Annotated in this window: 221 protein-coding genes, 9 tRNA genes, 3 rRNA genes, 6 riboswitches and 1 other annotated feature (2 of these 240 running past the window's edge); of the genes, 185 read left to right on the forward strand and 48 right to left on the reverse strand. The window is 33.8% G+C overall.

All coding sequences use genetic code 11. The features are described 5' to 3' along the window. The 29 genes from rplP to HLK68_RS05720 all read left to right on the forward strand — a co-directional run. Positions 1-274, forward strand: partial view of a 50S ribosomal protein L16 gene (gene rplP, locus HLK68_RS05580; RefSeq protein ID WP_006784437.1) — the 3' portion only. 158 nt of this gene lie to the left of the window's left edge; only the last 274 of its 432 coding nucleotides appear in the window; its start codon lies beyond the left edge, outside the window; it ends in the stop codon at positions 272-274. Continuing rightward, positions 264-458 (forward strand): 50S ribosomal protein L29, encoded by a 195-nt coding sequence (rpmC, locus tag HLK68_RS05585; RefSeq protein ID WP_006784438.1) that lies wholly within the window; start codon positions 264-266, stop codon positions 456-458. Before rplP ends, rpmC begins: the two co-directional genes overlap by 11 nt. 23 nt (positions 459-481) lie before the next feature. Continuing rightward, positions 482-739 (forward strand): 30S ribosomal protein S17, encoded by a 258-nt coding sequence (gene rpsQ / locus HLK68_RS05590; RefSeq protein WP_006784439.1) that lies wholly within the window; start codon positions 482-484, stop codon positions 737-739. 46 nt (positions 740-785) lie between these two features. After that, positions 786-1,154 carry a 50S ribosomal protein L14 gene (gene rplN, locus HLK68_RS05595; RefSeq protein ID WP_006784440.1) on the forward strand — a complete coding sequence of 123 codons (369 nt, stop codon included), beginning with the start codon at positions 786-788 and terminating at the stop codon, positions 1,152-1,154. 36 nt (positions 1,155-1,190) lie between these two features. Continuing rightward, positions 1,191-1,496: a 50S ribosomal protein L24 gene (rplX, locus tag HLK68_RS05600; protein ID WP_006784441.1), complete on the forward strand. Its 306-nt coding sequence runs from the start codon at positions 1,191-1,193 to the stop codon at positions 1,494-1,496. 32 nt (positions 1,497-1,528) lie between these two features. Further along, positions 1,529-2,068: a 50S ribosomal protein L5 gene (rplE, locus tag HLK68_RS05605; RefSeq protein ID WP_006784442.1), complete on the forward strand. Its 540-nt coding sequence runs from the start codon at positions 1,529-1,531 to the stop codon at positions 2,066-2,068. 22 nt (positions 2,069-2,090) lie between these two features. Further along, a complete protein-coding gene (locus HLK68_RS05610; protein WP_006784443.1) occupies positions 2,091-2,276 on the forward strand; it encodes a type Z 30S ribosomal protein S14 in 186 nt (61 codons plus the stop codon). 39 nt (positions 2,277-2,315) lie between these two features. After that, complete coding sequence (rpsH, locus tag HLK68_RS05615; RefSeq protein ID WP_006784444.1) at positions 2,316-2,714, forward strand: 30S ribosomal protein S8; 399 nt, start codon at positions 2,316-2,318, stop codon at positions 2,712-2,714. 25 nt (positions 2,715-2,739) lie between these two features. After that, the gene (gene rplF / locus HLK68_RS05620; protein ID WP_006784445.1) at positions 2,740-3,282 is read left to right on the forward strand and encodes a 50S ribosomal protein L6; all 543 of its coding nucleotides are present in this window, start codon (positions 2,740-2,742) and stop codon (positions 3,280-3,282) included. A 19-nt stretch (positions 3,283-3,301) separates the two neighbouring features. Continuing rightward, a complete protein-coding gene (gene rplR, locus HLK68_RS05625) occupies positions 3,302-3,664 on the forward strand; it encodes a 50S ribosomal protein L18 (protein WP_006784446.1) in 363 nt (120 codons plus the stop codon). A gap of 19 nt (positions 3,665-3,683) precedes the next feature. Next, a complete protein-coding gene (gene rpsE, locus HLK68_RS05630; protein WP_006784447.1) occupies positions 3,684-4,187 on the forward strand; it encodes a 30S ribosomal protein S5 in 504 nt (167 codons plus the stop codon). Between the two features lie 13 nt (positions 4,188-4,200). After that, positions 4,201-4,383, forward strand: a complete 183-nt coding sequence (gene rpmD / locus HLK68_RS05635; RefSeq protein WP_006784448.1) for a 50S ribosomal protein L30 — start codon at positions 4,201-4,203, stop codon at positions 4,381-4,383. A gap of 19 nt (positions 4,384-4,402) precedes the next feature. After that, a complete protein-coding gene (gene rplO / locus HLK68_RS05640; RefSeq protein WP_006784449.1) occupies positions 4,403-4,843 on the forward strand; it encodes a 50S ribosomal protein L15 in 441 nt (146 codons plus the stop codon). Further along, positions 4,843-6,123, forward strand: a complete 1,281-nt coding sequence (secY, locus tag HLK68_RS05645) for a preprotein translocase subunit SecY (RefSeq protein WP_006784450.1) — start codon at positions 4,843-4,845, stop codon at positions 6,121-6,123. The genes rplO and secY overlap by 1 nt, the downstream gene beginning before the upstream one ends. Positions 6,124-6,136: 13 nt before the next feature. Then, the gene (locus tag HLK68_RS05650; protein ID WP_006784451.1) at positions 6,137-6,787 is read left to right on the forward strand and encodes an adenylate kinase; all 651 of its coding nucleotides are present in this window, start codon (positions 6,137-6,139) and stop codon (positions 6,785-6,787) included. After that, entirely contained in the window at positions 6,787-7,533 is a 747-nt protein-coding gene (map, locus tag HLK68_RS05655) for a type I methionyl aminopeptidase (RefSeq protein ID WP_006784452.1), read from the forward strand. The genes HLK68_RS05650 and map overlap by 1 nt, the downstream gene beginning before the upstream one ends. Positions 7,534-7,552: 19 nt before the next feature. Continuing rightward, a complete protein-coding gene (gene infA / locus HLK68_RS05660) occupies positions 7,553-7,771 on the forward strand; it encodes a translation initiation factor IF-1 (RefSeq protein ID WP_006784453.1) in 219 nt (72 codons plus the stop codon). A 38-nt stretch (positions 7,772-7,809) separates the two neighbouring features. Further along, positions 7,810-7,923 (forward strand): 50S ribosomal protein L36, encoded by a 114-nt coding sequence (gene rpmJ, locus HLK68_RS05665; protein WP_006784454.1) that lies wholly within the window; start codon positions 7,810-7,812, stop codon positions 7,921-7,923. Between the two features lie 19 nt (positions 7,924-7,942). Then, positions 7,943-8,308, forward strand: a complete 366-nt coding sequence (gene rpsM, locus HLK68_RS05670) for a 30S ribosomal protein S13 (protein WP_006784455.1) — start codon at positions 7,943-7,945, stop codon at positions 8,306-8,308. A gap of 16 nt (positions 8,309-8,324) precedes the next feature. Beyond that, positions 8,325-8,714 carry a 30S ribosomal protein S11 gene (gene rpsK / locus HLK68_RS05675; protein WP_006784456.1) on the forward strand — a complete coding sequence of 130 codons (390 nt, stop codon included), beginning with the start codon at positions 8,325-8,327 and terminating at the stop codon, positions 8,712-8,714. Between the two features lie 58 nt (positions 8,715-8,772). Then, on the forward strand, positions 8,773-9,717 hold the full coding sequence (locus tag HLK68_RS05680) for a DNA-directed RNA polymerase subunit alpha (protein ID WP_006784457.1): 945 nt from the start codon (positions 8,773-8,775) through the stop codon (positions 9,715-9,717). A gap of 58 nt (positions 9,718-9,775) precedes the next feature. Then, positions 9,776-10,138 (forward strand): 50S ribosomal protein L17, encoded by a 363-nt coding sequence (rplQ, locus tag HLK68_RS05685; protein ID WP_006784458.1) that lies wholly within the window; start codon positions 9,776-9,778, stop codon positions 10,136-10,138. A 237-nt stretch (positions 10,139-10,375) separates the two neighbouring features. Beyond that, positions 10,376-11,143: a diadenylate cyclase CdaA gene (cdaA, locus tag HLK68_RS05690; RefSeq protein ID WP_006784459.1), complete on the forward strand. Its 768-nt coding sequence runs from the start codon at positions 10,376-10,378 to the stop codon at positions 11,141-11,143. Between the two features lie 26 nt (positions 11,144-11,169). Continuing rightward, on the forward strand, positions 11,170-12,588 hold the full coding sequence (locus HLK68_RS05695) for a CdaR family protein (RefSeq protein ID WP_055165239.1): 1,419 nt from the start codon (positions 11,170-11,172) through the stop codon (positions 12,586-12,588). Between the two features lie 17 nt (positions 12,589-12,605). Beyond that, entirely contained in the window at positions 12,606-13,943 is a 1,338-nt protein-coding gene (glmM, locus tag HLK68_RS05700) for a phosphoglucosamine mutase (protein ID WP_009607240.1), read from the forward strand. 357 nt (positions 13,944-14,300) lie between these two features. After that, positions 14,301-16,085 (forward strand): glutamine--fructose-6-phosphate transaminase (isomerizing), encoded by a 1,785-nt coding sequence (gene glmS, locus HLK68_RS05705; RefSeq protein WP_129821230.1) that lies wholly within the window; start codon positions 14,301-14,303, stop codon positions 16,083-16,085. Between the two features lie 110 nt (positions 16,086-16,195). Next, positions 16,196-16,639, forward strand: coding sequence for a MarR family winged helix-turn-helix transcriptional regulator (locus HLK68_RS05710; protein WP_006784464.1), 444 nt, complete (start codon positions 16,196-16,198; stop codon positions 16,637-16,639). A gap of 61 nt (positions 16,640-16,700) precedes the next feature. Continuing rightward, on the forward strand, positions 16,701-18,098 hold the full coding sequence (locus tag HLK68_RS05715; protein ID WP_006784465.1) for an MATE family efflux transporter: 1,398 nt from the start codon (positions 16,701-16,703) through the stop codon (positions 18,096-18,098). Between the two features lie 59 nt (positions 18,099-18,157). Beyond that, on the forward strand, positions 18,158-18,367 hold the full coding sequence (locus tag HLK68_RS05720; protein WP_006784466.1) for a heavy-metal-associated domain-containing protein: 210 nt from the start codon (positions 18,158-18,160) through the stop codon (positions 18,365-18,367). Positions 18,368-18,520: 153 nt separating this feature from the next. On the opposite strand, the gene HLK68_RS05725 is transcribed toward HLK68_RS05720, so the two are convergent. After that, positions 18,521-19,498: a helix-turn-helix domain-containing protein gene (locus tag HLK68_RS05725; RefSeq protein WP_006784467.1), complete on the reverse strand. Its 978-nt coding sequence runs from the start codon at positions 19,496-19,498 to the stop codon at positions 18,521-18,523. 355 nt (positions 19,499-19,853) lie between these two features. On the opposite strand from HLK68_RS05725, the gene HLK68_RS05730 reads away from it, so the two are divergent. Continuing rightward, the gene (locus tag HLK68_RS05730) at positions 19,854-20,540 is read left to right on the forward strand and encodes a queuosine precursor transporter (RefSeq protein ID WP_006784468.1); all 687 of its coding nucleotides are present in this window, start codon (positions 19,854-19,856) and stop codon (positions 20,538-20,540) included. Between the two features lie 512 nt (positions 20,541-21,052). Here the strand turns inward: HLK68_RS05730 and rpoD are convergent. From rpoD to HLK68_RS05745, 3 genes are all read right to left on the reverse strand, one after another. After that, complete coding sequence (gene rpoD, locus HLK68_RS05735) at positions 21,053-22,447, reverse strand: RNA polymerase sigma factor RpoD (RefSeq protein WP_006784470.1); 1,395 nt, start codon at positions 22,445-22,447, stop codon at positions 21,053-21,055. A 280-nt stretch (positions 22,448-22,727) separates the two neighbouring features. Beyond that, on the reverse strand, positions 22,728-23,372 hold the full coding sequence (locus HLK68_RS05740) for a TetR/AcrR family transcriptional regulator (RefSeq protein ID WP_006784471.1): 645 nt from the start codon (positions 23,370-23,372) through the stop codon (positions 22,728-22,730). Between the two features lie 98 nt (positions 23,373-23,470). Then, positions 23,471-24,160: a radical SAM protein gene (locus HLK68_RS05745; RefSeq protein WP_006784472.1), complete on the reverse strand. Its 690-nt coding sequence runs from the start codon at positions 24,158-24,160 to the stop codon at positions 23,471-23,473. 139 nt (positions 24,161-24,299) lie between these two features. On the opposite strand from HLK68_RS05745, the gene HLK68_RS05750 reads away from it, so the two are divergent. From HLK68_RS05750 to HLK68_RS05780, 7 genes are all read left to right on the forward strand, one after another. Continuing rightward, entirely contained in the window at positions 24,300-26,675 is a 2,376-nt protein-coding gene (locus HLK68_RS05750; protein ID WP_238843642.1) for a YfhO family protein, read from the forward strand. Between the two features lie 56 nt (positions 26,676-26,731). Beyond that, complete coding sequence (locus HLK68_RS05755) at positions 26,732-27,367, forward strand: LURP-one-related/scramblase family protein (RefSeq protein WP_006784474.1); 636 nt, start codon at positions 26,732-26,734, stop codon at positions 27,365-27,367. A 165-nt stretch (positions 27,368-27,532) separates the two neighbouring features. Beyond that, positions 27,533-28,294 carry an alpha/beta fold hydrolase gene (locus tag HLK68_RS05760; RefSeq protein WP_006784475.1) on the forward strand — a complete coding sequence of 254 codons (762 nt, stop codon included), beginning with the start codon at positions 27,533-27,535 and terminating at the stop codon, positions 28,292-28,294. Then, a complete protein-coding gene (locus tag HLK68_RS05765) occupies positions 28,294-29,925 on the forward strand; it encodes a UDP-N-acetylmuramoyl-tripeptide--D-alanyl-D-alanine ligase (protein ID WP_006784476.1) in 1,632 nt (543 codons plus the stop codon). Before HLK68_RS05760 ends, HLK68_RS05765 begins: the two co-directional genes overlap by 1 nt. 984 nt (positions 29,926-30,909) lie before the next feature. Continuing rightward, the gene (locus tag HLK68_RS05770) at positions 30,910-31,512 is read left to right on the forward strand and encodes an NUDIX hydrolase (RefSeq protein WP_006784477.1); all 603 of its coding nucleotides are present in this window, start codon (positions 30,910-30,912) and stop codon (positions 31,510-31,512) included. Between the two features lie 121 nt (positions 31,513-31,633). Next, complete coding sequence (locus tag HLK68_RS05775) at positions 31,634-32,845, forward strand: D-alanine--D-alanine ligase family protein (RefSeq protein WP_006784478.1); 1,212 nt, start codon at positions 31,634-31,636, stop codon at positions 32,843-32,845. A 332-nt stretch (positions 32,846-33,177) separates the two neighbouring features. Continuing rightward, positions 33,178-33,969 (forward strand): Cof-type HAD-IIB family hydrolase, encoded by a 792-nt coding sequence (locus tag HLK68_RS05780; protein WP_006784479.1) that lies wholly within the window; start codon positions 33,178-33,180, stop codon positions 33,967-33,969. A gap of 137 nt (positions 33,970-34,106) precedes the next feature. Here the strand turns inward: HLK68_RS05780 and clpP are convergent, their stop codons facing one another. Beyond that, on the reverse strand, positions 34,107-34,706 hold the full coding sequence (gene clpP / locus HLK68_RS05785; protein ID WP_006784480.1) for an ATP-dependent Clp endopeptidase proteolytic subunit ClpP: 600 nt from the start codon (positions 34,704-34,706) through the stop codon (positions 34,107-34,109). Between the two features lie 311 nt (positions 34,707-35,017). On the opposite strand from clpP, the gene gap reads away from it, so the two are divergent. From gap to HLK68_RS05810, 5 genes are all read left to right on the forward strand, one after another. After that, the gene (gene gap, locus HLK68_RS05790; RefSeq protein ID WP_006784481.1) at positions 35,018-36,025 is read left to right on the forward strand and encodes a type I glyceraldehyde-3-phosphate dehydrogenase; all 1,008 of its coding nucleotides are present in this window, start codon (positions 35,018-35,020) and stop codon (positions 36,023-36,025) included. A gap of 111 nt (positions 36,026-36,136) precedes the next feature. Next, positions 36,137-37,360 (forward strand): competence/damage-inducible protein A, encoded by a 1,224-nt coding sequence (locus HLK68_RS05795; protein ID WP_006784482.1) that lies wholly within the window; start codon positions 36,137-36,139, stop codon positions 37,358-37,360. 90 nt (positions 37,361-37,450) lie between these two features. Further along, positions 37,451-38,662 carry a phosphoglycerate kinase gene (locus HLK68_RS05800; protein ID WP_006784483.1) on the forward strand — a complete coding sequence of 404 codons (1,212 nt, stop codon included), beginning with the start codon at positions 37,451-37,453 and terminating at the stop codon, positions 38,660-38,662. 83 nt (positions 38,663-38,745) lie between these two features. Next, complete coding sequence (gene tpiA, locus HLK68_RS05805; protein WP_006784484.1) at positions 38,746-39,492, forward strand: triose-phosphate isomerase; 747 nt, start codon at positions 38,746-38,748, stop codon at positions 39,490-39,492. Positions 39,493-39,753: 261 nt separating this feature from the next. Further along, on the forward strand, positions 39,754-42,552 hold the full coding sequence (locus HLK68_RS05810) for a hypothetical protein (RefSeq protein ID WP_006784485.1): 2,799 nt from the start codon (positions 39,754-39,756) through the stop codon (positions 42,550-42,552). A gap of 426 nt (positions 42,553-42,978) precedes the next feature. On the opposite strand, the gene HLK68_RS05815 is transcribed toward HLK68_RS05810, so the two are convergent. Continuing rightward, complete coding sequence (locus HLK68_RS05815; RefSeq protein WP_006784486.1) at positions 42,979-44,643, reverse strand: ribonuclease J; 1,665 nt, start codon at positions 44,641-44,643, stop codon at positions 42,979-42,981. 233 nt (positions 44,644-44,876) lie between these two features. On the opposite strand from HLK68_RS05815, the gene HLK68_RS05820 reads away from it, so the two are divergent. After that, entirely contained in the window at positions 44,877-45,056 is a 180-nt protein-coding gene (locus HLK68_RS05820) for an SdpI family protein (protein ID WP_006784487.1), read from the forward strand. 18 nt (positions 45,057-45,074) lie between these two features. After that, positions 45,075-45,218: a hypothetical protein gene (locus HLK68_RS05825; RefSeq protein ID WP_006784488.1), complete on the forward strand. Its 144-nt coding sequence runs from the start codon at positions 45,075-45,077 to the stop codon at positions 45,216-45,218. A 168-nt stretch (positions 45,219-45,386) separates the two neighbouring features. Here HLK68_RS05825 and HLK68_RS05830 read toward each other — a convergent pair whose 3' ends face one another. The 3 genes from HLK68_RS05830 to HLK68_RS05840 form a co-directional block, all read right to left on the reverse strand. Next, complete coding sequence (locus HLK68_RS05830) at positions 45,387-46,115, reverse strand: GntR family transcriptional regulator (protein WP_006784489.1); 729 nt, start codon at positions 46,113-46,115, stop codon at positions 45,387-45,389. Positions 46,116-46,429: 314 nt separating this feature from the next. Continuing rightward, on the reverse strand, positions 46,430-47,794 hold the full coding sequence (locus HLK68_RS05835; RefSeq protein ID WP_006784490.1) for a TrkH family potassium uptake protein: 1,365 nt from the start codon (positions 47,792-47,794) through the stop codon (positions 46,430-46,432). 120 nt (positions 47,795-47,914) lie between these two features. Next, positions 47,915-49,633 (reverse strand): B12-binding domain-containing radical SAM protein, encoded by a 1,719-nt coding sequence (locus tag HLK68_RS05840; RefSeq protein ID WP_132942676.1) that lies wholly within the window; start codon positions 49,631-49,633, stop codon positions 47,915-47,917. Positions 49,634-49,831: 198 nt separating this feature from the next. Here HLK68_RS05840 and HLK68_RS05845 point away from each other — a divergent pair, with 198 nt between their 5' ends. The 10 genes from HLK68_RS05845 to HLK68_RS05890 all read left to right on the forward strand — a co-directional run bounded on the left by HLK68_RS05845 (position 49,832) and on the right by HLK68_RS05890 (position 61,547). After that, positions 49,832-50,533 (forward strand): ABC transporter ATP-binding protein, encoded by a 702-nt coding sequence (locus HLK68_RS05845; RefSeq protein WP_006784492.1) that lies wholly within the window; start codon positions 49,832-49,834, stop codon positions 50,531-50,533. Continuing rightward, entirely contained in the window at positions 50,533-52,911 is a 2,379-nt protein-coding gene (locus HLK68_RS05850) for an ABC transporter permease (protein WP_132942675.1), read from the forward strand. Before HLK68_RS05845 ends, HLK68_RS05850 begins: the two co-directional genes overlap by 1 nt. Positions 52,912-53,037: 126 nt before the next feature. After that, positions 53,038-53,571, forward strand: coding sequence for a bifunctional pyr operon transcriptional regulator/uracil phosphoribosyltransferase PyrR (pyrR, locus tag HLK68_RS05855; protein WP_132942674.1), 534 nt, complete (start codon positions 53,038-53,040; stop codon positions 53,569-53,571). 752 nt (positions 53,572-54,323) lie between these two features. Further along, the gene (locus HLK68_RS05860) at positions 54,324-55,268 is read left to right on the forward strand and encodes an IS30 family transposase (protein ID WP_055164393.1); all 945 of its coding nucleotides are present in this window, start codon (positions 54,324-54,326) and stop codon (positions 55,266-55,268) included. A gap of 304 nt (positions 55,269-55,572) precedes the next feature. Then, complete coding sequence (mutY, locus tag HLK68_RS05865; RefSeq protein WP_006784495.1) at positions 55,573-56,661, forward strand: A/G-specific adenine glycosylase; 1,089 nt, start codon at positions 55,573-55,575, stop codon at positions 56,659-56,661. Positions 56,662-56,717: 56 nt separating this feature from the next. Beyond that, positions 56,718-56,818: riboswitch (TPP riboswitch) on the forward strand. An 81-nt stretch (positions 56,819-56,899) separates the two neighbouring features. Continuing rightward, positions 56,900-57,508 carry an energy-coupled thiamine transporter ThiT gene (thiT, locus tag HLK68_RS05870; RefSeq protein ID WP_132942683.1) on the forward strand — a complete coding sequence of 203 codons (609 nt, stop codon included), beginning with the start codon at positions 56,900-56,902 and terminating at the stop codon, positions 57,506-57,508. Between the two features lie 293 nt (positions 57,509-57,801). Further along, positions 57,802-58,002 (forward strand): cold-shock protein, encoded by a 201-nt coding sequence (locus tag HLK68_RS05875; RefSeq protein ID WP_006784497.1) that lies wholly within the window; start codon positions 57,802-57,804, stop codon positions 58,000-58,002. Between the two features lie 105 nt (positions 58,003-58,107). Continuing rightward, positions 58,108-59,205 carry a helix-turn-helix domain-containing protein gene (locus HLK68_RS05880; protein WP_132942684.1) on the forward strand — a complete coding sequence of 366 codons (1,098 nt, stop codon included), beginning with the start codon at positions 58,108-58,110 and terminating at the stop codon, positions 59,203-59,205. A 121-nt stretch (positions 59,206-59,326) separates the two neighbouring features. Further along, positions 59,327-61,096, forward strand: coding sequence for a glycoside hydrolase family 13 protein (locus HLK68_RS05885; RefSeq protein ID WP_132942685.1), 1,770 nt, complete (start codon positions 59,327-59,329; stop codon positions 61,094-61,096). A 100-nt stretch (positions 61,097-61,196) separates the two neighbouring features. Further along, entirely contained in the window at positions 61,197-61,547 is a 351-nt protein-coding gene (locus tag HLK68_RS05890) for an SdpI family protein (protein ID WP_006784500.1), read from the forward strand. An 82-nt stretch (positions 61,548-61,629) separates the two neighbouring features. Here the strand turns inward: HLK68_RS05890 and HLK68_RS05895 are convergent, their stop codons facing one another. Together HLK68_RS05895 and HLK68_RS05900 are read right to left on the reverse strand one after the other, a co-directional pair. Then, on the reverse strand, positions 61,630-62,799 hold the full coding sequence (locus HLK68_RS05895) for a sensor domain-containing diguanylate cyclase (protein ID WP_132942686.1): 1,170 nt from the start codon (positions 62,797-62,799) through the stop codon (positions 61,630-61,632). 204 nt (positions 62,800-63,003) lie between these two features. Further along, positions 63,004-63,168 carry a hypothetical protein gene (locus tag HLK68_RS05900; RefSeq protein ID WP_170837666.1) on the reverse strand — a complete coding sequence of 55 codons (165 nt, stop codon included), beginning with the start codon at positions 63,166-63,168 and terminating at the stop codon, positions 63,004-63,006. 176 nt (positions 63,169-63,344) lie between these two features. Here HLK68_RS05900 and HLK68_RS05905 point away from each other — a divergent pair, with 176 nt between their 5' ends. Beyond that, on the forward strand, positions 63,345-64,145 hold the full coding sequence (locus tag HLK68_RS05905; RefSeq protein ID WP_132942687.1) for a Cof-type HAD-IIB family hydrolase: 801 nt from the start codon (positions 63,345-63,347) through the stop codon (positions 64,143-64,145). Positions 64,146-64,192: 47 nt separating this feature from the next. Here the strand turns inward: HLK68_RS05905 and HLK68_RS05910 are convergent, their stop codons facing one another. Beyond that, complete coding sequence (locus tag HLK68_RS05910) at positions 64,193-65,665, reverse strand: alpha-L-fucosidase (RefSeq protein WP_055165208.1); 1,473 nt, start codon at positions 65,663-65,665, stop codon at positions 64,193-64,195. Between the two features lie 523 nt (positions 65,666-66,188). On the opposite strand from HLK68_RS05910, the gene HLK68_RS05915 reads away from it, so the two are divergent. The 3 genes from HLK68_RS05915 (at position 66,189) to HLK68_RS05925 (ending at position 70,249) form a co-directional block, all read left to right on the forward strand. Next, the gene (locus tag HLK68_RS05915) at positions 66,189-67,175 is read left to right on the forward strand and encodes a LacI family DNA-binding transcriptional regulator (RefSeq protein ID WP_132942688.1); all 987 of its coding nucleotides are present in this window, start codon (positions 66,189-66,191) and stop codon (positions 67,173-67,175) included. A gap of 159 nt (positions 67,176-67,334) precedes the next feature. Beyond that, the gene (locus HLK68_RS05920) at positions 67,335-68,768 is read left to right on the forward strand and encodes a PTS transporter subunit EIIC (RefSeq protein WP_055165257.1); all 1,434 of its coding nucleotides are present in this window, start codon (positions 67,335-67,337) and stop codon (positions 68,766-68,768) included. A 2-nt stretch (positions 68,769-68,770) separates the two neighbouring features. After that, positions 68,771-70,249 carry a glycoside hydrolase family 32 protein gene (locus HLK68_RS05925; protein ID WP_006784507.1) on the forward strand — a complete coding sequence of 493 codons (1,479 nt, stop codon included), beginning with the start codon at positions 68,771-68,773 and terminating at the stop codon, positions 70,247-70,249. 207 nt (positions 70,250-70,456) lie between these two features. Here the strand turns inward: HLK68_RS05925 and HLK68_RS05930 are convergent, their stop codons facing one another. Further along, a complete protein-coding gene (locus tag HLK68_RS05930; protein WP_006784564.1) occupies positions 70,457-71,098 on the reverse strand; it encodes an HAD family hydrolase in 642 nt (213 codons plus the stop codon). Between the two features lie 386 nt (positions 71,099-71,484). Between HLK68_RS05930 and mgtE the strand changes: the two genes are divergently transcribed. The 4 genes from mgtE to HLK68_RS05950 all read left to right on the forward strand — a co-directional run bounded on the left by mgtE (position 71,485) and on the right by HLK68_RS05950 (position 77,456). After that, the gene (mgtE, locus tag HLK68_RS05935; RefSeq protein ID WP_055165202.1) at positions 71,485-72,819 is read left to right on the forward strand and encodes a magnesium transporter; all 1,335 of its coding nucleotides are present in this window, start codon (positions 71,485-71,487) and stop codon (positions 72,817-72,819) included. 64 nt (positions 72,820-72,883) lie between these two features. Next, positions 72,884-73,552: a response regulator transcription factor gene (locus tag HLK68_RS05940; RefSeq protein ID WP_006784562.1), complete on the forward strand. Its 669-nt coding sequence runs from the start codon at positions 72,884-72,886 to the stop codon at positions 73,550-73,552. Beyond that, positions 73,536-74,942 carry a sensor histidine kinase gene (locus tag HLK68_RS05945; protein ID WP_230310396.1) on the forward strand — a complete coding sequence of 469 codons (1,407 nt, stop codon included), beginning with the start codon at positions 73,536-73,538 and terminating at the stop codon, positions 74,940-74,942. Before HLK68_RS05940 ends, HLK68_RS05945 begins: the two co-directional genes overlap by 17 nt. A 327-nt stretch (positions 74,943-75,269) precedes the next feature. Then, positions 75,270-77,456 (forward strand): Tex family protein, encoded by a 2,187-nt coding sequence (locus tag HLK68_RS05950; protein ID WP_006784560.1) that lies wholly within the window; start codon positions 75,270-75,272, stop codon positions 77,454-77,456. 210 nt (positions 77,457-77,666) lie between these two features. Here the strand turns inward: HLK68_RS05950 and HLK68_RS05955 are convergent, their stop codons facing one another. After that, positions 77,667-78,329 (reverse strand): DUF2726 domain-containing protein, encoded by a 663-nt coding sequence (locus HLK68_RS05955; protein WP_009606535.1) that lies wholly within the window; start codon positions 78,327-78,329, stop codon positions 77,667-77,669. A 168-nt stretch (positions 78,330-78,497) separates the two neighbouring features. On the opposite strand from HLK68_RS05955, the gene HLK68_RS05960 reads away from it, so the two are divergent. The 6 genes from HLK68_RS05960 (at position 78,498) to HLK68_RS05985 (ending at position 82,467) form a co-directional block, all read left to right on the forward strand. Beyond that, entirely contained in the window at positions 78,498-78,641 is a 144-nt protein-coding gene (locus HLK68_RS05960; protein WP_155061841.1) for a hypothetical protein, read from the forward strand. Between the two features lie 144 nt (positions 78,642-78,785). Continuing rightward, a complete protein-coding gene (locus HLK68_RS14680; RefSeq protein ID WP_006784558.1) occupies positions 78,786-79,505 on the forward strand; it encodes a peptidylprolyl isomerase in 720 nt (239 codons plus the stop codon). A gap of 68 nt (positions 79,506-79,573) precedes the next feature. After that, positions 79,574-79,798 carry an acyl carrier protein gene (gene acpP, locus HLK68_RS05970; protein ID WP_006784557.1) on the forward strand — a complete coding sequence of 75 codons (225 nt, stop codon included), beginning with the start codon at positions 79,574-79,576 and terminating at the stop codon, positions 79,796-79,798. A 222-nt stretch (positions 79,799-80,020) separates the two neighbouring features. Continuing rightward, on the forward strand, positions 80,021-80,467 hold the full coding sequence (locus tag HLK68_RS05975; RefSeq protein ID WP_006784556.1) for a MarR family winged helix-turn-helix transcriptional regulator: 447 nt from the start codon (positions 80,021-80,023) through the stop codon (positions 80,465-80,467). Positions 80,468-80,566: 99 nt separating this feature from the next. After that, a complete protein-coding gene (locus HLK68_RS05980; RefSeq protein WP_132942689.1) occupies positions 80,567-81,541 on the forward strand; it encodes a D-alanyl-D-alanine carboxypeptidase family protein in 975 nt (324 codons plus the stop codon). Positions 81,542-81,687: 146 nt separating this feature from the next. Next, positions 81,688-82,467 carry an alpha/beta hydrolase gene (locus HLK68_RS05985; protein ID WP_006784554.1) on the forward strand — a complete coding sequence of 260 codons (780 nt, stop codon included), beginning with the start codon at positions 81,688-81,690 and terminating at the stop codon, positions 82,465-82,467. A gap of 12 nt (positions 82,468-82,479) precedes the next feature. On the opposite strand, the gene HLK68_RS05990 is transcribed toward HLK68_RS05985, so the two are convergent. Beyond that, positions 82,480-83,085 carry a class I SAM-dependent DNA methyltransferase gene (locus HLK68_RS05990; RefSeq protein ID WP_132942690.1) on the reverse strand — a complete coding sequence of 202 codons (606 nt, stop codon included), beginning with the start codon at positions 83,083-83,085 and terminating at the stop codon, positions 82,480-82,482. Between the two features lie 271 nt (positions 83,086-83,356). Here HLK68_RS05990 and HLK68_RS05995 point away from each other — a divergent pair, with 271 nt between their 5' ends. Continuing rightward, positions 83,357-84,022: a TIGR01906 family membrane protein gene (locus tag HLK68_RS05995; protein WP_006784552.1), complete on the forward strand. Its 666-nt coding sequence runs from the start codon at positions 83,357-83,359 to the stop codon at positions 84,020-84,022. 231 nt (positions 84,023-84,253) lie between these two features. Continuing rightward, the gene (locus HLK68_RS06000) at positions 84,254-85,210 is read left to right on the forward strand and encodes a patatin-like phospholipase family protein (protein ID WP_006784551.1); all 957 of its coding nucleotides are present in this window, start codon (positions 84,254-84,256) and stop codon (positions 85,208-85,210) included. A 261-nt stretch (positions 85,211-85,471) separates the two neighbouring features. Here the strand turns inward: HLK68_RS06000 and HLK68_RS06005 are convergent, their stop codons facing one another. Both HLK68_RS06005 and HLK68_RS06010 read right to left on the reverse strand, forming a co-directional pair. After that, positions 85,472-85,999, reverse strand: a complete 528-nt coding sequence (locus HLK68_RS06005; RefSeq protein ID WP_006784550.1) for a putative immunity protein — start codon at positions 85,997-85,999, stop codon at positions 85,472-85,474. A 45-nt stretch (positions 86,000-86,044) separates the two neighbouring features. Further along, positions 86,045-86,962, reverse strand: a complete 918-nt coding sequence (locus HLK68_RS06010) for a nucleoside hydrolase (RefSeq protein ID WP_006784549.1) — start codon at positions 86,960-86,962, stop codon at positions 86,045-86,047. A 140-nt stretch (positions 86,963-87,102) separates the two neighbouring features. Between HLK68_RS06010 and HLK68_RS06015 the strand changes: the two genes are divergently transcribed. After that, positions 87,103-87,483, forward strand: coding sequence for a DUF3887 domain-containing protein (locus tag HLK68_RS06015; protein WP_132942691.1), 381 nt, complete (start codon positions 87,103-87,105; stop codon positions 87,481-87,483). A gap of 32 nt (positions 87,484-87,515) precedes the next feature. Here HLK68_RS06015 and HLK68_RS06020 read toward each other — a convergent pair whose 3' ends face one another. After that, positions 87,516-88,259, reverse strand: a complete 744-nt coding sequence (locus HLK68_RS06020) for a nitroreductase family protein (protein ID WP_009606544.1) — start codon at positions 88,257-88,259, stop codon at positions 87,516-87,518. A gap of 133 nt (positions 88,260-88,392) precedes the next feature. On the opposite strand from HLK68_RS06020, the gene HLK68_RS06025 reads away from it, so the two are divergent. Beyond that, the gene (locus HLK68_RS06025) at positions 88,393-88,956 is read left to right on the forward strand and encodes a TetR/AcrR family transcriptional regulator (protein WP_006784546.1); all 564 of its coding nucleotides are present in this window, start codon (positions 88,393-88,395) and stop codon (positions 88,954-88,956) included. A gap of 100 nt (positions 88,957-89,056) precedes the next feature. Here HLK68_RS06025 and HLK68_RS06030 read toward each other — a convergent pair whose 3' ends face one another. The 3 genes from HLK68_RS06030 to HLK68_RS06040 all read right to left on the reverse strand — a co-directional run bounded on the left by HLK68_RS06030 (position 89,057) and on the right by HLK68_RS06040 (position 91,244). After that, positions 89,057-89,713, reverse strand: coding sequence for an NAD(P)H-dependent oxidoreductase (locus tag HLK68_RS06030; protein WP_006785021.1), 657 nt, complete (start codon positions 89,711-89,713; stop codon positions 89,057-89,059). Between the two features lie 52 nt (positions 89,714-89,765). Then, positions 89,766-90,554, reverse strand: coding sequence for a histidinol-phosphatase (locus tag HLK68_RS06035; RefSeq protein WP_006785022.1), 789 nt, complete (start codon positions 90,552-90,554; stop codon positions 89,766-89,768). A 204-nt stretch (positions 90,555-90,758) separates the two neighbouring features. Next, entirely contained in the window at positions 90,759-91,244 is a 486-nt protein-coding gene (locus HLK68_RS06040) for an LURP-one-related/scramblase family protein (RefSeq protein ID WP_006785023.1), read from the reverse strand. A gap of 353 nt (positions 91,245-91,597) precedes the next feature. Here HLK68_RS06040 and brnQ (HLK68_RS06045) point away from each other — a divergent pair, with 353 nt between their 5' ends. The 8 genes from brnQ (HLK68_RS06045) to rbr all read left to right on the forward strand — a co-directional run bounded on the left by brnQ (HLK68_RS06045) (position 91,598) and on the right by rbr (position 99,785). Then, positions 91,598-92,881 (forward strand): branched-chain amino acid transport system II carrier protein, encoded by a 1,284-nt coding sequence (gene brnQ / locus HLK68_RS06045; protein WP_006785024.1) that lies wholly within the window; start codon positions 91,598-91,600, stop codon positions 92,879-92,881. Between the two features lie 149 nt (positions 92,882-93,030). After that, on the forward strand, positions 93,031-94,563 hold the full coding sequence (locus HLK68_RS06050; protein WP_229040047.1) for an HlyD family efflux transporter periplasmic adaptor subunit: 1,533 nt from the start codon (positions 93,031-93,033) through the stop codon (positions 94,561-94,563). Positions 94,564-94,567: 4 nt separating this feature from the next. Further along, positions 94,568-95,767 (forward strand): ABC transporter permease, encoded by a 1,200-nt coding sequence (locus tag HLK68_RS06055; RefSeq protein ID WP_006785026.1) that lies wholly within the window; start codon positions 94,568-94,570, stop codon positions 95,765-95,767. A 32-nt stretch (positions 95,768-95,799) separates the two neighbouring features. Continuing rightward, entirely contained in the window at positions 95,800-96,414 is a 615-nt protein-coding gene (locus HLK68_RS06060) for a hypothetical protein (RefSeq protein ID WP_132942692.1), read from the forward strand. 2 nt (positions 96,415-96,416) lie between these two features. Then, entirely contained in the window at positions 96,417-97,106 is a 690-nt protein-coding gene (locus HLK68_RS06065; RefSeq protein ID WP_006785028.1) for an ABC transporter ATP-binding protein, read from the forward strand. Positions 97,107-97,174: 68 nt separating this feature from the next. Continuing rightward, positions 97,175-97,849 (forward strand): response regulator transcription factor, encoded by a 675-nt coding sequence (locus HLK68_RS06070; RefSeq protein WP_006785029.1) that lies wholly within the window; start codon positions 97,175-97,177, stop codon positions 97,847-97,849. Between the two features lie 2 nt (positions 97,850-97,851). Further along, on the forward strand, positions 97,852-99,009 hold the full coding sequence (locus HLK68_RS06075) for a sensor histidine kinase (RefSeq protein WP_006785030.1): 1,158 nt from the start codon (positions 97,852-97,854) through the stop codon (positions 99,007-99,009). A 233-nt stretch (positions 99,010-99,242) separates the two neighbouring features. Beyond that, on the forward strand, positions 99,243-99,785 hold the full coding sequence (gene rbr / locus HLK68_RS06080) for a rubrerythrin (RefSeq protein WP_006785031.1): 543 nt from the start codon (positions 99,243-99,245) through the stop codon (positions 99,783-99,785). 51 nt (positions 99,786-99,836) lie between these two features. On the opposite strand, the gene HLK68_RS06085 is transcribed toward rbr, so the two are convergent. Then, positions 99,837-100,760 (reverse strand): aldo/keto reductase, encoded by a 924-nt coding sequence (locus tag HLK68_RS06085; protein ID WP_006783935.1) that lies wholly within the window; start codon positions 100,758-100,760, stop codon positions 99,837-99,839. A 458-nt stretch (positions 100,761-101,218) separates the two neighbouring features. Between HLK68_RS06085 and HLK68_RS06090 the strand changes: the two genes are divergently transcribed. Then, entirely contained in the window at positions 101,219-101,758 is a 540-nt protein-coding gene (locus HLK68_RS06090) for a 2'-5' RNA ligase family protein (RefSeq protein ID WP_006783936.1), read from the forward strand. Positions 101,759-101,775: 17 nt separating this feature from the next. Here the strand turns inward: HLK68_RS06090 and HLK68_RS06095 are convergent, their stop codons facing one another. After that, the gene (locus tag HLK68_RS06095; RefSeq protein WP_006783937.1) at positions 101,776-102,201 is read right to left on the reverse strand and encodes a hypothetical protein; all 426 of its coding nucleotides are present in this window, start codon (positions 102,199-102,201) and stop codon (positions 101,776-101,778) included. A 117-nt stretch (positions 102,202-102,318) separates the two neighbouring features. Here HLK68_RS06095 and HLK68_RS06100 point away from each other — a divergent pair, with 117 nt between their 5' ends. The 8 genes from HLK68_RS06100 (at position 102,319) to HLK68_RS06130 (ending at position 110,002) form a co-directional block, all read left to right on the forward strand. Continuing rightward, positions 102,319-104,547: a beta-glucosidase family protein gene (locus HLK68_RS06100; RefSeq protein WP_132942693.1), complete on the forward strand. Its 2,229-nt coding sequence runs from the start codon at positions 102,319-102,321 to the stop codon at positions 104,545-104,547. Between the two features lie 70 nt (positions 104,548-104,617). Continuing rightward, positions 104,618-104,740 carry a hypothetical protein gene (locus HLK68_RS14685; protein WP_006783939.1) on the forward strand — a complete coding sequence of 41 codons (123 nt, stop codon included), beginning with the start codon at positions 104,618-104,620 and terminating at the stop codon, positions 104,738-104,740. Positions 104,741-104,978: 238 nt separating this feature from the next. After that, positions 104,979-105,083: riboswitch (NiCo riboswitch) on the forward strand. 99 nt (positions 105,084-105,182) lie between these two features. Continuing rightward, a complete protein-coding gene (locus HLK68_RS06105) occupies positions 105,183-106,106 on the forward strand; it encodes a cation diffusion facilitator family transporter (RefSeq protein ID WP_006783940.1) in 924 nt (307 codons plus the stop codon). Positions 106,107-106,161: 55 nt separating this feature from the next. Beyond that, positions 106,162-106,695 (forward strand): GNAT family N-acetyltransferase, encoded by a 534-nt coding sequence (locus tag HLK68_RS06110; RefSeq protein ID WP_006783941.1) that lies wholly within the window; start codon positions 106,162-106,164, stop codon positions 106,693-106,695. A 94-nt stretch (positions 106,696-106,789) separates the two neighbouring features. Continuing rightward, positions 106,790-107,455, forward strand: coding sequence for a ribose 5-phosphate isomerase A (gene rpiA, locus HLK68_RS06115; RefSeq protein ID WP_050775603.1), 666 nt, complete (start codon positions 106,790-106,792; stop codon positions 107,453-107,455). A 1-nt stretch (position 107,456) separates the two neighbouring features. Then, positions 107,457-108,428, forward strand: coding sequence for a Gfo/Idh/MocA family protein (locus HLK68_RS06120; RefSeq protein WP_006783943.1), 972 nt, complete (start codon positions 107,457-107,459; stop codon positions 108,426-108,428). Between the two features lie 13 nt (positions 108,429-108,441). Then, on the forward strand, positions 108,442-109,281 hold the full coding sequence (locus HLK68_RS06125) for a MurR/RpiR family transcriptional regulator (protein ID WP_006783944.1): 840 nt from the start codon (positions 108,442-108,444) through the stop codon (positions 109,279-109,281). 157 nt (positions 109,282-109,438) lie between these two features. Continuing rightward, positions 109,439-110,002: a DUF5780 domain-containing protein gene (locus HLK68_RS06130; protein WP_050775604.1), complete on the forward strand. Its 564-nt coding sequence runs from the start codon at positions 109,439-109,441 to the stop codon at positions 110,000-110,002. A 297-nt stretch (positions 110,003-110,299) separates the two neighbouring features. Here HLK68_RS06130 and HLK68_RS06135 read toward each other — a convergent pair whose 3' ends face one another. The 4 genes from HLK68_RS06135 to HLK68_RS06150 form a co-directional block, all read right to left on the reverse strand. Continuing rightward, entirely contained in the window at positions 110,300-111,439 is a 1,140-nt protein-coding gene (locus HLK68_RS06135) for a 5-methyltetrahydropteroyltriglutamate--homocysteine S-methyltransferase (protein WP_006783945.1), read from the reverse strand. A gap of 261 nt (positions 111,440-111,700) precedes the next feature. Beyond that, positions 111,701-112,783, reverse strand: a complete 1,083-nt coding sequence (locus HLK68_RS06140) for a hypothetical protein (protein ID WP_040763802.1) — start codon at positions 112,781-112,783, stop codon at positions 111,701-111,703. A gap of 12 nt (positions 112,784-112,795) precedes the next feature. Continuing rightward, complete coding sequence (locus HLK68_RS06145; RefSeq protein ID WP_132942694.1) at positions 112,796-113,602, reverse strand: hypothetical protein; 807 nt, start codon at positions 113,600-113,602, stop codon at positions 112,796-112,798. A gap of 4 nt (positions 113,603-113,606) precedes the next feature. Next, positions 113,607-114,299 (reverse strand): ABC transporter ATP-binding protein, encoded by a 693-nt coding sequence (locus HLK68_RS06150; RefSeq protein WP_006783948.1) that lies wholly within the window; start codon positions 114,297-114,299, stop codon positions 113,607-113,609. Positions 114,300-115,299: 1,000 nt separating this feature from the next. On the opposite strand from HLK68_RS06150, the gene HLK68_RS06155 reads away from it, so the two are divergent. The 8 genes from HLK68_RS06155 to trxA all read left to right on the forward strand — a co-directional run bounded on the left by HLK68_RS06155 (position 115,300) and on the right by trxA (position 121,678). Further along, entirely contained in the window at positions 115,300-115,593 is a 294-nt protein-coding gene (locus HLK68_RS06155; protein WP_006783949.1) for a deoxynucleoside kinase, read from the forward strand. A 746-nt stretch (positions 115,594-116,339) separates the two neighbouring features. Continuing rightward, entirely contained in the window at positions 116,340-118,175 is a 1,836-nt protein-coding gene (ltrA, locus tag HLK68_RS06160) for a group II intron reverse transcriptase/maturase (protein ID WP_006783950.1), read from the forward strand. Positions 118,176-118,247: 72 nt separating this feature from the next. After that, on the forward strand, positions 118,248-118,658 hold the full coding sequence (locus HLK68_RS06165) for a deoxynucleoside kinase (protein ID WP_006783951.1): 411 nt from the start codon (positions 118,248-118,250) through the stop codon (positions 118,656-118,658). 18 nt (positions 118,659-118,676) lie between these two features. Continuing rightward, the gene (locus tag HLK68_RS06170) at positions 118,677-119,852 is read left to right on the forward strand and encodes a NupC/NupG family nucleoside CNT transporter (protein WP_009607095.1); all 1,176 of its coding nucleotides are present in this window, start codon (positions 118,677-118,679) and stop codon (positions 119,850-119,852) included. Positions 119,853-120,022: 170 nt separating this feature from the next. Then, on the forward strand, positions 120,023-120,610 hold the full coding sequence (locus tag HLK68_RS06175) for a DUF2975 domain-containing protein (protein WP_132942695.1): 588 nt from the start codon (positions 120,023-120,025) through the stop codon (positions 120,608-120,610). A 12-nt stretch (positions 120,611-120,622) separates the two neighbouring features. After that, positions 120,623-120,835, forward strand: coding sequence for a helix-turn-helix domain-containing protein (locus HLK68_RS06180; protein ID WP_006783954.1), 213 nt, complete (start codon positions 120,623-120,625; stop codon positions 120,833-120,835). A gap of 129 nt (positions 120,836-120,964) precedes the next feature. Next, positions 120,965-121,255, forward strand: coding sequence for an ArsR/SmtB family transcription factor (locus tag HLK68_RS06185; protein WP_006783955.1), 291 nt, complete (start codon positions 120,965-120,967; stop codon positions 121,253-121,255). Positions 121,256-121,369: 114 nt separating this feature from the next. Further along, positions 121,370-121,678 carry a thioredoxin gene (trxA, locus tag HLK68_RS06190; protein ID WP_129821248.1) on the forward strand — a complete coding sequence of 103 codons (309 nt, stop codon included), beginning with the start codon at positions 121,370-121,372 and terminating at the stop codon, positions 121,676-121,678. A gap of 159 nt (positions 121,679-121,837) precedes the next feature. Here trxA and HLK68_RS06195 read toward each other — a convergent pair whose 3' ends face one another. The 3 genes from HLK68_RS06195 to HLK68_RS06205 form a co-directional block, all read right to left on the reverse strand. Continuing rightward, positions 121,838-122,344, reverse strand: coding sequence for a pyridoxamine 5'-phosphate oxidase family protein (locus HLK68_RS06195; protein WP_006783957.1), 507 nt, complete (start codon positions 122,342-122,344; stop codon positions 121,838-121,840). A 155-nt stretch (positions 122,345-122,499) separates the two neighbouring features. After that, entirely contained in the window at positions 122,500-122,937 is a 438-nt protein-coding gene (locus HLK68_RS06200) for a pyridoxamine 5'-phosphate oxidase family protein (protein WP_039930904.1), read from the reverse strand. A gap of 93 nt (positions 122,938-123,030) precedes the next feature. Further along, positions 123,031-124,221: a cation:proton antiporter domain-containing protein gene (locus HLK68_RS06205; RefSeq protein ID WP_006783958.1), complete on the reverse strand. Its 1,191-nt coding sequence runs from the start codon at positions 124,219-124,221 to the stop codon at positions 123,031-123,033. A gap of 65 nt (positions 124,222-124,286) precedes the next feature. Beyond that, positions 124,287-124,345: riboswitch (Fluoride riboswitch) on the reverse strand. A gap of 122 nt (positions 124,346-124,467) precedes the next feature. Here HLK68_RS06205 and HLK68_RS06210 point away from each other — a divergent pair. Further along, on the forward strand, positions 124,468-124,857 hold the full coding sequence (locus HLK68_RS06210; protein WP_132942696.1) for a hypothetical protein: 390 nt from the start codon (positions 124,468-124,470) through the stop codon (positions 124,855-124,857). A gap of 276 nt (positions 124,858-125,133) precedes the next feature. Beyond that, positions 125,134-125,709 (forward strand): helix-turn-helix domain-containing protein, encoded by a 576-nt coding sequence (locus HLK68_RS06215; protein WP_237701258.1) that lies wholly within the window; start codon positions 125,134-125,136, stop codon positions 125,707-125,709. Between the two features lie 331 nt (positions 125,710-126,040). Here the strand turns inward: HLK68_RS06215 and HLK68_RS06220 are convergent, their stop codons facing one another. Next, on the reverse strand, positions 126,041-126,493 hold the full coding sequence (locus HLK68_RS06220) for a hypothetical protein (protein WP_009607101.1): 453 nt from the start codon (positions 126,491-126,493) through the stop codon (positions 126,041-126,043). A 293-nt stretch (positions 126,494-126,786) separates the two neighbouring features. On the opposite strand from HLK68_RS06220, the gene HLK68_RS06225 reads away from it, so the two are divergent. Then, positions 126,787-129,255 carry a CoA-disulfide reductase gene (locus HLK68_RS06225; RefSeq protein ID WP_006785298.1) on the forward strand — a complete coding sequence of 823 codons (2,469 nt, stop codon included), beginning with the start codon at positions 126,787-126,789 and terminating at the stop codon, positions 129,253-129,255. 243 nt (positions 129,256-129,498) lie between these two features. Here HLK68_RS06225 and HLK68_RS06230 read toward each other — a convergent pair whose 3' ends face one another. Beyond that, the gene (locus HLK68_RS06230) at positions 129,499-130,137 is read right to left on the reverse strand and encodes a nitroreductase family protein (RefSeq protein WP_132942697.1); all 639 of its coding nucleotides are present in this window, start codon (positions 130,135-130,137) and stop codon (positions 129,499-129,501) included. 159 nt (positions 130,138-130,296) lie between these two features. Beyond that, entirely contained in the window at positions 130,297-131,127 is an 831-nt protein-coding gene (locus HLK68_RS06235) for an AraC family transcriptional regulator (RefSeq protein ID WP_006785296.1), read from the reverse strand. A 192-nt stretch (positions 131,128-131,319) separates the two neighbouring features. Here HLK68_RS06235 and HLK68_RS06240 point away from each other — a divergent pair, with 192 nt between their 5' ends. The 8 genes from HLK68_RS06240 (at position 131,320) to HLK68_RS06275 (ending at position 139,257) form a co-directional block, all read left to right on the forward strand. Continuing rightward, positions 131,320-132,312, forward strand: a complete 993-nt coding sequence (locus tag HLK68_RS06240) for an aldo/keto reductase (RefSeq protein WP_009607106.1) — start codon at positions 131,320-131,322, stop codon at positions 132,310-132,312. 157 nt (positions 132,313-132,469) lie between these two features. Next, a complete protein-coding gene (gene aac(6'), locus HLK68_RS06245) occupies positions 132,470-132,919 on the forward strand; it encodes an aminoglycoside 6'-N-acetyltransferase (RefSeq protein ID WP_009607088.1) in 450 nt (149 codons plus the stop codon). Positions 132,920-133,303: 384 nt separating this feature from the next. After that, positions 133,304-133,990 carry a response regulator transcription factor gene (locus HLK68_RS06250; RefSeq protein ID WP_132942698.1) on the forward strand — a complete coding sequence of 229 codons (687 nt, stop codon included), beginning with the start codon at positions 133,304-133,306 and terminating at the stop codon, positions 133,988-133,990. Further along, on the forward strand, positions 133,983-135,170 hold the full coding sequence (locus HLK68_RS06255; RefSeq protein WP_006784075.1) for a sensor histidine kinase: 1,188 nt from the start codon (positions 133,983-133,985) through the stop codon (positions 135,168-135,170). The genes HLK68_RS06250 and HLK68_RS06255 overlap by 8 nt, the downstream gene beginning before the upstream one ends. Before the next feature lie 131 nt (positions 135,171-135,301). Beyond that, positions 135,302-136,738 (forward strand): efflux RND transporter periplasmic adaptor subunit, encoded by a 1,437-nt coding sequence (locus tag HLK68_RS06260; RefSeq protein ID WP_055165703.1) that lies wholly within the window; start codon positions 135,302-135,304, stop codon positions 136,736-136,738. A 4-nt stretch (positions 136,739-136,742) separates the two neighbouring features. After that, positions 136,743-137,942: an ABC transporter permease gene (locus HLK68_RS06265; RefSeq protein ID WP_006784073.1), complete on the forward strand. Its 1,200-nt coding sequence runs from the start codon at positions 136,743-136,745 to the stop codon at positions 137,940-137,942. Positions 137,943-138,002: 60 nt separating this feature from the next. Further along, positions 138,003-138,581: a hypothetical protein gene (locus tag HLK68_RS06270; protein ID WP_006784072.1), complete on the forward strand. Its 579-nt coding sequence runs from the start codon at positions 138,003-138,005 to the stop codon at positions 138,579-138,581. A 4-nt stretch (positions 138,582-138,585) separates the two neighbouring features. Then, entirely contained in the window at positions 138,586-139,257 is a 672-nt protein-coding gene (locus tag HLK68_RS06275) for an ABC transporter ATP-binding protein (RefSeq protein ID WP_132942699.1), read from the forward strand. A 372-nt stretch (positions 139,258-139,629) separates the two neighbouring features. On the opposite strand, the gene HLK68_RS06280 is transcribed toward HLK68_RS06275, so the two are convergent. The 3 genes from HLK68_RS06280 to HLK68_RS06290 all read right to left on the reverse strand — a co-directional run bounded on the left by HLK68_RS06280 (position 139,630) and on the right by HLK68_RS06290 (position 142,426). After that, entirely contained in the window at positions 139,630-140,013 is a 384-nt protein-coding gene (locus HLK68_RS06280; protein ID WP_006784070.1) for a hypothetical protein, read from the reverse strand. Positions 140,014-140,117: 104 nt separating this feature from the next. Beyond that, positions 140,118-140,945 carry a YjjW family glycine radical enzyme activase gene (locus tag HLK68_RS06285; protein WP_132942700.1) on the reverse strand — a complete coding sequence of 276 codons (828 nt, stop codon included), beginning with the start codon at positions 140,943-140,945 and terminating at the stop codon, positions 140,118-140,120. Further along, positions 140,945-142,426, reverse strand: a complete 1,482-nt coding sequence (locus HLK68_RS06290) for a YjjI family glycine radical enzyme (RefSeq protein WP_006784068.1) — start codon at positions 142,424-142,426, stop codon at positions 140,945-140,947. The genes HLK68_RS06285 and HLK68_RS06290 overlap by 1 nt, the downstream gene beginning before the upstream one ends. A gap of 201 nt (positions 142,427-142,627) precedes the next feature. Between HLK68_RS06290 and HLK68_RS06295 the strand changes: the two genes are divergently transcribed. The 4 genes from HLK68_RS06295 to HLK68_RS06310 all read left to right on the forward strand — a co-directional run bounded on the left by HLK68_RS06295 (position 142,628) and on the right by HLK68_RS06310 (position 148,188). Then, positions 142,628-143,530: a carbohydrate kinase family protein gene (locus HLK68_RS06295; RefSeq protein ID WP_132942701.1), complete on the forward strand. Its 903-nt coding sequence runs from the start codon at positions 142,628-142,630 to the stop codon at positions 143,528-143,530. A 314-nt stretch (positions 143,531-143,844) separates the two neighbouring features. Beyond that, positions 143,845-145,164: a sodium-dependent transporter gene (locus HLK68_RS06300; RefSeq protein ID WP_006784066.1), complete on the forward strand. Its 1,320-nt coding sequence runs from the start codon at positions 143,845-143,847 to the stop codon at positions 145,162-145,164. 83 nt (positions 145,165-145,247) lie between these two features. Continuing rightward, positions 145,248-145,506: a binding site (T-box leader), on the forward strand. Positions 145,507-145,853: 347 nt separating this feature from the next. Continuing rightward, positions 145,854-147,194 carry a branched-chain amino acid transport system II carrier protein gene (brnQ, locus tag HLK68_RS06305; RefSeq protein WP_040763839.1) on the forward strand — a complete coding sequence of 447 codons (1,341 nt, stop codon included), beginning with the start codon at positions 145,854-145,856 and terminating at the stop codon, positions 147,192-147,194. 112 nt (positions 147,195-147,306) lie between these two features. Then, on the forward strand, positions 147,307-148,188 hold the full coding sequence (locus tag HLK68_RS06310) for a zinc ribbon domain-containing protein (protein ID WP_055165694.1): 882 nt from the start codon (positions 147,307-147,309) through the stop codon (positions 148,186-148,188). 243 nt (positions 148,189-148,431) lie between these two features. Here the strand turns inward: HLK68_RS06310 and HLK68_RS06315 are convergent, their stop codons facing one another. Further along, positions 148,432-148,872, reverse strand: a complete 441-nt coding sequence (locus tag HLK68_RS06315; protein ID WP_006785656.1) for a staygreen family protein — start codon at positions 148,870-148,872, stop codon at positions 148,432-148,434. A gap of 492 nt (positions 148,873-149,364) precedes the next feature. Here HLK68_RS06315 and HLK68_RS06320 point away from each other — a divergent pair, with 492 nt between their 5' ends. From HLK68_RS06320 to nagE, 6 genes are all read left to right on the forward strand, one after another. Then, positions 149,365-149,664: a cupin domain-containing protein gene (locus HLK68_RS06320; RefSeq protein WP_006785657.1), complete on the forward strand. Its 300-nt coding sequence runs from the start codon at positions 149,365-149,367 to the stop codon at positions 149,662-149,664. A gap of 13 nt (positions 149,665-149,677) precedes the next feature. Beyond that, positions 149,678-150,886: a TolB-like translocation protein gene (locus HLK68_RS06325; RefSeq protein WP_055165691.1), complete on the forward strand. Its 1,209-nt coding sequence runs from the start codon at positions 149,678-149,680 to the stop codon at positions 150,884-150,886. A gap of 341 nt (positions 150,887-151,227) precedes the next feature. Then, positions 151,228-151,965: a GntR family transcriptional regulator gene (locus HLK68_RS06330; protein WP_006785659.1), complete on the forward strand. Its 738-nt coding sequence runs from the start codon at positions 151,228-151,230 to the stop codon at positions 151,963-151,965. A gap of 15 nt (positions 151,966-151,980) precedes the next feature. Further along, positions 151,981-153,117 carry an N-acetylglucosamine-6-phosphate deacetylase gene (nagA, locus tag HLK68_RS06335; protein WP_132942702.1) on the forward strand — a complete coding sequence of 379 codons (1,137 nt, stop codon included), beginning with the start codon at positions 151,981-151,983 and terminating at the stop codon, positions 153,115-153,117. Between the two features lie 13 nt (positions 153,118-153,130). After that, positions 153,131-153,880, forward strand: coding sequence for a glucosamine-6-phosphate deaminase (gene nagB, locus HLK68_RS06340; protein ID WP_039931082.1), 750 nt, complete (start codon positions 153,131-153,133; stop codon positions 153,878-153,880). A gap of 267 nt (positions 153,881-154,147) precedes the next feature. Further along, positions 154,148-155,569: an N-acetylglucosamine-specific PTS transporter subunit IIBC gene (gene nagE / locus HLK68_RS06345; RefSeq protein WP_006785662.1), complete on the forward strand. Its 1,422-nt coding sequence runs from the start codon at positions 154,148-154,150 to the stop codon at positions 155,567-155,569. Between the two features lie 35 nt (positions 155,570-155,604). Here the strand turns inward: nagE and HLK68_RS06350 are convergent, their stop codons facing one another. After that, positions 155,605-156,045, reverse strand: coding sequence for a staygreen family protein (locus HLK68_RS06350; protein ID WP_006785663.1), 441 nt, complete (start codon positions 156,043-156,045; stop codon positions 155,605-155,607). Between the two features lie 69 nt (positions 156,046-156,114). Between HLK68_RS06350 and HLK68_RS06355 the strand changes: the two genes are divergently transcribed. Beyond that, positions 156,115-156,789: a copper homeostasis protein CutC gene (locus HLK68_RS06355; protein ID WP_006785664.1), complete on the forward strand. Its 675-nt coding sequence runs from the start codon at positions 156,115-156,117 to the stop codon at positions 156,787-156,789. An 89-nt stretch (positions 156,790-156,878) separates the two neighbouring features. Then, positions 156,879-158,012 (forward strand): helix-turn-helix domain-containing protein, encoded by a 1,134-nt coding sequence (locus HLK68_RS06360; RefSeq protein WP_132942703.1) that lies wholly within the window; start codon positions 156,879-156,881, stop codon positions 158,010-158,012. A 730-nt stretch (positions 158,013-158,742) separates the two neighbouring features. Here the strand turns inward: HLK68_RS06360 and HLK68_RS06365 are convergent. Continuing rightward, positions 158,743-159,519 carry an alpha/beta hydrolase gene (locus tag HLK68_RS06365; protein WP_006785666.1) on the reverse strand — a complete coding sequence of 259 codons (777 nt, stop codon included), beginning with the start codon at positions 159,517-159,519 and terminating at the stop codon, positions 158,743-158,745. 129 nt (positions 159,520-159,648) lie between these two features. Here HLK68_RS06365 and proC point away from each other — a divergent pair, with 129 nt between their 5' ends. The 5 genes from proC to HLK68_RS06390 all read left to right on the forward strand — a co-directional run bounded on the left by proC (position 159,649) and on the right by HLK68_RS06390 (position 166,780). Beyond that, positions 159,649-160,455, forward strand: coding sequence for a pyrroline-5-carboxylate reductase (gene proC / locus HLK68_RS06370; RefSeq protein WP_006785667.1), 807 nt, complete (start codon positions 159,649-159,651; stop codon positions 160,453-160,455). Between the two features lie 295 nt (positions 160,456-160,750). After that, a riboswitch (Lysine riboswitch) is annotated at positions 160,751-160,924 on the forward strand. 275 nt (positions 160,925-161,199) lie between these two features. Next, complete coding sequence (locus HLK68_RS06375) at positions 161,200-162,633, forward strand: YfcC family protein (protein ID WP_006785668.1); 1,434 nt, start codon at positions 161,200-161,202, stop codon at positions 162,631-162,633. Positions 162,634-162,758: 125 nt separating this feature from the next. Next, positions 162,759-163,889 carry a M20 family metallopeptidase gene (locus tag HLK68_RS06380; protein WP_009607586.1) on the forward strand — a complete coding sequence of 377 codons (1,131 nt, stop codon included), beginning with the start codon at positions 162,759-162,761 and terminating at the stop codon, positions 163,887-163,889. A gap of 155 nt (positions 163,890-164,044) precedes the next feature. Then, positions 164,045-165,202 (forward strand): AI-2E family transporter, encoded by a 1,158-nt coding sequence (locus HLK68_RS06385; protein ID WP_132942704.1) that lies wholly within the window; start codon positions 164,045-164,047, stop codon positions 165,200-165,202. Positions 165,203-165,334: 132 nt separating this feature from the next. Beyond that, entirely contained in the window at positions 165,335-166,780 is a 1,446-nt protein-coding gene (locus HLK68_RS06390; protein WP_006785671.1) for an immunoglobulin-like domain-containing protein, read from the forward strand. Positions 166,781-166,811: 31 nt separating this feature from the next. Here the strand turns inward: HLK68_RS06390 and HLK68_RS06395 are convergent, their stop codons facing one another. The 3 genes from HLK68_RS06395 to HLK68_RS06405 form a co-directional block, all read right to left on the reverse strand. After that, positions 166,812-167,276: a methylated-DNA--[protein]-cysteine S-methyltransferase gene (locus HLK68_RS06395; RefSeq protein WP_129821259.1), complete on the reverse strand. Its 465-nt coding sequence runs from the start codon at positions 167,274-167,276 to the stop codon at positions 166,812-166,814. A gap of 100 nt (positions 167,277-167,376) precedes the next feature. Further along, positions 167,377-167,835, reverse strand: a complete 459-nt coding sequence (locus HLK68_RS06400) for a hypothetical protein (RefSeq protein ID WP_055165673.1) — start codon at positions 167,833-167,835, stop codon at positions 167,377-167,379. Positions 167,836-167,856: 21 nt separating this feature from the next. Beyond that, the gene (locus tag HLK68_RS06405; RefSeq protein ID WP_132942705.1) at positions 167,857-168,594 is read right to left on the reverse strand and encodes a uracil-DNA glycosylase family protein; all 738 of its coding nucleotides are present in this window, start codon (positions 168,592-168,594) and stop codon (positions 167,857-167,859) included. Between the two features lie 69 nt (positions 168,595-168,663). Here HLK68_RS06405 and HLK68_RS06410 point away from each other — a divergent pair, with 69 nt between their 5' ends. The 3 genes from HLK68_RS06410 (at position 168,664) to HLK68_RS06420 (ending at position 170,495) form a co-directional block, all read left to right on the forward strand. Next, positions 168,664-169,332: a Pr6Pr family membrane protein gene (locus tag HLK68_RS06410; RefSeq protein WP_006783655.1), complete on the forward strand. Its 669-nt coding sequence runs from the start codon at positions 168,664-168,666 to the stop codon at positions 169,330-169,332. Positions 169,333-169,395: 63 nt separating this feature from the next. Further along, positions 169,396-170,010 carry a PH domain-containing protein gene (locus tag HLK68_RS06415; RefSeq protein WP_006783656.1) on the forward strand — a complete coding sequence of 205 codons (615 nt, stop codon included), beginning with the start codon at positions 169,396-169,398 and terminating at the stop codon, positions 170,008-170,010. Between the two features lie 44 nt (positions 170,011-170,054). Next, on the forward strand, positions 170,055-170,495 hold the full coding sequence (locus tag HLK68_RS06420; protein ID WP_006783657.1) for a GNAT family N-acetyltransferase: 441 nt from the start codon (positions 170,055-170,057) through the stop codon (positions 170,493-170,495). A 47-nt stretch (positions 170,496-170,542) separates the two neighbouring features. Here the strand turns inward: HLK68_RS06420 and HLK68_RS06425 are convergent, their stop codons facing one another. Beyond that, a complete protein-coding gene (locus HLK68_RS06425; protein ID WP_132942706.1) occupies positions 170,543-170,758 on the reverse strand; it encodes a hypothetical protein in 216 nt (71 codons plus the stop codon). A 1-nt stretch (position 170,759) separates the two neighbouring features. Next, a complete protein-coding gene (locus HLK68_RS06430; RefSeq protein WP_132942707.1) occupies positions 170,760-171,617 on the reverse strand; it encodes a DUF4438 domain-containing protein in 858 nt (285 codons plus the stop codon). A 375-nt stretch (positions 171,618-171,992) separates the two neighbouring features. Between HLK68_RS06430 and HLK68_RS06435 the strand changes: the two genes are divergently transcribed. From HLK68_RS06435 to tsaD, 31 genes are all read left to right on the forward strand, one after another. Then, entirely contained in the window at positions 171,993-173,063 is a 1,071-nt protein-coding gene (locus HLK68_RS06435) for an NAD(P)H-dependent flavin oxidoreductase (protein WP_132942708.1), read from the forward strand. Between the two features lie 104 nt (positions 173,064-173,167). Continuing rightward, positions 173,168-173,686, forward strand: coding sequence for an acetyl-CoA carboxylase biotin carboxyl carrier protein (gene accB / locus HLK68_RS06440; RefSeq protein ID WP_006783661.1), 519 nt, complete (start codon positions 173,168-173,170; stop codon positions 173,684-173,686). Positions 173,687-173,721: 35 nt separating this feature from the next. After that, positions 173,722-175,074, forward strand: coding sequence for an acetyl-CoA carboxylase biotin carboxylase subunit (locus HLK68_RS06445; protein WP_009607424.1), 1,353 nt, complete (start codon positions 173,722-173,724; stop codon positions 175,072-175,074). 3 nt (positions 175,075-175,077) lie between these two features. After that, positions 175,078-175,920, forward strand: coding sequence for an acetyl-CoA carboxylase, carboxyltransferase subunit beta (gene accD / locus HLK68_RS06450; protein WP_006783663.1), 843 nt, complete (start codon positions 175,078-175,080; stop codon positions 175,918-175,920). Then, positions 175,920-176,855 carry an acetyl-CoA carboxylase carboxyltransferase subunit alpha gene (locus HLK68_RS06455; RefSeq protein ID WP_006783664.1) on the forward strand — a complete coding sequence of 312 codons (936 nt, stop codon included), beginning with the start codon at positions 175,920-175,922 and terminating at the stop codon, positions 176,853-176,855. Before accD ends, HLK68_RS06455 begins: the two co-directional genes overlap by 1 nt. 22 nt (positions 176,856-176,877) lie before the next feature. Beyond that, a complete protein-coding gene (locus tag HLK68_RS06460) occupies positions 176,878-177,846 on the forward strand; it encodes a beta-ketoacyl-ACP synthase III (RefSeq protein WP_006783665.1) in 969 nt (322 codons plus the stop codon). A 26-nt stretch (positions 177,847-177,872) separates the two neighbouring features. Further along, the gene (fabK, locus tag HLK68_RS06465; protein WP_006783666.1) at positions 177,873-178,802 is read left to right on the forward strand and encodes an enoyl-[acyl-carrier-protein] reductase FabK; all 930 of its coding nucleotides are present in this window, start codon (positions 177,873-177,875) and stop codon (positions 178,800-178,802) included. A gap of 1 nt (position 178,803) precedes the next feature. After that, positions 178,804-179,733: an ACP S-malonyltransferase gene (fabD, locus tag HLK68_RS06470; RefSeq protein ID WP_009607418.1), complete on the forward strand. Its 930-nt coding sequence runs from the start codon at positions 178,804-178,806 to the stop codon at positions 179,731-179,733. Between the two features lie 122 nt (positions 179,734-179,855). Beyond that, entirely contained in the window at positions 179,856-180,599 is a 744-nt protein-coding gene (fabG, locus tag HLK68_RS06475; RefSeq protein ID WP_006783668.1) for a 3-oxoacyl-[acyl-carrier-protein] reductase, read from the forward strand. Between the two features lie 18 nt (positions 180,600-180,617). Further along, the gene (gene fabF / locus HLK68_RS06480) at positions 180,618-181,853 is read left to right on the forward strand and encodes a beta-ketoacyl-ACP synthase II (protein WP_006783669.1); all 1,236 of its coding nucleotides are present in this window, start codon (positions 180,618-180,620) and stop codon (positions 181,851-181,853) included. Positions 181,854-181,895: 42 nt separating this feature from the next. After that, positions 181,896-182,321: a 3-hydroxyacyl-ACP dehydratase FabZ gene (gene fabZ, locus HLK68_RS06485; RefSeq protein WP_006783670.1), complete on the forward strand. Its 426-nt coding sequence runs from the start codon at positions 181,896-181,898 to the stop codon at positions 182,319-182,321. 104 nt (positions 182,322-182,425) lie between these two features. Beyond that, positions 182,426-182,746 (forward strand): hypothetical protein, encoded by a 321-nt coding sequence (locus HLK68_RS06490; protein WP_132942709.1) that lies wholly within the window; start codon positions 182,426-182,428, stop codon positions 182,744-182,746. Positions 182,747-182,822: 76 nt separating this feature from the next. Continuing rightward, on the forward strand, positions 182,823-183,602 hold the full coding sequence (locus tag HLK68_RS06495; protein WP_132942710.1) for a histidinol-phosphatase: 780 nt from the start codon (positions 182,823-182,825) through the stop codon (positions 183,600-183,602). A 77-nt stretch (positions 183,603-183,679) separates the two neighbouring features. Further along, positions 183,680-184,642, forward strand: coding sequence for a M23 family metallopeptidase (locus tag HLK68_RS06500; protein WP_132942711.1), 963 nt, complete (start codon positions 183,680-183,682; stop codon positions 184,640-184,642). Positions 184,643-184,766: 124 nt separating this feature from the next. Then, positions 184,767-184,857, forward strand: a tRNA-Ser gene (locus HLK68_RS06505). A gap of 10 nt (positions 184,858-184,867) precedes the next feature. Continuing rightward, positions 184,868-184,944: transfer RNA gene (locus HLK68_RS06510), tRNA-Glu, on the forward strand. A gap of 17 nt (positions 184,945-184,961) precedes the next feature. Then, positions 184,962-185,037: transfer RNA gene (locus tag HLK68_RS06515), tRNA-Asp, on the forward strand. Between the two features lie 8 nt (positions 185,038-185,045). Then, positions 185,046-185,122: transfer RNA gene (locus HLK68_RS06520), tRNA-Pro, on the forward strand. Between the two features lie 6 nt (positions 185,123-185,128). Further along, a tRNA-Gly gene (locus HLK68_RS06525) sits at positions 185,129-185,202 on the forward strand. 38 nt (positions 185,203-185,240) lie between these two features. After that, positions 185,241-185,326 (forward strand) — tRNA-Leu (locus HLK68_RS06530). Positions 185,327-185,393: 67 nt separating this feature from the next. Beyond that, a tRNA-Arg gene (locus HLK68_RS06535) sits at positions 185,394-185,470 on the forward strand. Between the two features lie 885 nt (positions 185,471-186,355). Then, positions 186,356-186,431: transfer RNA gene (locus HLK68_RS06540), tRNA-Asp, on the forward strand. Positions 186,432-186,441: 10 nt separating this feature from the next. After that, a tRNA-Glu gene (locus tag HLK68_RS06545) sits at positions 186,442-186,518 on the forward strand. A 164-nt stretch (positions 186,519-186,682) separates the two neighbouring features. Further along, a 16S ribosomal RNA gene (locus HLK68_RS06550) occupies positions 186,683-188,198 on the forward strand. Positions 188,199-188,310: 112 nt separating this feature from the next. Further along, positions 188,311-191,203: ribosomal RNA gene (locus HLK68_RS06555) — 23S ribosomal RNA — on the forward strand. A 55-nt stretch (positions 191,204-191,258) separates the two neighbouring features. After that, positions 191,259-191,367: ribosomal RNA gene (rrf, locus tag HLK68_RS06560) — 5S ribosomal RNA — on the forward strand. Together the 16S, 23S and 5S rRNA genes with 2 tRNA genes alongside form the textbook arrangement of a ribosomal RNA operon. Positions 191,368-191,492: 125 nt before the next feature. Continuing rightward, entirely contained in the window at positions 191,493-192,095 is a 603-nt protein-coding gene (ytaF, locus tag HLK68_RS06565; RefSeq protein WP_006783510.1) for a sporulation membrane protein YtaF, read from the forward strand. A 154-nt stretch (positions 192,096-192,249) separates the two neighbouring features. Next, positions 192,250-192,699 (forward strand): tRNA (adenosine(37)-N6)-threonylcarbamoyltransferase complex ATPase subunit type 1 TsaE, encoded by a 450-nt coding sequence (gene tsaE / locus HLK68_RS06570; RefSeq protein WP_006783509.1) that lies wholly within the window; start codon positions 192,250-192,252, stop codon positions 192,697-192,699. Continuing rightward, positions 192,699-193,388 (forward strand): tRNA (adenosine(37)-N6)-threonylcarbamoyltransferase complex dimerization subunit type 1 TsaB, encoded by a 690-nt coding sequence (tsaB, locus tag HLK68_RS06575; protein ID WP_009606162.1) that lies wholly within the window; start codon positions 192,699-192,701, stop codon positions 193,386-193,388. The genes tsaE and tsaB overlap by 1 nt, the downstream gene beginning before the upstream one ends. Positions 193,389-193,395: 7 nt before the next feature. Next, a complete protein-coding gene (gene rimI / locus HLK68_RS06580) occupies positions 193,396-193,827 on the forward strand; it encodes a ribosomal protein S18-alanine N-acetyltransferase (RefSeq protein ID WP_006783507.1) in 432 nt (143 codons plus the stop codon). Between the two features lie 14 nt (positions 193,828-193,841). Continuing rightward, entirely contained in the window at positions 193,842-194,861 is a 1,020-nt protein-coding gene (gene tsaD / locus HLK68_RS06585; protein WP_009606168.1) for a tRNA (adenosine(37)-N6)-threonylcarbamoyltransferase complex transferase subunit TsaD, read from the forward strand. Between the two features lie 176 nt (positions 194,862-195,037). Here the strand turns inward: tsaD and HLK68_RS06590 are convergent, their stop codons facing one another. Both HLK68_RS06590 and HLK68_RS06595 read right to left on the reverse strand, forming a co-directional pair. Continuing rightward, positions 195,038-195,214 carry a hypothetical protein gene (locus tag HLK68_RS06590; protein ID WP_006783505.1) on the reverse strand — a complete coding sequence of 59 codons (177 nt, stop codon included), beginning with the start codon at positions 195,212-195,214 and terminating at the stop codon, positions 195,038-195,040. 95 nt (positions 195,215-195,309) lie between these two features. Beyond that, positions 195,310-197,217, reverse strand: a complete 1,908-nt coding sequence (locus HLK68_RS06595; protein WP_055165751.1) for an ABC-F family ATP-binding cassette domain-containing protein — start codon at positions 197,215-197,217, stop codon at positions 195,310-195,312. Positions 197,218-197,457: 240 nt separating this feature from the next. On the opposite strand from HLK68_RS06595, the gene HLK68_RS06600 reads away from it, so the two are divergent. The 7 genes from HLK68_RS06600 to acpS all read left to right on the forward strand — a co-directional run bounded on the left by HLK68_RS06600 (position 197,458) and on the right by acpS (position 203,677). Next, positions 197,458-198,117, forward strand: a complete 660-nt coding sequence (locus tag HLK68_RS06600) for a redox-sensing transcriptional repressor Rex (protein ID WP_006783503.1) — start codon at positions 197,458-197,460, stop codon at positions 198,115-198,117. Positions 198,118-198,448: 331 nt separating this feature from the next. Beyond that, positions 198,449-199,072, forward strand: coding sequence for an ECF transporter S component (locus HLK68_RS06605; RefSeq protein ID WP_006783502.1), 624 nt, complete (start codon positions 198,449-198,451; stop codon positions 199,070-199,072). After that, positions 199,073-200,284 (forward strand): bifunctional phosphopantothenoylcysteine decarboxylase/phosphopantothenate--cysteine ligase CoaBC, encoded by a 1,212-nt coding sequence (gene coaBC / locus HLK68_RS06610; protein WP_006783501.1) that lies wholly within the window; start codon positions 199,073-199,075, stop codon positions 200,282-200,284. Then, positions 200,278-201,048 (forward strand): type III pantothenate kinase, encoded by a 771-nt coding sequence (locus HLK68_RS06615; protein ID WP_006783500.1) that lies wholly within the window; start codon positions 200,278-200,280, stop codon positions 201,046-201,048. The genes coaBC and HLK68_RS06615 overlap by 7 nt, the downstream gene beginning before the upstream one ends. Before the next feature lie 226 nt (positions 201,049-201,274). Beyond that, positions 201,275-201,562 carry a co-chaperone GroES gene (locus HLK68_RS06620; protein WP_009606167.1) on the forward strand — a complete coding sequence of 96 codons (288 nt, stop codon included), beginning with the start codon at positions 201,275-201,277 and terminating at the stop codon, positions 201,560-201,562. 46 nt (positions 201,563-201,608) lie between these two features. Continuing rightward, positions 201,609-203,225 carry a chaperonin GroEL gene (gene groL, locus HLK68_RS06625; RefSeq protein ID WP_006783498.1) on the forward strand — a complete coding sequence of 539 codons (1,617 nt, stop codon included), beginning with the start codon at positions 201,609-201,611 and terminating at the stop codon, positions 203,223-203,225. Between the two features lie 101 nt (positions 203,226-203,326). After that, complete coding sequence (gene acpS / locus HLK68_RS06630; protein ID WP_006783497.1) at positions 203,327-203,677, forward strand: holo-ACP synthase; 351 nt, start codon at positions 203,327-203,329, stop codon at positions 203,675-203,677. Between the two features lie 35 nt (positions 203,678-203,712). On the opposite strand, the gene HLK68_RS06635 is transcribed toward acpS, so the two are convergent. Then, positions 203,713-203,913 carry a DUF378 domain-containing protein gene (locus tag HLK68_RS06635; protein ID WP_006783496.1) on the reverse strand — a complete coding sequence of 67 codons (201 nt, stop codon included), beginning with the start codon at positions 203,911-203,913 and terminating at the stop codon, positions 203,713-203,715. A 132-nt stretch (positions 203,914-204,045) separates the two neighbouring features. Here HLK68_RS06635 and HLK68_RS06640 point away from each other — a divergent pair, with 132 nt between their 5' ends. Next, complete coding sequence (locus tag HLK68_RS06640) at positions 204,046-205,044, forward strand: LolA family protein (RefSeq protein ID WP_006783495.1); 999 nt, start codon at positions 204,046-204,048, stop codon at positions 205,042-205,044. 37 nt (positions 205,045-205,081) lie between these two features. On the opposite strand, the gene HLK68_RS06645 is transcribed toward HLK68_RS06640, so the two are convergent. Continuing rightward, entirely contained in the window at positions 205,082-205,408 is a 327-nt protein-coding gene (locus HLK68_RS06645; RefSeq protein WP_006783494.1) for a hypothetical protein, read from the reverse strand. Positions 205,409-205,542: 134 nt separating this feature from the next. On the opposite strand from HLK68_RS06645, the gene HLK68_RS06650 reads away from it, so the two are divergent. From HLK68_RS06650 to HLK68_RS06735, 18 genes are all read left to right on the forward strand, one after another. Beyond that, entirely contained in the window at positions 205,543-206,223 is a 681-nt protein-coding gene (locus HLK68_RS06650; protein ID WP_006783493.1) for a response regulator transcription factor, read from the forward strand. Between the two features lie 2 nt (positions 206,224-206,225). Next, complete coding sequence (locus HLK68_RS06655) at positions 206,226-207,626, forward strand: sensor histidine kinase (RefSeq protein ID WP_006783492.1); 1,401 nt, start codon at positions 206,226-206,228, stop codon at positions 207,624-207,626. 155 nt (positions 207,627-207,781) lie between these two features. Beyond that, on the forward strand, positions 207,782-208,939 hold the full coding sequence (locus HLK68_RS06660) for a pyridoxal phosphate-dependent aminotransferase (protein WP_006783491.1): 1,158 nt from the start codon (positions 207,782-207,784) through the stop codon (positions 208,937-208,939). Between the two features lie 127 nt (positions 208,940-209,066). After that, positions 209,067-210,971: an N-acetylmuramoyl-L-alanine amidase family protein gene (locus tag HLK68_RS06665; protein ID WP_009606166.1), complete on the forward strand. Its 1,905-nt coding sequence runs from the start codon at positions 209,067-209,069 to the stop codon at positions 210,969-210,971. Positions 210,972-211,268: 297 nt separating this feature from the next. Then, positions 211,269-212,414, forward strand: a complete 1,146-nt coding sequence (locus HLK68_RS06670) for an MGDG synthase family glycosyltransferase (RefSeq protein ID WP_132942951.1) — start codon at positions 211,269-211,271, stop codon at positions 212,412-212,414. Next, a complete protein-coding gene (locus HLK68_RS06675; RefSeq protein ID WP_132942952.1) occupies positions 212,395-213,213 on the forward strand; it encodes a RecX family transcriptional regulator in 819 nt (272 codons plus the stop codon). The genes HLK68_RS06670 and HLK68_RS06675 overlap by 20 nt, the downstream gene beginning before the upstream one ends. A gap of 45 nt (positions 213,214-213,258) precedes the next feature. Continuing rightward, positions 213,259-213,966 carry a GntR family transcriptional regulator gene (locus HLK68_RS06680; RefSeq protein WP_006783487.1) on the forward strand — a complete coding sequence of 236 codons (708 nt, stop codon included), beginning with the start codon at positions 213,259-213,261 and terminating at the stop codon, positions 213,964-213,966. Between the two features lie 68 nt (positions 213,967-214,034). After that, a riboswitch (FMN riboswitch) is annotated at positions 214,035-214,150 on the forward strand. Positions 214,151-214,356: 206 nt separating this feature from the next. Beyond that, entirely contained in the window at positions 214,357-214,983 is a 627-nt protein-coding gene (locus HLK68_RS06685) for an ECF transporter S component (protein WP_009606160.1), read from the forward strand. A gap of 82 nt (positions 214,984-215,065) precedes the next feature. Then, positions 215,066-216,244: a sugar ABC transporter substrate-binding protein gene (locus tag HLK68_RS06690; RefSeq protein ID WP_238843645.1), complete on the forward strand. Its 1,179-nt coding sequence runs from the start codon at positions 215,066-215,068 to the stop codon at positions 216,242-216,244. 170 nt (positions 216,245-216,414) lie between these two features. Next, entirely contained in the window at positions 216,415-218,055 is a 1,641-nt protein-coding gene (locus HLK68_RS06695) for a glycoside hydrolase family 13 protein (protein WP_132942953.1), read from the forward strand. Between the two features lie 338 nt (positions 218,056-218,393). Next, positions 218,394-219,812: a peptidoglycan DD-metalloendopeptidase family protein gene (locus tag HLK68_RS06700; protein ID WP_238672941.1), complete on the forward strand. Its 1,419-nt coding sequence runs from the start codon at positions 218,394-218,396 to the stop codon at positions 219,810-219,812. A 249-nt stretch (positions 219,813-220,061) separates the two neighbouring features. Beyond that, a complete protein-coding gene (locus HLK68_RS06705; RefSeq protein WP_006783482.1) occupies positions 220,062-221,330 on the forward strand; it encodes a hemolysin family protein in 1,269 nt (422 codons plus the stop codon). A gap of 82 nt (positions 221,331-221,412) precedes the next feature. Then, the gene (locus tag HLK68_RS06710) at positions 221,413-222,882 is read left to right on the forward strand and encodes a glycosyltransferase family 39 protein (RefSeq protein WP_006783481.1); all 1,470 of its coding nucleotides are present in this window, start codon (positions 221,413-221,415) and stop codon (positions 222,880-222,882) included. Between the two features lie 54 nt (positions 222,883-222,936). Then, entirely contained in the window at positions 222,937-223,887 is a 951-nt protein-coding gene (locus HLK68_RS06715; protein ID WP_006783480.1) for a glycosyltransferase family 2 protein, read from the forward strand. Between the two features lie 66 nt (positions 223,888-223,953). Beyond that, a complete protein-coding gene (locus HLK68_RS06720) occupies positions 223,954-225,135 on the forward strand; it encodes a DNA recombination protein RmuC (RefSeq protein ID WP_006783479.1) in 1,182 nt (393 codons plus the stop codon). Between the two features lie 77 nt (positions 225,136-225,212). Beyond that, positions 225,213-225,313, forward strand: a riboswitch (SAM riboswitch). 341 nt (positions 225,314-225,654) lie between these two features. Beyond that, a complete protein-coding gene (gene metK / locus HLK68_RS06725) occupies positions 225,655-226,845 on the forward strand; it encodes a methionine adenosyltransferase (RefSeq protein ID WP_006783478.1) in 1,191 nt (396 codons plus the stop codon). 122 nt (positions 226,846-226,967) lie between these two features. Next, positions 226,968-227,858 carry a diacylglycerol/lipid kinase family protein gene (locus HLK68_RS06730; protein ID WP_039930589.1) on the forward strand — a complete coding sequence of 297 codons (891 nt, stop codon included), beginning with the start codon at positions 226,968-226,970 and terminating at the stop codon, positions 227,856-227,858. Between the two features lie 159 nt (positions 227,859-228,017). Next, positions 228,018-230,686, forward strand: the 5' portion of a protein-coding gene (locus tag HLK68_RS06735; protein WP_132942954.1) for an N-acetylglucosaminidase. 544 nt of this gene lie beyond the right edge of the window; the window shows 2,669 of its 3,213 coding nt (coding positions 1-2,669); it begins with the start codon at positions 228,018-228,020; the stop codon falls past the right edge of the window.

Consider the following 230,686-nt stretch of genomic DNA (forward strand, 5'->3'; position numbering starts at 1 on the left):
CATGACTCGTTACATGAAACGTAATGGTCGTGTATGGATTAAAATCTTCCCTCATCAAGCTAAAACTGCTAAACCATTAGAAGTCCGCATGGGATCAGGTAAAGGGGCACCAGACGGATGGGTAGCAGTAGTTAAACCAGGGAAAGTTATGTTTGAAATTGGTGGAGTATCTGAAGAGATCGCTCGCGAAGCATTACGTTTAGCTTCTCATAAATTACCAGTTCAAACTAAATTCGTAAAACGTGTAGACGGTGGTGATAGTAATGAATGCTAAGGAAATCCGTAATTTAACCACTACAGAAATCGAAGCTAAAATTAACGAATTAAAAGATGAGTTATTCAACCTTCGTTTCCAATTAGCTACAGGACAATTAGAAAACACTGGTCGTATTCGTGAAGTACGTAAAGGTATTGCACGTATGAAAACGATCATTAGCGAACGCGAAAATAACAAATAATGAGCTTGAGAGGAGGTTCAATTATGGAACGTACTAAAAAAACTTTTTCTGGACGTGTAGTTTCAGATAAAACAGATAAAACAATTACAGTACTTATCGAATCTTACAAAGTACATCCTCTATACGGTAAACGAGTTAAATATTCAAAAAAATATGCAGCTCATGACGAATTAAATGAAGCACAAGTTGGAGATTTAGTTCGCATCGAAGAATGTCGTCCTATGTCAAAAACTAAAAAATTCCGTTTAGTTGAAATTGTTGAAAAAGCAGTTATTATTTAATTTTATTTATATTTAGTTTACTGGAGTCTTGAAAGGAGGTCCAATCATGATTCAACAAGAAACACGTTTAAGAGTTGCTGATAACTCTGGTGCAAAGGAATTATTAGCAATTAAAATTTTAGGTGGTTCTCACAAAAAAACTGGTAACATCGGTGATGTTATTGTTGCTACAGTTAAGTCAGCAGCGCCAGGTGGAGTTGTAAAAAAAGGTGATGTAGTTAAAGCAGTAATCGTCCGTACGAAAACTGGAGCTCGTCGTGCTGATGGATCATATATTAAATTTGATGAAAATGCAGCAGTTATTATTAAAGACGATAAATCTCCACGTGGTACTCGTATCTTCGGACCAGTAGCTCGTGAATTACGCGATAAAGAATTTATGCGTATTGTTTCATTAGCTCCAGAAGTTCTTTAATTAACACTTAATCCGTAAGATTAGGAGGTGCACATTATGCATATTAAAACTGGAGATAAAGTAGTAGTTATTTCAGGTAAAGATAAAGGTAAAGAAGGTGTTGTTCTTTCAGCTCAACCATCAACTAACAAAGTAACTGTTGAAGGTGTGAATGTTGTTAAGAAACACGTACGTCCTTCTCAAATGAACCCAGATGGTGGTATTGTTGAATTTGAAGCACCAATCCATGCATCTAACGTAATGATCGTAGATCCAAAGAGTGGAAAACCAACACGCGTAGGATTTAAATTCGTTGACGGTAAAAAAGTACGCTTCGCTAAAAAATCTGGTGAAGTTTTATAATAAAGTTTAACAACGAAGGGAGGTAAACCTACATGAATCGTTTACGTCAAAAATATGAAAATGAAATTAAAAACTCAATGGTTGAAAAATTCGGTTATAAATCAGTAATGGAAATTCCTAATATTGATAAAATCGTAATCAACATGGGTATCGGAGAAGCTGTAAGCAACTCTAAAGTATTAGATGAGGCTGTTGCTGAATTAGCGTTAATCACTGGTCAAAAACCAGTTGTTACACGTGCTAAAAAATCAATCGCTGGATTCCGTCTACGTGAAGGAATGCCAATCGGATGTAAAGTTACATTACGTGGTGAGCGTATGTATGATTTCTTAGATAAATTAGTATCAATCTCGTTACCTCGTGTACGTGACTTCCGCGGTGTTTCTAAAAAATCGTTTGATGGACGTGGAAACTATACATTAGGTGTTAAAGAACAATTAATTTTCCCTGAAATCGATTTTGATAAAGTAAGTAAAGTTCGCGGAATGGATATCGTTGTAGTTACAACTGCTAACACAGATGAAGAAGCTCGTGAGTTGTTAACTCAATTAGGGATGCCATTTCAAAAATAATTGATGAAAGGAGGCGTCAATCATGGCTAAAAAATCTATGATTATCAAACAACAGCGTAAACAAAAATTCGAAGTACGTGAATATACACGTTGCGAGCGTTGTGGTCGTCCACACTCTGTCTTACGCAAATTCAAATTATGCCGTATTTGCTTCCGTGAATTAGCATATAAAGGACAAATTCCAGGTGTTAAAAAAGCAAGCTGGTAATAAACTTAATTCTCTATAAACGGGAAGGAGGAAAAATAAATGGTAATGACAGATCCAATTGCAGATATGTTAACACGTATTCGTAACGCAAACCAAATGCGTCATGAAGTGGTTGAGATGCCAGCTTCAAAAATGAAACGTGAAGTATTAGAATTATTAAAGCGTGAAGGTTTCGTTCGCGATGTAGAATATATTGAAGATAATAAACAAGGTGTTTTACGTGTTGCTTTAAAATACGGTAAAAACAACGAACGTGTTATCACAGGATTAAAACGTATCTCTAAACCAGGTTTACGTGTATACGTTAAAAATACAGAGGTTCCTAAAGTATTAAATGGATTAGGTATCGCTATCCTTTCTACTTCTAAAGGAATCATGACTGATAAAGAAGCTCGTCAACAACAAGTTGGTGGAGAAGTATTAGCATACGTTTGGTAATAACAAAGACAGGAGGTGTACATTAATGTCTCGTATTGGTAATAAACCAGTAGCATTACCTTCTGGTGTTGAAGTAATTGTTGCTGAAAATAACTTAGTTACTGTAAAAGGACCTAAAGGGGAACTTACACGTACATTTAACTCAAACATGCAATTTAATGTTGAAGGGAACGAAGTAACTGTAGTTCGTCCTGACGATCAAAAAACTAATAAAATGTTACACGGAACAACTCGTGCTTTATTAAATAACATGGTTGTTGGTGTTTCAGAAGGATTCACTCGTGAATTAGAAATTATCGGGGTTGGATACCGTGCTCAAAAACAAGGAGAAAAACTTGTATTAAGTGCTGGATATTCTCACCCAGTAGAAATGGAAGCACCAGCAGGTGTGACTGTTGAAGTACCTAACAATACAACTGTAGTTGTTAAAGGTATCGATAAACAAGTAGTTGGAGAATTCGCAGCTAATATCCGTGCGGTACGTGCTCCAGAACCTTATAAAGGAAAAGGTATCCGTTATAAAGGTGAACAAGTACGCCGTAAAGAAGGTAAAAAAGCTAAAAAATAATTCGAAAGGGGTGGCCTGAATGATTAAGAAAGTATCACGTAATGAGTTACGTAAACAAAGACATTATCGTGTACGTGCTAAAGTTACAGGAACTGCAGAGCGCCCACGCTTAAATGTTTTCCGCTCTAGCAAACACATTTATGCGCAAATCATTGACGATGTAACTGGTACTACATTAGTTAGTGCATCAACTTTAGATAAAGATTTAAATATCGCTTCTACAGGAAATGTTGAAGCAGCTAAAGCAGTTGGAGCAGCAGTTGCAAAACGCGCTTCAGAAAAAAATATCACAGCAGTTGTTTTCGACCGTGGAGGATATATCTATCACGGACGTGTTGCAGCATTAGCTGAAGCAGCTCGTGAAAATGGATTACAATTCTAATTTAGAAGGAGGGACAAAGATGCGTCAAATCATTGACCCTAGTAACTTAACACTTGAAGAACGTGTTGTTACTATTAATCGTGTAACAAAAGTAGTTAAAGGTGGACGTCGTTTCCGTTTTGCTGCTCTAGTTGTTGTCGGTGACAAAAATGGTCACGTAGGTTTCGGTACTGGTAAAGCTCAAGAAGTACCAGAAGCAATTAAAAAAGCAGTTGAAAGTGCTAAAAAGAACTTAATCTATGTACCTATCGTTGGAACTACAATTCCTCACCAAATCACTGGTGAATTCGGTTCAGGTAGCGTATTATTAAAACCTGCTTCTGCCGGTACTGGAGTTATCGCTGGTGGACCTGTACGTAACGTATTAGAGTTAGCTGGAGTACAAGATATCCTATCAAAATCTTTAGGATCTAACACACCAATCAACATGGTGCGTGCAACAATCAACGGTTTAGAAAATTTAAAAACAGTTGAACGTGTAGCTGAATTACGCGGTAAAACTGTTGAAGAAATCTTAGGATAAGGAGGGAACTCCAATGGCTAAAGAATTACACATTACTTTAACACGTAGTGTAATCGGTCAAAATGAATCTCAACGTGCAACAGTTCAAGCTCTTGGTTTACGTAAAATGAATCAAACAGTTGTTAAAGCTGACAACGTAGCTGTTCGCGGTATGATTAATAAAGTATCTCATTTAGTGACTGTAGAAGAGAAATAATCAAAGGAGGTGACTTTCGGTGAAATTACATGAGTTAACTTATACTGAAGGGTCTCGTAAAGATAGAAAACGTATCGGTCGTGGTCACGGTTCTGGTCAAGGTAAAACTGCAGGTAAAGGACACAAAGGACAAAACGCTCGTTCAGGTGGTGGAGTTCGTATCGGATTCGAAGGTGGTCAAACTCCTTTATTCCGTCGTTTACCAAAACGTGGATTTACAAACATTAACCGTAAAGAGTACGCTATCGTTAATTTAGATCAATTAAATAAATTCGAAGACGGAACAATTGTTACTGCAGAACTTTTATTAGAAACTGGAGTAATCAAAAAATTACATTCTGGGGTTAAAGTTTTAGGACAAGGACAATTAGAGAAGAAATTAACTGTTAAAGCAGCTAAATTCTCAAAAACAGCAGAAGAACGTATTGGAGCTCTAGGTGGATCAATCGAGGTGGTATAATGGCTACTTTCAGTAAAATATGGAAGAACGCTGATTTACGAAAAAGGATTCTATTTACGTTAATGATTTTTATCGTTTATCGTTTAGGATCTTATATTCCTGTGCCAACCATCAACACTTCTGTGTTAGAAGCCTCTGCTCAAACTCCTATGCTTGGGTTTATTGATACATTAAGTGGAGGGGCATTAAAACGATTTTCATTGTTTGCAATGTCTATCTCTCCTTATATTACTGCATCAATTATTATTCAGTTGCTTCAAATGGATGTTATCCCTATTTTGTCTGAATGGGCAAAAGAAGGTGAAACTGGTAAGCGTAAGTTAAATCAATTAACACGCTATGTCACGTTAGTACTTGCCTTTGTACAAGCTATTACAATGGCAATTGGTTTCGACTTAATGTATGGAGGAGTTTTATTAGAAAGTCATTCTATTTTAACTTATCTATATATCGCTCTAACGATGACAGCAGGTACTGCTGTTATGATTTTCCTTGCTGATCAAATAACTAGCAAGGGAATTGGTAATGGTACATCAATGATTATCGTGGCAGGTATTTTATCTCGTGTTCCATATATGCTAAACGATTTATACACGAAATACTTGGTAAATATAACACTTTCAAATGTATTAGCATTTATTTCAGTGCTTGCACTATTGCTTTTAACAATTATTGCTGTTATATATTTACAAAGCGCAACTAGAAAATTACCAATTCAATATGCAAATAGACATAATTCAGCTCAGTTATCAGGACGAAAAGATTCATTTATCCCATTGAAGTTAAATTCAGCAGGTGTAATTCCAGTAATCTTCTCGGTTTCATTAGTGAGTTTACCGTTAACTGTAGTATCGTTTCTTCCTGAATCAGGAGTTACGAAATGGATTACAACAATTTTTGACTACACACAACCAATTGGATTTATTTTATATGTTGTATTAATCGTTGCTTTCACTTACTTCTACGCTTTCGTACAAGTAAGTCCTGAAAAAGTGGCTGAAAACCTTAAAAAACAAGGATCTTATATTCCAGGCGTTCGTCCGGGTGCGGATACTGAAGAATATCTATCTAAAGTATTATCACGTATCACTTTTATTGGAGCTATTTATCTAGTTGTTATTGCGGGTCTACCAATCTTATTTGGCGCAATCACTGATTTACCTAGTAGTGTAGAAATTGGTGGTACTAGCTTACTGATTGTTGTAGGAGTTGCAATTGAAACTGCTAAGCAAATCCAAACAAAAACAATGGATCAAAAATATAGAGGATTCATCAAATAATCGAGGTGATATGATGAAAATCGTATTTATGGGGCCTCCAGGTGCTGGTAAAGGTACTCAAGCAGAAAAAATTATTGAAACTTATCAAATTCCACATATCTCAACTGGTGATATGTTTAGGAAAGCGATAAAAGACCAAACTGAATTAGGTATGGAAGCTAAACGTTACATGGATCAAGGTGCACTTGTACCTGACCATGTTACAATTGGTATAGTAAAGGATCGCTTGTCTGAATCAGATTGCAAGTCGGGATTCCTGTTAGATGGTTTTCCACGAACAGTAGATCAGGCAAAAGCCTTAGATGAAATACTGACTTCGCTTGATTCAAAGATTGATTATGTAATTAATATTGATGTTGATTTAAATATTCTTAAAGAGCGCTTAACAGGACGTCGTATTTGTCGTTCTTGTGGAGCAACTTATCATAAAATCTTCAATCCATCTGCAGTTGAGGGTGTTTGCGACAAATGTGGTGGCGAATTATATCAACGTAAAGATGATAATGAAGAAACGGTTGGTAATCGCTTAGATGTTTACGTTAATCAAACTAAACCATTATTAGATTATTACTCTTTAGCAGGAAATCTTGTTAATATTAATGGTCAGCAATCAATTGATCTTGTATTTGAAGAGATTCAAAACGTACTCGGAGGCAATAATTAATGATTATTTGTAAGACTCCACGCGAAATTGAAATTATGCGAGAAGCTGGGCGTATTGTTGCTTTGGCTCATCATGAGGTCCAAAAACACATTAAACCTGGCGTAACAACAAAACATTTAGATAAAATTGTTGAGGATGTTATTCGCAGTCAAGGCGCTATACCTTCTTTTAAAGGTTATCATGGATTCCCTGCAAGTATTTGTGCATCAGTTAATGATGAGCTTGTACATGGTATACCAGGAAATCGTGTACTAAAAGAAGGAGATATTATCTCAATTGACATTGGTGCAAAATATAATGGATACCACGGAGATTCAGCTTGGACTTATCCAGTTGGTAAAATCTCAGATGAAGCTCAACATTTACTTGATGTTACAAAAGAATCATTATTTATCGGTTTAGAATTTGCAAAAGCGAATAATCGTTTATCTGATATTTCTCATGCGATTCAAACGTATGTAGAATCTCATAATTATTCAATTGTTCGTGAGTATGCGGGTCATGGTGTCGGTCAAGATCTCCATGAAGATCCTTCTATTCCACATTACGGACCTCCAGGACGAGGACCAAGATTGAAAACAGGTATGACTTTAGCTATTGAACCTATGGTTAATTTTGGTGAGAGATACGTTCGTACTCTTGCTGATAATTGGACTGTAGTAACAAGAGATAAGAGTATCTGTGCTCATTTTGAACATACTGTTGTCATCACTGACGATGGATATGAAATATTAACTAAGTTATAAAGATAAGGAGGCATAATCAATGGCTAAGCAAGACGTTATTGAAGTAGAAGCTACCGTTATCGATAATTTGCCAAATGCTATGTTTAAAGTAGAATTAGAAAATGGTCATCAATTAATAGCTCACGTTTCTGGTAAAATCCGTATGAACTTCATTCGTATTTTACCAGGTGATAAAGTAACAGTAGAATTATCTCCTTATGATTTAACACGTGGGCGCATTACATATCGTCATAAATAGAGACTCCGATATAATCAAAAATGAGGAGGTTTTAATTCATGAAAGTAAGACCATCTGTAAAACCTATCTGCGATAAATGTAAAGTTATTCGCCGTAAAGGTAAAGTAATGGTAATTTGTGAAAATCCAAAACATAAACAAAAACAAGGATAAGCTTTAGGAGGTGCAATGTATGGCACGTATTGCTGGTATCGATATTCCTCGCGATAAACGCGTTGTAATTTCATTAACATACATCTACGGAATCGGTAAACCAACAGCTCAACAAATTTTAGCTGCAGCTGGTGTATCTGAAGATACACGTGTACGCGATTTAACTGAAGATGAGTTAAACCGTATTCGTACTGAAGTAGATAAATTAAAAGTAGAAGGTGACTTACGTCGTGAAATCTCATTAAACATCAAACGTTTAATGGAAATTGCGTCATTCCGTGGTGTTCGCCACCGTCGTAGCTTACCAGTACGCGGACAAAACACTAAAAATAATGCGCGTACTCGTAAAGGTCCACGTAAAACAGTTGCTAATAAGAAAAAATAGTTAGGAGGGTCATCACATGGCACGTAAACAAGTTACTCGTAAACGTCGTGTTAAAAAGAATATTGCTACAGGTGTAGCACATATCCACTCGACTTTCAATAATACAATTGTTACGATTACTGATCCTCATGGAAATGCAATCTCATGGTCAAGTGCAGGTGCATTAGGATTCAAAGGTTCTCGTAAATCAACTCCATTTGCTGCTCAAATGGCATCAGAAGCTGCTGCTAAAGCTGCAATGGATCATGGTATGAAGAGTGTAGACGTTACTGTTAAAGGACCTGGTCCTGGTCGTGAAGCTGCTATCCGTGCTTTACAAGCAGCAGGATTAGATGTAACAGCTATCAAAGACGTTACTCCAGTACCTCACAATGGTTGTCGTCCACCAAAACACCCACGTGGTTAATCAGGAAGAAATTTGAAAGTAGTACCCTACTATTAAGCGATCCTGAGGAGGGAAATCGATGTTAGAAATCGAAAAACCAAGAATTGAAGTTGAAGAATACATCAAAGATGAATTCTATGGGAAATTTGTTATTGAGCCTCTTAAACGTGGATATGGTACTACGTTAGGGAATTCCTTACGTCGAGTATTACTATCATCACTTCCTGGAGCTGCAGTAACATCTATCTCTATAGAGGGAGTTCAACATGAATTTACCGCTATCGATGGTGTAGTAGAAGATGTAACACAAATCATTTTAAATTTAAAAAACTTAATCTTATCAATTGATACAGAAGAAGTTAAAGAACTTCGTATTGATGTAGCTCGTGAAGGTGCAGTTACTGCAGCTGATATCGAGTGTGACGAAGAAGTAACTATCATCAATCCTGAATTACACATTGCTACATTATCAGCTACTGGTCGTTTACGTATGACTATGAAAGCTCGTCGTGGTAATGGATATGTAGGTGCTGATGATAACAAAAAGTTACTTGAAAGCGCAGGAGAGATCGCTATCGACTCTATCTACACACCAGTTACACGTGTATCTTATGATGTTGAAAAGACTCGTGTTGGTCAAGATGCATCTTACGATAAATTAACATTAGAAGTTTGGACAAATGGAAGTATTAATCCACAAGAGGCTATCTCTGTAGCATCTAAAATCTTAGTTGAACACTTCAGTATTTTAGTTAACTTAAATGAAGCAGGGCAACTTGCATCATTTATCGTTGAGCGTGAAGATGAAGAGAAAAACAAAGTATTAGAAATGCCAATTGAAGAGTTAGACTTATCAGTTCGCTCTTATAACTGTTTACGTCGTGCTGGAATCAATACAGTAGAAGAATTAGCTCGTCATTCTGAAGAAGATATGATGAAAGTTCGTAACTTAGGTAAAAAATCATTAAAAGAAGTTAAGGATAAACTTGACGAATTAGGATTAAGCTTAGGTTGCACTAAATAGATAATCTATTTTTTATAAATGTTATATTCCATTTTTTCAATGGAAGGAGGAATTTTAAGTGGCTTACAGAAAATTAGGACGTCTTAGTCATCAACGTAAAGCAATGTTACGTGATTTATCAACTGATTTAATTATCAATGAACGTATCGTTACAACTGAGGCTCGCGCTAAAGAATTACGTTCAGTAGTTGAAAAATTAATTACTTTAGGTAAACGCGGAGACTTACATGCTCGTCGTCAAGCAGCTGCATATGTACGTGCAGAAATCGCTAACGATGAAACTGGAGCAACTGCAGTTCAAAAATTATTCTCTGATATCGCACCTCGTTACGCTGAGCGTAATGGTGGATACACTCGTATCTTAAAAGTTGGACCTCGTCGTGGGGATGCAGCTGATATGGTAGTTATCGAGTTAGTATAATTTTAAAAACCTTAAAACTATCTTTGATATGTTTTAAGGTTTTTTTTTGTTTAAAGAAACATACTAATTCTGTACGGTGATTATGATTGTTTTAATGATAATATTAGGATGTTTTTTTAAAAATGAACCGATTTTGTTGGAAAAATGTGTTAGTTTATTCTTTTAATTTACAAGGAAAGATTTATATTTTTTGTAAGTATGATATAATAAAAATGTTGTAAAAAGGAGGCCGACAGTTTGATTAATACAGTAGAAGATTTTACTTTTTTAAATCTGGTATTAGTGGGATTAGATGTTTATTTTGTATGGTTAATTATCTATTATGTTTTAAGATTAATTAAATCAAATGTACGTGCCGTTCAAATTTTAAAGGGTGTCATTTTGATTTATATCATTGACATCATCAGTCAAGTTTTTGATCTCTATACATTAAATTCACTTATAGGGAATGTTATTGACTGGGGCCTACTTGCAATTATAATCGTTTTCCAACCTGAGATTCGTAGTGGTCTTGAACAAATCGGCCGTAATAGCACTTTAAATAGGGAAAAAAATATTTTAGGTGATCGGGACATTGTTAGTATATTAACTAATTCAGTGGAATTTTTAGCTAAACGTCGCATTGGGGCATTAATAGTCATTGAAAGAGGGGTCAAATTAGATGAGTTTATTACCCCATCTACTATTGTTGATGGAGAGATATCTCAAGAACTTTTAACAACTATTTTCGTACCTACTACACCATTACATGATGGAGCTGTTATGATTCGCGATGGTAAATTATACTGTGCCGGAGCTTATTTACCGTCTACAAGACGTGAGGATATAAATAAGGCATTTGGTACACGTCATAGAGCAGCTATTGGAATTAGTGAAATTTCTGATAGTATTACTTTAGTTGTTTCAGAAGAAACAGGAAGATTCTCTATTGCATATAAGGGAGAACTAAAGGTTTATGATCAAGTAGATTTATTCTCAAGGGATTTAAAACAGTATCTAAGTTAGAATGAAATGGTAAGGGCGGTGTCACAATGAAAAACCCATTTTTTAAAAAATCAGCTAAAGCAAACAAAAATCAGAAACCTGACGTTGATTCAAATGAAATTGCTCGTCAGATTGCAATTGAAACAGTAAAAGATACTGAAAAGTTTTTTCAGAAAATTTCTTCGTTCTTCAAGAATATATGGAGATTTTTAACTACTCCTAGTTTGATTTTAGGTATTTTAAAGGTTAATAATCTTGATCATTTTTATGAGAGTTTTTTAAGAAATGAGAAGTTAACTAAAATTTTAGCTTTAATCGTTGCCATTATTGTTGCTGCAAGTACTAGATATGCACCAAGTGTTACTGAAAGGTATTCAGTAGATATTAATAGTTATCCACTTGTTTCATATTATGATAAAGAGCGGATGGTAATTGAAGGACTTCCTGACACTGTTGATGTTACGTTAATAGGGGATAAGAGTCAGGTTGATATTGCTAAAACAAAAGGTAGTTTTGAAATTTATGCAGATTTAACAGATTTACCTCCTGGTACGCATAAAGTTAATTTAGCTTATAGTAAATTAGGGGATAAATTAGATGTTAAAATTGATCCAAGTACAATCGTTGTTACGATTATGGCGTTAACAGAGACTGATAAAAAAGTTCAGGCAGATTTTGTTAATTTAGATCAGATTGATGAAATGTATGTTTTAAGTGAACCTCAATTGGCACTAGATACTGTAAAAATAAAAGGTCCTCAAACAGTAGTTGACCAAGTGGCAAGTGTTAAGGCAATTATTGATGTTTCAGATTTAACAAAATTAGCTGACTATGAAGCTCCTGTTTTTGCTTATGATAAACTAGGTAATAAACTAGATGTAGAAATTAAACCAGACAAGTTATCAGCAACTGTCCAAGTGACAAGTCCGAGTAAAGTAGTACCAGTAGAGGCAATTGTAACTGGGAATGCACCAGATGGGTATAGTGTTAGTGGATTGACTTTAACGCCATCCGAGGTTAAATTATATGGTGAAGCTTCTCAACTTGAAACTTTCGAGAAATTACAAATTCAGGTTGACTTGTATCAATTGGATGAGAATAATGAGTTGATTGTTAAATTAGATAAGCCGGAAAATATTCATAAAATGGATGCCGACACAATTAAAGTAAAGGTGACGTTTGAGGAAACACAAACGAAGGTATTAGAAGATGTTTCAGTAGACTTTAAAAACTTAGATGCTAACTATCGTATTAAAGCAAAAACTTTAGAGGATGCGATGTTAGATGTTACGTTAAAAGGGTCAACGACAAAGTTGAATTCTATATCAAGTGATGATATAAAAATATATATCGATCTTATGGGATATGGTGTTGGTGAATATGAAGTGCCAATTACTATTGAAGCTCCAACTGGTGTGTTAGTTGAGTCTAATAAGTCTAAGGTTCATGTCATAATTACAGAATAAAAGTGAGGTTATTATATATGGGAAAATACTTTGGAACAGATGGAATTCGAGGAGTAGCAAATACTGAGCTAACTCCAGAATTCGCATTAAAATTAGGACGTATTTTAGGACATCATTTAAAGGAAAAAAATACTCGTCCTAAGGTTTTAATCGGGCGCGATACTCGTATTTCTGGTGAATTATTAGAAAGTGCCTTAATTGCAGGTCTAGTGTCATCTGGTGCTGATGTATTAACGCTTGGTGTGATTACCACTCCAGGAGTAGCTTACTTAACAAAAAATTTAGATGTTGATGCGGGAGTTATGATTTCTGCTTCTCATAATCCAGTTCAAGATAATGGAATTAAAATTTTTAGCCATAGTGGATATAAATTAAGTGACCAAGAAGAAGAAGAAATCGAAGCTTTAATTGATTCAAGTGATGAACTACCACGTCCAATTGCTGGTGAAATCGGACGTGTTGAAGATTTCCAAATGGGATCTCAAAAATATGTGAACTTTATTAAAGGAACTGTTGGTCAAAAATTAACGGGATTAAAGATTGTATTAGATTGTGCGAATGGAGCAAGTTCAGCATTAGCACCTCAATTATTTGCTGATTTAGATGCTGATATTGTAACTGTATCATCTAATCCAGATGGAATTAATATTAATCATAATTGTGGTTCAACTCATCCGGAAAACTTAGCAAAAGAAGTCGTGAAGCATGAAGCACATTTAGGATTTGCTTTTGATGGAGACTGTGATCGTTTAATTGCGGTTGATCATAATGGAAACATTATTGATGGTGATTACATTATGTTTATCGTTGGTCGCTATTTAAATGAAAAAGGATTATTAAAACAAGGAACAGTCGTTTCAACTGTTATGAGTAACTTAGGATTCTATAATGCTGTTGAAGCTAATGGATTACATAGTGTCCAAACGAAAGTTGGAGATCGTTATGTTCTAGAGGAAATGTTGAAAAATGATTACAACTTCGGTGGAGAACAATCAGGACATTTAATCTTCTTAGATTATGGAACAACTGGAGATGGAATGTTAAGTGCAGTTCAATTAGCTAAAATTATCGTTGAAAAAGGTCAATCACTTGCTGATTTAGCTAAAGAAATGCCTAAGTATCCTCAGTTATTAAAAAATCTTCGTGTTGAAGATAAAAATGCCATGATGACCAATGAGGCTATTTTAGCTGTGATTGCTGAAGTAGAGGCAGAAATGAATGGTAAAGGCCGCGTCTTAGTTCGTCCTTCAGGAACGGAACCATTAGTTCGTGTTATGGTTGAAGCTGAAACAGAAGAGTTATGTGAAAGCTATGTAGAGCGTATCTTAGCTATTGTAGAAAAAGAATTGAAATAGTAGTTAAAAAGGAGTGATTTATCACTCCTTTTTATGTTTTTTTAGGTATAAATATAAAATAGCATTTTAAAATCATTAGCATATGATATAATGGAAATGTTGCTTTCATAGTGGGAAGGAGGGTAGCAAGGGTAGAAAGAAGATCTATTCATATTAAGCGCCAGAGCTGTGTTTTAGGGTAGGAGCAGCTGACGAGGTGAAGGTTAATCGATTTTTCGGCGGATGCCTTCCGGCTGGATATCTCAGTCGTAGTCTTCAAACAAAACTAAGAGGTAACTCTTACGACAAAATTGAAGAAAAAGATAAATAGAAAGCAGCTCTAACTAAATTATATTAAATAAGGAGTTGTGAATTTTTATGTGTGGAATCGTTGGATATATTGGTGGGCAAGACGTTAAAGATATTTTATTAAATGGGTTAGAAAAATTAGAGTATCGTGGATATGATTCAGCAGGAATTGCAGTTGTGAACGAGGCAGGAGTTCATATTTTTAAAGATAAGGGACGTATTGCACATTTACGTACAGTCGTTGACGAAACAGTTTTATCAACAGTAGGAATTGGGCATACACGTTGGGCAACTCATGGAGCACCAAATCAACGTAATTCTCATCCTCATCAATCAAGCACTGGTCGTTTCACAGTTGTGCATAACGGTGTGATTGAAAATGAATTAGAATTACGTAAAGAGTATTTACCAAACTACAACTTTATTTCAGATACTGATACTGAAGTGATTGTTGCCTTAATCGAAAAATTTGTTTTAGAAAAAGAAGATGTTGAGTTAGCGATTCGCCACGTGATGAGTATTTTACACGGATCTTACGCTTTAGGAGTCATCGATGCACAGAATCCTGAAGTATTATATGCTGCTAAAAACAAGTCGCCAATGTTAATTGGGCTTGGTGAAGGATTCAATATGATTGGATCTGATGCAATGGCAATGTTACAGTGTACAAATCAATTCGTTGAAATTGAAGATGAAGAATTTATTAAATTAACTCGTGAAGAGGTTACCATTTATAACTTATTAGGAGTTAAAATTAAACGTGATCCATTCACAGCAGAACTTGATGCATCTGACATCGAAAAAGGAACATATCCTCATTACATGTTAAAAGAAATTGATGAGCAACCATATGTTATTCGACGTATTGTTGAACAATATTTCGAGGATGGAGAAATTAAAATTGATCCAGAAATCGTCAAAGCTGTCAGTGAAGCAGATCGATTATATATTGTGGCTGCTGGGACAAGTATGCATGCTGGTTTCGTAGGAAAGCAAATGTTTGAACAATTAGCGGGGATTCCAACTGAAGTTCATATTTCATCTGAATTTGTTTATAATACGCCAGTTATCAGTCAAAATCCTTTATTCATCTTTATTTCTCAATCAGGAGAAACAGCAGATAGCCGTGCTGTATTAGTTAAAATTAAACAATTAGGATATAAATCATTAACCATTACAAATGTACCGGGATCAACTTTATCTCGTGAAGCAGACCATACTTTATTATTATATGCAGGTCCTGAAATTGCAGTTGCTTCAACAAAAGCATATACCGCTCAAGTAGCCGTTCAAGCGATCTTAGCTGCTCGTGTAGGAGAAAATCATAATTTAGATTTATCACGTGAATTAGCCATTGTTGCAAATGTCATGGAAAGTATTACAGATGATAAAGAGCAATTCGCTGATATTGCAAAAGATTACTTAACAGCTCGTAACTGCTTCTATATTGGTCGTCATGTTGATTACTATGTCGCACTTGAAGCGTCATTAAAATTAAAAGAAATTTCTTATATTCAAACGGAAGGATTCGCAGCAGGAGAATTAAAACACGGAACGATTGCTTTAATTGAAAAAGGGACTCCTGTTATTGCGATTGTCTCTCAAGAGTCTGTTAACTTAAATACACGTTCAAATGTGAAAGAAGTTAAAGCTCGTGGAGCAAATACAGTTGTCATCTCATTAAAATCATTAAGTTCTGAAACTGACCAAATTGTGATTGATGACGTACATCCATTACTAACACCATTAGTAACCGTTGTGCCAACACAATTAATTTCTTATTATGCGGCATTACAACGCGGATTTGATATCGATAAACCACGTAACTTAGCGAAATCTGTAACAGTTGAATAAAATGAATACTCCCCTAATGGGGAGTATTTTTTTGAGTTATAATAGTTGCAAATACATCCTAATGGTGATAGGATAGGTAGGGTATAAAATTTTTGACATGCGGTGAGATCATGAACGAGTCAATTGGTAAATCAATGTCTATTATTTATAGATATCGTCAGATTCTAATTAATCATAAATTGAAGCCTTATGATTTAGGATATGGACAATACATCTTTTTAATAAATATAGAACGTAATTTAGGAATTAGTCAAAAAGAGCTAACTAAATTAGTAATGATTGATAAGGCAACAACAGCAAAAGCTTTAAAAAAGTTAGAGGAAAATGATTATATTTATCGCGTTTGTAATTCAAATGATCGACGATATAATCAATTATATTTAACTGAGAAGGCACATGAATTGATGCCAGTGATAATTAAGGTTTTAGAAGAAATTACAGATGAGTTAGTTGAAGGCTTAACCGATGAGGAATGTGAACAATTTTCAGCTATCTCTGACAAAATTTTATGTAATGCTATTTCTGCTGTTGAAGATTTAAGAAATGAAAAATAGCTATAAGGTTATTTTTTATTTAAATTAGTTGCAGATACACTGTATTTAAGGAGGAGTTAAAATGAATAAACCAAATGTTTTGGGAGAAGAGAAGGTTTCTAAGTTGCTAATTCAATTCTCTGTTCCAGCGATTATTGGGATGATGGTTAATACCTTGTATAATATTGTTGACCGGATGTATATTGGAAATATTCCTGAGGTTGGAGGGCTAGCTTTAACTGGGGTCGGAATTACGATGCCAATTATGACGATTATTATGGCGTTTGGGATGCTAGTTGGCCTTGGAACAAGTGCTCGTATTTCATTAAAGTTAGGGCAGCATAAAAGAGATGAGGCGCAGCACCATTTAGGGAATGCTTTCGTTTTAATATTAATTTTAAGTTTGTTAATAACAGTTGTCGGTCTCTTATTTATGGACCCGATTTTATCAATGTTTGGGGCAAGTGCTGATACAGAGATTTATGCTTCACAATATATGCAAATTATCTTTATCGGGACAATCTTTAATATGATGAGTTTTGGATTAAATCACTCGATTCGTAGTGATGGTAATCCAAAAATTGCAATGTTATCAATGTTAATTGGGGCAGGTATTAATATTTTATTAGATCCTATTTTTATTTTCGTATTAGGACTTGGTGTACGAGGAGCAGCCATTGCGACTGTTTTATCTCAGATTGCATCATCGATTTGGATTTTATATTATTTCACTAAAGGTAAAAGTAATATTAAAATTACACGTCAAAGTATGAAGTTAGATAAGGTAATTATTCTTAGTATTTTCTCGATTGGGATGAGTCCATTTGCGATGCAAATCGCACAAAGTATTGTCCAAGTTATTTCAAATAACTCACTAAAAATGTATGGTGGAGATTTAGCAATTGGTGCTATGGCCATTGTAAGTAGTATCTCGTTAATCTTTACGATGCCATTATTCGGTCTAAATCAAGGTTCACAGCCAATTATCGGGTTTAATTATGGTGCAAAAAAATACCATCGTGTTAAACAAGCTGTAACGTACGCAGTTATTGTTGCAACAATTATCGTGACGTTTGGATGGATTGTGATTCAGACGTATCCAGAAGCGTTAATTCGTTTGTTTAGTAATGATGCAAGTTTATCAGAGATGGCAACAGGTGGATTGAAAATCTTCTTATTCATGTTACCAGTGCTCGGATTCCAAATCATTAGTTCAAACTTCTATTTATCAATTGGTAAAGCAAAAGTTTCGATGTTTTTAAGTTTATTGAGACAAGTGATTTTATTAATTCCTTGTTTACTTATCTTGCCTCATATCGGTGGTTTAGGATTAACGGGTGTTTGGTTAGCAGGGCCAGTAGCTGATGGATTAGCATCTTTAATTACAGGAATCATTTTCTTCCGCTCGGTACGTGGCTTAAAAGAAGCTAAAGAACCGCAATTGGAGGTAACTCATCCAGAGAAAATTATGCAAGCATAATATTTCGATTGATTTTGAACGCTTAAATAGTCTAAGATAGATGTAAGGGGGCGTTAGTGATGAGTAAACTGTTGATTAAAGTTGAAAATATGAGCTGTCAACATTGTGTGAAATCTATTCATGATGCTGTGGCAGGAATTACTGGTGTTAAAGAAGTAAAAATTGATTTGAAGACTAAGCTAGTTCAAATTGATTATGATGAAAAGTTTATTAGTCAGTTTATTTTGATTGAAAAAATAGAAGATCAAGGTTTTAATATCCAATTATAGTAAAAGAAGTGTGCAAATGCACACTTCTTTTTGTTTATTTTATAAGATATAATTAGACACAAGATAAGGTTATTCGGGATGACTTATCTTATAAAACAGGGATAGCAAAAAAACATCTTTCTTTTTAAAGATGTTTTTTTCATTTAGTAATAGTTATTGGATGGGATGAGTTACATCATATTTAATTTTATTCTTGTCAAAACCAATTATTTCAAGGTGTCGATCGAGCATAGTTGAAATTCGGGAGCTTCCAAGTAAGTTGTAAAATTCATACGCTCTACGGAAATGGAACGTGGCATGTTCCTCATCTCCTAAAAAATGAAGTGCTGTAGCTTTAGTGGCATTTAAATCTCCAGCATAGATATAGACGAATTTACAATTAGATAGATTAATTCCTTTAGTTGCTATCTCGATACATTTAACATAATTTTTCTCTTGTAGGTAAAATTGCGCTAAATAGAAATAAGCTCTTAAAATATGGAGTGTTTCGACATTTTCATAATTTGCTAACCGACTTTCAACTGATGTTGTTAATAATTCAATTGCTTCTTGACGTTGTCCAAGTGTGAATAAGCAAGTAGCTTTGTCAGTATTAATCCCGATTTCTTCAATTGTAAAGATATGAAGTCTTTCACTCCCTGTTTCGTCCATTAAAGAAAAAGTGCGAAGAGCCTCATTAAAATATTCAAGTGCCTTAGCAGCATTTTTATATTTTTTGAGCTGAACCACTCCTTGTTGATAAGTATAGGCTTGTTTTCCTACTCCATATTGAAAATCGGGAAGGTTGGCACATTTTTGAAGAAGTTGTTCTAAAAGGTCGTAATTGCCCATTGTTGTACATTGCTTCATTTGATGCATATAGTCACTTGTTTGCTCAAAGTTAATGTAATAACACTGTTCAATTAAGACACGAATATCAACACGCAATTTATTACAAAGTTGATAGAGAAGCTCAAGACTAGGATTGCGTTTACCATTTAAGATTTTGTTTAAATGATCCCGAGGTGTAATGCCAGCAGCGAGTTCACTTTGTGTCATCCCTTTTTCTTGAGCAATTTCTTTTAATTTCTGTGTAAGAAGTTGAAAGTTAATATAATAACCGTTCAAATTGGGATATTCTGTCTTTTCCATTTTGTCCTCACTTCTATTAAGTTTATTTATTTATATTATAAAATATAATGATAGTATAAATCTATACGAGAACGTTTCTATAAACATTAAAATATGTAATAATGCCTTTTAGTATCCTAATTTAGGGGAAGAGAGAGTTTTTTTTAATCTTTTTCTATGTTATAATATGAAACTGTAACATTATAAAATCCTCATGCTGTTGGCAGAATCCAGCGTTATCAAAAATAGGAGGTCTAGTTTAGCGAACGTTAGGCTTATTTTGCTATGCGTTTGTTTAATCATGATCTTATCTGCTCCTGTTTTTTATTAGGAGTTTTTTTTATTGTTATAAAGTTTAAAGGTAAGGGTGACTAGTATGACAAATGAATTAATTGCACTATTATTTGTGTGTACAAACTTTGGTTTAGTTGTGTTAAGCTACAAGTTATTTGGACGCAAGGGGCTATATGCTTATATTGTAATGAGCGTTATTGCGGCTAATATTCAAGTAGCAAAGACAACCACTATTTTCGGTATTGTAACAACCTTAGGAAATACAATGTTTAGTGGTATTTTCTTATCAACAGATCTATTAAGTGAAAAGTATGGAGTAAAAGCTGCAAAGTCAGCCGTATTTATGGGATTCTTTACGCAGTTATCATTTTTAATTGTGACTCAATTTTCATTATGGTTTAAACCAGAAGCATCTGACTGGGCACAACCGTATATGGAAGGTTTATTTGGTTTAGCGTTACCAGTATTCACCATTGCAGGACTATGTTCGTTCTTAGTTTCTCAAAGCATTGATGTTTATATTTTCCACTTTATTAAGGAAAAGTTTCCTCATGATAAGTGGTTATGGTTACGTAATAATGGAAGTACTTTATTAAGTCAGTTAATAGATACTTTCATTTTCACAGCGATTGTGTATATGTTTGGATTATGGGAATTAGATGCGGCTATATCAATTTTCTTTGTTACATATTTTGTTAAAGCTATCTTAAGTATTTGCGATACTCCATTTGTTTATTTATTGAAAAAGGTAAAACCGTTAGATTTATAACAATTATATATGTGATAATATAATATTTTTAGAAGGTCAGATTATTCTGACCTTTTTTCTATAATGATGTAAATAAAGGGGGAGAGATTATGGAGTTAAAGTTTGTAAAAGATAATGAAGTTAAGTTAGAGTGGTTCGGCGATAATGAAAGTTACGGGAGATTTTTAAGTAATCTTGTTTCGTGCGACAAGAAGCATGCTGTTTATCTTGATGAGTTGATGAAGTGGATGAGGATGCGAAGTCTAGACTTGTAGCGGGAATTAAGTCGAAATATAAGAATAAGGATTTTTGAGGAAGGACGTTATTGTCGTTCAGAGCATTTAGAGGATGGTTTGTTGAATGATGAGCGCTTGAATGAGAGTTATCTAGTTAAGTTAAGTGATAAGCAGAATGTGTGAGATTATATTCGAAACAATTGGTCGACATTTATATAATCATGGCTATTTAAGTCGTTTAGAAAACGGGGCAGAGTATAAGAGGGTAAAATAAAAAGCAGAGCTAAGCTCTGCTTTTTATTCTTCCATGAAGTCTTTTAAACGACGGCTTCTTGAAGGGTGGCGTAATTTACGTAAGGCTTTCGCTTCAATTTGGCGAATACGTTCACGAGTTACACCGAATTCTTTTCCTACTTCTTCAAGTGTACGTGTATGTCCATCTTCAAGACCGAAACGTAAACGAAGAACTCGTTCTTCACGGTCTGTTAATGTTTCTAAAACTTCGGCTAATTCTTTTTTAAGCATTTCATTTGATGTGAAGTCTGATGGTGATAAAGCATCAGCATCTGGAATGAAATCTCCTAAACTTGAATCAGCTTCATCACCAACTGGTGATTCTAATGAAATTGGTTCTTGAGAGATTTTTAAAATTTCACGTGCTTTTTCAGGTGTAATTTCCATTTTTTCAGCAATTTCTTCTGGTAATGGCTCACGACCTAATTCTTGGACTAATTGACGTTGAATACGTACTAGTTTGTTGATTGTTTCAATCATGTGAACTGGAATACGGATGGTACGTGCTTGGTCCGCAATGGCACGTGTAATGGCTTGGCGAATCCACCATGTGGCGTATGTTGAGAATTTGAATCCTTTACGGTAGTCAAATTTTTCTACTGCTTTGATTAATCCCATATTTCCTTCTTGAATTAAATCAAGGAATAACATTCCGCGTCCGATATGACGGCGAGCAATACTTACAACTAATCGTAAATTCGATTCAACCAGACGTTTTTTAGCGTATTCGGCTTCGTGAAGAACACGATCAGCTTCTTCTTCTGTTAATTCAGTAATTCCAACTAATAATTCATTTCCATCATGAGCTTCACCGGCATCTTGAATAAGTAAATCGATACGATCTATTAATTCTTGAGGTAATGCTTCATTTTGACGACGGTATTTTAATATTTCTTCTAAAATATCTCCGCGTTCGATTTTTTTAGCAAATTTGATTTCTTCTTGGCTTGATAATAACTCAACGCGTCCGATTTCTTTTAAATACATGTGAACTGGATCGCTAAGTTTTAATTGTGAAGTAATCTCGAATGCGTCAAATGGTTCTTCATCTTCTTCTTCAATTTTAAAGTCTGCTGGAATATTTTCCTCTTCCTCATTTTCTTCAAAATCAGCTTCTTCAGTTGTTGTTTGTTCCTCTTCAGTGTTTTGCACTTTTGGTGTTTCTTTAACTTCTTTTTTGACTTTAGGAGTCTCAACCACTTTTTTGGCTTTTACGATATCAATTTGTTCAGATTCGTATAAATCTAAAAATGAACTAATCATTTCAGGATCTAATTGTACTTCCGCAAAACTATTATTAATTTCATCGTACGTTAAATAACCACGTTTTTTACCTAATTTAATTAACTTATCGTTAATTTCAAGAATTTTTTTCTCGTCAAATACCGGCATTGACATAAAACCACTCCTTTTACTTACCTAACTGCTAGTAGATCTAGTTGTTTTTTATGATATGGAATGACAGATAGAGTTTTTCTAAGTAGTCATCCTTAGTATCGCTCAAATGGGTGCGTATCATTTGATTCATTGTGCTTTTATTTTTGTTTTTTTAAATCCGAATGATTACATAGCTTAATTATGGATGTTTTTTAGTTTGTATAAAAAGAAATAAGTATTTTTTTGTTAAATTTCTATCTTTCAAAACTAAATAAAGTCCGTTTTTAGGTCACTGAAACATTTAGAGGCGTACCTCTAAAATAGAATTGATGATTTGTGTGAATCCATTTTGTAAAAATTGTTCAACTGTTATGTTTAATTCTGAGGAGATAAATTCACCTTTGTTATGAGTAAGTGTGATTAGAGATGAAAGGTTAGCCCATAGAATATAAACAGCTTGTTGTGGATTTACATTTTTTTGAATGATTCCGTCTTCCTGTCCTTGTTTTAAGAAGTTCTCAAGAAGTTGATTCGTTTCAGTTCCGCTTGCAAAGATTTGCATTAAAGTAGGGGGAATTTCACTTAGGTTGATATCTGAGTTTTTCATTGTATTAACGGAATCGAATGAATAAGGGTATGTTTGATAATAAGTGGTCATTGCTTTACAAATCGCGTAGTACTTTGTTAAAAAATCTCCTTCAATATTCAAGACGTCAGTTAAATCCTGATTAAGTGAGGTTAATCCCTTTAAAACGATGTTGTATAAAATATCTTCTTTGTTTTCGAAATAGGTGTAAATTGTTCGACGACTATAAGATGAAGCTTTTGATAAGTCTTCAATCGTCGTTGCATAGAATCCTTTTTCATAAAAGACTTGTTCTGCAGCATCTAATATTGTTTGACGATGAAGGGCCGCTATGGCTTCTTTTTTATTTGGTCCGCCCATTTTATACAACCTTTCTATTTAGTATACTATTAGTATACTTTTTTTGTTAAAAGATATCAATACCTAAAATAAATTACAAAAGACAGCGTAACGCTGTCTTAGTCTCCGACTCCAAAGTCAGTATTATTCCAAAGAACTTCCAAGTGTTTTACATCGTCTAACCATTTATATTCATCAAGGAACCATTCTTTTAATTTTGGGTCTGGTTTGATGATAGTTGTGTTTTCACAGTAGACGTTAACCGTTGCATGATCGAATTGATTTAAGACAATATCGATATCTCTTTTTATCATGTCCTTTGTTTGTCCTTGCACACCAACCATGATGCATGCCGAATCAAAGTATTGCTTAAGTTCATCAACACTTTTAAAAGGTGCTCCTTTTTTTAAGACTTTTTCCCTGAAATCGTAGTCAAAAGATTCAACTCCTGTTTTGAACATCATATCAATTTCAAATCGTTGACGCATTTTATGAAGATGCTCTCGGTAAATCCAATGTGCTTCTGCAAAAAGTTTTTTGAATTCGTGTTCATCGATTGTTTGTTTAATCATATTTAATGTTTCTTTTGGAAGGTCGAATATGTTACCTGAATTAATGACCTCAAATGTATCATATAGACCTTTAACGTTTGAGAGAACTTCCTTGTTTAGCGTGTTCATTTCTTCGACGTTTGTAGAATTATCTCCGATATAGTCACAAAATGCACATTTTCCATAGGCACAAGGTCGACTTTTTAAAAGGACTATTTCACGAGGAAATTTTTCCGTTATTATATTGTATCTTTCCATTTATATCACCTTTTTTAAGTATATCATAGTGCTTATACGATGACTCGTAATGTGTCTTAATTTTATAGTTATTTTTTGGTAAACGTCGGATGTTTTTGTGGTAAAATGAATGTATTCAATTGAGCTTGGGTGGGATGATATGTTAACAAAATCAGAAGTGTTGAGAAAAACTTTTACTTATATTTGTATTATCTTTGTAATTATTTTCTTTGGTTTCATTTTTTCAGGTAATTTTATTTATGCTATATCAGGGCAGTTTGTTGAAAATTATTTGACGATTTATACGAATTCACATGATTTATTACTTCAGGGACAGATGCCGATGTGGTCCTGGAACTTTTTCCTTGGTGGAAATTTTTTAGGAGCTCAGAATGTTTATTCGATATATAACCCATTCTTTTTGATTACGATGTTGTTTTCAACTAGTAATTTGTCGTTTTTATATTTTCCATTGCTATTTTTAAAGACGTGCTTAGCAGCGGGGGCTTTATATTTGTATATGAAGGAAACGAAGTGGTTTTCACTTCATACGACGACCATTGCTAGTTTGCTCTTTATTTTTAATGGCTGGTATTTAACTAATTTAAATGAGTTTATTACGATTGACTTGCTTGTTTTTGTTCCACTAGTTTTATATGGCGCCGAGAAAATGCTCGCGTCGGGTAAGAAGCGGTACTTTGTTGCTACATTTACATTGTTATTAATCTCTCATTTTACATTTTTATTATTGTTCTTACCGTTCTTATTCATTTATATCTTAATTCGAATTTATGTCATGCATCATTCACAGAAAGATAATTTGTATAAAGATATCAAAAATTTTATTTTGTCTATCTTTATTATTATCGGAGTCAATATGGTCTTTATTTTACCGCTGGTGATGGCTTCAAATACGGTTCAAATTGAATTGCAAAATGGATTGACGTTATCATCTGTATTAGCTTTAGCGGTTCAAGGATTATTCCCACCTCTTCATGAAAATTATAAGGGGGTGGCTAATTTTATTAATCATTCTCATTATTTATCGTTATATCAGTCTGTTCTAGTTGTTTTACTAGCCCCACAGTTTGTGAAATTGATTAGTAAGGGAGCTCGCAGGCTCACGATTTTAAGTTACATAGGGTTACTTTTGATTGTATTTTTGACGCAGTCGATGCAACTTGTTAATGTAACGTCACTGGCAACTTTAAATATGAATGTATTATCGATACTGTTAATTTTATTTAACTCATTATTAGTGGCTTATGTATTAAATGATACGCATAAATTGGATTTAAAGTTATTAAAGAAAACGAAATATGGATATAAATTTCTATTATTACTGGTATTAGTGTTTATTTTTGTTTATGAGTATAGTTTCAATAATCAAGGATTCACGAATTTTACAACTGAGGCTGTTTTCTCTCAATTAATCGCTATTACGCCGTACTTAATGATTTTTTTATTAATGAATTTATTGATTTCTTTGTATTGTTTTATTTTAGATGAGATTGTAAAGGAAGAGCATCAGTTAAGAGGGAAGGTTATCTTTGTTATTTTGATGCTTGAGTGTCTATTTACGGCATATATGTATTTTGAAACGAATAGTCAGAAATCGAATGCCGTTGTGGAGTATGTACAGGATAATGATTATATTGTGAATGAAACTTATGCGGTAGCAGACTATATTCAGACCATTGATCCGGAGTTTTATCGCATTATTAATAGTTATGAGACGCAGTATAATGAACCGATTTATCGAGGTTATAATGGCTTCTCGATTGGAAATAAGGCGCTTTTGGGAGACGATGAGTTTTCTTGGATGTTAAATGAAAATGTAACAAATGGCTTATCTATTTCAGCTACGGATTATATGATTACGACTGCGTTATCAGCGAAGTATTATTTTACGCCAGATTACGAAGCCTCTTTGCCAGGGTATGAGTATTATGATCGTATTGAAGGGATTACGATATACAAGAATAATTATTTTGTCCCAGTAGCCTCAAGTATGAATACCTATGTATTGGATACAGATTTTGAAAAGTTAAGTCGTGAACAAAAACAATATGTTTTCTTGAATTGTATGATTTTAAATAAGGAACAGGTAGAACATTTGGCTTTAACATATCGTCTTGAGGCTTATGATTTGAGTACTCTTCCAAGCTATCTAGGTGAGATTCAATATTATCAAGCGGCTCAGACCAGACAAAATAAAGGCGTTAAGAATGTAACCTATACCCAAAATGGAATTTCTCATGATTATGTGGCATTAAGTCCAACACTGCTTTCTTATTCGATTCCTTATGACGAAGGATGGAAAGCTTATGGAGATGGGGAATTATTAGAAGTACATAATGTAAATGGCGGATTTATTGGAATTGAAATTCCGAGTGCAGGTCAATATGAAATTACACTTGAATATAAATCGCCTGGTTTTGATATCGGATTCTCAATTTCTAGTATTACAGCACTGATTATTTTAGGGTGCTTCTATAAGTATTACGAAGATAAAAAGAAAATTGCCTCGAAATAATTTGAGGCAATTTTTTGTAGCAATAAGTCATATACTAAGACAAGGTAGGTGATGAGATGAGAAGGTTAAGGGTGTTAAGTGCGTTTATGTTAGCATGCCTCGTTTTTATTGGTGGTATTTTAGAAGTTCATGCAGAAGATTTACTCACTACTTTGGAACAATCACATATGATTGAAGTGAAGCAGAGTTGGTTTTCACTGAATAAATCGTATAAGGTTTATGTGGATGGGAACAAAGTAGGAAAGGTTGAGGGACTTTATTTTAATTTATTTGGTGAACGACTTGTTTTATCTGATTTAAATGGAGACGTTTATGGCTCAGAACAACAAATTAAACGTTGGAACATTCGTTTAAATCGATTAGCACAGGTTTATAATAGTAGTAATGAGACAGTTGGATTTATTGGTGAAGAAGTAATTGAGGATTTCTTTAGATGGGGAAAAACATTTCATTTTTATGATGAAAATCGAAAAGAAATAGCTATTTCAAAACAAAAGATGTTTAGAATCTTTCCTGAATATATTATCGAAGACAAAAGTGGGAATGAATTGTATAAAATAAAGAAAAAATTCTCACTATTTAAAACAACATATGAAATTACAATTTACGACACGAATGTAGTACCTGTTGAGCAAAGTATTTTTCTGACTTCTATATTAGATGCGATAAAAGAAGCAGAAGATGAAAAATGAGATGAGATTTTTAGGATTTCATCTCATTTTTATTGATTATTTGCCAATATTGAAAAGAGTTTTTAGGCATTAATTGTAAAAGTTAGTTTTTTTATGTTAGACCCTTAAATTTTATGGACGATTGTCATATAATAGTAAAGACTATAGTTTAGGAGATGATGGACGATGTTCATTAAGATAGATGATTTAAATGTTTATTATGAAGTTGAAGGGGAAGGGCATCCTCTTCTTTTATTGCATGGATGGGGGCAGAAGGTTGAAGCATTTCGACCGATTATCGAACCATTAAAAAAAGAATTTAAAGTTTATACGTTAGACTTTCCTGGTTTCGGTCGAAGTGAAGAACCGAAAACTATTTGGTCAGTTTATGATTATGCTGACATGGTTGAGAAGTTTGTAAAGCAGTTAGATATTAAAAATCCAACTATTTTTGGCCATTCATTTGGTGGGCGTGTTGGAATTATTTATGCTGGGCGCCAAAATGAGTTAAATAAATTAGTGTTAATTGATAGTGCTGGAATTAAACCAAAACGTGGTATTGATTATTATGCTCGTGTTTATAGCTATAAATTAGGTAAAAAGGTTTTGAGTTTACCAGGTTTAAGTGCTTATAAAGAACAGATGATGGCGAATGCCGGTTCATCGGATTATAAAAACGCATCACCTGTGATGCGTCAGATTATGAGTAAGGTTGTGAATGAAGATTTACAGCATTTAATGCCTTCTATTAAAGTGCCAACTTTATTAGTATGGGGAGATAAAGATGATGCGACGCCTTTGAGCGATGCTAAAATTATGGAGAAAAAAATTCCTGGAGCGGGACTGGTTGTGTTTGAGGGCGCTGGTCATTATTCATATCTAGACTGTTTAGGTCAATTTTTACGCGTGATTGACGTGTTCTTACAAGAAGAAAGAGGTGAGAAGTAATGGCATTACCTTATATAATCATGGGGCTTTTAGCGGTACTTTCTATCATTTTATGTTTTACTTTATGGGGGCGAATGAAACACGCCTTACAAATGTTACAACAGTGTCATTATATGAATGATCGTTTTACGAATTGGATAGCAGGGCATCGATTGAATTCGTTCCCGACTGTTTTATCTGTATTTGTTATTGCCTATTGGGTAGTTATTGTTTTAAGTTTATTGATGCCTTTATCGTTTATGACGATTACAATTCCACTTTTAATAATTACGGCTATTGGGGCATTTTTATCTAATTTAACAAGTTTTAAGTCAAAAGAATCAAAGTTACCGTTAAAAATTACGGCACGTGTTTGGCGCTTAATTGGAACGGCAGTCTTAGTAATGCTAGCAATCTCTGGTGTTGCAATGGCCTTTGTCCCACTTAACCTGTTACTTCAGTTGCCTGGATGGGTATTAACATTCAATTTATTTGCGTATATGATTGTGTTGTTTGCAAATAAGTTAAATAAGCCATTAGAGACGCAGATTCGTTTAGGATTTATTAATGATGCACGTCGCATTGTGAAGTCTTCGAAAGATTTAGATGTAATCGGAGTAACCGGAAGTTATGGTAAAACGAGTACGAAGCATGCATTGAATGCGATTTTATCAGAGCAGTTTAACACATTAATGACGCCTGAAAGCTATAATACCCCGATGGGGATTACGATTACGATTCGTAACTTCTTGAAGCCAATTCATAGTAAGTTTATTGCTGAGATGGGAGCTTATAAAGTTGGTGAAATTAATGAGTTATGTGAAATTGCTTATCCTAAGTACGGTGTTTTAACATCGGTTGGACCGCAACATTTAGAAACATTTAAAACAATTGATAATGTTAAACAAACAAAGTTTGAGTTGATTGAGTATTTGCCTGAAGACGGAATTGGATTTATTAATATTGATGATGAAAATATTCGTGATTACTATGAAAATAAATTCCAAGGTAAGTGTAAAGTTTATACGTATGGGATTGAACGTGAAGCAGATTATCGTGCAAGTGATATTGAAGTCAGCGAAAAAGGAACAACATTCAATGTTCACTTTAAAGATGGACGTGTTGAAACATTCCAAACAAAACTTTTAGGATTGCATAATATTTATAATACGTTAGCAAGTATTGGGTTAGGGTATGAGTTAGGAATTCCAGTTGAGAAAATGCAAATGGCAGTTCGTAAAATGAAACCTGTCACTCACCGTTTAGAACTACGTCGTAACGGTAACTTTACAATTATCGATGATGCTTTCAACTCAAATCCAGTAGGATCTAAAATGGCACTTGAAGTATTAGGACAAATGAATGGGAAACGAATCGTTATCACACCAGGTATGGTCGATTTAGGTACAGCTCAATATGATTTAAACAAAGCATTTGGGACATACATGAAAGATAACTGTGATTATGTCATTCTAGTTGGAAAAAAACAAACAGAACCAATCTATGCTGGATTAATGGAAGTTGAATACCCAACAGAAACAATCTACGTAGCAGAAAACCTACAAGATGCCTTTGCCAAAATGCACGAAGTCGTGGAACCAGGTGCCTTCGTATTACTAGAAAATGACCTACCGGAACTATTTGCAGAGTAATATAAAAGGCTGAGAGGTGCGTTTAGAAGATCGTAAAAGTTCCACTCACTATTAACTCGCTCTTTGAGTTAATATGGGAGTGGAACTTTATAGAGCTTCTGCACCTCGAAGCTAGATTGAATAAAAGACTGAATCGAGCGGTTAATTCGACGTAGAAATGAAAAGAAAGCGTAATGGTCGGTTTATGACCATGAAGACTTTATTGAATTTCATAGACGAATTGCTCGATGAAGCTGGATTGAATAACCCTGAGAAAAATTATTCTAATTCTCATAGAGTTCGAAAAGAATAATTAAATTCACAGGATAAGATGGTCTAAATTTCGCAAGAGCTCAATTAGAACCATCTAAAAGGCTGAATCGAGCGGTTAATTCGACGTAGAAATGAAAGGAAAGCGTAATGGTCGGTTTATGACCATGAAGACTTTATTGAATTTCATAGACGAATTGCTCGATGGAAGCTGGATTGAATAACCCTGAGAAAAATTATTCTAATTCTCATAGAGTTCGAAAAGAATAATTAAATTCACAGGATAAGATGGTCTAAATTTCGCAAGAGCTCAATTAGAACCATCTAAAAGGCTGAATCGAGCGGTTAATTCGACGTAGAAATGAAAGGAAAGCGTAATGGTCGGTTTATGACCATGAAGACTTTATTGAATTTCATAGACGAATTGCTCGATGGAAGCTGGATTGAATAACCCTGAGAAAAATTATTCTAATTCTCATAGAGTTCGAAAAGAATAATTAAATTCACAGGATAAGATGGTCTAAATTTCGCAAGATCGCAATTAGAACCATCTAAAAGGCTGAATCGAGCAGGAACTGCTTGTAAAAGTCGTTTCGAATGACAGTGACTTGTCCTTTGAGTTTCTAGGCATTAGTAGACTTTATAGAGAGATTGCTGTCCGAACCTAGATTTACTAACAAAGATTCAGAAATGATGTGCTAAGTAGAAATAACGTTAAAAAGGGAGAAAACAACGATGAGCGATAAAGTATTAGAGTTTATTAAAAAAGTTCAATCTATTTCACAAATTGGCTTATCCTTTTCAACAGATCCCTACGCAATTGATAACTACAACGAATTAAAAGAGTTAAGTCTTGAAATGTTACATTCATATACGGGATTACCTAAGGCAGAATGTGACTTATATAAAGATTATCATTATCCAACACCGCAACCTGCAGTTAGAGCAATGGTTTTAAAAGATGGTAAAGTGTTGCTAGTCAAGGAAAAGGATAGTGGTGAATGGTCATTACCGGGTGGTTGGTGTGATATTGATTGTACACCCAAACAAACTGCAATTAAGGAAACATTCGAGGAATCAGGATACGTTATTGAATGCCCTAAATTATTAGCTGTATTCGATAGAAGAAATTATACACAAAAGTCTATCTATGATGTTTATTGTCTTTATTTCCAGGGCAATGTCGTTTCAGGTGAGGCAAAATGTAATCATGAAACTTCCGAAGTAGCATGGTTTGAATTAGATAATTTACCGGTCTTATCAAGAAAAAATTCAATTGAAGAAATTAAAAAGGCATATAAAGTTTATGCTGAACAATTAGAAACATATTTTGAGTAATTTACACAAAAAAAGATTTATAATGATAGTCATTTATTGATAAAATAGACGTATGTTTTTACTGTAAATTACGGTATACTTTACAATAGATACTAAACTTAAATTAAAAGGGGGCTTCCTCATGAAGTTAAAAGTTGGTGTGTTCTTTGGTGGTGAATCGGTAGAGCACGAAATCTCAATTATTTCTGCTAATCAAGCAATGCATGCTATCGATAAAGAGAAATACGATGTAGTACCAGTTTACTTATCAAAAAAGCGTGAATGGTATACAGGTGAAGCGTTATTCGACGTGAAAGAATATAAAAATATGGACGAATTGTTCAAAAAATGTCAACGTATTACCATTGTAGCTAACAAAGGTAAAATCCAAGTTGAACGTTATCCAAGTAAATTATTTGGAAATAATATTTTAAATACAATCGATGTAGCAATTCCAGTTATTCACGGAACAAATGGTGAAGACGGTGCCCTACAAGGATTCTTCGAATTAAACGGAATTCCTTACTCTGGATGTGATGTTGCTGCAGCGGCCGTTGGACAAGATAAAGTGTTCATGAAAAATATTTTACGTGATTCAGGATTACCTATCACAAATTATGTTTGGTATTATTCTTCTGATTGGTTTGCGAATCCAGAGGCATGTTTAGATGCGATTGAATCTAAATTATCTTATCCATTAATGGTTAAACCAGCTAGTCTTGGATCAAGTGTTGGGATTTCAAAAGCGAAAGACCGTGCATCATTAGAAGAAGCTATTACAGAAGCAATTAGCTACGATAATAAATTTATCGTTGAAGAAATGGTAACTCAATTAGTTGAAGTTAACTGCTCAGTAATTGGAGATTTCTCTGGTGCCAAAGCTTCTGTACTAGAAGAAGTAATGGGATCTGATGAGTTTTTAAGTTATAAAGATAAATATGAAGGTGGTGGAGGTTCTAAAGGTGCTAAAACCGGAGGAACTAAATCACAAGGTATGGCAAGTACTAACCGTATTATTCCTGCTCGTTTGACAGATGAAGGAACTAAATATGTTCAAGATCTTGCATTACAAACATTCCGTGTACTTGGTAGTGCAGGGGTTGCTCGTATTGACTTCTTAATTAATGCTGAAAACAATAATGTTTATGTAAATGAAATCAATACAATCCCAGGATCATTATCATTCTACTTATGGGAAAAAACAGACCGTGACTTTACAGGTTTAATGACAAGTCTTGTTGAATTAGCTTTAAAACGTCAACGTGAACGTGAAAACTTAACATTCTCATTCGACTCAAACGTTTTAGCATTACAAGGATCTGGAACAAAAGGGGCAAAAGGAACAAAAGCCTAATTAAATATATAAAAAGGAGCTATCATTTGATGAGCTCCTTTTTATATATCAAATAGTTGAATAGGTTTGTAAAAAATATATAAGTTCTGATGAGTTTTTCATACATGGAAAACCTAACATAGGGACGTCATGATTTAATACTACCTTTGTTGGGGAGGCTCTGAATTATAAGATGTCCTAATAGCAAAAAGGTTTAGCAACTGAACTCTAAAAATAGAAGAAATATTGATGGTTATATATGAGAAGTTATTTATTTTATTGAAAATCTAACATTGTTAACTTAAAATTAAAAGGTTAAAATGATAATAGTTACAAAAAAGGGGGACAGAGCTGTGAAAAAGGCGATATTTTTTGATATTGATGGTACTTTAATTGAAGCTAAGGACGGAATTAAAGAAATTAGACCGAATGTTCAGTCTGCGATTCGTTCTTTACAGGAAAATGGACATTATGTTTTTATTGCAACGGGAAGACCTTATGCTTTTTTAAGCCAGGCAATTTTAAATTTCGGTTTTGATGGTTTTATTTTAGCTAATGGTGCTCATGTTGTGGTTAAGGATGAGTTGTTACATAGTGAACCTCTTGATAAAGAATTTGTTAAAGAATTTACGTCGAAGCTTGAGGCAATGAATGTACAGTATATTTTAGAGGGAGAAAAACAATCCTATTTAAAAGAAACTCATAAAGAGTTTTATGAGTTTTATGATCGTGTGGGTATTTTAAATGACCTTTTTGAAAGTAATTATTCGTTAGATGAAGTTGATATTCACAAGATTGAGATGTTATGTATGACTGACGAAATTTATCAAGCTTGCCTAGAATTATTAGCAGGACATGATGAGTATGATCATGTGAGCAGTATTGATTTTGGTGTTTGCGAGCTATATTCAAAAAAGAATACGAAGGCAACTGGAATTATTAAAGCATTACAACATTTAAATATTCCAATTGAAAATAGTTATGCATTTGGTGATGGTAAGAATGATATTGAAATGTTATCAACAGTTGGATGCGGTATTGCTATGGGAAATGCATCTGATGAGGTGAAGAAGTATGCACACCAAGTAACAGAAACAGTTCATAATGATGGAGTGGCTTTCGGAATTGAAAAATTTGTGGTCTAAATATTAGATAAGATGTGACATAATCACATCTTTTTTTTATCAGAAGATGAGAAAAATCCGTTTTATTCGTATTTTTTGTCGTAATTAGCAGAAAATAATAAATAAAAAAAGTGAGGTTATTTTCCTCACTTTAAAAATTATTTTGTAACGTCAGTTGGACGAGTTACAACTTGGTCTACAAGTCCATAAGCTACTGCTTCATCAGCAGACATGAAGTTATCACGTTCTGTATCTTGTTCGATTTTTTCTAATGGTTGACCTGTTTGTTCAGCTAAGATTTTATTTAAACGATCACGAGTTTTTAAGATGTGTTTTGCAGCAATCGCAATTTCTGTAGCTTGACCTTGTGCTCCACCAAGTGGTTGGTGAATCATGACTTCACTATTTGGTAAAACATAACGTTTTCCTTTAGTACCAGCTGTTAATAAGAAGGCACCCATTGAAGCGGCCATTCCAACACAGATAGTTGAAACATCACATTTAATATAGTTCATTGTATCAAAAATAGCTAGACCTGCTGTTACTGATCCACCAGGACTGTTGATATAGATATTAATATCTTTGTCTGGATCTTCTGCTGCTAAAAATAAAAGTTGAGCAACAACAATGTTAGCTGTGTGGTCATTAATTTCCCCACTTAACATGATGATACGATCTTTTAATAAGCGAGAATAAATATCGTATGCACGCTCACCATGAGCTGTTTGTTCAATGACTGTTGGTACTAAATAACTCATAAGGCCACCCCTCTTTTTATAAAAAATTTATATAGCACATTTTACCACAGTTCAACAAAAAAATATAGCGTTGAGTCCGGTATACTCTATTTTAATATAGTTGAAGGTAATATATTCATTTTTATGGAAATTTCTTATGTTTATTTTTGTTAGTCAACTAATTATAAACGCTTACAGTAGTTTAAAACTTGATTATCATGGTACAAATTGTTAGAATAAAAATGTAGTAATTTTTCACAATATATATGTGTACTCGGTTACACGGGTTGTGACAAATAACATATTTATTATATTCTAGGAGGAATCTTCACATGGCTGTTAAAGTAGCGATTAATGGATTCGGGCGTATCGGACGCTTAGCTTTACGTTTAATGATCGAAAACAATGAATTTGAAGTTGTTGCAATCAACGACTTAACTGATGCTAAAACATTAGCTCACTTATTCAAATACGATTCAGCTCAAGGTCGTTTCAACGGAGAAATCGAAGTTAAAGACGGAGCTTTCGTAGTTAACGGTAAAGAAATCAAAGTTACTGCTGAGCGTAACCCTGCAGACTTACCTTGGGGAGAATTAGGAGTAGATGTAGTATTAGAATGTACTGGATTCTTCACTTCTCAAGAAAAAGCTGGATTACACTTACAAGCAGGAGCTAAAAAAGTAGTTATCTCTGCACCAGCTACAGGAGATATCAAAACTGTAGTTTACAACGTAAACCAAGATATTTTAGACGGAACTGAAACAGTTATCTCAGGAGCTTCTTGTACAACTAACTGTTTAGCTCCAATGGCTAAAGTATTAAACGATAAATACGGTGTACAAAAAGGATTCATGACTACAATCCATGCTTACACTAATGACCAAAATACATTAGATGCTCCTCACGGAAAAGGTGACTTACGTCGTGGACGTGCAGCTGCTGCATCAATCGTTCCTAACTCAACTGGAGCTGCTAAAGCTATCGGTTTAGTAATTCCTGAATTACAAGGAAAATTAGACGGTGGAGCTCAACGTGTTCCAGTAATCACTGGTTCATTAACTGAGTTAGTATGTACTTTAAACACTAAAGTAACTGCTGCTGAAATCAACGAAGCAATGAAAGCTGCTGCTAACGAATCATTCGGATACACTGAAGATGAAATCGTTTCTGCAGACGTAATCGGAATTTCTTACGGATCATTATTCGATGCTACTCAAACAAAAGTTATGGAAGTTAACGGAGAGCAATTAGTTAAAGTTGCTGCTTGGTATGACAACGAAATGTCTTACACTAACCAATTAATCCGTACTTTAGGATACTTCGCTTCTTTAATTAAATAATTTTAATTAACGCGAACTTTTTTGTAAAAAAAGCTATCTCTTTGGAGATAGCTTTTTTCATTAGTGCATAAAAATAGGAGAGATGGTCATTTTAAAATGAGAGGTGAAAATATGAAGGTTGCGATTTTAGCGATTGGGAATGAAGTGCTTTGTGGAAAGACAATTAATACGAATAGCGCATTTATTGCAAAAGAGGTTGAGCAATTAGGTGGGAAAATCGTTCACCAACAAGTGGTTCCTGACGTATTAGAAGAGATTGTGGAAGGACTTAACGTTGCTTATTCTTATGCGGATATTGTGCTGACAATTGGTGGTCTTGGACCAACAGTTGATGATTTATCACGTGATGGTGTGGCGATGTATTTTAACGAAACGCTTGTGTATGATGAAGAGATTTATCAAGGAATTGTTGAGTACTTTAAACGCACGAATAGAGCGATTCCTAGTAATAATGCTAGACAGGCTTATAAATTTAAAACAGGGCTTGTTTTAACGAATAATAATGGAACGGCACCGGGATTGTTTTTAGAAAAAGATAATAAGTCTGTATTTTTATTGCCAGGACCTCCAGCTGAGCTTCAGGCAATGTTTTATGAAAGTGTGACACCATATTTCTTGACAGAAATTAAAGAGCGTAAAATTAGCAACAGTTATCGCCTTTGTGGTATTGGTGAGTCGTATGCAGAGGAAATGATTTTATATTTATATGATAAATATCCTCATTTAAATATTGCTCCTTATTGTGCGGTTGATCATGTGGATTATATTGTTTCAACCACAGAAAGTTATGAAACAGAGTTGCGTGAGTTTGATGAAGAGTTTAAAAATCTTATGACGGATTACTATATTGGAGATCAGAATACCGATCTCCCGACGGAAGTGGTTCGTTTGTTAAAAGAAAAGCAGTTGACGATTGCAACCGCTGAAAGTTGTAGTGGTGGATTGCTATCTTCTGAAATTGTGAATGTAGCGGGTGTTTCTTCTGTTTTCTTAGAGGGTATCGTGACGTATAGTTATGAATCAAAGATGAATCGACTTCATATTGATCGTGATCGTTTAATGGAGCATGGAGCAGTTTCAGAGGAAATTGCATATGACATGGCGAATAATTTAAAAGAGTTAACAGGTGCTGATGTTACGATAGGTGTAACAGGAATTGCAGGACCAGATGGTGGTTCAGAGTTAAAGCCTGTTGGATTAGTTTATGTCGGACTTAATGTATGTGGCAAAAATATTATTAAATCTTACATTTTTAATGGTAATCGCGAAAAAATAAGACAGCGTACTGTCGCAGAATCTTTATATTTGTTGCACTACCATTTAAAAGCGCTTTAAAAATATGATGTCAGACGGTAATGTTTGAATTATATGTAAAAAAGCGTTAAAATAATATTGTGAAAAAATTTTTTAAGGAGGACTCATCACATGAACAAAAAAACTGTTAAAGATGTTGAGTTAAATGGAAAGAAAGTCCTTGTACGTGTTGATTTCAACGTACCAATGAAAGATGGAAAAATTACTAACGACAATCGTATCGTAGCTGCATTACCTACAATCAAATACATCTTAGAAAATGGTGGACGTGCTATTTTATTCTCTCACTTAGGGAAAATCAAATCTGAAGAAGATAAAGCGTCTAAATCATTACGTCCAGCTGCTGAGCGTTTAGCTGAGTTATTAGGACAAGACGTTAAATTCATCCCGCAAACTCGTGGAGCTGAATTAGAAGCTGCTATCGCTGAATTAAAAGACGGTGAAGTATTAATGTTCGAAAACACTCGTTTCGAAGATTTAGATGGTAAAAAAGAATCTAAAAACGATGCTGAATTAGGAAAATACTGGGCTTCTTTAGGAGATGTATTCGTAAACGATGCATTCGGTACAGCTCACCGTGCTCATGCATCAAACGTTGGAATCTCTGCTAACTTAGAAGCAGTAGCTGGATTCTTATTAGAAAAAGAAATCGAATTTATCGGTGGAGCAGTTGATGCACCACAACGTCCAATGGTTGCTATCTTAGGTGGAGCAAAAGTATCTGATAAAATCGGTGTTATCGAAAACTTATTAGACAAAGCTGACAAAGTATTAGTTGGTGGAGGTATGATGTTCACATTCCTTAAAGCACAAGGGAAAAACATCGGTAAATCTTTATGTGAAGAAGATAAATTAGAATTAGCAAAAGCTTTATTAGAAAAAGGTGGAGACAAATTAGTTTTACCTATCGATACAGTTGCAGCTAAAGAATTCTCTAACGATACTGAATTCCGCGTTGTTTCAGTTGATGAATTAGCTGACGATGAAATGGGATTAGATGTTGGACCTGCTACTGTTGAGTTATTCTCTAATGTATTAAAAGATGCTAAAACTGTAGTATGGAATGGACCAATGGGTGTATTCGAAATGTCTAACTTCGCTAAAGGAACTATCGGAGTATGTGAAGCTATCGCTAACTTAGAAGGAGCTATCACTATCATCGGTGGTGGAGATTCAGCTGCTGCTGCAATGCAATTAGGATACGCTGATAAATTCTCTCACATCTCAACAGGTGGAGGAGCTTCTTTAGAATATTTAGAAGGTAAAGAATTACCAGGTGTAGCATCATTAAGCAACAAATGCTGTGGATGCGGATGCAAATAATTTTTAAAAACTAGTCTTTAAATAGGGAATTCACCTTTTGTGAGTTCCTATTTAAACTTAAAATTTATATAGAGGTGAACGTTGTGAGAAAACCAATCATCGCAGGAAACTGGAAAATGAACAAAAACTATGATGAAGCATTAGAATTCATCAAAGCTGTAGCGGATAAAGTACCAAGCTCAGATAAAGTAGAAACTGCTATCTGTGCTCCAGCATTATACTTACGTTCATTAGTTGAACATCAAGGAGAAAACTTACGTATTGGTGCTCAAAACATGCACTTTGAAGCTAATGGAGCTTTCACTGGAGAAATCGCTCCAGGTATGTTAAAAGACTTAGGAGTAACTTATGTTATTTTAGGTCACAGTGAACGTCGTGAAATGTTCAATGAAACTGATGAAACAGTTAACAAAAAAACTCATGCAGCATTTGCTAATGGATTAGTTCCAATCGTTTGCTGTGGGGAATCTTTAGAGCAACGTGAAAATGGAACAACTAACCAAGTTGTAGATTCTCAAATCGTTCGCGCTTTAGAAGGATTATCATTAGAGCAAGTTAAAGAAACAGTTATCGCTTATGAACCAATCTGGGCTATCGGAACTGGATTAACTGCTACTGATGAGCAAGCTAATGAAACTATCGGATACATCCGTAAAGTTGTTGCTCGTGAACACGGACAAGAAGCTGCAGATGCAATCCGTATCCAATATGGTGGATCAGTTAAACCTAGCACAATTGCTGGTTTAATGGCTCAACCAGAAATCGATGGAGCTTTAGTTGGTGGAGCTTCATTAGATGTTGAATCATTCTTAGGATTATTGGAATTCTAATATTAATTTAACAAGCACACACACATGCTTAAAACAGTCATCTTTCTTTTGAAGATGGCTGTTTTTTTATGGATTAAATTGTGGATAACCTTGTTTTTGAAATTTTTATTTGGTAGAAAGTATATTTCTGGTTCTCTATAGATTTTTAGAACCTAATTCTTATTATCTTAGCTATCATTCAAATCGCCTAATTTCTACATAATAAGCAAGATATCGTGAATAATAAGTGTAAGATTTTGATTTTTTGTAGAGGTGGTTGGGATGAAGTTGAAGGAATTTTTAATGGTCATTATTGTGTTTATTAGTTTGATTCTGACTCTAGTAATTGGAGATATGAATGTTTCGGCTAGTGAGCAGAAGGTGAAAAGTGTTAATAAAAATATTCAATCTACGAGTGACATTCCGTTTATTCCTGAAAATTATGCTTATCGGGATTGGCGAGCTGTTGCAATGGATTTTAATCGGATGCTATTCAATTTTGATGAGTATCACTATGGTTATATTGATCGTAGTTATCGAAATACAGGACGTGAGTCATTAGGTTTTTTGACTTATACCTCTGATGAACAGGATATAAATCAGGCTCAGGCTATTACGGCAATAGGAGCTTTATTGTCTGCAAATTTGATTGGTAGAGATGAAATTGGTGAGGAGTTTTTAAGTAAACTTGTACCGTTAGTGGAGTCTTATTATAATGTTGAGAATGGTGAGGGGATTCTTTTAAATTATGAGAATGGTAGTAGTCTTGAACTATCATTTTGGGAACAGGTATATCCTGGAATGCTGTATTTTATGTTGATGGATCGATATGAGGCAACACTTGATTCGGAGCAGATTTTGAGAAGCATAGCAGATAACTGGTACGATGTGGTGATGGATTTAGGTGGAAGTCAGGGAATGGTTGATTTTGCTTATACGGGATATGATTTTAAGCAGAAGGTTCCTTATGATAATGGAGAATGGACAGAACCAGGTGCAGCAGCTGGGGTTGCGATGATTCAATATTTTGCGTATGAGCGTTTTGAAGATCGTAAATATATGAAAGCAGCCACCGAGTGTATGAAATATTTAGAAGAGTTTCAGCGAAATCCGGGATATGAGGTAGTTTATTTATATTTACCTTATTTATCGGCACGTTTGAATGCAATGGAAAATGGTCATTTTGATACGGCAAAATATATGGAGTTTTTCTTTACTGAAAGTGATTATCGTCATGAGTACGGGATGTTTAATGGGGAATATGGAACGGGATTAATTGGTTCAAGAACTGAATATGGTGGAACACCAGAGTCATTTGCTAGTATTGTTGCAGCAACAGCGTTAGTTCCGATGCTAAAATATGATCAACGTTATGCAATTGAGGTTGGACGCTATATTTTACATCTAACACAGAGTTTGAATTTATTTTATCCTAATAATACTGTGATTCCATTTGATAGAGTTTCACGGATGAATGAGACAGAAAATCAAAAACAATCGATTTTAAGTGGGGCTTATTTAGGATTGTTGGCGGCAATGATTGAACAAACGAATGTTGAGGGGATCTTGAAGGTAGATCTTAATACAAATGATTATTACGTGGATGAAGAGAAGAATCTGCCTATGTACTTGTTGTTTAATCCTTATGATAGTAAGCAAGAGGTACAATACAAGATTCAGTCAGAGGGAACGGTCAACTTATATAATGTAATGACGCAAGAGTTTATAACTAAAAATGTTAGTGATCAGACTAGTATTACAATAAATGCGACCGATGCAGTAATTTTGGCTGAGGTTCCTGTAACTGAAGGTGAAAATAAGTATGATGAACAACGTAAGATTGAAAATAGTGTAAATGCTAAAGTATTAGGAGCTGTTAATTTTGTAGGGTTATCTCAATATGAACCGATTTCTGATAATTATTCGCTTGATCTAGATATTAAAACAATGGAGGACGATGCAGTTTCTAATATTAATATTTATATGGATGGGAATGCAATCTTTCAAAATGTTAATTACTCGAAACCTTATGTTGTGGATGTTAGTAAGTTGGCAAATGGATATCATTTGATGAAAGCTGAGATTATTACTTCGAGTGGACTTAAGGATTATGCATATGCTCGCATTTTTATTCAAAAAGATGAGAATCCTTACTTATTGAATGAACTTCCAAATAATTTGATTAATTGGACACCAGTTAATGATGGTAGCGTGGAGTTTATTAATGGTGATAGCGAGGTTCGTGTCAGAGGTGGAATTGAGAGTCAGCCATTTAATCTTGATTTTAGTCAGGTCCCAATGATTGCGATGGAGATTGCTGATTTTACAGAGCCTTGGTCTTTATTCTTAAAGGTGAAGGAGACAGGAGAACGGTTCTATATTTTTGAGAATTCAACTGAAGCGGGAAGAATTAAAATGAGTTTGAATTATGCTTTACATCAATTAAATCCTAAGAATTATCATTTATTAGGTGAGCATGAAGTGTCTTTAGAGCTTGAGACTAATGGTGAGATAGATGTGAAAAAGGTTCGTTTATTTAATCAAGGGTTACAGCCAATGAAAGAGCGAGCTTGGAAAACGGCATTTACAACACAAGAGATTACACATTGGCAGGCAAGACTAAATGCTTTAGGAAAAGTGAATTATTATGATGGTAGTGCAGTAGTTAAAAATTTAAATAAAGAGGGGAGTGGCGGAATTCAGACGTCTTACTTTGAAGTAGATTTAGAGAAAAATCCAAAGTTTACAATTAATGTTAAAGATGTTGATGAACTTTGGTCATTACTTGTTTATGTAGAAGGTGATCAACGAGGATATTATCTTCAATATCCAACGAATAAGACAGGCGTGTTTTCATATGATATTTATGATACCTTAAAAACCGTTTATCAAACGAATGAGATTCCAGGACGACATAATCTTCAGTTTTGGATTGTAAGTAATGGGGCGTATGGAGCTCAGGTTGATTTAGAATCTTTAAAGTTGGAGTACTCTAAGTCATGGATTGAATGGACTGTGATTGGAACAGTAGCCTTTTTAAGTGTTGTTGCAATTTTTGTGAATGTGAATAAGGATTTTTAAAAATCTCTCTTTTGAGAGATTTTTATTTTGGGCGGGAAAGGGGAAATGCCTCATCAGAGGAATCGATAGTTTTTGATACAATATGACTTAATTTTCGAAAGTGACAAGTTTTGATAATTAAAGATAATTATTTCAAAAATATTATCAAAATTGATCGAGCGAAATTTCGTTCGTCACAGTATTTCATATTTACTATTTATTTAACAGTATCAATGATTTAAATACAACAAATCGTAAATGTAAACAAAGTCTTATTTTAAATCTGAAAAGAAGTGTTAATGATATAAAAAAAGAGTATATCCTGGGAAATAATTTAAAATTATAGATATAAATATAAAAATTTTGATTTATCCACAGAACTTCTAAAAATGATTTAAAATTATATAAAAAGAAAAAAGTATCTGCAAAAAATTGCAGATACTTTTTTTAAACTTCCATGATGATTGGGAAGATGCTAGGTCTTCTTTTTGTTTGTTCGTATAGATAACGTTCTAATGATTTTTTAACGCGAGTTTTCATGACCATAATTTCGTTTGTATCGTTTTCGAGTAGCATTTGAAGCTCATTTTTAGCGATTTCTTTGATATTGTTCATTAGTTCTTCTGCTTCTTTGACATAAACAAAGCCACGAGTTAGAATGTATGGCTCACTAATGAGTTCTTTTGATTGTTTATCAATAGTGGCAACGATGATAATCATTCCACCTTCAGCAAGCATTTTGCGGTCTCTTAAGACGATGTTTCCGACATCTCCAACACCAATTCCATCGACAAGAATGGCTCCTGTACGTACGCGGCCATTGATTTTTGCTGAGTTATTTGTTAATTCAAGAATTTGTCCTGTTTCTAAGACTTTGATATGGTCTTTTGGAATTCCAACACTGACGGCTAAATTTTTATGGTGTACAAGGTGACGATATTCACCATGAACCGGCATAAAGAATTTTGGATGGGTAAGACGTAGGATAAGTTTTAGTTCTTCTTGGCAAGCATGTCCTGAAACATGGACTGATTCTAAGTCTTTATAGATGACTTCCGCACCTTTTTTATAGAGTTGGTTAATGACACGGCCAACGAGTTTATCGTTACCTGGAATTGGTGAAGCCGAGATGATGAATAGGTCATTAGGTTGTAATTTAAGTTGACGATGTGTAGAGAAGGCAATACGGGCAAGTGCTCCCATTGGTTCTCCTTGACTACCAGTTACGATTAAGGTCAATTCATTTTCTGGTACTGTATTAATCTGATTAATATTAATCAACATATCGTCATCTATGTGAAGATATCCTAATTCCATTGCTACTTTAGAGATGTTTTCCATACTACGTCCGCTGAAGGCTACTTTTCGATTAAATGCACGGGATGCATCGATGATTTGTTGCATGCGGTGGATATTTGAAGCGAAAGTAGCGACAATAATGCGACCTGTTGCACGATCAAATAGTTTCATGAAGGTATCGCCAATCGCCTTTTCAGACATGGTGTATCCTTTGCGTTCGACGTTTGTGCTATCTGACATTAAAAGTAGAATTCCGGCTTGTGCAAGTTCTGAAATGCGTTCTAAATCCATTGGTTGATTGTCAATTGGAGTATGATCAACTTTGAAGTCTCCAGTGTGGAACAGAATTCCTACTGGGGTATGGATTGCAAGGGAACAGGCGTCTGCTATGCTGTGAGTTGTTCGAATAAATTCAATGGATAAATGATTAAATGCAATAACATCACGAGGATTGACGACGTGAAGTTTAGTTGTTTGTAGTAATCCATGTTCTCTTATTTTATTTTCCACCAAACCTAAGGTAAGTTTCGTCCCGTAAATTGGCATGTTAAGTTGTTTTAGAATGAATGGGATAGCTCCGATATGATCTTCATGACCATGAGTTATGAAGAGCCCTTTAACTTTGTCTTCGTTTTCGAGTAGATAATTAATTTCTGGAATGATTAAGTCTACTCCGTACATATCTTCATCGGGGAAGGCAATCCCACAGTCAATTACAATAATTTCATCATCGTATTCAATAGCAGTCATGTTTTTACCGATTTCACCTAAGCCACCGAGTGGAATAACCTTTAATTTTATATTTTCCTCCAAGTTTGGTCACCTTCTTTTTACATAGTTAAACTTAGTATGAATCTAAAAAAGAAAGCTATACGATTAGGTTTTTGTAGGAAAATTATGGTATAATCTGCGAAGGTGAATCCGACATTATTATGATTCTAATTTGTGTGTTAAGCTTGTTTTAAAAGAGTTAGGACTATGTTAAATGTAGGTTAATCTTATGTAATAGAGTGTACGTAATTAGATTCTAAAGAAGGAGCGAGGATATGGAAGTTTTCTTTTGGGTTACTGATTTGTTAATTCCAGTGATGATGATTGTTGTAGGATATTTCTTTAAAAAGCATCCACCAACTACTATTAATTCGGTTTATGGGTATCGTACTAAGCGTTCTATGGCATCTAAGGAGGTTTGGGTATTTGCTCAGCGTTATTTTGGTGGATTATGACTTAAGGTAGGATTAGGATTGTTATTTATCATTATTTTAGATAAGCTGTTAATTCCGATTGCAGCAGAGAATTTGTCATTGATTAATGCCATCATTAATTTGATAGGATTAATAGTTCCAATTTATTTTGTTGAGAGAAAATTAAAAGATGATATTAATTAAACTAAAAAAAAGAGAGTTTGTTATGAACTCTCTTTTGCTTTTCTTTATTGTCTAGCAACAGTCGCAACACACTGGTAAAATTCAAAGACACTGCTCAATCTGATGATTGATTCGTGCCTTTTTCATTTTCAGCGTGTGAAAAACGCGCCTTATTGCTTTTCTTTATTATCAAACTGTTAATTCTACTACGTATTTATATTTATCTGATCGGTAGTATGTTGTAGTATATTCTACATTACGGTTGTATTGGTCTTGACTGATACGTGTACGTTTTAAGACAGCTGCATTAAGTGGTATTTCAAGTTCTCTACTGATTTCCTCATCTGCAAGCATGGCTTCGATGTATTCTTCTGCATGAGAAATTTGGATGTTTTGAGTTGATAGTAATTGGTATAATGATCCGTAAAGTTCAGCGTCAAATGGTAGATCTAAAAATCCTGGAACGTATGAGATACTGTACATGATGATATCGTTGTTAACCATACGAATACGACTTAAACGTAATACTTTATCTGTTGGTTCAATGTTGAAGGCTGCGACAACGGCAGGGTCTGGAGTAACTAATGAAATGTTGATTTGTTTATTTTTTAAGATGTATCCTTGTTCTTGCATTTTTTGTGTAAAACTTTTAACTGTTGATAATTTGTCCGCGATTGCATTTGATAAAACGACTGTACCTTTTCCGCGTCCGCGCTCTTTTCTTAATAATCCTTCGTTTACTAATTCATTAACGGCCTGGCGAATAGTCATACGACTAACTCCAAATATTTCTTCTAGTTCATTTTCCGATGGAATAGTACTTCCGACTGCATATTCGTTGTTGATAATCTTATGTTTTAGAATATCTTTTATTTGTAAATATAAAGGTTTAGAATCTTTTGAGCGATCAAGAACCATTATATGAAACGCCTCCTCCTGTTTTTAAAAACGTTATCATGTTTAATAATATCATAATGTTTTTAAGCCGTATTTTCAATAGCTTAGATGATTAAAGTTAAAAGATATGGATGTTTTTTCCTGTTAATAGATTACTAATAGTTTAATAATAAACTATAATCGTTAAAACATCTTACAAAATGCACTGTAACTATACTCCTGTTATTATTACTTTTATTCGAAAATAAAAAGATAGAAACTTATTTAAAATAAGTATCTATCTTTAATTTAACATATGAAAACAATTTCATTGTACAAAAATGTACAAATTTGTTTTATCCAATTATAATATCAACTTTTGGGTATCTAACTTTAGCAGGATGCACATTTGCTCTGAAAATCATTAAGAACGCAATAATTCCGATACGACCGATGAACATTGTGGCAATAAGCACGAGTTTTGCAAATGATGTTAGACTACCCGTGATCCCCATTGAAAGACCAGTTGTTCCGAATGCCGAGCAAACTTCGAAGAAAATTTCCATTAATGGAAACTGGTCACTCATACAAATTAAAAGAGTAGAGAGTGAAACGATAAATGTTGCTACAATGTAAATCATAAATGATTTATAAACGGTTTGAGTTTCAATTTCGCGTCCATAAATGTTGACATACTGTTTTCCACGTGCGAATGAAAGAATAGCAAGAACCATTAAGGCAAATGTTGTGGTACGAATTCCACCACCAGATGAGTTAGGCGACGATCCCACAAACATTAAACCACAGAACATAGTTAGTGTTGCAGTCGAGAAGGCGTTCATATCAACAGTTGCAAATCCTGCATTACGTGTTGTTAATGAGTTAAATGTTGCATAGAAGAATCCTTCTATTAAACCTTTGTCTGCTAAGAAGTGATTCCATTCAAATAGGTAGAATCCAACAATACCCACAACCCATAATATAATCGTTGTAACCATCGTCAATTTTGTGTAGATTGAAAATTTAAAACGCTGTTTTGTCCTACGACACTGAAAGTATTTTTTAATATCTAAAATCACTGGGAATCCCATGGCACCAAAGAACATTAAAAACATGTGAAGTGTTTGAACGAAATAATCCTTTTGAAACGGCATTAATGATGAGCCAGTTATATCGAACCCAGAGTTTGTAATAGCTGATACAGTTGTGAAGAATCCTTGAAGCATAGCTTGCCAATAGATTGGATAATAACCTGCGAAATAATAGTAGTTTCCAAGTATGAGCATAAAAACTAATTCAATGGCCAAGAAAGAGATTAAAACGGATTTAACGAGTTTAACTACACCACTTAAGTTAATCTGATTCTGGTCAGTCATAATTAAGGCTCTTTCCCGTGTTGAAATTTTATGGCCTGCTAGTAACCAAATAGCAGTTGAAATCATCATTAACCCAAGTCCCCCAATTTGTAGGTTAAGAGCAAGAATTAAAATTCCTGGTATACTAAATGTATCAACTGGTGATACGGGGGATAGCCCTGTATTACTAAGACCACTTGTTGAAATAAATAAAGCATCTAGAAATGATAATGAGACACCTTCATTTAAACTAAATGGTAACCATAATAAGAAGGCAAATCCTATGGTAAACATGAAATAGTATCCTACAATTAACCTTGTTGGCGTTGAATGGATAAAATTCCTTAATTTCTTAACAATAAACATCCTTAGGCACTCCCTTTAAAATAAACGCATTGAACTTATATATCATTCAAAATTGATTATAACACTAATGACTGTAAAATATATGCAAAATTTTAACAAAGTAAGTCAAATTCCTCATCGCTATTTCACAATATAATATTGTGTAGTTTGATTTGGTAAATAGATGACGATTAAATAGTGTAATTCTTTTGATGGTTTTAACTGATTATCTAGATAAACAGGTTCTAGAACAGCATATTTAAAGATATCAGGTAAATTAATTTTATGTGTATTTAACAATTCTTTCATTTCATCTGATGATTCTGCTAATTGATTAATGATTGCTCGGCGCTCCTCTTTTTGTAGGCGATCTTGCCACCAAATTTTCGGTTTAATTTTACTATTCGTTAAATAGTCTACTTTCATGTATGAAAGTATGGTTGGCATTTGGTTATAATCGATGCTCTCTAAGAAATCATATAGTCTTGTAAATAAATCGCTAAGTTGATAACGAATCCAAGGGTATCTTTCATTCCAATACACTCCAAATCGATACATGAAGTCAAATGGAGAAGTCTTGAAGTCGTTGTCTACTAAGAATTTCATGGTGTAATCCATACGATGAGCATTCCAATAACGCTCTAAAATTTCTTCTGCTAAGTGGATTTTCTCAACATCACTTTCAGATAGTTTATCGTTGCGTTTCATTTCGTATGGGGCGAATTCATCATAAACGTATCCAAATTCATCGGCTTGTTTACGAAGTCCTGTTCCACGTAGCATTTTTAAGAATCCAAGTTGTAATTCTTCTGGACGAAGCGCGAAGACATCATTGAATGATTGCTCGAATCGATCGTACGGTTCTTCGGGAAGTCCAGCAATTAAGTCGAGGTGAAGAATGATTTTTCCACCTTGTTTAATACGTAGGATATTTGTTGTTAATTTGTCGAAGTTTTGACGACGTTTAACGAGTTTATTTGTTAATTCATATGTTGATTGAATTCCAATTTCAAAACGGAATAATCCTTCAGGGGCATGTTCATTTAAATAATCGATTAACTCGGTTGGCATGATGTCTGCTGTAATTTCAAATTGAAATTGAGTGCCAGGGAGATGTTCTTCAATAATAAAGTCGAAGATGTTTAGAGCATATGTTTTGTTAATATTGAACGTACGATCTAAGAATTTGAACGTTTTAGCACCATGCTTCATCAGATAACGAATTTCGTTTTTTACATTTTCGATATCAAAGTAGCGTACTTTATTATCAACTGATGCTAAACAGTATTGGCATGAATAAGGACACCCGCGTGATGTTTCAATATATTGAATTCGATTTGGCAGATGAGGAATATCTTCTTCGAAGTAGAAGGGAGATAAGATTTCCTTTGGATCCAAAATTGGAGCTTCCGCTGCTTTGATTAACTCGCCTGTTACTAAGTTTTTATAAACAATTCCACGTACTGTGGTGATATCTCTTTGCCCATGCAATGCTTCCATCAGTTCACGGAAAGATAGTTCTCCTTCACCGTAGATGATGTAGTCGATAGCACATCTTGAGAACCAAACATCAAAATCATATGAAACTTCAGGTCCACCCATCAAAATTGTAAGGGTTGGATCTTTTTCTTTTAACATATTGATTAAGGTTAAAGTTTTTTCAACATTCCAAATATAAACACTGAATCCGATGATTTTTGGATTTGTTGCAAGTAAATCGTTAGCAATGTTTTCTAATGTATCTTTTAATGTGTATTCCTTTAATTTAATATCAAAGGCTGGTGCATTCGCTTTTAAATATCGAATGGCTAAGTTTGTATGAATGTATTTTGAATTTAACGTAGTTAACGTAATTGACATATGTAAGCACCTCATTTTTTATCTTTTTCATTTTAGCACAATAATGAGTAGGATACCTATAGGTTTTCATCAGGATAGAGTGGTTGTATTGCTATTATTTGAATTTTAAGACAATTAAAACTATTAAAAGTATAAAATTCCTTTTTATGCTAATACTTTTAATATGCAAGATGCTAAAACTGAGGTAGGTGAGTCATTGTGTTAATTTCTATTCGTGATGTTTCAAAAAGTTATAAAGTTGGTGAAATTCAAACTGATGCATTAAAGAATATAAATCTCAATGTAGAACAGGGAGAATTTGTCGTGATCTTAGGTCCATCAGGATCAGGGAAGTCAACACTTCTTCATGTTAGTGGAGGACTTGATGAGGTAAATCAAGGAGAAATTTTGGTGAATGGCCAACAGATTACAAATATGACCTCATCACAACTGACTTGTTTTAGACGTCAAGAGTTGGGATTTGTATTTCAACAGTATAACTTGATGCCAAATATGACTGTTCTTGAGAATGTAGAGGTTGGGGCAAGACTTAGTCAAAATCATTTAGATGTTCATGAAGTTTTAAAAGAAGTTATGCTAGAGGAGTATGTCGGACAATTTCCATATCAATTATCAGGTGGACAACAACAACGTGTAGCAATCGCACGAGCAATTGCTAAAAATCCATCTATTTTATTTTGTGATGAACCAACAGGGGCTTTAGATGAAGAAACAGGAAAAACAGTTCTTGAAGTGTTACAACGTATTAATGAAGAATTTAAAACAACGATTTTCTTAATTACGCATAATTTAGGAATTGCAGAGATTGCTGATAAAGTTGTAAGAATGCGTTCCGGAGAAATTATTGATGTAACTCAAAATCAAGATAAAAAACGAGCTAAAGAAGTGAGTTGGGTATAATGATATTTAAAAATGTATTAAGGACGATTCAGCAAAAGCCATTACAATTTTTTTCATTGATGATTCTCATTATGATGTCTTCTTTTACATATGTTTCATTAGAAACGGCAATCTCATCTGTTTCTTATTTTTTAGATGATTATGCCTCAAAAACAAATCAGGAAGATTTTTTAGTTGTTCTTTCCTCACCAACAGAACAGGCTATTCGTTCGATGATTGCACAAAAAGGAGTTAGTGTATCTGAATTAGCGAATTTAAGTAAATCTGAAATGATGAAACAGTATGAGTATAGTTTAGTTGATTATTATGAGGATAAGGTAGCGGCACTTGGTGAGCGATTTAATGCAACGATTGAAGGCCGATTTTATCGCGATGTCGTCCAAGAAACCGATGATGGAACCTATACTTATCGAGTTGTAAAACAGACTGATTCGGTAAATTCAACTTATGTTGTAGCAGGTAAAATGCCTGAAAGTAGCTCGGAGATTGCAGTATTTAAACAATATGCAGATGCTAATGATCTCGCACTCGGAGATTCAGTTAAAATGAATGATGCTGAATATCAAATTTCAGCATTTATTGCAGTACCAGATTATATTTATCCTGTTTTTAGTTATGATAATCCGCTTTATGAAGCGGATCGTGAAACCATTGCGGTTGTCACAGATGATGTCTATGATACACTTTCACAAAAACAATGGGTTTTATACAGTGGTTATTTTAATGATGATGTGGATGTTGAAGAAGAAGTAGAAAAGATGGCTGGGATTTCTGGGGTTTCTCACGTGTTAAGCAAAAATCAAAATGTCCGTATTAGCACTGTATCTGGCGAGTTAATCGGAAATAAATTACTTTCTGCTACGTTTTCATCATTACTCTTAGTCATGTGTGTGGTTGTCATCGTTTTAATTTTGAAAAAAAGAATTAATGCAGATCGTATGCAAATTGGTGTTTTAAAAGCGATGGGATATAGTCGTTTAACAATTAGCTTAAATTATTTAACGTATCCGCTAATTGCCGCTTTATTTGGAACAGTTATTGGAAGTTTATTTGGTATTGGAGTTTCAGGTTATATTTCTTCTTCGTATATGGTGCATTATGTTGTGCCAAAGATTAGCACTTATTTTACGCCCCAAATTTTACTTGGGGGCATTGTTTATCCTATATTAATGGTCGCAGTCTCAAGTTTTATCATTTTATTGTTTTTACTTAGAGAAGCTCCACTAGATTTAATGAAAGAAAGCAGTCATTTAAAATTATCTAGAACTTCAAAAATTCTAGCGAAGCTATTATCTCCGTTATCATTTGAAACTCGTTTTAAATATTCTCTAGCTTTTAGAAACATGGGGAAAATTTTATCATTATTCATCATCGTATTTGTAGCGAGTATTTTCTTAGTTTTCGCTTCTATAGTATTTAAGTCAGTTGAAAATATTGTGGATAAAGCATTTGGTTCTGTTAATTATAATTATCAAGTTAAGTATAGTAAGTTAATAAATGAACCGCTGGGCATTACAGAAAGTCCGTTTATTGAGTATAATGCAATGCCTCTTAGCATGAAAAATAGTGAAGGAGAAGTGATGTTTGATGTCACAACTTCTTTTGTTGTCTATGGTATTGATAGTTATAACATTATTAATCCGTTATATAACGCAGCGGGTGAAAATATTACAAGAAAATCTCAACAAGGTTTAATTATTAATGAATTTATCGCAAGGGCCTATTCTTTAGAAATTGGCGATGTGCTAACGTTTGAAGCAAAAAATAAACAGATTAGTTATGAGGTTGTCGATGTTGTAGACCACTATAATGGTCCGATGATGTATGTAGATATGAACTTATTAGCTGATGATTTACACTTAGTCGAAGGATATTATAATGGAAAATGGACTGGGGATAGACCAAGTACAGAAGAAAATATTTCTTATATTTTTTCAATTAACGATTTAGAGCGTAATATTGAAATTGGAATGGAAATGATTCAAGTTTCTTTAAGTATCATGCTCATTATCTCAGTCGTGCTTGGAAGTATTATTATGATTGTAATTACTAACTTTATAATTGATGAAAATCAAAAACAAATTTCTATATTAAAGGTAATGGGATATACGAAAAAAGAAGTTTCTAAAATGGTTTTAACAATTTATCTACCATTTGTAATTGTTGCTTATTTAATTAGTATTCCAGTCACTCGTGGGACGATAGATTATATAATGAATCAAATTGCAGCTAGTCTTCCAATGGCGATTCCAACTGATTTTACGATGATACAGGCTATAAGTGGATTATTCATTATTTTATTTACCTACTTTATTGCAATGGGATGCTCAAAAGCTCAACTTGATCGTATTTCGTTACATGAAGTTCTTAAATATTAAGTTAAATAATTTGTTGAAATATTCAAAAACATACTATATTATGATATTCTAATGATAAAAGGCCGTTTATCACAAAGTTATGAAATGTGATGAGAGAGTTTCTAAGTAGAAGGAAGGGGTCTCTTGATGGAAAAAGTGTTATTTGATCATGATACGATTACGCGATCATTAAAACGTATCGCACATGAAATTTTAGAAAAAAACGACAATTTAAATGATGTTGTTATTATAGGAATCCGTACACGTGGAGCTTACTTAGCTCAACGATTAGTAAAGTTAATCGAAGTTTTTGAAGGGGTAGAAGTGCCACTTGGTGAATTAGATATTACAAAATATCGCGATGATATTACACGCGAAATGAAAGAAGTCATTATGAACCAAAGTTCAGTTCCAATGATGTTAAATGGAAAAACGGTTATTCTAGTTGATGATGTTTTATATACAGGACGTACTGTACGCGCCGCTTTAGAAGCTGTTTTAGAATATGGGCGCCCTAAAAATATTCAACTCGCAACATTAATCGATCGAGGACATCGCGAACTTCCAATTCGTGCAGATTATGTAGGTAAAAACATCCCGACTTCTCATAAAGAAGTAGTTAAACTATATCTAACAGAACTTGACGACAAAGATGCCGTAATCCTATCAAAAGGCGAGTAATATAAAAAGCTGAGACAACTGTTTTGATACTTGGAAAAATGCAAGGAAGAGATGAAAAGGATTGTTTGAAATCCGGTCAGCACTTCCGATTTTTCTCAAGTATCAGGTTGTCGAAGCTAGATTGTATAAAAAGCTGAAAAGACCGCTTAAATGCGACTAAAAGTGCTTAGCCACCGCGTGTTTTAAAAACACAAGAGTGGATAAAACTTTATAGAGCATTTGGTCTTTGAGGCTAGATTAATAAAATCCCCCTGCATCAAATGTTTCTACCTTTCCTGTTAGTTAAGGAGAAACATTAATGCGCAGGATAATATGGATTAAAACTTCGCATAGCTCAGTTAGAGCTATCTAAAAATTTTCACGAAAAAACATAAAAAAGGTCTAAATACGAAGAATTATACATATTATGTAGAGAAGTGAGATGTGGCGTCACTTTCCCTTAAAGAGATTTTCTCTACTAGGGGGAATGAGTCATTTTCTTACCTCGATATCTCTCTTTTTGTATCATACAGTCCCTTTTGTTTTTTCAAGATTTTTAATGAAAGTTGTTAGTTGTTCAATTAGTCATTCTTTTTTGTTTCTGATTGATGGCTAACAAATAAAAAACACGCAAGTCGCTGGTCACGATTTGTGTGTTTTTTTTTAATGACAGATTGTAATATTAAGTGCGACACATAAAAAAAAGCTCATAAATAGAATCTTTGTTATAGAATGAAGTTACCACACCCAATTCTTAACAAGGAGATCTATTTATGAGTTATAAACATCTTAACACATTTGAGCGCACACGTATAGAAGTTCTTTCAAAAATGGGCTATTCAACGAGACAAATCGCTCAACAACTAAATCGTCATCATTCAACGATTGCTCGTGAACTGAAACGAAATACTCAAAAGACGTATCAGGCTGAGTTAGCAGAAGAATTAGCTGGACAACGTCGATTAAGTTGTCGTTGTCCAGAGAAGAAATCTGAACAAGTCATTCAGACCATCCAACATTATTTAAAGTTAACCTGGTCGCCTGAACAAATTTCTAATACCGTTTTAAAGGGTGTTCTTTCATTTAAAACCATTTATCGTTGGATTTATGATGAAACCATTTTGTTAGGAGATTTAAGTTGTTTAAGACAAAAAGGAAAGCGACGAAAACCACGAGAAACACGCGGACGATTTAACATTGGAACGTCGATTCATCAACGTCCCAAAGAAGTAAAAAGACGTGAAACGTTTGGGCACTGGGAATTAGATACGGTTGTTTCAAGTCGTGGAAAGAGTAAAGGTTGCTTGGCGACCTTTGTTGAACGTCAAACACGTTTTTATGTGGCCATTAAAATAGAAAATCGCTCAGCAACAGAAATGTACCGAGCGATTAGTGAGTTATATAAACTCTTTCCTAAAGACACCTTTAAAACTTATACGGTTGATCGAGGAAAAGAGTTTGCTTGTTATTCCAAAGTAGAAGCTGATTTAAAGGTTCCTGTTTACTTCGCAGATGCCTATTCGTCTTGGCAAAGAGGAAGTAATGAAAATGCCAATGGTCTTCTTCGAGAGTTTTTCCCGAAGAAGACAGATTTAGCACGAGTCAGTGACGAAGAGATTAATGAGGCACTCTGCCTCATTAATCATCGACCACGAAAATGTTTAGGGTGGAAAACTTCATTCGAGCTATTTCATGAGAAACTGTCGCATTTGTATTGACAATTCGTCTAATGCTTAAATTTATAGTATTAATTATGGAATTTTGCAAGATAAAATCATTTGTTGTCAGTATTTGTGAGTAATTAAGACTAGCATTTTGTGTTGAAAATAGATATAATCTTTATTAAAGGTAATTGTAGTTGGGGTAAAAATGCTACAATTTATCATTTAATTCCTACAAAATTTAAAAAGCACCGGTTTCCTGCCAGGTGCTTTTTCTTTGTTTAAAATGCGAATTTTGTAGTATATTGTGTTTAAATTCAGAGTGTATCTGATAGACTAATATTATAAGTAGGTGATTAAGATGACTCAAAATTATATAGAGCATTTAAATATAGAACAATTTCAAAAGGATTTAATTGATTGGTATTATATTGTGAAGCGTGATTTGCCTTGGCGTATTAATCGTGATCCGTATCGTATTTTAGTTTCAGAGATTATGCTACAACAAACTCAGGTTGTTACAGTGATTCCGTATTATGAACGTTTTATGAAGCTTTTTCCAACCACAAAGGAGTTGGCAGAGGCGGATGAGCAAACATTGTTAAAGGCATGGGAAGGATTGGGGTATTATTCTCGTGCTCGTAATTTACAAGAGAGCGCAAAGATGATTGAAGCGATGGGTGGGTTTCCAACGACTCATGAAGAAATTTTAAAGTTAAAAGGCGTTGGTCCTTATACAGCGGGGGCTGTTAGTAGTATTGCTTTTGGTATCCCGGCTCCTGCGGTTGATGGGAATGTTTTTCGAGTAATGAGTCGAGTTTGTTGTATTTTTGAGGATATTGCGAAACCTAAAACTCGTAAAGTTTTTGAATCTGTGGTGACTGACGTGATAAGTCATGAGGATCCAAGTGCCTTTAATCAAGGATTAATGGAGCTTGGAGCGACAATTTGTACACCTAAATCTCCTAAGTGTTTGGAATGTCCAGTTCAAAAACATTGCCAGGCTTTTAAACAAGGGATTGATGATTTATTACCTGTTAAAACTAAGGCGAATGCTCAAGTTAAAACTAAGTTAGTAGTGGCCATTGTTGAAAACCAATACGGTGAGTATTTGGTAAATAAGCGACCGGATAAAGGACTGCTAGCAAATTTTTATGAGTTTATGAGTTTTGAATATGATGGGACGCTAGAACCTGCTGAGTTCTTGTTAGAAAAGTTATCCCCAGTTTGTAAAAATGTTGAGTCCATTCAAGCGATTGGAACATTTAATCATGTTTTTTCACATCGAATTTGGGAAATGGAAAGTTATTCAGTTAAAGTAACAACGGATATTACCTTGAGTGATGAGGTGGCAGAAAATAGTGGATTGTGGATAAGTTCTACAAGTTTACATGAGTATCCACTTGTAGCTGCACATCATAAGATTTTATCAGAGTATGATAAGTTATAGTTTTGTCGAGTTGTTTTATTTGACCGAATAGGAAATATGTGTTAAGTTAAAAGTGTTAATGATACTAGGGGTGCCTTACGGCTGAGAGTGTAGCGATACATAACCCTTTGAACCTGAACTAGTTAGGACTAGCGGAGGGAAGTAGACAGAATTTTTATTAAATGCTATTTTAATAAAATTATATTCTTATACTTTTAATTAAGCCGTAAAGCCTCCTTATAACAGGGAGGATTTTTTTATGCAAAATTCAAAAACGAAAAAATTAGTGGAAATGAGTATCTTAGTTGCCTTAGCATTCGTGCTTGACTATGTAGCTAACATTTATTCAGGATGGTTCTGGCCATTTGGAGGATCAATTTCAATTTCATTAGTACCACTTGCCGTTATTGCATTTCGCTATGGGTGGGTAGCGGGATTTTTAAGTGGATTTACAATGGGATTGTTACAATTGCTAACGGGAGCTTATATCATGCACCCAATTCAAGTGTTATTTGATTATCCGTTACCATATGCAGTACTAGGATTTGCAGGATTCTTTGCAAGTAAGGTCAATGTGGTTGAAGTGGGGCAACGTAGTCTTTATATTTGGCTTGCCACAGGAATCGGTTCAATTGCAAGATTAGTGTGCCATATTATTTCAGGTGTCGTATTCTTCGCAGACTATGCACCAGAAGGAATGAATCCAGTTGTATATTCAGTTGGTTATAATACACCATTTGTTTTAGCATCATATATTTTGAGTGCTATTATCTTAGTTGTTTTATATAAACGTTACGCGAATCAATTAGTTCGTATACAAAAAGAAAAAGTAGTGACTCCTTCAAGTGAAACAGCTGCATCAGTATAAAAAATTAGAAAAAGAGCAATTTTAATCAGATTGCTCTTTTTTATGTAGATGAATAATACTATTTAATTCGGAGAATGTAAAAAATAAATTTTAAGATAATAAATTTAGGATACTGTTGACATTATGTATGAGAGGGTATATAATAAGAGTATGTTAAGTAGTTGTCTATAGCTTTTAAAAATCATGAAATTCACATGTTATTAGAGATTATATTCTACCACTCAATGTAATCTGTAATAATACGTGAATTTTTTTACTTTCATTACAGAAATAAAATTTTAGGAGGTACCAATATGAAAGGTACAGTTAAATGGTTTAACGAAGAAAAAGGATTTGGATTTATCACTGCAGAAAACGGAAGCGACGTATTCGTTCACTTCTCAGCAATTAAAGCTGACGGATTCAAACGTCTTGAAGAAGGACAAAAAGTAACATTTGAAACTGCTGAAGGACAACGCGGACTTCAAGCTCAAAATGTTGTTGTAAACTTCTAATTAAGAGATTAATAAGAATTTATGAGAGACTTCATGTTTATGAAGTCTCTTTTTTTGTTTATCATGTATACTAGAGTTAATACTATTAAAATTGAGGGATGACTGATGCGAGATTTAAATGGATTATTAGAGAAGCAGAATTTAACGTTGCTTGGTTCATTAATTAAGGTAAATCGAATTCGTCAAAATATGAGTCAGCAACATTTAGCACAGGGGATTTGTGTGCCTTCTTATTTGAGTAAGATTGAGAATGGGGAGGTTGTCCCAAGTCTTGATATTATTGAGTCTTTGTTTGATGAGCTTGATATTAGATACTATAGCGATTCAAATTTTTTAAGAGAAAGTCGAGAGTTAATTGATGAGTTTTTTGATGAACTGAATTTAAATGGTTTTGTGAAGTCTGGTGAGATTTTTGAACGATTAGTAAAGCAAGAGGATAAGTTTATTCATTCTCCTTTGATTGTTGACTATTATTTAGTCCATTTTGCGAAGTTTTGTTCAACATCTGAGCGTGATAAGTTTGATGAGGTATTGATGATGATTCAATCTATTGAGCATTTATTAACGAATCATCAACGATTTAAGTATTATTTTTATTTAGGGTTAGATCAGTTGCTTTATTATCGCGATGCGACCTTAGCACGCGATTTGTTATTAAAGTCTACTAATTATGAAACAACAGGGCATTCTCTTTTGTATTTGGCGATGGCTTATTATAAGTTGTCGAGTTACTATGAAGCATTTGAATTTGCTGAAAAGTCGTATCAAACTTATTTGGATGAGGGAAATTTAATTGGGTTGATTGGCTTTTATCATTTTAAGGCGGTACTTTGTTATAAGGTAGGGAGTACTGAGCGCGCACTTAGACAGTATGAGCGCTCTGTGACTTATATGAAGAAGTTGAATCGTTTGGAGTTTTTGAAGGAGGCACAGGAGGGTCAGACTTTTATGTTAAATCGATTGAATCAGTCGGATGAGCCTTTGGTGATTGAGGATACAATTACCTCACAAATCTTAACGCTTTGTGAAAATGGGGATAAGTCACAGCTTGATGAACTTCAAGATTTAATTACGAAATATAAGGAACAGGGAATGTCTAACTTATTGTATGATGAATGTTTATATGAATCAGTTATAAAGTTTTATGTACGAAATCGGATGTATAAAGACGCTTATTTATTAACTGGTGAGAATCATTTGTGAGAAAGTCTTACTTTTAAAAGGTCTTTAATATAAATTTTAGCCCTTCATTTCTCATTGGCAGTACGATGAATATGAGGACTCTTTTTTGTATAATGAAGAAGTAAGAAGGGGGCAGCTAAAAATGATTAAACAAGCAATTTACCACCGTGCAAAAAGTGCGTATGCTTATGCATATGACAAAGAAACGCTTCATATCCGTTTAAGAAGTGCTAAAAATGATATAAAGTTAGTCAAGTTACTTGGAAATGATCCATATGATTGGCAACCTAATGAGAAAGGTGAATATGAATGGTGCTTAAAATCAACGCCAATGATAAAACAACATTCAACATCAGAGTTTGATTACTGGTTTATTGAAATCAAGCCAACGTATCGTCGTTTTAAATATGGATTTATTTTAAATGATGGGATAGAAGAATTATTATTTATTGAGCGTGGATTTTTTAGTGTTGAGGATGAAGTAATTAAGAAGGATGTTAATAGTTATTTTGCATTTCCGTATTTAAATGCTGAAGACGTATTTAAGGCACCAGATTGGGTACGTGATACGATGTGGTATCAAATTTTTCCTGAACGTTTTGCAAATGGAGATGATTCAATTAGTCCTGAGAATGTTCTTCCTTGGGGAGAGGGGGAAGTGACGATTGATTCTTTTTATGGTGGTGACTTGCAAGGAATTGTGGATAAGTTGGATTATCTGCAAGAGCTTGGAATTAATGGACTTTATTTAACTCCGATTTTTGAATCACCGTCTACTCATAAGTATGATACGGTGGATTATTATAAAATTGATCCTCATTTTGGAGATGATGCTATTTTTAAAACGTTAGTAAATGAAGCTCATCAGCGTGGAATGAAAGTGATGCTTGATGCAGTGCTTAATCATATGGGATATCATTCACCTCAGTGGCAAGATGTTGTGAAAAATGGTGAGCAGTCAGTATACAAAGACTGGTTCTTCATTCATGAGTTTCCAGTTGTTGATGAGGAAGGGGCTCCGATTATCGGAACGTACGAAACTTTTAGCTTCACACCGTATATGCCAAAGATTAATACAAATCATAAAGAGGCAAAACAATATTTAATTAATATCGCATTGTATTGGATTAAGGAGTTTGGGATTGATGCCTGGCGACTTGATGTTGCCAATGAGATTTCTCATGACTTTTGGCGTGATTTTAGAAAGGCTGTTAAAGAGGCGAATCCCGATTTATATATTGTAGGAGAGACTTGGCATGATTCTTATGCCTGGCTTTTAGGCGATCAATTTGATGCGGTAATGAATTATCCATTAACGAAAGCTATTTTAGAGTTTGTGGCGACCAATCATATCGATGATCAAGGTTTTGTTGATACAATTGTTGAGGCACTTTATCGATATCCTGCTAATGTGAATGACGTAATGTTTAATTTACTCGATAGTCATGATACACCACGTCTTGCTACTTTAGCTGATGGATGTGAAGGTAAAATCAAGCTCGCTTATTTATTACTTTATTCGTTAATAGGGTCTCCGTGTATTTTTTATGGATCTGAAGTGGGACTTGAGGGGGATAATGATACTCGTTCACGTCAGTGTATGATTTGGACTGACGCTGCTTGTGAGATGCCTTATTTTACGCATTTAAAGCGTTGTATTGAGTTAAGAAAAGAGTATTCTGGGAACTTAGAGTTTATTTATCATCATCAAAATACGTTAATTTATAGAAAGTTTGATGAACATCATAGTATTTATTTTATTATTAATAATAATCCTTATCACATAACGATTCCATTAATCCCTGAGCTAAAAAATAAGGAAGTTCATGAGTTGTATGGAAATCAGATTTTGTCATTTGATGAGACAGTAAGTTTGGATTCATATGGTTTTATGGTTGTGAAGGCACGCTAAGGCGTGCTTTTTTGTTTGAATTTGAAAGTATTTAAGGGTTAGGTCCATTCTCGTGGTATAATGTAATGGAAATATATTGATTTTAAAGGAGGTAGGGGTTATGCTAGAGTTTTCTGTGTTTATTGTTGGATTACTTTCGATGTTAATTGGTGTGGTTAATGTTTTAGAGTCAGACCAAGATATACGAAGGTTTGGATATCGAGTTAGATCAGTTTTACAAACAAAAGAATCATGGCAGTTTGCGAATAAAGTTTTTGGTGTGATGTTAGTTAGTATGGGGGCAATTGCTCTTGTGATTGGGATTATATTAAATTCATATATTCGATTACTGAGTCCTTTTGAGGTTGTGATGATTAATGTTTTGGAGTTAGTTGTGATTGTATTAATTTCAATGGCTGTAACAGAGATTAGAGTTAAACAATTATTTAATAAAGAAGGAAAACAAAAATAATATGATTGATGTAATAAGTTTAATAAAAAGGCCTACACTTAATTAGAGATAATTAAATGTAGGTCTTTATTTTGATTCAATTTTATTTCTTAAGATATAATTCGCCGTCAATGATACATTGATTTTGTCCTATTTTTTTAGATTCATTTAAAAAATGAGAAGCTTTATTATAATTAATTTCCTTTGAAGTTGTTCTATCTATTTGACAGGCACCGACATTAATCGTTATTTTTGGTGTGATGTTAATTTGATCTAGGTCAGAAAAAATATGACTAATAAACTTTTCAAGATTTTTTTGATTTTTATCCGTAAGAGAACAAAAGATACTTCCATCTAATCTGAAAAATAGCTCTTCTGAATAATTTAAAAGGATTTTTGATAATATTTTTAAATATTCGTCACCTTGTTGATAGCCATATAAAGTATTAATTAAATCAAGATTACTGAATTCTATTAATACTAAATAGTAATTATATTTAGAATCTTCAAAGATATTATTATAAACGGTATTAAATTTTCGGCGATTATACATTTGAGTTAAGGAATCTTCTACTGATAATTTAGTCATATTGATTATTTCTGTTATATCCTTGGCTACACATAACACGCCTTGATTTACCTTTTGTTTTAGTACCTGATAAGAGCGTCCTAAAAATACTTCAACGCCTGAGTAAGAACCGTGTAATAAAGTATCATTATCTCCACATTTACATTGATAATATAATTCTTCAGAAAGAATTCCCTTACGCACTAAATCCCAATCATTTAATCCTATTAGCTCATTCTCCTTAAGACCGACAAAGTCTAAATAACTTTGATTCGCGATAACATAGTTTAAATTCTCATCTTTAAAGAACATATAATCTTTTGAATGTTGTATCAGTTCAGTCAATAGCTCTTTTTTTCTATCATTAGAAAAATTAATGGATTTTCCCTCAACTAAGAATATGTTTTCGTGTCGGATAATTTTTATTATTAAATGTTGATCTGGTATTTGATAATAATTTGGAATGGTAATTTTCTTAATTGGAGAATGGAGTGAAAAATCTTTGATTTGCTTACTTAATAAACAAAATAAGCAAAGCTCTTTTTGACAATTTAGATGATGCAAGGACTCACCTAGGATGCTATCTTTATTTATATTAAAGATTTCTTCTGCTACTTGATTCGCATAAATAATTTTAAATTCATTATTAATAACTAATATTCCTTTAGATAAATGGTCTAGTATTTTATATTCTGAGTTAGACATGGTAATCACTTCCTAAATGATTTCTTTTATGAAATTCTAACACAAAATAAAAACGTTTTAAATAAAAATACTTTAATAGTATTTATATATACGTAGAAAATACAGAGGAAATTTAAATAGGTAATATATCTGTTATACATTCTTCATATTTGCATGACTTTTAATATCTATAAAGAGTATACAGATAAAATAAAAAAGAAGATTTCATTTAAAATCTTCTTGAGAATCGTGATGTGATGTTTTGGTGATGAGAGAATAAAGTTTTAAAAAAGTATAAGTTAAAAGTGCTAAGACGATTGTCAACATAATTAATTCGATTGCAATAAATGTAAGAGCCTCAATCGGTGTTTCGATAAATTCGGTATTCATTGCTATCACCTCTTTAACCTCATTATGTCACAGATAAATTTTTTCATTCAAAATGACTTTTAAAATTTAGATACCAATTATTGTTACGTGTCGAAGAAAGAGTTTAAGTGTAGATTAAATGTCTTTTTTGTAGTATCCTATGTTTATCAACATTAGTTTGTAGGAGGATGGCCAGGATGGAGATTAAGGTTGCTTTTTTTGATGTAGATGGAACGATTGTGGATAATCATTCAACGCATTCGCATAGTTCAGATATGGAGTTAGTACCAGCGTCAACGATTGAGGCGATTAAATTATTAAAAGAGAATGGAATCACGCCTTTTATTGCAACAGGACGTTCTCCATTTATGATTGAAGATTTACTTGAGGGATTAGAAATTGATAGTTATATTTGTACGAATGGTCAATATGCTGTGATGCATGGTAAAGTGATTCATGAGGCACCTTATTCAGAAACTTTACTTGATGAAATTGTAGATGTTTCTAAGAAGCATGATATTCCACTTTTATGGATGCCAGCAGAGCATTATATTTTATCAGGTGCCAATCAAGAACTTTTATTATCAGGACTTGAAGCCATGAAGTTGCCTTATCCTAGAATTCAAACAGATTTAGAAAAACCTGATTTTAAGGTGTATCAGATGGTAGCGGGAGTTACAAAAGAGAATGAGCATTTCTTTGAGTCAATTAAAGAAATTCGCATTGTTCGTTGGCAAGAAAATGGCGTTGATTTATTACCGTTACATGGTTCAAAAGCAACTGCTATTCAAACGATTTTAGACAAAATCGGGTTGAAACCTGAGAATGCAATTGCGTTCGGAGATGGCTTCAATGATATTGAGATGTTGCAAGCAGTTGGAATGGGTGTTGCAATGGGGAATGCTCATAAAGATGTTCAAAAGCATGCTAACTATGTCACAAAACCAGTTCATGAAGATGGAATCTACCATGCTTGTAAACATTTTGGGTTAATTTAATCATATAAAAAAGCATTAGCCGATATCAGGTTAATGCTTTTGATTTTTTAGTCGAGAATAATTTTGAAAACAACAGGGAGCTCACTATGGATAGTAGTTGTACTAATCTCAAGGGCATCCGTACTATGATTCCATTTGATTTCCCCATCAAATCCTAGCGCAACAATATCTTTGATAATACCGTGGAAGCATGGGACGAAACAAGGATCTTTTTGGGCAAAAGAGGTGAGTTTGACTTGTCCATTTTCAGGATAGTTTAGGACCGTTGCGTAGATGGCATTGTTGTTCACGGTGTATCTAATATCCTTAGGAGTGAACTTTTTGCTCGTTGCATCTGAAAATTGTCCTTCTGATACTTCGGTTGGACCTTCTGATGCGTACCGCCAAACCTTAGAGTCGTAAATGGCCTCGCCGTTGACTTTTAGCCAGTCTCCAATTTCGAGTAGGAGTTTTTTATCTTCTTCTGGAATTGAGCCATCTCCTTTTGGTCCGATATTTAATAGTAGGCATCCGTTTTTACTCACGATATCCACAAGGTCACAAATGATTTCGTTTGCTGTTTTATAGTCATTATCCTCAGTATATCCCCAAGAGTTTCTTGCAACAGACGTACAACTTTGCCATAAGTTTGGTTTTGGTTCATTAAATTGACCACGTTCCATATCGATAACAGCACTACCAAACATGAACGCATCATTTTTATAGTTAATGGCAACTTCTTCATTCCATTCATGCGCACGATTGTAGTAGTAAGCAGCGAATTTTTTGAGGTAGGGTTTAACAGCATGATGTTGAATCCACCAGTCAAAGTAAATGAGTTTAGGACGATATTTATCAACTAATTCACAACATCTGAGTAACCAATCTTCCAAAAATTCTTTTGTTGGGGTAGGTTCACTAAATAAATCATAGTGATCAGGCTCAGGCATGGCAGGCCAATAAAAATCGCCACACGCTAAAGGATCATGTATATCACTATCAAATTTTTTCCCCTCTCCCATGAAAAACCAATGCTCAATTCGATGAGATGAGGCACAGGCTTTAATACCTCGTTTTTCAAATGCCTGAGATAATTCACCTAAAATATCACGTTTAGGTCCCATTTCATATGAGTTGAATGGAGAGAGATCACTTTTATACATTTGGAATCCATCGTGATGTTCGGCGACAGGCATGACATATCGCGCCCCAGCTTTTTCAAATAAGTCTGCCCAAACTTCAGGATCAAATTTTTCAGCCTTAAACATCGGAATGAAATCTTTGTACCCAAATTCTTTTTGCGGCCCATATGTTTTAATATGATGCTCGTACTCTTTACTACCTTGAATATACATATTTCTTGAATACCACTCACTTCCAAATGCCGGAATAGAATATAGCCCCCAGTGAATAAAGATTCCGAACTTCGCTTTTTGATACCACTTTGCTACGTCGTATTGTTCAAGAGATTCCCACGTGTCTTTGAATGGTCCTTGTTCAATGACTTTATCAATTAGTTTAAGATAAGACTGTTTGTCCATATTGATCCCCCCTTTTATAGCGCTATCATCATTATATGAAAAGCGAATATAAATTTATATGGATTTTTATGACAAGATTAATATCTAGAGAGGATTTTATTTGAAAAATAATCTTAATTCACTAAAAGAGGATATTCCAGTCTATAGGGTATATAATTACTTATTAGTATAATGATGACATGGAAAGTTTTTCTTCTACATCAATTCGTCTTTTTCTACATATTTTATACAAAGTATTTTAGTATTATGAAAAAGTAATGCAATGAAAAAAAGAGTCATAAAGCTTTGATTTATAACATAAGTTGTAGAGAAGTATGTTTAAACCATCACTAAAAAAAGAACCGATAGGGAGCTATCGGTTCTTTTTTTGTAGGAATCAGGATACGATCTAATATTTTATAAATTAGATGGTATTTATTTTTGTTCTTCTATTTAATTAGCATATCAAAGTAGCAAAATATAATCTATAATTAAAGAGATAAAACTGTTTTAATTTTTAGTAAGGGTTATTAGGAGGAGAAGGATGAATAAAGCCTTAACAATTAAAGATATAGCTGAAATCGCTGGGGTAGCGAAAAGTACTGTATCTCGTTACAATGGCAAAGTGAGTGAAGAAACAAAGGAAAAAATCAGGAGAGTTATTGAAGAGCATAATTATGAACCAAACGCTTTTGCACAGAGTCTAAAAGCAAAAAAAACAAAATTTGTTGGAATCATAGCCCCTGGGTTAGATTCTATTGTTACATCAAAAGTAATTATGGCCATTGATACAACCTTAAGAGAAAATGGATACAATCCATTAATTATAAATACTAGTTTACGAAAAGATTTAGAAATTGAAAGTATCGAAAATTTAGCACGATTAAAAGTAGATGGAATTATTTTAGTAGCGACCGAAATTAAAGATGCTCATCGAGATGTAATTAGTCAGTTAAAGGTTCCATTTTTAATGATTGGACAAGTCTGTGATGGAGTTACTTCAATTGTTAATGATGATTATCATGCAGGGTTTGAAGTAGGGAGATATATTCAAGAGATGGGGCATCAGGATGTTATTTATTTGGGCGTATCAAAAGATGATACTGCGGTAGGAATAAATCGTCGTAATGGGGTTTTGGATGGATTACGTTATCAAAATAATTTGATGAATATTCGTATAATGGAGTCAGATTTCACAAGTGAACTTTCTGAGAAAATAGTCAACGATGCTTTAAAAGATAGTAAACCAAGTGCAATTATTTGTGCTACAGATCGAATAGCATTAGGGGCTAGAAAAGCTATTCAACGACATAATTTAAGTGTACCAGAAGATATATCACTTACAGGTTTTGGAGGATATGATTTGGCAACTTTAGTTACACCACCTTTGACGACAATTAAATTTGAAAATGAGAAAACAGGACACTTAGCCGCTGAAACGATTATAGACCTAATGGAAGGAAGAGATGTTGCAGAACTACAGGTTATTGGCTATCAGTTAATCAAATCAAAAAGTGTAAAGCATAAATAAAGATAAAAAAGACAATCTAGTTTTTAAAACCTGATTGTCTTTTTTTTTTTTTTTTTTTTGTAAATGCTTACTGAAAGGGGTTGCTATATGGTAATTATTGTGTTATATTATTTTCGTAATCGGTGGAACCGGTTCCTATGGTGAGGGGAGAAATGAAATATGTCTAACAAAAAAGAAATTTATCAAAAAATTTCAGAAGAATTATTAACGTTAATTGGTGGAAAAGAAAACATACAAGGAGTAGCGCATTGTGCAACACGATTAAGAATTGTCTTAGTTGATAATTCATTAGCTGATTTAGATCAAATTGGGCAATTAGAATTAGTTAAAGGGGTCTTTGTGGCAGGAGATCAATTGCAAATTATTTTTGGCGCAGGAACAGTTAATAATGTTTATGATGTCTTTACAGAAGTTAGTGGAACAGAAAGAATGTCTTTAGGTGATGTTAAAGCTCAATCAGTACAGAAACAGAATGCATTTCAAAAAGCTATTAAATCGTTATCTGACGTTTTCGTAGATATCATTCCAGGTTTATTAGCTGCAGCCCTATTGATGGGATTGACAGGTTTACTTGGGCAAGAAGGAATTTTTGGTCCTCAATCTGTGATTGAGATGTTTCCATCTTTAGCTGGAATTAATCGCTTCATATCAATTTGTTCAACAGGAATCTTTACAATATTACCAATGTTAGTTGTTTATTCAGCAACAAGACGTTATGGTGGAACACCTGTTCTTGGATTAGTTATTGGAGCAATTATGTTACATCCTGATTTAGCAAATGCTTATTCTGTTGGAAATGGAACAGTTGATCCCGAAGTTATTAATATTTTTGGACTAAATGTAGAATTAGTTGCATTTCAAGGTGGGATTATCATTGCTTTAATGATGGGATTCATTACGGCTAAACTTGATATTTTCTTTAACAAAAAAATTCCAGATATGGTTAAATTATTCTTTGCACCATTAGCAACAGTAGTGATTGCAGCATTCTTATTATTTACAGTCATTGGTCCACTAGGACGTGCTCTAGCAGATATTATTACTTATTCATTATTATGGGCAACAACAAATTTAGGAATTTTTGGTTTCATGTTGTTTGCAGGAATTCAACAAATCATTGTTATTACTGGAATTCATCATGTTATCGGAGCAGTTGAGGCACAATTAATCGCAGATACTGGACGTAACTTTATTATGCCATTAATGTCAGTTGCTTTAATTGCACAAGGTGGAGCAGTTCTTGGATTCTTACTTTTAAATTGGAAAGATGCTAAAGTTAAACAAATTTGTATTTCTTCATTTGGGTCAATTTTATTTGGAATTTCTGAACCGGCTATTTTCGGAGTAACTTTAAAAAATAAATTCCCATTAATTGCAGGATGCTTAGGAGCAACTTTAGGGGGAGCATATGTTTATCTTACACATGTAACAGCTATTGGATTTGGTGCAACAGCTATTCCTGGAATTGCAATTGTAGCAGCTGAAGGAAATGGACATCTTAATTATATTTTTGCTCATTTAATTGCTTTATCAGCTGGATTTATCTTTACATATGTATATGGAAAAGTAAAAGTTAAAAGAGAGGTAGCTTAATTATGAGATACAAAGAGCCTAAACATCGAACAATTCTAGAAGCTACAACAGAAGAATTAGTTCAACTTCTAGAAAAGTCAAAAGATGATAATTGGAAACCAATTTATCATATTCATCCAGAGTTTGGTTTATTAAATGATCCAAATGGATTAGCATATTTTAATGGTTATTATCATCTTTTTCACCAATGGTATCCTTTTGGGACAACACATGGAATGAAACATTGGGCTCATTTGAAATCAAAAAACTTAGTTGAATGGACACGTGAAGAAGTAGCATTAATACCAACTGAAGATTATGAAGCTCATGGAGCATATTCAGGAACAGCTATAGAAATAAATAATCAGTTGTATTTGTATTACACTGGAAACATTAAATTAGATAAGTTTAATCGAAGCGCAAATCAGTGTTTAGCTATTATGGATGATAAGGGGAATATTCAAAAACATCCATCAAATGCGTTGATTGAAGGCGTTCCACAAGGGTATACCGGACATGTTCGTGATCCAAAAGTATTTAAAAAGAATGGTCAATATTATATGATTTTGGGAGCTCAACGATTAGATGAAACAGGAACCTTTATTATGTATCAATCCCCAGATGGAGTAGATTGGAGTTTTTTAGGAGAGTTAACGTTAAAAAACTTTAATCAGAATTTAGGGTATATGTGGGAATGTCCAGACTTTGCTGAGATTGACGGAAAGGATTTATTGATTTTTTCACCACAGGGAGTTGAAGTACAAGGTGAGAAGTATAAAAATTTATTTAATGTAACGTATGTAATTGGAAAGTTAGATTTAGATCAATTGATATTTGAAGTAGAATCATTTGATGAATTTGAGCGAGGATTTGATTTCTATGCGACTCAAACTTTTAAAGGAAAAGAAAATCAAACACTACTATTAGCCTGGGCAGGTTTAGGAGAATTTGAATATCCAACTGATATTTTTGGATGGGCTCATTGCTTAACATTCCCAAGAGAAATTAGAATCAAAGATAATAAGGTTATTCAAATTCCAGCAAAAGAACTTGAGTTATTACGTCTCAATAAAGTATCAGAAGCAGGTCAATGTCAAGGATTTTCTTTATTAGAAAATGATACAAATACATATGAGTTAAATATGATACTCACCCCAAATGATGCAAATATTTTTGGAATAAACCTATCAGTTTCAAAAGAGGAACGTCTGGTATTAGAGTTTAATCAGAAAAATCAAACCGTTACACTTGATCGAAGTGAATTAAAACATCAGTTTGTTGAAGAGTTTGGGACATATCGTCAAGCAGAATTAAAAATTGGTGAAAAGATTGAAATTAAAGTTTTAATGGATAATAGTATTGTTGAAATCTTTATTAACAATGGGGAGTTAGCCTTTACAAGCCGATTATTCCCATTAGAAAATTCAACTAATATAGAGATTTTTAGCGATGGATTAATGTCCTATAAGTATGAGAAGTATCTTTTAAAACATGGTATTTAATTTATTTACCATACATAAAAAAAGGTCTGTCAAAAATATGACAGACCTTTTTTTATGTATCATTTTTTGAAAACGTTTAACGAGTTTATAGGTACCATTAGCAAGACAAAATCTATCTTTTTAAGTATCTAGTTTTTGGTACTATAAAAAAGCAGTTGAGGCAGAGGTTTAATCAATTGATTACGTATTGATAAAGTGAGGTCACTTTTATTTTAGATGATCAATAACCTCTAATAATGATTCGACAATTTTAACTGTTTTATTGGCAAACTCTTCATCAGGATATTTCATATCTGGTACGCAGATAACATCTATATTTCCAGCGTGTGCTGCTGTAATGCCGGCTTCACTGTCTTCTAAAACTAACGCTTCCTGAGGAGTTATTCCTAATTTTTCACAGGCTGTTAAGAAAATTTCAGGATGAGGTTTTCCACAAGTCACTTCATCGCCACAAATCATATCATCAAAATATTGATAGATATTTGCTGTTTTTAAAATGATATCCGCACGAGCACGAGCACTACTGGTTGCTACAATTGTTTTATAGTTATTTTCTTTTAGAAACGTTAGTAATTCAACGATTCCTTTTTTTAATGGTGTGTTAAGTTTTAGGCGGTTATCTAATGAGACATGAACATCATCCCAGACCTCATCTATTGGGAAATCTTCTCCGTAGTGATCTATTAATACTTGATAAACGCCTTTTTTATTTTTTCCTAGGCAACGACGATAAAGTGTTTCGTCAAATTTATATCCTAATTGATCTAACTTATGACAATATTCTTCATAAGTCACTCTTTCACTATCAATCATTAATCCATCCATATCAAATATTATAGCTTTTTTCATATCTAATCCCTCATTCTAAATTTGATAAGTGGATTATAACAATGAATATGGCATAAAGCAATGTTATAAGGGAGATTATCTCTCATATCAAAAAAGCCCTACTAAGGGAGGAAAGCTACGAATTCGCAAGCTCATTTCCTAGCGTGGGGGCCCCCCATTTTTACGACTGGCTAAACGCTTGATTCAACTTTTTAATAAAACCACATAATTTCTCCATAGTGTTGTCATATAATATCGTGGGTTGTGAATGTACCTACTTTGCCGATGATATTGAAAGGATGTGAGGGTATGGACGGTAGTCCGAGTTGTTGTAAGGATAATAAGATGGGTTCCATATCTGACCATCTTATGAAGTGGAGGATATGGTAACCAAGGAGGATTGAGCCATGGTTATTGAAATTAAAGAGTTAATTGAAAGAAATAAGTTATTAGAGTTATGTGAGTATTTACAAGAATTGAATTCTGTTGATGTAGCGAATCAATTAATGGATCTTGAGGATGAAGAGTTGGTTTTAGTTTTTAGGGTTTTACCTAAGGATATTGCTGCAGAAGTTTTTTCTTATTTAGATAAAGATTCTCAACAACATATTGTGGGGTCGATTACAGATCGAGAAGTCACACAAATTGTGGATAAGTTATTTTTAGATGACACAGTTGATTTTATTGAGGAGTTACCTGCAAATGTTGTTAAAAAGGTGATTCGAAATACATCTCCTCAAAAACGTGAATTAATTAATCAGTTTTTACAGTATGCACAGTATTCAGCAGGATCAATTATGACGATTGAGTTTGTTGATTTAAAAGCGTATATGACTGTTAAAGAGGCAATTAATCATACTCGAAAAACTGGAACAACTAAGGAAACGTTAGAAACTTGTTTTATCATTGATCAAGCACGTCATCTTTTAGGATCGGTGACACTTAAAGATTTAATTTTAAGCGAAGATGATATGATAATTGAAGATATTATGGACACTAATCTTATCTCAGTTCAAACATCGGTTGATCAAGAAGAGGTTGCACATTTATTTAAGGCGTATGATTTAGTAACGATGCCCGTCGTGGATAAAGAAAACCGTCTAGTAGGAATGATTACGATTGATGATGTTGTGGATATCATTGAGCAAGAAAATACGGAAGATTTTCAAAAGATGGCAGCGATGGCACCAAACGAGGAACCTTATTTAAAAACTCCCGTTTTATCTTTAGCTAAACATCGTATTATTTGGTTATTAGTTTTAATGATTTCAGCAACGGTGACAGGACGTATCATTCAAGGGTTTGAGGAAGTCATTCAATCGGTTGTTATTTTAGCATCATTTATTCCAATGTTAATGGACACAGGGGGAAATGCTGGTTCTCAGTCTTCTACTTTAATTATTCGAGGATTAGCGCTTGGTGAAATTACGACTCATGATTATTTAAAAGTTATGTTTAAAGAGTTACGAGTAGGAAGTGTTGTGGCAATTGTTCTATCTGTTGTCAATTTTTTAAGAATTTATTTTATTGAGCATGTCGAGTTTATGGTCGGAATTACTGTTTGTGCAAGTTTGTTCTTTACGGTTATTTTAGCTAAAGTGGTGGGAAGTATTTTACCGATTATTGCTAAGAAGTTAAAATTTGATCCAGCTATTATGGCGAGTCCGTTGATTACAACGATTGTTGATGCCTTTGCATTAATTGTTTACTTTATGTTAGCTCGCACACTTTTAGGAATTTAATATGAAAAAGCCTACATTGTAGGCTTTTTCTGCTTATAATAAAAGAGAGATTGGAGTTGATGAGATGCGTATTTTAATGGTAGATGATGAAGTAAAGATTTGTGAATTTGTACAGGCGTGTTTAGATAATGAAGGGTATCAAACAGAGGTTGCTCATGATGGTAAAACAGCACTTAGTTTATTTCATCAGTATACCTATGATTTGATTCTGCTTGATCGAATGTTGCCTGATGTGAGTGGAGAAGAAATCTGTAAACAAATTAGACAACAGTCTGATATTCCAATTATAATGCTAACAGCCAAAATAGAAGATGAAGATCGAATTGAAGGTTTTCAATTAGGTTGTGATGATTATATTTGTAAGCCATTTAATATAATGGAGTTATTACTCCGAATAAAGGCTATTTTAAAACGAACGATAAAAAAAGATAATCAAGATTTAATTAAATTTGGAACAGATTTTGAACTAAATACTTTATCCCATCAGTTAAAGGTTAAAGGACAGGAGGTTCCTTTAACGAATACAGAGTATAAAATTTTATTGGCCCTTAGTTCACATCCTCAAAAAGTGTATACTCGAGAAGAATTACTGGCTTATGCAGTTGATGGATATGTTGAAAAATTTGATCGTGTGATTGATAGTCATATTAAAAATTTAAGGCATAAGATTGAGATAGATTCAATTATCTTAACCGTGTACGGAGTGGGGTATCGTTTTGGATTACAAAAGTAAAAGAATGCCTATTAATAAAAAAATGATTTTAATTTTTTCATTTGTCATGATTGTGACGATTATTATGATTCGGTTATTTGTTGCAACGCTTTTTCAACATTCATTTGAACGATATGTAGATGATTCGAATAAAGTAGAGTTATATCATTTAATGAATTTTGACGCTCGAGGGCTCTATCGAAATGATGAATGGGATATGGATTTTATTAAAAATTTAGGAATTGATGCGATTCAAAAAGGAATTGCGATTAAAGTATATGATCATTCGGGCAAGGAGCTTTGGAGTGTGTTTTCTGATGAGAAGGTGCTATCCGATTACACGTTAAATGAAATTAGTCAAAATATGCAAAACATTGACAGTGATTGGAGTAATGCACTCGAGGATTATCAAGTAGATATTTATAATGAGAGAGATGAAGTTGTCGGAAAACTAGATTTAACTCATTATGCTTCGACGTATTATATGAGTAATGATTTAGAGCTATTGAATACGGTTAATCAGGTGATTTTAATTATTGGTATTGTGTCAGTGGGCAGTATTGTTGTGGTTTCTGCGATGATTTCAAAATCTATTTCGATTCCTATCGTGAAGGTGTCCCGAATGGCGAAGTTGATTGAGACTGGCCAATATAAGAAGGAAGTGGAGACTCGTAGCGATATTAAGGAGATTGATGAGTTAATCACATCGATTAATAATTTGTCACTGGCTTTAGATGAGCAAGAAATGTTGAGGAAGCAACTGACGACTGATATTGCGCACGAGTTAAGAACGCCTTTAACGACGATAAAGGGGCATTTGGATGTGATGATTGCGGGAATTTGGGAACCGACGTCTGAGCGTTTGATGAGTATTAATGAGGAAGTCGTTAGGATTAGCCGGATGGTAGATGAACTACGCCATCTTTCAAAGTATGATAGCGAAAGGACAAAGCTTGAGTTATCTAAAATACGATTAGATGAGCTGTTAGTGTCTGTCATTTATAATTATCAAGTTCAAGCCTTTGAAAAAAACATCGAGATTCAATCGCAAATTGAACCAGTAGTGGCTTTAGTTGACGAGAAGAAATTTTCTCAAGTGTTAATCAATCTATTATCGAATGCCACTAAGTATACAAATGTAGGCGGAGTGATTACGGTGATGTGTCATTCTGATGAGCAACATATCTATATTAAAGTTGTGGATAATGGTATTGGAATTCCAGAGGTTGATTTGAAACATATCTTTGAACGATTTTATCGTGTGGATAAGTCAAGAAGTAAGGAAACGGGGGGCATTGGTGTTGGATTAACGATTGCGAAATCTATTGTAGAAGCTCACGGGGGATTGCTGAGTGTAAAAAGTGAAGTAGGGATTGGTAGTGAATTTATGATTCAATTAAAAATAATTTGATATTTTATATGATGTTATATCATAAATGTTTTAGATGAAAAAAGGTTGAGTCTTGATTGGACTCAACCTTTTAAAATGCATTATTTTACCAAAAGTAAAAGTAACATCGCGATAATTAAACAAGTAAAACCACCAATCATGGCTGTTGATTTTTTCATGTTAAAGATCCTCTCTGATTTGTATTTATACATAAATGTTTCAAAATAATAAGATAACTACTATGATATATTATTATAATTTTGATAAATATAGTAAAAAATTATCCAGAACATAACTATGAAATTTTTTTGTGCTAAAATAATACAGGTGATTAAAGGAGGGGCCAACATGGAACAGAATTTTATGAATGATTTATATAAGCAAATTGCGAAGCAATTAAACATTACAACGAATCAAATTAATGCGGTCTTAAAACTTTTAGAAGAGGGATCAACCGTTCCATTCATTGCTCGTTATCGTAAAGAGGTAACAGGAGCGCTAGATGAAGAGCAGATTCGTGAAATTTCTAAGACATATGAGTACGGTGTTAATTTACAACAGCGTAAAGATGATGTCATTCGTTTAATTGATGAAAAAGGGATGTTAACACCAGAGTTAAAAAATCAAATTTTAAAAGCAGAGAAATTAACTGAGATTGAAGACTTATATCGTCCATTTAAGGAGAAAAAGAAAACTCGTGCAACGATGGCAAAAGCAAAAGGTTTAGAGCCATTAGCACAGTATCTTTTAACTTATCCACAATCAGGAATTGAAGTTGAAGCAGCTAAATATGTGAATGAAGAAGTAGCATCTGTTGAAGAGGCTTTACAAGGAGCTCGCGATATTATCGCGGAGATGATTGCGGATAACGCAGATTATCGTAAATGGATTCGTGAATATACAACGAAAAATGGTGAAATTCAATCTAAGGTTCGTGATAAATCATTAGATGAGCGCCATGTTTATGAACAATATTATGAATACTCTGAACCTATCTCACGTATTGTTCCTCACCGTGTTCTGGCGATGAATCGTGGAGAGTCGGAGAAGATTTTACGTATTTCTATTACAGAGAACGCTGAAGGCGTATACACTTATTTATCAAAGCAATTTATTAAGGATGCATCAGGGGAAGCTGCCAATCAGGTGATGATGGCAATTGAGGATGCGTATAAACGTTTAATCAAACCTTCAATTGAGCGTGAGATTCGTGCTAGTTTAAAAGAGGTAGCAGAAAATCAAGCGATTCATATCTTCTCTGAGAATGTGCGTCAATTATTATTACAACCTCCTATGAAAGGAAAAGTTGTACTTGGAGTTGACCCTGCTTTCCGTACTGGATGTAAGTTAGCAGTTGTTGATGAGACTGGTAAAGTATTAGATATCGATGTGATTTATCCTCACGAAAAATCAAAAGGGTCAACTGCAGACCCTAAATTAGTAGCGGCGGCGCGTGCTAAGGTCATTGATAAAATCAATACTCATAAAGTAGAAATTGTGTCGATCGGTAATGGTACAGCTTCACGCGAAACAGAAAGTTTTATTGTTGATGTGTTAAAAGAAATTAAGCATCCAATTTATTATATTATTACGAATGAAGCAGGAGCTTCAGTTTATTCGGCATCAGATCTTGCGCGTCAAGAGTTCCCAGATTTACAGGTTGAGGAGCGTTCGGCTGTTTCGATTGCAAGACGTCTTCAAGACCCATTAGCAGAGCTGGTTAAGATTGATCCTAAGTCTATTGGGGTAGGTCAATATCAACATGACGTAACGCAATCTAAGTTGAATGATTCATTAAACTTCGTGGTTGAAACAACTGTTAACCAGGTAGGGGTAAACGTAAATACAGCGTCGCCTGCATTACTTAAATATGTAGCGGGTCTTTCTTCAACGATTGCCAATAATATCGTGAAGCACCGTGATGAAGTTGGAAAGTTCACAAAACGTGAAGAGTTAAAGAAAGTTGCACGCTTAGGAGCTAAAACTTATGAGCAAGCAATCGGATTTTTACGTATTATTGATGGGGTAAATCCGCTTGATAAAACGGGTATTCACCCTGAAAGTTACAAAGTTGCAGAAGAAGTTCTTGAAAGCTTAGGGTGCACAAAAGATGATTTAGGAACCGAAGGCTTAAAAGCAGCAGTTGCTAAAGCTGATCGCTTAAAATTAATGGCAACGCTTGGTGTTGGTGAACATACATTAAACGATATTTTAGATGCATTTGTTGCACCGAATCGTGATCCACGTGATGAGGTGGCAGCACCTTTATTACGTTCTGATGTGTTAAAACTTGAAGATTTAAAACCAGGAATGGAACTTCAAGGGACAGTTCGTAACGTTGTTGACTTCGGAGTATTTGTCGACTGTGGTGTAAAAGAAGATGGATTAGTTCACTTATCAAAAATGAAAAAAGGATTCGTTAAACATCCAATGGATGTTGCCTCAGTTGGGGACATCGTTAAAGTATGGGTAGAGTCAGTTGACTTAAATCGTAAACGATTAGCGTTAACTATGATCATGCCAGAAGCTAAATAAATTAAAAAGGAGCTAGCTAGCTCCTTTTTAATATTATGAATTATTTTTAATATACAACTTTAAACATTTTATGATTAGTATCAGAATATAAATAATCAATCCGTACATAACCAGTGGGATTAAAGATGAAATTGAAAATAGTAATTGATTGAAGATATTACCACCTGTAGTTTCTATAACTTCAACTTGCATTAGTTTAGTCTCCTTTTATTAATTATAGGGTTTAATTTCTTTACATTTTGGAAAGTTTGAACAACCATAAAACTTTTGTCCAATATGATTGCCTTTTTTAGTTTCACGTAAAGTCATAGGTATCTGGCATTTTGGACAGATTGGTACATAATCTTCGGAGGTAATACTAGCAATAATAGGATTAGTTTTCATTTGGGACTGTATTAAATCTGTTAATTCAGAAATTGCGTAGCTATTTTTGACGGGTATATGGAGAAGAGGGAGATTAGCCGCTTTAAAAACTTCATCAACAAATGCATCTCGTTGTACTCTATTTGATTGCTGATGACTTTTATCATCCAGTTCAATAGCTACCAATGGTTTCAGAGATACATTATCGCAAACTAAAAAGTCTACATGTTTTCGGTTAATTTTATTCCAATAGCTTTGTTTCATTTTAAAATCTTTTATATTAACAAAAAATAAATCTCCTAATGATACTTTAGACAAAATCTTAAATGGAAGCTCTTTAGTAGCAAGTGACAAGGATTTATAAAAATTAAGTTCTGCTGCTGATAAAAAATCATCCCGTAAAACATATGGAAATATATTTTCTATTTTTTTACTTTGTTTGTTATTCTGTTTTGGTAATAGTCCCAGTGCATTAAGAATACTTCCTAAACATCCAATATTTTCGCTCATTATTCATATCCTCTCTAGTGATTATCTCTCCCTAATTTTAACATTATTTTAAGATAATTGTTTTATTATGTGGTAAAAAATGTATGTTTAATACTAACAAGTAATCAAATAAAGTTATTTAGGAGTATATTTTTGGGTTGAACTGAATTATCCAAAGTTCAGGTAACGGTGAATAAGGAAGGTTTACCATCAGAGGAGATAGAGATAGGCCTCCCAACGCTGACTATTTTTGATTTGAATCTCCCTGCAGGAACAGATTATTTTGAAATGGAAGTCAGCTATTTTGATGAGTCAGGAACTGAGATTTTTTAGGATGGTAGATATAGAAAAAGGATTATCTGTGAATTTTTCGATAATCCTTTTGATTGTTAGGATTTAAAGTGTAGCTTTTCTTTACTAAATGGTAAATAAGTACTACAATTATGCTATATATGAAACCGAAAGGGTGTACAAAAAATGTCAAAAGTATTAGCTAAAGTTAAAAATTATGAAATCACTGAAGAAATGTTAAATGAAACAATCGATGCCTTACGCGCACAACAAAATATTAATTTAACAACTGAAGAACAAAAACAAGATTTATTAGATGAATTAGTTGCTCGTCAATTAGTTGTTGAAGATGCAATTGAGTCTGGATTAACTGAAACTGAAGAGTTCCAAAAATTATATCGCGAATTCATTTTCCAACACAGCATTGGACAAATGTTCAAAACAATTAATGTAACAGATGCTGAGTGTGAGGCTTACTATAATGAAAACCAAGATCAATTCAAAGAAGAAACAGTTCGCGCTGCTCATATCTTAGTAGATGAAGAAGCAAAAGCAGAGGATTTATTAAATCAAATTAATGAAGGTGCAGATTTCCATCAATTAGCAAGCGAACATTCAAGCTGTCCTTCTGGAGCTCGTGGAGGAGATTTAGGAGATTTCGGACGTGGACAAATGGTTCCTGAATTTGAACAAGCTGCATTCGCTTTAAATATTGGAGAAATTTCTGGGGTAGTTAAATCTCAGTTTGGATATCATTTAATTAAATTATTAGACAAAAAAGAAACAGTGCCATTTACTGATGTTTTACCACAAATTAAACAATACTTAGTGACGAAAAAACAAAATGAGATGTATAGTGCGTTTACTCAAGGTTTAAAATCTAAATATACGGTAGAAAAAGCCTAAAAAACTATTTACTTTGTAATTCAAACTAATTATAATAGTACTATAGTTAGATGAAGGAGGAAATCAAAATGGTATTTGATCGCGTTAAAGAAATTATTGTAGACGAATTAGGTGTAGATGCAGAAGCAGTAACTATTGATTCAACTTTAGAAGATTTAGGTGCTGACTCTTTAGATGCTGTTGAATTAATCATGGCATTAGAAGAAGAGTACGATTTAGAAATCGCTGAAGACGATGCTAAAGCAATGAAAAGCGTTAAAAACATCGTTGATTATATCGAAAGTAAACAATAATTTTTTAAATGAACTAGGAGATACTTTCTCCTAGTTTTTTACCGATTATACACAGCTAGTCATAAATCATTTAATTTCGCCCATTCTAATAATAGGTTACTATTTTTTGAAAATTTAAGCAATTTTGCTTTTAATAGATATGTACAAGAGGATTTTTTTGATCCCTGATATATAAGTCTAGATCATATTTCTATCAGCATATAGAAATGGGAGGTGTTATAGGTGGATCGCTCAAGAAAAGTTGTTAATGAATTATTAACAGATGTTTTTAATCAAATTTTAATTTTAGAGGAACGTAATTTACAAGAGCATGATGCAGTTGATGTAACGATGACGGAGATTCATGTCATTGAGGCGATTCGTAAATGTGAACCATCAACAATGGGGACCGTGTCTAAACGTTTAATGATTACAATGGGGACTTTGACAACATCGGTTAACCGATTAGTAGAAAAAGGTTATGTAACACGTAAACGTGATGTGAATGATCGTCGAGTGGTTTTACTAGATTTAACGGAAAAAGGTCAGAGTGTATTTGAAATTCATGAAGCCTTTCATGAAGACTTAGTAAATGCTGCTTTAAAAGACTTAGAGTTTCGAGAAGATTTAGTTCAATCATTAGAGAGTATCTATCGATTCTTCAAAAAATTACAAGAAAAACATCAATAAGATGTTTTTTGGCGAATTATTTAATAATTTTTTATTAAAATAACAAGGTATCAGCTCCGATTATATGGTTTAATAGTCGTATAAGGAGCTGATTTTTTTATGTCTAAATGGTTTAATTTAAAAAATATATCGATAGCAGCGATTACTTTATTAGGATTAGCACCAGTTGTCCAAGCAAGTCCCCTTAAAGAGGACGTTACCATAGAAAAACATTATCGTACTTTTTATATGCCTGATCGCGAGGATTTAATCTTTTCCCTGCATTACGGTTACGGATTTAAAAGTGATTATGTTTTAACAGATGATGATGTGAAGGTAGGGATTTATAGTTCCAATGCAATCTTGGTGGATTTAACGGCGAATGAGGTCCTTTATGAAAGAAATCCTGATGTTATAACATATCCAGCGTCTCTGACCAAAATGATGACAGTGTTAGTTGCGATTGAAAATATGCCAAATACGTCGATGGTTGTAGATGTTGATTTTAATAAGTTATATGAAGAAGGAGCCGCGCTTGCCGGATTTTCAAATGGACAAGTTGTGAGTGGCGACGATTTGTTATATGGAACGATGTTACCATCAGGTGCTGATGCAGCCCAAACATTAGCTAATTATGTAGCAGGTTCAGAAGAGGCCTTCGTTGAATTAATGAATCAAAAAGCAAGGGAACTTGGCATGACGAGCACTCACTTTACAAATGTAACAGGACTTCATGACGATAATCATTACTCAACGGTGCGAGATATGGCCGTATTAGTCAAGGCCGCGCTATATAACGATAAGTTTAGAGAAGTTTATTCTGCTAAATCTTATGTCACGAGTACAACGCCAATGTTAGTCTTTACGAGTCGAATGTTTGACCGTTTATCATCACCAACATTTGGTCGTGTTGAAATGTTAGGTGGAAAAACAGGTTATACGCATGAGGCGCAACTTTGTTTAGCGAGCTATGCAACAGATGGAAAACACGAATATGCCCTTGTGACAACGCACGCTGATGGAAGTGCCTATACCCCACAATATCACGTGCTTGATGCTGTTTATTTATATAATTATTTCTTAAATCAATTGTAATGGAGAATAAGATGAGTCGAAATATTTTCATTATTATGCTATTAATCTTTATCAACATTTTTTAAGTCAATAAAAATACCAAAATCCTGAATGAAAAAGATAAAAAATGGTAAAATATTGTTATGACTTAAGGAATAGGTGATAATATGGAATTAACGAAAAGAGTAGCCCATAAACCTTTTATACACGAGGTTCCACATGCTAAGGGTGTGGTTTTGTTTATTCATGGAATTTTGGAGGGGCCCTATCAATTTAGAGGGTTAGCTGATATCGCCAATCAAAATGGTTACTCAAGTTATGCTATTTTATTACCTGGACATGGTGATAGTGCTGAAAGATTTTCTCGTATTGAGAAACAAGTATGGCTAAATTATGTTGAACAGACGATTAGACGATTATCAAAAGATTATCAACAGATTATTATTGTTGGTCATTCGATGGGGTGTTTACTAGGCCTTTTAACTTCTTTACGTTATCCACAGATAAAAAAAGCTTTTTTAATTTCAACACCGTTAAAATTAAAATTAAGTTTTAGGGGATTAAGATGTAGTATAAAAGTAGCGCGCGGTAAAGTTGATGAAAAAGATATTTATACGACAGCTATTTATCGAGCTTGGAGTATTAAAAGAGCGAAACATCTTATTACCTATTTGAGATGGATTCCACGCTATTTAGATTTATTTTCGCTTGTTAGAGAAACAAATAAAAAATTAGGTGAGATTAAAATTCCATTAACTATTGTACATTGTAAAGATGATGAGTTTGTTAGTGATGAAAGTATAAATGTATTTAAACGTCATTTAACTTGTAAATATAATGTATTAGAGTTACCTAAATCAGGGCATTTTTACTTTACGGAAGATGAAAAAAGACAACTTAATAGCTATTTCGAAAAATTCATAACAAATAAAAAAGTGAGATCTTAAGATCTCACTTTTTTATTTTGTTGCATAGATACTAAATAAGCTATAAGGATGATTCATATCATCGACCATTTTATAACTAGAGTAAAATTTACGGCCACTAATATTTTGTAAAGAAGCAGCTTCTAAATACTCTTTCATTTCATTAATAGAGAAGCCGTGATGACCTTTAAAGGTTTCACTGTGATTGTGGAAAGTTCCATCGTCTGGTAATAAGTCCACGATGATTAATTTTCCGTTTGGTTTTAAATGACTTGCTAGAAGATTCACAGTAGATTGAACATCCTCAATATGATGTAAAACCATTGAAGTGTAGATAACGTCAAATTTAGTATCAGTTTCTAAATCCTTTAATTCACCACAATAAGTCTTCATATTTTTAAGATCAGACTCATTAATTTTTTGTTCAACTTCCTTAATCCTTCCTTCAGAATTATCGATTAGTAAGAATTGTGCTTTTTTATTTTTAAGATGAAAAGAAATGAGCCCTGTTCCGCAACCAAACTCCATCATTTCAAGAGGGCCACTTCCTAAATAACTCTCAATCTCAGCACTAATTGCTTCCGCGCGTTTAACTCTTAAGTCAGTATCCCAGTTTGGTGATAATGCATTGAAGTCCATATTCACAACCCCTTTCAGAGTGATTCATCATATTTGTTTTTTTAGCCTTAATGAATATTCTATCATATTTCTAACATTTTGACATGTCGATGAACGTAAAGATGACAGGGAATCATTTTCCATTATTCTACATCATCCGATGATGATTAGTCTTTTTAAGTACTAAATTTAACTTTTTAAGCAGATAACATTGCCACAATGAAGTTGAGCATTTATAATAGTAAAGTCTATAAAATCATGTTTAAAGAAGCTTCACAAGGGAGAAAGAAGTATGAACAAGCGTAAAAAGTTAAAACATAAGATTGTAGAGTATATAGGGGGATTGTGGTTTTTTCTAGCATTGATTTCAACTACTGTCTTAATTGTTTTAAACTGCACTTCTATTTATGGGTTTATTATTGATAAATATCGATTAACCTCGGTTACAGGACTTTCAAAAGATGCTCTAATGCTAAACTATAAAGAAATTGTTTCTTATTTACAGTGTTTTAGTTCAGAGTATTTGACACTTTCAGATTTTAAAATGAGTGAAAATGGAATGATTCATTTTGCGGATGTTAAAATCATTTTTCAATGGTTATATGTCATTGTTATCTTATTTATCATCGCATTAGCTATCTTTTTAGTGATTAAACATCACGACAAAGATAAAGCCGTATTATCTATGTTTAATAAAGGTGTTAATTTAACATTTATTGTATTTGGTTTGTTAATTGTTTCAATTATGGTGAACTTTTCAGCTACTTTTACGATGTTCCATAAAATCTTCTTTCGTAATGATTACTGGGTTTTTGATTATCGTACCGATCCAGTTATTTTAGCTCTACCAGAAGAACTATTCTTAATTTTAAGTGTTATGATTATTACACTTTTATTTGCTATTTGTATATTAATCAAAATTATTTACCGTAAAAGATTAAAAGCTGACTTGAGATAAAGGAATGAAGATGCTACATGGGTGGCATCTTTTTTATTTGGATTAGATAAGGAACAATTAAACTTCATTTTAGGACTGGGTGATAATCAGTTTGCTAAGGAATTTATATATACTTGAAAGCGAAAAAGCAATGAAATAATAGATTAAATTTAATTTTTACTTAATATTGCTATTAAATGGAGAATTATAACATAGACTAATGGTAGATAATGCATGCTGCGAGGTGGCAAAATGAATTTTATGGATCAAAGTCTTTATGATTTGAAGGTTGGCCTAGTTTTAGCTGGTGGAGGAACAAAAGGAGCTTATCAAGCAGGTGTGATGCAAGCTTTATGGGACTTAGATTTAATTAATAATATTACAGCAGTCTCTGGTGTTTCAATTGGAACACTTAACTCCTTAATGCTTTGTATGAAGAAGCGGGATCTTATTGATATTAGTTGGAAGTCGTTAACTTATCAAAAGATTGTCACGAAAAGTGAAGGATTTAAGTTGGCTGATATAGGAGAAATCATCAAATTGATTGCTACGGGTCATAAGCCAGATGAAATAGCAGAAAACGTTGATTTAAGTGCTCTTGGACTCATTTCTCAAAAAGGAATTCGTGACTATATCGAGGAATTCGTAGATATGCCAACATTAAAAAGTACGAATATTGATATTTACAGTTGTGCCTATAATATTAATGATGGTCATCCAGAATACTTTAAGCTCAATGATTACAATGAAGAAGAAATAATTGATATTAGCATTGCTTCATGTGCTGTTCCCTTTATTTTTACTCCAGTGACGTTTAAAGGTAAACAATATGCGGATGGAGGAATTAATAACCCTCTATATTCGGGAGCTAGTGCGGATAATGTACCTATTGCTCCAATTATGAATCATGATTTAGATTTAATTATCGTCGTTCATTTAACGTATACAGATAAAGTAGATTTAAATCTTTATCCACAGGCAAATATTATAGAAATTTATCCTTCGTTTCCATTAGAAATTGTGAATGGAAGTGGAACTTTAAATTTTAATCAAACTTCGATTAAAGAAAGAATTGAAATCGGATATCGAGATGGTGTAGTTACATTAGCACCGATGCTCATTGCTTATTTAAAAGGAAAAAATATTGCTCCATATATTAAACACCACGTAAATTGGAATAATCAGTTTTTAAAGAAATATCGTAAATAAAACGCACATAAATACTTTAAAAACATAAGATACAAAGGAAATGAAACATAGTTTTATTAAGGAGGACATTCGTGATGAGTTGGCTTTTTAGCTTATTTGCGTTTATCTTTTTCTTTGTTAAATTAGCATGCTATTTTACAGTGGTCATGATTCAATATGGTATTCCAGTATTTATTATATATAAGTTATTCAAATGGATAACTAAGCCCTTTCGATATTCGGAATAAAAAATAGCACCTCACCACGGTGCTATTTTTTATTCTAGCAGTGCCAATTGATTTTGGCTGGATTGGGTTCATTTTCAATCGCAATAGAGCGTAAAGCTTCTTCTAACCTATGAAATTCTTCAGTCGCAATTTCATCATAAGTTTCTTTTGTTTCGAGTAATCCCACTCGATCATAGGCAATTGCTGCTGATCCATAAAATGCAAGTGCCAATGCATTAGTTGATTTATGAATAGTGGCACAGGCTTGAGCGACTGCTCTTGCTGCCGCTTGTGCTACTGGATTTTCCTTTGTCTCTCTTGCTGCTGTTTGAGCCTCAGAGATTAGCTTTTTAGCTGCAGGTAATTTTATTGTCCCCTCTAAATAATCTAATGCTCCATTAATCGCTTGAAGTAAGCGTTGATCTTTCGGAAAACTCTTTTGATAAATAGGGAGAATATGTTCCTTTGCATAGTTAACACACCAAGTGGCAATCGTCATTTTATTTTGTGTTTCAATTAAATGCATTAAAGAAATAATCTCTGGTGAATCTATACTTCTAAGCATTTTCCTTAGTTTAGCCATCGTAGCCCCCCTGTGATAATGATAAGTTCATTATATCACTTCATCTTATAATAAAGATTGAAATAGATATTTTTTAAATAAATCAGGGTTGATATCGATACAAATTGTGGCGTTGGGTGTTTTTGAAGATAAGTCTAAATAGACTTGGCCATAGTTATCCTCATTTTTTGTTTCAACAGTGGCATAAGCAGGAATGCATTTTGTCATCATTTCAGGCCAAATAGCTGCAATCATTGCAGTTGGATCTGCTAATTCAAATCCATCAAATCCAAGTTTTTGATTGTATTCATCAAGAGATTGTGTACAACGCATAGCAAATTTAGCAAGTGATGAATCGCTGTTTTTTAAGTAGTTAGTGTCTTGACGAGTTAAGAATCCTTTGTTCATGATGGCATCCCAACCAACAAAGAGTTTTGGAATTTCTAAATCTAAGACGATAGATAAGCTTTCTGCATCGACATAAACATTAAATTCTGCTGTTTCAGTAATATTCCCCGGTCCAAGTCCTGTTCCAGCCATTAAAGTGATTGATTTTAATTTGTTCATCGTTTCAGGCGCTTTTAAGCAAGCCATGGCAATATTGGTTAGAGGGCCTAGGGTGATGAGTTCGATTTCATATGGATTTTCTTCAATAAGTCGAAGTAGGCCATCCATTGCATGTTCAGGTTCAATTGATAAATTAGATCTTGGTAAGAACATATTTCCAAGTCCATCGCTTCCGTGAACGTCATCAGCCATTACTAAATCACGAAAAAGTGGTTTACTCATTCCGCCGAATACTGGTGGAATATAAGTGTCAGATACTTTGATTGCTGTTAAGGCATTTTGGAGTGATTGTTCAAGTCCGACATTCCCGGCTACTACAGTAATTCCCATAACTTTGATGCTAGGTTCACGTAATGCGGTAATGATTGCAATCACATCATCTGAAGCTGTATCGGTATCAATAATAAATTTTCTCATGTAGACTGTCTCTCCCTAAAAATTAAATTTAGATTAAGTTTAGCATAATTTCGACAGGATTCGATAGAAAAAAGTTTAGGTTCTGACAAGTTATGAGGCCTTGATATGCTATATTACAGTTGAAGAGGGAGGATACAATCATGAAAAAACTATTATTAGTATTTTGTGTTTTATTAGGACTAACAGGGTGTGGACAAGTATTAGATGAAAGTTTTGATAAGGAAACATTAAAACAAGAGACTATAGCGATTGTTGAAAACTTGAATGATGAGAACTATGATGCGATTGTTACTACAGTAAACGATGATTTAAAAGATATTTTAAGTGCTTCAGTTATTCAAAAAGCGTGGGAGCCAGTCTACGAAAAATTAGGGGAGTCTCGAGATAAATCATCTTGTACAATTAAAGCTAATGGTGATTATGCAACAGTTGTACTAATTTCTAATTACGCAAATAGAAAGTTACAAGTAACCGCAACATATAACACAGATATGGAGTTAATTGGATTATATATAAAATAGAGAAAAAGGAGATAACAATTTGTTATCTCCTTTTAAAATTTATAAACAGATTGTCCATTTTCAATCTCAAATTTCTTTTGTAGCCCAGTTCCAATTTCAAAATGTAATTTAGCAATTCCAAGATCAATCTTTTCATATCCTGTGCTATTAAGAGTCGATGTTGTCACAACACCATTTGTGAAATGGAATTTAACTGGTTGCTTATTCAGTGCAGAAGGTGCTTTTTGTACCGCCTTCATCCCATTAATAAATTCATTCGGTACCTCTTCATTACTATGATACATTTCCTCAACTGTTTTTGTCTTACGGTGAGAAAGTTTACTAATCATTTTCTCCTTAAATGTTTTATCCACTGGTGTGTAACCAACAGTGATAATTGCTACAAGTTCCTCATTTTCTTTTAAATCAATAAGCTTCGCACATAGTTTTCGGTCATAAGTTCCACCAATCCAGCACGTTCCAAGTCCGAGAGCTGTTGCTTCAAGAGCAAGGATTTCACCAAAATATCCAACCTTCTCAAGCAAGTCTTTATCATCTTTTGATCCGACTAATGCAAAATAAGCTCCAACACCTTTTAACATTCCATATGATGAAGAGAATCCTTTAAATAATTCAGGTCCATTTAACTGCAGTTGAAGATTTAAGCCGCTCATTTCATTTAAGTTTTTAATACATCTTTGAAGCGAGTTTACTTTTTCCATCTCAATATCTTTGGTTATATAAGTTCTTCTTGAACATCTTTCATCAATGGCTTTTAAATATCGCTCTTGATTCATGATTATCTCTCCTTTTAAAAATGGTACACTTGTGGCACCTTATACGGTGTAGTATACTATGCCTATAAAGGTCGGTCAATAGACTTAGAATAAGTGGGACATAATCCATTATTTTGTGGCAGGAGATAAAAGCATGATTGAAAAAATTAATCCAAGCGTCATTCGCTCAAAGCAATTTATAACAGAAGCATTACTAGAATTAATGACAGAAGAAGATTTTAATAGTATTAAAATTACAGAAATTACGAGGCGAGCACAAGTTGATCGCAAAACCTTTTACCGTAATTTTGAATCTAAAGAAGACATTCTAATCCAATATGGGGACTTATTAGCACAAGAATTTATTAAAAAAATTAAAGCAACAAGTGAACTGAATTGTTATAAAGTAGGACTTATTTATTTTGAATTTTGGCTCCAACATTTAGAGTTTTTAAAATTACTTTTACGTCAAAATTTATTGGTTTTTTTCACATGTAAATTTAATAAACGAGTACCGGATATTTTTAAAGAAATCACAAGTATCACAAATTATCAGGAGATAGATGAAGAGTTTTATCAATATCAGATGCATTATATTGCGGGTGGAATATGGAATTTATTATTAAAGTGGATAGAAGATGGTGCAATCAAGCCACCTCATGAGATGGCTCTTATTTTTAAAAGTTTATTCGATTTTAAAGTATGCTGTGAAAGATGATAGTATCAATGAATCAAGTTTTTATAAGGCTATACAGTAGGGTGTACATTCACCCCATTGAACCAAAAGAAAAAATCGCCTGTTTTAGGCGATTTTTTCTTTATTTAACCCACTCAACAATACTTTCTAATGGTTGACGACTTTTTGGTTTAGCTTCATTTTTACGATATCCAAATGCAATCATTAACGTTAAATAGAAGTGATCTTTATCGAGTAATCCTCGACTAACTAATAAGTTTTCAACTGCCTGTTGATCATATCCACCGATTGGACATGAATCAATGTTCTCCATTGCTGCAACTGTCATCATATTTGCGGCTGCTAAATAAGTTTGTAAACATGAATAATTCAAAATAGCACGCTCGTCATTATTAAAACGAGTATCTTCAATAGATTTCATGATACCTTTAAATCCTTCAATTGTTTCATTTGGCATCTGTTTAACATCTCGTAATAAATAGTCGATGTACGCAGAGTTGTGTTTTAAATCACTAGCATTGCGACTAAGTAAAATAATAAGGTGTGAACAACTAGGAATTTGTACTTTTCCACCCCAAGAGAGTGGCGCTAACTCATTACGAAGGGCCTCATTCTCAATAACAAGAAATTTCCATGGTTCAATTCCCATTGAGCTTGGCGAAAGTTGGCCTGCTTTTAAGATCACATCAAAATCTGACTTTGAAATCTTTTTACTTGAATCAAATTCTTTACAGGCATGGCGAAAATTAAGAATATCTAAAATTTCTTGATGATTCATTTGAATTCCTCCTTGTATAATAATAGATTTAACCAAGTTAATAGGTTTCATTCTAATGTTGAATAAATGGCATTGTTTCAACGACTTCAATATTTAAATCAGCTAATTCTTTTAAGGCACGATTACGATATTCTTCTGTTTCGTAATACATATTATGATGTGCATCAATTCCAATGATAGCTTTACATCCGACTTCGGCTGCAATTGTCCAGAAATTAATATTTGGGAATCCATTTACATTAAAATCACGATTATAGATATATCCTGAGATGTTATATTCTAATAAGATATCTAATTCTTTTGCTTTTTCACATATTTTACGGCAAACGTAATAGAAGTCTTCATTAAGATCCGTCCATGATCGCATAAATAAATCAGGATGGGCGAAGTATGAGAATAAGCCAGTTTCCATTCCTTTGATAGCTGTTTCCATATATTGATATAAGGCTTCTTTTGACGTTGTCTCTGTTCCAAAATAATAACCACGAGATTCATTTTCAGAAAAGTGATTTCCAAAAATAACGTAATCTAGCTTATATTCATGAATTAAGTTTTTAAGCCATGGCAAGTATTCCTCAAAATACTCACACTCTAAACCAATTTTGACGCTAATTTGATTTTTATATTTTTCTTTTAGTGCTTGGACACTTGTCACATAATTTTCAAACTCAGAAACATCCATGCGAATTCTAGATGAATATCCATTTTCAAATGGCCAAGGACAGTGATCAGAAAATCCAATTTCATCGAAGCCACCTTTGATAGCACTTAAAATATATTCTTCATCGCTTCCTTTTGCGTGATGACATCTCGTTGTGTGTGAATGATAATTTGCCTTCAACTTATTTCATCCTCCTCGGTACAAAACCAATTAATTCAAATTCATTATAACACAGTTGAAAAGAACTAAAAACTCCACGAGAATTCTCGTGGATTTTTTAGATTTAGGAAGTAGAAAGAAGGCTTAAAATCATAAATGATCTGCAAAACGTGTAACCACTATTAGCTTATCCATAATTTAAAAAATTATTTATATATTTTTAAATTAATTATTTTTATTATTATGTAGACAGTTATCAATCGCGATTAACATGGCAATAAAGAAGGCATCATCCTGGCCAGTAGCCACTTGTAGTTCATAGTGATCACTTAGTTTGAACCATTTTTTTTCAATGTGTCCAACTTCTTGACCATCCTTTGTAATGCTAAAGTTGTGATCAAAGACATCTCCACGTAATTGAAAATTTCCATATTCACTTTCAACATCAAGCTTGGGTTTAAATAGACTAGGTCGACGTTTAATTGTTGCGCATAAGATGTCTCCTTTATAAATATCATAGGCTCCCCATACAGTCATAAGTTTTTGCTTAACGGTGAATAATTCATTTTGGTTTAAATCGCGAATGGTTAATTGATCGGCGATAGCTATAAATTTTCCGGTTACTTCAAAAGCTGCTTGTTCATGTTTATCATAAACATAATAGTGATCTCGTAGTGAAAATATTTTTTGTTTAATATAATAGGTTCCCATTAAAAATCCCCTTTGAAAAAATTGGTATATATAGGTTGATTTTATTTTATAATGCCATTATAATAAGTGTAATAATATTTTATAACGAAGAGAGGATGGAGTAAACATGAATTCAAATTTAACAACACGATTTTACTATAGCTATTATTGTTAGGTTTGTATTTATGATTTCTTCATTTCATCATAGATACAAACCTTTAGGCGTTTGTCTCTATGATGGCTATAACTTCTTATAAAGTAGATGCCACATAGAAAATAACTATGTGGCCCTTTTTATGAAAAATGGACAAGGTAACCACATAGTCACTAGATACTATGTGGTTTTTTATTTACACGAAAAAGGAGAGGAAAGTATGAAACAAAAAGTTGATATTATCGTTGTAGGATTTGCCTTGTTTTCAATATTCTTTGGAGCAAGTAATTTGATTTTCCCACCATTTATCGGGGTGACATCAGGAAGTGAGTGGCTAACAAGTTTCCTTGGATTTATTTTAGGAGATGTTGGAATCATCTTACTTTCAATTTACGCTGTTGCAAAGGCTGGAAGTTACCAAGCCATTATGGGGCGTGCTGGCAAAGTATTTGGAGTTAGCTTAGAAGTTATCACCATGCTTTGTCTAGGACCCATTATCGCGATTCCAAGAACGGCCGCGACAACATTTGAATTAAGCATTCAACCCTTTACATCTGGAATTAATTCGGCTGTCTTCTCAGTTATTTTCTTTGCCGTAACTTTACTATTAACGATTCGTCCAAGTAAAGTAATGGACATTATTGGAAAGTTCTTAACACCAGTTTTATTACTAGCCCTAGTATTCTTAATTGGGAAAGGATTCATCTCTCCTCTAGGTAGTTTAAATCATACGATTACTTCAGACGATTTATTTGCGACGGGGTTAACACAAGGATACCAAACAATGGATGCTTTAGCGATAGGGGGAATCACAGCTTTTATGATGACTTCTTTCTTAAGTAAAGGATACACTGATAAACAAGAACAAATCAAATTGACTATTAAATCAGCAATTTTAGCTTCTTGTGGATTAGTCTTAGTGTACGGGGGATTAACTTACTTAGGAGCTACTGTTTCAACACAATTTGATGGATCAGTTTCACAAACTGCCTTATTAATTGCCATTACAAAACAATTAATGGGACAACCAGGATTAATTATTTTAGGTATTATTGTTGCCTTTGCATGTTTAACAACAGCCATTGGATTAACATCAGTGACAAGTAAATACTTTGAAGATGTAACAAACAAAAAATTAAAATACGAATATGTTGCAATTTTCATCTGTGTATTTAGTGCAATTGCATCAAATGTAGGAGTAGACACAATTATTTCACTTTCAGTACCAGTTTTAACGATTATTTACCCGGTATCAGTTGCGTTAATTATCTTAAGTTTATTCAAAAACTTCTTCACAAGTAAATTACCGTATATCCTTGCAGGATATACGACACTTGTTCTAAGTATCTTAACAGCTTTACAGTTGCCGATCATGAATCAGTTGCCTCTTGCTAAGTTGGGATTTAACTGGCTATTACCAGCATTAATAGTTGCACTTGTTGGTCAAATGATGGGAGCAAAACAAGAAATAAAAATTGAATCTTTTGTTAAAGAATTAGATTAGCCTATAAGGCCCAACACATTTAAGTGTTGGGCTTTTTCTTTTTTAATTACTATTTTTCTTAACGTTAATTTTACATTGAATTTGTTAGGATAAGTGTGTACCTAGGATACTAAATATTTTATATGGATGAAAAAAAGATAGAATCATCTATGGGAGAGTTAGAAAATAAGGAGCGTGATACAAAGATGGGGAAAAAATATAAAGCTTTATCTAAAAAAACAATAGCCATTGTTGTGGGAGTCATGATATTAGCTCCAACAGGAGTAATCACATATACAAAGTTTAAGGATAGTAACGAGACTAATAGTGAATTGGTATCTAGGGAACGAGAGTATGAAGTAAAAAGAGGAGATATTATAGCGGGCTCGAATGGATCAGGTTCATTAAAGCTTCAAGCTGTTAATCAAAATTTCGAAGAACCCGTCGAGATAGGGGAGTTATTTGTTAAAGAGGGAGAACGTGTTAGTATTGGAGATAAAATTGCAACGATTTCTGAAAAATTTATTAATGATAAATTAGAAGAGTTAAACTCTCAGCTTGAGCGGGCAACTGCAACTTTAGTATCTACAAAGAATAATAAACAGGTGACTGTTCTGAATCAAAATAAAGCGTGGGAAGATAAAGTACAAGGATCAAAGAATCAATATGAAAGCCAAAGAAATTCCTTAGTAAATAATATTAATCAATTAACGGATAAATTAAATGACGTTAATAAAAAATTAGAGGATGTAAGACGTCAAATAGAAGAGATGCAAAACTTAGCTACAGCTCGCAACGTAGACGAAAATCATGTGTTACAAGAGAATAGCACGGTAGAAGATACCAACCTATTACAAGAAAGCAATGAAACGAAAGAGAGTGATGCAGAAGAAATTGAAGCTAAACTACAAGAATTAAAGCTAACTGAAAGTACATTATTATCAGAAAAATCGTTACTCGAAACAGAGATTAAAAATACAAATCAAAGTTTAAATAGTTTAGATGTTGAACGTACTAAGGAAAAAGAAAGTGAAGTAAAGGAAGAATCAGCTAATAGGGAAATAAATGCATTGACTAATAGCGAGTTAGATCATTCAATTAATAATGCTCAAAAAGAAGTTGATAAAATTAATGAACAAATCGCTAAGGTTAATAAATTAAAAGAGAATTCTACTTTATATGCACAAATAGATGGGACGATTCTTAATTTGAATTATACAGTGGGCTCAACTACTTCATCAGAAATCCCTATTGTAACAATTGGGGAAAATGCCAAGGTTTTTGCAGAAATAACAGTTACTCAAGAAGAAATTACAAAGATTGAAGAAGGACAACGTGTTAATTTAATCGTTTCCGCTTATCAGGATCAAATGTTAGAAGGGACCGTAAGTTTCATTAATTTAAAGCCGAATGGACAAGGAAGTTCAGTTAACTATTCTGTTATGGTTGAGATAAGTGGGAATGATTTGAAATTACTTGAAGGGATGACTGTTAGTGCCCAATTTATTGTCAAGGATGTTAAAGATGTTTTAACTCTTTCTAATAAGGCGATTACATTAAAAGATGGAAAACAATTTGTGCAAGTTAAACAAGACGATGGGACTCTAAAAGAAGTAGAAATTACAACTGGTTTCTCAGATGGAAAAATTTCTGAAATAGTAAGTGGTCTTTCAGAAGGCGACACTGTTGTGGTTGGAGGATAGGAGTATGAGATTTTTTGAAATGATAAGACTGGTTTTAAAAAATCTTTTAGAGAATAAATCGAAGGTGATTTTAACTTCTTTAGGAATTATAGCAGGGACAGCCACAATTGTAGCTGTTATTGCGATCGGAAAGGGAGGGGAAGAGGCAGTCAAGGATCAATTTAGTGGATTGAGCGCAGAAACAATTTATGTTAATGTCGATTATTCTAAGGGAAACAAGGTATTTGAAGGGAGTTATCCACATTTAACAACTGAACAAATGGAGTTTATTATGAATGAAAGTACTACATTAAGTGGTATTTACCTAAGAGGGGGGGCATATAAGCAAGCTGTATTAAATGGAATAAAAGGAAATGTTTCAATTACAGGGGTCACAGAAGAGTATAGCACGGTTTCTAAGTTAAATATTATACAGGGATATAATATAGATCGAATTGATATAGAGGAGGGGAATCATGTTGTTGTAATTGGGGATGGAATAGCAACTAAATACTTTTCACAAGCTGAAGAGGCGGTCGGAAAAACAATTACGATAGAAGGGAAAAATTACAAAATAATAGGAGTGTTAGAAAGAAGTGCGGATGGAATGCAAGGGTTAAGTCCTGATGATACTATTTTTATGCCATATTCTATAGCGCAAGAAAACATTTTTGATAAGAGTACCACACCTCAAATTGTAGCCTTAGCAAATAATATTAAATCCGTTAAAAAGGCAATGGCTGAGATAGAAGATTCGTTGAACTATCTTTTAGAAGATGACAATGTTTACAAAGCTGAAGATGCTGGAAGTCGTATAGAAGCTGCTAGTGAATCTGCACGTACCATGAATGTTTTATTAATCTCTGTTGCTAGTATTGTATTTGTCGTAGGTGGAATTGGGATAATGAATGTTTTATCTTTAACTGTAAAAGAGCGTACAAAAGAAATAGGAATTCTAAAAGCACTTGGAGCACAAGAAAGAACAATTATGTCTTTATTTCTTTTTGAGGCTATTATTATTAGTAGTTTTGGTGGAATAACTGGGATACTTGTTAGTTACTGTGTGATTCCACTCGTTAGGCAGGTAGGAGTAGCAGTGTCGCCTTCAGTTGAAGGCCAAATAATGGCATTAGGATTTGCTATATTTACAGGAACTATATTCGGGTTTTCCCCAGCTTATAAAGCATCTCAACTCAAACCTGTAGAGGCGTTGAGTTATGAATAAAAATACTAATAAAGGAAAGGATGAATTTTATTATGAAGAAAACATTAGAATTAACAGTTTTAGCATTAACAATGGTATCATTAGTAGGATGTGGTGCCGAAGGTGATAAAGGTAATTGGGCTGAAAATAAGGAGGAGCAACCTCAGATTGAGGAACAAGAACAACAACTACAGGTAACTTCCTATTTGGGAAAAGTTGAAAAAATGGTTGGAAATGAAATTAGCCTAAAATTGAGTAATGATAACTATACACCATTAGAAGATGAGAGTGAGGATGAAGAAGCATTCGAATTTACTTTAGATGAAAGCCAATTTTCTCAGTTAGAAAATGGTGAAACTTTTACACTACCAAATGGTGTAGTAATAACAGGCAATTCAACTGAATTTTCATCAAGTGAATCATCTGATGAAAATCCTGGAGTTTCTGAGGAGTCAATGATTTCACAAGGAGGATTGAATTTTGACCAATTTAGCCAATTGACATTTAATGGAGAAACAAAAGATTTAGTTATTCCAGCGGGAGCTAAAATTTTCAATGGTTTAACTGGAGAAGAAGCATTATTTTCCGATATTAAAAAGGGTTCTATCTTATCTGTGACAATGAATAGTGAAAATAACACGGTCATTAGTATAGATATTCTGGGGTAGTTATGAATCATATTATTACGTTAAAAAATATTAATAAATATTACCATAGTGGTGAAAATTCATTGCATGTACTTAAAGATATTAACCTGAATGTAGAACATGGAGAGTATATAGCTATTTTGGGGTCATCAGGATCGGGAAAGACAACGTTAATGAATATTTTAGGGTGTATGGATATTCCAGATGATGGAGAGTATTATATTAATGGAATTAATACAATGGATTGTAATAAAGTAGATTTAGCAAACTTACGTAATGAACACATTGGATTTATCTTTCAAAAATATCATTTAATACCACAGTACACTGTTCTTGATAATGTGATAATGCCTTTACTAATTAAAGGATTACCAAGAAATGAAGCTGTTAAAATAGCAGAGGAAAAAATAAAAATGGTTGGATTGTGGGAAAGAATTTCTCATAAACCAAATGAATTATCTGGAGGACAGCAACAACGTGTAGCCATTGCGAGAGCTTTAGTTACGAATCCAACTATTTTATTAGCTGACGAACCGACAGGGGCATTAGATTCAGCTACCGGAAAGGATATTCTTCAATTATTTAATGAACTAAATGAACGAGGAAATACTATTATTGTGATTACACATGATCATAAGGTGGCAAAAGAAAGTAAGAAAGTTGTAACAATACAGGATGGAATGATAATATTTGAAAATCAGACAGCCTATTAAATAAAATCCATTAAACAACTTCACTAATATAAAGGTGAGGTTGTTTAATCGTTATTTAGGAGTTTTTTATGAGATTATTAATTATAGAAGATGAAAAAGATATATTATTAGCTTTACAAAAGGGGCTACAGAAGGAAGGATATGCTGTTGATGTTACGGGGGATGGAGAGGAAGCATTAGAGCTTTTAAATTTTAATACCTATAATTTAGTGGTTCTTGATATAAATCTCCCGAGTATAGACGGTTTTTCTATCCTAGAAATATTAAGAGAAAAAGATATGACAACACGAGTAATTATTGTATCTGCGAATAGGGAAATTGAAGATAAAATCAGAGGTTTAGATTTAGGCGCAAATGATTATTTAGTAAAACCTTTCGATTTTTCAGAATTAAAAGCACGAATTAGAGCTTTATTAAGACGAGAGTTTACTAGTGTGCCTACCATCATAAAAGAAGGTGAACTATGTCTTGATTTAGCCACTCATAAGGTCACCTTTAATGACCAAATATTGAATTTAACACTGAAAGAATACTCAATTTTAAAGTACCTCATACAAAATAAAGGACGAATTGTTAGTTCAGAGGAATTAATTCAACACGTTTGGGATGAAAATGCGGATCCATTTACGACAGTAATTAGGGTTCATATTTATTCCTTAAGAAAAAAACTGATCACGATTAGTGGTAAAGACAATATAATTCAAACGATAAAAGGTGTTGGATATTTATTTGGAGGAAGCTAGATTTGAAGAAATTTAAATTGACTTTAAAATGGAGATTTACCTTATTGACTTTAGTAATCATGATTTTAACAAGTGCAATTCTTGTTGTTTCAATTAATTATGATATAAAAAAAACAATGCCAGGGTTAACAGACTTGATAATAGATATCTATTCATTTGAAAATAATGAAACATACGGTATCATTATTCCGAATTATATGACGGATAATAATGTCGTTATTATAGATAATGCCATAGGTGAGACAGTATCGAATATTTATACTACTTCAATTATTACGTTTTGCTTTATTACTATATTAGGTTGCCTTACTACTTATTTTGTAGTTAATAAAGCATTAAAACCTGTTATTGATTTAAACCATAATATAAAGGAAATAAATGAAGATAATTTAACTTGCACTTTAAATGTACAAGGGCCACATGATGAAATTCAAGAATTGGCCATTTCATTTAATAAGATGCTTGCTAAATTAGAGAATGCATTTGCTTCGCAAAAAAGATTTAATTCTAGTGTAGCGCATGAACTGAAAACTCCATTAGCAGTTATTAAAACCAATATTGACGTATTAAAAAGTAATGAAGAAACTAATATTGAAGAATATAAAACTACTATAGAGGTTATAGAAAAGTCAGTTTTAAAGATGAATGGAATTATTGAAACATTACTAGATATCATTAGACAAGAAAATGAACCCTTAAATGACCGGGTTAATGTTTCAGTTATTCTTGAAGATGTGGTTGAAGACTTAAATGTCATTGCATCAAAGAGTGGAATCAGTATAGAAGTTAACATAGAAGAGATAGAAGACGAAATGGTAGGAAATGAAATTTTACTATATCGAGCACTGTACAATATCATTGAAAATGCTATAAAGTACAATAAGCCTTTAGGAACAGTCACAATTTCTTGCATGAAAGAACAAGAAAATATCTATATAAAAATCTCTGATACTGGAGAGGGGATAGCGGTAGAGGAGTATGAAAATATATTTAAACCATTTTACCGTTGTCAAGGAACTAATCTTTCTTCCAATAGTGGAATAGGCTTAGGGTTATCTTTAACCCAATCGGCTATAAAAATGCATGGAGGAGAAATTACTGTAAACAGTATTATTAACCAAGGAACTGAATTTTTAATAATATTGCCTATCGTGGTATAGAATTAAAATTAAATGAGTCTAAAAGTAAAAAATGTGATTATTTTGATTAGAAGTAATCACATTTTTTACTATATATATATTGATAATAATTATCATTAAATATCATATTATCAATTAATTTGAAGAAAAGTAGTAATTATTATTGATTTTCATTTAAAAATGATATAAACTAGTAATAGTTACTAGTTTATAAGAAAAAAGTTGAAAATAAGAGTTATAAGGAGAGATCTATAATGAGTAATTTAAAAGGAACTAAAACTGAAGAAAACTTAATGCATGCATTTGCAGGAGAATCAATGGCGCGTAATAAATATACTTACTATGCTGCTAAAGCAAAAGAAGAAGGATATGAGCAAATCTCTAACATTTTCTTAGAAACAGCCCATAATGAAATGCAACATGCAAAATTATGGTTCAAGTTATTGCACGAGGGTGAAGTAGCGGATACAATGACAAATTTAAAAGATGCTGCAGCGGGAGAAAATGGTGAGTGGACAGATATGTATGCAACATTTGCAGCACAAGCCCGCGCTGAAGGGTTCAATCGCATTGCTGTATTATTTGAAATGGTTGGAAAAATCGAAAAAGAACATGAAGCACGTTACTTACAATTATTAAAGAATTTAGAAGAAGGTCAAGTATTTGAGCGTGATGGAGAAGTAGCTTGGATTTGCCAAGAATGTGGACACATTCACTTTGGTAAAAAAGCACCTAAAAAATGCCCAGTTTGCTCATATGATCAAGCACACTTCGAAATCCGTTCTGAAAATTACTAATATAAATAAAAAAACTGATAGAATCTCTACGGATTCTATCAGTTTTTTTGTTTACACTAATTCTAATGTTTTCATGAAATCTTTAAGTTGTGATTCACGACTTGCACCTGCTAGTGCACACATCGGTTGATCTTGTGTTAATAAAAATCCCATGATAACCTGAGTCAGACTAATGTTTCGTTCTTCGGCTAATTGGTTAATAAGTTTAGCTAGCTCTAAGTTTTTCTCAGTATAATAAGGGCTGTCTTTAACGGCACCCTCGCCAAGCGTTGCTAATTTTGTAAAGAATCCGCTACATAAACTAAAATAAGGCATCGCTAATACATCTGATGTTCGATGGAACTCTAACATTTCTTCGTCCATTGTAACCATTGTTTCATCTGCATAAGGTTTCATATGAATTGAGCCAATGTTATAAAGGGCTTGGTTGGCTACAAATCCGCGATATCCTTTAGACTTTGCATAGTCCATGGCTTCTTTCATACGGGCAGTTGACCAGTTCGAGCAACCATAGTATTTGATTTTTCCATCACGGACGAAGTCTTGCATCGTTTCAATGAGTTCTGATACGGGACGATTTACATCATCACGATGATAGAAGTAAAGGTCGATACAGTCGATTTCAAGTGCGTCTAAACTTTTATTTAAATCGTAAGTCATATCTTCTTTAGATAGACGTGATGTTTGCATGTTTTCAAGAGGGGGATGTCCACCTTTTGTGACAATTACTAAATCATCATGACCACCACGATATTTAATCCATTCGCCGATTACTCGTTCTGAACGTCCGATTTCGCCATCAATCCAGTCGTTATAAATACGAGCTGTATCGATGACATTTCCACCCAATTCAACATATAAATCTAACATTTTGAATGCTTCTTCGCTATCCCAGGCAACACCTGCATTTGCTGTTCCAAAACCAATCGGGCAAAGTGATAAAGTCGTATCTTTAATTTGAATTCTTTGGTTCATAGATATGCTCCTTTTCCATTTTATAAATAAAAGTATGTCATGTTTTAGAGAATTAGTAAATAGAATAAACATTCGAATGTATACCTAAAATAACAGTGTAACAGTCTAGTTAAAACCAAGTAGTTCTTGGTGAAATGGGGATGGGTTCTCAGTACTACGTAGACGAATTTTCATAGTTATCATCGATTGGTAGCTCTACAGAATTTTAAGGTAAAATGCTTTTAAATAAAACTGAGGATGAGGTTAAACAAGATGTTGAATTTCATTTGAAGATGAATTAAAGTTTGTATTCGTTAGAGTAGCTGTTTGATATGGCAAGATGTATTTATACGTTTAGAACGGGAAACATTATAGCGAAGATGTCTGTTTTAGAGTGGGCGCTTGAGCTTTTGGGTGATGACGTGCAACCATTCATTTTCGAATCAATTAGAAGTTGAATGACTGAGGAGGTGACTGTAATGGATGATAAAATTTACTATCTCATTGGCTTATTTGATGAAGTAACTAATGAACAAATTCAAAATATTCATCGAGAGTTATCAAATCATGAAGTTCCATCTTCTTCAATGTGTCCACACTTAACGTTTGGTTCTTGGACGAATGTGGATCTAAATTTGTTATGCCATTGGCTTGAAGAAGTATGTGAAAATCAAGAAGAGATTCAGATTAATTTTAATCATCTTGGTTTATTTTCATTAAAAGTTTCTTTTTTAGCACCCTATGTTTCTAAACAGTTAATAGAGTTTCATGATAAAATTCATGAACGCTTTGAAGAGTATTGTGGACAGATGGGATATAATTATACTGCTAAATCTAATAATTGGGTTCCTCATGCAACCCTTGTTTTGGATGAAGAAGAGGCTGTATTAAGGTCATTACCGGTTATTGCAGAAGCTTTTGTGCCGTTTAGTGGGAAAATTACATCGTTATTATTATGTGAGTTTGGAACATTCGAGGAAATAAAGAAATTTAAATTAAAACAAAGCATGGAGGTTTAGGCCTCCATGCTTTGTTTTTATAGGGCATTTTCTTTGTTAGTTGATGCATCAAAATAATATTTTAATAATTGTTCAATTTCACTTTGAGTTAGCTCTTCATTGTTTGCTGGGGTTGAAGATTGATTTTGAGATGTATTTTTAGGTGAAGTTTCTATACGAATCATAGGGCTATAAGATTGCTTAGTGGAGACTGTACTTAGATAGGCGTAGTTAAATAGTTGTGAGACTGAGAAAGTTAAGAGACATGAAATGATAGCCACTGCTAAAAAACTAAATATTAGTGAACGATTATTGCTTCGACAGTTGTTTAGTATGTTTTTTATCTCTGTTTTTAAAGTGGATTGAATGGTTACTTGATTTATCATCTCATGAGTTGTTTCATCTGCTCCCTCATGTGTCATAGCTAGTGATTCATTTGAAATATCTTCCTTATAATCTTTCATAAAAATACCTCCAATAGTTTAGATGTTAACCTAAAAATAACATAAGAACCTTAAAATTAAATTAAATAATCACAGGCATACTTGAATATAATTTCATGAGATGAAGGAGGATTGAAAATGAGGGATATAAAACAACTTATTAATCAAATGACTCTCCAAGAGAAAGCAGGAATGTGTTCAGGACTTGATTTTTGGCGTTTAAAATCAGTTGAACGATTAGGAATTCCCAAGGTGATGGTTAGTGATGGCCCACATGGGTTACGTAAACAAAAAGATGGCGCAAGTGATGTAAATGACAGTATTAAGGCAGTTTGTTTTCCAGCCGGGTGTGCAACAGCCTGTTCATTTGACCGCGATTTACTCTATAATCTTGGTATTTTACTTGGTGAGGAATGCCAAGCAGAAAATGTTTCAATCTTGTTAGGTCCAGCGGTGAATATTAAACGTTCTCCCTTATGTGGACGAAATTTTGAATATTTCTCAGAAGACCCGTATTTGTCATCAGAGATGGCTTGTAATTATATTCAAGGTGTTCAAAGTCAGGGTGTTGGAACAAGTTTGAAGCACTTTGCTGCTAATAACCAAGAGTCACGCCGTATGACAGCAAGCGCTCAAATAGATGAGAGAACGTTGAGGGAAATTTACTTAGCTAGTTTTGAGAATGCTGTTAAAGTAGGAAAACCATGGGCAGTGATGTGTTCTTATAATCGAATTAATGAAGTCTTTGCTTCTGAAAATAAAAAGCTATTAACAGATATTTTAAGACATGAGTGGGAATTTGACGGATATGTGATGAGTGATTGGGGAGCTGTTAATAATCGAGTAGAAGGATTAAAAGCAGGTCTTGATTTAGAAATGCCAGGAAGTCATGTAACAAATGATAAATTGATTATTGAAGCTATTAATAAAGGGATATTAGATGAAACGACTTTAGATGAGGCTGTTGAGCGAATTGTAACGAAGATTTTTGAATTTGTGGATAACCGACAGGATGCTATTTTTAATCGAGATGTGCATCATGAAGCAGCAAGAAAGATTGCAACGCAGAGTGCGGTGTTGTTAAAGAATGATGGGGTTTTACCACTAAATAAAGAGGCCAAGATTGCTTTTATTGGGGCGTTTGCTAAGAGTCCTCGTTTTCAAGGAGGGGGAAGCTCGCATATTAATACGTATAAAGTTAGTAGTGCACTCGAAGCGGTGTCAAATGTGACGTCGGTAAGTTATGCACAGGGATATGAGTTAGACGTCGATCAAATCAATGAAGAGTTAGTTCAAGAAGCGATTCAAGTTGCTAAATCTTCAGAAGTGGCTGTGATTTTTGCTGGATTACCCGATTTTTTTGAGTCAGAGGGTTATGACCGGACACATATGCAACTTCCAAATTGTCAAAATGAATTGATTAAAGAAGTAGTGAAGGTTCAACCAAATACGGTTGTCGTGTTACATAATGGATCACCAGTCGAGATGCCATGGATTCATGATGTTAAAGGGGTTCTTGAGATGTATTTAGCTGGTCAAGCGGTTGGATTGGCGACAATTGATTTGTTGTTTGGGCGCGTAAATCCAAGTGGAAAGTTAGCCGAAACATTCCCCTTAAAGCTTTCAGATAATCCATCATATTTAAATTATCAAGTTGTGGATGATTTAATTCATTATCGCGAGGGAATTTTTGTAGGATATCGATATTACGATAAAAAAGAAATGAATGTTTTATTCCCATTTGGATATGGATTAAGTTATACAACATTTGAATATCATGATTTAGTTTTAAGTCGAAAAGAAATGTTAGATACGGATGAACTTGTTGTTAGCTTGAAAATCACGAATACAGGAGCGGTAGCAGGAAAAGAAGTGGTTCAACTTTATGTGAGTGATTTAACTCATCTGACAATTCGTCCTATAAAAGAGTTAAAAGATTTTGTGAAAGTTGAGTTACAAGCGGGAGAGACAAAAGAAGTTCAGATGACACTCGATAAACGAGCTTTTGCTTGGTATAATGAAACTATTTCAGATTGGTATGTAGGCACTGGTGAGTATGAAATTTTAATTGGAAAATCTTCAAGAGAGATTGTTTTAAAAGATGTCATTAAAGTCCAAAGCACAGTGGAGTTACCATTTAAAGTCACAGCAAATACAACGTTTGGTGACTTAATGAAGCATGAAACATTAAGACCTATTATTGAATCCTTAGCTAAACAGATTGATATTTCTAATGTAGGGCAGGAGATAGACTTCAATCTTGAGCTAATTCAGGATACACCACTTCGTGAACTTCGCACTATTCAAAATATCGATAATGCAATGATTGAGTATTTAATTCAAACATTTAATCATTATTTATCTTAATTTTTTGAATAAAAATTATATAAAATACAGAAATTAGTCATGTAACATATTCTTAAAGGAGGCGGCTTATATGAAGCTAGCACCTGGAGAGTTACATAATTTAAAACAATTAACAATGAAGCGTTGTAGTCATTTAACTAACCAGGCTTTATATAAAGATAATGCTAAAGTTAATGCTACTAAATCTAGCTGATACTAGTACGTTTCGTTTAGAAACAATGGCTTTTAGTTTTCTTTAATGTAGTACAGAGGAGATATATCGCGATGATATATCTCCTTTTTTATATTCAATTAGGTTCCGTCTAAAATATTTAAATTAATTTTCATTATCAATTAGAGTATTTAATTGATAAAATATCAGTTTTTATATTCACAAATAAACTCAATTTGATTAATATATTAATATAACTCTTTGCACTGCATATAAATCTACAGTACAAACTGAACAGGCAGCGACTAAGTCGTGTGGCCGGGTTGCTTAGCAACAGCAGATTTAATTATTCATATTGATGATAATTAACATCTGTGGGACAGTAAAATGTTTCACGGATGTTTTTTTATGTCCTTGTGAGACATTTTGCTCGTAAAACCATAGTAGTGAGGGTTATGAGAACGAAACTATGGGAGGATTAAGTATGAAGAAAAAAACTGATAAACAAATTGCTATGCGAGTATCAGCCGTCTCAATCATTGGAAATATTGCACTTTCTGTTATTAAATTACTTGCTGGTATTGTAGCTAATTCAGGAGCTATGATTTCAGATGCGGTTCATTCAGCATCAGATGTTATTTCTACATTTGTTGTTATTATTGGATACAACTTCTCAAGTAAAGGTTCAGATAAAGATCATCCTTATGGTCATGAACGTTTAGAATGTATTGCAGCATTATTTTTAGCAGCCATTTTATTTGCAACCGGTGTTGGAATTGGAATAGAAGGAATAAACAAAATTCTTCAAGGAAATTATGGAAACTTAGCGATTCCGGGAGCTATTGCACTTGTTGCGGCAGTTATTTCAATCGCCTTTAAAGAATGGATGTTTTGGTATACAAGACACGCTGCTAAAAAAATTAATTCGAGCTCTTTAATGGCAGATGCATGGCATCACCGTTCAGATGCTTTATCATCGGTTGGAAGCTTTATTGGAATCTTTGGAGCCAGACTTGGATTTCCAATCCTTGATCCAATCGCCTCAGTTATTATTTGTTTATTTATTTTAAAAGCAGCTTTTGAAATCGGACGCGATGCTGTGGATAAATTGACGGATAAAGCCTGTGATGATGAAACCATTAATGAAATGATTAAGTTAATAAAAGCTCAATCAGGTGTTATTAATATAGATGAAATTAAAACACGATTATTTGGAAATAAAATTTATGTTGATGTTGAGATTAGTGTAGATGGAAATCTAACACTTAATGAAGCTCATGATATTGCACAAAATGTACATGATGCTATTGAATCTAAATTTGAACACGTCAAACATTGTATGGTGCATGTTAATCCAGATACAACAAATATGACGTGCCATAAAAAAATTTCTCAAAGTGCCATGTAAGGCACTTTTTTTTATTTTAAACAGAGTATAATGAACTTAATCAAGGGGGGATTAGATGATTAAATTGAAGCATCTTTATATTAGAGAAGCAACGGTTACTGATGTGGAAACACTTGTGGTATGGTGGGCGACTGGTGAACTGATGCAACATGTTGGCTTTCCCAATGGGATTAGAACAAATATTGAAAAGTTAAGAACAGAACTCGAAATTCAAAAAGAGGATATTCAACCAACAAGTAAAAGATTTATGATTGTGAAAAATGATGGTTTTTCAATTGGAGAACTATCCTTTCATAATTTAGATCTTACGAATAAAAGTTGCGAAATCGGAATTAAGATATGTGAGCTTAGCGAACAAGGAAAAGGATATGGAGAAGAAGCGCTTCGAGGTTTTATTAATTATCTTTTTAGGACGTATGAGCTTCATCGTATTGAGCTTGATACGTTACTTGAAAATAAACGAGCACAACATCTTTATCAAAAAGTTGGTTTTAAGGTAGTAGGAGTTAAACGTGATGTTTGGCTTGATCCAGAAGGGAATTATCGAAGTGCTATGGTGATGGATTTATTAAGAAATGACTTCTATTAAGAAGTCATTTTTTTATCTAAGAAAATTAATTTCGTTATAATTATATTGACGAAATTATACTATCATATTATGATAAAGTTAAGTTAAGGGAGGAATGAAAGTGGATATTAAACAAAAATGTGCTAAAGAAGCATTGAAGCTAATTCCTAAGTCAGGGGTTATCGGACTTGGTGGTGGAAGTACGATTAGTTATTTAATTGATGAAATTAAGGAAAATAAATTGAACGTTCAAATTGTAACGCCTTCTGTAAAAACTAAAATGCTCTGTCTTGAAAAGGAATTAACCGTCCTTGATCCTATGGCAATTCATCAAATTGATATTGCTTTTGATGGGTGTGATGAAGTAGATGCTAATTTTAATGCTTTAAAGAGTGGCGGTGGCATTCATACACGTGAAAAATTAATCGCATCGATGTCAAAAGACTACGTACTGTTAATTGATGAAACGAAGTTTAGTGAGGTTTTAACGTTTAAGCATCCAGTAGTTCTTGAAGTACTTGAATCAGCGATTTCTTATGTTCAATACGAGGTTTTAAAACTTGGAGGCGTTCCAGTGATGCGTCATTCAAGTGCAAAAGATGGATTTACGATTACGGAGAATGGTCATTATCTAATGGATGTGACGTTTTCTCAAGTATCAGATATTAAAGAGTTAAATGTAAAGTTAAATGAAATCTGTGGTGTGATTGGGACATCATTATTTACAAAAGAAGTGACTAAGGTTTTAATTGTGGATCAATTAATGGCAAAGGAGTGTTAAAATGAAAAAATTAAATTGGGCAATTTTAGGACCAGGATTAATTGCAACTGAGTTTGCACAAGCCTTACTAAATGTACATGGAGAAATTTATGCCGTTGGATCAAGGACGTTAGAAAAAGCAGAAGCGTTTGCTAAAAAATATCAGGTACAAAAAGCTTATGGAAGTTATGACGAACTATTAGCAGATTCAAATGTGGATGTTGTCTATATTTCAACCCCTCATTGTAATCACTATGAATATATTATGAAAAGTCTTCACCAAAATAAGCATGTGCTATGTGAGAAGGCCATTACGGTGAGTAGCTCAGAGTTAAAAGAAATTACTGAGTTGGCAGCCACTAAAAATTTAGTTGTTTCAGAAGCGATGACGATTTACCATATGCCTCTTTATGAAAAACTGAAACAAGTTGTACAGACCGGAAAATTAGGAACTTTAAAAATGGTCAATGTATCTTTTGGGAGTTGTAAGGAGTATGATGTGACGAATCGTTTCTTTAGCCCAGATCTTGCAGGGGGGGCATTACTTGATATTGGAACGTATGCTTTATCATTTGCTCGTTTCTTCTTATCAGCACAACCTCATGAAGTGTTAACGACAGTTAAAAAGTTTGAGACAGGTGTAGACGAGCAATCAGGAATCATTTTGAAAAATGATGCAGATGAGATGGCGGTCGTGACATTAACGATGCGTGCTAAGATGCCAAAGCGTGGTGTGGTAGCAGGAGATTTAGGATTTATAACAGTTGATAACTTCCCACGTGCAACACGTGCCATGATTACGTATCTTGATGGAACAACAGAGGTTGTTGAAGCGGGAGTCGAGGCAAAGGCGCTTGAATATGAAATCTTAGATATGGAAAACTATATTTTAAATAACGGTGGAGATGATGTTCTTCAGTTATCAGTAGATGTGATGGATATTATGACTGATGTCAGAAATCAATGGGGAATTAAATATCCATTTGAAAAATAAGGAGTTTTACTTCATGACTAAAAATGTGTTAGATAAAATTTTTGCGGTGTATGATGATTTATATGAAGCAGAGAAAAAAATAGCAACATATATTTTAAACAACCAGGAACAAGTCATTGAGATGACCGTTTCTTCTTTAGCATCTGCGAGTGGAGCTAGTGAAGCAACCATTATCCGTTTTTGTAAAAAGTGCGGATATAAAGGATTTCATGATTTAAAGATGAATATTGCAAAACAAATGATGAATTCAGGTTCAGTTAATTCAAATGATTTGAATGTAAGTAATTTAAAACAATCACTAAAAAATATTTTAGATAATAAAGTAGATGAGCTAACTCAAACGATTTCTTTGATGGATGAAAAAACGGTTGAATCGGTCCTTGATTTATTAGAAAAAGCAAGAGTTGTACAATTTGCCGCTGTTGGAAATACGATTCCTGTTGCACTTGATGCAGCTTACAAATTTAATCAAATTGGAATTAGTGCGGTTGCCACGCCAATTCATGAAACACAACTTGCACTTACTTATACGTTAACAGAGCAAGATATTATTATTGTCATTTCAAATTCAGGAGCTTCAAAAGATTTAGTGACTCTTATTGATGCAGCTAAAAAACACAATATTAAAGTCGTTGGAATTACGAATCATGATAATTCTCCAATTGCTGTTCTTTGTGATTATCACATTACCACGTTCTCAAGAGAGCGTCTATTCTTCAATGAATACTGTTTCTCTCGCATATCTGCGATGACTGTCATTGAAGTGTTATTTCTTTTATTAACATCTAAAAAACGAGATGCCTATCAAATCATGAATCAACATGAGCAAGCAATGGCAGATGATAAAATATAAACAGAATCATCTATGTTTTCTTTTTGGTGCAAATTAGTATTATAAATAGTAACAATATGATAAAATGGTAAAATTATATATTTTTATAGGAAAAAATTATTAATCATGGTAAAATTATCAATGGGTAACAGAATTGAAGAGAATAGGTGGGTTATTTTTGAATATTTTTACTATGATAAATGGATGGGGATCCGCAATCAAATGTAGTACCAGGATTCCAAATTTTAATTTTAAAAATATAATTTTTGAAAAAAACAGACCAGATTTAGAAGAAACTACATTAGTACAATCATCATTTGATAATTTATTAATGCAATTACCTGTAACAATTATTAAAACAAAACATATTGTTAGAGATAAACAATGCAAGCATCTATATCCTGATATGTTACAGGCGATGATTAAAAATAAGACGTCTGTAAAGATTAAAGATGTTGTTGTAGCCTTTGTCGCATGGGATAAAGACAATAGTCCGGTTAAAATAAAAGAAAGTATTGACTTTGGTGACGGGGCTTATATTAAAACAGTTAACTATACAGATATTAATTTAATTCCTGGTGGAATATTTAAAGGCCAAAGAGGATTAGAAATTGATGAAAGTTGTGAAATAAACACATTCAAATCCATTGTTTTATCGTACACCAATTATAAAGAAGAAACATGGATTAATCCACAATTTGAAAAATTCTGCAGTCTTTATGAAGGAAAACAATTGAATTAATTGATTTAAGAATATTAAATAAAAATGCGTCCTTTTAATAGAGACGCATTTTTTTATGAGGTATTTATCAAAGATATAAAAAACCATGAGTGCCTCACGGCAGTCATGGTTTAGAAATAGGAGTGTAGAGCTATAAAAAGGAGGAACTTTAGTATATGGGTTGGATCACCAACCACTACTTATAGTTTCTACTAAATCCGACAAATTATTCAATTAAATTAAATAACACTTTTCTTATTAACCACAAATAATCAGAAAAGTGTTATTTTTATTTATGCACTTAAAAGAGGAACCTGGCTAAGCTAGGTTGAGATTTCCCCAAACTTTGTTCGCACTATCCACAACTAGTTTTAATTTGTTCCACTGATCCTCATGTGTAATAAGATTTCCTTCTTCAGTTGAGGCAAATCCACACTGCGGACTTAAACATAACTTATTAATATCCACATATTGAGATGCTTCTTTGATTCTTTCAATAATTAAATCTTGATTTTCAAGTTCGGCATGTTTCGTTGTAATAAGTCCAAGAACAACAAATTGGTCTTGGATGAAACGCAAAGGAGCAAAATCACCGTTACGGTCTGTATCATATTCAAGGAAGAACGCATCTACTTTCGCATTGCCAAATAAGATTTTGGCAACAGGCTCATAACCACCTGATGAAAACCAAGAAGAACGGAAATTCCCATGACAAACATGAAGCCCAATTTTTAAATCATCAGGACGATCCCCAATAATATCATTAATCAGATTTACACAATCAAAGCATAACTCATCTACATCAATTCCTTGATCAATGTAACCTTGACGATACTCTTTTGACGCAAACACACCCCAGCTCGTATCATCTAACTGCAAATAACGACACCCTAAGTCATAAAATGCTGCAACCGCCTTGCGATACGTCTTCACAATATCTGCACGTAATGCTTCATTACTTTCATAAACTGGATTTTCATTATATCTTGAGTCAATAAGTGCTCCTACCATATAAAGCATACTTGGTGATGGAATCGTCATTTTGGCAACATGATCACCTGCTATTGATTTTAAAAACTTAAAATCTTCAAGCATAGGATGATTAGTAAAATCTAATTTACCAGATACATAAACTGTTTCAGCCTTTGTATCCACATCATGAAAATGATAACCTTCTTCTACCTCATACTTTGTTACGCCATCTAATCCTTCTAGGAAATCTAAGTGCCACCAAGCACGTCTAAATTCTCCATCAGTTACAAACTGTAACCCTGCGTCCTTTTGTTTTTGAACTAATTTTTTAATCTCATCATTCTCAATATCGCGTAACTCATCATCAGATAAAAATCCAGACTGATGTAATTTACGGGCTTCCTTAATACTATCTGGTCGTAAAAAGCTTCCTACAACCTCCGCTCTAAATGGTGCTACATGACGTGATTCTCCTTTAATACCCATTATATTTTCCCCCTTTATTTTTAGCTCAAAAAAACACTAGAGAATCGTCCTCTAGTGCTTAATAGCGCTAATTAACATTCTCTTATCTACTGGGATTTAGGACAAGAAATTCACGCTAAGGGGTGAGCAACAGAACCCTTAGCTATCTTCCTATGGTGGATAAAAATATTATTTCTGAATGTAGTCCCTTCACTGCTCTTGATAAGAATATTTAATTTTCTTTAAAGGTATTTTAATACATTTACCAATATTTGTAAATATCTATCTTGCAATTAAGGTATAATTATCGATTAAACCTTGATCACTGCGAACTGCAATTTTCCCTTCAAACTTAATCTTATTTGTATTTGTATCTAAAATAGATAGATATTGAGTTGAATGACTTTGTTTATAAGCTATATAAAGAATATATAATTTATTGTCATGAGCAATGGTCTGTTCAATCCAGAAGTAATCGTACTGATTAAGTTCTTCTGTAAAACTTGGTGTTATGACCTCAGTAGAACTGATTGAAGCATCATACGTATAAATTCCTGAATCTGAAATTAAATATAGCTTATTATTTTTAACAATTAATTGATTTGGATAGATATTTAGGTTCAAGTCTATCGTTTTTGGTTCTTCGGTTTCTAAATCTAAAGACAGGAGTTGTAATTGATCTGAATGACTTGGGTATCCTGTCATGTATAACATTTTTCCATCTGTTGTAGCAGTTCCTGAATAATCACTTGATAATTCGAATTTAAAAGTTGTACGTAATGTATCAGGGTTGAATGTATAAACAAGAATTCGAGAATTAGAATTCATTCTTCCGTAAGTTGTTAAAATGTAATAATAGGTTCCGTTATAGTCTGTAATATATTCACTGTCTCGTCCTTCTTGGGATGAGAATTCCTTTAACGCTACAGTAGTCGTTGTAATTTGATTTGTCTTTTTATTTTTAACAGCTAGACGACTGGTTGCCACATCAGCTGAGTAGGGGAATGAGGTATCAAACTGACTTGTGATAACATAGTCATCATTTTCAAACGTTTTAGCCCAAGGAGCATTTCTGTAAAGTTCTCTATTATCTAACTTTTCATCATCCATTGAATAGAAATAATCATATGTTGTGGGTGACATTTGAAAAGTGTCACTCTCAAGTAAAACTTTTGAGTAATTTGATTGATCCGTTTTAATAATTCCTTTAAGTGCAACTCCATCTAGTTCACTTAGATTCCCACTAATATTTTCTATTTTAAAATCTTGATTTAATTCAACCCGTTTCACATTTGTCATGAACGCCAGAGATCCTAACGAAATAAGACTAGCTGTAGTTAATCCGATCATATGATATAGTTTCATCATTTCACCTCTTTAAATTGACACTTTTTTATTTAGTAGCCAAGTGCTGATACCGTAACTTAAGACAGTCCCAATTAGAACAAATCCAAAGTTTACAAAGAAACGCTCATCTACAAATAAAAATAGTGATTTAGTATATAGGAAGACTGCAATATTGGCACTTCCATAGAATATCCCGAAGATAATTCCAAATATTCTTTTTGATCGGTCACTTAAGACAAAGACAGAAATAAGACCAAACATTAATATAACGAATAGTAATTTATAGATAAAATCAGTCATCGTTAGTGGAAGTACAAAATTGATGAATTGTGATTGAAGTAAGGCCCCTTGCACTAAATGTTTTCCGGTAAGTCCATCAGGTAGTAATGTGTTTAGGAGTAGTGAACCAATACCTAAATTTAAAAGTACGATGGCGTAATAAACAAAGACTGATAGGATAATCACGATTAATTTTGATAATAAAATAGACGTTCTTTGTCCCTTTAAAGATAACAACATGTAGATTCGTTTTGAAGAACCAATCCATTCTTTATACCATAGATAAAGGCCTAGGCAGATGATGATGATAGCGAAAAGAATGAAGATTCCAATAATTAATATTTGATTATCGAGTATTGATGCTAGTGTAACATGACCATTATTTTGGACGTAGTCATCAATAGAGCTATCTAATAGAGTAGGAATTAATTTTTTCTTTAAATCACTAATTTCTTTGAAAAAGAGGCTTCCTGTTAGAACGGTCATCAAGGTAAATAATGAGATGAGCCACGGAATAATTTTTTTGACTTCGATTTCAATTAAAGTTAAAAGTTTCATGTTACTATACCTCACTATATAAAGTTCGCATTTTATCCACAATGCTTAAACCTTCGTTTTGAGCTTCTTCTTTTGAGAAGCTTGCAAAGACTTGACCGTCTTCAAGCAAGACGATATGATCAGCAATATCTTGAATTTCATCAATTTCATGCGTCGTAATAATGACTGTTTGACCGTCTTCTAAGAATTCTGACTTTAAAAGATTGATAAACGACTGGCGTGTGAAAACATCGATTCCACTGAAAGGTTCATCGAGTAATAAATAAGGAGCGTCTTGGCACATCCCAACAATGATATTAAAACGTGCTAAATTACCTTTTGATAATTCTTTTAGTTTTTTATCCGTTGGAACCTTGAAAAACTTTAACATACGTTCTGCTTTTTCGAGGTTAAAGTTTTTATAAAAGACTTGTGCAAAACTTAAGTTCTGTGGAATCGTCCATCCTAAATCATGAATTGGAATATCTGGAATATAAGCAATTTTATTAATGTTTTGTTGTGTAATAGGCTCTCCATCTACTAGGATTTTCCCCTTTGAAATAGGAACTAATCGCATAATTGCTTTCATCGTTGTACTTTTTCCAACACCATTCAATCCCAGTAAACAAGTAATTTCACCCTTTTTAAATTGAATGGATACATCATCTAAAACTGTTTTTTTACCATAACGCTTTGTGACATTTTGAAGTTCTAGCATCATAATCCTCCTTGATTTGTTGATGAAAGAATTATATCTGTTAAATTTTAAGAAATAGTTACCGAAAAAGTGAAGATATTCTTAATATCATCTTAAGAAATAGATAAGTTGTATGTAGTTGAAACTTGTATATGAACCGTAGGGGGATGTTAGTACGGAATGTATTGATTAGGTAATATGCTTGATACGAGAACATCACTAAAGCTCGTGTATGGTGGAGTAAATTTAACAGTATGCTTTGAAATATTTCTTAGATTATCTAAATTTAGAGTAACTAAACCCAATCTTAACCGTTCTAAATGAACTTGATATCAAAGTAGAAAAACCTATTTTTATCGCTACTAATGTATGCAATATTACTATGACGTGATAAGGATATAAAATTATTCATTAAAAGAATTAAAAAAGTACTAAATCATTGATCTAGCACTTTTTTAATTCTGCGAAGACGGCGACGTCGTTCATTCAGAAGATATCCAGTTAGTGTTGATATAAGTGTGATGAATGTAATAGTAAAGAAGGTAACCCAGCTATAATGAAGTTTAGTAGCTGTGTTTTCAATGAATAGCATGAGAACTAGGTTCACAAATAATAAAGAAACACTGGCACAAGATCCTAAAACACTAATTAAACGTAAATTTTTTAATAATACAATCATCACCAATCATCCTTTTTTAAAATTATAATAATTTTTCCTGTGGATAATGTGTGCATTTTCCTAAAAGGTACTTATAATATCTCATACAAGTAGAGTGAAATTTGCCGAATTTATACATTCAATTTACGCAATAAAGTTCACGAAAAAACAAATTGTGATTTATCCTAATCTCAATTTTAACAAGCTGTGGATAATATTTTATGGTGAAAATTGGTCGAAAAAAAAGATATATCGTTTAGAAATTTTATGTTAAGATTGTCTTTGTGTATTTTTTGAGATGTCGTAAAATGTCGGACTCTTGAAAAATTTTTTTTATGATTAAAAGAGAGGAAGAGGTGAGCGATGTTGATTACTATTGGAGCGATGATTGGTGCAGGTAAAACAAGCTTAGCCACACTTGTTGCAGATCATTTCAATTCAGATGTATTTTTTGAAAGTGTTGATGATAATCCGATTCTACCGTTATTTTATACGTCAACAGAAGAAGAGATTCAAGCGAATCGATATCCATTTTTATTGCAGTTATGGTTTTTAAATACTCGTTTTAAAAGTATTAAAGAGGCTTTAATACAAGATAATAATGTACTAGACCGTAGTATTTATGAAGATTGGTATTTTGGTGCGACTTGTTGCTAGACAAAGGGAAGCGAGGGTTTCCTACAAAACTAGCCTAATTATTATAGATTAATAATTAGAACTATTATTGCGAAGAGTAGAATGATAGGGTAACGCCTTGAAATGCTCTCTCAAAGTTACGATTAGCATAACATTGAGTGAACAATGGTGTGTTAAAAGCTCGTTAAAACGGACTAGGTATTACCGTAAGATGTGGTTAAACAAATCACAACACGAAAAGCGAACTAGAGGTAGTCGAGTAATATATGGTTCTAGAGTCCATAAACTATCTATGGTTAGGATGCTTGCTATAAATAGAGCTGACGAAGTTGGGAATGTAAGGGTCTAAAACCAGAACTTCTCGAAAGGGATGTATCATCTAAGTATGATTTTAGTGTGGGTGAGTAAGACTCGAAGTTATGAAAATCCATATAGTGTTACAGGCACTATCAAGCTAAAAGGCTCAGACCAACGACCTAAGGATAGATGTAAGGATAGCAATAATGGAACAAGGGAAGCATGGAATATGGAGTGTTCACTCACTATGAAGTATTAATAAGGAAATGTTAAACAACTATAACTTATTTTAATCCATGTGAAAGTGGTGGCATGAAGCTATGAAATATTTTGTAATGAAATATGAGCAATAGCCACTAGACAATTTGAAGTTAAAACTTTAGAAGTTAAATAATTTTAATCAAGGTTCGAGTAAGACTAAGAGATGTTGTAGAACTATCTGAAATTGAATTTCAGATAAGGAGACAGACTTGACAACTAAAATCTTAAAGAAACAGAAACTCAGGAACAACGAGTATTACGATATACAAGATGTTTTTGACAGCTTATACAGTGAGTCTCTAGAAAACAAAAACTTCACTAAACTTATGGAGTTAATTACAAATAGAGAAAATATCTTATTAGCATACAGAAACATCAAAAAGAATAAAGGTTCAATGACTAAGGGAACAGATGGCAGAGACATAACGTTCTACAGTAATATGCCACAAGATGTGTTTGTAAAACATATCCAAAATATGTTCCGAAATTATCATCCTAAAAGTGTTAGAAGAGTCGAAATCCCTAAACCAAATGGTAAAATGAGACCTCTAGGGATACCATGTATGGGGGACAGAATTGTACAACAATGTATCAAACAAGTTCTTGAACCTATATGTGAAGCCAAATTCCACAAACACAGTTACGGATTCAGACCGAATAGGTCGACACATCATGCTATATCAAGAAGTATGTCTTTAATAAATATGAACAAACTTCACTATGTGGTTGATATTGATATAAAAGGTTTCTTTGATAACGTAAATCACAGTAAATTAAAGAAGCAAATGTGGAAATTAGGAATACAGGATAAAAACCTAATCTCTATAATTGATAAAATTCTTAAATCAGAAATCGATACTGTTGGAGTTCCAACAAAAGGCACTCCACAGGGAGGTATTTTATCGCCACTTCTCTCTAACATAGTTCTTAATGAACTTGACTGGTGGATAAGTAGTCAATGGGAATCATTTCAGACAGACCATGACTACACAAGCATTAGAAAGAATGGATATGTAGACCAATCCAACAAATACAAAACAATGAAAACCACTAACTTAAAAGAGATATGGCTCGTGAGGTATGCAGATGACTTTAAAATATTCTGTAGAGACTATGAAACTGCTAACAAGATATATATAGCAACCAAACAATGGTTGAAAGAAAGACTCAGTTTAGAGATAAGTGAAGATAAATCGAAAATTACTAATCTCAAAACAAATTATACCGAATTTCTAGGTTTCAAACTAATGGCTAAACCAAAGAAAGGGAAATATGTATGTCAAAGTAGAATATCTGAAAAGGCACAAGATAGTGTAACTACAAAATTAAAACATCAGATAGTCTACATGAGAAGTAATTATGAATCTAAACAAGTAAACAAACTAAATGCTATGATTCTAGGAGTTCACAACTACTATAAGATAGCAACAAATGTCAGTTTAGACTTCAATAAAATAAATTACTTAACATCAATAACCTTACACAACAGATTAAAACAAGTAATTTCTGACAAACCTTCAACTTCCAAAGCTTTCAAAAAGTTTTATGGTAAGTATAAAGGAAAGATAAGAACAATTAGTAATGTAAGTATATATCCTATCAACGGAATATCTACATCACCACCAATGAACTTCACTCAAGAGATTTGCAACTATACAGTTACAGGTAGAGCGTTAGTGCATAAGAAGTTAAACAACGATTATCATCTTCTAGTCAGATACCTACTAAACAACGTTAGAGATTGTGAATCCACTGAATACAGTGACAACAGAATATCACTAATGATAGCACAAAAAGGTAATTGTGGTGTGACAGGAGAACCTCTTAACGTATGCGATATGCAATGTCATCATAAACTTCCTAAATCACAGGGAGGAACGGATGCGTATAAAAACCTAATATGGGTTAATGAAGATATACACAAATTGATACACGCAACTAAAGAGGAAACAATAAATAAATACTTACATAAACTAAAACTTAACGAGAAAAGTCTTGAGAAACTTAATTCTTTAAGAGAACAAGTTGGAAATTTAACTATTTAAATAATAACTGAAAATTGTTGGAACGCTGTATGAGCTGGAAACTCTCACGTACGGTGTGAAGTGGGGGAAAAGATGGAGATAACATCAAAGTCTTACCTATCACTATCTAAAGTTAATAAAGATTTAGGTCGTATTTCAGATTTAGAATTCAGTTTATATGAGAGTCTTTTAAATAATATGATGGAAGAATTAAACGAAATTCCAAAAAAATCACCAGATTTAATGATTTATTTATCGGGAAGTTTCGAAACTATTTTAAATCGTATTAAAAAACGTGGGCGTGAGTATGAATTAGATGAAGGATTAGTATCCTACTATTATGAGTTATGGAAAGGATACGATCAATGGATTTACGAGCATTATAAAGCAAGTGAAGTTCTTGTAATTAATATCGATGAATTTGACTATGTGAATAATGAAGAACATAAAATGAAAGTTTTATCCATGATTGAAGAGAAATTAAAAGAAATTAGAAGTTTATAACATCAAGTGGAGGGCAACATGAATATTTTGTTTAGTATATTAGCACTAGTATGTTTACTAGGAATTGCATTTATTTTATCAACAGATAAGAAAAGTATTAAAGTTCAAACGGTTGTAATGGGATTATTATTACAAATTATTTTGATTTTCTTCGTTATTAAAGTACCAGTTGGACAAGTGATTTTAGAAAATTTAGCAATGGGTGTAAATTCTATTGTTCAAATGGGAATGGAAGGAGTTAATTTCGTTTTCGGTGGAATTTCAGATAGTTACGTTTTTGCAATTAATGTCTTATCATTAATCGTCTTTACATCAGCTCTAATTTCAGTTCTATATTTCTTAAAAGTTATCCCATTTTTAGTTAAATATGTTGGAAAAAGTGTTGCCAAATTAATGGGAACAACAGATGTTGAGACATTTGCAGCTGTTGGAAATTGTTTCTTGAGTGGAACAGAGTCTCCGTTATTAATCAAACCATATCTTCCAAAATTAACAAAATCTGAATTGTTTGCTGTAATGGTTGGAGGATTTGGTTCAGCATCAGCTAGCATCTTAGCAGGATATGCATTAATGGGAATTGATATGAGATACTTATTAATTGCTGTATTTACAGTTCCATTTAGTACATTAATGGTTTCTAAAATTATGGTTCCTGAAACGGAACAATCATTAACAGAAAATGCAGAAGTATCCGGATCTGAATCTGATAGTTTATTCGAAGCAATTTCTGAGGGAACAGGAAATGGATTAGGATTAGCTTTAAATGTAGGGGCAAGTTTAATTGCCTTCGTTGGATTAATTGCAGTTATTAATGCCTTCTTAGGATTATTCGATACAAATCTTTCACAGTTATTCGGATATGTTTTCCTACCATTTGCGTATTTATTTCATGTACCCTCAAATGAGGCTTTCACATTTGCTACATTAGTTGGAACAAAGTTTGGTATCAATGAGTTTGTTGCTTATGGAGACATGGTTAATGTTATGGGAGCATTATCACCTCGTACAAACGCTATTTTGGCTGTTGTATTATGTAACTTTGCTAACATTTCATCAATTGGAATTCAAGTTGGAGGATTCAATTCCTTCGCCCCAACACGTAAAAAAGAAGTTGCTAAATTAGGATTTAAAGCATTAATTTGTGGAACAATCGCTACGTTAACAACAGGAGCGATTTTAGGAATGTTTATTTAAATCGACAATCTGTTTCTAAACTTTATCGAAAAAAATCGTTACAAGTCGTAACGATTTTTTTTATGTCTTAAAACAAAAAAATATTAAAAATTTAATGATAAACGATAACTTTTTAATATTTTAAACATATAATTTTAGTGTAAGAGAAAAGAAAATTTGGGGTGAGCGTAATGAAGAAGTTAGCTAAGTATTTAGATTTATTTTTAAAGGTTGGTTTTTGGGTTTTAATTATTCTTAGTCCGCTAATGATTATCACGATGGTCGGAGTTGGAACTTTGATGAATAATCCAGCTATTCCTGATACTTTAAAATTAGAAACAAATTTTGTTTATCATGGATTAAGCTTTGTGATGAATTCAAATCTGGATAACTATAATTATATGTCATGGCTATCGGTCATTGAATTATTAATTGGAAATAGTGTCTTGTTATATAATATAGTTCAAATTAGAGGGATTTTAGCTGGGGTATTAGAAGATAATCCATTTAGTAAACAAATAATTAAATGTGTTAAAAAGTTAGCATATGGAATTATAATCGGAAGTCTTATCTTTTCAACTACACAAGCCATTATAAATTATTTATCACTAAATCATTTAAATATTTTAGAATCACTTTATCAAGCAGGAATTGAAGTAAATTATACCTTTAATATTTTTGAAAACTCACTCATTGTGGAAGGGTTGTTAGTTTTACTATTAGTACATGTCTTTCAATACGGACTTCAGTTACAAGAAGAATATGATGCTACACTTTAAGGGAGGAAATGAATGATGGCCATTATAACAAGACTTGATCGGATGCTTGCAGATCGAAAAATGCATTTATCGGAACTTGCAGACCGAGTAGGTGTATCTATTGTTAATTTATCAAATTTAAAAACAGGTAAAGTTAAAGCAATCCGATTCTCCACTTTAAATGCGATTTGCAAGGAATTGAATTGCCAACCTGGAGATATATTAGAGTATACGGATGAAGATTAATTTTAATTCTTTAAAGATGTGAATAGAAATAGGTGATAAGTGAAAGGATTTTATAAAGTCTACAGTGCTAGAGAGATTGTGAGATGCATATCCATATAATAAGGAAAGGATAAAGAAGGATGTGAAGACATGTCTAAAGAAGAGATGATTGTTGATTTATTTAAATGTATCGGGAATCCGACGCGATATAAAATTTTAAAAGTATTGTGTGAGCGTCCTTTATGTGTAAATAAATTAAATGAAGCAGTGGGTTATTCGCAACCTAATATCTCTCAACATTTAAAACTAATGAGAATGTCTGGGATTGTGACATGTTCTAAAAATGGAATGAATATTTGTTATCAGATTGCGGATGACGACATCATAAAGTTGTTAGAATTGGCAGAAGATATTGTTTTGAAACAACGAAATAGAACATAATGATATAATGAAATAATTATATCAACATTTAGATAACGTCAGCATACGATACTATATATTAACTATGAATATCATTATTCCGACAGAGGATAATGTTCCAAAGGAGAGAGTCTAGTGATTGAAATTAAAAATAATGAATTTAGATCAAAAATTGAAGATGGGATTGTTTTAGTTGATTTTTATGCACAGTGGTGTGGACCATGTCGTATGATTAGTCCAGTACTTGAGCAATTACATGAAGAATACGATGGAAAAGTTAAATTTGTAAAAGTTGATATCGATGTGAATCCGGAAACAGCAAAAGAATATGGAGTCATGAGTATTCCTAACTTATTAATCTTTAAAGATGGGGAGTTAGCAGATCGTTTATTAGGATTTAAGCCGAAACAAACCTTACAACAATGGATTAACAATTATTTATAAGCTAATGAAAGATTCATAAAGTAAAATCCATCTGTTTAGCTTTAATGAGTTTTTTAATCTGTGAAACACTTATCTACATATAGAATATGATTGAATAAAGAAGTCAATTTTATAAATAGCTAAGAAAAAGCGATAACTCTTAAAGAGTCATCGCTTTTTTTAACGCAAATTGTTGAGATTATAATATTTTCTACCGGTTACATTTCTTGTTCTTAGCACAATTCTTTTTAATTTTTTACCTGTTCGAACACAGGTATCCGAATGATGAATCTCAGCTCGCCCCATAGCAATCACACTTTTTACTCCATCTGGATTACGCCAATTAAATTCTAGACAGATTTTTGGGTTGCTCTCTAAGAACTCCCATTTCATTCCTTCATTATAAGTATAAAGAGTAAATGTATATTCTCCATCCGATTCTGTATAGCAATAACACATTGGAACAACGTAAGGTTGATTATCTCGAGGATCTACATCTCGAGACCCACTCGAAGAACTAGAGCTTCGACTTGAAGAACTTGAACTTCTAGTAAACGAACTTGAAGAACGTGTACTAGAACTATTATCATCAGCATTATAAGATAAGCCCAACAAGCAATAAGAAGCATTGTCTAATAAGTTATGAATTTCATTGCAAGTTAAATAGCGATATGTTACTGGCACCATGAGTATAATCACTTCCTATATAAAGTAGAACTCCTAAGAATTCTTCTATATCATATGCATTGAAATTTTTCTCAGTTAATTAAAACACCTAGTAATAAATAAAAACCTAATGATTCAGATATGAATCACTAGGCTAAGAGGTCTATAAACTAATTTTATCTTGAAGTATAGAATTTACGACCTGTAACACCATTCTCATCAGGTCGTATAGTTATTCTAGCTAAGCCATTATTTAGTATATCTACATCAGCAGTTCCTGTTACCATGACACTCAATCGACTACGAGAAGTATGATAATTGAATTCTAAACAAACTCTATCATTATCATTGATAGCATCGATTTTTTGTCCATGATTTAAGCTGTGTAAAGTGAAAGTATAAACATACTCATTATTTACACGTAAATATCGGTAGGTGTAATTCATAGGAAAAACAAGAGGTTGTACCTTTAAATTATGGGATTGACTAGAACTAGATTGAACAGAGTGGTTATAAGCAACTCCTAGTAAACAGTAGGGAGCATTATTTAGTACTTCGATAATTTCTGTTGTGGATAGGTTGCGAAAGTTTGGTATGTTAATTTGGGAGGCCATTAGTATAATCACTTCCTGTATACAGTAGAATTCATTATGAATCCTACTTTATACTATGTTGACCATTTTCGATTACCTACTTCAAACGACTATTTAATTTTCTGTTTTTAATAATTTATCACTCGTTAGCTTAATTCCAATCGCACCAATAGGAGCTGTAATTAAGACGCTTAATATTGCGATAGCTTGCATAATTTCACCGCCCACAACTCCCATCTGCATTGGAATAGCTGCTTTGGCAGATTGTACGGTTGCTTTAGGAAGATAAGCAATGACACAGAAAATTCTTTCTTTTAGTGAGAGATTAGTACCAATTAATGAAATTAGTACACCAATTGATCGAACAAATAATGAACAACTTAAAATCCCAACTCCGATTAAGAAAAATTCTCCGACGAGTGTTGGATTAATGGCCATTCCAACGAAGGCAAATAAATAAAGCTTTCCTGTTTTCCAGATAAGGTTCATTTTATCTAGTATGATTTTTGAACTATCCACAATGTAATTTCTAATAAAGAATCCAAAGACCATAACGGTTAATAAAGAATTAAAAATCTCAACGTGACCGTATTTTTCAACAGCGCGCATTGCTAAACAAAGACCGAAGGCAATCATCACTTTTAGATAGTCATTTGAAACGTGTTCAATAATCCCTCTTGTGAGTTTGAAAACAAGATAACCTACACCAATACTTAATACAAGTGTTACTGGAATCATAAGAAGTTGGGTGCTAATCGATCCTGTGTTGAAGTAGATTCCGAGGAATGTTGTAAACAAAGTGATGGCAATCGTATCATCGGCGCTCGCTCCAACGAGTAGCATCTGCGGAATTGCTTTATCTTGGCCAACGCGTCGATTAATTAAATCAATCATAGACGGAATCAAAACAGCAGGACTCACAGCTGCGATAATAAACCCTAAAATTGCCCCTTGAACGAAGCTAAATTTAAGAAGAAGCATCGACATTAAGGCAATTGTAAACCCTTCAAGTGTAGCGGGAACCGCACTTAATAAGATGGCGGGACGGCCAATTTGCTTCATTTGTGCTAAACTGATTCCAAGTCCACCGATAAATAATACGGCTACTAGGGCGATATCTTTGATGACTGGTGCTATTTTTAAAGTAGCTTGCGGCACAACGTTTAAAAATGCGGGTCCGATTATCATCCCAAAAATCATCATTCCAATTAAAGAGGGGAGTTTAATATATTCGACTAACTTCCCACTATAGTTAGCCAAAATTCCAATAATTATTAAACTGAGTAAAACAATCAATATTATCACGTTAATCCTCCTATTTCTTCTAACCACAAAAAAACTCCTACCCTTTAATCCACGACAAAAAAGATTAAAGAGTAGGAGTCATTAGCTTACGCGGTTAATGGCGAACTCCATCGCCTATTGATAACATTATTATATGAGAAATATAACCGTTTGTAAACACTAATCATCACATGATATAATGAAAGAAGTTCTTTAAATGCGACTTTTTTTGCTAAAAATCTACAGAGGAACTATTGGAGAGAGAAGATGAAGAAAAAACTAATTAAAGACCAGCACATTATCTGGATGACGATGATTTTATCCATTTTAATTTTAGTATTTTATTTATTAAGCTATACAAAAGAGGCATGGATTTTATTTTTAATCATGTTTATTTTTGAAAGAATCATTACACCCTACACAGGAAAACGTTTTGAACATACTCTAGATCAATTAGGAGAAATACTCGATAAAGATTTTGATGAATCAGAATCGAAAAGAGTGTTAAAAGTGATTGTTAGTTTAATTGCTTTCGTCATTGTAGCCATTGGTATTTATATTTACGCTTTGATTTCTCATCCATTACTATTTACTATCTTAATGTTAGCAGAAATTATCGATAAAATAATAGAGAAATTCATCTTAAAAAGAGTTTAGCGATTTGTTAAACTCTTTTATATTAGCGAGGTCATCCTATGAATCCGAAGGCTCTTAGTTTTCCAAAATAATAGAGTAATATTGGAATTCTACGATACGTAGATTGATTATTTTTCTCTACTAAGTTAGATTATTTAGTGTACATAACCCATTTGGTTAACCAAGATAAAATACAGATGATTGAGAGATAACTATAGAGTAATTAGGAAAAGATGTAGTTAATTTCATGGCAGTTAATGATTAACGATAAAGGAAGAGGTGAAAATTTTGGATTGTGTGAAGGTAGGAAAGTTACTTTATGACTTACGTAAAGAGAAAAATATGACGCAAAAACAAGTAGCTGAATTAATGAACATTAGCGATAAGACGATTAGTAAGTGGGAAAGAGGACTAGGGTGCCCTGATGTTTCTTTGCTTCCTGAATTATCACAAATTTTTGGAGTTAGTATAGATGGAATTTTATCCGGAGAACTAAATCAAAATCCGGTAGTAGGAGGAAATATGAGAAGATTAAAATTTTTTGTTTGTTCACAGTGTGGAAATATAATGACGGCAACAGGAGATGCAACAGTATCTTGTTGTGGAAAAACGTTAGAAGCATTAGTGCCTCAAAAAGCAGAAGATGGACATTTATTAAGTATTGAGCCAGTTGAAGATGAACTATATGTAACATCAGATCATGAAATGACAAAAGGTCATTATATTACGTTTATCGCTTATGTAACAGGAGATACTGTAATACTTGGAAAGCAATATCCGGAGTGGAATTTACAATTCCATTTCCATAAGAGAAAACATGGAAAGTTATTCTATTATTGTAGTAATCATGGTTTATATTATCAGGTTATTTAACTGGAATTTCTTTAGAATTAAGAGAAATTACCCCAGTAGTTGAGGAGTGTTCACTATGTTCACACTGGGTTCCCCCCCATCAGTGGAGGAAAGCTAAGAGCCTGTCGTCTACTTAGCATGTGGATCCTATGGTTCATATTATCAGGTTGTATAATTTAATATTTCAAAAAGTAAACACTATTACATTATTTAGGTGTGAAATTGAAAAATAAAAGCTCTAGTTATTCAAATCTTCTCAGTTAGAGAGGAAGAATAAGATAGAGCTTTTTTAGTCATTACAACTTTTAAAAATAAATTCATGGATGACATTTTAGATTCTTTTCATCATAGGCTATTTCATAACTGGATAAGGTTGTCCCATAGGTTGATAAGGTTGATTCATAGGCCAATTTTGTTGTCCCATAGGTTGATAAGGCTGATTCATAGGCCAATTTTGTTGTCCCATAGGGTGATAAGGCTGATTCATAGGCCAATTTTGTTGTCCCATAGGGTGATAAGGCTGATTCATAGGCCAATTTTGTTGTCCCATGGGTTGGTAGGGTTGATTCATAGGCCAATTCGGTTGCCCCATAGGTTGATAAGGTTGTTGAACAACTGGATAGTATTGGGCTCCCATAGGATTGTTCATAATAGGTTGTCCACCGCCTACTCCTTGTGGGATTATGATTCTTTGCTCGGTTTGCTCGGGTACACTTTGAATAGTATAATTTGAATAATTATCAATAGGTGTTGAAAAATTTTCATTATTATAACTCATAGATGAATAAGGTTGATTACTGTACATACCATCATCTCCTAGCTTCATTTCTTGATATATTATGAAATGATAGCCTAATTGTGACATGATTTTAGATATAAATTGAATTATATATAGCCACGCTTAAAAAGCGTGGTTTTTTATTATTTTATACAACAGGAGAGTAGTTGCTTCTTATGTGACTTAGTTACATAACTTTTAGAATATTCAGAATATACTTTAGATATAAAGAGTGCAGGGGATATTTATCGATTGAAGAAAAATTTGTTTAATTTATAAAGCAAATTAAACGATGGGTTCCTTGTGAAAGGAGTTTTAAGATGAGTAAAAAAGTAATTATTGTTGGTGGAGTCGCTGGGGGGGCCTCAACGGCGGCACGTTTACGTCGGCTAGATGAAACAGTAGAAATCATTATGTTTGAAAAAGGGGAATATATTTCATTTGCAAATTGTGGATTACCTTATTATATTGGAGAAGTCATCGATGAACGTGAAAAATTAATTGTTCAAACAGTTGAACAAATGAGTACTAAATTTAAAATAGATATTCGTAATTTAAGTGAAGTTATTAAAATCGACAAAGAAAATAAAGTTGTTACCGTTACAAATCATAAAACAGGTGAAAGTTACGAAGAAACTTACGATGTACTCGTTTTATCACCTGGGGCTCAGCCTATCAAACCAGGGATTTCTGGAATCAACGAATGCAATAATCTATTTACCTTAAGAAATATTCCAGATACAGATCAAATCAAATCATTTGTGGATAACCAAAAACCTAAACATGCTGTTGTCATTGGTGGAGGATTTATTGGTCTGGAGATGGCCGAAAATCTGCATGAAAGAGGGCTTGAAATTACATTGGTTGAAGCAAGTAGTCAAGTCATGGCTCCATTAGATATTGAAATGGTAAGTATAATTCATGAACACTTAGTAGATAAAGGTGTTAAATTAATTTTGAATGATGGAGTTAAATCCTTTGAAAATAACGGTAAAAAAGTTGTGTTAAATAGTGGGCAAGTTATTGAAACTGATTTAATTATCTTATCCATTGGGGTACATCCTGAAACAACGATTGCACGTGAAGCGGGACTTGCTTTAAATGAACGTGGTGCGATTGTTGTTGATAAAAAAATGAAGACAAGTGATGAGTCTATTTACGCATTAGGTGATGCGGTTGAAATCATGGATTTTGTTAATAAACAACCCACGATAATTCCTCTTGCATGGCCAGCTAATCGTCAAGGTCGTATCGTTGCTGATAATATTTGTGGTAAAGAATCGGAATATAAAGGAACACTTGGTTCATCAGTTGCAAAAGTATTTGATTATACAGTTGCAGCAACAGGAAATAACGAAAAAACATTAAAACGATTAAATCTTGAATACAAAGCACTTCACATTCACCCAGGCTCTCATGCAGGTTATTATCCTGGAGCCTTCCCAATCGCGTATAAACTCTTATTCAATCCAACAACAGGACAAATTTATGGTGCTCAAGGAGTTGGAATAGATGGTGTTGAAAAAAGAATCGATGTTATTGCCACAGCTATTAAAGGAAATCTAAACGTTATTGATTTACAAGATGTTGAAGTTTGCTATGCCCCACCATATAACTCAGCTAAAGATGCAGTGAACATGCTAGGGTATTATGCAGAAAATATCATGGATGGCTTAATTGAAACCATTGATTGGAGTGAAGTAAATAGTTTAGATGAAACAACATCAGTTGTTTTAGATGTGCGTGAATCTTTTGAATTAATGACAGGTAAAATTAAAAATTCGATTCATATCCCACTAGGGCAATTAAGAAATCGTTTAAATGAACTTCCAACAGATAAAACTGTTTATGTTACCTGTCAGGTAGGACTACGTGGTTATGTGGCTTGTCGCCTACTTAACCAATATGGATTCAAAGCTAAAAATATTGATGGTGGAGTTAAAACGTATCTAGCGATTGAAAAAGCACAGCAAGCAATAAGTAAGCAGTGGATATCAATTATTAAAAATAAGGAGGTAACGCCAGTGGTATCACAAAATTTAGATGATATGCCTGTCAAAGTAAAATTGAATGCTTGTGGATTACAATGTCCGGGGCCAATTCGTCGAGTATTTGAAGAAATGAATCATATGACAGATGGTGAGATTCTAGAAGTTAAAGCAAGTGATCCTGGTTTTACTAAAGACATTTCATCTTGGTGTGAGAAAACTGGAAATACATTATTAAATTCAGAATTTAATAAAAATGAAAAAAACTTTGTTGCTTATCTTCAAAAAGGAACTCAAGTTTCTCAAACAGCGAATACAAATACCCTCGATAAAAATGGAGCAACACTCGTTGTATTTAGTGGTGATTTAGATAAAGCAATTGCCTCATTTATTATTGCAACAGGGGCTGCCTCAATGGGGAAAGAAGTTACGATGTTCTTCACGTTCTGGGGATTAAATATATTAAAATCTAAAAATAAACCAAAAGTATCGAAAGATACAATGGAAAAAATGTTCGACTTTATGTTACCAGGGAATACAGATAAATTACGATTATCACAAATGAACATGATGGGAATGGGTCCTGCTATGATTAAAAAAATCATGAAAAAACATAATGTTGATGATTTAGAAACATTAATTGAAAATGCCATTAATATGGGAGTAAAAGTTGTTGCCTGTTCTATGAGTATGGAGTTAATGGGAATTAAACAAGAAGAATTTATAAAAGGTGTTGAAATTGGAGGAGTTGCTTCATACTTAGGTGCAGCTGAAGATTCAGGGTTGAACTTGTTTATCTAATGAAGTGAAGGGGTTTATATTTTTCTAAGATTTTTGTTTAAGAAGATAAAGTTCAACACAAGCGAGCAATTTAACGAGTAAGACAATTTATGTTGAAAGAGAGGGAGAATAGATAAGAGATGGTGAAGCAACTGTTTCAAGCATAGATCAGTAGAATAAAAGGGTAAGTAAATTATTATATTTCTTTAAGCATTAAAAAAACATAAAAGCGAGTTCATTTGATAGCAAACTCGCTTTTATGTTCTAATCGATGAAAGTTACAACTTCTTCTAATGGCTTACGTTTTGGAGCAGGAGGAGTGTTATCCTCAGGTACTCCAAAAGCGATTAAGCTCATTAATTGATAACCATCTTTTTTAAATCCGATTAAATCTTCAATTTCTTTTTTTGCATGAGTTGGGCCTGTCATATAACAAGTTCCATATCCCATTGCTGTTGCGGCTAGTAAAAAATTTTCAACAGCAGCACCGATTCCTTGTATAGCTGATTGAGGTGCGATAATTTCGGCTAATCGTTCTTCACTCGCACCATTTGCCTTTAAAATATCGTACTCAATCATATCATATTCGTTTCCATAAACAATAATAACGACTGGAGCGTGTTTGAATAGGGTGTAGTATTTTAGTAGGCGCATATATTTTTCACCCTGTTCTTTTGTTGGTGCCAAGTTTGCAATTTGAGTATGACTTTCTGTTACGATGTCACTCATTTGATTAATAATATCTCGATTTTGGAGCACAACAAAATGCCAATTTTGTTGATGTTTAGGCGATGGTGCCTGTGTTGCAGCATCAAGTAATGTTAAGATATCTTCCTTAGGAATCTGGATATCTTTAAATTTACGGATACTTTTTCTATTATAAATAAACTCTAAATTTTTCAACGAAATACCCCCTTTTTAACTATTATTAAAACAGATGTTAATTCAAGATGCAATGCAATCCTCGGATTATAACCCATAATCTGATTATTTTCTACTGCATTCTAGATATAAAAAGAAGACTCAAATTCATTTTATAAAAAATGAGCTTGAGTCTTTTTGTTAAGCAATAAAATTTGAACTACGGTATTCGCGTGGGCAAGTTCCAATGACTTTTTTAAAGATTTTGGAGAAGACTAAAGCATCGGTATATCCAACAGAATGGGAAATCTCTTGAATCGTTAAGTTAGTTTTCCTTAGTAGGTTACATGCTTTATGAATTCTGAAATGAATTAGATAGTTTTTAGGTGAATCAGCCATTAATTCATTGAATAATTTAGTTAAGTATTTTCGATTAATTCCCACATAATTTGAAATTTCTTCAACTGTAATATGGCGTGCGTAATTCGTTTCAATAAATTCAATTGCTTGACGAATATAATCTGATTGTTTACTCATTGTTTGAATTTTAGTTTGATGTGAATGACTATACTCAGCTAATGTCGCAAGTAGTGCATAAAATCCACTTAATGCTTGTAGGTCCATGCTGTGTTTGAATTGCCCTGCTGTCAATATTAGTTCAAAGCAACGTTCAATTGCTTCATGTCGATCACATTTTGAGATTGGTGAACAGGGTGACAAGTTAAGGCGTCCCAAGTAAGAATCAACATGTAGTCCATTAAAAGATACAAAATAATATCCCCATGGATTACTTGGATTCGGTCGATAGGAAACAAGTGAGTGTGGTGGCACTAAAAAACAAGTACCTTCTTTAATTTCATACTCTTGCCCATCAATAATTAAATAACCTTTCCCCTCGTAAACATAATAAAGGCTATAATAATCACGAACTCCAGGCCCCCATGAAGAATTCTTTTCACACTCACCGGTTCCACAGTGATATAGCATAAAATCTAATTTAGTGTAATCTGATTTTGGTTTGAAACAAATCATGATAGCGCTAACCCCTCTATTATGTAGACATTATATCATATTTTTGAGTATTTAGATAATACTATTTGTAAGTGCTTTTATATATAATTAAAAATAACTGGAAAATGCAAGTGCTTTTTTGTATAATAAAAAATAATTAGAAAATGTAAGTGTTTTTATTAAGGGGTATAAAACTTCAAAAAGGAGGACGTTATGTATAGGGCAGATGATTCGCGTTATGGGAAAATGTCATACCACCGATGTGGTAATAGCGGATTAAAATTACCGGCTATTTCACTTGGTCTATGGCACAATTTTGGGGATACGACATCTTATGAAAACAGTCGTGAGATGATTACAACGGCATTTGATCATGGTATTAATCACTTTGATTTAGCCAATAATTATGGACCTCCTGTAGGTGCTGCGGAAATGACTTTTGGTCGTGTTTTAAAGGACGATTTAAAACATTATCGTGATGAGATATTAATTTCAACAAAAGCAGGATATAAAAATTGGGAAGGTCCGTATGGGGATTTTGGTTCTAAAAAACATTTACTGGCCAGTCTTGATCGAAGTTTAAAACGAATGGATTTAGATTATGTGGACATTTTTTATCATCATCGACCAGATAAGGAAACTCCAATTGAAGAAACAATGAGCGCACTCGCTCAGATGGTTAAACAGGGAAAAGCTTTATACATTGGATTATCTAAGTATAATGTGGAGGAAACCAAGGAAGCCTTAGCAATTTTAAAAGATTTAAAAACACCTTGCTTAATTCATCAAACAAATTATTCTATGTTAAATCGTACAAATGAAGAGGGATTATTTGATTTACTTGAAAGAGAAAAGATTGGAGCCATTACGTTTTCCGCAATGGCAGGCGGTAAGTTAACCAATCGATACTTAAATGGAATACCAGAAGATTCTCGTGCTGGAAAGGATGAAATGAAAGCATCAGATATTACGCCTGAATTAATAGCAAAAGTAAAACTATTAAATAAGATAGCACAGAGTAGAGGACAATCTTTGGCCCAAATGGCAGTCTCGTGGGTTTTGAAAAATCAAACAGTGACTTCTGTTATTGTAGGAGCAAGTCGTACGAGCCAGATTATTGATACAAAAGAAGCCGTTCATCAGACAGAGTTTAGTGCAGAAGAGTTAAAAATGATAGACGCTATTCTTTTAGGAAAAATGATCTAATTAATCATAAGAAATGTCTGATGCATCTAATAAATGAAGAGCGATATAATCATCTAAATGTAATTGAATGATTATTAAGTTGTAAAACTGAATATATTTGATGATTTAGACAAATAATGAAGTATTAAAAATAATAGAAGTTATATGGGTGGTAAAAATGAATATTAGACAAGCAACAGAGGCAGATGTATTAGAAGTTGCAAGATTGGCTTTAATGTTATGGCCTGAGCATTCTATGCATGCCATCGCATTAGAAATTTATGAAACAATTAATAGTAAGCAGGGGGCCTTTTTCTTAGCCTATGATGAAGAAGTAAAAGAGGCCGTTGGCTTTTCTCAAGTTTCTTTAAGAAATGATTATGTTGAAGGAACAAAAAATACCCCAGTTGGTTATCTTGAAGGATTATTTGTCTTAGAAGGATACCGTCTAAGAGGAATTGGCCAAGAATTATTAAGGCAATGTGAAGATTGGGCAAGAGCACATGAATGTGAAGAATTTGCAAGTGATTGTGAGTTAAGCAATGTAGAAAGTTTAAACTTCCATAGTCGCGTAGGATTTAAAGAAGCAAATCGAATTATTTGTTTTACAAAGTCATTAGTTGAATAACTATAAAAAGAGGAAGTCCTTTATTAAAATGGGCTTCCTCTTTTTACGTCATCAAAATAGTTAGTAAATAATAAAACAAACACAATAAATAAAATAATGCATATAGCGGCTGTTTTTGCATTAAACTGATTCATCATCTCACTTCCTTCTAAGCGATAAAGTGAATTTGAGTCTCATTAAATTATATGTCAAAAATGAAGAGGAAATGACATTCTATGAACTTAATGATGGAGTAGATGAAAAAAATTAGATGTAATTAATAGATTTTAAATTTTTATTGAGACATAATATACTATAAATTTATCTACTGTACCATTATTAAATTTAACTGATTCTTAACCTTCATTAACGTATAATTAAAATAAAAATTAAGAAGGTGATATGATGAAGATTTTATTAATAGAAGATGAAGAAGATTTAATTGAAGCATTGGCTCACGGATTAAAGAAGAATGGGTATGTTGTAGATATGGCAACAGATGGACGTGATGGGCTCGAACTTTCATATATAAATGATTATGATTTGATTATACTAGACTTGAATTTACCCTCAATGGATGGACTGGATATTTTAACCGAGATTCGAAAACGGGATCAAGAATGTAAAATCTTGACTTTATCAGCACGTTCTGATTATTCGCAGCGCATTGAAGGTCTTGATAAAGGAGCAAATGATTATTTAGTTAAACCGTTTGATTTTGGAGAATTATTAGCACGTACACGGGCCTTATTACGACGAACATTTATTCAACAAAATACACAACTAAAGCACGGTGATTTAATAATCGATACAGCAAAAAGATGTGTGATGTATCATCAACAACCTGTTGAGTTATCACCAAAGGAGTTTGCCATTCTTGAATATTTAATGCTTCATAAAGGTCGAGCGGTTAGTGCGGAGGAAATTATGGAGCATGTCTGGCATAGCGATAATGATATGTTTTCGAATGCAGTCAAGGTACACATTAGCACGTTGCGTAAAAAATTAAGTGTTTATAGTAAAGAAGACATCATTTTAAATATTAGGGGTGCCGGTTATATTATTCATGAAAGAGGTGATTCAGATGTTTAAAAATATATCACTTCGAATCCAAATGACGATTTTAACAACATTGATTTTAGTTATTGTATCCGTTATTTTAACAGTGACATCTGTTTATAATGTAAATCAAACTCTAGTTGCCCCTATGTATTCAGCTCTAACAACAGCCCCAAGCTTTATTGAATCTGGACAGTATTTGGATTCAACGAACCCATACATGTATGAGATAGATCAATCTATTGAATTTATGATGCCTGTAGAATCAATAGTGAGTCTGTCTTATGCGGAGGAAGTAATTGCCGCTGGAACAAGTAGTTTTAGGTTATCGGCATTTGGTTCTATGATTTTAATTATTATTGTGGCAGCAGGATTTATTTATTATGTTCTTGGAAAATTTCTAAATCCTGTAAAACAGTTAAGTGATGAAATAGAATTAATAAATGAAAAACGTCTTTCTCAACGATTAATCGGATTTAATACATCGGGGGAGTTACAAGAGTTATCGCATTCTTTTAATATGATGTTAGATCGATTAGATCGTGCTTTTGAATCACAAAAGCGATTTTCATCGGATGCTGCACATGAATTAAAGACACCGCTAACGGTCCTTAAAACAAAACTAGATGTATTAGAAATGGATGCCAATGTGGAAATAGACGATTATCAAAACTTCGTAGAGGTGGCGAAAAAGCAAACAGAACGAATGATTAATTTAGTTGATCATTTGTTTATTTTATCCGCTCAACAAGATTATGAATTAAGTGATGAGGTTTATTTAGACTATGTATTTATTGATATTTTAGAAGATTTAAAGACTGCTATTGAATCTAAAAATTTAACAGTAGAGTATGAACCATGTGATATCACGATGACCTCTAATCAGATTATGTTAACGCATGCTTTTTCTAATTTAATTCAAAATGCGATTAAGTATAATCATGATAAAGGGTCGATTGCTATTAGAACAAGTGTAGAAGAACAATCTTTGATAGTTGAGGTCATAGATACTGGAATTGGAATTCCAAAGGAACAGTCAGAACATATTTTTAATGCTTTTTATTGTGTTGATCCGTCACGTTCGCGTAAATTTGGTGGCGCAGGTCTTGGGCTTGCTATTACAAAAGATGTGATTGAGCGTCACCAAGGAACGATTGAATATTTACCGAATCCAGATGGAGGAAGTATTTTTAAAGTTATATTACCGATTTAAAAATCTCTATTTCAATATAGAGATTTTTTTGGTTTAAATAGCTCTTAACCAAATCTTAACCAAGTATTTGTTAAGATAGGTGTGTAAAAGCGAGAGAGAATTTAAGATGGAAATATAAGAGGAGAGGAATTATGAAGAAGAAAGTGTCTAAAAAGAAAATCATTAGTCTAGCTAGCCTTATCTTAGTCATTTGTATTATTAGTGGTGTCACACTTGCAAATGCAAATAAAGATGAAGAGTTCGTAGAACCAATTAGAGAGTATCCAGTAAGTCGAGGTGACATCGTAGCGGGATTCAATGGAGCAGGAAGTTTAAAGCTCGAGGCAAAAGATTATAATTTTTCCGAACCGGTTATGGTGGAAGAGTTTTTTGTAAAGGTAGGAGATGCGATTAAAGCAGGAGATCCTCTTGCTAAGATTTCAGGTGAAGCAATCCAAAAGCAGTTAGAAGATTTAAATGAACAATTAACTAAAGCAAATATGGCATTAGAGCAAGCCAAGAATGCTAAGGAACTCAATATTTTAAATAATGAAAAATCGTGGAACCAGGTTACACAATCTAGTCAGGAACAATATAACAGTGAGAAATCTGTTGTTGAATCAGAACTTAAAAAATTGGATGAGCAGTTAGCAAATATTCAAACTAAAAAGCATGAAATTACGCAAAAGATTAATGAGTTAGAAGTAACTCAGGTACAAGCTAACAATGAAGCACCTGATTTAGAGGAGGAAGGAACTAATCCTGAAATCTTATTAAATTCTGATGAAGAACTTCAACAGTTAAGACAGCAATTATCGGATTTAGAACAACAAGAAGAAAGCGTCAGAGCACAAATTAACGATGCGATTGCTCGTAAAAATGATATAGATTGGCGTCGTGATAAGGAAGTGCAAAAAGAACAACAGGAAGCATCAAGTAATAAACAAATAAATGATAAAACATTGATTGAGATGGATCAATCAATTCAGTTAGCTTCTATGGAAGTGGAGAAAATTCAAAAAGAAATTTCTAAAGTAAAAGAATTAAGTGAAAATAATACCTTAGTATCGGATGTAGACGGAATTGTAACATCGCTTGGGTATACATCAAATACGATGACTTCAACTGATAAGCCAGTCGTTACGATTGGAACATTAGATATGGTGACAGCTGTAATTGGGGTATCACAAAATGATGTCAATAAATTAGAAGAAGGACAAGTTGTTCAATTAGAGGTAAATGCATATCCTGGTGAAAAGTTAATGGCTAAAGTAAAGTCTATTAATTATGTCCCTAGTAATGAAGGTGGATCAGTTGTTTATAAGGTAACTGTTGAACTAGATTCGACTGAACGTGCACTTCTTGAAGGAATGACGGTAAATGCAAAGTTCATCATTAAAGAAGTGAAGGATGTTTTAATATTATCTAATAAGGCCATTACGTTAGTTGATGGAAAACAGATGGTAAAGGTAAAACGTGAAGATGGAACAATTGAAGACGTTGAGATTACAACGGGGTTTTCTGATGGTCGTGTCAGTGAAATTAAAAATGGTTTAAGTGAAGGTGACATTGTTGTAGTAGGAGGTTAAAAAGATGAAGTTATTAGAAATGCTACGCATCGTTATGATTAACATTCTACAAAACAAAGTAAAAGTAATGTTAACTTCAATTGGAATTATTGTGGGATCGGTCACGATTGTCATGGTTATTGCCATTGGTCGTGGGGGAGAAGAAGAAGTAAAGGCACAGTTTAGTGGGTTAAGTGCCGAAACTGTTTATGTTAATTTGGATTACATGAAGATAGGAAATAAAGATTTTAGTGAAATTCCTAAATTAACACAAGATCTTATGGAACAGATGATGGATGAAAGCCAGACACTTAAGGGTATTTATTTAAGGGGGGATGCTTATAGCGAAGTAACGTTAAATGGAAAAACTGAATATATTTCCGTGACTGGAGTGACAGAAGGATATTCATTAGTTTCAAATCTTGAAACAGCTTATGGTGAGAATATTTCTGAATTTGATGTTGAAGAAATGACGAGTGTAGCGGTTATTGGTGAGGGCATTGCAAAGAAATATTATCCTAATGTAGAAGAAGCTATTGGGAGTACGATTAGAATTGGAGATAAAGCATTTACGATTATCGGAATATTAGAACGAAAAGGAGATGGACTTCAAGGATTAAGTGCAGATGATACGATTTTCATTCCATTTACAACAGCAGAGCAATCAATTCTTAATGAGTATACAATGCCTCAAATTGTCGCTTTATCTAAAGACTTATCAACCGTTAAGTTTTCGATGAAAGAGATGAAAAGTACACTAAACTATGTTTTAGATGATGGTAGTTATTACACGTTAGAAGATGCAGGAAGTCGTATTGAAGCTGCCACTCAATCAGCAGGAACGATGAATATGCTACTGATTGCAATGGCGACGATTGTCTTTATTGTGGGTGGAATTGGAATCATGAACGTTTTATTCTTATCCATTAAAGAAAGAACGAAAGAAATAGGAATTTTAAAAGCGTTAGGAAGTTCGAAAGAAGAGATTTTACTACAATTCCTTTTTGAATCAGTGATTATTAGTACGTTTGGTGGCATTATGGGAGTGCTACTTAGCTATCTATTAATGCCATTGATGAAATATACGAATACACCCGTATCACCTTCGATTGAAGGGCAAATTATTGCGATTATATTTGCAATGATTACAGGAACCCTTTTCGGACTATATCCAGCATATAAAGCATCACAATTAAAACCAATCGAAGCATTGTCATATGAGTAGAAACATTGTAATTCGGGTAAACAATGTACCAAAAATAATAAAAATGAGAGGAAGATAAAGATGAAAAAGATAGTAATGACAACAGTTAGTACAATGGTATTAGTAGGTTTAGTAGGATGTGGGTCTAACATACCAACAGACAAGGAGACACCTAAACAAGAAGTAGCAGGTGAAGGGACAGTTATATCACCTGGCGATAATGAAACAGCAGATTTTCAAAATGTAACGCAAGTTTATGGAAAAGTTAAAAGTATTATTGGAAATGAAATTGAAGTGAGTTTAGCTAAAAACCCATTTGAACTTTCGGAGGAGGAGTTAGAGGCATTAGAGGGAGAAATTGAATTAGAAGGCGGAATGGAAATAGGACAGGCTGTTACTGTCACCGATAGTATTGCTGCTATGCCATCAGATGTTGAAGGTGGAAATTTTAGTTTACTGATAGGAGAACAGGAACCTTTAGAGTTAGAGTATACAGGTGAAACAAAAAGCTTTACAATTCCAACGGGAACGACTATTTTAAACTATTTAACCGGTGGAGAGGGAAGTATTAATGATATTAAAGAAGGATCGGTTATTGCGATTGCGATGGATGGAGAAGAGGACAATCAAAAAGTATTTGCAGTAGATATTATGGAGTAGACATATGGAAACTTTAATTCAATTAAAAGATATTAATAAATCATATGGACTATTAGATAAGTCACTTCATGTTTTGAAAAACATTGATTTTGAGGTAAAGAAGGGTGAGTTTGTTTCGATACTTGGGGCATCTGGATCAGGAAAATCAACTTTAATGAATATACTAGGTGGGATGGATACTCTAGATGAAGGGCAATATTTCATTGATGGACAAGCAGTACATGACTGTGATGATCATGATTTAGCCTTAATTCGTAATCAATATATAGGCTTTATCTTTCAACGGTATCATCTAATTCCACAATATACAGTTTTACAGAATGTGATTATGCCCTTACTGATTAGAGGAATGTCGAGACATGAGGCAACTGAGGTGGCAATGGAAAGTATTAAGATGGTCGGGTTAGGGGATAGAATCGCTCATAAACCAAATGAACTTTCTGGAGGTCAGCAACAACGTGTTGCAATTGCACGAGCACTTGTAACTAAACCTTCTTTATTATTAGCAGATGAACCAACAGGGGCATTAGATTCACAGACGGGAAAAGAAATATTAGAATTATTTAAGGATTTAAATGAAGCAGGAAATACCATTGTGATGATTACGCATGATAAAAATGTAGCTAACTCTAGCAAAAGAATCGTTTATTTAAATGATGGTGTATTAAGTGAATAAAAAAGCTGTCCTTTAATTTGGCAGCTTTTTTTTAATATTTCAAGACGTTAAATACTATAGAAATCGAAAGACTCCAAGAATGTAGGTGGTAGGAAATACTAGAATGTTAGGAATAAAAATAACAATGCCAAACTAGAATTGCGATTACGATTTCATGCCGATATATTTTTAAAATCATAAAATGTTTTGAATGCAATTTAAGATCATTTTGATGATAAATTAAGCATAATAAACCTATCTCAATCAGGACAAAAAATAATTCTTCCATCAAAGAACAAGTAAAATCCTAATATTGAAAGTATGATAGGATGTTTCATTTCTTTATTTCATTTCATGTGGAATTATTTTATCAAATGAAACAAAAAAAGACGATTAAACGTCTTTCTTTGAGTTCATTGTATAATGTTTTAAGAACCAATATAAATGATAAAAAACAGCAATTAAGTAAGCAAAGTAAGCAATCTTTGTTAAGAAAAATGAGTCAATGACACTACAAACACATACAATTGCAGCAGTTGTCCATTCATGTTTATAAAGAGATTGATAGTTTGTTTTATCTCTTATTTGTTCAATTGCTTTTTTACGTTTAATTAAGAAATAAATACCAATTGCCATAAAGAAAAAGATAATCAATAACTCTACTATCAATGCTGTCATTCCTTGATTGGCATAACTTCCTAATTTTGATAAAGAATATAAACTACTGAAAAAGAATATATAAAACCATAATGTTAATTTTTGAATTTTAATTGGCATAAAATGTCCTCCTTTGTCCTTCGTCATTATACTATAAAATAGCACAAAAAAGGTGTTTTCGTATAGAAAACACCTTTTTGTAATCCAATCGATACCCACTACATTTAGACCACAATCGTATTTAAACATCCAACTTCATGAGCGATATTTTCAAGATGAGCCATCATCTTATCACTTGGTGTTTGCATGTTCAATGAATTCTTTCTAACTCCGAGGTTACGGTACTTAATCAGCTTATATCTGATATCATGTCCGCTAATACGAATGGCTACCTCACGAATCGTTTCCTCATTATCAAAAAGTTCTGGAACGATAACGGTACGAACTTCATAAAGTTTTTTTGTTTTGATTAAGTAGTCTAAATTTTTTAATACCATATCATTGGGTGCCTTAATGTATTTTTTGTGGATGACTGAATCCCATACTTTAACATCAAGCATGACACCATCTGTTAACGACATTAAGTCATGTTGAAGAGACAAATCAGTCGAACCATTTGTATCAATGAAGCAAGTTAATCCCGCTTCTTTTGCTTTTTTGAAAAGTTCAATTAGGAAAGGAGCTTGTAGGGTACATTCTCCCCCCGATACTGTAATCCCTTGAATAAATGGGCGATAATTCATGATGTCGTTCATAATGTCATCAGCAGTCAGTAATTTATATTTTGGGGTACTATTACGATGACATTTTTTTGTACAGGCATCACATTCCACACATTTTGAAACATCGAATTTAACGAGACGATCCACGCGAGATAAAGCTTGAACAGGGCAGGCACTTACACACATACTGCAATTAATACAGTGATTAATTGTTTCAGGATTATGACAATAAACACAGTCAAAATTACATCCTTGTAAGAAGATAGCTGTTCGATTACCAGGACCATCCACGGAACTAAATGGGATAATCTTATTTAGGTATCCCTTCATTATCGTACCTTGCGATCGTAAACTTTACCGTTACGAACTTGTCCTTGACCTAAAACAACCGTATCTTGTAATGTTGCAATTCCTTGATCTAATTTTGCGATTTCGCTACGTTTAACAAGGTATCCTGTAATACGAATCACATCAGCATCTGATGAGTATAATGAGAAGTAGCGCATTCCCTCTTTGAAAGCCCCTTGAATAATATTCAAGATAAATTCAGGGTTGTTCGCGGCATTTAATTCGAATGGGAAGATATCCCCAGTTCCAGAAGGAAAGTATTTATGGAATCGAGCTGTTTGTTTTAAGTGTTTCCAAAGCTCTGGTTCTTCACCAATAGGAATACGAGCACCCGGACTTGTATTAATATCATCTCCGATACCTACTTGAGCGTGAAGTAATAAACGCTCATTAGTCACTGTACAATGCTTACTTTCAAAGTTTTTAATGAAATCTTCCATTGTATCCATGATGCGAACTCCTAAATCATCAGCAACTTTCGAATGTCCGAATTTATCTTCTAATTTTTCTGCTTTTAATAAGATGTTGACACATTCAGCAAGTCCAACAAGTCCAAACATTGAAGTAAAGCGATCTTTAGAGATAAATCCTTCTGTTACTAAGAAGTTTGTTTCAAAGAATGTACTTTCTTCTACAATGTAGCGGATACGTTCGTTAATATAGTTAGCCATGCAAGTCATTGCATGAGGTAATTTATTATTCATGAAATCTTCAATGTCAGATGCAGTTTCAGCTAGCTTTGATAAACGCATACGAACTAGTGTATGGGCCCCTCCGCCAACATGAAGTCCATTATAGCAGCTTGCAATCCCATAGTCACCTAAATCTTCTGTAAACATTGCATGATTTGCAAAGCTTGGTTTAGCCGTTTTTAAAGCAGTTTTAATCGCTTCAATCGCTAAGTCATCTGGTGTTTCTTCACTATACTTTAATGTTAAGTTTGGAATCGCGTTTTCAAGTTCACGCTCAACCTCTAAAATGATTTTAGCAGCACGAGTTGGTTTTGGCCCTAAGTTAGCATGGCAGAATGAATCTGTAATCGTGCGGTCTAATTGTGTTAAGAATAAGCGAATTGCTAATTTTGCTTCTTCTTCATCTACAATGAATGGCTCTAATAAGTAATCGATATTTCCAATGTAAACTGGCATCGTCGTAATAGATGGAACATGTTTATAGAAAATTAATAAGTAGTTTGTTGCTTCCCAAATATTTGTCGGTGGCTCTAATTGTAAGAATTTTGAACCTTCTTTCATGAACTTTTCATAGTTAGGAAGGATATATCGTGGTCGGTAAGGGACGTTTCCTTCAAATAAATCACAGATAATCCCTGCATCACGTAATTTTTGAGTTTCTTCTGAAATATTTAAAACTTCAACACTGTTTTCTGCAAAACGTGCTAAAGATACAACTTTTTGTTCGAATGTTAATGTTTTATCTTTAACGATTTGTTCAACACCGTTCATACTCTCACCTCATAGATTATTTTCTTACATGATGTCATTACTTGACGATTTGTGTAAGAGTTCATTATAACATGTTTGAAAGCAGCTAGACTACAGTAGATTTTAACTAATCTTTACATTTAATCCACAGAATGGTCACAAAAAATGTAAGCGTTAAAATATAATTGAATAGATAGTGAGACTACAGGGGAGGGGATAGTTTTGAAGAAAGTATTAGTGATTGGCGGAACAACATTCGATTCGATTGTTTATTTAGATAAATTGCCACAAGGTCAGCCACAAACATTATTTGCGAGCTCACCACTTAATGAAACATTAGGTTCAACAGGAGCGGGGAAAGCTTTAAATTTAACAAAACTCGGGATTGATACGACGCTTCATTCAGTTATCGGAGACGATGAATATGGTCATAAAATTATTCGAAAATTAAAAGACGCTGGTGTAAATTTTGAGTACGACTTTGATCCACTCGGAACAGAGAGACATGTAAATTTACTTGATCCACTTGGACAACGAATTTCTATTTTTGTGACACAAGGTTCTGCTCAACCAGCATTAGATTTAGAGCGCTTAGAGAAATTAATTATGGAATGTGATATCGTCGTTTTAAATATCATCAGTTACACAAAACAGCTCATCAAACTTATCGAAAAACATCAAAAACCAATATGGACTGATTTACATGATTATAATCTGGAAAATCAATATCACCAACCATACATTGAAGCAGCTAATTACATCTTTGTTAGCTCAGATAATTTACCAGAATATCATGAAACGATGTTGCAATGGATGAGTCAGGGGAAAGAATTAATTGTTTGTACACATGGTAGTGGTGGGGCAACAGCCCTAACGAAAACGGGCGAATGGATTGAACTTCCGATTATTTCTGATTATAAATTTAAAGATGCGAACGGTGCAGGTGATAGTTTCTTTAGTGGTTTTTTATATGCGTATTTGAATGGGAAATCAATAATAGACTGTATGAAATATGCTACTATTTTAGGGGGACTTTGCATTAGCTCATATGAACTAGCGCATGAAAAATTAAGTGCAGAGTTAGTAGAACAGCACTTTTTAAAATATTATAATTTACATTTATAGGTGATAAATCTATAATCTAGTTAACTATAAAGATAAAATTAAAAAGGAGACGATTTCTAATGAATACATTTAATGTGCAATTAAATAATTGGCGTAACTGGTCATACTAGACAGGTTTGTATTCTTAGATTGAAGTCATTCATCATAGATACAAGCCGTATACGGTAGTATCTATGATGACCAAATATATTTTTCGTGGTCACATAGAGTTTAAACAATGTGACCTTTTTATTATCCTAGGCAAAAAGGGTCACATTGTAACTTCAATGTGGCCCTTTTAATTTTATCGTTATAGTTGTGAAAGGAGAAAAATCATGTCAGTTAACAATAAACGAGAAACATTTAGTTCCAAATTTGGCTTTTTGATTTCATGTGTTGGAGCCGCACTTGGACTCGGGAATATATGGTTATTCTCATATCGCTTAGGCGCTTATGGAGGAGCTGCATTTTTAATTCCATATTTCATCTTTATTTTTATATTAGGAACAACTGGACTTATTACGGAGTTTTCATTCGGACGACTTTTTAAGGCAGGAGCACCGACTGGAATTCGTGAAATATTTAGATCGCGTAAACTAAAAGGTGCAAAAATAATTTCTTTAATACCAGTGCTTGGGGTAGCAGGAGTTTTCATGTTTTACTCTGTTGTAGTCGGGTGGATATTAAAATACTTTATATTAAGTGTAACAGGAGAGTTAATGACTTTGGATGCTACCGCATTTTTTAATCAATTTGCTGGTTCAACATCATCCGTTATTTGGTTAATTATCGCCATGTTAACAACTGTTTTAATTGTGAAAATAGGTGTTGCAAAAGGCATTGAAAAACTAAATAAAATTGCCATGCCACTTCTTTTAATCCTATTTATCATTTTAATTATTCGTTCTGTCACATTACCTGGAGCGGAAGTTGGAATCGAATACTTATTAAAACCAAGATGGGAGTATTTATTAAAAGTTGATACTTGGGTAATAGCCCTTGGGCAGGCCTTTTTCTCGGTTTCTCTGAGTGGATGTTCATTGGTTGTTTATGGAAGTTATACAAATGATGGATATGATATTGTTTCAGCATCATTTCAAATGGCTATCTTTGATACAATAGCCGCTTTACTAGCATCATTTATCATCGTTCCAGCGACCTTTGCTTTCGGATTTGATCCGGCATCAGGACCCGCGTTACTTTTCATTACATTACCTGCGATTTTTAAAGTGATGCCATATGGAAATATTATGGCTATTATCTTTTTCTTAAGTATTATCTTTGCTGCTATTTCCTCATCAATTGGGATGTTAGAGGGACCTGTTGAAGCGTTAATGACAAGTAGACATTTATCCCGTGCAAAATCAACCATTATCATCTCATTGATTTGCTTACTGCTTGCGATACCATTAGCTGTTAATATGGAATGGTTTAATTTGTTTGCAGACTTTATAACGATTATTTTATCCCCAGTTGGCACAATGATTACAGCAATTGCATTCTTTTACTTATACAAAGGGGATATTTTAGACGAAGTTAATAAAGGTGCTAAATACTCATTAGGAAAATCATTTGTTTATTTTGGAAAATTAATTTTCGTGCCAATGACAATCCTTGTTATTTTATTGGGGATTATTTACGGAGGTATCGGTTAATAAATGGAATAAACTGTAATAAATGTGTTTGAGATGTGTTGACAATGTGTACATGAGGTGATAACATACTCCTAACACATCATTTAAATTCGTTGAAGAGAAAGAGTAAGTTAGTTTAATATCTCACAGAGAGTCGATGTTAGCTGAGAATCGATGGTCATGAATTAACTGAAAATCATCTCGAAGAAGTAAGGCTGAAATAAAAGTAAGTCTTATCGGGTCTCTTTTCCCGTTATCAAATAAAGTCATTAAAGCCTGATAAAAGGTGAGATGAGTAGAGTGCTATAGTCTTTTTTAGATTATAGAATTTGGGTGGTACCACGGAGAATTTTCGTCCCTTGATTAATCAAGGGGCTTTTTTTATGTGGAATTACCCCATTAGAGGAGGGGAGCTAAGAGCCTAACGGCTACTTAGCATGGGGGCCCAGGGGCTTTTTTTATATTTAGAATTACCCCATTGGTTGAGTAAACCTCTCTATGAGAGGATAAGGACTCCAGGGGATTTTATTACCTGCTAGAGGAGGATAGTTGAGAGTCTAATAGCTACTTGGCATGATGATATGTGTTTTTATTTGAAAGGGGGAATTTTTATGGAGTCAGATATTTGTGGTGATATTAGAAATTGAAAGTGTTTATATGGAGTTATGTTATTAAAGGGGGATTTCCCTACACAAGAAGGAGACGATTTAATGAATAAGTTATCAAGAAAAGATTTATTGTTAGTTGGTTTGATGTTATTTTCTTTATTCTTTGGAGCAGGAAATTTAATTTTTCCACCGTTTTTAGGTCAGTCAGCGGGGGTTAATACATGGATATCGATGCTTGGTTTTTTTATTACAGCTGTAGGATTTCCGGTTCTTGGAGTTGTGGCAGTTGCAAAATCTAAGGGGCTATATAATTTAGCAAATCGTGTGAATCCTGTTTTTGCGTCAGTTTTTACTGTATTAATTTATTTATCAATTGGTCCTGGACTTGGGATTCCACGTGCAGGAAGTTTACCGTTTGAAATGGCAGTCTCACCTTATTTACCAGAGTATTTCTCGGTTGCATTAGCGCGTTTATTATTTACAGCAGTTTTCTTTGTTATTGCGTATTGGTTATCCTTAACGCCAACAAAGTTAGTAGATCGAATGGGGAAAGTTTTGACACCAACCTTATTAATCTTAATTTCTTTGATTGTTTTAGGGGCTATTTTAAAACCACTAGGAACTTACGGAGTTGCAACAGGTAATTATAAAAGTTCTGCGTTTGTTCAAGGGTTTTTAGATGGATACTTAACTATGGATACGATCGCAGCATTAAATTTTGGAATTGTGATTGCATTAGCAATTAAGTCAAAAGGACTAGAAGATGAAAAAGCGATTGTCAGTACAACGGTTAAAGCAGGAATTTTTGCCGGAATTTTATTAATTTTAATTTATTCAATTCTAGGCCATTTAGGTGCGATGAGTGGGGGCTTATACGGAGCGACTGAAAATGGAGCTCAAACATTAACTAATGTCATGACTTATATCTTTGGTCAACCGGGAGCGATTCTTTTAGCCATTGTCTTTACATTAGCTTGTTTAACAACATGTGTTGGATTAATTACATCTTGTGGACAATATTTTGCAACGTTAACACCTAAATTAACTTATCAACATTGGGCGGCTATTTTATCGTTAGTGAGCATGGTGTTAGCGAATATGGGATTAAATCAAATTTTAGGAATCTCAGTTCCAATCTTAAATGCTATCTATCCAGTTGCCATTATGCTAATCATCTTAGCCATGGTCAATCGCGTTATCAATGGAAGCCGTGCTGTCTATAGCTTAACTATTTTATTCACCGCCACAATTAGTATTTTAGATGCTTTAGGCCAAGTTGGGTTACAGTTTGGATTTGTTTCGACGCTATTAAAAAAATTACCTCTTTATGAACAAGGATTAGGATGGGTAATTCCAGCCCTTCTTGGATTGGTTATCGGGGGTTTATATGAGTTTATATCGAGTAAACAAACAGAATCAGTTTCAGACTATTTAGCAGAATAATAAGTGAGGAGGCCATGCCTCCTTTTAAATTTAACAAAAATTCCCCCTCCTTTTTACATGGTCTATTTTGTGGTATATTGATAGTAGGTGAAGAATTAGGAGGGAATAACTATTGAAATGTAAACACTGTGATTTCGAGAACTTAGATCAGGCTACGTATTGTAGTGGATGTGGAAAGCCATTAAATGAATCTAATGATGTCGTGACACAATCTAAAAATTTTGAAACGAAAAATAGACGAATTTTAATTAGCGTTATGAGTATATTAGGAATAGGGTTAGCAATGATCATCGCATGGATGATTCTTAGACCCAATCAACTTGAACTTGCAAAAGAAGCCTATCAATCAGATGATTTAACAGCTTACGAAAATGTTGAAAGTAAGCTTTCAAAAGAACAAAAAACTGAATTTGATGCATACCTGATTGAAGAAGCTCAATCAATTTTTGATGCTTTTAAATCAGATGGATTATTTTATAAAGAAGCTGTTCGTCGACTTGAAAAAATTAAGTTATATGTTATTCAAACAGATGAAGTCAATACCATTATGACTCAATTAGAATCGTTAAATAGTTCACGCCAAGCATATAATGAAGGAAAGTCATGGATTGAGGCAAAAGAGTGGGACAATGCTAAAGCTTCATTTGAAGCCGTATTACCATTAGATCCAAATTACGATTTTGCACTTCGTTATTTAGAATCGATTCAAAGATGGCAACTACAAGAAATAGGAGCAAAGGCATTAGATTATCTAGAACAAGAAGACTATGAGAAAGCCGTGAATGAAATTATGAAAGGCTTAGAAATTGATCCAACTAATGAAACGTTATTGAATATTAAACAAACAATTCAAGATGCGTTAAACACTCCTCCAGTTATTGAAGAGGCACCACAGGAGCAACCTAAAGGATTAGGAGAAATGATTAAAGACGGACTTCAAGCAATTGGAGATGGAATCAAATCATTCTTTGATGGTAGCTGGCTTGAAAATTAAAGATGAAAAATAGCATGATCTAAAAGCTTTAGAATTTTGTTACAATACTTATATTAAAAAATCCCTTCTCAAAAATAGAGAAGGGATTTTTTAATATAAGTCCAGATAAGTTTTTCACACTTGGAAAACTTTTAACTGGACTATAGTGATGCCTAAGGATCAAAAAGACTTCAGTACTGAGACTCATTTATAATAGTGAAATACATTTCTGTTTCTATATAGAATAACTCTTATCTTGGTTATTTAATACTCATTAAATGTCTGATAATATTCAATTCGATTATATTTTGGGTCGTCTGATTGGAAATGGATATATATTGGTGCAGAGTTGAATTGTGGATAAACGGTAAAGAGATAGGGGTCTCCATATTTAATAGCTTTGAGTGCGGTAGGTAGTTCCTTAATAAATATTTCATTTCGGCGTGCGGTAGATTTTGTCCCGTCTTCACCGTCTAATCGAACATAAACATAAAAATAATAGTTTTGAAAGTCTTTTGTTGTCCATTCTCCAAGTACTTCATCACGCATAGCAGTTAATTTATCGTAAGCATAGTCAGAGCTAATGACTAGAAATAGGTCGCCTGTTTCATCGGAATGCGTTAATGTGTATCGTCTAGGATTTAATTGATTTAAATTGCGTAATTGATAGTTAATCCACAGTTTATCTGGGGTAAAATTACGCATTATATCGCCTCCAATATAGATTTCAATCTAACTTTTACATCTACTTGCTGAGTAAATCGAAGCATAGTAGTCAGTTATCCTGAGTTTACTCATCGCAAATCACAACTCTTTGTTACAGTTCGAAAAGAATGCAGTCAATTTTTCAATTCTATCTTTTCTTCACTTGAGAGAGTTAAGCAGGATTTTCAATCTTTTAGATGGCTCTAACTGAATGTAAGTGAAGTTTAGACCATCTTATCCAGACAAAGTTATTCTTACTTGGTTTTTAAGTATAGAATAACTTTGTCTGGGGTGAATTAATCTAGCTTCGAGTCCCATCCAGACTATAAAGTCTCTCAATTGTACACTGACAAAACCGTGTCAGCGACAATTGAATAAGACTTTTACGTTTGGATAACCGGGACTCTCAGCTTTTTTGATAATACATTATATGCGATTGACTCATAGTATGATTTTAAATATCCATAATAAAGTTGAAATGGAGGTCATATTATGAGTCAATTTTATAAGTTAAATGAGTTAAAAGAAGCAAAGCAATTAATTGCAAACAATCCTAGGTTTCGTACGGTTTGTTTTAATTTTGAAGTTGGAAAGGGACTTCCAAAGCATAGCCATAACGGATATGCAACGATTCATGTTATTAAAGGTGAAATCAGCATGAGTTTTAGTAATGGTGAAAGCTATGAGTTGAATAGTGGTGACTTTTTAGAGTTTGATGCTCGTATTGAACATGATGTTTTAGCAACGCTAGAAAGTCAGGTATTAGTTACAATTTCTGCATCATTAGAATAATAAGGAAATGATTATGAAGAAAATCATCCTACTATTTTTGATGGTAATGATTCAATCTTACTCAGTGTTGGCCCAGTCAGCGGTTGTTGCGATGACTGAGAATCAAGTCGTCATGATTAATTTAGAAAACAATAAGACTACTATCTTGAATCAAGGGGATAAATTTCTTAAACCTCTTATATCAGAAAGTAAATCGTATGTTGCCTATCAAGATGAAAAATCCAATTTATATATATCGTCACTTGTTAATAATGAAGAAATGTTAATTAAAGTGGAGGGTGTTAAAGATTATATCTGGCATGAAAATCAGTTAATCTTCTCAAAGAATGAAGGGAATGTGTATCAATTTAATCTAGAGACTCATGAATTTTCACTCTTTCTTGAAAGAGCAGGGTATGTATACGATGAATTGAAGATGAATAATCAGGGCGTCCTATTTGCGAAGAAATATGCTATTGTGCCTGATTATAATTGGCCGATTGGGATTGTAGAATATGATTCAAAGAGTCTTGATGAATCAATTTTAATTGGTTATGAACCTGTGACGAAAACATCGATTGGTTTTAACCCTTCAATTGCAAAACTCTCTTCAGATGGAAAGTTGATCTATATTTGGTGTAAGCCAAATTCAGGATCAATCACAGCAGATGGTGTTAATTTAGGGATGTATGATACGTCTAATGATACATTTATAAAATTTAATCAGATTACAATGCTAGTTTATCTCGACAATTTAGCGATTAATCCGATATCCAATGATGTGGTCGCCCTTATAGAAGGTGAAGGCCGAGTTATGAATGAGAATAAGCATCTCTATTTTTTTAAGGTTAAAAGTCAAGAAATGATTCCAATATTATCAAATGAAATGACAGCCATGAGTCCTATATTTTCATTTGATGGTTCTAAGTTATATTATTCAGCGGGATTAGAAGCACCGAAAGAATATAAACCATTTGAACTTGGCAGTAATCATCTTTATGTCTATGATTTAACCACTAAGAAATCAACACAACTAACCCAAAGTAAAAAAACTTTTGATTTTTATCCACAAGAAATTGAAAATAATGAGTTAGTGTTTCTACAATTTGTAGGGAAAGATAAATTAAACTTAGTACGACGATTAGCCGATGGAAAAGAAGTCACATTACTTGAAAATTTAAACACGAATTTTCAATATTATGGTCATTTAGAAGGAAATCAAATTTTAGATGTAAAAAAATAAAACGCAAGACGTGATTCCGTCTTGCGTTTTATTCTGTTTCATAGCCCCCATCATTGATTCCATCTAAATCATATATCTTGGTGTAAAAGTAGGGGATTCTAGCAGCAATGAATATAAATAGGAAGGTAGCTTTGATATGACAAGAATTCATTATAGAAACTATATATAATTAAAATGAGAGAAGCGGATTAGGATAATCTTGATTTTATATGATATTTTTAGAATCATTTTTAAACCCCTTGATTTAGAAAACGATTTCAATTAAAATAGAAGTATGATGAAATTGGTATATACCATTTTAAATTGTCATATAAGTAAACACTGAAAGAGGCGGATAAATAGTGAAGAAAGTGGATAAGAACTCAAAAGTTCCACTTCATATTCAGCTCTCTTCTATTATTAAAGAGATGATTGAAACAGAAGAATTAAAAGAGGGAAGTTTTTTAATGTCTGAACGAGACATTTGTAAGCATCAAGAAATTAGTAGAATGACTGTTAACAAAGCGATTTTAAGTTTAGTCAATGAAGGACTTTTAAATCGTCATCAAGGTAAAGGAACATTTGTAGCATATAAAAAGAAAAAACATCGATATCAAAAGTTAGAAGGTTTTACAGAAATCATGACTAAACGAGGATATCAAGTTGAAAATGAATTGCTTGTGTTTAATCTAGATACTTATTCTAAAAATGTAAGAGAGAAGTTAAATTTATTAAACTTAGATTCGTTAGTTTATAAGATTAAACGTCTCCGTTCAATCGACAACGATCCATTCATTCTTGAGACTGTATATATTAATCAAGATATGTGTCCGGATTTAACAGAAAACTTAATAAAAGAAAACTCATTATATCAACTATATAAGGAAAGGTATCAGCATAAGATTGTAAGGGCGGAGCAAGTGATTACGCCTGTTATGATTACTAAAGAGCAAGCCGGTTTATTACAGTGTGAAATTAATACTTTAGCACTTAAAATTGACCGTGTTGTTTATACAGAGTTTGAGGAAGTGATGGAGTATACATCGTCTATTTTCCTAACGGATAAACATGAGTTTGAAGTTGTATTGAATGAAAATTAATAAAAGAGGTGGAGTATGTACTCAATAGTAAACGGAAAGATTATTATGCCAGATAAAGTTCTTGAAAATAAAGTTTTAGTTTTTAATAAACAAATTGTCGAAATTAGTGATGAAGTTCCTGCTAATCATGAGGTGATTGATGCAAGAGGGAATTATGTTGCACCGGGACTTATTGATGTTCATGTTCATGGAAGTTGTGGAGCTGATACGATGGATCAAAGTGTAGAGGCTATTCAAACGATTAGTGAAGGGATTGTTAAGAATGGTGTGACATCTTTTTTACCGACAACAATGACGATGAGCCCTGAGGATATTTATGGAGCATTAAAAGTGGTTCGTGAATGTATGAGTAAAGAATTTGATGGAGCAAAAGTTATGGGAGCCCATATGGAAGGTCCATTTATTAATGCCATTTATAAGGGGGCTCAACCGGAACAATATATTGTAAAGCCAAGTTATAAATTTATTGAGGATTATACGGATGTTATTAAATTAGTTTCATACGCTCCGGAGATGGACGATGATTATTCATTTACAAAGGAAGTAAAAGACAAAACTGATATTACGTTATCGATTGGTCATACAAATGCAACTTATGATCAGGCGATGGAAGCTATAGATTATGGAGTATCTCATGTGACACATTTATTTAATGCCATGACACCACTCAATCATCGTGAGCCAGGAGTTGTCGGAGCAGCTTTAACAAGCGATTGTTATTGCGAAATGATTGCTGACAAGATTCATATTAATAAAAGCTTATTCCAGTTTGTTTTAGATAATAAAGGTAAACATAAAGTTGTTTTAATTACGGACAGTATGAGAGCAGGTTGTATGAAAGACGGAAAATATGACCTTGGTGGACAAGATGTGTATGTTAAAGATGGAGCGGCACGACTTGAAAGTGGAAGCTTGGCAGGTAGTGTTTTAACATTGAATAAGGCAGTTTATAACTTCTTACAAAATACGAATGCTACGATTAATGAGGCAATTCATATGGCTTCTTTAAATCCAGCCACATCAATTGGAATTGATGATTATAAAGGAAGTTTACATGTGGGAAAAGATGCGGATATCTCAATCTTTGATGAGGAAATGAACTGTCACTTAGCAATTTCAGAAGGTCGTATTATTTTTAATCATTTAGCGTAGAGGGGTGTTAATGATGAGAATTTTAGTATGTGAAAATTATGATGAAATGAGCAAAAAAGCAGCACAAATGATTTTAAGTCAAATTACATTAAAACCAAATTCTGTTTTAGGGTTAGCAACAGGAAGTACGCCAATTGGGATGTATGGAAATTTGGTTAAAATGTATCAAAGTGGTGTATTAGATTTTTCAGAAGTCCAAACTTTTAACTTAGATGAATATTATGGACTTCCTGAAAGCAATGATCAAAGCTATCATTATTTTATGAATGAACATCTATTTAAGCATGTGAATATTTTAAAGGAAAATATTCATATTCCAAATGGGATGGCTTCAGATATTGAAGCGGAATGTGCAAATTATGATGCAGCTATTGCAAACTCTGAAGGAATTGATATTCAGGTTCTTGGAATTGGAAACAATGCTCATATTGGATTTAATGAGCCAACGATTCTATTTGAAAAAGGAACTCATGTGGTAGAATTAGATGAATCAACAAGAGAAGCAAATGCTAGATTCTTTAATAGTTTAGAAGAGGTACCAAAGCAAGCTATTACAATGGGAACAGGATCAATTTTTAAAAGCCGAAAAATTATGTTACTGGCTTCAGGAGCAGGTAAGGCCAAAGCAATCTATGATACAGTGCATGGAAAAGTACGTCCGGAAGTTCCAGCTTCTATTTTACAATTCCACAGTGATATTGTTTTAATTTTAGATGCTGAGGCGGCGAGTTTACTTTCTGAAGAGGACTATAAACGATGTTAATAAAAAAGGGAGTATTTCAACAACGAAATACTCTCTTTTTTTCTATTAAATTATATAAAATATCATTTTTTTCTCTTTTTTTATAAAAAACACTTGAAATAGAAAACGATTTCATTTAAACTATAGATGCACAATTGGTATAGACCACTTAGAAAAGGCATTTTATCATAACCAGTTGATGGACAAATATTTTGCATAAAAATAATGATCTATGGATAGAGCTTATTATTTTTATCGATATCTTAATAAAGTGTAGGGGGAAGTAATATGATTAAGTTTTTACAACGCATTGGAAAATCACTGATGCTACCGATCGCCTGTTTACCAATTGCAGGATTAATGTTACGTCTTGGACAACCAGACGTTATTGAAGCATTAGGATCAGGAGCGTTTGTTGAAAATGTTCTACCGTATTTTGCAGCAGCTGGGTCTGCATTATTTAATAATTTACCACTATTATTTGCAGTAGGGGTTGCCGTAGGTTTATCAGATGATCAAAATGGTGCAGCTGGACTTGCAGGGGTCATTACTTACTTAACGTTAACAAATGTAACAGCAACATATTGGACAAATAACTATGCAGAGGCAGTGGCTGAAACATTAGATATTTCATTCTTAGGTGGTATCTTAGCTGGGGTTATTGCAGGATTATGTTATAACCGATTCCGTAATACTAAGTTACCAGAATTCTTAGCGTTTTTTGGGGGACGACGTTCAGTTCCAATTATGGCTGGTTTAATTTCATTTGTTGTTGCAATTCCATTAGCAATGATTTGGCCAACGATTCAAAATGCTTTATCGGATGCTTCAGTTGGAATTGCCGGAATGGGAGCCTTTGGTGTTGCAGGATTCATGTTCTTTAATCGTTTATTAATTCCAATGGGATTACACCATGTATTAAACTCATTCTTCTGGTTCCAATTAGGGGAATACAATGGAGTAACAGGTGACTTAAACCGCTTCTTTGAAGGAGATCCAACGGCTGGTCATTTTATGGCAGGATTCTTCCCAGTTATGATGTTTGGTTTACCTGCTTTAGCACTTGCAATCTACTTTGCAGCTAAAAAAGAAAAACGTAAAGCAGTGGGAGGAATGTTACTATCACTTGCTTTAACAGCTTTCTTAACAGGGGTAACAGAGCCACTAGAATTTTTATTTATTTTCTTATCACCAGTTTTATTAGTCGTGCATGCAGTACTTTCTGCAATTTCAGGATTTATTGTTGATTCATTAGGAATCTTACATGGATTTACATTCTCAGCAGGATTTATTGATTATGCAATTAACTTTAATTTTGCAACTAAACCACTATTAATCTTATTAGTTGGATTAGGAATGGCAGTTTTATACTTTGTAGTATTCTACTTCTTAATTACAAAATTAAACTTACCAACACCAGGTCGTGAAGAAGACGACGAGGAGTTCACTGAAAATACAGTAATTTCAGGAGATTATAATGAACTTGCTAAAAAATACATTGAAGGTTTAGGTGGAAGTCAAAACTTAGTTAAAATCGATAACTGTGCAACACGCCTTCGTCTAGAAGTAAAAGATGCTACATTAGTACAGGATAAAGCATTAAAAGCAATTGGAGCACGCGGAGTTGTTAGATTAAGTAAAACAAATGTTCAAATCATTGTTGGAACAAATGTAGAATTCGTTGCAGATGCAATGAAAGCATTAGTTTAATATCAAAAAAAGGAGTCGAATATCGGACTCCTTTTTTATATATAATCAGAAAATAACCCGACGTATTTTATACAATCAAGAGTAGGATCTTTAGAATGAAGAAAAAGATAAATGGATGAATCTAATAACTGCTCATGTTGAGAAAAAAAAGAACAATCTCCGTATTTGATAGCTTTGATTAAACGAGGAAGCTCCGCAATTAAAGCATCAATAGGGTTTAAATTTTTAGTTGGATGAATGAAATCAACATCGATATAAATATAATACAGATATTTTTTTTCATCATAAGTTGTCCATTCACCTAATAATTTAAATTCACTAGAAATTAAATGTTGATACATGAATTCATGGTTGATACAAAGAAATAAGTCTGAGATATTAGGATCATGTACTAATGTGTATCGTCTAGGAATAATTTGATTAAAATTATTTAATTCATCATTAATCCAAATATAATCAGATGTAGCTTCATTCATCTATATGCCCCCTTTTAATATAATTTATGAGAGAATATAGGTGAGCGGAACATGTAAGGGAGGATATTTATGCTAGAAATTATTGCAATGACATTAGAAGATGCAAAAACAATTGAAGAATGTGGAGCTGATCGAATTGAACTAGTTAGTGCCTTAACAGAAGGGGGATTGACGCCAAGCTACGCTATTATTGAGAGTGTTGTGAAAAGTGTGAAAATTCCAGTCAATGTCATGGTTAGGCATCATGCTAAAAGTTTTAATTATAGTAATGAGGAAGTAGATTTAATGATTCGGGATATCGAAATCATTAAATCATTGGGCGCAAATGGGATTGTTCTTGGACTATTAGATGGTCAAAATCAGATTGAGGAACAACAACTTAAACAACTTTTAAATGTTTGTAATGGATTAGAAGTTACGTTTCATAAAGCCATAGATGAAACAAATGTACTTGAAAGTGTTCAGACATTATCTAAATATCCACAGATTACAAATATTTTAACGGCAGGGGGACTGAATCATATTACGAAGAATGGCGATGTGATTAAACAAATGATTGCCAAGTCAGGACACATTAACGTTTTATTAGGAGGAGGACTAACTCTTGATAATTTCAATTTGATAAAAACAGAGACAGGGGCTACAGACTTCCACTTTGGAACAGCAGTTAGAATAAACAAATCTCCATTTGGTGAAATTGATAAACAAGAGCTTTTGAGATTAGTTAATTTAGCCAAAAAATAGCATACTTTTAGATATTTTTTTATACAAAGAGTTAGTTATACGTTAAAATATAAGGTAATCATTTGTAAATAAGGTTCGGAGGATACGTTATGTTTTTAACAATTGGAGAAAAAATTCGTCAAGTACGTAAACAGTATGGATTAAAACAAGTTGCCTTTGAATCGTTTGGATTTTCACGTAACTATATTAGTATGTTAGAAACAAATAAAAGATCTTTAAATGAAGAAATGAAACAACTCATGTATGATGCATTAGATCAATTAACAAATGGATTGTTTAAAGAGAATTATACGTATGAACAATTTTGTTTAACACCAGAACAACAAGCAGAAATTTGGTTAGAGGAACATTGCACGTTAGAGTACGGTCTAAGTGATTATGAGATATTTAATGAAGTTGCGACAAAATATGAATTATTTCAACCACTTATTAATTTGAATGAGAAAATAGCAATTCATTATTACACTACTCGTGATCATCAGAGATCAAATGAATACTTTTTAAAGGCTATTTCATATTGTAATCAAACGGATATCAACCCAGCTAAATATTATAATTTGGTTGGAGTAAACTTTAATCAGCTGGGGCAGTATAAAGATGCCATTGCACAATATAAGATAGCTAGTTATTTCTTATCAGAAGAGACAGGAAGTCTTAAATATAAAAATTTATATGATATGTCTACTAGTTATTTATATGATGGAGATTGTGAACAAAGCTTAATTTATATTGATGAAATAATGAATCAGAATGAAGATATAATGGCAAAAGGTTCATCATATTTATTAAAAGGGATGATTTTACAAAAACAAAATAAGGATGAAGAGGCCAAAAAAATATTATTAGAGTTCATTGAAAATCCATTTTGTCCTCCAATTTTAGGACATGCTTATCATAATCTAGCCTATTTAGAATACAATAATGGATTTTATGAAGAAGCTAAATCAATTTTTAATGAAATTAAAAGAGATATTTTTACAAGTGCTCATATGGACCAAAAAGAGGATTTTATTACATGGGGACTTCAAATGTATCTTGATTTAAAGGATTTTGATTCAATTAAATCTTTATTTGAAGAAGTAAAAGAGTTAATCAAACAAGCATTAGCTATTCCCTCAACTTTATTGTTGATGGAAAAACAACTTTATAAAACAATTATTAACGAGAGTTTAATTAAACCAGATAAAGTGTTACAGTATACTTCATTAATAAAATCTCTATGATGGAAAATGTCACAGATTTCGACAAAAATCTGTGACATTTTTTAAATTCAAAATTTGTGGGAAACTAAGTATAATAGAGCTTGTGAGATGAAGTGATGAGTAAATTAATTAGAGGTTTTTTATTTATTAAAGAAACTTAGGGGTAAGTTTTTGGGTTAGTGTTATGTTATTCAATTAGTCGTTTATTTATTTCTCTTAACTAGTGGGACAGATAAGAGCAAAAAAAGAGTGTTAGTAGGGGTACTAACACTCTTTTTTTGTCTAAAAAGCAATAATATTCAATAGGATTAAACAGGTTAGTAGAGCAGGAATAGAAAGTAAATAAACTAGTTTCTTTTTGCTTTCGCTACTGTTATGGAATATAGTGACAAGACAGATTAATACTAAATCAATTGTTAAAAAGAGGGTTATTACATTGTGTGAGATTTTTAGGTCCCAAATACCAGGAATAAAGAACTCCATCAAGGTTAAAAGGGTGATAATAAGAATTCCCCATAAACTTTTAGATAAATCTAATTCGTGTGATTCATTATTGCGACAAGAAAAATATACACATCGAACTAAAACTACTGAGGTAAATAAGTAAGGACTTAATAAAAAAAGTTGATAAATATACTCTATGATAAACTGAAAATTCAATAGTTAACACACCCTTTCATTAATTTTTATGTAAGCTAAATTTTTGATATGATAACTATTTTAAGCACCAAAAAAGCAGGAAACTCCCTGCCTAAAGTAATTGCGATTTAAAAAATGATTCTGTTGACTCAAATAATAATGCTAAGTAATTAAGAGTCTCAAATCCATGACTTGCACCGGTGATTGTAATGAGTTGTGCTCGATTATTGTAGTATTTCAAATATTCATAAGAAGTCTCGATTGGAACAGTTAAATCTTTATCCCCATGAACTAATAAAACAGATCCTTCAAATTTCTGTGCCGTTTCATAAACGTGTAAGTTAATATCTTGAGTGAAGAATTTCATACCGACTTGTAGAGTTCCCCATGGAAGATAACCAGATTCCTTTATCTCTTCCGTTATTTGTTTTCCAAGTAAAAATCCATTTCTAGCCATGTCAGGAATAAAACCAGCGGGTGCCCATAAGCAAAGTGACTGAATATCATGTGGACGAAGTCCTGCTAATAGACTAGCAACGCAGCCACCCATACTCATTCCAAGAACACCAATACGCTTTGAGTCAATATACTCAAGTGAGCGAACATAATTTAAAATAGCATGGGCATCTTCAAGTTCGGTACTTACAGACATATCTGAGAAATCACCGTCGCTTTCACCACTTCCCATAAAATCAAAGCGATAAACTGCAATACCAGCAGTCTCTAATCGTTTAGCCAATCTTACGAAGCTAAATCCAAATTCACAACGATTAGCTGTGAAACCATGAAATAAAATTATAGCTGGAATAGAAGAACTTATTTGATTAGGAAGGTGTTCAGTCCCACGTAAAACAAATCCATCTCTTACAAACTCAATAGCTTTCATCATTTAAAAATCCCCCCTAGTATGATTACTAAACTTACTATACCACGAAGGCAATGAATAGTTAAGTAAACGTTTTTATTATTATTGAGAAGTATAAATAAAAGACTATAATAAAATAAAGGAGGATGAAATATGAAGTATCCGGTTGGATTTATTGGTAGTGGTAATATGGCGATGGCGATGTTAAAAGGATTATTGAAATCTGAATTAATATTATCAAATGATATTTTGATGTCTAATCCTAGCCAGACAAAAGTTAATCGATTTGTTGAAGATTATAAAATAAATGGGACAACTTCAAACCAAGACGTTGCAAATTTATGTCAAATTGTTATTTTAGCAGTTAAGCCATATTTATATCCCGCTATTATTGATGAAATTAAAGAAAGTATTCATAAAGAAACCATTATTGTGAGTATTGCAGCAGGACCAACACTTCAAATGATTGAGGACTATTTTCAAAAAAGTATTAAGGTAGTTCGTACAATGCCAAACACACCAGCACAAGTCGGTGAAGCGATGTCAGCAATTATACCAAATCGCAATGTTACAGAAAATGAGTTAAATCAAGTGATTGCTATTTTTAATAGTTTTGGAAAATGTGAAGTGGTGTCTGAAGTATTAATTGATTCCGTTATTGCTGTGAGTGGATCATCACCTGCTTATGTTTATATGATGATTGAAGCAATGGCTGATGCTGCTGTTTTACAAGGGATGCCACGAAATCTTGCTTACGAATTTGCTGCACAAGCAGTGCTTGGAGCGGCGAAAATGGTACTAGAAACAGGGATGCATCCAGGGGGATTAAAAGATCAAGTTTGTTCACCAGGTGGCACAACAATTGAGGCAGTTGCTAAATTAGAACAAGAGGGATTTAGAGCAAGTATTATGAATGCTATGGAAGCTTGTGCAAAGAAATCTAAAAAAATGAGTAAATAAAAAAGACACGCTTTAAAACTAGCGTGTCTTTATAGGCTATTTATATAATTTATCTTCTTTTTTCTCAAATTTTTTTCCTCATGACGTTGTTCTTTATGATGAATTTCCATTTCATGAATTTTTTCTTTAATACTCATTAAGGCCATCTCATTTTTAAAAATTTATTATAGTTAGCTCTCTATAGTGTATTTATTAAAAAAATATAAAATAGAAATTTTATTGGATAGTTACATAAATTTACACTTGCAAAAGAATAGAATATAGTTTATGATTTAATTAATTAAAAAATAAATAGGTTTTAGATAGAGGTGCGGTAACTAAGAGTACTATTGAAGAGTGAAGACGTAGACGCAATAGGAAAGGAGTTCTCGCCGAAGCCTATCATCGATACTTTAAGGTGATAGAGCTGGTGTTATGTAAAATATACTTAACACTGTCACAAAATATTTTGTGGTGAGCTATCATTTAAGATGAATGCATTGTATATCGATTAAATGATATATTAAAATTCAAAGTCTTGAGTGATTTGCTCAAGGCTTTTTTTTATTAAAGCCAACCATAAAAATTGTGGAGGGCTATCATTTGAGCATTCAAAAGTAAACGCACGTTATGTGATTATTTCTGAAAAGTCTTGAGTGATACTCAAGACTTTTTTTATTGTGAAGCTCTTGCACCTCATACCATCCAAGAAAAGATGGGGACAATGCTTTATTGGATGTTAAAAACCTGAAGGGAGATTAATATATGTTAAGTCTTAGAAGAGCCAGAAGTATTGAAACTGAGGCAGGTGCGAAAAAAGAATTTAAAGTACCACATACGCTAGTTATTATTTCTTTTATCTTAGTCATCGTTGCCGTAGCAACATGGATATTACCAGCTGGGATGTATGAGCGAGTGGTTAATGATTTAGGTCGAACAGTCGTTGTGGATGGATCGTTCCAATACATCGAGCAATCACCGCAAGGATTATTTAGTTTATTACAAGCTCCATTAGAAGGAATTGTAGGAGCTTCAGAAATTATTGCCTTTTTATTTATCGTAAGTGGAGCAATTGCTATTATTACAAAAACACGTGCAATTGATGCTGGAATTACAAGTGCCGTTAAATCGTTCCATGGAAAAGAGATGTTAATGATTCCGTTTATTATGGGATTATTCTCATTAGGTGGCGCAGTTTTTGGAATGACGGAAGAGGCAATTCCATTTATTGCAATGTTGATTCCACTTTGTTTAGCTTTAGGTTATGACAGTATTATGGCGATGGCTATTTCTTATGTTGGATGTATTGTTGGTTTTGCTACAGCAATGATTAATCCATTCTCAGTAGGGGTTGCTCAAAGTATTGCAAATGTTCAAGCTGGATCAGGTGTGGGATTCCGTACTCTAATTTGGGCAGTTACAACTTTAGCATCTATTCTATTCTTAATGTGGTATGGTCGTCGTATCAAACGTAATCCAGAATTAAGTCCCGTTTATGAAATTGATCAGTCACGTCGTGAAGCATTAAAAGAATCAACTGAAGAACATATCGAGTTTACAGTAAGACATAAAATTATTTTATCTTCGATTTTAGTTTGTTTAGCTGGAATTGTCGTTGGAGTACTAAAATTTGATTTTGCTATTCCAGAAATCGCGGCTTTATTCTTAGCTACAGGAATCGTGGCAGGATTTATTGGACGTTTAAGTTTTGATGATATGGCAACATCGTTTGTAAGTGGAGCAAAAGATATGATTGGAGCAGCTATTGTGGTTGGATTTGCTCGTGGAATCGTGATTCTTGCACAAGATGGTCAAATTATTGATACAATTCTTTACCAATTATCAAACTTCATCGGTCAATTACCTTCGTTAATTGCGGGATATGTCATGTTCTTTGTTCAAATGTTTATTAACTTCTTTATTTCATCAGGTTCAGGACAAGCAGCTTTAACAATGCCGATTATGGCGCCACTTGGTGAGTTAGTTGGAATTACACCGCAAACATCAATTTTAATTTTCCAATTTGGTGATGGATTCTCAAATGCGATTTTCCCAACAAGTGCAGTCTTAATGGCTTGTTTAGGGGTAGCAGGTATCCCATGGTCAAAATGGATTAAATGGATTTTACCACTACAAGTTATCTTTGGAGTAATTGCTATTATCTTTATTACAATTGCTATTTTAATGGGTTGGTCATAATATTAATTTTGCTAGGCATTTTCTTTATAGAGAATGCCTAGTAAACTATAGTTGAACTTAAAATGAAAAATGAATTAGAATAAGAAGAAATCTATCAATAGATTTTTGTATACAGGAGGGGCATTATGAAAGAACAATTATTGCAAATTAGTGAAGAGCTTAAACAAAGATTATGGGAAATGAGTGACTATATTCATGATCATCCTGAGCTTGGAAACCAAGAGTTCGAAGCTGTAAATACATTAACTTCATTTTTAAAAGAACATAATTTTTCAGTTGAAGTAGGTGTTGCAGGATTAGAAACAGCATTTACAGCGGTTTACGATAGTAAAAAACCTGGATTATCTGTCGCTTATTTATGTGAGTATGATGCATTACCTGATTTAGGTCATGGATGCGGTCATAATATGATTGGTGTAATGAGTGCTGGAGCAGGGGTTTTATTGAGTAAAATTATCGATGAAGTTGGTGGAAAAGTTTATGTTTTTGGAACGCCAGCTGAAGAAACAAATGGCGCTAAAGTAACCATGGCTGAGGCAGGATTATTTAATGAGATGGATGCTGTTATGATGGTTCATCCGGATGGATATACAACAGAAAGTGGAACATCTTTAGCAATGGAAGCTTTACAATTTGATTATACAGGACGTCCTTCTCATGCAGCAGCGAGCCCAGAGAATGGAATCAACGCTTTAAATGCTGTTATTCAATTATTTAATGGAATTGATGCATTACGCCAACATGTTAAATCAGATGTTCGTATGCATGGGATCATTACAAATGGTGGGGTAGCAGCGAATATTGTACCAGAACATGCCACAGCACAATTTTATATTCGTGCAGCAACGAAAGAATACTTAGCAGTTGTTAAAGAAAAAGTTTTAAACATTGCACAAGGTGCTGCTTTAATAACAGGAACAACAGTAGAGATTAGTAACTATGAATTATCTTATGATGATTTAAAAACGAATCAAGTATTATCAAATGCATTTAATGAAAATTTACGTCAACTTGGAATCACAGATATTCATCCAGCTAAAAAGGAAACTGGATCAGTCGATATCGGAAATATTAGTAACATTTGTCCAACGATTCATCCCTATATTGGAATTGGTGATTGTAAGATTGTTGGACACTCACAACAAATGGTTGATGCAACCGTTACAAGTCTTGCACATGAACGTCTAGTCATTGCAGCATTAGCTTTAGCATATACAGGATATGACGTGTTAAGCGAATCAATTAAATTAAAATAAAATACTTTTATATGCCACCTCATCTCGTTAATAGGATAGGTGGCTTTTTTACAAAAATTACTTAAATATAGGCGAATATAAGCTACTTTTTTAGCCTAATAATAGTATATAATAGAGTTATAATTTAGTATGAAATAACAATAATAGGAGGAGTTATGAAGATTAATTGGGATAAAAAATATACTACCATTGCGATATATGCTTTTATTGTCATTTGTTTCAGTATTGTTTTTGCTAACATTATATCAAAATTAGATGCTTTTACAGGAAAGATGAGCCAAATAATGGCCGTTTTTCAACCATTTATTATTGGTTTTATCATCGCTTACTTAATTAATTTTATCTTGAAATTTTATGAGGATAGAGTCTTTAAGAAGTTTATTAAAGGTTCAAAAAAATCTCTGCGTGGGGTAGCGGTTATATTATCATATTTAACTGCAAGTTTAATTTTTTATGTCTTTATTCAATTCGTGGTTCCACAATTAGTCGAAAGTATTACAGGGTTAGTTAATGACATTCCAAGATATCTATATGATATGAAAGTAATACTCGAACAGACGTTAAATGAGACGGATATTAGTCCAGAATACATGACGTTAATCAATGATAAATTAACAGAAATTACGAACTGGGTGCTCCAATTAGTCACAAATCTTCTACCAATTATCGGTGGAATCGTCATGGCTTTTGCATCGAGTGTATGGAATATTATTTTAGGAATTATCATTTCGGTTTATTTACTGGTTGATAAAGAAAAGTTCTTTGCACTTGGAAAGAAAGTAGTCGTTGCATTATTTAATGATAAACATGCAAATATTATCTTAAATCTTGCTAATCGCACTAATTTGACATTTGGAAAATTTATTGGTGGAAAGATTATTGACTCAGCTATTATTGGGGTTTTAACCTTTATAATCTTAACAATCTTTAAAATGCCATATTCATTATTAATCTCTGTTATTATTGGAATGACGAATATTATTCCATTCTTTGGACCATTTATTGGAGCTATTCCATCAGCGATTATTATTTTATTCATTTCGCCAATTAAGGCAGTATGGTTCGGGGTTATTATCCTTGTGATTCAACAAATTGATGGGAATATTATTGGACCTAAAATTTTGGGTGACTCAATCGGAATTTCAGCTTTCTGGATTTTATTCGCTATCTTAGTTGCAGGGAAACTATTTGGATTAGTTGGAATGATTATTGGAGTTCCAATGTTTGCACTAATTTATTCAATCGTTAAAGATGTCATTGAAATTCGTTTAAGTAAAAAGGGATTACCGACAGACACAACAGAATATTTATAATATAAAAAGGAACTATCTTAAATTAAAGATAGTTCCTTTTTATATTTTTAAAATCAATGAGTAGAAATTTAGAAAGAAAGGGAAACTATTAGCAACGAATAAAATTTGTAAAATAGGAGTTGTCTATCTAAAATGGTTAAAAAAAGTATTCTCTTTCTGTTTATTTTATTCATGACTTTTACAACAATATCAACGACTCATGCAATGAGCAATGATATTGTCAATATTCCAGATCAAAGTTTGAAAATCGCTTTAAATGAAGCATTAGGGAACTCGAGTGAAAGTGATATAACGAAAAAACAATTATCAACATTGAAGGTAGCAAATTTAAATGGTAAAGGAATTTCTAATTTAGAAGGATTACAGTATGCAACTAATTTGACGTTACTTAGACTGCAAGATAATCAAATATCCGACTTGTCCCCATTAACGAATTTAAGCAAGCTTAATTACCTTATTTTAACCAATAACAAAATTCAAGATATCTCGGCTCTCTCTCATTTAGTTAATTTAAGTTTATTAAATATTGCGAGTAATGAGATAAGGGATTTAGGTCCTTTATCTAATCTAGATGAATTAGTTTATTTGTACCTAGCTGATAATAACCTTTATGATATGACTCCTGTCACAGAGATGGAGGATTTAGAGATTATTGATTTTTCTAATAATCACGTGAAAGATATTAGTCGGTTTAAAAGTTTAGCTCAGTATTTGTATGGATGGGGCCATGAACAGACTATCGATTTAGGAGAATATTCTGTGAAAAAAGGGGATACATTAAAAATAAAAAATCCTATTTTAGATTTTAATGGTCCTGTTGGAAAAGTAAATGTTGAAGATGGTTATTATGATTTGAAAACAGATGAAGTAGTATGGGAGAATATTCAAGAAAGCCAAGATCTAAAGTTTACTTTTTCAGAAATAGCCTCTTCATCTGATGGGGTAGAAATTGAGTTTGATGGAACAGTTTTTCTTCATGTTAATCTAGATTTAGGACAAACTCCCATCATAAGTGGAGCAACTGATTTAACCTTGAGTGTTGGGACCCCTTTTAATTCATTAGAAGGTGTTACAGCTTATGATGCAGAAGATGATGATTTGACATCTCAAATTCAAGTTAGGGGAATGGTAGATATTAATATAGTTGGACGATATGAACTGATTTATTCAGTGATGGATTCTAGTGGAAATACGACGACGGTTACGAGAATCATTTCGGTATTGCCATCAAGTAGTATCATCAATGAACTTCCAGTCATTCAAGCTAGGGATAAAATTATTAAAGTTGGTGATGCATTTGATCCATCAGAAGGTGTTACTGCGTATGATATTGAAGATGGAAATTTAACTTCTGAAATCAAAATTATTGAAAATAATGTGAATGCATCTGTTTCAGGTACGTATCATATCACGTATCAGGTTAGTGATCGTGATGGAGCATTGGTCACGAATTCTGTTACAATTACTGTCATGAATCAGGTTACACCCAACACAGGATTTAATAGCTGGCTCCTTCTTGGTATCGGAGTTGTATTATGTACAGGTGGAATAGTTTTAAATAGAAGAAAAGAAAATTAGCATAAAAAATAGCTCTACTTTTGGCGTAGAGCTATTTTTTATGTTTTCGTTCATGGTCAATAAGCCATTGTTTTCGATCAAGTCCCCCTACATAGCCTGTTAAAGATTGATTAGCACCAATGACTCGATGACAGGGGATAACAATTCCAATCTTATTCTTATTATTTGCATTTCCAACAGCACGACACGCTTTAGGGTTATTAATTGAATCTGCAACATCTTTGTAGCTTACCAAACTCCCATAAGGAATCTCTGATAAAGCATTCCAAACTGACTTTTGAAATTCAGTTCCCTCTAATACACAATCAAGCTCGAATTTCACTCGCTCACCTTTAAAATATTCATCAAGTTGAATCAAAGTTTTCTTAAGAATTTCAGGTTGCACTGTTGTCTCTTGAATCTTATCCACAAACCACAATTCACGTAAAAAATGCTCATCTGTTATTATTTCAATTAAGCCAATAGGTGACTCATAATAACCAATAAATTTACTCATACTTCATCAAAACCTCCTCATATCGTGAATGTTCATTCACTGTGTTTCGAGGATTTTAAATCCTTTATTAACATAAAAACTAGTTGATTTCACATTATCTTTATAAATGCAGAGGCTTAGACGATTTATAATTGAAATAAGTGATTAAAACATGGAAAATTAAGAAAATAATCATAGGAATAATTGCTAAAAAATTACGAAGTAGGATAGCTCCTAATATAAAATAGATAACAGGAACAATGGACATGGCTAATAAAATAGTTAATGTTTTACGCCCTAAAAATAATAATCCCCACAGGAGATAATAAAAAATTAAAAATAGAGCTATAATAGACACTAAACTCATAGAAATTACAGGCTGATTGATAGGCTCAAAGAAAATTAACAAACCAATAAAAATAAATTGGGCACCATGTTCAATCATATCAAGTGTTCTATGTGAATTAGGAGACGTTTCAGAACCGAATTTTTCTAAAAATATAAAATATAAAACATTAGGTAACATGGGTAGTAAAACAAGAAGAAATCCTGCCATAGAAAAATTAAATGATAGATTCATTTTTAACTCCTTTAGTTGTGGTTATTTAGAAAAGTATTTATCAATTTGATGCATCATAGATTCTTTATTTTTATTAAACTGTTTAAAACGGTGACCGTTAGCTCCTGAAGGGTGTGGAAATCCCTTTAGGATGTGCGATTCATTTATTAAACCTTCTTGTGCTAAATAAAGTAGAACTTCTTCAACACTTTTCCCAAGAGGAATAATTAAAACAGGATCGAGTTTATTTAATTCAGTTATAAAGTTATCTTTTACATAGGACATCAACATAGGCGATTTTAATAGATTAGGTGTATGACCTGTATAATTTTTTCCTTTTACAAATACAGAATAAGGGATAAGCGATATTGTATGAAGAAGATCATCATGCTCTTCAAACAGTTCAGAAGCGTTAGTTATCCCCAATTTATCAGTTAAGTTTAATTGATTAAGAAATTGAATTAAATTTTGACGTAGGCTCCCACTAAAACGACCTGCTTTTTTACAACGATATTGAATTTCATCAAGTGATAGATTTTCTTCAAAACAGCTTCTAGCTTCAGAGATAGCCCTTGACATCTGTTCAAATCCAGGTGTAATTCCTACAATAAAAATCTTTGCTTGAGGATTTAAATATTCATTATGAGGAGCATAATAGATTTCAACAGCCCCCTGTTGTTCAATTAAAAAATCAGGCGTTAACAACTCTTCTTTCGTATACTTCTTTTTTAGGGGTAAAACTTTAATTACATTAGTAAATTGTTTTAGGTTATATTTCATTACTAAATCTCCTTTTATTCTTTTTAAATACTTCCTTACATAAACTAGCAAAAGTAGGGGAGGGATTTTATGAATTTTAAAAATGTGTGGTTTACTTTATTGTGGCGTATCTTAATTATTATTAGTACAGCCTACGGAATTTACGCGGGTGTATTTCTTATAAGTGGAGAAACAAATTTTAAAATTTTATTGTATTACACGATGCAAAGCAATTTATGGTGTTTGATTTTATATAGTTATATCGTAGTTAAAATGTTATATCAGCTAAGAAAACACCAATCAATTCAAAAAAAAATATGCTCATCTTGGCTTAAAGGTGGATTAACATCGGCAATTCTAGTCACCTTTTTATTATACCAATTTATCATTATTCCGTATTGTCTTGAACATGGATCGGTTCATCAAATGTTTTCACCATCAGATATTTCGGTACATTATCTGGCACCGTTTCTCGTTTTTATTGATTTCCTTTTATTTGATCCTAAAAAACAATATAGTTGGTACACCCCATTTCAGTGGCTTAGTATCCCCATCTTATATTTCCTCTTTGTTGTCACGTGTAGTTTTATTCACGTACCTGTTCCAGAGCCCGAGCATCCATTTTTATATTTCTTTTTAGATATAGGAGACATAGGCATCAAAGGATTTAGTTTAAATATGATAAAATTGACATTGCTCTTTCTATCAGCAGGATATTTTACTGTTTTCATAAATGATATTAAAATAGGTAAAAAGTAGCCCTTGCTAATTTAAATGCATGTGATATAATCATCTCAATATCTAAACAAAGGGGAAATCAAGATGTTAAAAAAATTTGCTGCAGATGCATTAGGAATTAGTGATATTGGGAAAATTATTAGTCCAAACGACTATGATAAAGTAATGGCAGATGACTTTATTATGCATGAAGATGATGAAAAAATCTTCTTCTTAATTAAATCAAAAACAGATGAATACTGTTTTACAAACTTAGCTTTAATTCATGTCGATGGTACATCAGCTGTTAGTAGTAAACGTCTAGTGAAACGATATGATTACTATAAACATACGATTAGCCATGTTATGATTGAAACAGCAGGAACAGTGGATTTAGATTGTGAATTAAAATTTGATATCGATAATCAAGAGTTCTCAATTGATGTTAATCGTAATCAATTAGAACAACTAAAAGATATTTATAAAGCTTTAATTAAAATTTCTCATATCATCGAAGAAAATCAGGTATTATTACAAAAATCAGAACAAACATTAAACTTTGCATCCGTTGCATGTGGTTCACAACGTCAAGAAACAGGTAATTTATTAGATCAATTTGTAAAGGTAAACGAATACGCATTTAATTGGATTAAACAATCACGTGAAGCCTACATTCAAAAAGACTTTACAGAAGTATTTGAAAAATATATTAATAACTAAGAAGAGGAATCCTCTTCTTTTTTCACATTGAAAGGAAGAAGGCAATGCAATTTAAACAGATCGAATTATCAGACTTAAATGTACTAGTAAAAATGTATATCGAAACATTCAATGCAGGGCCTTGGAACGATGAGTGGACAGTTGAGACGGCATCCAGACGATTAACACAAATGATTAAATGTCCAGATTCATATGGATTATTAGCGTATGTGGATAATGTTCCTGCTGGAATGATTTTAGGAGCCGAAGAACAATACTATAATGGATTAATGTTTAACATTAAAGAATTCTGCATCAATAATCAGTTGCGAGGAAAAGGGCTTGGAACAAGCATCTATGAAGAATTCGAGAAACGATTGAAGGAAAAAGGAATCAGAGAAATTATCTTACTAACATCTCCTGGGCCTCAAACAGAAGGATTCTATCACAAAAGAGGATTTGAAACATCTAAAGGTATGATTATGATGGGAAAATTAATTGGATAAATAGAAAAAAGACTGAATCGAAATAATTTCGACTCAGTCTTTTTTAATTATGAGAAATGTTTCTTTAATTCCTTAATATCATCTGCTTCAATCCATTCCTCAGTATATCCACAATTTTCACATACATAACGATGTAAACGAGCCGCAATTGATAATGTTACGTTAACCATAATATTATTTCCAGTTCCATGAATTAAAACCTTACTCGAGATAAAAATTAATGATTTAAATTCACACTTAGGACAGCATTTAGTCTCTCTCATTTTATAGCTGCTTCATATACTTTGTTATATTAGCTGAATGGTCAACAATTGGTTCGAAAATAGAATACTTACATGACATAATCGTCGTTACACCAGGGCCATGTCCTGCTTTTACACAATCACTGTGCACAATAATTCCAAGTGTCATAGCACCTTTTAAGTAACCGCGACCGTACGTTGTATCACAATCCTTTAATAACACAAGGTCTCCAAAACGTAAATGATGAAGCCCTAGACGTCGTACCTCATCCAAATCTCCTGTCATAATATCATAATCCCCAGAATAAGCACTATTAGCTCCAATTCCAGACCCCATTAAATAGGGGGGAATAATCGCTGATACGGGAACTTGCAACTTATCGTTGACCTCTTGTATCTGTAATTTCTGTAATAAAATAGGATCAAGATTCATGACATGAACATCAGGATAGTCGAGTAATTTGAGCCCTTGGCCATATGCCTTAATTAAAATAGAATCATCAATGCAAAGGTCTTCTAATATATCCGCATCAAAATGAACTAAAGTATGCTCAATTCCACCGTGAGAACCCGTCACATAACCTAAACGTCCTTTTGCATCACCACTTACAACCTTAGCCACATTTCCAATGCAAGCAAACGTCATTAAAGCATCATTCTCTGAAGCATTCTCATTACGAATCGAAACACCTGGTTCAACATGATCACCTATCCACCCAAATGCAGGATCGCCAACAGAAACATTATAAGAAATCCCCCCTGTTGAAGGTAAAATCATCGGAACCCCTTCTTGAGTAATTCTATAATTGCCGCCTAGTGGATGATGAACTTTTCCTTGAACAGACCATTTCACAAGTCGACCTTCATTCGTTCTTAGCATCAGTATCTCCCCCTTAAGAATTAATGCATATCTACAAATTAACATAACACATTTACTAGCCTAATAGGGGAAGTACTACCCATCATAATTCGCCTAAAGTTCTAATTGTTTGATGAAATTAGGATAATTAAGAAGGATTATTTTTGAAATCCTTATTTTTCGACAAATGCATGAGTGAATATTTAAACAAGATGGTGTTAAATCCTTCATTTAATAAGGTTTTGTTAATAATCTAGTTAATGTGGCCTGTTTGAATTAAGTTTGAAACTCAAAATTTTTACTTTGAATATCAAAAAAATATTCACATTTTACAAATTTGTGTGTTATAATCCTTCACATAGTTTGAAATGCAAAATAATAACGGGTGGTGGAGAAATGGAAATTAAACCATTAAAAATTGGACCGTTTGAATTAGAGTTACCGATTGTACAAGGTGGAATGGGAATTGGTATTTCACGTTCTAACTTAGCGGCGGCTGTCTCAAATCACGGAGGGTTAGGCGTTTTATCGGGAGTTCAAATTGGACATGATGAACCTGATTTTGAAAATAATACAGTGCAAGCTAACTTGCGTGCAATGAAAAAACATATACAAAAGGCCAAAGAGGTAGCAAAAGGAAAAATGCTTGGATTAAACTTAATGGTTGCAATGGAGAATTACGAACAATATGCTAAAGCAGCTGTTGAGGCAGGAATTGATATTATTATATCGGGAGCAGGGTTACCTCTTGTACTTCCAGAATATACAAAAAATACAAAAACAATGTTTGCACCGATTATATCAAGTGCAAAAGCAGCAACTGTTTTATTAAAACACTATGATAGAAAACATCAAGTAGCACCAGACATGATTGTGATTGAGGGACCAGAAGCGGGTGGACACTTAGGATTCAAACCAGCCGATTTAGAAGAAGGAAATATCGATCTTGATCAAATTGTTAAAGAAGTCATTGAAGCTGTTAAACCATATGCAATGAAATATGAAAAACATATACCAATCATTGTAGGTGGAGGAATCTATGACGGAGCAGACATTGCTCATTATTTAAAACTTGGAGCAGATGGGGTTCAAATGGCAACACGTTTTATTGCAACTGAAGAGTGTGATGCTCACCCGAACTTTAAACAAGCTATAATTGATACTAAAGAAGACGATATCATCTTAGTGAAAAGTCCGGTTGGAATGCCAGGTCGTGCCATTCGTAATCCATTTAGTGAAAAATATGGTATCAAAAAAGAGAAAATAAAAAAATGTTACCGATGTGTTATCCCTTGTAATCCCGCAACAACTCAATACTGTATTAGCAAGGCACTTCTACATGCAGTAAGAGGAGAAGTTGAAGAGGCTTTACTATTCTGTGGGGCAAAAGCCTATAAAGTAAATGAATTGACAACTGTAGAACGTTTATTAAAAACTTTAAAGTCTGAAATAATCGCGACATCGTAATTGGAAACTATTGACAGAAAGGGTTCTGTCTTATATATTAAGCTATATATTTGAAGTTCAAAATATTTGATTAAAAAAATATTTGAATATCGGAGGAATTTTGTATGAATCAAAAACAAGAACGTGAAGTTCGAGATGTGACGAAAACAGATTATCTAAATCAAGTCTTACAATTAATGGAAAGATTTACTGAAAGTGAAATGACAGGACTCCAACTTGAGGTTGATGGATTAAAACTGAATCTTAAAAAAGAAGTGAAAGAAATCGTTCAAAATATTGCAAGTACACCAATGGTTCAGCCAGTCATCGAGGTTTCACCAGTCTCTCAAACTCAGGTAATGACAACAGCCCCAATTGAAACAACACTTCCAAAAGAACAAACAAACATTCAAGAGGTTAAAGCGCCACTTGTTGGGACATTCTACGGTTCGAATGCACCGGGAGCAAAAGCCTTTGTATCAGTTGGAGATCAGGTTAAAAAAGGACAGCCGCTTTGCATTATTGAAGCCATGAAGGTTATGAATGAAATTGAATCTCCATGTGATGGAATCATTAAAGAAATTAAAGTAACAAATGAAGAAGCGATTGGATATGATCAAGTTTTAATGCTAATCGAAGTTTAAGGCAAGATAAAGGGCAGAAAAAGTGAGGTGTCATGATGCTTAGAAAAATTTTAATTGCTAACCGTGGTGAAATTGCAGTTCGTATTATCCGTGCATGTAAAGAAATGGGAATTGAAACAGTTGCTATTTATTCAACGGCTGATAATCGCGGATTACATGTTGACTTAGCAGATGAGGCAATTTGTGTAGGTCCAACAAAAATTCAAGATAGCTATTTAAATATTAATAATATTTTGAGCGCTGCTATCTCAACGGGATGCGATGCGATTCATCCTGGTTTTGGATTTTTATCAGAAAATAGTACCTTTGCTTCATTAGTTGAGGAATTAGGACTAAAATTTATTGGTCCAAAAGGATCCATCATTGATAATATGGGAAATAAATCAAAAGCTCGTGAAATGATGATAGCTGCTAATGTACCTGTTGTCCCTGGAAGTGATGGGTTAATTGAATCTATTGAGCAAGGAAAACGGGTGGCAAAAGAAATTGGTTATCCAGTCTTAGTTAAAGCTTCTGCAGGTGGTGGTGGACGTGGAATGCGTGTTATCAACTCGGAAGATGAATTTGAAGATTTATTCCAAACGGCTAAACTTGAAGCAAAAATGTCATTTGGAGATGATTCGATGTATATGGAAAAATTCATTGAGAATCCAAGACATATTGAGTTTCAAATATTAGCTGATCAATTTGGGAACGTCGTGCACCTTTATGATCGAGATTGTTCAGTTCAAAGACGCAATCAAAAAGTCATCGAAGAAGCTCCATCTCCAGTATTAGATGAGCTAACACGTCAAAAAATGGGGGAAATAGCAGTTCTGGCGGCTAAAACGGTTGGATATGAAAATGCCGGAACAATTGAGTTTCTCCTAGATAAGCATCAAAACTTTTATTTTATTGAAATGAATACTCGAATTCAAGTTGAGCATCCAATCACGGAAATGATTACAGGCATCGATTTAATTAAAGAACAAATTAAAATTGCATCTAATTTACCTCTATCTTTCACACAAGAGGATATTAAAATTAATGGTCATGCCATGGAGTGTCGTATTAACGCTGAAAATCCATCTCTTAACTTCAAACCCTCTCCTGGAACAGTAGAAACATTCAATATTCCAAGTGGATTTGGTGTTCGAGTTGATACATCTGTTTATCAAGGCTACACGATTCCACCATTTTACGATTCAATGGTTGGAAAACTTATTGTTCATGGTGCTAATCGTTGTGAAGCTATCGCTAAAATGAAACGTTCACTTGAAGAGTTAGTAGTAGATGGAATTGATACAAATATAGATTTTCAATATGCCATTATGGAACATAAAAACTTTATAGATAACAAATATGATACAAGCTTTATTCAAAAACACATGCATGAATTGGAGGGATAGAGAATGGGTTTTTTCTTACAGCGTCAAAAAAAATCTAAACCAGTTGCTAAGAAACGAGATATAAATGATGGAATTTATACAAAGTGCGAAACCTGTAAAGAAGTTCTTCCAGTCAAACAACTTCATGCTAATTTACACGTCTGTCCCAAATGTGAATTTCATCATCGAATGTCAGCAATGACTCGAATTGAATCATTAGTAGATGAAGGGACTTTTAAAGAATTAAATCAAAAACTGATTTCTAAAAATCCATTATCATTTCCTGGATATGAAAAGAAAATCAATAATTTAATGGAAGAAAATCAAATAAATGAAGCTGTTGTTACAGGAATTGCAAAACTGGATGGACAAACGGTTGCTATCGGTGTCATGGATAGCTACTTTATGATGGCAAGTATGGGATCAGTTGTCGGGGAGAAGGTTACAAGGTTAATCGAGACTGCAACATCAAAAAAACTGCCATTAGTATTAGTCTGCGCTTCAGGTGGAGCGAGAATGCAAGAAGGAATGTATTCATTAATGCAGATGGCTAAAACATCAGCAGCCATCGCTAAACATAACGAAGCAGGATTACTTTATATCAGTGTATTAACCCAACCAACAATGGGAGGCGTTACAGCTTCTTTTGCAACGCTCGGTGATATTATATTAGCCGAAAAAGGGGCAGCTATTGGATTTGCAGGACGTCGAGTTGTTGAGCAAACCATTAAACAATCATTACCTGAACATTTTCAAACAGCAGAATTTTTACAAGAAAAAGGACTTGTGGATAAAGTCGTTAATCGAAAAGAGTTAAAACAAACACTGTCAACTATCATTAAATGGCACGAAGGGAGCGAAAATTGATGTCAATTCTAGATTTTGAAAAAAAAGTAGCTGAAATTGAATCACGTCTAAGTGAAATTTCAACTGACAATCAAGCGGAAGTCAAAGAATTACAACAACAACTGCATCTTTATAAAAATCGTGCTTACAACAATTTAACGGCATGGGATCACGTCGTTCTTGCCAGACATCCAAAACGTCCTAAGGTTCGTGACTACATCAACTATATATTTGATGATTTCATTGAGTTTCATGGTGATCGTTTATATGGAGATGACGCAGCCATTATTGGGGGGATTGCTAAAATCGGACCTCATGTGGTGACCGTTATTGGACATCAAAAAGGTAATACAACAGCCGAAAATATCGAATGTAACTTTGGAATGCCTCATCCAGAAGGATACCGTAAAGCGTTACGTTTAATGAAGCAAGCTGAAAAATTCAATCGCCCTATTATAACCTTTATAGATACACCGGGAGCTTATCCAGGACCCGAAGCTGAAGAACGTGGCCAAGGACATGCGATTGCTGAGTGTCTAAGAGATATGTCTAACTTAAAAACTTCAACCCTTTCTATTGTGATTGGTGAAGGAGGAAGTGGTGGAGCTTTAGCACTAGGGGTGAGTGATCAAATATGGATGCTTCAATATGCAATTTATTCAATCTTATCCCCAGAGGGATTCGCTTCAATTCTTTATAAAGATGGAAGTAAAGCGAAAGAAGCAGCTGAAGTGATGAAACTAACAGCACAAGACTACTTATCGATGGGAATTATTGACCACATCATCAAAGAGCCAATCGGAGGAGCCCATCAATTTCCACAATACGTGTTCGACCACTTAAGAGACGACTTAAATAATTATCTAGAACAAACTAAAAAATTATCAATTAAACAAATCCAAGCGAAACGGTATAAAAAATACCGCTCGATCGGAGAGTTTGACATCATAAAATAACGAGAAAGTTGAGGTGAATTTCTTGGGAATCAAAGTTCTTGGGAGTGGGGCCTACGTCCCGACATCTATTTTAAGTAATAAACAATTAGAATCCATCGTAGAAACAAGTGATGAGTGGATCAAGGCGCGTACAGGTATCAAAAATCGCCATATCGCTACAACAGAAAATACCGTTGAATTAGCCTATCAATCTGCAAAACAGGCCATTGAACATGCCAATATTGATCCAACTGAAATAGGTTTGATTATTGTCGCAACCTTTACACCAGAACAATTAACACCATCTACTGCTTGTCTAGTTCAAGCAAAGCTTGGGTTAAATGATGTAAAAATGATCGCGTTTGATTTGAATGCTGCATGTAGTGGATTTGTTTACGCAATGAGTGTAGCCAATCAATTCCTTAAAAGTGGTGCTATCAAAAAAGCACTTATCATAGGAGCGGAGGTCCTCTCTAAAATTATGGATTGGGATGACCGAAATACATGTGTTTTATTTGGAGATGGAGCGGGAGCAGTCGTAGTTGAATATGACCAAGACACAACCGAGAGCTTCTATCTCAACTCAAGTGGAGATGAACGTGGAGTCTTAACCACAACACCAATTGCTGTAGTAAATCCACTAACAGATAACCAAGCAGAACCTATTCATTTCCAAATGAATGGACAAGAAGTCTTCAAATTTGCGATACATGCTATTAAAGAAACAATTATGGAGCTATTAGAACAAGCAAACTTAACAATCGATGAAATCAATCTCATCATTCCCCATCAAGCCAATAAACGTATCATTGATAAAGTTGTTAAAGATTTAAAAGTTCCGAGCGAAAAATTCTTTTTAAACTTAGATAACTATGGAAATACATCAGCCGCTAGTATACCGATTGCCTTAAAAGAAGCAATAGATACTAGGCACATCAAATCAGGGGATAAAATAATGCTCATCGGATTCGGTGGCGGTAAAACATGGGGTGGATGTATGATCTCCCTGTAGATAAAAAACAAAAGGAGGATAAAAAGATGTCTTTGACAACTTTATTAAATATAAAATACCCAATTATTCAAGGTGGAATGGCTAACATCTCATCAGCAGAACTAGTAGCAGCTGTTTCAAATGCTGGAGGACTTGGAATCATTGGTTCAGGTGGTTGGGATGCCCCACGCCTAAGAGAAGAAATTCGTAAATGCAAACAACTAACAGACAAACCTTTTGGTGTCAATTTAATGCTTATGAATCCGCACTGTGACCAACTATCAGAAGTTATTATTGAAGAAGGGGTTAAAGTAGTGACAACAGGAGCAGGAAGTCCAGGTCCATACATTGAAAAATGGAAAGCTGCCAAGATCAAAATTATTCCAGTTGTTGCCTCAGTTGCTTTGGCAAAACGTATGGCACGTTTAGGAGTAGATGCCATTATTGCCGAAGGAACGGAATCCGGTGGCCATGTTGGGGAGTTAACGACTATGTCATTAGTTCCACAAGTTGTCGATGCTGTGGATATCCCAGTTATTGCAGCGGGAGGAATTGCGGATGGTCGTGGATTTATGGCGGCTATGGCTCTTGGAGCAAGTGGCGTTCAAATTGGAACTCGCTTCTTAACCGCTAAAGAATGCCCAGTACATGAAAACTATAAACTAGCGCTAATCAAAGCAAAAGATACAGACACAGTCGTAACAGGACGAAGTGTTGGTGTTCCAGTTCGTTGTTTAAAAAATCCGATGACGCGTGAATACATCGCTCTTGAGAAAAAAGGAGTATCAGCCGAAGAATTAGAGTATTTAACACTCGGTTCACTTCGTAAAGCCGTTCTAGAAGGAGACACAAAATCAGGATCTGTCATGGCGGGACAAGTAGCAGGAATGCTTTCTAAAGTCCAATCCGTATCAGAAATTATAGAAGATATTACAAATCACGCATCAGAAGTTTTTAAAAATTTGGAGGTCATGTAATATGGGGAAAGTTGCATTCTTATTCTCAGGACAAGGAGCACAATATGTCGGAATGGGGAAATCACTTTATGAACAAAACCCAACCGCACGTCAGTTATTCAATCAAGCCAATGACTTATTATCATTTGATTTAAAAGAATTATGTTTTGAAGATTCACAAAATTTAATTAATCAAACAGCTTATACACAACCAGCCATTTTTACAATTTCTCAAATGGCATTAGCTACTTTAAAAGAAGCAGGAATCAAACCAGATGTTGTAGCGGGATTTAGTCTAGGTGAGTACAGTGCGTTATGTGCAGCAGATGTTTTCTCGTTTACTGAAGGAGTGGAACTTGTTGCTAAAAGAGGAGAACTTATGGGAGTAGCATCAGGTGATGGAAAAATGGCCGCCCTACTTGGATTAGATGTTGAAAAGGCAACAGCTTTATGTAGCGAAGCTTCTTCAAAGGGAGTAGTGGAGTTGGCCAATTTAAACTGCCCAGGACAAATCGTGATTGGTGGAGAGGCCGAAGCTGTTAATTATGCTTGTGAATTAGCAAAAGGATACGGGGCAAAACGTGCCTTAATCTTGCCAGTTAGTGGACCTTTCCATACCTCTTTATTAAAAGAAACAGCCCAAAATTTTGGACAACTATTAAAAATGAAAAACTTAAATCAACCTAAACTTCCAATCGTTTTAAACGTGCTAGGAGATTTCTATCATCACGATTTATCACTAATTGACTTAATGATAAAACAAATGGCGACAAGTGTGAAATGGGAAGCAAGTATCAAAAAAATGATTGAAGATGGAGTAGATACCTTCATTGAGATTGGACCAGGTAAAACATTGAGTGGATTTGTTAAAAAAATAGATCGTAGCGTTAAAATTTTAAATGTAGAAGATGTGGCATCATTAGAAGCAACTATTAAGGCGCTTCAAAATTAAATAAGTTCCTATTAAGTTTCTACAGAAATTTTATAGTTTGAATCAATAATGAAGCATTTTAATGACCAAGATTCATTTTTTTAGATATGGTATTAATCGTTTTGAATACAGGAGGGAATTTTATGAACTTATCAGGTAAAGTCGCATTAGTGACAGGAGGCTCTCGAGGAATTGGAGCAGCTATCGTCTTAAAATTAGCTTCACTTGGTTGTGACATTGCACTTAATTATTGCGGAAGTAAAGAACGTGCCGAAGCCATTGCTAAACAAGCTGAAAGCTTAGGTGTAAAAGCAAGCGTTTATCAAGCAAATGTTGCAAATTATGAAGAAGTTGAAAGCATGACGAAAGCTATTATAAAAGATTTTGGACATTTAGATATCGTGATCAATAATGCAGGAATTACATCAGATAATCTTATGATGCGTATGGATGAAGATTCATTTGATTCTGTTATCGATGTGAACCTAAAAGGAACATGGAATGTTTGTAAATCGATTACGCGTCCTATTTTAAAACAACGCAGTGGAGTAATTATCAACTTATCGTCAGTCGTTGGGATTAACGGAAATGTTGGACAGGCAAACTACGCTGCATCAAAAGCTGGGGTAATTGGGTTAACAAAATCATTAGCAAAAGAATATGCCTCAAGAAATGTTCGAGTTAACGCTGTTGCTCCAGGATATATCAAATCAGATATGACCGCAAAATTATCAAGTGATATTACAGATAAAGTATTAGAAAATATTCCACTTGGAAGCCTGGGTGAAGTAGAAGATATTGCAAATGCAGTTGCTTTTCTAGTTAGTGATCAGGCTCGTTATATCACAGGACAAGTATTAGTCGTAGATGGTGGAATGGCAATTTAATGAAGGATGGTGCAAATTATGAGTAAACGTAGAGTTGTAGTAACTGGACTTGGGACAGTTTGTCCTGTTGGAAACAATGTTGAAACAATGTGGAAAAACATTCAAGACGGAGTTTGCGGAATCGATGAAATCACTCACTTTGATGCATCAGATTTCAAAGTTAAATTAGCAGCAGAAATTAAAGACTTAAACGTTGAAGAGTATATTAATAAAAAAGAAGCAAAGCGTTTAGATCGCTTTAGCCAATTAGCGATGATTGCTTCAAAACAAGCATTTGAAGATTCAAACCTTCAAACAGAAGAACTTGATGCTCATCGTTTCGGAGTTATTTTAAGTTCAGGAATTGGCGGACTTCAAACGATTGAAGAGGAAAAGGAAAAAGGAATGAAAAAAGGATACGAACGTGTCTCACCATTCTTCATTCCAATGGCTATAGGAAACTTAGCAGCAGGTAATGTTGCCATTATGTTAGGTGCTAAAGGAGCATGTCTTGACATTGTGACAGCTTGTGCAGCGGGAACTAATTCAATTGGAGAAGCCTTCAAATATATCCGTGATGGTTATGCAGATATCATGTTAACTGGAGGAGCAGAAGCCTCAATTACACCACTTGGAATTGGTGGATTCTCTTCAATGAAGGCTTTAACGACATCAGATGATAAAAATCGTGCTTCAATTCCATTCGATGCACAGCGTAATGGATTCGTTATGGGAGAAGGAGCAGGTGTTTTAATTTTAGAAGAATACGAACATGCCAAAAAACGTGGAGCTAAAATCTACGCTGAAATGATCGGATATGGTGTAAGCTGTGATGCTTTCCACATGACAGCCCCAGATTCGGAAGCTAATGGTGCTGCTGCTTGTTTTGAAATGGCACTTAAAGATGCTTCACTTGAACCAAATCAAATTGATTACATTAACGCCCACGGAACATCGACACCACTGAATGACAAACTAGAGACACTTGGTATCAAAAAAGTCTTTGGTAAAGAAACAAAATTAATGGTTAGCTCAACTAAAGGAAATACAGGTCACTTACTTGGAGCAGCAGGTGGAGTAGAAGCTATCATCACAGTTAAAGCTTTACAAGATGGATTTGTTCCTGCAACAATTAACTATTCACAACCTGATCCAGAATGTGATTTAGATATCGTTCCTAATGTTGGACGTCATCAAAATATTAAATATGCCATGTCAAATTCATTAGGATTTGGTGGTCATAACGCATGTATCGTCTTTAAAAAATACGAATAACTCTTTCTATATTATATATACATAAAAAAAGAAGGTGAAAGCATGGTCTTAAATAGTAATCAAATTCAAGAAATTATCCCGCACCGCTATCCATTTTTATTAGTAGATCGAATTGATGAATTAGAACCAGGAAAAAGAGCCCTTGGAGTCAAATGTGTTTCAGCAAACGAAATGCAATTTATGGGACACTTTCCACAACAACACGTCATGCCTGGCGTCCTAATCATTGAAGCCTTAGCGCAAGTAGGAGCTGTTGCCATTTTAAGTCTTGAAGATAATAAAGGTAAAATTGCTTACTTTGCTGGTATCAAATCAGCAAAATTTCGTCAAAAAGTCATTCCAGGTGATATCTTAACTCTTGAAACAGAACTAACAAAAATAAAGGGAAGTGTTGGAGTTGGTAAAGCCATCGCCAAACTTGGAGATAAAGTAGCCGTCGAAGCAGAATTAATGTTCGCCATCGGATAAAAAGAAAAGGTTGTAGAAAAAATGTATTTTCTATAACCTTTTTTGTTACAACACAGAATAAATTGCTATAATAAGTTATCATAATCAAAGTAGGTGTCAAAAACATGCCATTACTCATAGCAATTCTTTTCATCGGCCTATTTACATGGCTAATCTATACAAAAAAAGATATCTTTTCTAACAAAAAGAAATTCTTACAAATTGAACTTGGCATCATATTACTAGCCACATTAATCATCCTAATCATTTCAGGAATTGGAATAACCATGGGCTTTTTATTACTATGGGTTGCCATTGCCTTTTTAAGTTATTATATTTATCAAAATTACCATCAAAAAGTAGGATTTATCGGTGTTAGCTTCTGTGCCTTCTTCAATATTGTCTTCCTATATCTCCAATTTTGGATATATGGGACACAATATTAATAAAAAAGACTATCTAATGGACCTTAGATAGTCTTTTTTTGATTGTATAATAATAGAAAAAGAGGAGGAATAAAAAATGGAAAAAACAAATTATCATACACATACACCAAGATGCCTGCATGCGGGAGGGACAGAAACTGAATACATCGAAGCAGCTATCGAAAATAACATGACCATTCTAGGATTCTCAGACCATGCTCCGTATCCAGATAACAGATTTGGATTACGAATGCAGTATGAGGAGCTCGATGATTATTTACAAACTATCAAAAATTTAAAAAAACAATATAAAAACCAAATTGAAATTCGTGTTGGCCTTGAAATTGAATATGATTCCGAAAAAAAAGCATACTATGAACAGTTACTTAATGAAAAAGGTGTCGAATACTTAGTGCTAGGACAACACATCTACGTCTCACCAAACAAAGAATACATCAACATCTATAGTCTAAACAACACAGAGCAATATATTGAATATGCTCAAACCATCAAAGAAGCAGTTCAAACTGGATATTTCGCTTTTATCGCACATCCGGATGTCATTTTTGTAAATGACCTTGCCTGGGATCAAAACTGTGAACTTGCATCAGACATCATCATAGAAGCTGCAATTAAAACAAAAACCCCATTAGAATTCAATGCCAATGGACTAAGACGAGGAATTCAAGCATTTTGTGATGAAGAAAGATACCCATATCCGCATCCAAAATTCTGGTCAAAAGTTGCAAAAACAAACATTCCCGTTCTAATTAACGCAGATGCACACCATCCAAGTAATATTTACGATGACAAAATGGAACTAGCTTATAAATTAGTAGACGAATGGGGACTAAACCTCATAACTGATTACATATAATCAGAGTCATTAGTATTCCCACCTTCATTAAGTTATATTAATACAATTATAAAACTAGGTAGAAGTGGGTGGACCCGATGAAACGTCAAATCATAGTAAGTTTCATGGCAATACTGGTATGTATGTTAAGTTCTATAAATGCATCAGCTGAAGCTAACGAACAAAATGAACAAGAAATCAGACAAAAACTTTATAAAGACTACGAGCAGGCATCAGGTGTCCCTTGGTATCAAATAGCCGCCGTTGATCAATACGAGCGCAATACCTATAAATTCCGTGAAGAATGTACATTTAAGTACGATACCATCTCAATTTGTTTTCCAAATGAAATATGGTCAGGCCCTGAAAATCCAATTTATTATGATAATAATAGTTTGACTATTAATCTTTTTGGAGGTATTGGTAAAGATGGAGATGGAGATGGGATAGCAGATATTAATAATGAAGAAGACGTAATGTATACAATGGTCGAGTATTTACGTTCATATAATGATTTTGAAGCCGCCATTGCATCTTATTATCAAAAGGAACAAACTCTAACGATTATAAAAGAAATTGCGATGCTATTTGAACATTTTGATACAATTACACTAGATAAACGATCGTTACCAGTATCACGCCATTATAGTTATAGTTTTAGTGATAACTATGGTACAGCACGAAGTTGGGGTGGGGCTAGATCACATGAAGGAATAGATATTTTTGCTGGATACTCAACACCAGTATTATCCACAGCTTACGGAGTCATTGAAATAATGGGATGGAATGATTTTGGTGGATATCGAATTGGTATAAGAGATATTTATAATACATATCAATACTATGCACATCTTCAAGGATTTGAAGGAAATATTAAAGAAGGTGACATAGTCGAACCGGGACAAGTGATAGGATATGTTGGTAGTACAGGATATGGGAAAGAAGGAACAAGCGGTAAATTCCCACCACATTTACATTTTGGTTTGTACAAGTATGATGGAAAATGTGAATGGGCATTTAACCCATACCCACATCTAAAACGATGGGAAAAACAGAAATAAGAAAAAAGGTCAAATAACTATTATTTGACCTTTTTTAAAAAAATTAAAAAAAGTATTCAAAAAGTGTTGACGATAATTTATATACATGTTATTATATAAAAGTCGTCAGGACATGAAACAAAATGGAGCAGTACTCAAGTGGCTGAAGAGGTGCCCCTGCTAAGGGTATAGGTCGGGCAACCGGCGCGAGGGTTCAAATCCCTCCTGCTCCGCCATTTAAAAAATGGCCCGTTGGTGAAGCGGTTTAACACACATGCCTTTCACGCATGCATACACGGGTTCGAATCCCGTACGGGTCACCATTTAAATTGAATAAGAAGGTCCAGTGGTGTAGCGGTTAACATGCCTGCCTGTCACGCAGGAGATCGCGGGTTCGATTCCCGTCTGGACCGCCATTTAGAAACGGGAAGTGGCTCAGCTTGGTAGAGCACCTGGTTTGGGACCAGGGGGTCGCAGGTTCGAATCCTGTCTTCCCGACCATAATAAGCGGGTGTAGTTTAATGGTAGAACTTCAGCCTTCCAAGCTGACTGTGAGAGTTCGATTCTCTTCACCCGCTCCATTAATTTCATTGTGATGTGCCATGAAAAAACCGTATATGCGGTCGTGGCGGAATGGTAGACGCGCCAGCTTGAGGGGCTGGTAGGAGCAATCCTGTGGAGGTTCGAGTCCTCTCGGCCGCACCATGATGAATATCAAGATGAATCAATGAAATGCTCGCAAATTAGCTTAGAAAAATACAACAAAGAATATGCGCCCATAGCTCAATTGGATAGAGCGTTTGACTACGGATCAAAAGGTTAGGGGTTCGACTCCTCTTGGGCGCGCCATAATATGATGATAATGAACTCGAAAGAGTTCTTTTTTTATGCTTTTCAAACTATTGAATTAATACTGTTATCACTAATAACACTTTATGTTTTTGTATTAATCGTTGAATTTAACTTTGTTGCTGAACGTTTTTTTTATGTGATAGTTTATTAAATTAAAAGTAATTCAAAAAAATAGAAAGGGTTTTTGTAATAGAATGGACCTAGTATACAAAAAATTAACAATCAAATCTAGAGATTAAATTAAATCTACTCCAGTATCGAGAATAAATCTTCAATAATGTGCTAGAGGGTAATATAATTAAGAAAAAAAGGAAGAACTAGAAAATATGTAGAAGGTTAATCAGGTATTTGTATGATTATTAAAATGCAAAGCGATTAACCAAAGAAAGTGTCAAGTGATTAGGGAAGTATGCTTAATAATTACTATATATAATTAAAATTCATAAAGTTGATTGGGAAAAAAGCTACTTATTTATCTTGGTAAAAAGAAAGCATTGAAAGGATGAATGATTTTTCTATAAGACGATATATTTAGCTCCAGTGAATGAGATGAAAATTGAGTTATTATTAATCATAAAATGTAAAGTGAAAAATAATAAGTTATCTTTATATAAACGTTTTTGAAGTAGATTTGATAAATTTGAAATTAAATAAAAAAACAAAAGAAAGTATTTGACAAAAAAACGAAATAGATGTTATTATATAAAAGTTCTGAAAAAAGAACTTATAAAAATGTTTGAAATAATGTTTTTTTGAAAAATATTTGACAAAAAACGACACAAATGTTATTATATAGAAGTTCTGAAAAAGAATAAAAAATCTTTTTCAAAAAAAGATTTGACAAAAAACGACACAGATGATAAAGTTAATGAGTCAAAAAAAGGTCCAGTGGTGTAGCGGTTAACATGCCTGCCTGTCACGCAGGAGATCGCGGGTTCGATTCCCGTCTGGACCGCCATTTAAATAATGGCCCGTTGGTGAAGCGGTTTAACACACATGCCTTTCACGCATGCATACACGGGTTCGAATCCCGTACGGGTCACCATAAAAACTTCAAAAAAGTGTTTGACAGAAAGAGTTAAACATGATAAGATAATCAAGTCGCTGAAACAAGTGACAAAGAAGTTCTTTGAAAACTAAACAGAACGTCAACAAACATTACTTTAAGAAAATAAGTTTCTTAAAAGAAGCTTAGGATATAAACAAACTATTATGGAGAGTTTGATCCTGGCTCAGGATGAACGCTGGCGGCGTGCCTAATACATGCAAGTCGAGCGAACCACTTCGGTGGTGAGCGGCGAACGGGTGAGTAACACGTAGGTTATCTGCCCATCAGACGGGGACAACGATTGGAAACGATCGCTAATACCGGATAGGACGAAAGTTTAAAGGTGCTTCGGCACCACTGATGGATGAGCCTGCGGCGCATTAGCTAGTTGGTAGGGTAAAGGCCTACCAAGGCGACGATGCGTAGCCGACCTGAGAGGGTGAACGGCCACACTGGGACTGAGACACGGCCCAGACTCCTACGGGAGGCAGCAGTAGGGAATCTTCGGCAATGGGCGAAAGCCTGACCGAGCAACGCCGCGTGAATGATGAAGGCCTTCGGGTTGTAAAATTCTGTTATAAGGGAAGAATGGCTCTAGTAGGAAATGGCTAGAGTGTGACGGTACCTTATGAGAAAGCCACGGCTAACTACGTGCCAGCAGCCGCGGTAATACGTAGGTGGCGAGCGTTATCCGGAATTATTGGGCGTAAAGAGCGCGCAGGTGGTTGATTAAGTCTGATGTGAAAGCCCACGGCTTAACCGTGGAGGGTCATTGGAAACTGGTCAACTTGAGTGCAGAAGAGGGAAGTGGAATTCCATGTGTAGCGGTGAAATGCGTAGAGATATGGAGGAACACCAGTGGCGAAGGCGGCTTCCTGGTCTGTAACTGACACTGAGGCGCGAAAGCGTGGGGAGCAAACAGGATTAGATACCCTGGTAGTCCACGCCGTAAACGATGAGTGCTAAGTGTTGGGGGTCGAACCTCAGTGCTGAAGTTAACGCATTAAGCACTCCGCCTGGGGAGTACGGTCGCAAGACTGAAACTCAAAGGAATTGACGGGGACCCGCACAAGCGGTGGAGCATGTGGTTTAATTCGAAGCAACGCGAAGAACCTTACCAGGTCTTGACATACCAGTGACCGTCCTAGAGATAGGATTTTCCCTTCGGGGACAATGGATACAGGTGGTGCATGGTTGTCGTCAGCTCGTGTCGTGAGATGTTGGGTTAAGTCCCGCAACGAGCGCAACCCCTGTCGTTAGTTGCCAGCATTCAGTTGGGGACTCTAACGAGACTGCCAGTGACAAACTGGAGGAAGGTGGGGATGACGTCAAATCATCATGCCCCTTATGACCTGGGCTACACACGTGCTACAATGGTTGGTACAAAGAGAAGCGAAGCGGTGACGTGGAGCAAACCTCATAAAGCCAATCTCAGTTCGGATTGTAGGCTGCAACTCGCCTACATGAAGTTGGAATCGCTAGTAATCGCGAATCAGCATGTCGCGGTGAATACGTTCCCGGGTCTTGTACACACCGCCCGTCACACCACGAGAGTTTACAACACCCGAAGTCAGTGGCCTAACCGCAAGGAGGGAGCTGCCTAAGGTGGGGTAGATGATTGGGGTGAAGTCGTAACAAGGTATCCCTACCGGAAGGTGGGGATGGATCACCTCCTTTCTATGGAGAAAGAGACGTTCTGTTTAGTTTTGGAAGAATTTCTTCCAAAAGTTGATCTTTGAAAACTAGATATCTTCAAACAGAAGAAAAAAATAAAGAATTATTTTTTATAGGTTAAGTGAATAAGGGCGCACGGAGGATGCCTTGGCACTAGGAGTCGAAGAAGGACGCGACAAACGGCGAAACGCCTCGGGGAGCTGTAAGTGAGCTTTGATCCGGGGATATCCGAATGGGGAAACCCGCTAGTGGTTATACGCTAGCACCATATGGTGAATACATAGCCATATAGGAGACAGACCCAGGGAACTGAAACATCTAAGTACCTGGAGGAAAAGAAAGAAAAATCGATTCCCGTAGTAGCGGCGAGCGAAGTGGGAAGAGCCCAAACCGGCACTAGCCGGGGTTGTAGGACCTTCATAATTGACAAATCATGATAGCCGAGTGGTCTGGGAAGGCCAACCGGAGAGGGTGAGAGTCCCGTAGGTGAAATTGTGAAATGCATGGAAGGAATCCTGAGTACGGCGGGACACGTGGAATCCCGTCGGAATCAACGAGGACCATCTCGTAAGGCTAAATACTACCTAGTGACCGATAGTGAACCAGTACCGTGAGGGAAAGGTGAAAAGAACCCCGGAAGGGGAGTGAAAGAGAACCTGAAACCGTGTGCCTACAAATAGTCAGAGCCCGTTAATGGGTGATGGCGTGCCTTTTGTAGAATGAACCGGCGAGTTACGATATCGTGCGAGGTTAAGCAGAAGATGCGGAGCCGTAGCGAAAGCGAGTCTGAATAGGGCGAAGAGTACGATGTTGTAGACCCGAAACCGTGTGAGCTAGCCATGAGCAGGCTGAAGGTCAGGTAACACTGACTGGAGGGCCGAACCAGGGCACGTTGAAAAGTGCTTGGATGACTTGTGGCTAGGGGTGAAATTCCAATCGAACACGGATATAGCTGGTTCTCTCCGAAATAGCTTTAGGGCTAGCCTCGATGGCAAGTCTACTGGAGGTAGAGCACTGAATGGGTGATGGCCCCACCTCGGGGTACTGATCTCAATCAAACTCCGAATGCCAGATAGATATCATCGGGAGTCAGACTGTGGGTGATAAGGTCCATGGTCAAAAGGGAAAGAGCCCAGACCGCCAGCTAAGGCCCCCAAGTGTCCGTTAAGTGGAAAAGGATGTGGAGATGCACAGACAACTAGGAGGTTGGCTTAGAAGCAGCCATCCTTTAAAGAGTGCGTAATAGCTCACTAGTCGAGTGACTCTGCGCCGAAAATGTACCGGGGCTAAACGGACCGCCGAAGCTGCGGATTGACACTTAGGTGTCAGTGGTAGGAGAGCGTTCTAACAGCGGAGAAGCAGTACCGGAAGGAGCTGTGGAGCGGTTAGAAGTGAGAATGCCGGTGTGAGTAGCGAAAGATAGGTGAGAATCCTATCCATCGAAAGCCTAAGGTTTCCAGGGGAAGGCTCGTCCGCCCTGGGTAAGTCGGGACCTAAGGTGAGGCCGAAAGGCGTAGCCGATGGACAACAGGTTGATATTCCTGTACCACTTATTAAACTGATGGAGTGACGGAGAAGGCTAAGTTGAGCGTGTTAATGGATTCACGTGTAAGCAGTGAGGTGGTCATGTAGGCAAATCCGCATGGCATAACATTGAGCTGTGATGCCGAAGCCGTATGGCGAAGTCAACTGATGTCACGCTTCCAAGAAAAGCTTCTAGGGTTAATTTAGTAAGTGCCCGTACCGATAACCGACACAGGTAGGCGAGGAGAGAATCCTAAGATGAGCGAGAGAACTCTTGTTAAGGAACTCGGCAAAATGACCCCGTAACTTCGGGAGAAGGGGTGCTTGTGAAAGCAAGCCGCAGTGAATAGGCCCAGGCGACTGTTTATCAAAAACACAGGTCTCTGCTAAACCGCAAGGTGATGTATAGGGGCTGACGCCTGCCCGGTGCTGGAAGGTTAAGAGGAGAGGTTAGCGCAAGCGAAGCTTTGAATTGAAGCCCCAGTAAACGGCGGCCGTAACTATAACGGTCCTAAGGTAGCGAAATTCCTTGTCGGGTAAGTTCCGACCCGCACGAAAGGCGTAACGATCTGGGCGCTGTCTCAACAAGAGACTCGGTGAAATCATAGTACCTGTGAAGATGCAGGTTACCCGCGACAGGACGGAAAGACCCCGTGGAGCTTTACTGTAGCTTGATATTGAGCACTGGTGACACATGTACAGGATAGGTAGGAGACGAAGAAGCCAGGACGCCAGTCTTGGTGGAGTCGCTGTTGGGATACTACCCTTGTGTTACTGGGGTTCTAACCCGTGGCCATGATCTGGTCAGGGAACAGTGTCAGGTGGGCAGTTTGACTGGGGCGGTCGCCTCCCAAAGAGTAACGGAGGCGCCCAAAGGTTCCCTCAGAATGGTTGGAAATCATTCGAAGAGTGTAAAGGCAGAAGGGAGCTTGACTGCGAGACCTACAAGTCGAGCAGGGACGAAAGTCGGGCTTAGTGATCCGGCGGTACCGAATGGAAGGGCCGTCGCTCAACGGATAAAAGCTACCCCGGGGATAACAGGCTGATCTCCCCCAAGAGTTCACATCGACGGGGAGGTTTGGCACCTCGATGTCGGCTCATCGCATCCTGGGGCTGTAGTCGGTCCCAAGGGTTGGGCTGTTCGCCCATTAAAGCGGTACGCGAGCTGGGTTCAGAACGTCGTGAGACAGTTCGGTCCCTATCCGTCGTGGGCGTAGGAAATTTGAGAGGAGCTGTCCTTAGTACGAGAGGACCGGGATGGACACACCGCTGGTGTACCAGTTGTTCTGCCAGGAGCATAGCTGGGTAGCTACGTGTGGACGGGATAAACGCTGAAAGCATCTAAGCGTGAAGCCCCCCTCAAGATGAGATTTCCCATTCGAAAGAAGTAAGATCCCTTGAAGACGACAAGGTAGATAGGTCAGAAGTGGAAGTGTGGTGACACATGGAGCGGACTGATACTAATCGATCGAGGACTTAACCAAAGAAACTGAAGAAGATATCTAGTTTTGGAAGATTAACGAAAGAATCTCCAAAAGGTCTAGTGACGATGGCAAGGAGGGCACACCTGTTCCCATACCGAACACAGAAGTTAAGCTCCTTAGCGCCGAGGGTAGTACGCAAGTGCGAGAGTAGGACGTTGCTGGGCCAAAGAAATAAAAAGCACTTAAATAGTGCTTTTTTTGCGTTTAAAAATTAATATAGTTATGTAAGTTCCCTACTTTCGATTTGTTCATATATTAACATGTAACATATCGAAAGTAGGGATTTATCATGTATTTTTTATCAATATTATTATTCTCTGCTGCAGTTACCTGTGATGGGTTAATCATAGGTCTCAGCTATGGAGCTAGAAAAGTTAAGATTAATTTCATGTGTAATCTTATTGTAGGTATTATTTCTTGTTTGGGAACGATGATTGGAATGTATACAGGCCAGTTATTTGATATATTTTTAGTTGAATCTGTGGCAACCTATTTAGGGAGTGTCTTATTATTCTTATTCGGATTATATATGTTTTATCAAGCTTTATATAAACAATTAAATGCAAGAAAACAAAAAGAAGCATTGATGACAAATGTAGCGGATTTAGCTGAGACGTTTGACAGAGACCACTCTAAGACAATTGAGGTAAAAGAGGCACTTATGCTTGGATTATTTTTGTGTATTAATAATATTGGGTTAGGTGTTGGTGCTTCTTTGACCGGTCTAAATATTCTACTTACTTCTATAACATGTTTAGTTTTAAGTGTCGTTTTTATAGGGGGTGGATGTCATTTAACTTATAATTTTCTTAGTGAAAAAACGGTTCAATATGCCGAATATGTAGCAAGTATAATGATTATGATTTTGGCTATATATGAATTGTTTTTTTAAGAGGATAGATATTAAATCTATCCTTTTTTTATTGAATGTAATTAATGTAAAAACTTATGCTATAATAGTTTATAGTTTATTAATTTATTTTGAAAATGTAGCAAATATAAAATCCATACTAAATTTAGTAGATATAATAATTATAGGTGATTAGATGAAGCATGTTATTAAGACACAATCAGTAGAAGAAACACAAAAAGTAGCTTATGCAATTGGAAAATGGGTTAAGTCAGGCATGATTTTAACATTGGAAGGAGACTTAGGAGCTGGAAAAACTACTTTTACTAAAGGGTTAGCTAAAGGATTGGATATTAAACGTAATGTTAATAGTCCAACATTTACGATAATTAAAGAATATCAAGGTCGGTTACCTTTATATCATATGGATGTGTATCGTTTGGAAAATGGTGCTGATGAAATTGGACTAGATGACTATCTATATGGTGAAGGAGTCTGCGTGATTGAATGGGCTAGTATGATTGAAGATTTACTACCAAATGAGCGACTAGATATTAAAATATTCCGTGATGGAGAGTTTGAGCGTCGTATTGAATTATTGCCAATCGGATCTGAATATGAAACAGTTAGTGAGGAGTTAAATTAATGTTCGTTTTAGGAATTGATACATCGAATACAATTTTATCTATTGCATTGGTTAAGGATGGTGAGACTTTAGCAGAGCTTACTGAGGCCACAAAGAATGATCATTCAAAAAAATTAATGCCAGCAATTCAAGACTTATTTAAGCAAGTACATGCTACTCCACAACAATTAGATCGTATTGTTGTTGCAGAAGGACCAGGTTCTTATACAGGTGTACGAATTGGTGTTACGGTAGCTAAGATGTTAGCATGGACATTAGAAAAAGAGTTAGTCGGGATTTCTAGCCTTGCGGTCATAGCTCGAAATATTGAAGAAGAAGGATTAATTATTCCATTATTTGATGCTCGACGTGAGACTGTATTTGCAGGTGTATATGATGGTAAAACTCATAATGTTGTTTTAGAAGATGGACACTATGAATTACGTCAATTATTGGAGCATTTAAAGGAAAGTCCTAAAACAATGTATTTCCTTGGCAATGATGTAAGTCGCTATTGGGATTTAATTGTTGAATATTTGGGAGAACAGGCAGTTCAAACGACTGATGAGGAGTTAAATATCCCACATGCGAGTATGCTTATAGAATGTGCTAAAGATGTTAAACCAGTTGAGAATATTCATTTATTTGTACCTAAATATCATCGTTTGCCTGAAGCTGAAATGAATTGGCTATTAGAACAGAAGAAGTAGGGATAGTATGATGATTAGAAAGATGAAGGAATCGGATATTTCTGTATTAAATCAAATACATGAAGAACTTTTTCATCAGAGTTTTAATTTTGTTGATTATGCAGCAGAAAAGATGTTTCATTATGGAATTGTACTAGAAGACAAAGGTGAGATTTTAGGATATTTAGTAGGCCAGTTAGTATTTGAAATGGGCGATTTATTTTATATTGCAGTTAATCCTACTAAACGTGGAAATGGATATGGATTAAAGCTTATGGATAAGTTTATTTCTGATGCGAAGTGTTTACTCGCTGAGACGATTTCTCTAGAGGTTCGTGTGAGTAATCAACCTGCCATTTCACTTTATGAAAAGTGTGGGTTTTTACGTGCGAGCGTACGAAAGAATTATTATTCAGATGGTGAAGATGCTTTATTGATGGTTTATTATTTTAATACATAGAAATGGTGGTTTGAATGAAAAAAGATGTTTTAGTATTAGCAGTAGAGAGTAGTTGTGATGAAACGAGTGTTGCTGTTGTTAAAAATGGTACTGAGATTTTAGCCAATATTGTAGCATCACAAATTAAGAGTCATCAACGCTTCGGTGGTGTTGTTCCAGAGGTTGCGAGTCGTCATCACGTTGAGAGTATAACGGGTGTATTTGAGGAAGCTTTAGAGGTGGCTAACGTAACATGGAGTGATATTGATGCGATTGCTGTGACAGAGGGTCCAGGATTAGTAGGATCATTGTTAATTGGAATTAATGCAGCTAAGGTGTTATCATTTGTTCATAATATTCCGTTAGTGGGAGTTCATCATATTGCAGGTCATATTTATGCGAATCAGTTAGTAGAACCTTTAGAGTTTCCGTTATTGGCTTTAGTTGTGTCTGGTGGTCATACTGAATTAGTTTATATGAAAGATCATTATGATTTTGAAGTGATTGGTGAAACATTAGATGATGCTGTGGGTGAGGCATATGATAAGGTTGCTCGTACGTTAAAATTACCGTATCCAGGTGGGCCTCATATTGATCGTTTAGCAGCTGAGGGTGAGGATATATATAAATTACCTCGTGTTTGGTTAGACAAAGAGGCGTATGATTTTAGTTTCTCAGGATTAAAGTCTGCGGTTATTAATACGGTTCATAATGCTACGCAACGTGGGCAAGAGATTGTTCCACAAAATTTAGCAGCAAGTTTTCAAGCGAGTGTTGTTGAGGTATTAGTAGAGAAAACGATGCGTGCTGCCCGTCAGTATGGTGTTAAACAGATTATTGTAGCTGGTGGAGTATCAGCTAATAAGGGATTGCGTCATGCACTTGAAGAGGCTGTATCGAAAAATTCTGATGTAAAGTTAACGATTCCGCCATTATCTCTTTGTACAGATAATGCAGCAATGATTGGAGCTGCCGGAACACAAGCTTATTTAAAAGGACATCGTAGTGGTCTTGATATGAATGGAATGCCAGGAATGGAATTACAATCTTTATAGTCTTTAAATCGGTATATCGAGAGGTATACCAATTTTTTTATGTTTAAATATTTAAAAAGAACAAATGAATTCTTAGTTATTGAGAGTGATTTATATTAATAGTGTAAAGGTAATTGTTTCGAGATCTCATTATATAAAAAACTCTATCTGTGTAGATAGAGTTATAGGTGGTTAGATTATTTATTTCTCGCAGCATGACGTGCACGATTAGCTTTTGCATAAGCTTCACGAGCATTTTTATAATGGATGCCTCCTTCATTATTTAATGCTTTTGCCCATTCACGATGTCCGACTTTTGTCCAATGACTTGCGATTCTGTCATAAGTGGTATTTTTATTAATTCCACGTGACATTTAGCACTCCCCCTTTTGTTACATTATATTCAGCGGATTATCGCAATATTCTAAAAATATAGAAAAAAAGTCTCGATTTTCGAGACTTTTTTTGGTTACGCTAGTGATTCCCATGTTTCCATTGCATCAGCTAATAATTGTTCAAGTTCTTCAATGCGTGATTGAACTTCCGCTGATTTTTGTGTATCAAGGTAAACTTCTTCTTTGAAGAGTTCAGCTTGATTATAAGCTAATTCTTCTTCGTATTCTGAAATTTTTGTTTCGATATCTTCTAATTGACGTTTACGTTGTTGCTCTAAGCGACGTTGCTCTTTTTGTTTTTGATAATCAGTTATGGTTGATTCATCATTTTTCTTAGAGTTTTCGGCTTGTAGTGCTGCTTCTTTTTCAGCTAATTGTTGTTTTTTTTCAGTGTAGTCTGAATAGTTTCCAATATATGAAGTTACACCATGTGGAGTAACCTCTAAAACACGTGTCGCAATTTTATCGATGAAGTAACGGTCATGAGAGATGAAAAAGACAGTCCCTTCATAGTCTTCAAGTGATAATTCAAGCATTTCTTTACTATCAATATCTAAGTGGTTAGTCGGCTCATCGAGTAATAAGAAGTTGTTTTTTTCAAGCATGAGCTTACATAATGTGAGTCGAACTTTTTCTCCACCGGATAACTGATTAACGGTTTTAAAGACATCATCACCTGTAAATAAAAAGTTTCCAAGTAAGGTACGAATATCTTTTTCAAGTCGTCCAGGGAAACAATTCCAAACTTCATTTAAGACTGTATTGCTAGAGTTTAGGTTAGCCTGCTCTTGATCGAAATATCCCATATCTAAGCTTTTTCCATAATAGATATCTCCTTTAAGTGGGGGAAGGGTTTGTGCAACTGTTTTCAAAATAGTTGATTTTCCGATTCCATTAGGACCGATTAAAGCTACTCGATCAAGTCGATTAATTTGAAAGTTTAAATCGTCTGTAATCACCTGATTGTCGTACCCAACGCTTAAATTTTCTACTTTTAAAACGTCATTTCCACTGCGACGGTCAATTTCAAATGTGATTCCAATTGATTTATCGTTAATTTTAGGTATTTCAATACGTTCCATTTTCTCAAGTTTTTTACGTCGAGATTGGGCTTGCTTTGTCGTAGAGGCACGAACGATATTACGGCTAATGAAGTCTTCCATTTTTGAGATTTCTTTTTGTTGCTTTTCGTATTGTTTCATTAAAGAGCTATAAGCAACGGCTTTTTGGTCGATATAGTCTGAGTAATTTCCTTTGTATTTCGTACATTTTCTATATTCAATTTCATAAATAGTTGTAGCAATTTGGTCGATAAAGAAACGGTCGTGGGATACGATAACAACGGCGCCTGAATATTTTTTTAGGTATCCTTCTAACCATTCAATTGTATCAATATCTAAGTGGTTGGTTGGCTCATCGAGAATTAAGATATCTGGTTTTTGAAGTAGAAGTTTTGCTAACGCTAAGCGGGTTTTTTGTCCTCCACTTAAGTTTGAAATTTTTTGGTCAAAACCAATTTCATTGAATTTGAATCGATTTAAAATGTTATTAATTTCAGCTTCATAGGTGTAGCCACTCATTAATTCAAATTGGTGATTCATATTTTGGTATTGTTCGATAATTTTTAGGTAGGCTTCAGTTGTAGGATCAATTTCAGCCATTTTTAAACTTAATTCTTCTAATTGTTTCTTTAATTGAAGTGTTTTACTAAATACTTTTAACATTTCATTATAAATAGTATCGTCTGAATTAACATGGCTTGATTGTGCAAAATAACCAAGGATGACGCTTTGGGGTTTATGGATTTCACCTGAGTCAAAGTCAATTTCATCTGCAATCATTTTTAGTAGTGTTGATTTTCCAGCTCCATTACGTCCAACAACTGCTATGCGCTCACCCTTTTTGACTTCAAATTGGACGTTTTCAAGAATTGGCGTTCCTGAATAGAGTTTCGTCAATTTACTTGTTTGTAATAAAATCATGGTCTATCTCCTTTAAAAAGTTACGTTGTTTGAATTTAGTTTTTAAGGTTATGAGGTTATTAAAAACTCTGTGACTTTAATAATAAGTATAATGCTTAATCTCAAGATGTGCAACGGACACTAATGTAAATAAGGGACGATTTTTGAAGTAATTTAACATATAGACGTTTTATGCTCGTGACAGTATTCACATTGCATTATTTTCATGATATTATTTTAATATGGTAAAGGAGGTTTTTTATGCTATCAAATATTCCGAATGCAACAATAAAAAGATTAGCATTATACCGTCGCTGTTTCGTTGAATTAGATGAGATGGGGGTAAAACGAATTCAATCAAGCGAATTGAGCCAAAAAATTGGAATCGATTCAGCTACAATTCGTCGTGATTTTTCATATTTAGGTGAATTAGGACGCCAAGGTTATGGTTATGAAGTTAGAATTGTACTAGAAGCATTCAATAACTTGTTAAAAACAGAAGACGTTCAAAGCTGTGTTTTAATTGGGGTAGGTAACTTAGGACGTGCCTTATTAAAATATTTTAGTTCAGATAAATTCAAAAAACGCGTCTTCAGAACACCAGTTAACTTAGTTGCTGGGTTTGATACGGATGAGTCATTAGTGGGACAATGTATCGGCGATTTACCTTTATACCATTTAGATAGTTTAAAGGATTATATTGAGGAGCATAAAGTAACATATGTTATTTTAACGGTACCACCAACGGTAGCACAAGCTGTCGCTACATCATTAGAAGGATTGGGAATCAAAGGGATTTTAAACTTGTCATCAACAGTAATTAATGTGAGTGAAGAGATTACAGTTCATGAAGTTGATTTAAATATGGAACTAGAAACGTTATTCTTTTATGTATTCCAAAAAGAACAAGCGGGACGATAATTTATAAGGGATGTTATATGAGGGGGAAAAGCTTATAATCTTTAGGATTATAAGCTTTTTTATTGAATAAAAAGTGTCGAAATGACGCAAATTTTATAAGAATAAGGAGTTTTTATTATGTAAATGTAAGCGTCATAATTAATCTGTGGTTTATAATGGAAAAATCTTTTGTTTTGGTTGAAAAAAGGTTATAACCTAAGTATAATAAAAAGCGATGAGATGGGGAGAGTTGATGGTGATCATATAGACATCAATCAAATAATGACCATGGATTCAAATTTAAATTTCGATGCGTTGCATTCTTAGGAAGCGACAGTGGAGGAGAAGAAAAATGAATAGTACAAGAAAGAAAACAAAATTTTTAGTTTTACTGACAATGTTTTGTAGTATTGAGGTCGTTTTAATGTTTACACCACTTGGATTTATTCCACTTGGTCCAATTCGCGCGACAACATTGCATATTCCGGTTATTTTAGCGGGGATGTTACTTGGCGTTAAAGGTGGAGCAATAACTGGTTTAGTCTTTGGACTTGGAAGTGTGTTAATTAATACGATTACCCCAACGATTACATCGTTTGTATTTACTCCGTTTTATTCATTGGGTGAGTATCACGGGAATTTAATGAGTTTAGTCATCGCAATTGGCCCACGTGTATTACTTGGAGTCATGAGTGCATTGTTATATACTTGGTTTAAGAAACGAAATCATAATGTTGCAGGTAGTGCTGTTACGGCATTGGTCTGTACGATTATGCATAGTGTTTTAGTTTTAGGTATGATTTATTTATTCTTTGGTCCAAGCTATGCAGCGGCTAAAGGGGTAGATGTTTCAGAATTATTTGTGCTTTTAATGGGACTTATCACAACAAATAGTGTGTTAGAAGCAATTTTAGCCACTGTTGTAACGACACCATTAGTTAAGGTATTAGAGCCGATGATGAAGAAGGTGATGTAATTGAGCAAAAAGACGATTGTCTTAGGTGTCACGGGCGGTATTGCAGCATTTAAAAGTGCTCAGATTGCTAGTAATTTATATAAAAAGGGCTATGATGTCCATGTGATTATGACTAAAAATGCAACCGAGTTTATTCAGCCGTTAACATTTGAAACGTTAACTCATAATCGAGTATCAATTGATACGTTCGATCGTAATTTTGAGTATAATGTGAATCATATTTCATTGGCACAACGAGCAGATTTATTTGTAGTGGCTCCAGCATCAGCAAATTGTATTGCTAAGTTTGCTCATGGATTAGCAGATGATATGTTATCAACAACATTTTTAGCAGCGTCTTGTCCTAAATTAATTGCACCTGCAATGAATACGGGAATGTTAACTAATCCTATTACACAACGAAATATCAAGATGTGTAAAGAAGCTGGTATGCAATTTATTGAATCAGGCAGCGGTTATTTGGCTTGCGGTGATATTGGTGCCGGAAGATTAGCTGATGTAGATGATATTATGGATGCTATTGAATGGGCAATCGTTAAAGAAAAGCCACTTGAAGGAGTCAAGGTTGTTGTAACGGCAGGTCCTACACAGGAAGATTTAGACCCGGTTCGGTTTATTACGAATCACTCAAGTGGAAAAATGGGGTATTCAGTAGCCCGCGCAGCTAGAAATTTAGGAGCAAATGTAACGTTAATTTCAGGTCCGGTTAATTTAAGAAAGCCAGTGGGAATTGAAGTTATTAACGTTCGTACGGCAACGGAAATGTTTGAAGTATTCGATTCATTAAAGTCTCAGTATGATATTTTAATTAAATCAGCAGCTGTTTCAGATTACGGTGTTGAATCTGTTGCAAATCAAAAGTTGAAAAAATCTGGTGATCGATTGACTTTAGAATTTGTTATGAATCAAGATATTTTAGCTTATGCTGGTCAACATAAATTACCGCATCAAGTGGTTTGTGGATTCGCAATGGAGACTGAAAATTTAGTCGAGTTTGCGACTAAAAAATTAATAAATAAGAAAGCTGACATGATTGTTGCTAATCAGTTAACAGATGAAGGTGCAGGCTTTAATAAAGATACAAATTTAGTTACATTTATTACGGAATCGAACTGTGAGAAGCTTGATTTAATGAGTAAAGAGGCAGTTGGATATGAGATTTTAAGTCGTCTGATGACGATGTTAATGGAGAAAAGAGGAGAAGTATGTTAGTTGTTATTGACGTAGGAAATACAAACATTACATTAGGTGTGTATAATCAAGATGAGCTAATTGCTAATTTTCGATTAACAACTAAGATGCAAAGAACGTCAGATGAGTTTGGAATTACGATTTTGTCGTTTTTCCGTACGAAGGATATTAACCCTTTATCGATTGAAGCTGTCTTAATTTCTAGTGTTGTGCCGAAGGTTATGCATTCTTTAACTAATGGAATTCGTAAGTATTTTAACTTAGAGCCGATGATTGTAGGTCCTGGCGTGAAAACAGGTATTTCGATTAAAACAGAAAATCCAAAAGAGGTTGGAGCAGACCGAATTGTAGATATCGCAGCCGCTTATCATATTTATGGAGGACCTGCGCTAGTGATTGATTTCGGAACGGCGACAACGTATGATTATGTTAATGAATTTGGAGAATTTGAGTTTGGCGTAACTTCACCTGGAATTGAAATTTGTGCTCAAGCATTATGGACTCAAGCTGCTAAATTACCAGAGATTGAAATCAAAAAGCCTGAGTCAATTGTGTGCCGAAATACAATTACAAGCATGCAAGGTGGACTTGTCTTTGGATATATTGGACAAACTGAATATATTATTAAAAAGGTTAAAGAGCAAGTTGGCAAGGATCTTAAGGTTATTGCAACTGGGGGTCTTGGTCGAATTATTTTTAATGAAACGGATATGATTGATGTTTATGATCCAGATTTAGGATTTAAGGGAATGAAAATCATCTATCAAAAGACAAAACAAAATTAGAGAAATAAAAAGTTAGGAAGATTTTAAATCGTTCTAACTTTTTTCATTTCTCGACAAGTAGCATTTTAATAATTGGAATGCTCAATAAAATTAAGCATATTTATGGAAAGAGTGACTATAATAAATAGGAATTTGGTTTTTATCTATTGCCAATATTTATTAGTATTTGTATAATCAACACAGTAGCACTCTTACATCTTGAGTGCTAAAACGAGGAGGGAACATTATGTTAAAACCACTGAATAATCATGTTGTACTTGAAGTTGTAGAAGTTGAACTAACAACGGCAAGTGGAATTATTCTTTCAAGAGAAGCTGCAAAGCCAAGTCATTCTGAAGGTGTTATTTTGGCTGTGGGAGAAGGGCGTATTCTTGATAATGGACAACGTTTACCACTTGATGTTATGGTGGGACAACGTGTTATCTATAATGGATTTGGTGGAACTAAGGTCAACCATCAAGGGAAGGATTTAGTGATTGTTTCATCTGAGGATATTTTAGCAATTGTTGAATAATTGATATTAAAATAGTTTAAATATAGGTGATAAGGGAGGAATTTTAATGGCAAAAGAAATTTTATTTGCTGAAGATGCTCGTCGTGCGATGATTCGTGGTGTGGATAAGTTAGCTGATACAGTAAAAGTAACGCTTGGACCTAAAGGAAGAAATGTAATCCTTGAGCAAAAATTTGGAGCACCTCAAATTATTAATGATGGGGTTTCGATTGCAAAGGAAATTGAACTTGAGGATAAGTTTGAAAACATGGGAGCTCGTTTAGTGGCTCAAGTAGCAAGTCGTACGAATGATGTAGCAGGTGATGGGACAACGACGGCTACGGTTTTAGCACAAGCTATGATTCGTGAAGGAAATAAAAATATTGTAGCAGGTGCAAATCCAATGACGATTCGTCGTGGAATGGAACGCGCTGTTAAGGTTGCGGTTGAAGCATTAAAATCGGCTTCTAAACCGATTGAAGGAAAAGAATCGATTGCTAATGTTGCAGCTATTTCTGCAGCTGATGAGGAAATTGGTAAGTTAATTGCAGAAGCAATGGAACGTGTTGGAAATGATGGTGTGATTACATTAGAAGAGTCTAAAGGATTCGAAACAACAATGGATATTGTTGAAGGAATGCAATTTGATCGCGGATATTTATCATCATATATGGTAACTGATACAGATAAAATGGAAGCAATTTTAGATAATCCATATATTTTAGTGACGGATTCAAAAATCTCGACTTTACAAGATATTTTACCAATTCTTGAACAATTAGTTCAAACGGGTCGTCCAATGGTGATTGTGGCAGATGATGTTGAAAATGAAGCGTTGGCAGCTTTAGTTGTAAATAAGTTACGTGGAACATTTAATGTTGTAGCGATTAAAGCTCCTGGATTTGGAGATCGTCGTAAACGTATGCTTGAAGATATTTCAATTTTAACGGGTGCAGAGTTAATCACTGAAGAGCTAGGATTAGAGTTAAAAAATACAACTCTTGATCAATGTGGTCATGCAGGACGTGTTATTGTAACAAAAGATCATACAACGATGGTTGAAGGTGCCGGATCACAAATTGATATTCAAGCTCGTATTGCTCAAATTCGTGCAGAACTTGAAAATACAACGTCTGAATTTGATCGTGAAAAATTACAAGAACGTTTAGCAAAACTTTGCGGTGGAGTTGCGGTTATTAAAGTAGGTGCTGCAACTGAAACAGAATTGAAAGAGCGTAAATTACGTATCGAAGATGCGTTAAATGCAACACGTGCAGCGGTTCAAGAAGGAATTGTTGCTGGTGGTGGAACAGCCTATATGAATATTTATAATGAAGTAGCTCGAATTGATGCTAAAGGTGATGAAGCGACAGGAGTTAAAATTGTTTTAAAGGCATTAGAAGCTCCAGTACGCCAAATTGCTGAAAATGCAGGAATCGATGGATCAGTTATTGTGTATCGATTAAAAGAATTAGAAACTGGATTTGGATATAATGCGGCAACTGATGAGTTTGTTGATATGTTCAAAGCTGGAATTGTTGACCCAACAAAAGTAACACGTTCAGCACTTCAAAATGCGGCAAGTATTTCTGCTTCATTCTTAACAGCAGAAGCTGCAGTTGTTGAAATTGAAAAGCCACAGGCCGCACCTGCAATGCCTGAAATGGGTGGAATGCCATACTAATTATTTAGCTTTATAAAAGAGAGAATCAATTGTTTGATTCTCTCTTTTTGTATAAAGTTAACATGAGGTATAATAAAAGAAAAATACAGGGAGGATCTGAAATGTTGAAAGGAATTGGAACAGATATTGTTGAGATTAATCGTATCAGTTCTTTAAATCATAAAGAAAGATTTGTTAAAAAGTTACTAAGCAATGATGAGTATCAACTATTTTTAAATTTTAAATCTGAGAAAAGACAACATGAGTTTTTAGCCGGACGCTGGGCAGTAAAAGAAGCGTTATATAAGGCTCTTGGAACTTACTGTGATGGCAAATCATATACTGAGTTTAGTATTTTAAATGATGAAAATGGAAAACCATATTTAGATAAGCCTCAGTTAGAAGACATTCATTTGAGTTTAAGTCATTGCGAACAATATGCAGTGGCATTTGTTGTTGTAGAATCAAATTAAAACCAGTTGCCTATCAGTGCAACTGGTTTTAATTATTAGTCATTTCTACTAGAGAAGAGTAGAGCAATATTTATAAGTCCTGCGATTCCAACTAATCCATAAATAACTCTTGAAATAATTGCTGTTTGCCCACCAAATAAGTAAGCAACTAAATCAAATTCAAAAAATCCAATTAGTCCCCAATTTATTGCACCAATAATTGTTAGAACTAATGCAATACGCTGAATAATAGCCATCTTCGATGCTCCTTTCGTTTTGAATATTATTAGTATTTAATTAATATGGTAGTTTTATGTATTAGAAAGCATAAATTAAATATCGAATTCATATTATTTATTGAAATGAACTTAATAAAGAGGTGGATAGCGATGAAGAAATTATGTTTAGTGTTCGCAGTAATGCTTACCGTGCTATTAGCAGGATGCGGAGAAATGTCACAGCAAGACGTCGTAGATAAGTTAACAAGTAATCTCGACGATGCGAAGTCTTATTATGCAACTGGGGTTATGGAAGTTGATAATAATGGACAAATGTATCAATACAACGTAGAAGTGGCTTACCAACAACCAAATTACTACAAAGTAACATTGAAAAATGAAACAACTAACAATGAACAAATCATCTTAAAAAATGACGATGGAGTTTATGTTTTAACACCAGCGTTAAACAAACAATTTAAATTCCAAAGTGATTGGCCATTATCAAGTTCACAAGTGTATTTATATCAATCATTATTATCAGATATCTTAAATGATACTGAAACTTCATTCTTATCTGAAGACGATTGCTATACATTTGAGACAGTAGCTAATTATCATGGAAATCGTGATTTAACAACACAAAAAGTGGTGTTTGATAAAAAATCATTAACACCAACTGAAGTGTATGTGATGGATGCGGAGGGAACACCACGCGTTTCAATGAAATTTACATCATTCAAATTTAATGAGGATTTAGCTGATGGATATTTTGATTGTCAACAAACAATGGAGTATTCTCAAGAAACAATGGGCGAAGGTGTAATTAACACATTAACAGGTGAATTGTATCCTTCATATTTACCAGAGGGAACAACTCTTTCAAATAAACAATCAATTGAAACTGAAATGGGTGAACGTATTATTATGACGTTCGATGGAGATAAAGACTTCACAATGATTCAAGAACCAGCTTCTTATTCAGAAACTGGTAATCTTGAAACAGTGGCAGGAGAGCCTGTTTTAATTAACGGAACAATTGGAGCTTTAAGCGACAATTCAATTACTTGGGTTGATCGTGGAGTAGAGTTTTTCTTAGTTTCTGAAACATTAGAAGAAGATGAATTAGTATCTGTTGCTTCTTCTATGACTAGTTATTTTGAAAAATAAGAGTTAAAAGAAGGACTGCCTAGGCAGTCCTTTTAAATTAATTAAATAAGTTTGAGAGATAGTTAATTAAATCGAATTGAAACAAGTCGTTCTTTTCAATAATTTTACAATTTGGAAAATCAGTTTGCAAGGCTTTAATATAATCATCATCTTTTTCTGATATGACGATTTCACATGTATTGTTAACAGAATGAGATGTCATTTCGGTTGAATAAGAATTAGAATAAATTTGATTTTGCTGATGACTATTTATTTTTAAATCTTTTGAGTGCAGTTGATAGAATATGATGCAAATAAAAAGGATACTACTAATAGATAAGATATAGCCAAGTATCTTTTTAATTGGATATTGATTGTTTTTCATGTTGAATACTCCATTCTGAAAAAAAGCTATATATTATATTAATAAAAAAAACTATGTTTTTCGTGTGTACAAAATGTATTCATTTATGTTAAATTTTAAATAGATTATTTTGTTCACTATTGGAGAGTGTTGAGATGAGTATTAGATATAAAGTATTAGTAGCAGAAGATGAAGTGAAAATTAGAGAGATTTTAGTTGATTTTTTAGGCGATTATTTTGAAGTAATTGAAGCGAAAGATGGGGAGGAAGCTTTACGTTTATTTCATTCACAACAAATTGACTTAGCATTATTAGATTTAATGATGCCAGGAAAAGATGGCTTTTCAGTATTAAAAGAGATTAGATCGGTTTCTAAGGTTCCAATTATGATTTTAACAGCACGTTCAAGTGTTGAAGATCAAGTGAAGGGTTATGATTTAAAAGTTGATGATTATATTACTAAGCCTTTTGAAAATAAAATTTTATTAGCAAAAATTAATCGATTATTGGCTCGTACGAATGAGGAAGATGAAGTAACAACTTATGAGTTAGCTTTTGATGGACTTGTCGTTAATAAGTTATCACGTACAGTACGTATCGATAATGAGTTAATTGATTTTAGACCAAAAGAATTTGATTTACTTGTCTTTTTAATTGAAAATCATCGTATTGCACTAGATCGCGATCGCATTTTAGATGCGGTATGGGGGATTGATTATTTTGGCGATACTCGTGTAGTCGATACACATATTAAAAAAATTCGTAAAAAACTAGGAAATTACGCACGATATATTCATACTGTTTTTGGGGTTGGATATAAGTTTGAGGTGATCTAGTTTTGCGTTTAGCGACTAAAATCTTTTTATTATTATTCGGATTATTTTTTGCGACGATTAGCTTAGATATTGCGGCTCAATATTATTTTTATGATTTTGCTTATCCAAGTTATAAACAAAATCAGATTTATCAGTTGGTTTATGAAATTAAAGAAGATATGCTAAATATTGATTTTTATTCGCCGGAGTTTATTTCATATTTAAATGATGTGAAGGATAATCATTTAGTAGAGTATGATATTTATAGTCCGACGACGACTCAACTGAATTTAGATCGATTAGCTGAGAATGATATTTTCTTTGAATCTTCTAGAGTTGAGAATGTGACGTCATTTCATTATTATACGACGGTAACGTTTAAAGAAGGTCAACAATTGATTTTAAAGTTTACCTATTCATTACAAGTTTTAGGTGAGATGTTAGCCGTTTTTACAAACTATTATATTTTTATTTTTATGATTTTAGCAATTTTAGTTTTAGTATTTGCGATTTGGTTAACCGAGCATATTACAAAGCCATTATTGCATATGAAGCGGGTTACAACGAATATTGCGAATATCGATTTTTCTGAGAAGTGTCAGGTTAGTTCTGATGATGAGTTAAAGGATTTAGCAACAAATATTAATGTGATGAGTGATAATCTTCATAATACGTTAAGTGAGTTAAAGGCAGCTAATGAAAGACTAAAGGATGATATTGCAAGAGAACGTGAATTTGAGCAGATGCGATCTAATTTCTTTGCGACGATTTCACATGAATTAAAGACGCCGTTGACGATTATTAAGGGGATTGCGAATCGCGTTAAATCAAAGCCTTTGACTAAAGATGAGATGACCGTTCAGGTTGATTCGATTATTGAAGAAGTCGATCGTATGACGATGATGGTTCAGGATACGCTTAACTATATGCGAATGGAATCGAAGCCGGATGAGTTAGATTTAAGTAGTTTTAATTTGAAGATGTTGGTGGAGCATGTTCATAAGAAGATGAGTCATTTAGCTGAGGAGAAGCATTTAAATGTGTTGACTGATTTAGATGATGTTTATGTTGAGGCAGATTCTGATCAGATTATGACCGTTGTAATGAATCTTTATTCGAATGCAATTCGGTATACTTCTTCTGATGAGGCGATTTATATAACGATTGAGCGTTATGATAAAACGGCACGTTTTGAAATTGAGAATACAGGGATTTTTATTCCTGAAAATGAGTTAGATTTAATTTGGGAGCCATTTTATCGTTTAGAAAAGTCTCGTAATCGTGATAGTGGTGGAACAGGACTTGGATTATTGATTGTGAGTAAGATTTTAGAGTTGCATCAAAGTAATTACGGCGTGATCAATACGGAGCGGGGAGTTAAATTCTATTTTGAATTAAATATTGATCCTGATTTTGATGAATAATGAATCTAAAATTGATGCTCAGTTTGAGTCTTAAATTTCATATCAAGTTTGTATAATGTAGTTAACATTTTAAAAAAATAGTCATGAGCATGAGCTTATGACTATTTTTTGTTTTTGAGTCATATAGTTTAGTTATAGAGGAGGGAGATAAATCAATGAAGATGAGAGTAAATAAAAGGTTGAATACGGTCCATCCTTCGATTATCAGGGAAATGAAGAATTTAGCAGATTCCTATGATGATGTCGTTGATTTTACACTTGGGGAGCCTCATTTATTTCATGAGACGTATGAGTTAATCCGCAAGGATTTACATCGTCGTTTGTTAAAAGATTCGTTAGGGTATGCGAATTTTTTTGGAGTTCCTGAGTTGAAAGAAGCACTGTTAGCATATTGTAAGGAAAAATTTCATCAAGAGTATACGATGGATGAAATGATTATTACAAACGGTGTTTCAGAATCGATTAGTGCTGTTTTGAAGGTTATTCTTGAGGAGGGGGATGAGGTAATAGTTTTTAATCCCTCATTTGTACTTTATCAAAGTAATACTGAGATGAATGGTGGTACAGTTGTTCCTTACGATATGTTATCAACAAGTATGAGAATTGAAAAAGAGAAGTTATTAAGTTTGATCACAGATAAGACGAAGGCTATCATTTTAAATTCGCCTTGTAATCCAACAGGAAAGTTGATGACTGAATCAGATTTGGCATGTATTTATGAGTGCATTAAAGATAGACCGATTTTTGTGATTTCTGATGAGATTTATAGAGAGCTTTTGTTTGATAATCAAGAGTATCCATCTATTAGTCAATATCATGATTTGCGTAATCGATTGTTTGTGATGAATGGTTTATCGAAGTCTTTTGCGATGACGGGGTGGCGAGTTGGGTATGTGATGGGACCGCGTCACTATATGAAATTAGTTGGGTTGGTACATCATAATATGGTAGCATCGGTTAGCACGGTTTCTCAGTATGGGGCTATCGAGGCTTTAAAGCATCCGGAGATTTTGGATAATATTAGGTCTTATTATAAGAGAAATCGTGATTATGCATATGAGAATCTGAAGCCTTATTTTAAGAATATTGTTAGACCTGATGGAGCTTTTTATTTGTATTTAGATGCGAGTGAGTATGGATTGTCTTCAAAGGAGTTTGCGATTAAATTATTAGAAAATGAAAAGGTGGCACTTGTTCCAGGAATCGCATTTGAGGTAGAGGATTCTGGCTATGTTCGTTTATCTTATTGTTGTGATTATAATGTTTTGAAGGAAGGGATAAGAAGAATTCAAAATTTTAGAAATATCTTGTAAAAACACGTATGATTTCCTTTTTTGTGATAAAATATTGTCGGACTTCATTTGATTAGGTAAGATTATTGATTTTTAGAAAACACTAATTGAAGTAAAAAAAGAGATTGTATTTGAAAGAGTGAAGAGAATGACAAATTATCAATATAGAGGAAATACATATAGAAAGAAGAGAGTAGTAAAGCGAAGAAGAATTAATAAAGTACGTTTTAGTATTTTTATTTTAATTTGTTTATTGCTTATTTTGAGTTTATTCTTTGGTATAAAAGCTTTGTTAACAGATAAGGTACTGGTTCAGTTCGGGATAACAAATGATTTAAATGAGGAAGTAGGAGCTAGTTCATTTAATTTAACGATGAGTTGGGAAGCATTAGATGTAGAGCAATATAAAGATATTGTTATTAAAGTCAATGATGAAGTGTATCAGTTAGATTCAAGTCAAACGACATTTGAAGTTGAACTTGGGCAACCTGAAACAGCATATCATATTGAGTTTAAAGCAAAGAAAAAAGGGCTAGCCTTTTCGAATACATTGAAAAAGACGATTACAACACAAAAAGATAATCAACGATTTACTCAATCGATTGAAAATTTTTTGATGGATGACAATGGGCTGACGTTTGATCATGTTTTAAATCAACAAGAACTAAAAAGTTTAAATTTAAAATCATTAAGCTATCAATTAATTTCTTCTAAAGAAGAAGTGTTAGAATCGTTTATTCCAAAGGAAATGAATAAAGAAGGGGATACGCTTCGTATTAAAGTTGAGATTCCAATTGTATCTTTAGAGGAATATCATGCTTTATCTCTTGTTTTTAGTGGGGAACAATCAGGGGTTATTTTTACATCAACTGTTCAAGATGAAGATGCTAAAACAACACTGAATCATTCAACTCAGGGTGCCTTAACGCCAACATTTGAAGGGAAAGATTTAATCCTAATTAATGAGCAATTAGAGCATTATGATTATGTTGAGCATAACTTTTATGCAGAGTCATTACATGTTAAGGTGAATACGCCAGCTGAAACGATTGAAACTTATCAATTAGTTAATCATGAAGGTGTAGAAGTTGTTAATGAAAAGTATGAAAGTGAGACAAATAAAGGAATTCAGTTAGCAAATTTAGAAGCAGGGCGATATTATTTATATTTTAATAATGAACCGATTTATACACATGACAAAGTGTTTGATGAATGGTATACGATTCAAAGAGATGGCATTGCAAAGCATATCGAAGTTAAGACGTACCAAGGAATGCTAGCTATTGATGTGAAAGATGTGACTGAGTTACCAGAGGATGTCTATGATATTTTAATAGATCCAGGGCATGGTGGATTGGATACAGGAACAGCATTCAATAATTTATTAGAAGCAGAAGAAGTACTTAAAATTGCAAACTATATTACGTCTCGTTTAGAAGATCATGGATTGAAAGTTAAGATGACGAGAACGGAAGATCTAGATCCAGCTGGAAAAGGAAACTTTGATTATAATGAATCTCCTTATTATGAAGAGGGGCGAGTTGAACAGGCGTATCAATACCAACCTAAATACATGATTTCAAATCATTTAAATTCTTATGATAAATCATTAGAAGGGTTTGAAGTTTATACGCCAGTTTCTGCGACCAATGAATGGGGAGAACTTGTAGCTTCTGCTTTAACTGCAGCAGGTCAGGGTCCACGAGATTCAGAAAAAAGTGAGTTTAGAGTGTCAGAGGGATCTTATAAAAAGTACTATTTATGTAAAGATTCTGACTATGTAACGACATATGGTTGCCAAAATGATTATATGGATTATTTATATATTATTCGTGAAACAGGTGGAAAAGCGACACAAGCTTCTACTTTATTAAAGTATAATGATAATTATAAAGCTATTCCAAACTATGGTCCTGAAACCATGTTAATTGAATATGCTTATATCGATAATGTGAAAGATAGCAATGAATGGAAGGCTAATTATGAGAAGTGGGGAGAAGCTGTGGTTAAAGCGACACTCCAATATTTAAATGTCCCATACAAATCAAAATAATAAAAAGGGGACCTTTAGATACTGGAGGTCCCCTTTTTATCAAGTTAGTACTGAATAAAAATAGGATAATCAAATGATAATTGATTATAGATTAATAAAGATTAATACGTTATTAAATATTGAGATGGTTTTATTTTCTGAACTAGTTTAAAACTTAAAAATTCTTAAGAAAAAAGAGTTTTTATGTCTAAGAGTGGTAAGCTAAAGGAACAATATAGATACAACTATTAATTTGTGCTATTATATTGATTAGTCTTTCAACTTTAATATTACCTAAATAAAGAAGGAGAGGGAAAAATGACTCGTTCAACGAAAGTATTAATATTAACAGCTCCGTTTGGAAGTGGGCATTTACAAGTTTCTAGCGCTCTAACTGAAGAGTTTATGAAACATGAAAATGTAATTGTAGAGGAATATGATTTATATTCTGAAGAATTTCCGACTTTATCAAAAACTTTACAAAAGGCGTATTTAAAAACATATAAACCAATTGGAAAAGATCTTTATCGTATGTTATATTACGGTTCAAGCTATGCTATTCATGATTCAATTCATGCTAAAATTTTAAAACCTTATTTAGAATTCGGAATTCGCTCACTTCGCAATAAGATTAATTCGTTTAAACCTGATGCTATTATCAGTGTGTTTCCGGTAACGTCTTTATACACACTTGAAGAAAAGGGATTTAAAATTCCCATTTACACAGTTATTACTGATTATTATGCTAGCGGATTATGGTTGTATAAAGGGGCTCGTCGTCATTATGTTGCAAGTAATAAAATGGTTGCTTGGGGCGTTGCAAATGGACTTTCTCAAAACCAATTCATGTTAACAGGAATACCAATCAATTCTAAATTTTATAAAAAATATCCTAAATCTGAAATCTATGAAAAATATCAGTTAGATCCTAATAAACGAACGGTTGTCGTTTCTGCTGGAGCATACGGTGTTGTTTCTCATGTTGATGAGATTGCCACTCGTTTAGCATCACAACCGGAGATCCAAGTTGTAGTGGTTTGTGGAAACAATCATAAAATGTATGAGAAAATGATGGAAGTTAAAGCCAGTTACGCTAACTTACAAGTGTTAGGATATTGTAAAGAGATGAATGAACTCTTAGATATCGCTGATTTAATGGTGACTAAGCCGGGAGGTATTTCATTAACTGAAGCCGCGGTAAAGTCAGTCCCGGTTATTTTATATAATCCTGTTTATGGGCAAGAACTTGAAAATGCCCGTTATTTTGAAGAAAAAGGAGCATCTGTCATCGTTTCAAGTGAATCTGAGTTAATTTATCATGTACTCATTATTTTAAATGAAGAGGGAATGCTTGAAGAAATGAAACAGAATATTAACCAATTATCACGTCCTTATTCTGCTAAGAATATTGTAGAAGATGTGTTAAAAGATAGTGAAGAATATTATGAACAACAAGTGTTATAAAGTTTTAAAGCTTGAGCATTTAAAAGGATTAGACTATGAAGTTACGATTTTAGATGAATCAGGATTAACTCAAGTTTTAGCGGTTCATGAAGAGATTGTTTTAAAATATCGATTAGTAGCGGGAAAGGAATTAGATGAAGCGATTTATGAAGAGCTTCAATCGAAATTAGATTTAGGACGTGCTTATCAGTACGCCTTAAATCTTTTAAGTCGTAAATCTTATACCACTGCAGAAATTTATCAAAAACTAGAACTTAAAGAATATGAACCTTTAATGATTAAAGAGGTACTGGAGCGTTTAACGAACGTTGGATTATTAAATGATGAACAGTATGCTATATCTTATATTTCGCACCATTCGATTATGGGGAAAAAGGGTCCAGCTGGTATTTCTCAGGATCTATTGAAAAAAGGAGTTTCCTCTCGTTTAATTGACAAGCATTTGAAATTATATGATGATGACACTCAGCTTGAAAATGCAATGAAATTAGCAAATCAGGTGCTTAAAACTAATACGAAATATGGTCCACATTTTATAAAGCAAAAAGTATCTCAGCATTTAATGAATAAAGGATTTAGTCGCTTTGTGATTGAGAAGGCGATTAATCAGATTGATTTTGAAGATGAAGACTCAGATCAACGCATTTTAGTTAAAGAAATGGAAAAGTTATTTAGAAGACATCAGGCATTAAGTGGTTATGATAAGAAAGTTAAAATTGTAAATGCCCTGATGCGTAAGGGATTTAACTATGATGATATTTCGAGTAGTTATCAACAATTAATTCAACAAGAAGAGTAAGGAGACTTTTTAATAGTCTCCTTTATTTGGTAAGAGGGATGAGTTATGGCACAACCAGCATATTTAAAGGTTAAACTACTTATTGAAGAAGAAATTAAATCATTGGTACCGAATGCAATGATTCAATCAGAACGAGATTTAGCAATGAAGTATGATGTTTCACGTATGACAGCACGAAAAGCAATTGAGGAATTAATTAAGGAAGGAAAGCTTTATCGTAAGGAAAAAGTGGGAACTTTTGTAGCAGATAATAAATTACATGAGCCTGTAGCAGAGCTTGTTGGATTTACATCAGAGATTATTAGTAAGGGAATGAAGCCACATACTAAAGTTGTTGATTATGATATTATAATTGCAGATGAACGTATTGCTCATCACTTAGAAATCAAAGTTGGGGATAAGGTGCATAGTTTGTTAAGATTGCGTATGGCAGATGATAGACCCATGACTTTAGAACATAACTATATTCCATTATCAGTGATTAAGGAGTTACCTCGCTCCGTGATTCATCGTTCGATTTATGCGTATTTAGATCAGGAGTTGAATGTTAAGATTGCGTCAGGAACACAAATGGTAACAGCGATTAAAGCTGATGAGTTGGTAGCGGGGTTACTTGAAGTTCCGTTAAATGATCCATTGATTTATATGGAGTTGACGTCTGTTTTGATGAATGGGCAGGTTTTAGAGTTCGTTGAAACGTATGCGAATCCACAAAATTATAAGGTCATGATTCACTCTAGAAGAAAATGGTAGGTTTTGGTGCGTCTGACTTGACAGTTTTAATGGAGTGGGCTACAATAAGCGTGTAAATTAAAAAACTAATAAATCTTCGAGGCAGGGTGAGAGTCCCTACCGGCGGTATTAGCCCGCAAGCCGAAAGGTTGATCTGGTGTGATTCCAGAGCCGACAGTGAAAGTCTGGATGGGAGAAGATTCGTTTTTGATATACTCTTTTTTAGAGATATCTCACGAAGATTTATTACGTGAGATCTTTTTTATTTTTATAGCTATTTTGAATAGGGATTAATAAATACTATTAATAGAAATTTGTTTTAGTAATAGAATTAATACTTATCTAAGGTACAACTATATTTTAAAAAGGATTTTACGAATATTTACAAATCTATCTTTAGGAGGAGAGTATATGAAAAACTCAAACAGTATTTTTAAGAACACAAAAAATTTAGTTTTACTTGGCGTTTTAGCGGCATTAGGTGCGATCTTAATGTTTATTGAAATTCCATATCCACCGGTACCATTTTTAAAGTTTGATCTAAGTGAATTAGTCGTTTTATTAACAGTTGAAATTTTTGGTTTATGGCCAGCCATTTTATTAGCAGCGATTAAGTCTTTAGTTCATGTGATGATAATGGGGCTTACGACTCCATATGGAATTGGTGTGATTACAGCATTTATTGCTTCAACAACGATTGCTTGTTTATATGTATTAGTTAAAAAGTATATCGATGGAGCAAGTTTCATGAAGAAAGCTCTTCGCTTTTTCTTAGTGATTGCAGGATTTAGTGCAGTTTTAACAATTTGTAACTACTTCTTTATTACGCCAATTTATTTCGGGAATTTCTGGTTTACACAGATTAGAGAGTGGACAACGTTAAGTTCATTTATTCCGGGGCTATCATTTGATTTAGGATACGGTGCAGCGATTGCATTTGTTTATATTCCATTTAATGCTTTAAAAGGATTATTAGTTTTAACGGTATATGAGATTATTGCGCCACGTTTAACTTCAGCGCTTAAAAAGATTAAATAAATTGTAAACTCCGAGGGGAAGTCTTTAGACTTCCCCTTTTTTTTGATATAATTAGATTAAATGGAAAACAAAGGGTGATTGAGTGAAAAAGTTTATCTATATTGTTTTTTTTATTATGGGTTCAGTGGGTTTATATCAAAATATTAATCGTTTAGATTTATTAGAAGAAGATATTTTAAGAGTTTGGGTAAGTAGTGATGAGTTTAAAGTCTTAAGTAAATTAAATGAGCAATTTGAAGAGAATTACGGAGTGAAGATTGAGATGAAAATTATGACCTCTGAACAAGTCGTTTCTAATCTTCCATTATATGTTGGAACTCCTGATTATCCGGATGTAATTACGTTATCCCATACCTTAATTTCTCAGTTGGTTCAAATGAATGCATTGAGTCCAATTAGTGATATTTTTGAGGAATTAAATATTTTACCTGCTGTTAAATCAGGCTTTAAATTTAAAGGGGAGTATTATGGGGTACCTTATAATGCGGATACTGATATTTTATTTTATGATAAGTTGAAATTTCCAGAGGGTTTAAGCTCATTTAATGCGTTAGACGATTATTCAGATGTATCGTTAGTTATTGATTATCAAGATATTTATCATATAACACCATTTGTGACTGGTTTTGGGGGATATACGGTTGGGATTGATAATTTTGGAGATACGAATTTTTATGATATTGGATTAAACAAAGAGGAATCTATTTTAGGCTTATCGATGATGTTACAACTATTAGAGCCAAGTGCATTTTATAATAATGAAGGGGATATTTACAAATCATTCCTTAATAGTAAAGCCAATTTAATGATTGCACCCGCTAAGTTAGTTAATTCACTAAGTGAAAGTTATGATAATTTAGGATATCAAGCAATTCCTAATTTTAAAGAAGATGTTTTACCATATACGTATATGAAGATTGATACGTATCAATTAACGAAATATAGTCAAAATAAAGATTTAGCAAAAGAGTATTTTAGATTTTTATTAAGTGTTGATGTAGCTACTGCTCGTTATGAATATAATCGTTCCATTGCACCGGTTGATTATGAAGTCCCAATTTCACAGGATGAGTATTATACGGTTGTAAAAAAACAGTTGCATCGATCTTTACCACTGCCGAATCAGTCTGAATTTAATTATTTATATTTACCTTACAAAGAAGCCGCTAAGGAATTTGTATCAATGCCCGATCAAATTCAATCTATTTTAGATACAGCAGTTAGACAAATTGATGATCAAATTGAAAGCATCTTAAAATAGTTATGGCTTATTAGTCATCTCTTGTTTACAGGAGGTGGCTTTTTTAAAAATCTGAGATCAATAAGTAAACGGTTTTACAATTCTTTTTAATTGAGTTTTTAAATGGCAGTATCTATAATAAAGTTAGAAATTGAATCGTTTCGATAAGGAATGAATTTCAGGGAGGAATTATGATGGAGAAAAAGTGGTGGCATAAATCAGTTGTTTATCAAATCTATCCAAGAAGCTTTAAAGATACAAGTGGAAATGGAGTAGGGGATTTAAGAGGAATTATTGAAAAATTAGATTACTTAAAAGAATTAGGAATTGACGTGATTTGGTTATCACCGGTTTATAAATCTCCAATGGATGATAATGGATATGATATTTCTGATTATCAAGATATTGCTCCTGAATTTGGGACAATGGCAGATATGGATGAGTTGATTGAAGAAGCGAATGCTCGTGGAATCCGTATTGTTATGGATTTAGTAGTGAATCATACTTCAGATGAGCATCCATGGTTTTTAGAAGCTAAAAAATCAAAAGATAATCCATATCGTGATTATTATATCTGGCGAGATCCTGCAGAAGATGGAGGAGTTCCGAATGATTTAGGTTCGACTTTCTCGGGGCCTGCATGGAATTATGATGAAACAACAGGTCAGTATTATTTCCATTTATTTAGTAAGCGTCAACCAGATTTAAACTGGGAAAACCCTAAAGTACAAGAAGAAGTTCATAAGATGATGAATTTCTGGTTAGAAAAAGGAATCGGTGGATTCCGTATGGATGTAATTGATTTAATTGGTAAAGAGGTAGATAAAAAAATTACAGGAAATGGACCTCGTCTACATCCATTATTACAAGAAATGAATAAAGCATCATTCGGAAACTACGATGTTTTAACGGTAGGAGAAACATGGGGTGCAACACCTGAAATTGCAAAACTATATTCAGATCCAAAACGTCATGAGTTATCAATGGTTTTCCAATTTGAACATGCTTCAATCGATTGGCATCCTCAAGAAGGAAAATGGCGTCCAACTCAATTTAATTTCCTTAAATTTAAACAAATTTTAAGTAAATGGCAGACATCACTTGATGGAGAAGGATGGAATTCATTATTCTGGAACAATCATGATTTACCTCGTATTGTTTCTCGTTGGGGAAATGATAAAGAGTACCGTGTTGAAACAGCTAAAATGTTTGCTTCAATCCTACATTTAATGCAAGGAACACCATACGTATATCAAGGTGAAGAAATTGGGATGACAAATGTTCATTTTGAAAAATTAGAACAATATAATGATATTGAAACTTTACAATTCTATCGTGATAATATCAAAAAAGGTTATACACATGAAGAAATGATGGATGCAATTTGGAAAAATGGACGTGATAATGCCCGTACACCAATGCAATGGGATAACTCAGTAAATGCAGGTTTCACAAACGCTACGCCATGGTTAGAATTAAATCCAAACTATACGGAAATTAACGTGAAAGATGCGTTAGAAAATAAAGATTCGATTTTCCATCACTATAAAAAATTAATTAATTTACGTAAAAATACTGAATTTAGCGATGTTATTGTTTACGGTAAATATGAATTATTACTTCCAGAAGATGAGCATATTTTTGCTTATATTCGTGAAAATGAAGATAAAAAATTATTATTAGTAGCGAACTTTAGCGAAGAGACAGTAACACGTTCATTTGATGGAGAAGTGAAACAAATTATCCTATCAAACTACAAAGAATTTGATTATCAATTATCTTCTTTAGAATTAAGACCATATGAAACTGTTATTTTTGAATTATCAAAATAATTAAAATTTTTCAAAGAACCTCTATTTTTAGCAAAAATAGAGGTTTTTTTTGTATTTTCTGCTTAAAAACACAATGAAGAAAACGGATACATAAGTAAGAGATAATAAAGTTTTAAAAATGATGTATTTCTGTAGAAAAATAGTATATTTTCTGATAAAATGTTTGATTTATAATAAAAAAGCAGGGTTTTTCACATTTAGAACACAAGTTGGACATATCTATATGAAACAATTGAATAGAACTTAAGAGAGAAGTTGAATAAAATTTTAAAAATATACTAAGTCACCAAGACGTAGGGAACTTTGTTAGAGTTTAACAAAGTATGGAGGTCGTAATGATGAAGAAAAAATTAGTTGGGGCAGTTATTGCAACGATGATGTTTGCAAACAGTCAGCAGCAGGTAACACATGCTCAAACGGTAACCCCAAATAATCAACATGTAGTTTATCGAATTTATATAAATGATGAAGTTGTTGGATTAATCAACAATAAAGAAGAATATGATACTTTCATTGAAAATCATATGAAAGAATTATTACAACAATATCCAGATCAAGTCATCTATGCACCGACGAATGTTCGTGTGGAGGAAGAAGTAACTTTATTACCAGTTGATTCAATTGATAATCAAGCTGTCTTATCACAAGTAGCAGAAAAAGCGGATTTTAAAACGTCAACAAATGTTGTGACAATTGGAGAGCAAAAGTTTGCGGTAAAAGATACAGCTGTTGTTGAATCAACATTAATGGATTTAATGAAGTATTATACAGGCACTGAAAATTTAGCTAAAATTATGGATACAGAAAATCCAATTCAAGCTTTATCAGAGACGGGATCTCAATATATTGGAGCTAAAGTTGTAGAACCTGTTAAAGTTGAATCAAGTTATGCAGCACCTGATGAGGTGTTAACAACTGACCAAATGCGTCGTATGATGTTATATGGTCAAAAGGAGCCACAACAGACTGTCACATTTGGAGAGGATTCGTCTCTTTGGTATATTGCTCGTGATTATGGTTTAACAGAGGAAGAGCTTATCCTATTAAACCCTCAGGTGGAAGGTTTAAAATGGGGTGAGTTATTAGGAATGGAGTTAGATGTAACACCATTAAATCCAATCATCCATGTTCAAACGGAACAAGAGAAAGTTAATGTTGCACCAATTTTTTATGAAACAGAATATATTGATGATGAGACGATGTTAAAAGGACAAACTAAGGTGACACAAACGGGTCAAAATGGTGAGTTTTTAACGCGTACCAAAGTCGAATATGTGAATGGTGAGCAAACAAATTCAACAGTGGTTGAAGAAACTCAACTTTCAGAACCAGTTAAAGAGGTCATTATTCGAGGAACAAAGGTTGTCTCAGGAGTAGGAACTGGAAACTGGGTATGGCCAACGACATCACGTAACGTAACATGTGGTTATTTATGTTATAGCGGACATTATGCAATTGATATTTCTGCTAGTACAGGGCAATCTGTTTATGCAGCTGATAATGGAGTTGTTGTGAGTGCAAGTTATAATGCAGCTTATGGAAATGTCATTCTAATAAATCATAAAAATGGTTATTATACACGTTATGCTCACTTAAATTCTATGAATGTTAAGGCTGGAGATATTGTGGAAGCTGGTCAATTAATTGGTGGAGCTGGAAACACTGGAAATTCGACAGGAACTCACTTACATTTTGAGATTCGTACGAATACAGGAAGCCAACCAAGTTATGCACCAAATCCTTTAGATTTTTATTAATTATTTTTTGAAAAAGCATGAAAACTCTAAGTGTCTACCATAATAAAGTAGATGTTTAGAGTTTTTTTATAGCAAATTTATAAGAATGCTATGTATTTAAAATGTCGATTAATGATAAAAAAATAGAAGATTTAAATGTGTGGAAACTGTATAAACAAATCGAGAATATTGACAAATACAAATGAAATTGATATAGTATTCTACATAAAAAAATTACATAATTATGAAATTATAGGAGTGTGAATTATTTTGGACCCGTCCATGTATTATTTAATACTTGTTGGTATGATTATTTTATCAGCATTTTTTAGTGCCTCAGAAACTGCTTTTTCGAGTGTAAATTTGATTCGTTTACGTCAGTATGCCGATGAAGGAAGACCAGGTGCTAAAAAAGCATTAAATGTAGCTGAGCGTTTTGATGAAGTATTACTCGCTATTTTAATTGGAAATAACGTTGTTAATTTAGCATCGGCATCGATTGCAACTATTGTAGCAACCGATTTATTAGGCGCGTCAGGCGCTGCAGTTGCAACAGGAGTTATGACGATTCTAATTATTATTTTTGGTGAGATTTTACCTAAATCTTATGCTAAGGAAAATGCTGAACGATTCTCATTGGCGATTGGTTCGACTTACTATACTTTAATTATTATCTTGAAGCCTGTTATTAAGCTTTTTATGATTTTAAAGGATTTTGTAGCTAAGTTATACACAAAGCAAGAGGAAGAACCATCTGTGACTGAAGATGAGTTGAACGTAATCATTGATACAATGGAGGAAGAGGGTGTATTACAGCAAGATGAAGTTGAGATGCTTCAAAGTGTTCTTGATTTAAGTGAAACTTTTGTTAAGGATATTATGACGCCTCGAGTAGATGTCACAGCTGTAAGTATTCATGATTCCAATGAAGATATAAAAAATGTTTTTCTAGAAGAGAAATATTCGCGCATTCCTGTTTACGAGGAATCGCGGGACAATATTATAGGGATTTTATATCAACGTGATTTATTTGCTGAAATTATTGAAAAAGGTTCAGTTGAAGATATAAATATTGTAGATATTATGAGAGACCCAATGTATGTTTCTTATACGATGCGTGTATCAGATTTATTAACTCGATTACAATTTGAAAAACAACACATTGCAATTGTTGCGGATGAATATGGTGGAACAGCTGGACTCGTGACTATGGAAGATGTTTTAGAAGAAGTGGTTGGGGAAATTTATGATGAACATGATGAAGAAGAACAATTAGTTACGAAAAAAAGTGATACTTTATATGAGGCGAAAGCTGATATTGATTTAGATGAATTATTTGATATTATGGATATAGATTTAGATATTCCAGAAGATGCTTATTCTCTAGGAAGTTGGATGTATTCAAAGATTGAGGATATTCCCGATATCGGCGATATGTATCAGTATCATCACTTAGTTTTCACGATTATTGAAGTTGAAGATCGCCGTATTAAAAAAGTAAAAATAGAAGTTTTACCGGAAGTTGAAAAAGAAGAATAAACAGAAAAAAACCCTTGGTTAATATGAATGAACCAAGGGTTTTTATGTGAAAATAAGGGTAGGTAATAAAAAGGAGATTTTTATGAATATTTCTGGTATAAAGTTAGGATTAATGACATTATTTAATGTTATATTTGTCATTGTTTTTGGGTACATTTTATTAAATACAAGCATATTTCCATTTAAAATATTTAAAATAATGAATCCTGTCGTGATTTTACTCGGAGTCATTATTGTATTAAGTGGCTTATACTTTTTAAATAAAAGACTTGAAAAGTGTAATGAGAAAAGATTAATGGTTATATCAATAGGGAGTTTTATTATTTTAATTATATTACAGTTTTTCTTTGCACGTTATTTTACAGTTAATCCAACATGGGATTTTGGAAAAGTGTATGATGAGGCGTATGATTTATCGATTCAGTTTCGACAAATAGATCAGTATTTTTATTTCTACTGCCCTAATAACCTTCCAATCTTGTTATTAGTAACAGGGTTGTTTAAGATATTTAGGTTTATGGGATTTACTGATCTGTTAAAGCCGTTAATAGTGGTGAATTTAAGTATTGTATTTTTATCGGTATGGATTATGTATTTGTTTATTAAAGAAATGTATGGCTTACAACGAGCTACTTTATTTAGCATTTTATCTATTTTAATTACACCATTTTATACATATACTACTATTGTGTACACCGATACCTTAGGCATGATTTTACCTATTTTATCACTTTATTTGTATGCAAAGATTTATCGTTCTCCTAAAAAAGAAATAGGATTGTTAGTAACTTTAGGATTAGTACTAGGTCTTGGAGGCCTTTTGAAGACGCATGCTTTAGTTGTTTTGGTGGCTATTTTAATTCATTATTTCTTAACGAGAAAAGACGGATTCATTAGATTAAGTGCACCGCTCATTTTAATGGTATTAGTGACGATGATGAGTTATAAACTCGCCATAAAACCGTTGATTCCTGTTGCATCGAGTGAAGTAGGATTTCCAAAGACACATTGGGTGATGATGGGACTTAAAGGATTAGGTGGATATGATGATGAGGATACGAATATGACGCGATTTTTAAAAGATAGTGGTTGGTCAAATGATGAGATTCAAGCACAACACATTCGTCTAATGAAGGAACGATTAGAAGCTTTTGGAGTGGGTGGATTTATCAACCATTTGAATTCTAAGTTGAATTTTACGTGGTCAGATGGAACATATTTTGCTCCAGAGAAATTAAAGCGTGAGCCAATTGTTACAAATAATTATCAAGATTATATTTTTGGGGATAAAAACCTACCATACTTATATTTAAGTCAAATGGTTCATGTTGTAATTTTATTTTTAATGTGGTTAAGTAGTATCCGTATTTTAAAAGATAAACTATGTTTTGAAAGTGTTATGACGATATCGGTATTTGGAGTGATGTTATTTCTATTAATTTGGGAAACTCGCTCTAGGTATCTAATGATTTATTTACCGGTCTTTGTTGTATTAGCCAGTTATGGATTTGGTGAGTTTACACAGATGATTCAAAAAATAAAGCGTCAATAAATTTGTAAATTTATGATATAATTAAGTATCAAATTATTTTAGGTGGTGGACTTAATGGGGAAGCTGATTTCCATTATTGTACCGTGTTACAATGAACAAGAAACAGTTGAACGTTTTTATGAAGAAATTATAAAAGTAACGAATGAAATTAATGGATATGAATTTGAATTTGTTTATGTGAATGATGGTTCAAAAGATCAGACAGTCCCATTAATTAAAGCGTTGCGTGAAAAAGATGAGCGTGTTTGCTTAATTGATTTTTCTCGTAACTTTGGAAAAGAAGCAGCGATGCTTGCAGGAATGGAATATGCTCGTGGAGAAGCCGTCGTTATTATGGATGTTGATTTACAGGATCCACCGGAGCTTTTACCTAAAATGGTTAAGCTTTACGAAGATGGATATGAAAATATTTATACACGACGTCGTAATCGTGATGGAGAGCCACCTATTCGTAGTTTCTTTGCCAATATGTTTTATAAAGTGATTAATCGCATGAGTGACGTTGAAATCATTGACGGAGCTCGTGATTATCGTTTGTTAAGTCGTCGTGCAGTTGATGATTTAATTAGTTTAAAAGAGTCAAATCGTTTCTCAAAAGGATTATTCCAATGGGTTGGATATCAATCGATTTGTCTAGAGTTTGATCACGTTGAACGTGTTGCGGGTGAAACAAAGTGGAGTTTCATGAAACTTGTTAACTATGCAATTGAAGGAATCACAGCATTTTCAAATGCGCCTCTTCGTTTTGCAACTTATACAGGAGTTTTAGTGGCGTTTGTGGCATTTGCATATTTACTATACATTTTCTTTAATACAGCGATCAATGGAAACCCAACGGCAGGTTGGTCATCAATGGTTTGTATCATGTTATTCTTAGGAGGAGTACAGTTAATCTTCTTAGGAGTCATTGGAGAGTATATTGGTCGCATTTATAATGAGGTTAAGGGACGTCCTAATTATATTGTGAAAGATTATTTTGGTGAGAAAAAAGAACTTGAAGATTAATTCTTCAAGTTCTTTTCTTTTATATGGTAAAATAATGTTAATAAATGGGTGAAGTGAGGGATATTAGTGACGGTAGTTTATATTTTATTAATTGTGGTTATTTTTTTATTACTGTTAATTTTAATCAGACAAAATTTATATACAAGAAGTCGTCAAAATCCACAGTTAGATTTGCAGGTGAAACAATTGCTTGAGGAGCAACAACGAATGGAGAAGCGACTTCAGGATGCTAATTTTCAGTTAAGTGGGAGTTTTAATCAGGCGAATGAGCGAGTGCTTGAGCGTTATGGACAGTTTGAGCGGGTGATGCGAGATCAATTGAATCAGCATACGTCTTTGGTGAATCAACAATTACAGAGTGATTTTTCGAAGTTAAATGAACGGATTGAGTTTAATTTGCTGCGTATTAATGATAAGGTAAATGAGAGGCTAGATCAGTCATTTAATAAGACGAATGAGACATTTCAAAATATTTTGGTTCGTTTAGCAAAGATTGATGAAGCACAGAAAAAGATTGAAAGTTTATCAACGGACATTGTATCACTACAAAATCTGTTATCAGATAAAAAAAGTCGAGGAACGTTTGGTGAGGTGCAACTTTATCAAATTATGGCAGCTGTTTTCGGTGAAAAGAATGATCGTATTTATGAAACTCAGTATAAGTTATCAAATGGAACTATTGTAGATGCCATGCTTCATGCTCCACTTCCAATGGGGGATTTACCGATTGACTCGAAGTTTCCACTTGAAAATTATCAACGTATGATGGATCGAACTTTAGGGGAGGTAGAGCGTCAACTAGCAGAGAAACAGTTCAAACAAGATGTTAAGAAACATATTGATGATATTTTCAATAAATATGTGACACCGCAGGAAACTTCAGATCAGGCTGTGATGTTTTTACCAGCAGAGGCAATTTTTGCTGAGATTAATGCCTATCACCCAGATTTAGTAGCTTATTCGCAACGTAAAAGAGTATGGCTTGTGTCACCTACAACTTTTATGTCAACACTGACAACGATTCAAGTGATTTTAAATAATTTAGAACGGGATCAACATGCTTTAATTATTCAACAGGAGTTGAATAAATTAGGGGATGAATTCAAGCGTTATAAAGAGCGATGGGATAAGTTGAGTAAGCATATTGATAGTGTGTCGAAAGATGTTAAAGAAATCCATATTACAACTGAGAAAATTGGGACTCGCTTCGATGCTATTTCAAATGTTGAACTTGATTTTACAGAATAAGTCGCTAATATTTGACAAATAAATAAAAAGGCTTTATAATAGATAAGAATTAAATTTAATAAAATTACAATAATATACTCTTATTAAGAGCGATGGAGGCATAGGGGCCTATGAAGTCGCGGCAACCTCTGAAATTGAAAGGTGCCGACCCAAGCGAGTTTAACTCGAGCAATAAGAGGGTTTGAATCTACCTATTCAAGTCCGCTTATAGCGGGCTTTTTTTGTTAGCTCATCTTTCCGGCTTTGTCGGAATAGATGAACTATACATCTGCGTTTTTTGCAGATGTTATCCATTAGTGCTATTAGTGTGTATTCACTGTATTTGTGAATACACATAAAATCTATAATTAGACAAACTTTACATCGCGAAGGCGATGTAACAACCATTGTTAGAATATAATTTAGTGGAAAATAGGATTAGATTCAAGTTAATTGCAAAAATTAACGGCCCGAAGCATGATTTTATATCTAAAGCTTAATAATATAGAGTATTAATGTGAATTGAAGGAGGATATTATAGTGTCAGAACGTCGTTTATTTACATCAGAATCAGTAACAGAAGGTCATCCAGATAAAATTGCTGATCAGATTTCAGATTCAATTTTAGATGCGATCTTAGCCAAAGATCCAATGGCACGTGTTGCTTGTGAAACATCGGTAACAACTGGATTAGTGTTAGTGTTTGGGGAAATTACAACGTCTTCGTATGTTGATATTCAAAAAACAGTCCGTGAAACAATTCGTCAAATTGGTTATGATCGTGCAAAATATGGATTTGACGCAGATACATGTGCTGTGTTAACTGCAATTGACGAACAATCGGCTGATATTGCGATGGGTGTTGACCAAGCGTTAGAAGCTCGTACTGGTTCAATGAGTGATGAAGAAATCGAAGCAATCGGAGCAGGAGACCAAGGTTTAATGTTCGGGTTTGCTACAAATGAAACAGAAGAATTTATGCCATTACCAATCTCGTTAGCTCATAAATTAGCACGTCGTTTAACTGAAGTTCGTAAAAATGGAACATTAGACTATTTACGTCCAGATGGAAAAACTCAAGTAACAGTTGAATATGATGAAGCTTTAAAACCAGTAGCTATTGATACTGTATTATTATCGACTCAACATTCACCAGAAGTAACTCATGAGCAAATCGAAGCAGATATCAAAAAATATGTATTTGATGAAGTATTACCACAAGAATTAGTAACTGAAAATACTCGTTATTTAGTTAATCCAACAGGACGTTTTGTAATCGGTGGACCTCATGGAGATGCAGGATTAACAGGACGTAAAATTATTGTTGATACTTACGGAGGATATGCCCGTCATGGTGGTGGAGCATTCTCAGGTAAAGATGCAACAAAAGTAGACCGCTCTGCTGCATATGCTGCACGTTATGTGGCGAAGAACTTAGTTGCTGCAGGGTATGCAGATAAAATTGAGATTCAATTATCATATGCAATTGGAGTCGCACAGCCTACTTCAATTATGGTTGATACATTCGGTACAGGGAAAACTACGAATGCTAAAATCGTCGAAGTAATTCGTCAAAACTTTGATTTACGCCCAGCGGGAATCATTCAAATGTTAGATTTAAGACGCCCAATCTATAAACAAACAGCTGCATATGGACATTTCGGACGTACTGATGTAGATTTACCATGGGAACGCTTAGATAAAGTAGAAGCGTTAAAAGCTTCACTTTAATATTAAATAGATGTATAATAATAGCCTGATTTTTTTACAAAAAATCAGGTTTTTATTATGTGAGAGAGTGCTATAATATACTATGCTATAAAACTTTAAATTTTTGAAAGGAAGTGCCTAGTGTGCTAAAAAAACTGTTACTTATAATCAATCCGACGTCAGGTCGTGGGATGATCAAGGATTACCTTTTATCGATTGTCACTCAGTTTAGTTTAGCTGGATATGAAGTGACAGTTTATCCAACGAAAGCTAAGCATGATGCTGTGAGTAAAATGAAAGTCGCTCGAAGTTATGATTTGGTTATCGCAAGTGGTGGGGATGGAACGTTGAACGAAGTAATCACTGGCTTAATTGAAGCAAATGGGAATACTCCGATTGGTTATATTCCAACAGGGACAACTAATGATTTTGCATCAACACTTGGTATTCCTAAAAATGTTCCAAAAGCACTTGAACTCTGTTTAAATGGGAAACCAATGCCAATTGATATCGGGATGTTTAATGAGCGTTATTTTATGTATGTTGCTGCATTTGGGGCTTTTACAGACGTAGCTTATGAAACACCACAACCGCGCAAAAATATGCTCGGGGGACTTGCTTATTTAATTGAAGGATTAATGAAACTTCCAACGATTCAATCTTATCAGTGTAAAATTTATCATCGTGAGGGTTTTATTGAGGGAGATTATATTTTTGGAATGATTTCAAATTCGGATTCTGTAGCAGGGATTAAAAATGCATTTGGAAATCAAGCGGATTTAAATGATGGACTATTTGAGGTAACATTAATTCGAGCTCCTAAAAATTTGATTGATATTCATCGTATTTTAACCGACTTTTTAAATCGAACATATGATCCTGAATACGTGGTAACATTTAAAACAGATCGAATTACAGTTGAGAGTGAACAGGACGTGAAATGGACGCTTGATGGTGAAGATGGTGGAAGTATGAAACATGCTACCATTAAAAGTCTTCAACGACGTGTTCAGATTTTAAGTAAAGGTGAATAAAAAAAGAATTCAAGTATACTTGAATTCTTTTTTTATTACTAAATTTCTTATTATATACAAAAGAGTGTCAAAATATTCTTTTTATCTATGTTTTAATGACAAAAATGTATAAATTATTTATAATTAAAGGAGCTATGTATTGGAGAAGGAGTTGTGAAAATGAATCGAAAGCGGGGCAAGAAGGAAGTCTTAAAGGGAACATTAGCAATCGGATTATTAATAAATCAGTTTAGTAGCTTTGGGGCGATTGTTAATGCTACGGTATATGAGTCAGAAGTAGAAAATAATTCAGATATTGTTCAAGAATCAATTGATTCAAGTCAAGACGATCTACCAGATTTAGATGGAAACTTATCTAATGAAAGTACTGAAAATGAAGAGATTCAGAATCCGGGGGACGGTTTACCTGAAGAAATTCCAAATGACGAAGAATTCGGAGAAACTGAAGATGTAGAATTAGAGATTCCTAAAGTAGAAGAAGATTTAGATAGCGCTGATGGATCAGAAGAAAGCAAGAGTCCAGAAGAGCAAATTGAGGAAGAATTACTTGAAGAAACTGCTTCAATTAATTTAGAAGATGATGGTTTATTCTCCATTGAAAGTCGAAGTTCTGGAAGTGGATTAGTTCAGCTATGGCAAGTTGTTCCTGATGGACAGCAATCAAAAGAAGGTAAGACTACTTCAGAAATTATGAAGGCATTACAATGTAAGCCCAATCATAATTTATATCCATCTGGTGGACAATCTGAACATAATACATATGTAAACTCTTGTTATGTAGATGATGCGTTATATTTAGGAGAAGATACGAATTATTATTATATTTATTTATCTGGATATGAAGGGAAGGTTCCTAAATCTGAATCTCATTGGTTTGAATTAGATTTAAATAATGATGGGACAAAGGTAAAGTATGAAATTCAGACAGTTGCTTATTATATTCCAGGCGGAACAACAATGTATAGTTTACAAGAAAAAACTGAACCATTAGATGTTCCAGAGTTGAATTATTATGATCAATACTTAGATAAATATAATGATATAAATGAACGAGGAATTACTACTTTTAGTACGTCAACAGTTCAATCACCATCTTATTATGCCAATGAAAATGGAACGTTAGTTCATTATCTAACGAGTAATGTAACAAAGGCTAATAGTTATTCAAAAGTGATTGTTGGAAAAGCACCATCTTGGATGAGTTCTAATGTTAAATATTATAGTTATGATGGAATTTATTTTTATACAAACTGGCGTAACATTAAGGTTAATGGTCAAGGTGCTGTAAATCAATCAAATCCATTTTATAATTATTATCAATATCTACCAGTTAGGTCGAAATCAAATTATTCAGCTAATATTTTTGATAATTATACAAATTCGAATGGTGGAGCAGGTGGAAAGTTAGTCAATACAGGCCAATACTTCTATGCTGTTCAAGATAAGTATGGGATTAATGGTGCCTTACAGTACGCTATGGGAATTCATGAAAGTGGATGGGGAAAAAGTAGTTTAAGTATTGATAAGAATAACTTATTTGGGATGAATGCGACAGATAATAATCCTTACGGCAATGGAACGAGCTTCCCATCTGTTGAAGCAGGAATCAATTATCATGCTGACCGTTACCTATCATGGGGATATACAGATCCGGTTGATGATTGGAGATATATGGGGTCTCATGTCGGAAATAAAGGAAGCGGGATGAATGTTAGGTATGCATCCGATCCATTCTGGGGAGAAAAAATTGCTGGTTGGTATTATCGTTTTGATAGTGCCAGTGGATTAAAGGATTATGATTATTATACAATTGGAATTAAACAATCTAATGCAGTTGTAGATGTTAAGAGCCAGGCTAATTCAAGTTCATCTACTTTATATCAGACTAAAAATAAAAAAAGTAATATAAAAATATATAATTATCCATTTTTAATTATTGGACAATTGGGAGAATTTTATAAGATTCAGACAGATACTCCAATAGTTAATGGAGTTCCGAAATTTAATGCTCAATATATTTATGATTTATCAGTAGGATATATTGATAACACATCCATTCTAATTACTACGAATGGATCTTATGAAGAATATGGTGCTCTACAAAATCATATTGACCAGGCAAGCATTGATTCCAACGGGTTGTATTTATATGGTTGGGGATATGTTGAAGGAATGAATATGAGTAATGATTGGGAGATAGAAAAAAATATAGTTATTAAGGATGAGACAGGAACAGAAGTGGTTCGTCAAACAGTTGAAGATATATATAATTTAGATTTTGCACAAGGGTTTAATGGACCGTATGAATACGCAAGATATGGAACATTTCTTCCAATTTTAAATTTAGAACCAGGATTATATAATTTTGATATTGAGATACTGAAATCGGAAAATGGAAAAAGATCATGGGTTAGAAGCAATTATAAATTAGATACAGGATATGTGCAAATAGGTGGAAAAAAATATAGATTCTACAATGAAGTTGAGAGTGGACCAGTTAAACTTGAGATAATTGAAGGTGCCTTACAAAATCATATCGACCAGGCAAGCATTGATTCCAACGGGTTGTATTTATATGGTTGGGGATATGTTGAAGGAATGAATATGAGTAATGATTGGGAGATAGAAAAAAATATAGTTATTAAGGATGAGACAGGAACAGAAGTAGTTCGTCAAACGGTTGAAGATATATATAATTTAGATTTTGCACAGGGGTTTAATGGACCATATGAATATGCAAGATATGGAACATTTCTTCCAATTTTGGATTTAGAACCGGGATTATATAATTTTGATATTGAAATAATCAAACCAGGATATGGAAGAAG

It is taken from the genome of Turicibacter sanguinis (assembly GCF_013046825.1).
Taxonomy (GTDB): domain Bacteria; phylum Bacillota_I; class Bacilli_A; order MOL361; family Turicibacteraceae; genus Turicibacter; species Turicibacter sanguinis.

Excerpts from the sequence above, each read along its gene's own strand:
- rpmC (WP_006784438.1), top strand. The coding sequence starts at position 264 with ATGAATGCTAAGGAAATCCGTAATTTAACCACTACAGAAATCGAAGCT.
- rpsQ (WP_006784439.1), top strand. The coding sequence starts at position 482 with ATGGAACGTACTAAAAAAACTTTTTCTGGACGTGTAGTTTCAGATAAA.
- rplN (WP_006784440.1), top strand. The coding sequence starts at position 786 with ATGATTCAACAAGAAACACGTTTAAGAGTTGCTGATAACTCTGGTGCA.
- rplX (WP_006784441.1), top strand. The coding sequence starts at position 1,191 with ATGCATATTAAAACTGGAGATAAAGTAGTAGTTATTTCAGGTAAAGAT.
- rplE (WP_006784442.1), top strand. The coding sequence starts at position 1,529 with ATGAATCGTTTACGTCAAAAATATGAAAATGAAATTAAAAACTCAATG.
- HLK68_RS05610 (WP_006784443.1), top strand. The coding sequence starts at position 2,091 with ATGGCTAAAAAATCTATGATTATCAAACAACAGCGTAAACAAAAATTC.
- rpsH (WP_006784444.1), top strand. The coding sequence starts at position 2,316 with ATGGTAATGACAGATCCAATTGCAGATATGTTAACACGTATTCGTAAC.
- rplF (WP_006784445.1), top strand. The coding sequence starts at position 2,740 with ATGTCTCGTATTGGTAATAAACCAGTAGCATTACCTTCTGGTGTTGAA.
- rplR (WP_006784446.1), top strand. The coding sequence starts at position 3,302 with ATGATTAAGAAAGTATCACGTAATGAGTTACGTAAACAAAGACATTAT.
- rpsE (WP_006784447.1), top strand. The coding sequence starts at position 3,684 with ATGCGTCAAATCATTGACCCTAGTAACTTAACACTTGAAGAACGTGTT.
- rpmD (WP_006784448.1), top strand. The coding sequence starts at position 4,201 with ATGGCTAAAGAATTACACATTACTTTAACACGTAGTGTAATCGGTCAA.
- secY (WP_006784450.1), top strand. The coding sequence starts at position 4,843 with ATGGCTACTTTCAGTAAAATATGGAAGAACGCTGATTTACGAAAAAGG.
- HLK68_RS05650 (WP_006784451.1), top strand. The coding sequence starts at position 6,137 with ATGAAAATCGTATTTATGGGGCCTCCAGGTGCTGGTAAAGGTACTCAA.
- map (WP_006784452.1), top strand. The coding sequence starts at position 6,787 with ATGATTATTTGTAAGACTCCACGCGAAATTGAAATTATGCGAGAAGCT.
- infA (WP_006784453.1), top strand. The coding sequence starts at position 7,553 with ATGGCTAAGCAAGACGTTATTGAAGTAGAAGCTACCGTTATCGATAAT.
- rpmJ (WP_006784454.1), top strand. The coding sequence starts at position 7,810 with ATGAAAGTAAGACCATCTGTAAAACCTATCTGCGATAAATGTAAAGTT.
- rpsM (WP_006784455.1), top strand. The coding sequence starts at position 7,943 with ATGGCACGTATTGCTGGTATCGATATTCCTCGCGATAAACGCGTTGTA.
- rpsK (WP_006784456.1), top strand. The coding sequence starts at position 8,325 with ATGGCACGTAAACAAGTTACTCGTAAACGTCGTGTTAAAAAGAATATT.
- HLK68_RS05680 (WP_006784457.1), top strand. The coding sequence starts at position 8,773 with ATGTTAGAAATCGAAAAACCAAGAATTGAAGTTGAAGAATACATCAAA.
- HLK68_RS05695 (WP_055165239.1), top strand. The coding sequence starts at position 11,170 with ATGAAAAACCCATTTTTTAAAAAATCAGCTAAAGCAAACAAAAATCAG.
- glmM (WP_009607240.1), top strand. The coding sequence starts at position 12,606 with ATGGGAAAATACTTTGGAACAGATGGAATTCGAGGAGTAGCAAATACT.
- glmS (WP_129821230.1), top strand. The coding sequence starts at position 14,301 with ATGTGTGGAATCGTTGGATATATTGGTGGGCAAGACGTTAAAGATATT.
- HLK68_RS05710 (WP_006784464.1), top strand. The coding sequence starts at position 16,196 with ATGAACGAGTCAATTGGTAAATCAATGTCTATTATTTATAGATATCGT.
- HLK68_RS05715 (WP_006784465.1), top strand. The coding sequence starts at position 16,701 with ATGAATAAACCAAATGTTTTGGGAGAAGAGAAGGTTTCTAAGTTGCTA.
- HLK68_RS05720 (WP_006784466.1), top strand. The coding sequence starts at position 18,158 with ATGAGTAAACTGTTGATTAAAGTTGAAAATATGAGCTGTCAACATTGT.
- HLK68_RS05725 (WP_006784467.1), bottom strand. The coding sequence starts at position 19,498 with ATGGAAAAGACAGAATATCCCAATTTGAACGGTTATTATATTAACTTT.
- HLK68_RS05730 (WP_006784468.1), top strand. The coding sequence starts at position 19,854 with ATGACAAATGAATTAATTGCACTATTATTTGTGTGTACAAACTTTGGT.
- rpoD (WP_006784470.1), bottom strand. The coding sequence starts at position 22,447 with ATGTCAATGCCGGTATTTGACGAGAAAAAAATTCTTGAAATTAACGAT.
- HLK68_RS05740 (WP_006784471.1), bottom strand. The coding sequence starts at position 23,372 with ATGGGCGGACCAAATAAAAAAGAAGCCATAGCGGCCCTTCATCGTCAA.
- HLK68_RS05745 (WP_006784472.1), bottom strand. The coding sequence starts at position 24,160 with ATGGAAAGATACAATATAATAACGGAAAAATTTCCTCGTGAAATAGTC.
- HLK68_RS05750 (WP_238843642.1), top strand. The coding sequence starts at position 24,300 with ATGTTAACAAAATCAGAAGTGTTGAGAAAAACTTTTACTTATATTTGT.
- HLK68_RS05755 (WP_006784474.1), top strand. The coding sequence starts at position 26,732 with ATGAGAAGGTTAAGGGTGTTAAGTGCGTTTATGTTAGCATGCCTCGTT.
- HLK68_RS05760 (WP_006784475.1), top strand. The coding sequence starts at position 27,533 with ATGTTCATTAAGATAGATGATTTAAATGTTTATTATGAAGTTGAAGGG.
- HLK68_RS05765 (WP_006784476.1), top strand. The coding sequence starts at position 28,294 with ATGGCATTACCTTATATAATCATGGGGCTTTTAGCGGTACTTTCTATC.
- HLK68_RS05770 (WP_006784477.1), top strand. The coding sequence starts at position 30,910 with ATGAGCGATAAAGTATTAGAGTTTATTAAAAAAGTTCAATCTATTTCA.
- HLK68_RS05775 (WP_006784478.1), top strand. The coding sequence starts at position 31,634 with ATGAAGTTAAAAGTTGGTGTGTTCTTTGGTGGTGAATCGGTAGAGCAC.
- clpP (WP_006784480.1), bottom strand. The coding sequence starts at position 34,706 with ATGAGTTATTTAGTACCAACAGTCATTGAACAAACAGCTCATGGTGAG.
- gap (WP_006784481.1), top strand. The coding sequence starts at position 35,018 with ATGGCTGTTAAAGTAGCGATTAATGGATTCGGGCGTATCGGACGCTTA.
- HLK68_RS05795 (WP_006784482.1), top strand. The coding sequence starts at position 36,137 with ATGAAGGTTGCGATTTTAGCGATTGGGAATGAAGTGCTTTGTGGAAAG.
- HLK68_RS05800 (WP_006784483.1), top strand. The coding sequence starts at position 37,451 with ATGAACAAAAAAACTGTTAAAGATGTTGAGTTAAATGGAAAGAAAGTC.
- HLK68_RS05810 (WP_006784485.1), top strand. The coding sequence starts at position 39,754 with ATGAAGTTGAAGGAATTTTTAATGGTCATTATTGTGTTTATTAGTTTG.
- HLK68_RS05820 (WP_006784487.1), top strand. The coding sequence starts at position 44,877 with ATGGAAGTTTTCTTTTGGGTTACTGATTTGTTAATTCCAGTGATGATG.
- HLK68_RS05830 (WP_006784489.1), bottom strand. The coding sequence starts at position 46,115 with ATGGTTCTTGATCGCTCAAAAGATTCTAAACCTTTATATTTACAAATA.
- HLK68_RS05835 (WP_006784490.1), bottom strand. The coding sequence starts at position 47,794 with ATGTTTATTGTTAAGAAATTAAGGAATTTTATCCATTCAACGCCAACA.
- HLK68_RS05840 (WP_132942676.1), bottom strand. The coding sequence starts at position 49,633 with ATGTCAATTACGTTAACTACGTTAAATTCAAAATACATTCATACAAAC.
- HLK68_RS05850 (WP_132942675.1), top strand. The coding sequence starts at position 50,533 with ATGATATTTAAAAATGTATTAAGGACGATTCAGCAAAAGCCATTACAA.
- pyrR (WP_132942674.1), top strand. The coding sequence starts at position 53,038 with ATGGAAAAAGTGTTATTTGATCATGATACGATTACGCGATCATTAAAA.
- HLK68_RS05860 (WP_055164393.1), top strand. The coding sequence starts at position 54,324 with ATGAGTTATAAACATCTTAACACATTTGAGCGCACACGTATAGAAGTT.
- mutY (WP_006784495.1), top strand. The coding sequence starts at position 55,573 with ATGACTCAAAATTATATAGAGCATTTAAATATAGAACAATTTCAAAAG.
- thiT (WP_132942683.1), top strand. The coding sequence starts at position 56,900 with ATGCAAAATTCAAAAACGAAAAAATTAGTGGAAATGAGTATCTTAGTT.
- HLK68_RS05875 (WP_006784497.1), top strand. The coding sequence starts at position 57,802 with ATGAAAGGTACAGTTAAATGGTTTAACGAAGAAAAAGGATTTGGATTT.
- HLK68_RS05880 (WP_132942684.1), top strand. The coding sequence starts at position 58,108 with ATGCGAGATTTAAATGGATTATTAGAGAAGCAGAATTTAACGTTGCTT.
- HLK68_RS05885 (WP_132942685.1), top strand. The coding sequence starts at position 59,327 with ATGATTAAACAAGCAATTTACCACCGTGCAAAAAGTGCGTATGCTTAT.
- HLK68_RS05890 (WP_006784500.1), top strand. The coding sequence starts at position 61,197 with ATGCTAGAGTTTTCTGTGTTTATTGTTGGATTACTTTCGATGTTAATT.
- HLK68_RS05895 (WP_132942686.1), bottom strand. The coding sequence starts at position 62,799 with ATGTCTAACTCAGAATATAAAATACTAGACCATTTATCTAAAGGAATA.
- HLK68_RS05900 (WP_170837666.1), bottom strand. The coding sequence starts at position 63,168 with ATGAATACCGAATTTATCGAAACACCGATTGAGGCTCTTACATTTATT.
- HLK68_RS05905 (WP_132942687.1), top strand. The coding sequence starts at position 63,345 with ATGGAGATTAAGGTTGCTTTTTTTGATGTAGATGGAACGATTGTGGAT.
- HLK68_RS05910 (WP_055165208.1), bottom strand. The coding sequence starts at position 65,665 with ATGGACAAACAGTCTTATCTTAAACTAATTGATAAAGTCATTGAACAA.
- HLK68_RS05915 (WP_132942688.1), top strand. The coding sequence starts at position 66,189 with ATGAATAAAGCCTTAACAATTAAAGATATAGCTGAAATCGCTGGGGTA.
- HLK68_RS05920 (WP_055165257.1), top strand. The coding sequence starts at position 67,335 with ATGTCTAACAAAAAAGAAATTTATCAAAAAATTTCAGAAGAATTATTA.
- HLK68_RS05925 (WP_006784507.1), top strand. The coding sequence starts at position 68,771 with ATGAGATACAAAGAGCCTAAACATCGAACAATTCTAGAAGCTACAACA.
- HLK68_RS05930 (WP_006784564.1), bottom strand. The coding sequence starts at position 71,098 with ATGAAAAAAGCTATAATATTTGATATGGATGGATTAATGATTGATAGT.
- mgtE (WP_055165202.1), top strand. The coding sequence starts at position 71,485 with ATGGTTATTGAAATTAAAGAGTTAATTGAAAGAAATAAGTTATTAGAG.
- HLK68_RS05940 (WP_006784562.1), top strand. The coding sequence starts at position 72,884 with ATGCGTATTTTAATGGTAGATGATGAAGTAAAGATTTGTGAATTTGTA.
- HLK68_RS05950 (WP_006784560.1), top strand. The coding sequence starts at position 75,270 with ATGGAACAGAATTTTATGAATGATTTATATAAGCAAATTGCGAAGCAA.
- HLK68_RS05955 (WP_009606535.1), bottom strand. The coding sequence starts at position 78,329 with ATGAGCGAAAATATTGGATGTTTAGGAAGTATTCTTAATGCACTGGGA.
- HLK68_RS14680 (WP_006784558.1), top strand. The coding sequence starts at position 78,786 with ATGTCAAAAGTATTAGCTAAAGTTAAAAATTATGAAATCACTGAAGAA.
- acpP (WP_006784557.1), top strand. The coding sequence starts at position 79,574 with ATGGTATTTGATCGCGTTAAAGAAATTATTGTAGACGAATTAGGTGTA.
- HLK68_RS05980 (WP_132942689.1), top strand. The coding sequence starts at position 80,567 with ATGTCTAAATGGTTTAATTTAAAAAATATATCGATAGCAGCGATTACT.
- HLK68_RS05985 (WP_006784554.1), top strand. The coding sequence starts at position 81,688 with ATGGAATTAACGAAAAGAGTAGCCCATAAACCTTTTATACACGAGGTT.
- HLK68_RS05990 (WP_132942690.1), bottom strand. The coding sequence starts at position 83,085 with ATGGACTTCAATGCATTATCACCAAACTGGGATACTGACTTAAGAGTT.
- HLK68_RS05995 (WP_006784552.1), top strand. The coding sequence starts at position 83,357 with ATGAACAAGCGTAAAAAGTTAAAACATAAGATTGTAGAGTATATAGGG.
- HLK68_RS06000 (WP_006784551.1), top strand. The coding sequence starts at position 84,254 with ATGAATTTTATGGATCAAAGTCTTTATGATTTGAAGGTTGGCCTAGTT.
- HLK68_RS06005 (WP_006784550.1), bottom strand. The coding sequence starts at position 85,999 with ATGGCTAAACTAAGGAAAATGCTTAGAAGTATAGATTCACCAGAGATT.
- HLK68_RS06010 (WP_006784549.1), bottom strand. The coding sequence starts at position 86,962 with ATGAGAAAATTTATTATTGATACCGATACAGCTTCAGATGATGTGATT.
- HLK68_RS06015 (WP_132942691.1), top strand. The coding sequence starts at position 87,103 with ATGAAAAAACTATTATTAGTATTTTGTGTTTTATTAGGACTAACAGGG.
- HLK68_RS06020 (WP_009606544.1), bottom strand. The coding sequence starts at position 88,259 with ATGAATCAAGAGCGATATTTAAAAGCCATTGATGAAAGATGTTCAAGA.
- HLK68_RS06025 (WP_006784546.1), top strand. The coding sequence starts at position 88,393 with ATGATTGAAAAAATTAATCCAAGCGTCATTCGCTCAAAGCAATTTATA.
- HLK68_RS06030 (WP_006785021.1), bottom strand. The coding sequence starts at position 89,713 with ATGAATCATCAAGAAATTTTAGATATTCTTAATTTTCGCCATGCCTGT.
- HLK68_RS06040 (WP_006785023.1), bottom strand. The coding sequence starts at position 91,244 with ATGGGAACCTATTATATTAAACAAAAAATATTTTCACTACGAGATCAC.
- brnQ (WP_006785024.1), top strand. The coding sequence starts at position 91,598 with ATGAAACAAAAAGTTGATATTATCGTTGTAGGATTTGCCTTGTTTTCA.
- HLK68_RS06050 (WP_229040047.1), top strand. The coding sequence starts at position 93,031 with ATGGGAGAGTTAGAAAATAAGGAGCGTGATACAAAGATGGGGAAAAAA.
- HLK68_RS06055 (WP_006785026.1), top strand. The coding sequence starts at position 94,568 with ATGAGATTTTTTGAAATGATAAGACTGGTTTTAAAAAATCTTTTAGAG.
- HLK68_RS06060 (WP_132942692.1), top strand. The coding sequence starts at position 95,800 with ATGAAGAAAACATTAGAATTAACAGTTTTAGCATTAACAATGGTATCA.
- HLK68_RS06065 (WP_006785028.1), top strand. The coding sequence starts at position 96,417 with ATGAATCATATTATTACGTTAAAAAATATTAATAAATATTACCATAGT.
- HLK68_RS06070 (WP_006785029.1), top strand. The coding sequence starts at position 97,175 with ATGAGATTATTAATTATAGAAGATGAAAAAGATATATTATTAGCTTTA.
- rbr (WP_006785031.1), top strand. The coding sequence starts at position 99,243 with ATGAGTAATTTAAAAGGAACTAAAACTGAAGAAAACTTAATGCATGCA.
- HLK68_RS06085 (WP_006783935.1), bottom strand. The coding sequence starts at position 100,760 with ATGAACCAAAGAATTCAAATTAAAGATACGACTTTATCACTTTGCCCG.
- HLK68_RS06090 (WP_006783936.1), top strand. The coding sequence starts at position 101,219 with ATGGATGATAAAATTTACTATCTCATTGGCTTATTTGATGAAGTAACT.
- HLK68_RS06095 (WP_006783937.1), bottom strand. The coding sequence starts at position 102,201 with ATGAAAGATTATAAGGAAGATATTTCAAATGAATCACTAGCTATGACA.
- HLK68_RS06100 (WP_132942693.1), top strand. The coding sequence starts at position 102,319 with ATGAGGGATATAAAACAACTTATTAATCAAATGACTCTCCAAGAGAAA.
- HLK68_RS14685 (WP_006783939.1), top strand. The coding sequence starts at position 104,618 with ATGAAGCTAGCACCTGGAGAGTTACATAATTTAAAACAATTAACAATG.
- HLK68_RS06105 (WP_006783940.1), top strand. The coding sequence starts at position 105,183 with ATGAAGAAAAAAACTGATAAACAAATTGCTATGCGAGTATCAGCCGTC.
- HLK68_RS06110 (WP_006783941.1), top strand. The coding sequence starts at position 106,162 with ATGATTAAATTGAAGCATCTTTATATTAGAGAAGCAACGGTTACTGAT.
- rpiA (WP_050775603.1), top strand. The coding sequence starts at position 106,790 with ATGAAAGTGGATATTAAACAAAAATGTGCTAAAGAAGCATTGAAGCTA.
- HLK68_RS06120 (WP_006783943.1), top strand. The coding sequence starts at position 107,457 with ATGAAAAAATTAAATTGGGCAATTTTAGGACCAGGATTAATTGCAACT.
- HLK68_RS06125 (WP_006783944.1), top strand. The coding sequence starts at position 108,442 with ATGACTAAAAATGTGTTAGATAAAATTTTTGCGGTGTATGATGATTTA.
- HLK68_RS06135 (WP_006783945.1), bottom strand. The coding sequence starts at position 111,439 with ATGGGTATTAAAGGAGAATCACGTCATGTAGCACCATTTAGAGCGGAG.
- HLK68_RS06140 (WP_040763802.1), bottom strand. The coding sequence starts at position 112,783 with ATGAAACTATATCATATGATCGGATTAACTACAGCTAGTCTTATTTCG.
- HLK68_RS06145 (WP_132942694.1), bottom strand. The coding sequence starts at position 113,602 with ATGAAACTTTTAACTTTAATTGAAATCGAAGTCAAAAAAATTATTCCG.
- HLK68_RS06150 (WP_006783948.1), bottom strand. The coding sequence starts at position 114,299 with ATGCTAGAACTTCAAAATGTCACAAAGCGTTATGGTAAAAAAACAGTT.
- HLK68_RS06155 (WP_006783949.1), top strand. The coding sequence starts at position 115,300 with ATGTTGATTACTATTGGAGCGATGATTGGTGCAGGTAAAACAAGCTTA.
- HLK68_RS06165 (WP_006783951.1), top strand. The coding sequence starts at position 118,248 with ATGGAGATAACATCAAAGTCTTACCTATCACTATCTAAAGTTAATAAA.
- HLK68_RS06170 (WP_009607095.1), top strand. The coding sequence starts at position 118,677 with ATGAATATTTTGTTTAGTATATTAGCACTAGTATGTTTACTAGGAATT.
- HLK68_RS06175 (WP_132942695.1), top strand. The coding sequence starts at position 120,023 with ATGAAGAAGTTAGCTAAGTATTTAGATTTATTTTTAAAGGTTGGTTTT.
- HLK68_RS06180 (WP_006783954.1), top strand. The coding sequence starts at position 120,623 with ATGATGGCCATTATAACAAGACTTGATCGGATGCTTGCAGATCGAAAA.
- HLK68_RS06185 (WP_006783955.1), top strand. The coding sequence starts at position 120,965 with ATGTCTAAAGAAGAGATGATTGTTGATTTATTTAAATGTATCGGGAAT.
- HLK68_RS06195 (WP_006783957.1), bottom strand. The coding sequence starts at position 122,344 with ATGGTGCCAGTAACATATCGCTATTTAACTTGCAATGAAATTCATAAC.
- HLK68_RS06200 (WP_039930904.1), bottom strand. The coding sequence starts at position 122,937 with ATGGCCTCCCAAATTAACATACCAAACTTTCGCAACCTATCCACAACA.
- HLK68_RS06210 (WP_132942696.1), top strand. The coding sequence starts at position 124,468 with ATGAAGAAAAAACTAATTAAAGACCAGCACATTATCTGGATGACGATG.
- HLK68_RS06220 (WP_009607101.1), bottom strand. The coding sequence starts at position 126,493 with ATGTACAGTAATCAACCTTATTCATCTATGAGTTATAATAATGAAAAT.
- HLK68_RS06225 (WP_006785298.1), top strand. The coding sequence starts at position 126,787 with ATGAGTAAAAAAGTAATTATTGTTGGTGGAGTCGCTGGGGGGGCCTCA.
- HLK68_RS06235 (WP_006785296.1), bottom strand. The coding sequence starts at position 131,127 with ATGATTTGTTTCAAACCAAAATCAGATTACACTAAATTAGATTTTATG.
- HLK68_RS06240 (WP_009607106.1), top strand. The coding sequence starts at position 131,320 with ATGTATAGGGCAGATGATTCGCGTTATGGGAAAATGTCATACCACCGA.
- HLK68_RS06250 (WP_132942698.1), top strand. The coding sequence starts at position 133,304 with ATGAAGATTTTATTAATAGAAGATGAAGAAGATTTAATTGAAGCATTG.
- HLK68_RS06255 (WP_006784075.1), top strand. The coding sequence starts at position 133,983 with ATGTTTAAAAATATATCACTTCGAATCCAAATGACGATTTTAACAACA.
- HLK68_RS06260 (WP_055165703.1), top strand. The coding sequence starts at position 135,302 with ATGAAGAAGAAAGTGTCTAAAAAGAAAATCATTAGTCTAGCTAGCCTT.
- HLK68_RS06265 (WP_006784073.1), top strand. The coding sequence starts at position 136,743 with ATGAAGTTATTAGAAATGCTACGCATCGTTATGATTAACATTCTACAA.
- HLK68_RS06270 (WP_006784072.1), top strand. The coding sequence starts at position 138,003 with ATGAAAAAGATAGTAATGACAACAGTTAGTACAATGGTATTAGTAGGT.
- HLK68_RS06275 (WP_132942699.1), top strand. The coding sequence starts at position 138,586 with ATGGAAACTTTAATTCAATTAAAAGATATTAATAAATCATATGGACTA.
- HLK68_RS06280 (WP_006784070.1), bottom strand. The coding sequence starts at position 140,013 with ATGCCAATTAAAATTCAAAAATTAACATTATGGTTTTATATATTCTTT.
- HLK68_RS06285 (WP_132942700.1), bottom strand. The coding sequence starts at position 140,945 with ATGAAGGGATACCTAAATAAGATTATCCCATTTAGTTCCGTGGATGGT.
- HLK68_RS06290 (WP_006784068.1), bottom strand. The coding sequence starts at position 142,426 with ATGAACGGTGTTGAACAAATCGTTAAAGATAAAACATTAACATTCGAA.
- HLK68_RS06300 (WP_006784066.1), top strand. The coding sequence starts at position 143,845 with ATGTCAGTTAACAATAAACGAGAAACATTTAGTTCCAAATTTGGCTTT.
- brnQ (WP_040763839.1), top strand. The coding sequence starts at position 145,854 with ATGAATAAGTTATCAAGAAAAGATTTATTGTTAGTTGGTTTGATGTTA.
- HLK68_RS06315 (WP_006785656.1), bottom strand. The coding sequence starts at position 148,872 with ATGCGTAATTTTACCCCAGATAAACTGTGGATTAACTATCAATTACGC.
- HLK68_RS06320 (WP_006785657.1), top strand. The coding sequence starts at position 149,365 with ATGAGTCAATTTTATAAGTTAAATGAGTTAAAAGAAGCAAAGCAATTA.
- HLK68_RS06325 (WP_055165691.1), top strand. The coding sequence starts at position 149,678 with ATGAAGAAAATCATCCTACTATTTTTGATGGTAATGATTCAATCTTAC.
- nagA (WP_132942702.1), top strand. The coding sequence starts at position 151,981 with ATGTACTCAATAGTAAACGGAAAGATTATTATGCCAGATAAAGTTCTT.
- nagB (WP_039931082.1), top strand. The coding sequence starts at position 153,131 with ATGAGAATTTTAGTATGTGAAAATTATGATGAAATGAGCAAAAAAGCA.
- nagE (WP_006785662.1), top strand. The coding sequence starts at position 154,148 with ATGATTAAGTTTTTACAACGCATTGGAAAATCACTGATGCTACCGATC.
- HLK68_RS06350 (WP_006785663.1), bottom strand. The coding sequence starts at position 156,045 with ATGAATGAAGCTACATCTGATTATATTTGGATTAATGATGAATTAAAT.
- HLK68_RS06355 (WP_006785664.1), top strand. The coding sequence starts at position 156,115 with ATGCTAGAAATTATTGCAATGACATTAGAAGATGCAAAAACAATTGAA.
- HLK68_RS06360 (WP_132942703.1), top strand. The coding sequence starts at position 156,879 with ATGTTTTTAACAATTGGAGAAAAAATTCGTCAAGTACGTAAACAGTAT.
- HLK68_RS06365 (WP_006785666.1), bottom strand. The coding sequence starts at position 159,519 with ATGATGAAAGCTATTGAGTTTGTAAGAGATGGATTTGTTTTACGTGGG.
- proC (WP_006785667.1), top strand. The coding sequence starts at position 159,649 with ATGAAGTATCCGGTTGGATTTATTGGTAGTGGTAATATGGCGATGGCG.
- HLK68_RS06375 (WP_006785668.1), top strand. The coding sequence starts at position 161,200 with ATGTTAAGTCTTAGAAGAGCCAGAAGTATTGAAACTGAGGCAGGTGCG.
- HLK68_RS06380 (WP_009607586.1), top strand. The coding sequence starts at position 162,759 with ATGAAAGAACAATTATTGCAAATTAGTGAAGAGCTTAAACAAAGATTA.
- HLK68_RS06385 (WP_132942704.1), top strand. The coding sequence starts at position 164,045 with ATGAAGATTAATTGGGATAAAAAATATACTACCATTGCGATATATGCT.
- HLK68_RS06390 (WP_006785671.1), top strand. The coding sequence starts at position 165,335 with ATGGTTAAAAAAAGTATTCTCTTTCTGTTTATTTTATTCATGACTTTT.
- HLK68_RS06395 (WP_129821259.1), bottom strand. The coding sequence starts at position 167,276 with ATGAGTAAATTTATTGGTTATTATGAGTCACCTATTGGCTTAATTGAA.
- HLK68_RS06400 (WP_055165673.1), bottom strand. The coding sequence starts at position 167,835 with ATGAATCTATCATTTAATTTTTCTATGGCAGGATTTCTTCTTGTTTTA.
- HLK68_RS06405 (WP_132942705.1), bottom strand. The coding sequence starts at position 168,594 with ATGAAATATAACCTAAAACAATTTACTAATGTAATTAAAGTTTTACCC.
- HLK68_RS06410 (WP_006783655.1), top strand. The coding sequence starts at position 168,664 with ATGAATTTTAAAAATGTGTGGTTTACTTTATTGTGGCGTATCTTAATT.
- HLK68_RS06415 (WP_006783656.1), top strand. The coding sequence starts at position 169,396 with ATGTTAAAAAAATTTGCTGCAGATGCATTAGGAATTAGTGATATTGGG.
- HLK68_RS06420 (WP_006783657.1), top strand. The coding sequence starts at position 170,055 with ATGCAATTTAAACAGATCGAATTATCAGACTTAAATGTACTAGTAAAA.
- HLK68_RS06425 (WP_132942706.1), bottom strand. The coding sequence starts at position 170,758 with ATGAGAGAGACTAAATGCTGTCCTAAGTGTGAATTTAAATCATTAATT.
- HLK68_RS06430 (WP_132942707.1), bottom strand. The coding sequence starts at position 171,617 with ATGCTAAGAACGAATGAAGGTCGACTTGTGAAATGGTCTGTTCAAGGA.
- HLK68_RS06435 (WP_132942708.1), top strand. The coding sequence starts at position 171,993 with ATGGAAATTAAACCATTAAAAATTGGACCGTTTGAATTAGAGTTACCG.
- accB (WP_006783661.1), top strand. The coding sequence starts at position 173,168 with ATGAATCAAAAACAAGAACGTGAAGTTCGAGATGTGACGAAAACAGAT.
- HLK68_RS06445 (WP_009607424.1), top strand. The coding sequence starts at position 173,722 with ATGCTTAGAAAAATTTTAATTGCTAACCGTGGTGAAATTGCAGTTCGT.
- accD (WP_006783663.1), top strand. The coding sequence starts at position 175,078 with ATGGGTTTTTTCTTACAGCGTCAAAAAAAATCTAAACCAGTTGCTAAG.
- HLK68_RS06455 (WP_006783664.1), top strand. The coding sequence starts at position 175,920 with ATGTCAATTCTAGATTTTGAAAAAAAAGTAGCTGAAATTGAATCACGT.
- fabK (WP_006783666.1), top strand. The coding sequence starts at position 177,873 with ATGTCTTTGACAACTTTATTAAATATAAAATACCCAATTATTCAAGGT.
- fabD (WP_009607418.1), top strand. The coding sequence starts at position 178,804 with ATGGGGAAAGTTGCATTCTTATTCTCAGGACAAGGAGCACAATATGTC.
- fabG (WP_006783668.1), top strand. The coding sequence starts at position 179,856 with ATGAACTTATCAGGTAAAGTCGCATTAGTGACAGGAGGCTCTCGAGGA.
- fabF (WP_006783669.1), top strand. The coding sequence starts at position 180,618 with ATGAGTAAACGTAGAGTTGTAGTAACTGGACTTGGGACAGTTTGTCCT.
- fabZ (WP_006783670.1), top strand. The coding sequence starts at position 181,896 with ATGGTCTTAAATAGTAATCAAATTCAAGAAATTATCCCGCACCGCTAT.
- HLK68_RS06490 (WP_132942709.1), top strand. The coding sequence starts at position 182,426 with ATGCCATTACTCATAGCAATTCTTTTCATCGGCCTATTTACATGGCTA.
- HLK68_RS06495 (WP_132942710.1), top strand. The coding sequence starts at position 182,823 with ATGGAAAAAACAAATTATCATACACATACACCAAGATGCCTGCATGCG.
- HLK68_RS06500 (WP_132942711.1), top strand. The coding sequence starts at position 183,680 with ATGAAACGTCAAATCATAGTAAGTTTCATGGCAATACTGGTATGTATG.
- ytaF (WP_006783510.1), top strand. The coding sequence starts at position 191,493 with ATGTATTTTTTATCAATATTATTATTCTCTGCTGCAGTTACCTGTGAT.
- tsaE (WP_006783509.1), top strand. The coding sequence starts at position 192,250 with ATGAAGCATGTTATTAAGACACAATCAGTAGAAGAAACACAAAAAGTA.
- tsaB (WP_009606162.1), top strand. The coding sequence starts at position 192,699 with ATGTTCGTTTTAGGAATTGATACATCGAATACAATTTTATCTATTGCA.
- rimI (WP_006783507.1), top strand. The coding sequence starts at position 193,396 with ATGATGATTAGAAAGATGAAGGAATCGGATATTTCTGTATTAAATCAA.
- tsaD (WP_009606168.1), top strand. The coding sequence starts at position 193,842 with ATGAAAAAAGATGTTTTAGTATTAGCAGTAGAGAGTAGTTGTGATGAA.
- HLK68_RS06590 (WP_006783505.1), bottom strand. The coding sequence starts at position 195,214 with ATGTCACGTGGAATTAATAAAAATACCACTTATGACAGAATCGCAAGT.
- HLK68_RS06595 (WP_055165751.1), bottom strand. The coding sequence starts at position 197,217 with ATGATTTTATTACAAACAAGTAAATTGACGAAACTCTATTCAGGAACG.
- HLK68_RS06600 (WP_006783503.1), top strand. The coding sequence starts at position 197,458 with ATGCTATCAAATATTCCGAATGCAACAATAAAAAGATTAGCATTATAC.
- HLK68_RS06605 (WP_006783502.1), top strand. The coding sequence starts at position 198,449 with ATGAATAGTACAAGAAAGAAAACAAAATTTTTAGTTTTACTGACAATG.
- HLK68_RS06615 (WP_006783500.1), top strand. The coding sequence starts at position 200,278 with ATGTTAGTTGTTATTGACGTAGGAAATACAAACATTACATTAGGTGTG.
- HLK68_RS06620 (WP_009606167.1), top strand. The coding sequence starts at position 201,275 with ATGTTAAAACCACTGAATAATCATGTTGTACTTGAAGTTGTAGAAGTT.
- groL (WP_006783498.1), top strand. The coding sequence starts at position 201,609 with ATGGCAAAAGAAATTTTATTTGCTGAAGATGCTCGTCGTGCGATGATT.
- acpS (WP_006783497.1), top strand. The coding sequence starts at position 203,327 with ATGTTGAAAGGAATTGGAACAGATATTGTTGAGATTAATCGTATCAGT.
- HLK68_RS06635 (WP_006783496.1), bottom strand. The coding sequence starts at position 203,913 with ATGGCTATTATTCAGCGTATTGCATTAGTTCTAACAATTATTGGTGCA.
- HLK68_RS06640 (WP_006783495.1), top strand. The coding sequence starts at position 204,046 with ATGAAGAAATTATGTTTAGTGTTCGCAGTAATGCTTACCGTGCTATTA.
- HLK68_RS06645 (WP_006783494.1), bottom strand. The coding sequence starts at position 205,408 with ATGAAAAACAATCAATATCCAATTAAAAAGATACTTGGCTATATCTTA.
- HLK68_RS06650 (WP_006783493.1), top strand. The coding sequence starts at position 205,543 with ATGAGTATTAGATATAAAGTATTAGTAGCAGAAGATGAAGTGAAAATT.
- HLK68_RS06660 (WP_006783491.1), top strand. The coding sequence starts at position 207,782 with ATGAAGATGAGAGTAAATAAAAGGTTGAATACGGTCCATCCTTCGATT.
- HLK68_RS06665 (WP_009606166.1), top strand. The coding sequence starts at position 209,067 with ATGACAAATTATCAATATAGAGGAAATACATATAGAAAGAAGAGAGTA.
- HLK68_RS06670 (WP_132942951.1), top strand. The coding sequence starts at position 211,269 with ATGACTCGTTCAACGAAAGTATTAATATTAACAGCTCCGTTTGGAAGT.
- HLK68_RS06675 (WP_132942952.1), top strand. The coding sequence starts at position 212,395 with ATGAACAACAAGTGTTATAAAGTTTTAAAGCTTGAGCATTTAAAAGGA.
- HLK68_RS06680 (WP_006783487.1), top strand. The coding sequence starts at position 213,259 with ATGGCACAACCAGCATATTTAAAGGTTAAACTACTTATTGAAGAAGAA.
- HLK68_RS06685 (WP_009606160.1), top strand. The coding sequence starts at position 214,357 with ATGAAAAACTCAAACAGTATTTTTAAGAACACAAAAAATTTAGTTTTA.
- HLK68_RS06695 (WP_132942953.1), top strand. The coding sequence starts at position 216,415 with ATGATGGAGAAAAAGTGGTGGCATAAATCAGTTGTTTATCAAATCTAT.
- HLK68_RS06700 (WP_238672941.1), top strand. The coding sequence starts at position 218,394 with ATGAAGAAAAAATTAGTTGGGGCAGTTATTGCAACGATGATGTTTGCA.
- HLK68_RS06710 (WP_006783481.1), top strand. The coding sequence starts at position 221,413 with ATGAATATTTCTGGTATAAAGTTAGGATTAATGACATTATTTAATGTT.
- HLK68_RS06715 (WP_006783480.1), top strand. The coding sequence starts at position 222,937 with ATGGGGAAGCTGATTTCCATTATTGTACCGTGTTACAATGAACAAGAA.